This window comes from Nonomuraea fuscirosea (assembly GCF_003001935.1).
Classification (GTDB): domain Bacteria; phylum Actinomycetota; class Actinomycetes; order Streptosporangiales; family Streptosporangiaceae; genus Nonomuraea; species Nonomuraea fuscirosea.
Genome location: NZ_PVNG01000003.1, coordinates 1 through 230,686 on the forward strand (window position 1 = coordinate 1; position 230,686 = coordinate 230,686).

Genomic DNA, 230,686 nt, shown 5'->3' on the forward strand with positions numbered 1-230,686 from the left:
TCCATGGTCCCGATCGTCGCGCTGGCGGTGGCCGGTGCGAGCCAGAACTTCCCGTTCGGAGGGACGAGCATTCTGATCATGGTAGGCGTCGGCCTTGACACGGTGAAGCAGATCGAGAGCCAGCTGCAGCAGCGTAACTACGAAGGTTTCCTGCGGTAGTGCGTCTCGTCTTGGTCGGGCCCCCCGGAGCGGGTAAGGGGACACAGGCCCAGTACATCGCATCGAACCTGTCCATCCCGAAAATCTCGACAGGTGACATCTTCCGTGCCAACGTCTCGGGCGGCACGGATCTCGGCAAGCTGGCCAAGACGTTCATGGACCGTGGTGACCTGGTGCCCGACGAGGTCACCATCGCCATGGTCCGCGACCGTCTGTCCGAGGACGACGCGCAGGACGGTTTCCTGCTCGACGGCTTCCCGAGGAACGTCGCGCAGGCGGAGATCCTGCGCGACATGCTCAAGGACTGGGGCCAGGCGCTCGACCTCGTTCTCGAGCTCGTCGTGGACGACGACGAGGTGGTCAGGCGGCTGGCCGGCAGGCGTACCTGCAGCCAGTGCGGCCGTATCTGGCACGTCGAGTTCGACGACAAGAAGGACGACAGGTGTGACGCGTGCGGGGGCGCGCTCTTCCAGCGTGACGACGACAAGGAGGAGACCGTCAGGCACCGCCTGGAGGTCTACCAGGAGCAGACGGCTCCGCTGGTCTCCTACTACGCCGACGAGGGCATCCTGGTGGGCGTCGACGCGACCGGGCCGGTCGAGGAGGTCACGCAGCGGGCCATGGACGCGATCCGGCCGTTCATGGGCTGAGCGCTTCATCCGACTGATTCGCGGAGGTGGCACGGGTTTCCGTGCCACCTCGCGGCTATTGTGGGGGAATTGGGCTCCCACCGTGGCCCGTTGAGACCCAGGGGGGCAAAAGATGTTCAAACGCAACAGGCACGGCATCCAGATCAAGTCGCCGGAGCAGCTCGAGAAGATGCGCGCGGCGGGGCTGGTGGTCGGGCGCACGCTCGACCTGCTGCGGCGCTCGGTCGAGCCCGGGATGACGCCGCTCGACCTCGACGTGATCGCCGAGAAGGCGATCAGGGACGAGGGCGCGATCCCGTCGTTCAAGGGCTACCAGGGCTTTCCCGCGACGATCTGCGCGTCGGTCAACGACGAGGTCGTGCACGGCATCCCGACCGCCGTACGCAAGCTGCGCGAGGGCGACATCATCTCGATCGACTGCGGTGCGATCCTGGAGGGCTGGCACGGCGACTCCGCGGTCACGGTTCCGGTGGGTGAGGTGGACCCCAAGCTGACCGAGCTGATGCGGATCACGGAGGAGGCCATGTGGCGCGGCATCGCCGCGCTCAAGCCCGGCCGTCACCTGTCGGACATCGGCTTCGAGATCGAGCGCTACGTCAAGTCCCAGGGCCGCTTCGGCATCCCGCCCGAGTACGGCGGCCACGGCATCGGCACCGAGATGCACATGGACCCCTGGATCGCCAACCACGGCAAGCCGGGCCGGGGCCCGGCGCTCGAAGAGGGCATGTGCCTGGCCATCGAGCCCATGGTCAACCTGGGCACCGAGCGCACCCGCGTGCTGGCCGACGACTGGACCGTGGTGACGGTCGACGGGAAGTCCTCCGCACACTTCGAACACAGCGTCGCGGTGACACATAATGGACCTTGGGTGCTTACCGCCCTGGACGGGGGCGAAGAGCGCCTCGCTCAACTGCAGATCTAACCCGGGAGTGGTGGGATGGCGAACAGCCCCGAGATGCGTGCCTCCGACGCCGACCGCGACCGGGTCGCCGCCATCCTCCGCGAGCACACCGCGCAGGGCCGCATCACCATGGACGAGTTCAACGAGCGGCTGGAGTCGCTCTACAAGGCCAAGACCTATGGTGAGCTGGCCAAACTGACCTCGGACCTCCCCGACGTCGACCTGCGGCGTCTGCCGGCCAAGGCCACGTCCGCGGCGCCCGAGCGGCGCGGCATGCACCCCGGCATGAAGGCCGCCTGGAGCGCCTGGGCGGCGGTGGCCGGCATCAACTGGACGGTCTGGGTGATCGTGGCCCTCACGAGCGGCCACCTGGTCTATCCGTGGCCGCTGTGGGTGATGGGTCCGTGGGGCGTGATCCTGCTGGTGAGCACCATCTTCGGCGGCGACGCGAACAAGAAGAGCTCCTAGCGGGACGGTCGCCGGGAAGAGTTCCTGGAGGGACGGTCGCCGGGGAGTGCTCTTGGAGGCCGCGCGCCGTCTTCGGCGGTTTCTGTGCTGTTGTGCACTCTGTGCATTCGTGCGCAGTCCGGATCCGGCCGGATTCCTAACGTGAGGTGTGTCGAACAGCACGACTCACGGAGGAGCTCTCATGCGTAAGATCCTTGCGGCCGCCGCCATCGCCGGCTCCGTCACCGTCGCCGGTCTGGCCGCGGCCCCCGCCGCGCAGGCCACCACGAGCACGGCCGGCAGCACGGTCAGCAGCGCCGCCGCCGCCGGCTCTCAGGGCGGCTGGGGCAAGTACTACTCCAGCAACCACAAGGCCTACACCTACGGCAAGACCTACAAGTCCTACGGCAAGGTCTACACCCACTGGTACGGCAAGGAGTACTCGCCCAAGTACGGCTACGTCTGGTTCAAGTACTACGCCGGCGGCAAGTGGTACAAGTTCTCCCACCGGTGGAACGGCTCGTACGACACGACCTGGTCGGGCAAGGGGATCAAGAAGATCTACACCTACACGTGCTGGGGCGGGAAGTACAAGTACTGCGGCCCCTCCCACCGCATCTACTAGATGTTCCCGCAGAGGGACGGAGCGAGGCCCGCCGGGCGGAAACCCCCGGCGGGCCTCGCGTCGTGTGTCCTGAGGATTCGACACGTGGGGTAGACTCTTACATGGTTGTGTCAGGACACCTGGCACGCGTTTCGCGTTTTTGGCTCAGGTGTCGTACACTCCTTAGTCGGCTCACTATGACTTTTCACGCGTCGGCGGCCCTCGTCGGCCGTCGCTCTCTTCGAAGCGTGAAGGTCGCGGCTGCGTAGTGAACCGGAGCCTCAGACGACCGATCAGTGAAACGCGAGGAATTTTGGCCAAGAAAGACGGCGCCATCGAGATCGAGGGCACTGTGGTCGAATCGCTCCCGAACGCCATGTTCCGGGTGCAGCTCGACAACGGCCACAAAGTCCTGGCCCACATCAGCGGACGCATGCGGATGCACTACATCCGGATTCTTCCCGACGACCGGGTAGTCGTTGAACTGAGCCCCTACGACCTCAGTCGTGGGCGGATCGTCTACCGATACAAGTAAGACGTCTGAGGAACAAAGGACAATGAAGGTAAAGCCGAGCGTCAAGAAGATCTGCGACAAGTGCAAGGTGATCCGCCGGCACGGTCGCGTCATGGTGATCTGCGACAACCTGCGCCACAAGCAGCGTCAGGGTTAGTCGCCGCAAGGCTTCTCCGAGTCCGCCCCGGCAGGGTGCGGGCTCGACGTATGAGAAGCCTGCATCAGTAGTCGCGTCACACACCTGAACAGGCGGCCGCTTCGCGTGAAGCGTCCGAACCGTTCAGGAGACCCCCGGTCGGAGGCCGGGGCCCTCACCCCGGGCATTGGGGAGGGGTAGTGCGGCGCAAGACCTCCGCCACAAAGAAGGAGAATGCCCGACCATGGCTCGCCTGGTTGGCGTCGACCTCCCCCGCGACAAGCGGCTGGAGATCGCTCTCACCTACATCTACGGAATCGGCCGCACCCGCGCCCTGGAGATCCTCCAGGCCACCGGCGTGAGCGGCGACCTCCGCGTGCACCAGCTCTCCGACACCGAGCTCGTCCCGATGCGTGACTACATCGAGGCGAACTACAAGATCGAGGGTGACCTGCGCCGCGAGGTCCAGGCCGACATCCGTCGCAAGATCGAAATCGGTTGCTACCAGGGCATCAGGCACCGCAAGGGTCTGCCCGTCCACGGTCAGCGCACCCAGACGAACGCGCGCACCCGTAAGGGCAAGAAGAAGACCGTCGCCGGCAAGAAGAAGCCCGGTAAGAAGTAGTCCTCGCAGCCGCAGGACCGAAGACCTCAGGAGTGAAGGCCAAGGATGCCTCCTAAGAGCCGCCAGGGTGCGCCGAAGAAGGTGCGCCGCAAGGAGAAGAAGAACGTCGCTCATGGGCACGCCCACATCAAGAGCACGTTCAACAACACGATCGTTTCGATCACCGACCCCAACGGGAACGTGATCTCCTGGGCCAGCGCCGGCCACGTGGGTTTCAAGGGCTCCCGTAAGTCCACCCCGTTCGCCGCTCAGATGGCCGCCGAGAACGCCGCCCGCCGCGCCATGGAGCACGGCATGCGTAAGGTCGACGTCTTCGTGAAGGGTCCCGGCTCCGGCCGTGAGACCGCGATCCGCTCGCTGCAGGCCACCGGCCTCGAAGTGGGTTCGATCCAGGACGTCACCCCCGTTCCGCACAACGGTTGCCGGCCGCCGAAGCGCCGCCGCGTCTGACTCAGCCCAGGAGATAGTGAGAAATGGCTCGTTACACGGGCGCGGACTGCAAGCTCTGCCGTCGCGAGAAGACCAAGCTCTTCCTCAAGGGCAGCAAGTGCGAGTCCGCCAAGTGCCCCATCGAAATCCGTCCTTACCCCCCGGGTGAGCACGGCCGCGGTCGTCCAAAGGACACCGAGTACCAGCTTCAGCTTCGCGAGAAGCAGAAGACCCGCCGCATCTACGGCGTCCTCGAGAAGCAGTTCCACAACTACTACGAGGAGGCCGCGGGCAAGAGCGGCAAGTCGGGTGAGGTGCTCCTCCAGATCCTGGAGAGCCGTCTCGACAACGTCGTCTACCGCGCCGGGTTCGCGCAGTCGCGTGACGCCGCTCGCCAGCAGGTCCGTCACGGGCACATCGTGGTGAACGGCAAGAAGGTCGACATCCCGTCCTACCGCGTTCGCGAGCACGACATCATCGAGGTCCGCGAGAGCAAGCGCAACCTGCTGCCGTACGAGGTGGCCCGCGCCACCGCCGGCGAGCGCACGGTTCCCGCGTGGCTCGGCGTCGTGCCGGACAAGCTCCGCATCCTGGTGCACCAGCTGCCGGTTCGCCAGCAGATCGACACCCAGGTTCAGGAGCAGCTCATCGTCGAGTACTACTCGAAGTGAGTGGTGGTTGAGGCACGGATTTCCGTGCCTCAACTATGCTTTTCATCGGAGTGGCGTCATATAGCGGTCGCCACACGAAAAAGGGGAGAACCCACACATGCTGATCGCTCAGCGCCCGACTCTCCTCGAAGAGTCGATCGACGACACCCGGTCCCGATTCGTCATCGAGCCGCTGGAGCCGGGTTTCGGCTACACCATCGGCAACTCGCTGCGCCGCACGCTGCTGTCGTCCATTCCGGGCGCGGCCGTGACGAGCATTCGCATCGAGGGCGTGCTGCACGAGTTCTCGACCGTTCCCGGGGTCAAGGAAGACGTCACCGACATCATCCTCAACCTCAAGGAACTGGTCGTCTCCTCCGAGCACGACGAGCCGGTCGTGATGTACCTGCGCAAGCAGGGCCCGGGTGAGGTCACCGCCGCCGACATCGCGCCTCCGGCCGGTGTCGAGGTGCACAACCCCGAGCTGCGCATCGCCACGCTCAACGGCAAGGCGAAGCTGGAGATGGAGCTGACCGTCGAGCGCGGTCGCGGTTACGTCTCCGCCGCGCAGAACAAGCAGCCGGGCCAGGAGATCGGCCGGATTCCGATCGACTCGATCTACTCCCCGGTGCTCAAGGTCACCTACAAGGTCGAGGCGACCCGAGTCGAGCAGCGTACCGACTTCGACCGTCTCATCCTCGACGTCGAGACCAAGCCCGCGATGAAGCCCCGCGACGCGGTGGCCTCCGCCGGCAAGACCCTCGTCGAGCTCTTCGGCCTGGCCCGTGAGCTCAACGTCGAGGCCGAGGGCATCGACATCGGCCCGTCGCCGACCGACGCCGCCCTGGCGGCCGACCTGGCGCTGCCGATCGAGGAGCTGAACCTGACCGTTCGCTCCTACAACTGCCTCAAGCGCGAGGGCATCCACACCGTGGGTGAGCTCGTCGCCCGCAGCGAGCAGGACCTTCTCGATATAAGGAATTTCGGCGCCAAGTCGATCGAAGAGGTCAAGCAGAAGCTGCACGAGATGTCGCTGGCGCTCAAGGACTCCCCGCCCGGGTTCGACCCGAGCGCGGTGGCCGGCGGCGGCTACGACGACGACGACAGCGCGTACGTCGAGACCGAGCAGTACTGATCCAGATAGCGCGGGCCCCCTTCAACGGGGGGCCTGGCGGCCCGACCCCGGTACCTGGCACGGCCGGGGCGGGTGAACCCCAAGGAGAGATGACATGCCCAAGCCCACCAAGGGTGCGCGTCTTGGCGGAAGCCCGGCGCACGAGCGGCTGATCCTGGCGAACCTCGCCACCGATCTGTTCCGCCACGGCCGGATCCGCACGACGGTGACCAAGGCCAAGCGCCTGCGTCCCGTCGCGGAGCGCCTGATCACCAAGGCGAAGAAGGGCGACATCCACAACCGTCGCCAGGTCCTGACCGTCGTTCGGGACAAGGGCGTGGTCCACCACCTCTTCACCGAGATCGCGACGACGTTCGCCGAGCGTCCCGGCGGCTACACCCGCATCACCAAGATCGGTGCGCGTAAGGGCGACAACGCCCCGATGGCGATCATCGAACTGGTGAGCGAGCCGCTGGGTGGCGTCACGACCCGCGCCACCGAGGCTCCCGCCGCCGAGACCGCCCCTGCGGCTCCGGCTGCCGAGGCTGCTACGGAGACTGAGGCTCCCGCGGAGGCCAAGGCCAAGGCCGAGACCGCCGAGGCTCCTGAGGCCGCCGCCGAGGAGGCCCCGGCTGCCGAGGCGAAGAAGGACGAAGCCTGAGCTTTCGGACCTTCAGGTTCTAGCTCGCAGAACGGCTGAGACGGGCCCGGATCCCCTGACGGGGGTCCGGGCCCGTTTTTCATCCCCGGGAGGGAACATCGTGGTACGGCTCCGCCTCGACCTCGCGTACGACGGGACCGGCTTCTCCGGCTGGGCCAGGCAGCCGGGGCTGCGTACGGTCCAGGGGGAGATCGAGCAGGCAATCGGACGAATCCTGCGCCTCGGCGAGCCGGCCATGCTGACCGTGGCCGGGCGTACCGACGCGGGGGTGCACGCGCGGGGGCAGGTGGCTCACGTGGACGTGCCGGAGGACAGGCTGGGGGAGCTCGACGGGAACCGGGGGCCTCTGTCCATCGATGAGAGGCTCGCTGCGCTCGTCAGACGGTTCGGTGGTGTCCTGGGCCCAGATGTACGGATATATCGGGTCTCCGTGGCTCCTGAGGGCTTTGACGCACGGTTCTCGGCGATGTTCCGGCGGTACGCGTACCGCGTGAGTGACGCGCCGGGAGGCGTCGACCCGCTGCGCCGCTGGGAGATCGTCTGGCACAACCGGCCGCTGGACCTCGGCGCGCTCAACGCCGCCGCCGCGCGGCTGCTCGGCGAGCACGACTTCGCCGCCTTCTGCAAGAAGCGCGAAGGCGCCACCACGATCAGGGAACTGCAGCGGCTGGACTGGGTGCGCGGGCCGGACGGGGTGCTGGTCGCCACCGTCGTCGCCGACGCCTTCTGCCACTCCATGGTCCGAGCCCTGGTCGGCTCGCTGCTGGCGGCCGCGGACGGTCGACGGCCGGTCGAGTGGCCGGGGGAGGTGCTGCGGCGGGGGGTGCGCGACTCGGGGGTGCACGTGGCTCCGGCGCACGGGCTCTGTCTGGAAGAGGTGGGCTACCCGGCCCCGTCCAACCTCGCGGCCCGCGCCGTGGCTACGCGACGGGTCCGGACGGTGACCGAGCAGCTCCCGTCCGAGTAGCGCCCGGCCGGTAGCGTCCGGGCGGGCGGCTACGGTTCGAGGCGCGCCCGTATGGGTGGCTCCGGTCGGGTGGCGCCGCCCGGCCGAGTTGCGCGCGTCCGAGTAGCGCAGCCCATCCGGGGGAGCCGGTCCGAGGAGCACCGGTCCGAGGAGCACCCGTCCAGGCAGCGCCGGTCCAGGGAGCGTCGGTCCGTAATGAACCCGCTCGAGATGTGTCGGCTTGGGTGGTACCCGTCTGGGTTGGGCCGGTCCGAATTGCGCACGGCCGGGTAGTACTTGGCCAACGAGCTCCCGGCCGGTTGGTGTACGGCCGGGAGGGTGTTGGTGGGGTGGTTGCCGGCTGGGGGTCAGCCCTTGGTGATGCGGCGTTCCAGGACGAGGGTGATCTGGTCTCTGAACGCGCCGCTGACCTTCGGCAGCGTCTTCTCCTTGGCCGTCGGTGTGTGGCCGTCGGCGTAGGTGGCGTAGCTGAAGACGATGTAGCGGCCCCAGACGAGGCCCGCCGCGTAACCGCCGGCGATGTGCACGCGCTCGCCGCCCGATCCGGACGCGCCGGGGAGCGGGCGGAACCAGACGTTACGCGACAGGTCCTTCGCCTGGTCGACCGTGGCGGCGGCGTTCTTGTCCGGCAGGACGGCCAGGCCCGTGGTGACGGCGTAGCGGCGCTTGCTGTCGACGTACGTCGCCCTGAGCACCCGGCTGCACTTCTGCTCCTTCAGCGCGTCGGCGAAGGCGCCGGTCGCGGCCTTGTCGCAGGTCGTCTCCATGTGGGCCTTGACCCTGGTGAATGTCGTGCCCGCCGCACTCACCTTCTTCTTCGGGAACGCCTCCGACAGCGACAGCTTCTGCGGATCGCTCTGCTCGGAGTCGAGCATCGACGTGCCCGCGAGGTCGGCCGGCGGGACCGCGGACTCCTCGGCGACACTCGGACTCGTCGGCGCGGGCGTGGCGGCCACCGGGGGCGGCGCGGCGGAGTTCATCGCCTGAACGGCGAAGAACCCACCCGTCGCCACGCCGGCCAGGGCCAGCGCGCCGAGCGTGACGAGCAACGCCCGTTTGCTCCTGGGCGGGGGAGGTGGTGGTGGCGGGGTCTGGAACGGGGGCTGCTTGAACGCTCCTGGCGGGAACGCTGGGCCGCCCGCTGGGGGCTTGGGGAGATCGAAAGAGGTCGAGGGCTTGTGACCCCAGGTGTCTCTCGAAAACGGGAGCTCGGGCAGTTTGTCACCGGTCGGAGAATTGGGGGGCCAGACGGGTACGTCGCCTGGCTCCGGGGGGCGGACGGATGGGTTGGTGGAGCTGGGGTCGAAGGGCGGATTCTGGGAGGCGGCCGATTCGGTCTTGGCCGCGTTGGGGTCGAAGTAGTGGGCCGGTTTGGCGGTGGTGTCGCGGGTGGACGCGATGGGGGCGGGGAGGTAAGGGAGTTTGGACGGCTTCGAACCGGGCCCTTGCAGGCCATGCTCGGCTCCCTGGCCTGACTCTTGATCGGATCCCTGTCCTGGTCCCTGGCCGGATGCTTGGTCGTGGGAGGGGTGTGGGTCGGTGGTGCGGGGGTCGCCTGGGTGAGCGCCCTTGGGGGTCGCGCGGCCGGGGACGGTGAAGCCGGGACGGAGGCCACCGGGCACCGTGTCGGCGGGCTCGGGGCCATCGTGGCCCGCGAAGCCTTCTGAGCGGTCGGATGCCTGCTCGCCATGCGCCGAATCCGAGGCCTGCCCGCCAAAGGTGGCATGCGCTGACGCCGAGGCGTGCTCGCCGGGGACGGCATGCGGTGACCCTGGGGCGTGCCCGGTGGGTGTGGTGTGCGGTGACCCTGGGGCGAGCCCGCCGGGCGTGGTGTGCGGTGACCCTGGGGCGAGCCCGCCGGGCGTGGTGTGCGCCGACTCCGGGGAGTGTCCGCCCGGGGCGGTGTGGTCCGGTGGCTGCTGGTCGTGGGCGGTGTGACCGGAGGGTTGCGTGGCCTGCCGGTCATGCGTGGCGGACGACGAGGCCGCCCGATCGTGCTCGGTCTGCGTCAGGCGCTGGCCGCCGTGGCCCGGTGGGTCCTGGAGTTGCCGGTCGTGCGGGAGCGCGGTGCTTGGAGGCGTTCCCGGATGGCTTTCGGTGCCCGTGCCCGGATGATCTGCTGCACCAGGGTGTCCCGGGGCGCTGGGGTGGCCGGCTGCGTCGGGATGACCGGATGCGCCGGAGTGGCCTTCGGCGCTCGGTCGGCCGGATACGCCCGAGATGCCCGAATGGTCCGGGGTGTCGGCGTGCCCTGCTGCGTCGGGATGGCCCAGGGCGCCGGGGTGACCCGTGGCGTCGGGATGGCCTGGGGCGCCGGGGTGACCAGTAGCGTCCGGATGGCCTGGGGCGCCCGCTGGGCCGTTGGGCGTGGATGGGTGGGCGGGTATGCCGTCGGGAGGCGTGTCGTCCGCGTGGAGATGGCGGGTGGCGTCCTGTTGCGTAGCGTCCGGGTCGAAGTAGTGAGCCGGGTGGGAGAGGCCCTCCGGTTGGGTGGCGCTCGCGTCGAAGGGCGTGGGCAGCTGGCCCGGCTCGTCAGAGTCGGGCTCGGCCACCAGCTCGCCCGTGGCGGCCGGCCAGGGAGGCACGGCGTGCGGATCGGAGAGGGGCGCGGGCCACACCGGCATGCCCGCCGCAGCGGCGGTGAAGGCGGGCGGGGGCTCCCAGGGCGGCGCACCGGGCACCACGGGCTCCACCGGCCAGGCACCGGCCTGCCCACCGGGACCACTGGCCAGTCCGCCGGGACCGCCAGCTCGCCCACCAGGACCGCTGGTCTGCCCACCAGGACCGCCAACTTGCCCACCGTGGCCGCTGGCGTGCCCACCGGGACCGCCGGGCTGCGCACCGGGATCCTCACCGGCGGCGTCCCACGGCCGCATCTCATGAATCCGTCCTGGTCGGACCTGGTTACTCTCGGCCTGGGGGTGGTGCGGTGCCGGCCATGGCTGGTCGCTTCCGGCGTGGGGCGGGGGCGACCATGGCTGGTTGGCGTCGGGTGCGGCGTTGTGGGGAGCTGCCCAGGGTTGGCCGGTCTCGGCTCCGGGGTGGTGTGGCGGTGACCATGGCTGGTTGGCGTCGGGTTGGGCGTTGGGGGTGCCCGCCCAGGGTTGGCCGGTTTCGGCTTGGGGGTGGTGCGGTGCCGGCCACGGCTGGTCGCTTCCGGCGTGAGGTGGGGGCGACCATGGCTGGTCGGGTTCGGGCTGGGCGGCGGCTGCCCACGGTTGGTCGGTTCCGGCCTGGGAGTGTGGCGGTGACCACGGCTGGTTGGCCCCTGGCTCGGCCTGGGACTGGTGGGGTGCCGGCCATGGTTGGTCGGCACCGGTCTGCAGGGGAGGCGGCGACCACGGTTGGTTGGCGTCGGGTTGGGCGTTGTGGGTGGTTGCCCAAGGTTGGCCGGTGTCGGCTTGGGGGTGGTGCGGTGCAGGCCACGACTGGTCGGCTTGGGCGTGGGGTGGGGGCGACCATGGCTGGTCGGGTTCGGGCTGGGCGGTGGTTTCCCAGGGTTGGCCGGTCTCGGCTCCGGGGTGGCGTGGGGGTGACCATGGCTGGTTGGCGGTGGGGGTGGCCGCCCAGGGTTGGCCGGAGTCGGTCTGGGGGTGGTGCGGTGTCGGCCACGGTTGGTCGGTCGCGGGCTGAGAATGCGACGGTGACCACGGCTGGCCGGGTTCGGCTCCGGGGTGGTGTGGTGTCGGCCATGGTTGGCCGGAGCCGGAGCCGGAGCCGGAGCCAGGACCGGGCTGGGTGTGGTGCGGGGTTGGCCAGGAGGGGTCGGTGGAGGGTTGGCCGAAGGAGGAGCTGGGCGAGGACGGTGCGTGCGGCTGGTGGCCGGGGTGCGGGGCGCCGGAGGGCTCCGCGGCTGCGGGGCCGGGGTCGGTGGGGTCGGAGTACCAGTCGTAGGGGGCGGCGTCGTCGCCCGGTACCTCCCACGGCTGAGCGGCGCCGGACGGCTCCTCCGGATCTCCCTGCCGCCCCTGGAAGGCCGAGGCGACAGGCGACGCCTCGGCATCGGCTGACCCACCCGCCGGGAAGCCGCTCGGAGCACCGGACGCGGCATCCGCAGGGAAACCACTGGCGGTGCCGGTAGAGGCGTCGGCCGGCAAGCCGCTCGGCGTTCCGGTGGAGGCGTCGACCGGGAAACCACTAGGGGTTCCGGTGGAGGCGTCGGTCGGGAAACCACTAGAGGTGCTGGTGGAGGCGTCGGTCGGGAAGCCGGGTGCAGCGCCGATCGAGGCGTCCGCAGGGAAGCTGCTGGGGGCGCCGGAGGTGGCGTCGGCCGGCAAGCCGCTCGGGGTTCCGGTCGAGGGGTCGGCCGGGAAGCCGCCCCGGGTGCCGGGGGCGGCATCGGTTGGGGCGCCGGACGCGGGTCCGGGTGCTGGGGTGCCGGTCGAGGGGTCGGTCGGCTCGCCGGTTCGGGGGTCGGTTGAGGGGTCGGTCGGAGGGAACGCCGGTGGAACGTCTCGCCCGTTGGTCTGGCCGAAGCTCGGCGGTGGCGTCACAGGTGCGGCCGAGCGTTCGGCTTCCCTGTGATCGTGCTCAGACCCGGGTTCCTGGCCACGCATAGCTGGAGCCTAGCGAGAGTAGCGAGATCGTTATGTCGGTATGGATGTTCCCAGCAGCATCACGAGTCCCGTACCGGCGCTTATGTCCCACAATGCCGATCAGCCCGCCCGGCTTCCGGTGAGCGCGCGGTTGTCGAGGGCGGGGAAGACGGTGGCCTTGGAGATGTCGTTGATGGCCTGTGCGATCCGCTTCGTCCCCTTCGCGTCGGGCTTCGTGCCGTCCTTGTTCTGGAACCAGAACAGGATCGCGTAGTGGCCGTACGTCGAGATCTTCGCGCCGCCGCTGCCCGAGCCGAGGAACTTCGTGACGGTGTCCTTGCCCGCGAGTGGCTTGACGTAGTTCTTGGTGTCGCCGGCCTTGGCCACCTTGGCCGCCAGCTTGCTCGTCTTGAGGTTGGCCACGCCGACCGTGCCGATCACCTTGGCGGACTTGTCGCGGAAGCTCGCCCGGACGAACTGGGTGCACTTGGCGGACTTGAGCGCCTTCTGGAGGGTGTCGCCAAGAGCGCCGTCATTGCACTTCTTGTCCTTGCTGGTGATCGTCATCTCGTAGCTGCGGCCCGAGATGGTGATCTTCTTCCGCTTCCCGAACACCTCCTTGACCGTGATCGCGTCAGGGTCGGTGGTGCGCGCGGCCGCGAAGCCGTACTTGCCGGCCGGGACCGACGGCAGCGGCGCCGAGGTCTGGCGGGTGTTGGCGGTCTCGGCCGTCACGGGGCCGTCGGCGTTCCACATCAGGGCCAGGCCGCCGCCGAGCAGGCCGAGCACCAGCACTCCGCCGATCGCGAACCAGAGCGGGGCGCGGGAGCGCTGATCCTCGTCGTACGGGCTCCAGCCCACCTTGCTCTGCGGCGCCCTCGGGGTGTCGTCGCCGGCGTCGTCCTTGTTCTTCTTCTTGGACGCGTCCTTGGCCTTGGCGGGGTCCTTGTCGCCCTTGTCGGCCTTGCCCCTTCGGGAACGGCGGCCCTTGCCGGTCGCCGATTTGTCGTCGTCCGGCGCGCCGGAGTCGGGGTTTCCGCCGCCAGGGCCGCCAGGGCCGCCGGGACCGCCTGGTCCCGGGTTGACGCCGAACGCGCCGCTGTCGCCGCCGAACGGGTCGCCACCGCCGAAGGAACCGCCGCCGAACGGACTGCCTCCGGCCCTGCGTCCACCGGAACGGCCTCCGCCCGGCCGGTCGCCGCCGGATGGGTCACCGCCGGACCGGTCGTCTCCGGAACGGCCGCCTCCGGACGGGCCGCCACCTGAGGGGCCTCCGCCGAAGAAGCCGCCCCCGGGGTCACCCCCCGGGCCGCCGCCTCCGCCGGGGCCTCCCGGACCGCCCGCGCCGTGCGAACCGCCAGAAGGACCGCCGCGTGCGCGTCTGCCTCGGCTGGGAAGCCCTTCAGACGGGCCACCGCCACCAGGGCCACCGCCGCCGGGGCCGCCACCTCCAGGGCCACCACCCCCAGGACCGCCGCCGTGACTGCCGCTACCAGGACCGCCGCCGTGGCCACCGCCACCAGGACCGCTGCCCCCAGGACCGCCGCCCCCCGGGCCGCCGATCATGAAGGCGCCGCTCGTGGGCCCGCCACCGCTGGAACCGCCGTTGAAGTCACCGATGAAGCCACCGCTCGCGGGTCCACCACCGTTGGGGCCGCCGTTCGCGGGCGCGCCGTGGGCGCCGCCGCCGTTCAGCGGCCCGCCGTTCAGCGGCCCGCCGTTCAGCGGCCCGCCGTTCAGCGGCCCGCCGTTCAGCGGCCCGCCGTTCAGCGGCCCGCCGTTCAGCGGCCCGCCGTTCAGGGGTCCGCTGTCGAAGGGGTCGCCGTTCACCGGCCTGCCCCCCGAGGGTCCCGCGGCCGCGTGCGAGCCGCCCGCGGGCGCGCCGCCTCGGGGCGCGCCGCCCATTCCGTAGGGGGCGCCACCGGCGGGACCGGGGCCGAAAGGGGCGAAGGGGGCATCGCCCGTGCCGTTCTCGCGTTCCCTATCGCCGTTGGAAACCATGCGGCGACACTACCGTGATGTTTGTCATTGGGTTCCGAAGTCCTGGGTCCACCATGGTCCGCCGGGGCCCGACGCGACGCCCACGCCGATGGCCCGCAGGCGGCAGTCGAGGATGTTCCTGCGGTGGTCGGGGCTGTCCAGCCAGCCGCGTACGGCCTCGTCGGCGGTGCCGTAGCCGGCGCCGATGTTCTCGGCGGCGCCCCAGCGGTATCCGGCGCGCTCCATCCGGTCCCACGGCGAGGCGCCGTCGGGGGAGTTGTGCGTGAGCTGCCCGGTGCGGGCCATCTCCAGTGAGTGCGCACGCGCGGAACGGGTGAGCCCGCCGTCCACCCGCAGCGGCGCGCAACCGCGCCTGGACCTGGCCGAGTTCGTCAGGGAGACCACCCGCGAGGCGACGCCGGCCAGCACCTGTACGCCGCCGTCCTCGCCGCCGAGCACCCGCGTCCTGTCCTCGGAGGCGAAGCCCGGGATCTGGTCCTTCGACGACCTGGTCGGCCTGGGCGTCGGGGCGCCGCTGGGCAGCTTCTTGGTCGTGACGCCCCTGGGGATGCTTTCGAGCTGCTGCGCCTTCCGCGCCGCCGTCGGCGCGGGGTTGGCGGTGGCGGCCGCGGGCGGGACGGTCTCTTCGAGGTAGACGTGCCGGGCCGGGTCGGGATCGGTGGTGAGCCGGCCGATCAGCACACCGGTGAAGAGCACGGCCATGAGGCAGGCCAGCACACCCAGGTGACTCCGGCGCCGATGGCCGCGCTGGGTTTGCCGGGTGCGAGAGTTCTGCCACATACCGTCGCCAACGATAGGGATGTCTGGTCCTGGGAAAGAAGGGGTCCCAGGGAAACGAAATCGAACCGTTCTGCGGTCGGGTAGACTCGCACAGGGTTACCGGTCTTTTGACCTGCACGCCTCAGGGCGGGTAGCTTAGGTTCGTTGTGTGCATAGGTCCAGCGCGACCAATGCGCGGCGCGTCCGGCGTCATCTCCCGTGTTGCGGAGACGGAAGGTCCGGGCCGTCGTGTGCCCGCACCGACCGACCAATGTAGCTGTCACATCCGACAGCGCCGAAGACGCGAGCATAAAGAAGGCTACGACCGTGCGCACGTACTCACCGAAGCCCGCCGACGTCCAGCGTCAGTGGTACGTCATCGACGCGACCGATGTCGTGCTGGGCCGGCTGGCCAGCCACGTCGCGACCCTGCTCCGCGGCAAGCACAAGCCGATCTTCGCCAACCACGTCGACACCGGTGACTTCGTCATCGTCATCAATGCCGACAAGATCGCGCTGAGCGGCAACAAGCGTGAGCAGAAGAAGGCGTACCGCCACTCGGGCTACCCGGGCGGTCTGCGTTCCGTCAGCTATGGCGAGCTCATGGACAAGCGGCCCGACAAGGCAGTGGAGAAGGCCGTCAAGGGCATGCTGCCGAAGAACTCCCTCGGCCGGAAGATGGCCAAGAAGCTGAAGGTCTACGCGGGTTCTGAGCACCCGCACCAGGCCCAGCAGCCGGTGCCGTTCGAGATCACCCAGATCGCCCAGTAGTAGTTCGAAAGAGTTAGAGGAGAACCGTGGCTGAGCCCACTGGTGTCGAGACGGCCGTAGAGACGGCCGAGGTGGAGGACTTCTCCGGCGAGGAGTTCCCGTCCGAGTACACCACCGAATCCACCGCCAGCGCTGACGCCCCCGTGCGCAAGCCCGTCACCACGGGCAACTCGTACGGCACCGGCCGCCGTAAGGAGGCGATCGCCCGCGTGCGCATCGTCCCCGGCACCGGCAAGTGGACGATCAACGGTCGTTCGCTGGACGCGTACTTCCCGAACAAGGTCCACCAGCAGATCGTCAACGAGCCCTTCGTGGTGCTCGGCGCCGAGGAGGCGTTCGACGTCATCGCGCGCATCGACGGCGGCGGCGTGACCGGCCAGGCCGGCGCGCTGCGCATGGGCCTGTCCCGCGCCCTGGCGGTCCTGGACGTCGAGGTCAACCGCCCGCCGCTGAAGAAGGCCGGCTTCCTCACCCGTGACGCCCGCGCCACGGAGCGGAAGAAGTACGGCCTCAAGAAGGCCCGCAAGGCTCCGCAGTACAGCAAGCGCTAAGTTGGCGCGCCTTTTCGGCACCGACGGGGTACGTGGGGTCGCGGGCCGCGACCTCACGGCGGAGCTCGCCATGGACTTGTCCGTGGCGGCCGCTCACGTCCTCGGCGATGCAGGCGCGTTCTCCGCCACCGGATCCGGTAAACACCGGCCGGTGGCGGTCGTGGGCCGGGACCCGCGTGCCTCGGGAGAGTTTCTCGAGGCCGCCGTGGTCGCCGGCCTCGCGGCGTCTGGAGTGGATGTGCTGCGCCTCGGCGTGCTGCCCACCCCGGCCGTCGCCCACCTCACCGCCGCGCTCGGCGCCGACCTCGGCGTCATGCTCTCGGCGTCGCACAACCCGGCGCCCGACAACGGCATCAAGTTCCTGGCCCGCGGCGGCTTCAAGCTGTCCGACGCGGACGAGGACGAGATCGAGCGGCGGCTGGGGGAGGAGTGGAGCTTCCCCGTCGGCTCCGGCGTCGGGCGCGTGCGCGACGCGTACGGAGAGGCGGACCGCTACATCTCCCACGTGCTGACCACGATGACCGCGGCCCTCGACGGCCTGAACGTCGTGGTCGACTGCGCTCACGGGGCCGCCCACATGGTGGCGCCCGAGGCGCTGGTGCGCGCGGGAGCCAGGGTCGAGGCCATCGGCGCCAGGCCCGACGGGCTGAACATCAACGACGGCCACGGCTCGACCCACCTGGACAAGCTCCGTCAGGTGGTCATCTCGCGCGGGGCCGACCTCGGCGTGGCCTACGACGGCGACGCCGACCGCTGCCTCGCGGTCGACCACACGGGCGCCGTCGTCGACGGCGACCACATCATGGCCGTGCTGGCCGCGGCCATGCACGGCGAGGGCCTGCTGGCCAAGGACACCGTGGTCGCGACCGTGATGTCCAACCTGGGCTTCAAGCTGGCGATGCGCGATGCGGGGATCACCGTGGTGGAGACCTCGGTGGGCGACCGCTACGTGCTGGAGCGGATGAAGTCCGACGGCTTCAACCTGGGCGGCGAGCAGTCGGGGCACGTCATCATGCTCGACCACGCCACCACCGGCGACGGCCTGCTCACCTCCCTGCACCTGCTGGGCGTGGTGGCCAAGTCCGGGGTGCCGCTGAAGGAGCTGGCCGCGGTGATGACGCCGCTGCCGCAGATCCTGATCAACGTCAAGGACGTCGACCGGGGCAAGGCCTCGGTGCCCGAGCTCGTCGCGGCCGTCGCCGAGGCGGAGGCGGAGCTGGGAGAGGCCGGCCGGGTTCTGATCAGGCCGAGCGGGACCGAGCCGATGATCCGGGTCATGGTCGAGGCCGCGTCGGAGGAGCACGCCACGCAGGTGGCGGGCCGTCTGGCCGCCGTGGTCCGTACGGCCTGCGTCTGACGAACGACCGTCCATCGGGCGCCTCGGTGCGCCCGATGGACGGTCGGTTCTCTCAGCGAGAAGAGCTCACTCGTCTCCGGTCAGGGAGAACGCGCGCAGCCGCTGCCCGGCCCAGAGGACCGCGCCGACGGTGACGATGATCAGCGCCGGGATGGCGAAGCTCAGCGAGACGTCCGCCTGGAAGAACGGCGAGTCGGAGATCTGCGCGGCGATCGCCTGCCCCCAGTGCTGGATCGACCAGGTACGGGCGCCGGCCAGCAGGTTGCCCACCAGGCTCTCCCAGACCAGCGCGTAGATGATGCCGATCGTGACCGCGTGCCGGGTGACCACGCCGAGCAGCAGGAAGACGGCGGCGTACGCGATGCCGGCCACGAGCGAGCCCAGCGCGAACCCGGGCGCGATGCCGTCCTCGTTGCCGACCAGGATCCAGGCCGCCACGTACGTCGGCACCGCCGCGAACACGGCCAGCAGTGAGGCGGCGACCAGGAACTTCGTCTGCGCGATGACCGGGCGGGAGATCGGCTTGGACATCAGGTGGATGATCGTGCCGTCGTCGATCTCCGGCGCGATGACGCCCGTGCCCGCGATGAGGCCCAGCAGCGGCAGCATGGTGCCGATCGCGAAGTTCTTCATCAGCAGCACGGTCGTGGACTGGTCGTCGGCGCTGAACAGGCGCAGCAGCACGGCCAGGCCGATCAGGGCCAGCGGCAGCAGCAGAAGCAGGATGATCCGCCGCCGGCCCAGCAGGGCGCGGTAGGTGATGCCCGCTACGACGGTGTTCATCAGCTGCTCCGGTTGATCAGATAGGAGAAGACGCTCTCCAGGTCCTCGTCCGCCGGGGAGACCTGGTGCAGGCGTACACCCTCGGTCTTGGCGACCTGGGGCAGCAGCCGGGCGAAGCGGCGGAACTCGGTGGCCTGGACCTCCAGCCCGTCGGGGCGCAGCGTGATGCCGCCGGTCGAGTCGTCGCGGACCAGGGCCGCGGCGAGCCGCCTGTCGTCGCTGGAGCGGATCATGAACAGGTGGGGCCGGTCGGTCATCAGCCGCCGGATCTCCCGGAAGTTGCCGGACGCCGCGTGCCGGCCCGCGACCAGCACCTCGATGTGCTGGGCGACCCGCTCGACCTCCTCCAGGATGTGGGAGCTGAACAGGATCGTCTTGCCGCCGGTGCCCATCGTGCGGATCAGGTCCATCAGGTGCAGGCGCTGGCGCGGGTCCATGCCGTTGAACGGCTCGTCGAGCAGCAGCACGGGCGGGTCGTGGACGAGCGCGGCGGCGACCTTGACGCGCTGCCGCATGCCCTTGGAGTACGTCTCCACCCGCCGGTCCTTCGGCTCTTCCATCTCCACCGTGGCCAGGGCCTTGCGGGCGGCCTCGATGGGGTCGGGCAGGCCGTGCAGGCGGGCGGCCGAGAGGACGAACTGCCAGCCGGTCAGGAAGCCGTACACGCCCTCTCTTTCAGGAACTAGGCCGATATTTCGGTAAATATGGTGGTTCTTCCAGACCTTGGTGCCGTCGAGCGTGACCGAGCCGCCCGACGGGGCCAGGAAGCCGGCCATCATGTGCAGCAGCGTCGACTTGCCCGCGCCGTTGGGGCCGAGCAGCCCCGTGACGCCGGGGCCGATGGTCATCGTGACGTCGTTGACCGCCACCACGTTGCCGTACCAGCGGGAAACCTGCGAGAGCTCGATCTTCATCGCGCGGCCGCCTTCCTGTAGCGCAGCGCCAGGGCGAGCATGGCGACGGCGAGCAGCACCACGAGGAGCAGCGCCGAGACGGGCCCGCTGGGGTAGTCGCCCTCGATGGAGTGCGGCGGGGTGCCGAACAGCCAGTGCTGGACGGAGTCGACCAGCCAGAACGGGTTCGCCAGCCAGGCCCACTTGGCCGTCTCCACGTTGCCGGTCTCGGCGAAGGTGGCGTAGATCACCGGCACCGACGCCGACGACAGCAGGTAGACCGTGATCACCGAGGCCACGCCGAGCCCGCGCCGGGGCGTGAACGAGGCCAGCGCCAGCCCGAACGCCGACAGCAGCAGGGACAGCACGAGCGCCATCAGCATCGCGCCCAGGTATTCGCCGGTGGCCGGCGGCCCGGGCATGTCCACGACCAGCTCACCCACGTACGCCAGCGTGAGCGGCCCCGCGATCAGCGCGAACACCGCCACGGTCATCGCCGTGACCTTCGCGCCGACGTACTCGGCGATCGAGACCGGCCGCGACAGGTAGAGCGGCAGCACGCGGTAACGCAGGTCGGGCGCGACGACCGCGGGGGCCTGCGCGGCCAGGAAGATCGCCACCACGGCCTGCATGACGACCGCGAAGCCGCTGTAGGGGATGCCGCGCTGCTGAGCCAGCGCCATGATGGCGATGCTCACGATCGAGGGGATGAACATGATGCCGACCAGCGCGAACGGCACGATCTTGCTGCGCGCGGGGCGGCCGAGTCCGAAGACGCCGCGCAGGCTGTGTACGGCCAGCGCCCTGGTCGAGTGGCCGCGGCCGAGCCGGGGGCCGTCGTAGTGGCGGTACCCGATGTCGTAGATCTCAGACATGTGCGACCTCGTCCCTGAAGACGTCCTCGATGCGGTGGCGTCCCTGTTCGAGGCGGATGAGACACAGGCCCAGCTCGGCGGTGGCGTCGCGGATGGCGTCGTAGGACTCCGGCCCCGTGACCTTGACCACGAGCAGGCGTCCCTGCCGCGAGACGGCCTGGCCGCCGGCGACGAGATGGGCGGCCAGGTCGTCGAGGCCCTCGTCGACCTCGACCTCGACGGTCTGCGTGACCTGCGTGAACTCCCCGATCGCGGACGAGCGCAGCAGCCGTCCGGCGTCGATGACGATCACGTGGTCGCAGATGCGTTCGAGCTCGCCCAGCAGGTGGGAGGTGACCAGCACGCTGATGCCGAACTCGGCGCCGATGCGCCTGATCAGCGTCAGCATCTCGTCGCGCCCGCGCGGGTCGAGCCCGTTGGTGGGCTCGTCGAGGAAGATCAGCTTCGGATCGTGGACGAGCGCCTGGGCCAGCTTGACCCGCTGCTTCATGCCGGTGGAGTAGGTGCCGACCGGCCGGTAGCGCTCTTCGGCCAGCCCGACGTGACGCAGCACGTCGGCGGCGCGCTCGCGGGCGGCCGTACGGGGCAGCCCGGACATCCGGGCGAAATGGACGATTAATTCGGTGGCGGAGACGTCGGGGGGCAGGCATTCGTGCTCGGGCATGTAACCGACGAGCCTGCGAATGTCGGCGCCGCGCGCGGTGACGTCGAGATCGAGCACGCGCGCGCTGCCGCCGGACGGCGGCAGCAGGCCGAGCAGGATCTTGATCAGCGTCGACTTGCCGGCGCCGTTCGCCCCGACCAGACCGGTGACCCCGGGGCCCACGGTGACCGTGAGCTGGTCGACCGCGGTGACGGTGGGGAAGCGTTTGGTCAGCCCCTCGGTGGCGAGGATGTGCATGAGCCGGACACTACCGGTGCGCTCACGGGCGGCGCCTCAGTCATACGGATGAACGGCGTCCTACCTGAGGCCAGAATTTTCGCTGGACCAGGAGGGTGAGAGTGCCCGCGATGACCATCCCCGCGAGGTTCACCGCGAGCTGGGCGACCGAGCCCGCCACCTCGCTCCAGTCGCCCAGCGCCGAGGCGACGGCCACGAAGCCGGCCACGGGGACCGTGGTGACCGAGATGAACACGCCGATCAGGGCCGACGACTTGCCCGCCGTGATCGACAGCACTCCCGCCGCGCCCGCCAGCAGGGCGACGATGAACGACCAGCGATCGGGCTTGACGATGAAGTGGAACTCCGCGCTGGTGTCGAGGTCGCCGGGGACGATCCAGCCCAGCCAGTACGAGACGAGCGCGCACGCGTACGTGATCGCCATCGCCACCCCGAACCCGACGACCAGCGTCCGCAGCGCGTTGACGATCAGATGGCCGTTGCGGTGCAGCAGGCCGAAGCAGATGGCCGCGACCGCGCCGAACTCGGGCCCGAGCACCATCGCGCCGACGATGAGGATGAGGGAGTCCTGGAGCACGGCGATGCCGGAGAGCTGGGTGGCGATGGCGAGGAAGGCCAGGTAGGCCCATGTGATGCGGGAATCGGCGTAGACCTTCTGCGACAACTGCTCCCAGATCACCGCGTCGTCCGGCTCGCCCGGCGCCTCGTGGACGGCGTCGCGCGCGGCCTCCGACAGCGACAGCTCGATCTGCTCGGCCGCGATGGAGCCCTCGGTCTCCAGCCATTTCAGCCGGCCGAGCACCTCGTTGGCCGACTCCCTGGCGGCGTCGCAGAGCACGACGTCGCCCTTGGGGTCGCGGCCCGCACCCGGCAGGACGACGATGTTGGTGACGCCGGGGCAGTCCTCCAACACCGCCGTCGCCTCCTCGGTGCGCGCGGCGGGGACGATCAGTCGCAGATGCAGCACGTGACCATTGTCGTCGATCGGACGTTGACGATGTGTTGACGCGGATACGCGAGGCTTTTTCGCATGATCGCGTTCATGTGTCACGACCATGGTGAGGAGTGCTGGTTCGCCGACATCGACGACCAGGAGTGCGCGGGCAGGTTCGGGCGTTACCTGTTCGAGGAGGTCTTCATGTCTGGCGGAGGCGTACCCGCCGTACCGAGTGGTCGGCGCCCTTCTTGAGGACGAGGTCCGCGCGGCCCCTGGTGGGGGCGATGTTCTCGATCAGGTTGCGTTCGTTGATGTCGCGCCAGACGTTGACGGCGAAGGCCGTGGCCTCCTCGTACGACATCTCCGCGATGTGCCGGAAGTACGACTTCGGATCTTCGAAGGCCGTGCGGCGCAGTTTGTGGAAGCGGTCGACGTACCAGGTGCGGATGTCCTCGACCTTGGCGTCGACGTAGATGGAGAAGTCGAAGTAGTCGTTGACCGCGAGGGACGTGGGCGGGGCCGGTTGGAGGACGTTGAGGCCCTCGATGATCAGAATGTCAGGATTTTTCACGGTCTGTTTGGCGCCGGGGACGATGTCGTACTCAAGGTGGCTGTAGACGGGTGCGTGCACCTCGGCCACGCCCGCCTTCACCTCCGCCACGAATCGGACCAGGGCCCGCCGGTCGTAGCTCTCGGGGAAGCCCTTGCGATGCATGATCTTCCTGGATTCGAGCATCGCGTTGGGGTACAGGAAGCTGTCGGTGGTGATCAGCTCCACGCGCGGGTGCTCGGGCCAGCGGGCGAGGAGGGTGTGCAGCAGGCGGGCGGTGGTCGACTTGCCGACCGCGACGCTGCCCGCGATGCCCAGGATGTAGGGGACGCGCTGCCCGGCGTGGCCGAGGAACGCGCTCAGCACGCTGCTGCGCTGCTTGGACCCGGTGAAGTGCAGGTTGAGCAGCCGGGTCAGGGGGAGGTAGATGTCGGTGACCTCGGTGAGGTCGATGGGGTCGTCGAGGCCGCGTAGTTCTTCCAGCTCGTCTGCGGTGAGAGTCAAGGGCGTGTTCTTGCGGAGCTCGCTCCACTGCTCCCTGCTCAGGTCCACGTAGCCGTTGTTCACCTTGGCAGCGTAGCGATGCGGGACAAAGGGGATCATGGGCGGGGGTCGCCCTCGATCCACAGCCTGTGGACGAAGACGTGGGATTACCGCGACTCCGTTCGGGGAAAGGGAACTCGTCTCGCCGAAGCCGTGCTGAAACGGATGGCGGGCGGCTACTGTCCGGACGGGAGGTTATCCGTGGACCGTCGTCGCTTCATCTCCAACATGGTCGCCGGGATCGCCGGGCCCTTCGCCGGGGTCGCGTGCGCGGGAGCCAGGGGCGGGGCCGAGCCCGTGTCCGGCTACGGCCCGCTGCGCCCGGTCAAGGATCTGCGTGACGGCAAGGTGCGGCTGCACCTGCCCGACGGCTTCAAGTACCGCTCGTTCAGCGTGGCCGGCGACAAGTACGACGACGGCTCCACCGTGCCGGGCCGGCACGACGGCATGGCGGCCTTCTCCGGCCCGAAGGGCAGCGCCGTCCTGATCCGCAATCACGAGGTCAACGGGCCCGTGGGCGCGTTCGGCGACAAGGACAAGGCGTACGACCCGATGGCCGGCGGCGGCACCTCCACGCTGCGGGTCACCCGTTACGGCGAGGTGATCACCAGCGCGCCCTCGCTCACCGGCACCATGATGAACTGCTCCGGCGGCCCCATGGCCTGGCGCGCCTGGGTGAGCTGCGAGGAGACGGTCAACGGGCCCGACGTGGGCGACGACTTCTCCGGCGGCGACAACTCCAAGCTGACCCGCAAGCACGGCTACATCTTCGAGGTGCCGATCGGGCGCGCGGCCAGTGCCAGGCCGATCAAGGCCGCCGGTCGCTTCCCGCACGAGTCGGCCGCCTTCGACCCCTCCTCCGGCGCGATCTACCTGACCGAGGACAACTTCGGCTTCCCGTCCGGCTTCTACCGCTACCTCCCGCCGAAGCACCCGATCCTGGCGGGGCGGCTGCTCGACGGCGGGCGGCTGCAGATGCTCGCCGTCAAGGGCGCCGAGCGCAAGGACCTGTCCGAGGGGCAGGAGCCGGGCGCCGCGTACGCGGCCACGTGGGTGGACATCGACGACCCCGACCCCGAGTTCAAGGGCAGGCCGTCCAACGACGTGGCCGTCCAGGCCGTGGGCAAGCAGGGCCGGCGGAAGGGGGCGGCGATCTTCTCCAGGCTGGAGGGGGCGGTGCACCACCAGGGGACGATCTACTTCGTCTCCACCCAGGGCGGGGCCACCGCGCCGGGCGACACCGCGCCCGACGGGTTCGGCCAGGGGCGCGGGCAGGTGTGGGCGTACGAGACGTGGAGCGGTCGGCTCAAGCTCGCCTACGAATCGCCCCGCGCCTCCGTGCTCGACCTGCCCGACAACGTCACCGCCAGCCGGCGCGGCACCCTGGTGCTGTGTGAGGACGGTGACGGCGACAACTACCTGCGCGGCCTCAGCAAGGCGGGGCAGATCTTCGACTTCTGCCGGCTGCAGCCGATCCCCGACGACGCGGGCGCCGAGTTCGCCGGCTCCACGTTCGGCCCCGGCGGTCACACCCTCTACGTCAACGTGCAGGCCAGACAGGGCATGTCCATCGCGATCTGGGGTCCGTGGGAGCGCGGGCCGTTCTGAGTAGGCTGGGACGATGATCCTGGGAATCGGCGTGGACGTCGTCGACATCGCCCGCTTCGAGGCCGCGCTCGACCGTACGCCGCAGCTCAGGGACCGGCTGTTCACCGAGGTCGAGCGGCCGCTGGCGGTGCACTCCCTGGCCGCCAGGTTCGCCGCAAAGGAGGCGGTGGCCAAGGCGCTCGGCGCGCCGAAGGGTCTCGGTCATCTGGAGGCCGAGGTGCACTGTGATGAGCTGGGCAAGCCCGAGTTGCGGGTCTCGGGGAGGGTGGCGGAGGTGGCGTACGAGCTGGGGGTCAAGCGCTGGCACGTCTCCCTCAGCCACGACGCCGGCGTGGCCGTCGCGTACGTGATCGCCGAGGGATGATCCGCGAGGGAGTGCCGTCGCCTGGAGGAGCGGCGGGAGCACAGCGACCGGAGCGGGGGAAGGCGGCGGCATCGGGCGACCGAGCCCGCCGCACGCAGTGCGGCAAATCAGACAGGGGAGTCAGGGCGTGAAGACGGCTTATACCGCCGACCAGATCCGGGGTGCTGAGCGGGCGCTCATGGCGCTGCTGCCCGAGGGGACGCTGATGCAGCGGGCCGCGACCGGGCTCGCCGCCGTCTGTGCCGACCTGCTCGGGCGCGTGTACGGAAGACGAATCGTGCTGCTCGTCGGCAGCGGCGACAACGGCGGCGACGCGCTCTACGCGGGCGAGCGGCTGGCCAGGCGCGGCGCGTGGGTGGGCGCCGTGCTCGCCGGGTCGAAGACGCACGAGGCGGGGCTGCGGGCGCTGCTCGACGCGGGCGGGCGGGTGGTCGAGCCGCCGGAGCTCGACCGGGCCGACCTGATCATCGACGGCCTCGTGGGGATCGGCGCCTCGGGGGCGTTGCGCGAGCCGTACGCGCGCCTGGCCGAGACGGCGAACGCGGCTCCCGGCCCGGTCGTGGCCGTGGACGTGCCCAGCGGGGCCGACGCGAGCACCGGGCAGGTGGCGGGCGCTGCGGTCAGGGCCAGGGTGACCGTGACCATGGGGGCGTACAAGACGGGGCTGCTGGTCGATCCTGGAGCCTCCGTCGCGGGGGACGTCCGGCTGATCGACATCGGGCTGGGCGAGCACCTGCCCGATCCCGACGTCGCCGCGCTGACCGGCGGCGACGTGGACGCCCTCATGCCCAGGCCGGGCGCCGAGTCGGACAAATACCGCAGGGGAGTGCTCGGCGTGGCGGCGGGCGGCGACCAGTTCACCGGCGCCGCCGTGCTGGCCGTCGGCGGCGCGCTGCGGGCCGGAGCCGGCATGGTGCGGTACGCCGGCCGCGAAGGGCCGGTCGCCCAGGTGCGCGCCCACTGGCCGGAGGCCGTGGTGACGCCGCTGGACGAGCCCGTCATCGACCACGTCGGGCGGGTGCAGGCCTGGGTGCTCGGCCCCGGTCTCGGCACCGACGACTGGGCGCACGAGCTGGCGGCCAGGGTGCTCGGCTCCGGCGTGCCCGTGCTGGTCGACGCCGACGCCCTGACGCTGGTGGCGCGGGACCCCGGGCTGCTGCGCAGGGACGCGCCCGTGCTGCTCACGCCGCACGCGGGTGAGCTGGCCAGGCTGATCAGGGCCGAGCGCGACGACATCGAGGCGGCCAGGCTGGAGCACGTCCGCAGGGCGGCGGCGGAGCTGGGCGCGACCGTGCTGCTCAAGGGCTCGACCACGGTGGTGGCCGAGGACGCGCGACCGGTGCGGGTCAACCTCACCGGCACCTCCTGGCTGGCCACCGGCGGCACCGGCGACGTGCTGGCCGGCGTCGCGGGCGCGCTGCTCGCGCAGGGGCTGAGCTGCTACGACGCCGCATCCTGCGGCGCGTACCTGCACGGGCTGGCCGGACGGCTGGCCGCCGACGGCGCGCCCCTCGCGGCGGCCGACGTCGCCACTGCGGTTCCCGCGGCGATCCGGGCCGTGACCAGCGCGACCTCATGAGAGACCGGCCATGAGAACGGCGCCCGAGCACGTGCGCGAGCTGCCACACTAGAAGGATGTACTCTCCGCGCGCCACGCCCGCCGAGGCACGGGTCGACCTGGCCGCCATCGGGCACAACGTGGGTCTGATCAAGGACGCCGCCGGCGGCGCCGAGCTCATGGCCGCGGTCAAGGCCGACTCCTACGGGCACGGCCTGGTGCCGGTCTCCGAGGCCGTGCTGGGCGCCGGGGTGAGCCGGCTCGGCACCGCGTTCGTCAGAGAGGCGCTCGCGCTGCGCGAGGCCGGCGTGACCGCGCCGATCCTGTCCTGGCTGATCACGCCGGACGAGCCGCTCGACGAGGCGCTGACCCACGACGTCGAGCTGTCGGCGTCCGACGTGCGGCTGCTCGGCGAGATCGCCGCCGCCGCCCGCCGCACCGGCCGCACCGCGACGCTGCACCTGGAGGCCGACACCGGCATGAGCAGAGGCGGCTCCCCGCTGGCCGCCTGGCCGGCGCTGCTGGCCAGGGCGCTGGAGCTGCGCGCCGAGGGCGTGATCGAGATCGCCGGGCTCTGGTCCCACTTCGCCTGCGCCGACATCCCCGGGCATCCGTCGATCGCCAGGCAGCTGGAGGCGTTCGAGACGGCGCTGAAGCTGGCCGAGCAGGCCGGTGCCGGCGGCTCCCACGTGATCAGGCACATCGCCAACTCGGCCGCCACGATGACGCTGCCCGAGGCCCGCTACGACATGGTCAGAAGCGGCATCGCGATGTACGGCCTGAGCCCCGTCCCCGAGCTGGGCGACTTCGGCCTCAGGCAGGCGATGACGCTGGTGGCCAGGGTCGGGCTGGCCAAGCGGGTCACCGAGGACTCGGGCGTCTCCTACGGCCACCTCTACACCACCGAGCGCGAGACCACGCTCGGCCTCGTTCCCCTCGGGTACGCCGACGGGATACTCCGGCACGCGACGGGGCGGGCCGAGGTGCTGGCGGGCGGACGCCGCAGGCTGATCGCCGGCCGGGTGTGCATGGACCAGTTCATGATCGACATGGGCGACGACCCGCTGGCGGCGGGTGACGAGGTCGTGCTGTTCGGGCCGGGCGACGAGGGCGAGCCGACCGCTCAGGAGTGGGCGGATTCCCTCGGCACGATCACGCATGAGATCGTGACCAGGATCGGTGCGCGGGTGCCCAGGGTCTATCGAGGGTGACGGCGGGCACATCGCGGCGGCCATGAGCGGAGAAGGATCGGGGACATGACGACGACAACACGGCGCAGGGTGGGCATCGCCGGCGCGCTCGTCGGTGCGGCATCCGCCGGTGTCGCGGCGGCGGCGCTGGCCAAGCGGTACGCGGTCGGCCGCATCAGGCTGCGCCCCGACACCGAGGCGAGCGAGCCGTTCGGCGAGCTGCGCGGCCGGGAGCGCACCCTCGTCACCTCCGACGGCAAGGCGCTGCACATCGTCATCGACGGCCCCGAGGACGCGCCGCTGACGGTCGTGTTCTGCCACGGCTACTGCCTCAACCTCGAATCCTGGCACTACCAGCGCAAGGACCTGCGGGAGAACTACCGGATCGTCCTGTGGGACCAGCGCTCCCACGGGCGCTCCCAGCGGGCCGGCGCCGACGACAGCACGATCGACCGCCTGGGCGAGGACCTGGCCGAGGTGATCGAGCAGTTCGTGCCCGGCCCGTGCGTGCTGGTCGGCCACTCCATGGGCGGCATGACGATCATGGCGCTGGCCGACCGCCGCCCCGACCTGTTCGGCGACAAGATCCGCGCGGTGTCGCTCATCTCGACCTCGGCCGGCAAGCTCGCCGAGCTCACCCTGGGCCTGCCCGCGATGTTGTCCAAGGTCGTGCACAAGGTGGCGCCCACCACCGTGTCGATGCTGGGCAAACGGGGCGCCCTGGCCGACAGGGCCCGCAACGCGGGCAGCGACATCGCGTTCCTGATCACCCGTTTCGTCGGCTTCGGCGACTCCAAGAACGTCAGCCCGACCGTGGTCGACTTCGCCGAGTCGATGATCAGGGCGACCCCGACCGAGGTGGTCGCCGACTTCTACCCCGCGCTGATGAACCACGACAAGCTCTCCGCCCTCGACGTGCTCGACCCGGTGCCCACCGTGATCCTGGTCGGCGACCGCGACTGGCTGACCCCGCCCGACCACAGCAAGGCCATGGCCGCCGCGCTGCCCAAGGCCCAGCTCACCGAGGTGCCCGACACCTCGCACCTGATCCAGCTGGAGCGGCCCGGCGTCGTCAACGACGCGCTGCGCGACCTGCTGAAGCGGGTGGACCTGTGACGCGCCGGGGCACGTCCGAGGAGGAGGCAGGGCTGTGACGCGACTGGCCACGCCCGAGGGGAAGGGGGCAGGGTTGTGACGCGACTGGCGACGCCCGAGGACATGCGCGCGTACGGGGCCCGCCTGGCCGCCCGGCTGCGCCCTGGAGACCTGCTCGTGCTGTCCGGCCCGCTCGGCGCCGGCAAGACCACGCTCGTGCAGGGCATCGCGGAGGGGCTGAAGGTACGCGGCCCGATCACCTCGCCCACGTTCGTGATCGCCAGGGTGCATCCCTCGCTGCGCCAGGGCCCGCCGCTCGTGCACGTGGACGCCTACCGGCTCGGCGGCGACCTGGAGGTCGACGATCTCGACCTGGACGCCTCGCTGGAGGACTCGGTCACCGTCGTCGAGTGGGGCGAGGGGCTGGTCGAAGGGCTGGCCGAGGACCGGCTGGAGATCCACATCGACCGTGAGGCCGGCGACGAGGCCCGGATCGTGACCCTGCGCGGCGTGGGCTCCCGATGGAGTGACGGGTGGAGCGACACGCCGTCTGATCCGCCAGAAGAGTAAAACGACGGTCAAAGCCCGGTATGGCTGGCACCCTTGACGTACCGGGCCGATGATTTAAATCATGATCGTCGGTCAGGGATTCGCCCAGAATTTCTGGGTATCAGGAGGGGCGACATCCACATTTTTGGTGGATGCTGGGTTGTAAGACGGCAAAGTGGGGTGCGGCCGGTGCTCAGGGTCAGGCGTGTCGCGTACGCGGGAGCCATCGTCATGGTCGGTCTGACCGGCTGCTCGGCCTCGGCCGATTCCGATCCAACAGCCACAGCGACGCCTCCGGCCAGCGGCACGGCCACCACCACGGCGACAGCCACCGCCACCGCGACGACGACCGCCACCCCGCGCACGACCACCACCAGGCAGACCATCAACGTCCAGCTCAACCCCGACCGCGTCACCGCCGGCGAGACGTCCAGGGTGTGGATCCTGGCCAACTGCCCGGTCCCGACCGGCGGTCCCGCCCACACCGGCACCGCCACGTCCAAGGCGTTCGTCAACGGCGTCACGCTCAACCCGGTCCCGGCGGCCTCGGCCAGTCCCACCCCGACCGGCACGACCGCAGGCTCCCCGTGGGTGCGCGGCGAGGCGCAGGTCTCGGGAACGATCCGACGCGGCAGCTACCGGGTGGACGTCAAGTGCGACGGCACCAACGACACCGGCAGGGCCACGCTCAGGGTGGCCGCGGCCGAGTCCGAGCCCGAGCCGACCCGGACGGTGCCCACCAGGGCACCACGGGCCGGCGGCGGCGGCACGTACGCCCAGGACGCCTCCGAGGAGTCCTCCATCCCGCTCGGTCCGGCCGGCGCGCTGATCGCCCTGGCCCTGGCCGGAGGCATCGGCTTCGCGGTCAAGCGGCGCAACCGGGCCTGACCCATGGCCCGGACAGGACGGGTGGTGCTCGCGGGCGCCGTCACGGGCCTGGTGCTGGTCGCGTTCGGCAAGAACATGGAGACCGGCACGACCAAGCCCGCCGCCGCGGTCGTGCCCAAGAGCATCGACATCCCCTCGATCGAGGTCGAGGCCGACCTGATGAAGCTCGGCCTGCAGAAGAACGGCGAGGTCGAGCTGCCGCCGTACGAGAAGCCGAAGCTGGCCGGCTGGTACACCGGCAGCGCGGTGCCCGGCGAGAAGGGCCCCTCGGTGATCATCGGCCACGTCGACACGAAGACCGCCCCCGCCGTCTTCTACAAGCTCAGGCAGTTACGCAAGGGCCAGACCGTCAAGGTCGAACGCAGCGACGGCAAGGTCGTGTCGTTCAAGGTGGACTCGATCGAGCAGGTGCACAAGGACAGCTTCCCCACCGAACGGGTCTACCTGGAGGACGGGCTCAAGCTGGTCACCTGCGGCGGCAAGTTCGACTACGCGTCGGGCGAATACGTCGACAACATCATCGTGTACGCCTCCCAGGCCTGAGCGGCCGCGTTCAGGCGTGAAACGGCGTACCGGCCAGGCGTGACCCGCGCGGCGGGTAGGCTAAACAGTCGTGCTGGTCCTGGCCTTTGATACCGCAACCCCCGCCGTCACCGCCGCGCTCCACGACGGGGAGGGCGTGCTCGCCGAGTCGACCACGATCGACGCCCGGCGCCACGGCGAGTTGCTCGTGCCCACCATCGAGTCCGTGCTCAGCGAGGCGGGCGTGCGGCTGCGCGAGGTGAGCGCCGTCGTGGCCGGCAGCGGCCCCGGCCCCTACACCGGGCTCCGGGTCGGGCTGATGACCGCCCAGGGCCTGTCGACCACGCTGGGCGTGCCCGCGTACGGGATCTGCACGCTCGACGCCGTCGCCTACGCCTCAGGGCTCGGCGAGCCCTTCCTCGTGGCCACCGACGCGCGGCGCAAAGAGGTGTTCTGGGCGCGTTACACCGACTGCCGCACCCGCGCCGAGGGCCCCTTCGTCGACCGGCCCGCCGACGTGCCCGTCCAGGGCCTGCCGGTCGTCGGCGCGGGCGCCGGGCTCTACCCCGACCTGCTGGGCGACGGCGGCGACGCGCCGCCCTACCCCTACGCGGGCGCCCTGGCCGCGCTGGCGGCGCTCCGGCTCGGCGAGGGCGTGCCGCTCGACCCCCCGCGACCGATCTACCTGCGCAGGCCCGACGCCGTGGTGCCGGGCGCGCCCAAGAAGGTGACGGCGTGAACCTCAGGCCGATGACCGAGGCCGACCTCCCGGCCGTCATGGCGATCGAGCGCGCCACGTTCCCGCTCGACGCCTGGAGCGAGGGCATGATGCGCGGCGAGCTGGCCGACATGCCGCGCACCCGCCACTACGTGGTGGTCACCGTGGACGACGAGATCGTGGCCTACGCGGGCCTGGCCGCCGCGGCCGACCAGGCCGACGTGCAGACCATCGCCGTGCTGGAGAAGCACCAGGGCACCGGCCTCGGCAGCGCGATGCTGACCGAGCTGCTGGCCGAGGCGACCCGCCGCGGCGCGCGCGAGATCTTCCTGGAAGTACGCGCCGACAATCCCCACGCGCAGGCGGTCTACCGGCATTTCGGGTTCGAGGGGATCGGCACCCGCCGCCGCTACTACGACGACGGCACCGACGCGATCATGATGAGAAGGAAGCTTGGTGACTGACGCACCCCTGGTCCTGGGCATCGAAACGTCCTGCGACGAGACCGGCATCGGCATCGTCAGAGGTCACACGCTGCTGGCCAACACGATCGCCTCCAGCATGGACGAGCACGCCAGGTTCGGCGGCGTGGTGCCCGAGGTCGCCTCGCGCGCCCACCTGGAGGCCATGACGCCCACCGTGGAGGCCGCGCTGGCCGAGGCCGGGCTCACGTTCGCCGACATCGACGCCATCGCCGTGACGGCCGGTCCCGGCCTCGCCGGAGCGCTGCTGGTCGGCGTGGCCGCGGCCAAGTCCTACGCGCTCGGCCTCGGCGTGCCCCTCTACGGCGTCAACCACCTGGCCGCCCACGTCGCGGTCGACCAGCTGGAGCACGGGCCGCTGCCCAAGCCGTGCATCGCCATGCTGGTCTCCGGCGGGCACTCCTCGCTGCTGCTCGTGCCCGACGTAGCCGGCGACGTGATCTCGCTCGGCTCCACCGTGGACGACGCGGCCGGCGAGGCGTTCGACAAGGTCGCTCGGGTGCTGGGGCTGCCCTTCCCCGGCGGCCCGTACATCGACAGGGCCGCGCGCGACGGGTCGGGGGCGGCCATCGCGTTCCCGCGCGGCAAGATCGACGACGGCACGCTCGACTTCTCCTTCTCCGGGCTCAAGACGGCCGTCGCCCGGTGGGTCGAGGCCCGCGAGGCGTCCGGGCAGTCCGTGCACGTGCCCGACGTGGCCGCCTCCTTCCAGGAGGCCGTGGTCGACGTGCTGACCCGCAAGGCGCTGCAGGCGTGCCGGAAATACGACGTGCACGACCTGCTGATCGGGGGCGGGGTGGCGGCCAACTCGCGGCTGCGCGCGCTGGCCCAGGAGCGGTGCGAGGCGGCCGGCGTACGGCTGCGGGTGCCTCGTCCCGGGCTGTGCACCGACAACGGGGCCATGGTCGCCGCGCTCGGCTCCGACCTGGTCGCGGCCGGGGTGACGCCGTCGACGCTGGCGATCCCGGCCGACTCGTCGCTGCCGATCACGACCGTGCACGTCTGACCGGCCGCCCCCGCCCGCGTGGCGAGGGCGGCCTGTCGCTCACTCCTTGGGGCGGGTCGGGCGCAGGAGGGCTTCGGCCAGGGCCAGCATGGTCTCCTCCAGGGCGCCCAGGCGCTTGGTCAGGTCGTCCGTCGCGGGGTTGACGATGCCGGAGACCGTGCCGGCCAGCTCGTCGTGGTCGGGGCGGGACCGTACGAGCTCGGTGAGCGCCTCGGTGGCGGCGGTGAGACGCTCGGCCTGCTCGCCCGAGTGGGTCTGGATCAGCTCGCCGACCTGCTCGGGGATGGCCAGGGTGGCCGGGAGCTGGGTCATGCGCTCGTTGACGGCCTCGATCCGGTCGTCGACCGACTCCAGGTGCGCGCCGGCCTGCTCGGCGCGGGTGGCCAGGCCGTTGAGGTGGGTGTCGAGGCCGTTGAAGCGGGTGTCGAGCCCGCCGAAGTGGCCGTCCACGGCGTCGAACCGGCTGCTCATGTGCTCTTCCGCCTCGCCGAGCCGCTCGTCGATGGCGTCGATCTGGTTGTCCAGCTTGTTGAAGCGGCCCTCGTTGCGGGTGGCGGTCTCGCTGACGTGCTGGTCGGTGGTGGCCATGCGCTCGTCGAGCGAGGCGAAGCGGGCGTCCACGCGTACGTCGAGCGCGTCGAAGCGGTCGTCGTGGCGGCCCAGGTGGCCGTCCAGGGTGCCCAGGCGCTTGTCCACCGCGCCGAGCCGCCCGTCCATGGACAGCAGCCGCTGGTCGACCCCGCCGATCCGGCCGTCGAGGCCGTCGAGCCTGGTGTCGATGTCGGCCAGACCCTCGTCCGCGGACTCCAGCCGGCTGTCGAACCCGGTGAGCCGGGAGTCGAGCCCCTGCAGTCTGCCCTCGGCCCGGTCGAGCCGGGCGTCCACGCCGCTGAGGCGGGCCGTCAGGCGCTGCTCGCTCTCGCCGAGCTGCACGGCGAGGTGCTGGTCGGTCTCGTCGAGCCTGGTGGTCAGGCGCTGCTCGACGCTGGTCAGACGGCCGGTGAGCTGCTCGTCGGCCTCCTTGAGCCGGCTGACGAGGCGCTCGTCGGCCTCCAGGAGCGCGGTGGCCAGGCGCTGGTCGGTCTCGTCGAGCCGGACCGCGAGGCGCTGGTCGGTCTGGTCGAGCCGGGTCGTGAGCCGCTGGTCCGCCTCGTCGAGCCGGGCGGTGACGCGCTGCTCGCTCGCCTCGACCCGGCCGGTCAACTGGTCGGTGGTGCTCTGCAGCTGCTCGGTGACGTTTTCCGACAGGTCGCTCATCGCGACCTCGACCCGGTCGGTACGGGTGGTCAGATCGGACATCGACTTGTCGAGCCGGGTGAAGCGGCTGGCCGCGGCCTCCATGCTGGAGTTGAGCGTGGCCAGCCTGGCGGAGAACTCGGACATGCCCTTGGTGATGCCGTCGGTGCTGTCGAGCACCGTCTGCAGCCGGTTGAGCGCCTCGTCCACGCTCTCGCCCACGGTGCCGAGGTCGGCCCACAGGCTCGGCAACTCGGCGACGGGGGCCACCCGGGCGTCCACGTCGCCGACCTTCGCGTCGACGTCGCCCACCTTGGCGCCCACGGCGTCCACGTGGTCGCGTACGGCCTCGACGTGCTGTGCCAGGCCCTCCGCCCACATCGGCGGCTTGGCGGAGATCTCCTCCAGCCGCCCGCTCACCGACTCCAGCGTGCCGCTGAGCCCGCCCAGCTCGCGCTCGCGCACCTCGCGCAGCAGCCACTCCATGCCTTCGAGCCGCTGGCGGATCTCGTCGAGCACGGCGCCCTGGGTGCGCTGCTCGTAGACGTGGTCCTGGGCGGCCCGCGCGAGCAGGTCGCGCATTCTCTTGGGTACGGCGTCATGCGCGCCCGTCTGAAGCAGGGTGGTGTGGTTGGAATGGTCCACCGAAAGCTCCTTCGCTCGCCGACGGTCTGCCGCGCAGCGGTGGGGTTGGTCCGGTTCAACTGAAAGAGCGAGAACGCGGGTGACCGCATTAAGGGGGGAGAACTCCCGCCCGCCAACCTTAGCCCTTCGATCAAGGTCCGTCAGGGCCGAAGTGAAAGATCGCCGTTAACGCGCGGATGACTGAGATTGGGGGTTCAGGCAGGTGAGAGGGGTTTGCAGAGAAGAACCGATGGTTTGTCGAGAATGCGGGTCAAGATGACGACGGCCGAGTTGTCGCCTTTGAGGCGTAGGTCGGCGCGGAGGCGTTCGATGTCGACGGCTGAGCCCCGTTTTTTGATGGTGACATTGCCGATTTGTCGCTCACGCAGTAGCGCGCGGAGTTTTTTCAGAGAGAACGGAAGAATGTCCTCTATTTCGTATCTGGTGGCCCATGGGGTGTCCACCGGATCGTCCGCGGTGATGTAGGCGATCAGCGGGTCGAGTAGCCTGCCGCCGACCATCTCGGCCACCTCGGCGACGAGGTGGGCGCGGACGGCGGCGCCGTCGGGTTCGTAGACGTACCGGCCGGCCGGGCCCACCGGCGCGGCGGTGGCTTCGCTGCCGTGGGCGGTCAGGGCGTGGCCGCCGGGCAGCAGCGTGGCGCGCCGGCCGCCGCCCTGGCCGGTCCAGATCGTGGCCTCCTTGACCTCGCCCTTGTACGACACCCACTCCGCCTGCGCGCCCTCGGGGATGAACTCGTACGGGATGCCGGGCGCGACCTTGACGCAGGCCAGGCGGGCGCGCGAGATCAGGTCGAGCACCACGGGCCAGGGCGGGGAGTAGGCCATGGGATCGAACGTCCTGCCCCTGCCGGTCCGCCTTGCCGGGTCGGCGAACAGCACGTCGTACTCCTCCGGACTGATCTCCGCCGCGTCGCCCACGCGCACCGTCACCCGGTCGGCCACGCCGAGCGCGCGGGCGTTGGCCGCGGCCACGGCGGCGGTCAGCGGGTCGGTGTCGACGGCGGTCACGGCGCAGCCGGCGCGGGCCAGCGCGAGCAGGTCGCCGCCGATGCCGCAGCAGGCGTCCGCCACCGCGGGCGCGGCCGGCGGTTCGATCATCTTCATGAGTCGGTGTGCGCGGTGCTCGGCGACCTCCGTCCTGGTGGACTGCTCCAGGCCATGGGGGGTGAAATACATCACGGTCGCGTCCCGGCCGAACTTGGCCTTCGCCCGTTCCCTGAGCCCCGCCTGGGTGAGCGCGGCGGAGGTGAGGGCGGCGTCGTACGTCCTGCGCAGCGCGGTCGCGGCGGCGACCGGGTCGGCGCCGGCGAGCTCCCCGGCCCGCGCCAACGCCTCCTGGCCGCGCGGGGTCAGCAACTCGGTGAAGGCGTCGAGGTCCACGTCGTCCGACGTTAGCGCCACGGCGTACCCGGATCGTCCCGCGAGCCGCTGCCCGTCCCGCTGCCCATGCGGCATGGGCAGCAGGACAGCGGACGGATGGCATGGGCGGGATGGGGGTATTCGTCCACGTGGAAGACTTGACGAAGGCCAGGCTTTGACGCCTGATCGCTCAGAGCAGACGCGTTCGTGTTGACTGTCAAGCCCCTCTTGCATATGTTTCGTGTTGGCACTCTCCCCTTGAGAGTGCCAACGTGCGACGAGGCAGGTCTGACACCCGCGACGGCAGGCCCAGCTGGTCGCCTCTTCTGATCATTCAAATCTGAAGGGGAGGTCCGATCGTGACGACCGCCACCAAGGTTCCCGTTAAGCCGCTCGGCGACCGCATTGTGGTTCAGCCGCTTGAGGCCGAGCAGACCACCGCTTCCGGCCTGGTCATCCCTGACACCGCCAAGGAGAAGCCGCAGGAGGGCAAGGTCCTCGCGGTGGGCCCGGGCAACTGGGACGAGGACGGCGACAAGCGGATTCCGCTCGACGTCTCCGAGGGCGACATCGTCCTCTACAGCAAGTACGGCGGCACCGAGGTCAAGTACGGCGGCGAGGAGTACCTCGTGCTCTCCGCCCGCGATGTTCTCGCGATCATCGAGAAGTAGCCGGATGTGTCGAGCCCCGGGCGCTCTTGAGGGCGGCCGGGGCTTTCGACGCTAGGAGAGGACTTTCAGTTATGGCGAAGATCCTGGAGTTCAACGAGGATGCCCGCCGCGCGCTCGAGCGCGGTGTGAACGCCCTCGCGGACGCCGTGAAGGTAACCCTCGGCCCGCGTGGCCGCAACGTCGTCATCGACAAGAAGTTCGGTGCGCCGACGATCACGAACGACGGTGTGACCATCGCTCGTGAGATCGAGCTGGAAGAGCGCTACGAAAACCTCGGCGCCCAGCTCGCCAAGGAAGTGGCCACCAAGACCAACGACATCGCGGGCGACGGCACCACCACCGCGACCGTCCTGGCCCAGGCCATGGTCCGCGAGGGCCTGCGCAACGTGGCCGCCGGCGCCTCGCCGCTGTCGCTCAAGCGCGGCATCGACAAGGCCGCCAAGGAGATCAGCGACAAGCTGCTCGCCAGCGCCCGTGAGGTCGGTGACAAGAAGGAGATCGCCAACGTCGCGACGATCTCCGCCCAGGACGCCAAGATCGGCGAGCTGATCGCCGAGGCGTTCGACAAGGTGGGCAAGGACGGTGTCCTCACCGTCGAAGAGTCCAACGCCATGGGCATGGAGCTCGAGTTCACCGAGGGCATGCAGTTCGACAAGGGCTACCTGTCGGCCTACATGGTGACCGACCCCGAGCGGATGGAAGCCGTCCTCGAGGACGCCTACATCCTGCTCACCCAGGGCAAGATCGCCTCCATCGCGGACTTCCTGCCGCTGCTGGAGCAGATCGCCCAGACCAAGAAGCCGCTGCTCGTGGTCGCCGAGGACGTCGAGGGCGAGGCCCTGGCCGTCCTGGTCACCAACAAGATCCGCGGCACCTTCACCTCCGTGGCCGTCAAGGCCCCGGGCTTCGGTGACCGCCGCAAGGCGATGCTGCAGGACATGGCCATCCTCACCGGCGGCCAGGTCGTCAGCGAGGAGGTCGGCCTCAAGCTGGAGCACGTCGGTCTCGAGGTGCTCGGCACGGCCCGCCGCGTCGTCGTCACCAAGGACGCCACGACCATCGTCGACGGCGCCGGCGACGCGCAGGCCATCGAGGACCGCGTCAAGGAGATCAAGATTGCCATCGAGCAGTCCGACTCCGACTGGGACCGCGAGAAGCTGCAGGAGCGCCTGGCCAAGCTCGCCGGCGGTGTGTGCGTGCTGCGTGTCGGCGCCGCCACCGAGGTGGAGCTGAAGGAGAAGAAGCACCGCCTCGAGGACGCGATCTCCGCGACGCGCGCCGCGATCGAGGAGGGCATCGTCTCCGGCGGTGGCTCCGCGCTCATCCACGTCTCCAAGGACCTCGACGACCTCGGCCTGACGGGCGACGAGGCCACCGGTGTCGGCGTCGTGCGCCGCGCCCTGGTGGAGCCCGCCCGCTGGATCGCCGAGAACGCCGGTCTCGAGGGTTACGTGGTGACGCACAAGGTGGCCGAGCTGAAGGCCGGCGAGGGCTTCAACGCCGCCACCGGCGAATACGGCAACCTGCTCGACCAGGGCGTCATCGACCCGGTCAAGGTCACGCGTTCGGCCGTGCAGAACGCGGCGTCGATCGCGGGCATGCTGCTCACCACCGAGGCGCTCGTGGTGGACAAGCCCGAGGAGGAGGCCCCGGCCGCCGGCCAGGGCCACGGTCACGGCCACGGCCACTGACCCCACGCCCGACCCGTTTCACGGCCCGTCCCCACCGGGGGTGCGGGCCGTGACGCGTTTTTGGAGTGTGGGGGCCGTGCGGGCCGGGAGGCGTCAGCGAAGTGCTGGGTGCGTGCGGGCTGTGGTGCGTTTCTGGAGCGCCGGGCGACATGCGGGCGTGAGGCGTTCCTCGACATCTCGGTGGCGTGTGAGCAGGTCGTACGCTGGGCGCTGACTCGACGTGGGGAGGGTGGCGCGGATGCAGTATCGGCGGGCTGTGGAGCGGTTGCGGATGCTCGCGGAGGCCTGCGAGCAGACCCGGCGCGTGCCGGCGGACGAGCCGTTCCTGCGGGAGGCGTACGTCTTCGGTGACCTGCTGGAGGGGACCGACCCGATCGAGGCGATCGAGGTCGTCTTCGTGCTGAATCTGCCGTCCGAGGACGTGTCGTGGGGCTCCCACCCACCCGGCACCGCCTGGCTGGTGGACTTCCTGCACCTGGACAAGGGCGGGATCGCGTACTGGTGGCGCTCCCACCGGGATCCGGTGGCCAACCATCGCATTCACGAGCCCGTCCGGTTCTGGTCGCTGGCCGGGATCGAGACCGAGGTGCTGGAGGCGCTGGCTGAGCGCCGGTTCTCGTCGGCCCGCCGGCAGACGACCGCCCCCCGCAGGCCGCCGGCCGAGGTGGAAGCCGAGCTGAAGACGACCCTGGACCACCTGAGATCGGTCCACGCGGCGTACTGGGACCGGCGATGGCGCCGCGCACACCGGGGACTGAGCCGCTACCCGGAGCACCACCTGTGGGAGGCGGTGCGAGGCTACCTCGAACTCCTCGACGAGCGTGACAAGCGCGCCGGGCCCGACGAAGGCTGAGAACGTCACCAGGACGTCACCACACCGCGAGCGGCCCGGTCGCAACCCGAGTGAGCGTGGTGCGGGCGATGACCGAGCGGCGGCCTGCCACAGCAGCAGCCCAGTCCGACAGCCCAACCAAGCCCGGCCGTCCGGCCCAGCCCGGCCCGGTCAGGCAGCGCAGCCCGGGCCCAGCCCATCTGCTCAGCTCAGTCCGGCCGGTCAGCCCGGCAGTCCATGCACCCCCGACTGGGTGCCCCAAACCTCGGGGCGCGAGGCCGTACCTTCGCGGTTCTGGAGTCGGAGGCGTGAGCCGTAGCGGGTGGGGCTGGATTGGGGGCCGGGTGTCGTGGGGGGTGGGAAGGGTCCGATGTTTGCCGGCGTGGGTGGGTCGGGGGGCTGGGTTCGCAAGGGGGAGTTTCGGGGGGTGGAGGGCTGGGTTGGGGGTAATTGGGGGAAAAGGTGGAAAGTTGGAGTAAACCGAGCATGGGCGATAAGCGTCTGTGGCGTGACAAATGTCGTGCATTCCGGGTTATCAGGTGAAATATTATGTCAGCATTAAGGCTTAGTGTGGTCGTGCGATTACTGACAGTTATCGTCGCTTCAATGTGACCAATCCGTAGCCGTTCGCTATGACGACAGGCAGGATCAGTGCGGGCATCATGCCTATCGTGAGCGAGGGAAGCGTCGCCGACGCCAAAATTGGGGTAAGGCTCGCGTCGAGACTTCCGGCACGGACGGATGACTCCGACCTTAGGGAACTGACGAGCCTCGCCGTGCAGGGGGATCGCAGTGCGATCGAATCTCTGCTCGGTGAGTTGCGTCCGATGGTGGTGCGCTATTGCCGCGCCAGGCTGGGCAGGGTTTCAGGGCAATATCACATTGCCGATGACGTAGCCCAGGAGGTGTGCATCGCGGTGTTGTCCGCGCTGCCGCGATACCGCGACATGGGGCGGCCTTTCGCGTCGTTCGTGTTCGGGATCGCCTCGCACAAGGTGGCCGACGCGCTACGGAGCTCGGTGCGCTCCGCGGTGCCGACCCAGGATCTGCCCGACGGGCCCGACGACGGGCCGGGGCCTGAGGAGACGGTGGTCCGCTACATCGAGGTGGAGCACGCCCGGCGGTTACTGGCCAGGCTTCCCGACAATCAGCGCGAGTTGCTGCTGCTGCGGGTGGTGTCGGGGTTGTCGGCCGAGGAGACCGGTAATGTACTCGGTATGTCACCGGGTGCGGTCCGCGTCGCCCAGCATCGGGCGCTGGCCAGGTTGAGGCAGATGGCCGAGCTGGAGTCGGCTTGACGCCTGAGGACGAGACCGACGCGCTGCTCGACGCGCTCGGTCGTGGACAGTCGCCTGAATCAGGCGATCCAGCGGCGCGGTTGCTGGCCGCGCTGCTCGAAGACGTCGGTCAGCGGCGCTCCTCCGTGTCGATGACGCCGTCGACGTAGCCTCTGGCGTAGTCCCAGCTGACGTAGTCGGCGGGGTCAGGGTGGAAGGCCGGCTCGTGCACCTGCGGCTGGCCTTTCTCGATCATCTGCTTCAGGTTGCCGCGCAGCAGCTCCCAGTCGAAGAAGTGCTGCTCGCCGCATTCCGGGCAGTCGAGTACGAGCCCCAGAACCCCCTGCGGTTCGAGCAGGGAGCGGAAGACCTCGACGTCGGCGAGGTCGGTGATGGCCTCGTCGCGTTCGGCCGCCGTCAGTGGCTCGGCGTCGTCGAGTGCGCCCATCGCTGAGGAAGGGTCGTTCGGATCGTCCGCGAACGGATCGCGGGGGACGTCTTCCAGCACCTTCCCACCATATGACCGAAGCGGCCCCAGCGGTGGGCTTTACCTCAGCCATCCGCGTCTGGCGGCCTCCACACCTGCGTGGAAGCGGGATTGAGCGCCCAACTCGGTCATGGCCTCGGCGAATCTGGCGCGTACGGTGCGTACCGACACGCCGAGCTGCCGGGCGATCGAGTCGTCGCACATGCCCTGGGCGGCCAGCCGCAGCACCTGGACCATGGCGTCGCTCCGGCCGCTCCAGGGGAGGGGCAGCGCGCGGGCCCACAGCTCGTCGAAGAGCGAGCTGAGCATGCCGACCACGACGGACGTGCGGACCAGGTAGAAGTTGTAGGCGTGGTCGGGCAGGTTGCCGCCCCAGAGCGCGGGCAGGCCCGCGACCTCGGTGCCGGCCGTCATGAACCAGCTCGGCAGCCGGTCGAGCGTGCGTACCTGGCCGCCCGTCTCGGTCAGCTCGGTCAGCTGGTCGCGTACGCCGGGAAGCACGAGGCTGGAGACCGGAATGATCGCGCGAACCGTGAGAAGGTTTCGTTTTTGCGCGTCAATCCATGGATCCGCAAATTTCCGCGCAAAGTCGGTCATAGTGCGATCGTCGGGAACGGCGGTCAGTAATTTCATCGGCGGCGAATGGGACTGCACGGCGATGCCCACCACGCTCTCGTACAGGACGTCCGCGCCGCTGGCCATCTCCACCGTGAAATGGCCGCTACGGTAGTCGCGTCCGGCGTCGTAGTCGCGGATCAGGCTGCGAATGGACCCGAGCGCCGAGTCGATCATGCGACTCTCCTCGGCCAGCCGGTCGAGACGCTCGGCGATCACCCTGCCGAGCGCGGCCGCGGGATGGCGGGCCAGGTACTGGCCGGACTGCTCGTCGATCACCCCCAGTTTCACGAGGTCGTCGAGCTGGCGGCCGACCTTCTCGACCGGGCCGTCCATGGCCTGGGCGAGGTCGGTACGGCTGGCTTTGTGCAGCCGCAGCACCGCCGAGTACAGCGCGGTCTGAGCCTGGTCGAGGCCCAGCGTCTCGAAGGGATCGGACACGGTTCGGGGCTCGTTGCGCATTTTCTGCGGCTCCGGTGGGGGGTCACGGGCGTGCCGCGAGGATAACTCCGTATTACGCCTGTGTCCGCGTGTTGCGCCGACTCGTCAGACGCCTGGTGCAACTTCGTGCAATTGCACGTTTGCACATTGCAATGTGCCGGTGAGTAACGCATTCTTTACCTAGCGTCGGCATCCAGGTAGGGCGCGGCAGCGCCGGCCATCAGGACGCGGAGGGGGGTTCGGTGGTTGCGTTGCGCTGCCGCACCCGGATGCCGGTGGCCGGGGGATGGGACGGATCACCGACCGTCCCATCCCCCGGCACTTCGATGATGCCGGGAGTACGACGGACCGTGGGGGCCCGTTGTGCTCCCGGCATCATCGTTATCCACGCCCGGGTACGGGGTCCGGGTGCTGGGGGCCGCGCCGGTGCTCCATGGCGGCACGCCCGTCCGCATGGGCGCCCAGCGACGGCTCCTGTGGTGAGCGGTGAGGCCGTGCGGGGTGTTTTGGAGGCAGGCCCTAGACTTGGCTCAATCAGCGCAACGGCAGGAGGGGCCGCAGCATGTCCAAGTTCACCGAGACAGGTTTGACCTTCGACGACGTGCTGCTGGTGCCGGGTTATTCCGACCTGCAGCCGGGAGAGGCCGACACCCGGTCCCGGCTGTCCAGGGACATCACGCTGTCCATCCCGCTGATCTCCGCCGCGATGGACACCGTCACCGAGGCCCGCATGGCCGTCGCCATGGCCAGGCAGGGCGGCATCGGCATCCTGCACCGCAACCTGTCGGTCGAGGAGCAGGCCCAGCAGGCCGACCTGGTCAAGCGGTCCGAGGCCGGCATGGTCACCAACCCGGTGACGTGCAGCCCCGACGACACGCTGGCCGACGTCGAGCGGCTGTGCGCCACGTACCGGATCTCCGGGGTGCCCGTGACCGACGTGGCCGGCACGCTGGTCGGCATCGTCACCAACCGCGACATGCGCTTCGAGACCGACCAGTCGCGGCCCGTGCGCGAGGTCATGACCAAGATGCCGCTGGTCACCGCGCCGGTCGGGGTGTCGCGTGACGACGCGTTCGCGCTGCTCAGGCAGAACAAGATCGAGAAGCTGCCGCTCGTCGACGGCGAGGGCAGGCTGCGCGGCCTGATCACGGTCAAGGACTTCACCAAGAGCGAGCAGTACCCGCTGTCCACCAAGGACGCCGACGGCCGGCTCATCGTCGGCGCGGCCGTGGGCGTGGGCGGCGACGCCGAGGTGCGCGCCAAGGCGCTCATCGAGGCCGGGGTCGACGTGGTGGTCGTCGACGTGGCCCACGGTCACTCCAAGGGGCTGGCCGACATGATCGCCAAGGTCAAGGCCAACAGCAAGGTGCAGGTCATCGGCGGCAACATCGCGACCAGGGCGGGCGCGCAGATGCTGGTCGACGCGGGCGCCGACGCGGTCAAGGTGGGCGTGGGCCCGGGCTCCATCTGCACCACCCGCGTGGTCGCCGGGGTCGGCGCGCCGCAGGTCACGGCCATCCACGAGGCGTCCAAGGCGTGCGCGCCCGCCGGGGTGCCGGTGATCGGCGACGGCGGCCTGCAATACTCCGGCGACATCGTCAAGGCCATCGCCGCCGGGGCCGACACGGTCATGCTGGGCTCGCTGCTGGCCGGCTGCGAGGAGTCGCCCGGCGAGCTGATCTTCATCAACGGCAAGCAGTTCAAGTCGTACCGGGGCATGGGCTCGCTAGGCGCCGTACGCAACCGCGAGCGCGGCGGCACCTCCTTCAGCAAGGACCGCTACGCCCAGGCGGACGTCGGCGGCGAGGACAAGTACATCCCCGAGGGCATCGAGGGTCAGGTCCCCTACCGCGGGCCGGTCGCGGCCGTCGCCCACCAGCTCGTCGGCGGGCTGCGCCAGGGCATGTGGTACGCGGGCTGCCGGACGATCCCGCAGATGCACACCGACTGCGAGCTCATGCCGATCACGGCGGCGGGACTCAAGGAGAGCCACCCCCACGACATCCAGATGACCGTGGAAGCTCCGAACTATCACAGAAGGTAAGTCATGACTCAGCAGGTGGAGATCGGCCGGGGGAAGACCGGGCGCCGGGCGTACTCGCTTGACGAGATCGGCCTGGTGCCCTCGCGGCGCACCCGCGACCCGGAGGAGGTCTCGATCGCCTGGCAGATCGACGCCTACCGGTTCGAGCTGCCCGTGCTCGTCGCTCCCATGGACAGCGTGGTGTCCCCGGCGACCGCCATCGAGATCGGCCGGCTCGGCGGCCTGGCCCCGCTCGACCTCGAAGGACTCTGGACGCGCTACGAGGACCCGCTGCCGCTGCTGGAGGAGTGCTCCGCCCTCGACCAGGCGGCGGCGACCAAGCGGTTGCAGGAGATCTACGCGGCGCCGATCCAGGAAGAGCTGATCGGCCGCAGGATCGAGGAGATCCGCGCCTCCGGCGTGACCACCGCCGTGCGCCTGTCACCGCAGCGTACGGTCCAATACCACAAGACCGTGATCGACGCCGGCGTCGACCTCTTCGTCATCCGCGGCACGACGGTCTCGGCCGAGCACGTGTCGGGGCGGGCCGAGCCGCTCAACCTCAAGCAGTTCATCTACGAGCTCGACGTGCCGGTCATCGTCGGCGGCTGCGCCACCTACACCGCCGCGCTCCACCTCATGCGCACCGGCGCGGCCGGCGTGCTGGTGGGCTTCGGCGGGGGCGCCTCGCACACGACGCGCACCGTGCTGGGCGTGGCGGTGCCGATGGCCACGGCGATCTCCGACGTCGCGGCGGCCCGGCGCGACTACATGGACGAGTCCGGCGGCCGCTACGTGCACGTCATCGCCGACGGCGGCATGGGCACCTCCGGTGACATCGCCAAGGCCATCGCCTGCGGCGCGGACGCCGTCATGGTCGGCTCGCCGCTGGCCCGCGCCGCCGAGGCGCCCGGTCACGGGTTCCACTGGGGGTCCGAGGCGCACCACCCCGACCTGCCGCGCGGGCGCCGGGTCGGCTTCGGGACGGTGGGGACGCTGGAGCAGATCCTGCACGGGCCCTCCAGCGTCGCGGACGGGTCGATGAACCTCATGGGCGCGCTCAAGCGGACCATGGCGTCCACCGGCTACTCCGACATCAAGGAGTTCCAGCGGGTCGAGGTCGTGGTCGCACCCATCCAGCGCTGACTCCGGCCGATCTTCCGGGCGGGCCCCCAGCGGGTCCTCCCGGTCGGAACCCGCCCCGGCGGGTCCTCCCAGCCGATCTTCGGGCCGCTCCTCCTGGTGAGGGGTGGCCCGTATTCGTGTGTTGAGTAGGGTTCCTGCCATGGAATCCCTTGAAGAGAGGCTCGCCCGGCTGGAGCAGCAGGTCGCGTACCTTCAGCGTCATGTCGGCATCGACCCCGACACCGGCGAGGCCCCGGGCGGCGGCCCTGAGCTGCCGCCGCGGTTCTACCAGGAGTTGCGTGACGGCAAGCTGATCAGGGCCATCAAGACCTACCGCGAGTCGACCGGCGCCTCGCTGGTCGTCGCCAAGAACGCCGTGGAGTCCATGGCGCGCCGGCTCAAGGCCGGCGGCTAGGGGCCTCACCCGGCCGTCTCGGGGCGGCGGTAGGTCATCAGGACGGTGCCGTTGCCGAACGTACGGGTGCCGGTCAGGGTGAACGTGGCCGGGGCGAATCCGCCGTGGAAGGCCGGGATGCCCGCCCCCGCCACGACCGGGTAGCACTTGACGATCAGCTCGTCGATCTCGGGCAGGAGCTGGGCGGCCAGGTTGCCGCCGCCGCACAGGTAGATGTTCAGGCCGTCCTCCTGCTTGAGCCGGCGGACGAGACCGAGCGGGTCGCCGGGGACGAGCTTCACGGCCGGGTCGTCGATGCTCTTGATGGTGCTGGAGACGACGTACTGGCGCAGGTGCGCGTACGGGCTGGTGACGCCGGCGGCCAGTCCTGGCTCGTAGGAGCCGCGGCCCATGACGACCGTGTCGAAGGTCTTGTTCGGGACGTCGAGGCCGACGTGGGCGCGGATGTGGGTGGGGATGGTCTCGGGGTATTCGCTGTTGAGGTAGGCCGCCATGTCGTCGGCCACGGGGTAGAAGTCGTACTCGCCGTTCGGTCCGGCGATGTAGCCGTCGATCGAGGTGGCGATGTAGTAGACGAGCTTTCGCATACGAATGAACTCCATCTGAAGTACTATGGCTGAAGTGGTTTGACCGTAGTACTACAGATGGAGTGGTGTCAAGGTGGTCAGGCAGAATGTGGCCCGGCGGGCGGCGCTGATCGACGCCGCGATCGAGGTGCTGGCCAGGGAGGGCGCCCGCGGGCTGACGTTCAGGGCGGTGGACGCGCAGGCGGAGGTGCCCACCGGCACCGCCTCCAACTACTTCGCCAGCCGCGACGACCTGCTCACCCAGGCGGGCGGCCGGATCTACGAGCGGCTGCAGCCCGACCCGGCGACGGTGGCCGACAGTCTCAGCGGGCCGCGCGACCGCGACCGGGTCGCCGTGCTGATCCAGGAGGTGGTGGATCGCGTCTCGTCGTTCAGGTCCGGCTACCTGGCCCTGCTGGAGCTGCGGCTGGAGGCCACCAGGCGGCCCGAGCTGCGCGCCGTGCTGACCGGGCACATCCGGGCCGACGTCGACGCCAACGTCCGCCACCACCTCGACTCGGGGCTGCCGGGCGACGCCGACACCGTGGTGCTGCTCTACCTGGCGATGAACTGGCTGGTGCTCGAACGGCTCACGCTGCCCGACGTGTTCGGCGAGGAGGAGATCGGCAGGCTCGTGACCAGCGCCGTCGAACGGCTGGTGCCCTAGCGTGCGGCCATGGCGGATCCTCGACGGCCGGTGTCCTGGCGTGCGGCCTTGGCCGATCTTCGACGGCCGGTGTCCTAGCATGCGGCCATGGCCGATCTTCAGCACACGCACGAGCTGGTCTACGACGGCGACCGCGTCAGCAAGCGCTACGTGGACGGCAAGCCCGGCGCCGCCGAGCGTGAGTGGCGGGCGCTGACGCTGCTGGCCGAGCATGCTCCCGGCCTGGCGCCCGAGCCGATCGCGTACGAGGACGGCGTCGTGATCATGTCGAGGATCGGCGGCGCGTCGCTGCGCGGGCTGCCGGCCAGGGACGTGCACGTCGCGGCCATGGCCGCGACCCTCGCCGAGCTGCACGCCGCGGTGCCCGAGCGGGTCCTGCGCGACGTGCCCGTACGTCCCTGGCAGCGGGAGGCGCTGGTCGACTGGGTCCTGCGGCGGTGCGCGGCGTGGCAGCCGCGGGAACCGCCGGCCGACCGGGCCGTCAAGGAGGGGCTGCGGTGGCTGGAGAGCTGGTCGCCGGGAGAGTCGGGGGTCAGGCCCGCGTTCGGGGCGGGTGACGGCAACCTGGCGAACTTCCTGTGGGACGGCGTCCGGGTGCGGGTCGTCGACTTCGAGGACTCCGGGCGCAGCGACGTGGCGTGGGAGCTGGCCGAACTGGCCGAGCATGTGTCGATGTGGGTGGACGGGGAGGTGGAGATCGCGCGCAGGTTCGAGCTGAGCCCGCAGGAGGAGCGGCGGCTGCGGGAGTGCCGCAGGGTGCACGCGCTCACCTGGCTCTTCCTGCTCTCCCACGAGAGCCCGCGCAACCCGCCGGGGACTTTCGAGCGGCAGGTCGAACGGGCACTCGCGATTCTGGAGGCGTGACGCCGGCGCGCGGGCTCCGGCCCTGCCACCGAGCCGGCCGGTGAAGGGCGGCCGGTGGAGGGCGCGGCGGTCCTGGGCGGAGCGGCCGGTCAGCCCGTCAGGACGCCCAGGAGGTGGGTGACCTCGCGGGCCACCGCGTCCCGGCCTGCCTTGAGGTATTTGCGGGAGTCGACGACTCGTTCGTCGTGTGCCAGGTAGTCGCGTACGGCCCCGGTGAACGCCTTGTTCAGGTGGGTCGCGATGTTGATCTTCTTCATGCCCTGCCGTACGGCCTCGCGCAGCACGTCGTCCGGCACCCCCGAGGAGCCGTGCAGCACCAGCGGCACCGGCACGGCCGCCCGCAGCTCGGCGATGAGCTCCAGGTCCAGCACCGCGTCCTTGGTGGTCATCGCGTGGGAGGTGCCGACCGCCACGGCCAGCGCGTCCACGCCGGTCCTGGCCACGTAGTCGACCGCCTCGTGCGGCTTGGTCCTGGCACCCGGGGCGTGCACGCCGTCCTTGCCTCCGACCTCTCCCAGCTCGGCCTCCACCCAGACGCCGCGCTCGTGGCACCAGGCCGCGACCTCGGCCGTGGCGGTCACGTTCGCCTCGTCGGGCAGGGCCGAGGCGTCGTACATGACCGAGCCCAGGCCCAGCCCGACCGCCTCCTCGACGAGCGCGCGGTCGGTGGCGTGGTCGAGGTGCACGGCCACCGGGACGTCGGCGCGCCTGGCCACGGCGAGGCAGGCGAGCGCGATCGGCTCCAGGGCGCCGTGGTAGCGCACGCAGTTCTCGCTGATCTGGAGCACGACCGGCAGCGCGAGGGCCTCGGCGCCGGTGACGATCGCGGTGGCGTGCTCCAGCTGGATCACGTTGAACGCGCCCACCCCAGCGGGTGACTGGCTGACGATGTCGCCGATGCTGGCGAGGGGCATGGAGTGCTCCTTACGTGATGATGATCTGAGGGTGGATGTCGGCGTACACGTCGGGGTCGAAGTCTCCGGCCACGGGCGTGGCCACGGCCGCCGCGCCGAGCGCGGCGGCGCGCCTGAGCCGGGCCGGCCAGGGCTCGGCCTCGACCAGGCCCAGCGCCAGCCCCGCCACCAGCGAGTCGCCCGCTCCCGTCGGGTTGCCGCGCACGGTGTACGGCATCCGTGCCCTGAACGTACCCTCACCGGTCACGGCCAGCAGTCCCTCCGCGCCCATGGACACGACCACGGCCTGCGCGCCCTGCCCGCGCAGGGCCTGCGCGCCCTCGGCAGGACTGCCGCCGGGCACCGCCCTGGCCAGTTCCTCCGCGTTGGGCTTGACGATGGCGGGCCGGCCCTTCGGGGCGTGACGCAGGGGGTCGCCGTCGGCGTCCACGATGGCGGGCACGCCCTTACCGGCCGCGACCGCCGCCAGCGCCGCGTAGGTGTCGGCCGGGACGCCGCGCGGCAGGCTGCCCGAGAGGACGACCGCGTCCGCGGCGTCGAGCAGCGACTCGAAGTGCCGCAGGAAACCGGCCAGCTCGTCGGCCGTCACCTCGGGCCCGGGCTCGTTGAACAGCGCCGTCCGCGCCTCACCGGCAGCTCCGTCGGATCCGGGCTCGCCGGCGGATCCGGGCTCGCCGGTCGGCGCCGGCCGGGGATCGCCGGAAGCGGTGGGTTCGGCGGGCGGAGTCGTTCCCGAGACGGGGAGGTCGGAGACGGTCAGGGTGGTGCGGGAGTCGCCGGCGATGGGGTGGAGTGCGGCGGGCAGGCCGGCCGCGCGCAGGTCGGCCTCGACGGCCCGCCCTGTGGGGCCGCCCGCCAGGCCCGTGACCAGCACGTCGTGGCCGAGCGCCGCCAGCACCCTGGCCACGTTGACCCCCTTGCCGCCCGCCCGCCGGTGCACGGCGCTGACCCGGTTGACCCCGTCCCAGTCGACGCCGGGCACCTGGTAGGTCACGTCGAGCGCGAGGTTGAGCGTCACCGTGAGAATCATCAGGGCTCCGTGATCCAGACGCCGTCCTTCATGACGCCGTCCACCTCCAGGGAATCCGACAGCACCACCAGGTCGGCCGCCTTGCCGACGGCGATCGAGCCGATCCGGCCGGCCAGGCCGAGCACGCGCGCGGGCGTGAGCGAGGCCACCTGGACCGCGTCGGGCAGCGACATGCCCACCTCCTGGACGGCGCGCCGGAAGGCGACGTCCATGGTGAGCGTGGAGCCGGCGATCGAGCCGCCCTCGGCCAGGCGCGCCACGCCGTCACGCACGTGCACTCGCATGGAGCCGAGGGCGTAGTCGCCGTCGCCGAGGCCGGTGGCCGACATCGCGTCCGTGATCAGCACGGTCCTGCCGGGCCCGGCCACCTCGTACGCCAGCCGCAGCATCGCCGCGTGCACGTGCACCCCGTCGTTGACCAGCTCGACCGTCACCCGCTCGTCGTCGAGCAGCGCCGCCACGGGCCCGGGGGCGCGGTGGCCGAGCGGCGGCATCGCGTTGTAGAGGTGGGTGGCCACGCTCGCGCCGGCCTCGATGCCGACGATCGTCTGCTCGTAGTCGGCGTCGCTGTGGCCGATGGCGGCGATGACGCCCTCGGCCACGGCCATCCTGATCGTGTCGAGCGCGCCGGGCAGCTCGGGCGCGATGGTGAGCATGCGGATGTGGCCGCGCCCGGCCTTGATCAGCCCGGCCAGCTCCTGCGGCGACGGCTCACGTAGCAGCGCGGGGTCGTGCGCCCCGCAGCGCGCCCTGGAGATGTACGGGCCCTCCAGGTGGAGGCCGGCCAGCAACCCCTCCTCGCACAGCTCGGCCAGCGAGGCCGCCGCCCTGGTCAGGCCCTCGATCGAGTCGGTGACCAGGCTGCCCACGGTGGTGGTGGTGCCGTGGCGGCGGTGCAGCGCCACGGCGTCACGAGCCCTGTCCTGCTCGCCGGTGGGGAAAGAGCCGCCCGCGCCGCCGTGGTTGTGCAGGTCGACGAAGCCGGGCACGACGTGCCGGCCGCCCACGCTGAGGCCGGCACGCGGGGCGGATCCGTGGCCGACATGCGTGATGCGGCCGTCTTCTATGGTCAGCCACCCCTCGTGCACTCCCTCGGGGGTCACGATCCTGGCGTCGGCAAGAGTAAGGCTCATGGAGAAAGGATCACAGATCGCGTGAGGTGCATGGGCTCGTCGGGGTCGAGCCCGCGGGCGAAGGCCCGCGCCACGGCCACCCGCTGGGCGCGGATCAGCTCGGCCATCGGGTCGAGCGCGCTCTCCACGAATGTCGCGCCGGTCGCCTCGACCTGCTCCCGCAGCCCGTCGGGGGCGGCGCCGAGCATCCACGTCACGCGGCCGGGCGCGGCGATGCTGATCGGGCCGTGCCGGTATTCCATCGCCGGGTACGCCTCCGTCCACGAGCGGGACGCCTCGCGCATCTTGAGCGCCGCCTCCTGGGCCAGCCCCACCGACCAGCCGGTGCCGAGGAAGCTGAACTGCTCGGCCTCGACCAGCCCGGCGGGCAGCGGCGCGGCCACGGCCTCCTCGGCGTCGGCCACGGCCTGCGTGAGGTCCTCGCCCAGGGCGGCGCGGAGCATGGCGAGCTGCGTGGTGGCGAACCTGGTCTGCACGACCGAGCGCTCGTCGGCGTAGTCGAGCACGACGACCTCGTCGGCGGCCGACATGATCGGCGTGCCTGGGTCGGCCGTGATGGCCGTGGACCTGGTGGAGGTCTTCGCCAGCAGGTCGAGGACCTCGGTCGTGGTGCCCGAGCGCGACAGCGCCAGCACGCGGTCGTAGCCGCGGCCCTCGGGGAACTCGGAGGCGGCGAAGGCGTCGGTCTCGCCGTGCCCGGCCCGCTCGCGCAGCACCGCGTACGCCATCGCGACGAACCACGACGTGCCGCAGCCGACGACGGCGACCCGCTCACCCCGTCGCGGGAGCGCGCCGGCGGGGACGTCGGCGACGGCGCGGCGCCAGCACGACGGCTGGGACGCGATCTCGGCCTCGGTGTGGCTGGTCACCGATTACCTCCGGAAAATTGATTGTTTCTGCTCTTTTTATATCAGCAGAGAGCAAGAATGAACACTGATAGCCCTGGCGTCCCAGCCTGTGCCACGCTTGCTCCTGTCCTCGTCCCTCAGGGAGGCCCACGTGTCCCGCTACGACCGCTGGAACGCCATCCTCGAACTGCTGGCGCAGGAGGGAAGGCTGTCGGTGGAGGAGGCCGCTCAGGCGCTCGACGTCTCCACGGCGACGATCAGGCGGGACTTCGACCAGCTCGCCCAGCAGCAGATGCTCATGCGCACGCGCGGCGGCGCGGTGGCGCAGAGCGTGAGTTACGACCTGCCGCTGCGGTACAAGACGGCCAGGCACGCCGGCGAGAAGCACCGCATCGCGGCCGCGGCGGCCGAACTGGTGACGCCGGGGGCGGTGATCGGGCTCAACGGCGGCACGACCACCTCCGAGCTGGCCCGCGTCCTCGCCACGCGCTCCACGCTGGAGAGCGGCTTCACGATCGTGACGAACGCGCTCAACATCGCCGCGGAGCTCACCGTCCGGCAGCACGTCAAGATCGTGGTCACCGGCGGGGTGGCCAGGCAGCAGTCCTACGAGCTCATCGGGCCGCTGGCCGGCGGCGTGCTGGAGCAGGTGACGCTGGACGTGGCCTTCCTGGGCGTGGACGCGCTGGACGTCTCGCTGGGCGCCTCGGCCCACCACGAGGGCGAGGCCAGCGTCAACAACCTGCTGATCAGCCGGGCCGCCCAGGTCGTGGTGGTGGCCGACTCGTCCAAGGTGGGCAAGCGGGCCTTCTCGCGGATCTGCCCGATCGGCGGGATCGACACGCTCGTCACCGACGCCCAGCTGTCCGATGCGCTGGCGAACGAACTGGCGGACGCCGGGGTGAAGGTGATCAGGACGTGAGCGTCCTGTTCGTCGCGTTCCGTTACGCCAGGGGCTGATCGGTCCCCGCGTTACTGGTCCGGCTTCGGGCGGGTAGGTACTGGGACGCAAGGCGACGATGCCGTGTCAGGGGGAGTTATGACGTCGGGAAGAAGCGCGGCCCGGCTCGGGCCCGCCGAGCGGGCCGGGGCGTTGGAGCGCATGACGGCCCAGGAGCTCGACGTGGTCGTGGTCGGCGGCGGCGTCGTGGGCGCGGGCATCGCGCTCGACGCGGCCACGCGCGGCCTCGACGTGGGCCTGGTGGAGGCCCGCGACTTCGCCTCCGGCACCTCCTCGCGCTCGTCCAAGCTCATCCACGGCGGCCTGCGCTACCTGGAGCAGCTCAACTTCGAGCTGGTCCGCGAGGCGCTGCAGGAGCGGGCGCTGCTGCTGCAACGCATCGCGCCGCACCTGGTCAGGCCGGTGCCGTTCCTGTTCCCGCTGACCCACTACGCCTGGGAGCGTCCCTACGTGGGCGCGGGCGTGGCCCTCTACGACACGCTCGGCTTCGCGACCGGGGTGACCAGAGGCGTGCCCGGCCACCGCCACCTGTCCAGGTCGCGGGCGCTGCGGCTGTCTCCCGCGCTGAAGAAGTCCGCCTTCACCGGCGCCATCCAATACTGGGACGCCCAGGTCGACGACGCCCGCTTCGTGATGACCACGCTGCGCACGGCGGTCACCTACGGCGCGCACGTCGTGCCCAGGGCGCAGGTCGTGGGGTTCCTGCGCGAGGGCGAGCGGGTCACCGGCGTGCGCGTGCGCGACCTCGAGTGCGGCGAGGAGTTCGAGGTGCGGGCCCGGCAGGTCGTCAACGCCACCGGGGTGTGGACCGACGACATCCAGGAGCTGGTCGGCGGGCGCGGCCAGATCCACGTCCGCGCCTCCAAGGGCATCCACCTCGTCGTGCCGCGCGACCGCATCCACTCGCTGACCGGCATCATCCTGCGCACGGAGAAGTCCGTGCTCTTCGTGATCCCGTGGGGCCGCCACTGGATCGTCGGCACCACCGACACGGAGTGGACGCTCGACAAGAGCCACCCCGCCGCCTCCCGCACCGACATCGACTACCTGCTCGACCACGTCAACGCCGTGCTGTCGGTGCCGCTCTCGCGCGACGACGTCGAGGGCGTCTACGCCGGGCTGCGGCCGCTGCTGTCGGGCGAGTCCGACGAGACCTCGAAGCTGTCCAGAGAGCACGTGGTGGCCCATCCCGTGCCGGGGCTGGTGATGATCGCCGGCGGCAAATACACGACCTACCGGGTGATGGCCAAGGACGCGGTCGACGCCGTGGCGCACGGCCTCGACCAGCGGGTGCCGCGCTCGTGCACCGACCGCATCCCGCTCGTGGGCGCCGAGGGCTACCAGGCCCTGTGGAACTCCAGGCATCGCATCGCCCACGACTCCGGGCTCCACGTGGCCAGGATCGAGCATCTGCTCCAGCGCTACGGCTCGCTGATCGACGAGCTGCTGGGCCTGATCGACGACGATCCTTCACTGGGCCGGCCGCTGTCCGGGGCCGACGACTACCTGCGGGCCGAGATCGTCTACGCCGCCACCCACGAGGGCGCCCGCCACCTCAACGACGTGCTGACCCGGCGCACGCGCATCTCCATCGAGACCTTCCACCGCGGGGTGGCGGTGGCGCAGGAGGCCGCCGAACTGCTGGCCGGGCCGCTCGGCTGGGACGGCGAGCAGGTGAAGCGAGAGGTCGAGTACTACACGAAGCGGGTCGAGGCCGAGCGGCGCTCGCAGGAGCAGGACTCCGATCACGAGGCCGACGCGATCCGGCTGGGCGCGCCGGAGATCGTCCCGGTCGTCGCGCCGGAGCCGATGTGACCTGAAAGCGTCGCGGGGTCGTGGAGAGGGGCGGCCCGCGGCGCTGCGGGGTCCGCGGACCGCCCTTTCCAGGATGGTTCTCCGAGCCGGCTCACGACCTGCTCATGAGCTCATGAGCTCATGACGGGGGGTAGCGCGTCGCGTCGTGCACGTCGAGCAGCGGCTCCTTGACACCGTCGCCCGAGTCGTCGGTCCAGTTGCTGTTGCCGGTCGAGATCAGCGCGCTGCGCACCGCCAGCGATCCCGTCCGGTTCGTCGGCTTGTTGGCGCCCGAGGTGAGCAGCCCGGCCGCGCCCGCCACGTGCGGGCTGGCCATCGAGGTGCCGCTGATCGTGGCGTAGCCGCCGTTGCGGTAGGTCGAGTAGATGCAGGTGCCGGGCGCGGTGATCTCGACGGTCGAGCCGAAGTTCGAGTAGAACGCCGACGTGTCGTCCAGGTCGCTCTCGCTGCGGCACGACAGCGTGCTGCCTCCGGCTCCGCCGGCCAGGCCGTCGTTGTCGGTCAGCGCCGAGACGGTGACCACGTCGGGGTGGTTGGCGGGGAAGAAGCCCGAGGTGTTGGCGTGGCTGTTGCCCGCGGCCACCACGACGACGATGCCGGCGTTGACCGCGTTCGTGATCGCCGTGCTGATCGCGCTGCTCGAACAGCCGCTGCAGCCCAGGCTCAGGTTGATCACCTCGATGGTGGACGCGCGCGCCACCACCCAGTTGAGGCCCGCGGCGATGCCGGACAGGGTGCCGGAGCCGGCCGCGTTGAGGACCTTGACGCCGTGGATGCGGGCGCCGGGCGCGACGCCCACCGGGCCGATGGTGTTGTCGAGGGCGCCGACGGTGCCCGCGACGTGGGAGCCGTGGCCGTTGTCGTCCACGCCGGAGTTGTTGACGCAGACGCCGGTCTGGCAGTTGGTCCGCGCGACCACGTTCAGATCGGGGTGGGTGTTGTCCACGCCGGTGTCCACGACGGCCACGTCCACGTCGATGCGGACGTCGTCGACGCCGTCGATGTCCAGGTTGGGGTTGCTCGGGCCGAAGATCCGGCGTACGCCGGTGGGCACGGTCTGGACGAACGCCTTGACCTCGGCGTCGGGCTCCACGCTGAGCACGTTCGGGTTCTGCTTGAGCTTCTCGGCCGCCGCGGCGCTCAGGCGGGCGGTGTAGCCCTTGAACGCGTGCTCGTACACGCCGACGAGCTCGCCGCCGGCCTGTGACACCTGGTCGGACGCGACGCCGTGCGGGGCGCGCATCGCGGGGTTGAGCTGGACGATGTACGTGCCGTCCGGAGCCGCGGTGGCGGCAGAGACCGGGAGCGGCGCGGCGAATAACGCCAGCGCGCCGACGAGCGATGCGAGCAGGGGGGTGCGTGTTCGCATGGCAGCGTGGGCCCCTTTCTGGGGTCGTGGACCACGGGCCCGCCCTGACGCGGACTCCCGGTCCGACATGACTTTGTTAGTAAAGCTTTCACCAGATGTCGGGATATGTCCATAAAAAAGGTGCCGATTCGCTACGAATCGGCACCCTTTGGTTGCTTAACGGAGTGGGATCCAGGATTGTGCGGCGAGCCTGGTCAGGTCGTTGACCTGCACGCCCTCGTACGAGAGCGTCCAGAGCGAGTCGCCGATGATCAGCGAGCGCTGGATGCCCGGCTGATAGGCGTAACCGCCCTCCTGGCGCTGCGTCGGATGCTTGATCAGCCCGAGCTTCTGTACCCCGGAGTCCTCGATCTTGAGCACGAGCGCGCCCGACTCCTCCCGCTGCGTCAGCGGGATCACCGACAGGCCGGTCTTCGGCCAGTACAGGAACGCGTGCGGGTCCCACTCGGCCCCCGAGCCCGAGTCCTTCTGGAACAGCCGCGACAGGCGGCGCGGGCCGGTCGGGTCGCTGACGTCGAACAGCGAGACCTGCGTGCCGAGCGTCCTGCCCTTCTCGCTGGCCTCCTGGCCGATGCCGATGAGCCGGCCCTCGGCGCCGGGATGCAGGTACGCCGAGTAGCCCGTGATCTTCAGCTCACCCGTCACCTTGGGCGCCGCCGGGTCGCGCAGGTCCAGCGTGTAGAGCGGGTCGACCTGGCGGAACGTGACGCAGTAGCCGATCGGGCCGATGAACCTGACCGAGTAGATGCGCTCGCCCTTGCCCAGGCCGCCGACCTCGCCGACCTTGGCCATGGTGTCGGCCTTGAGCACGTAGACGGCGCTGGAGCTGCCTTCGCCGTCGCCCGGGTCGCGGGTGGTGGCGATGCGGAGGTGGCCGTCGTGCTCCGAGAGCGAGTACTGGTTCAGCAGCCGTCCCGGCACCTTGCCCGAGGCCACGTAGACGGGCGCGCCGGGGGCGGTGATGTCGAACCGGTGCACCTCGGTCTCTTCCGGCGGGGCCGTGGGCGTCGGCAACGGGCTCGGCTCAGCGGAGGAAGGGGTGGCGGGGTCGTCGGACGCGGAGGCGCTGGGCACGTCGGGCGCGGGCGTGGCGGTGCTCGGCTCGTCAGGCGCGGGTGTGGCCGTACCGGTCGGCGGGGAGACGGGGACGCTGGGGTCGGTCGGGGTGGGCTCCTCGGCCGGGGCGACGGGGGAATCCGCCGGGGTCGAGTCCGCGGGGGCCGAGTCCGCTGGGGCTGAGGCCGTCGCGGGCGGGGTCGTGGCGGGGGGCGGGGGCTCGTCGATCGGCATCGGGCGTACCGGGAACCACCAGCGTGGGTTGCTGGCCACGTACAGGCTCTGCCCGGTGCCGTAGACGATGTCGCCGTCGGCGGCCAGCACGATCGGGTCGGTGCCCGCCGCCGTGACCCCCTCCGCCAGGTCGATGGTGTGCACGGTCAGCATCGAGGTGCCGGTGTAGTCGGCCGGATGGCTGACCCGCTCGCACGGGACGGTGCTCTTGGTGACGGCGCCGGACGCGTCCGTGATCTCGATCTTCGGCAGCCACGCTTCGGCCGGCGCCTGCCGGACCGCGGCCTGGTTCGCCTTGAGGCGCTCGGCCTCGGTGGCCTCGCCCTTGGGCTCGGGGAAGGTGACGTCGGGCTGGCTGCGGGTGACGAGCCGCACGGTGGAGCCGACCATCCTGGCGTCCACGTACGAGCCCTGCGGCTTGATCGTGCTCAGCACCTTGGGCTCGCCCGACAGGTCGACGACCACGTAGCGGGTGTCGCTGGGCGGCCCGATGGGCCTGGCGGTCTTGTACATGATGTCGCCGCCGCGCATGAGCACCAGCGCGCGGTCCCCGGAGAGCAGCAGGTCGGACGGGATGCCGGGGCCGTCGTGCTCGGTCAGCTTGAGCGACGCGGTGATCTTCCTGGTGGCCGTGTCGATGATCCGCAGAGTGCCGTCGGAGACCGTGATGACCCGGTTGCCGTCGGTCTTGACCAGGTCGGGCTCGTCCACGCCGGCTTCGTGCACGTTCGTGGTGGAGTGCTCGGGCGCCGACTTCCCCTCGGGCACGCTCGCCCTGGCGTCCCTGGCGAGTGCCATCGGCATGGCGCCGCCGAACCCGTACGGGCTGACGTTCTTGACGGCCTGCTCGCGCAGGCCGGCCAGCAGGTCGTCACAGCTGCTGTAGGCCACCAGACGGACGGCGCCGAGGTCCGCCCGCACGGGCGGCGGGTTCCTGGTCCCTCCTGTCGAGGAGGTGCAGGCGGCCGTGACCGCCGCGAGTGCCGCGGCGGTCACAGCCGTGCGGATCATCGTCTTCATGCCCTCATCACGGCTGCGCGGCCGGGATGGTTCAGGAGCCCTTGTTCAGGTTGAAGGTGAACGCGGGGCTGAAGTTGAGCTTGTCGGGGACCTGGAGCATCTTGCGGATCAGCTTGCCGTTGAAGTCGACGACCTGGATCTCGTCGTCGGTCGCGTTGTCCTGCTCCCAGCAGAACAGGTGCTCCTCGTCGTAGAAGCCGAGGACCTTGTCGCAGTCGGAGACGAACTTCTGCAGCCGTTCGCCGGTGGCGGTGTCCCAGACGCAGTGGTCGCCGTCGCCGCCGCCGGGGCAGTTGGTGACGAACGCCTTGCCGGAGGGCGAGAAGATGTCCTGCGTGCCGGCGGACAGCGTGCCGATGCCCTTCAGGGTGCGGGTGGCCTTGCCCGAGGTGTCGAAGAAGCGCAGGTCGAGGTTCTTCTCGTCGCCCCTGATGTTGACCGCGCCCTTGTCGTCGCCGTCGAAGCCGAAGGCGGTCTCGCGGATGGAGGTGTCGGAGACGTTGACCACGTCGGCGGTCTCGCCGGCCACCTCGATGACGACGAAGCCCAGGTAGAGCCAGTCGTCGCCGTTCTTCTTCTCGATGTTCAGCAGGATCCTGGAGCCGTCCTTCGACCAGCCCCTGATGCTGCTGATCAGCGGTTCCTTGACGGTCTTGACCGTGGTGCGCCGGTTGTTGCGCCGGTCGGTGATGACGACGAAGTCGTAGTCGTCGGAGCTGTAGCTCCTGCCCCTGGACGCCAGCAGGTGGCCGTCGGGGGAGACCATCGACTCCCAGTTCTCCTCGTACTTCTTGAACGTCCCGCGCAACGATCCTCTGGCGTAGTCGATCCAGTCGTCGCCCTTCTGGATCTCGTACGAGGTCAGGACGATGGCGTCGCCCGGGTTCTCGTACAGGGAGATCGACCCGCCGGGCAGGGTCCGTTTCGTGCCGGTGCGCGGCACTCCCACCTGCGTGGCCGTGGGGCTCGGCGCCCGCGTCGTGCTCCTCGTCCTGGATGGGGAGGGCGACGGGGTGGGACCGGCCAGCGAGGCCTTGTCCATCCGGATGACCACGAACACGCCGGCGAGCAGCAGCAGCGCGACGGCCACCGTGATGCCGGCGACCAGCGGGGCCTTGCTCTTGCGCGGCGGCTGCGGGTAGCCGCCCTGCTGCCCGCCGTACGGCGGCACGTGGCCGGACTGGGGGTAGCGGCCGGAGACCGTCGGTGAAGGAGGGCCGTAGGGAACGCTGGAGGGAGGACCGTACGAGGGGCCGGACGGGGGCCCGGACGGAGGCCCGTACGGGGATCCTGAGGGCGGTCCCTGATGGCCGTACGAGGCGCCGGACGGCACCCCCTGGCTGTGCGGCGCCCCCTGCGGCCCGCTGGACAGCGGGCCGTGATGGCTTTGGGGGCCACCGGACGGCGGGCCCTGGTGGCTGTGCGGCCCGTTCGAGGGTGGTCCCTGGGGGCCGCCTGAGGGCGGGAAGTGGGCCTCCGCCGCACCTTGCGCCAGCATGCCGTTGTTGGCCGCCGGCTGGTGCAGCAGCCGCATGATGACCTGCTCGGCCGTGGGCCGCTGCGCCGGGTCCTTGGCCAGGCAGGCGGCCACGACGTCACGCAGCGTGCCCTCCTCCAGCGCGCCCAGGTCGGGCTGCTGGTTGAGCACCCGGTTGATCACCGCGGGCATGGTGTCGCTGCCGAACGGCGCCCGCCCTGAGGCGGCGAAGACCATGGCGCTGCCCCACGAGAACATGTCGGCGGCGGGCCCGACGGTGTGTCCCATGATCTGCTCGGGCGGCATGTACGCCGGCGTGCCCACGACCGTGCCGCTGATCGTGGCGGTGGCGTTGAGCGCCCGCGCGATGCCGAAGTCGATCACCCGCGGCCCGTCGGTGCCGATGATCACGTTGGCCGGTTTGAAGTCGCGGTGCACGATGCCGGCCTGGTGGATGGCCGCCAGGGCGGTGGCCGTGCCGATGGCCAGCCGGTGCAGCACGGAGCCGGTGCGCGGCCCCTCCTCCTGCACCACCCGGTGTAAGGAGGGGCCCTCGATGAACTCGCTGACGATGTACGGCCGGTCCTGCTCCACCCCGGTGCCCAGCACGGCGGCGGTGCAGAACGGCGCCACCTGCTGGGCCACCTGGACCTCGCGCAGGAACCTCTCCACGCTCACCTGGTCACCGGACAGGTCGGGCCGCAGCCACTTGACCGCCACGTTGGTGCCAGAATGATCTTTGGCGAGGTAGACGACGCCTTGACCGCCCTCGCCGAGCCGGCCGAGAAGCTCCATGCCCCCGAGCCGCTGTGGATCTCCGGATCGGAGCGGAGCGAAGGATGCCATGTAGGGATTCTGGCCCCCGCGCGGGCTTCCGCAAAAACTACCCGTGGGTAGGGCCGCCGAATATCCTTCTGTCATGAAGGTGACGTCCAGCGGTAGGACAAGGCCCATCATCGCCCCCTTTAGCGGCGAAACCCTCGCTGAGCTGCCCATTTCGGATGTCGAAGACGTACGGGCGGCGTACGGACGGGCCAGGGCCGCCCAGCTCGACTGGGCCGGCAGACCGGCCGCGGAACGGGCGAAACCGTTTCTGCTCCTGCACGACGCGATCCTCGACCGCAGGGACGAGATCCTCGACATCGTCCAGAACGAGACCGGCAAGGCCCGCAAGCACGCCTTCGAGGAGGTGCTCGACGTCGCGGGCTGCAGCCTCTACTACGCCCGCCGCGCGCCGCGCCTGCTCGCCCCGCGCGCCCGCAAGGGCGTCTTCCCGGTGGCCACCCGCGTGACGGAGCTGCGCCGGCCCAAGGGCGTCGTCGCGCTGATCACCCCGTGGAACTACCCGCTCGCGCTGGGCGTCACCGACGCGCTGCCCGCGCTGCTGGCCGGCAACGCGATCGTGCACAAGCCGGACACCCAGACCGCCCTGTCCACGCTGTGGACGATCGACCTGCTGGCCGAGCTGGGCCTGCCGCGCGAGGTCTGGCAGGTCGTGCTCGGCGAGCCGGCCGAGATCGGCGACGCGCTGCTCGACCACGCCGACTACGTGGGCTTCACCGGCTCCACCCGGGGCGGCAGGAAGATCGCCGAGGAGGCGGCCAAGCGGCTCATCGGCTGCTCGCTGGAGCTCGGCGGCAAGAACCCGATGGTGGTGCTGGACGACGCCGCCCTCGACGTGGCCGTCCAGGGCGCCCTGCGCGCCTGCTTCACCAACGCCGGCCAGCTCTGCCTGTCGATCGAACGCCTCTACGTGCACGAATCCGTCTTCGACGCGTTCGCCGAACGCTTCGCCGCCCAGGCCGGGGCGCTCAAGCTGGGCGCCGGCCACGACTGGTCGGTGCAGATGGGCTCGCTCACCTCGCGCCGCCAGCTCGACACGGTCACCGCGCACGTGGACGACGCCGTGGCCAAGGGCGCGAAGGTGCTGACCGGCGGCCGGGCCAGGCCCGACCTCGGCCCGCTGTTCTACGAGCCGACCGTGCTCACCGGCGTGCACGACGGCATGGAGCTGTGCCGCGGCGAGACGTTCGGCCCCGTGGTGGCGCTCTACCCGTTCGGCACCGACGACCAGGCGGTCGAGCTGGCCAACGACACCGCGTACGGGCTGAACGCGTCCATCTGGAGCTCCGACCTGCCGCGCGCCCGCCGCCTGGCCGCCCGGATCAAGGCCGGCACGGTCAACATCAACGAGGGGTACGCCTCCGCCTACGCCTCCTACGACGTCCCCATGGGCGGGATGAAGGCGTCGGGGCTCGGGCGCAGGCACGGCGCGGAAGGGCTGCTGCGTTACACCGAGGTCCAGGCCGTGGCCTCCCAGGCGGGCTGGCTGGGGTTCGAGCCGCCGGGCGGGATCACGTACGAGCGGTGGGCCGGCACGCTGGCGGGCGCGCTCAAGGCGATGCGCAGGCTCAGGCTGAAGTGAGTCCCGCCGGAGCGGCTGTCTACGCTGTAAACGTGAACGAACAGGGGACGGCCGCGCGGATCGTCGCCGTGGCCGAGCGCATCCTGCGCGACGAAGGGGCCGACGCGGTCAGCATGCGGCGCGTCGGGCAGGCCGTGGGCGTCACCGCCATGGCCATCTACCGGCACTACCCCAGCAGGGAGGCGCTGCTGCGCGCCGTCGCCGACCGCGGCGCCCGCGCCCTGGCCGAACGGTGGCTCCGGCACGCGCCGCCCTGCGGCGGGCTGGAGGAGCGGATGTCGGCCGCGCTCGACGGCTTCCTCGACTTCGCGCTCGGCGACCCGCACCTGTACCGGTTCCTGATCCTGGACGCCTGGGAGGGGGTGCGGCGCTTCCCCGAGGACTTCCGCGACGGGCAGGGGCCGCCGTTCAGCGTCGTCACGGCGCTGGTGGAAGAGGGCATGCGGACGGGCTTCCTGCGCGCGGACGACCCGCTGGAGGTCGCGATGACGGTCACCTCGGCGACTCAGGGGCTGGTGCAGCAGTATCTGAGCGGCCGCATCGGCATGGACGAGGCCGACTTCCGCGCGCTCTGCCACCGGTCCACGTGGCGGGTCGTCAACGGACTGAGATCGAAGACGGAGGCATGATGGAGATTCGTTACGCCGGAGGCCCCACGGCCGTGCTGGAGCTCGGCGGGGTGCGGCTGCTGACCGACCCCACGTTCGACGGGCCGGGCGAGCACCCGATCGGCGATCGCGCGCTCACGAAGACCCAGGGCCCCGCGTTCGAGGCGGACGAGGCGGGGCCGGTGGACGCGGTGCTGCTCTCGCACGACCAGCATCCGGACAACCTTGACCGGGCCGGGCGGGCCTACCTGTCCACCGTGCCGCTGGTCCTGTCGACCGGCTCGGCCGCCGCCCGCGTCGGCGAGCCGGTACGGGCCCTGCCCAACTGGACGTCCGTGGACGTCGGCCCCGTACGGGTGACCGGCGTGCCGGCGCAGCACGGGCCCGACGGGACCGAGCACCTGGTGGGGGAGGTGACCGGGTTCGTGCTGTCCGGCGAAGGGCTGCCGACCGTGTACGTGAGCGGCGACAACGCCTCGCTCGACGTCGTACGGGCGGTGGCGGAGCGCGTCGGTCAGGTGGACGTGGCGCTGCTGTTCATGGGCGGGGCCAGGACGCCGCTCGTGGACGGCTACCTGACGCTGACCAGCGAGGACGGGGTGGCCGCCGCGCGCATCCTGGGTGCCCGCCACGTCGTGCCGCTGCACTTCGAGCACTGGGCGCACTTCACGCAGGGCAGGGAGAGCGTGATGAAGGCGTTCGCGTCGTTCGGGGACGGGCTGCGGCTGCTCGCGCCCGGCGAGCGTACGGAGGTGTGAGGCCGTCTCAGGCAGAGGTCAGCCCAAGGGGTGGGTGACCCAGACGTTCGGCTCCACGTAGACGGCGTGGTCGTGGTCCGGGTCGCAGTGGACGGGGGTGAGCGCGCCCGGCACCTCGACCGGCCCAGGACGGTCGAACGGCAGGCCCGTCCAGCCGCGCCACTCCGCCAGCGTGCCCGGCACGACCATCGACCTGGGCGCCACCTTGACGATCCGCCCACCGGCCCGCACGTGCACGCGCAGCCAGGGGTCGTGGGGCAGGCCGTCGGGGCGGGTCCTGAAGGCGTACTCGGCCATGGGGGTGTGCGGTTCGAGGTGCTTGCGGTTGGGGCGTACCGGGGCGACCAGCTCGTGGTGGCCCAGGCGGGCGGCGTGCTCACGCATCGCGGCCACCATGAGCGCGGACAGGCCGTGGCCCAGCAGGTCGCGGCGTACGGTGATCTCCAGGGCGGAGACGGCGTCGGGGCGCAGGCCGCGCTCGCGGGCCCGCCAGCCGGAGCGGATCACGCCGTCCCAGCCGTCGTCGGGCAGCGCGTCCGCGCCGGCCACGTACGGCATCATGCAGGCCCGCGCCACCAGCCGGCCGGGCTCGGCGGAGTCGTCGGCCACCAGCACGTAGTCCTGGTAGACCGTCGTGACGAAGCCGTAGAACAGGTCCGCGAACGGATCGTTCAGCACGAACTCGTGCCACGTGTGGTCCATGTCCCACAACGACGACGCGAACTGCGGGCGTTCTCCGAGCGTCGTGATCCGCAGGGCCATGGTCAAGATCCTGACACCATGGAGGAGGCCGCGCACGCCCTTTATTCGCGCTAAAACGCGAAATATCAGTACTTAAGGGTGAAGGCGGCGTGCGCTAGCGTCGGCGGCATGACAGAACTTGACGCCAGGCTGCGTGCCGTCGCCGACCTGATCGTGGCCGAGGCGCGCGAGGGCGGCGGCAGGCACGAGTACGACGGCCAGATCCAGGACCTGTCGCCCGAGGGCGTGCGCACCGGGCTGGCGCGGCTCGGCGAGGGGCCCGCGCCGCAGGACGAGCACGACGCCCGGCACCTGAGCGTGTTCGAGGAGAGCCTGCGCACCCAGTTCGCCGAGCTGGAGCTGCACCGCAAGAACCCGCTGATCCACCTGTCCAACCTCGACCTGGCCGGCTACGACCGCGACTACGGCTCGGCCGCGGACCGCGCCGCGGCCAAGGCGGCCCATCTCGCACTCTGGCCCGAGGCCGTGGACCAGGCGGTCGCCTCCCTCGACCAGATCCCCGCCCCCGTCGCCAAGTCCCTGATCGGGGCGGCGAGAGGGCTGGCGGCGGGCATCGACGACGAGGCCGCGCTCAAGGCGCACGCCCGGCTCGTCGCCCACATCGAGCGGGCCACCACCGAGGGCGACCCCGACGCGGCGCTCGGCGGCCAGGGGCTGGCCAGGCTGATGGGCACCGGAGAAGGGCTGCCGGTCGACCTCGGCAAGCTGGCCGAGCGCGCCGACGCGGAGCGGGACCGGCTGACCGCGCTGCTCACCGAGTCCTGCGCCAAGCTGGGGAAGGGCGGCAGGGCGCCGCTCGACGTCGTACGCGAGCTGGTCAAGGACCACCCCGACGCCGACGGCGTGATCGAGGCCGCGCGGATCGGCACGGAGCAGGCCATCGCGTTCACCCGCGAGAAGGACCTCGTGCCCTACCACGACGGCGAATGCCTGGTCGGGCTGGCGCCCGAGTCGCGCCGCTGGGCGATGGCCATGATGGCGTGGAACTCGCCCGGCGAGCCCGAGGGCCCGTCCTGGTACTACATCACGCCGCCCGAGCCGTCCTGGCCCGAGCAGGACCAGGCCGAGTGGCTGGAGGTCTTCAGCAGCACCACGCTGCCGGCGATCAACGTGCACGAGGTCGCCCCCGGGCACTTCTCGCACGCCAGAGCGCTGCGGCGGGCGCCGTCCGAGGTGCGCCGGCTGCTGCAGTCGATGGCGTTCGTCGAGGGCTGGGCGCACTACGCCGAGGAGCTGTGCGTCGAGGAGGGGTTCGCGCCGGACGACCCGCGCTTCGAGATCGGCGTGTGGGTGGAGGCGCTCATCCGGGTCACCCGGCTGGCCTGCGCGATCGGCGTGCACACCGGTCAGATGACGGTCGAGGACGGCGCCAGGCGGTTCGAGTCCGACACGCACCTCGCGGGTCCCGCGGCGCTGTCCGAGGCCAGGCGGGCCTCGTTCGACCCGACGTACGGGCGCTACACCTGGGGCAAGCTGCTGATCATGGACCTGCGGGAGCGGGCGAAGGCGGAGTGGGGCGCCGGGTTCGGCCTGCAGCGCTTCCACAAGGCGCTGTTCGATCTCGGCTCGCCGCCCCTGGGCCTGATCGACGCCATCCTGTAGCGTCACTCGCACTGATCGGGGGCAGCGCCGTCCGGTCACGAGGAGGTCTGTCCGTGCGCGAGCTCTCCGGCAAGGTCGCGGTGGTGACGGGTGCGGCCGGCGGCATCGGACGGGCGCTGGCCCTCCGGTTCGCGGCCGAGGGAATGACGCTGATGCTCGCCGACGTGGACCACGGCGGGCTCGCCGAGACGGCCGCGATGGCGGCGGACGTCGAGGTACGCCCGGGGACGGCCGCGACGACCGGGGACGCCGGGTTACCCGCGGAGACGGGCGGGGACGCCGGGGTGCGCGCGGGTGCGGCCGGGGGTGTCGAGGTGCTGACGCAGATCGCCGACGTGTCCGACGCCTGGGCCGTCCGGCACCTGGCCGACCGGTGTTTCGGGGAGCTGGGCGCCGTGCACGTGCTGTGCAACAACGCCGGCGTCTTCCAGGGCGGCCACCTGTGGACGCGCGCGGACAAGGACCTCGACTGGCTGCTCGGCGTGAACCTGTGGGGCGTGCTGCACGGCGTCCAGGCGTTCGTGCCGCGCATGATCGAGCAGGACACCGAGGGGCACGTCGTCAACACCGTCTCGGTGGCCGGGCTGTTCGCCTCGCCGGGGGCGGGCGGTTACTCGGTGAGCAAGTTCGCCGCCCTGGCCGCCTCGCTGGCGCTCGCCCAGGACCTGGCGGCGACCGGCGCCAAGCTGCGGGTGAGCGCGTTGTGCCCGGGAGCGGTCGACACCCGCATTGGCGAGTCCGAGCGGAGCCGGCCGCCCGGGCTGGTCACCACGCCGACGCCGGACGAGGTGGAGGTACGGGAGCGGATCGGCCGGGCGGCCGGCCGCGGCCTCGACCCGGCCGCGGTGGCCGACCTGGTCGTGACGGGCATCCGCGAGGAACGGTTCCTGCTGCTGACGGACGAGAAGTACGCCGCCCGCCTGCGCCTGCAGACCGAGACCCTGCTCACCGGCCACCTCCCCGACCCCAGGTGAGCGTCGGGCCGCACGCGACGCGGCGGCCTGCCCGGCCCCAGGTAGCATCCGGCCGCACGTGAGGCGGCCCGCCCGGCCGCGCGTGACCTCGCCTCACCGGTGGCGGTCGTGGGCCAGCACCCGGACGACGGTCCCCTTCCGCGCCTTGACCAGCAGCCGGACGGAGTCGCCCGGCAGCACGTCCTCATACAGCCCCTGTTCCACGTGGAACGCCGTGGCCTTCGGCGAGCTGCCGTCGTGCAGGGCGATGTAGTGGTCGTCGGCGTCCACCCACCGCTTGACCACGTACCCGGTCACCTCCTGCCGCCCCTGAACGGGAGGCAGCAGTTCGGCGGGCTCGATCTGGCCGCCCCGCCAGCCGCTGCCCGTGAAGATCCACTCCTGCCGGTGACCGGCTGAGCCCGCCTTCGCGACCTCCCGCCCGCGTTCCGTGAGCAGGAACCCCCGCCCGCCCATGAGCAGCCCGATCCCCGCCACCAGGGACACCATCGTCGCGATCATCCCGGGCCACGACAATCCGGCCGCCGCGATGGTCGCGTACCAGGGGACGACCAGCGCCGCCGCCAGCAGCAGCGGCACGATCACGCTCGGCCAGCGCCGCCGCGCCAGGCCCAGATCGATGGCGCCGCGCCGGACGAGGGGCAGGAAGTGACCCTCCAGATCGGGCCCGTCCGGGATCAGGTCGATCACGGGGGCCTCGGCCGCGCCCGCCAGCCGGGCCCGCACCCGTTCGGTCGCCCATCTCTCGTACGGGCGCAGCGGCTCGTCCAAGGGCTCGTCGAGACTCAGCCGATCGCCCTCGATCGTCGCCCAGCCGCGCCCGGCCAGCTCGTACAGAGCCGAATGGAACACGTCCTGGGGCCGCATCCCGCGTAAGAGCTCGGCCACGGGGGCGGGCACCGGCGCCTGCTCGGCCGCCCGCCGCCGATCCTCGCCCCGGGCGGACACCTTGAGGGCGGCGGTCAGCGTGGCGACCCACAGCGCCCATGCCGCCGCCGGCCAGACAAGATCCATTGTTCTGTGTTAGCACGTCGGCCCGAGCCAGGCCAGGTGTAAGCAGTGCCAGGCCAGGTGTAAGACGCGGGGCCGATACACTGTGGTCACCGCATTCGCCTTTGGGGGGTTCTCACGGTGTCTGAATTCGACACAGTGCTGGTGGTCGACTTCGGCGCTCAATACGCGCAGCTCATCGCCAGGCGGGTGCGCGAGTGCCACGTCTACTCGGAGATCGTGCCCTCGACCATGACGGTCGAGGAGATGATGGCCAAGAATCCGAAGGCGATCATCCTGTCCGGCGGCCCTTCGTCGGTCTACGCCGAGGGCGCGCCGCCGGTGCCGCACGGGTTGTTCGCCACGGGCGTGCCCACGTTCGGCATCTGCTACGGCTTCCAGGCCATGGCCCAGGCGCTGGGCGGCGAGGTGGCCCGCACCGGCCTGGCCGAATACGGCGGCACCCCGATGGAGGTGCTCGACGAGGGCGTCATCTTCGCCGGCCTGCCCGCGAGCCAGACGGTCTGGATGTCCCACGGCGACAGCGTGGCCGCGGCCCCCGAGGGCTTCGCGGTGACCGCCTCGACCGGGCAGACCCCGGTCGCCGCCTTCGAGAGCGTCGAGCGCGGCCTCTACGGCGTGCAGTTCCATCCTGAGGTGCTGCACACCGAGCACGGGCAGGCGGTGCTCAAGCACTTCCTGGAGGCGGCCGGCTGCCGCCCGTCGTGGACCATGCTCAACATCGTCGAAGACTCCGTCGAGGCCGTGCGCCGCCAGGTCGGCGACGGCCGCGCGATCTGCGCGCTGTCCGGCGGGGTCGACTCCGCGGTGGCCGCCGCGATCGTCCAGCGCGCCATCGGCGACCGGCTGACCTGCGTCTTCGTCGACCACGGCCTGCTGCGCAAGGGCGAGGCCGAGCAGGTCGAGCGCGACTTCGTCGCCGCCACGGGCGTGAAGCTGCGCGTCGTCGACGCCTCCGAGCGCTTCCTGAAGGCCCTGGAGGGCGTCTCCGACCCGGAGGAGAAGCGCAAGATCATCGGCCGCGAGTTCATCCGCGTCTTCGAGGACGAGCAGCGCGCGATCATGGCCGACGGCCCGGTCGACTTCCTGGTCCAGGGCACCCTCTACCCCGACGTGGTCGAGTCGGGCGGCGGCACCGGCACCGCCAACATCAAGTCCCATCACAACGTCGGCGGCCTGCCGGAGGACCTCCAGTTCACCCTGGTCGAGCCGCTGCGGGCGCTGTTCAAGGACGAGGTCAGGCGGGCCGGCGAAGAGCTCGGCCTGCCGGCCGCGATGGTCTGGCGCCAGCCGTTCCCCGGTCCCGGCCTCGGCATCCGCATCGTCGGCGAGGTCACCCGCGACCGCCTGGCCCTGCTGCGCGAGGCCGACGCCATCGCCCGCGAGGAGCTCTCCCGGGCCGGCCTCGACCGGTCCATCTGGCAGTGCCCGGTGGTGCTGCTGGCCGACGTCCGGTCCGTGGGGGTCCAGGGCGACGGCCGTACGTACGGGCATCCCGTGGTGCTGCGGCCGGTCACGTCCGAGGACGCCATGACCGCCGACTGGGCGCGGGTGCCCTACGACGTGCTGTCACGGATCTCCACCCGGATCACCAACGAGGTGCGCGAGGTCAACCGGGTGGTGCTCGACGTGACCAGCAAGCCGCCGGGCACCATCGAGTGGGAGTGACCTCGTCCCGGAGGTGAGCCACGGTTCGCCGGGTGCGGCCCACCAAGGCCCGGGTGCGGCCCATCGGGGCGCACCAAGGGCAGGTCTTCGCCCGGTCAGGCAGATCGGCCGGGCGGGGCGCGCATACAAGGGAGATTCCTGGGAAGTGGGGCTACCCCTGGGCCAACGTGGACCGTGGTTGGCGACTGGGACGCCCGAGGTCTCGACGGATCGGGGTGCTCAAGCGCACGGTCCGGAAGGGGTGACAGGCCCGCATGGCCCATGCGAGCGAAGACGGCAGGCAGCCGCTGGTGCTGCTCGTCGAGGACGATCCGCAGGATGCGTTCATCGTCGAGGAGCTGCTTGAGGACAGCGGGCTGAAAGTGCGCCTGGAGTGGGCCCGTTCGGTGGACGAGGCCCGCAAGGCGCTGGTGCGGTTGCGCCCCCAGTGCGTGCTGCTCGATCTCGGGCTGCCCGACTCCCACGAGTTCTCCGCGCTGTCGGCCGTCATGGAGAAGGCCGGCGACGCGGCCGTGGTGGTGCTGACGGGTCTGGCCGAGGAGCAGGCCGGGCTGGCGGCGGTGACCGCCGGCGCCCAGGACTACCTGGTCAAAGGCCGGGTCGAGGCCGAATGGCTGGGCCGGACGCTGCGCTACGCGATGCAGCGCAAGCAGGCCGAGCAGGCCGCCGTGGCCCTGCACGCCGAGCGCATGCGCGCCAAGGAGAACGAGCGCCTCGAACGCGGCCTGCTGCCCAAGCCGCTGCTGCAGAGCATGCCGATCGAGGTGGCCTCCCGCTACCGTCCCAGCAGGGGCGCGGCCACGCTCGGCGGCGACTTCTTCGACGTGGTGGAGTCCGACGACAAGTCCGTGCACGCGGTGATCGGCGACGTGTGCGGCCACGGCCCCGACGAGGCGGCGGTGGGGGTCTGCCTGCGCATCGCCTGGCGGGCGCTGGTGCTCAGCGGCGTGACGGGCGCGGCCCTGCTGCGCAGGCTCGAACGCATCCTGGAGGCCGAGCGGCCCGGGTCGGAGATCTTCGTCACGATGACCACGCTCGTGCTCGACCCCGACCAGCGTACGGTCCGGATCTGGCGGGCCGGCCATCCCGGCATGCTGCTCCACCAGGACGACACCGTCTCGCTGGCGGACCCTGGGCGCAGCCCGGCGCTGGGCCTGCCGGTCGAGGTCGACTGGCACCAGGACGTGCTGGAGCTGCCCAAGGGCGGCGGGCTCACCCTCTACACCGACGGGCTCTTCGAGCGCCGGCTGCCCGGCGAGCCGCTCACCTGGCTGGGCGAGGAGGGCCTGCTCGACCTGGCCTCACGCCACGCGCACCTCGACGGTGAGGGCTTCCTCGACGCGCTGCTGGCCGACGTCGAGTCGGTCACCGCCCCCGATGCCTCCGCCGACGACCTGGCGGTGGTGCACCTGCGCTGGAAAGACGAGTCATGAACGAAGTGACGACGACGCCGGACTCCCGCGCGCCCGCCGGCACGTCAGAAGCAGGCGCGGGAGGCGCGGGCCCGGAAGGCGCGGGCGCGGCTCCGGACTCCCGCTGGCGGCGGCTCACCGTGCACGGCTGGTTCGTGCTGGTGATCTCGGTCATCACCGTCCTCATCGTGGTCTGCGCGGTGGTCGGCGGTCTGATGCTCGACCGCACCAGCCGCCTGTCCGACCAGCTCACCGGCAAGATCTCCCCGGCCGCCATCGAGGCCGCCAAGCTGCAGAAGGCCCTCATCGACCAGGAGACCGGCGTCAGGGGCTTTCTGCTGACCGGCCGCCAGGAGTTCCTGGAGCCGTACGGCGAAGGAGTGGCCGCCGAGCGGCTCAGCTACCAGCAGGTCGCCGCGCTCCTCTCCGACCGGCCGGACCTGCTCGCCCAGCTGAACGCCGTCCGCGACCGCGCCGCCGTCTGGCGCAGCGAGTACGCCGAGCCCATGACGGAGGACAGACGCGCCGACGGCGCCGTCGCCGCCGCCAGGGTCGAGGAGAGCAAGCGGGTCTTCGACGAGATCAGGATGCTGCTGGAACGGCAGAACGCCCGCCTGGCGCTGGCCCGCGCGCAGTCCCAGGCGGACCTGGTCAGGGCCGAGCAGATCCGCAACTGGGCCTTCCTGGCCATCCTCGTGGTCTTCCCGCTGGCGGCCCTCGCCATGGGCGTCCTGCTGCGCCGGGCGGTCGGCATCCCGCTCAACGACCTGCGCCAGGCCAGCCGCCAGATCGCGGCCGGCGACTTCGAGCACGTGATCCCCGCGCGGGGCGCCGCCGACATCCGCGAGGTCGCCGAGGACGTGGACCTGATGCGGAAGCAGATCGTCCGCGCGCTGGCGGACTCGCACCGGCAGCAGGTGCAGCTGCGCGAGCAGGCCGCCGACCTCGACGCGCAGGCGGGTGAGCTGCGCCGCTCGAACGCCGAGCTGGAGCAGTTCGCGTACGTGGCCTCGCACGACCTGCAGGAGCCGCTGCGCAAGGTCGCCACCTTCTGCCAGCTGCTGGAGAAGCGCTACGGCTCGGTGCTGGACGAGCGCGGGACCCAGTACATCCGCTTCGCGGTCGACGGAGCCACCCGGATGCAGGTCCTCATCAACGACCTGCTGAGCTTCTCGCGCGTGGGCAGGATGTACGACGACCGCGAGCCGGTGGAGCTGGAGGAGGCCCTGGACAAGGTCATCGACGACCTGTCGGCGCCCATCGAGGAGTCGGGCGCCGGCTTCGAACGCCCCGGCAAGCTGCCCAGCGTCGTCGGCGACCCCACGATGCTGCGCCTGCTCTGGCAGAACCTGATCAGCAACGCCATCAAGTTCCGCGACCCCGGCCGCGCGCCCGTGATCAGGATCGACTGCGCGCCCGCGGGCGAGGAGGGCTGGGAGTTCTCGGTCACGGACAACGGCATCGGCGTCGAGGCGGAGTTCGCCGACAAGATCTTCATCATCTTCCAGCGCCTGCACAGCCGCGAGACCTACAGCGGCACCGGCATCGGCCTGGCGATGTGCAAGAAGATCGTGGAGAACCACGGCGGCCGGATCTGGCTGGACACCGACTACAAAGGCGGCGCCTGCCTGCGCTTCACCCTGCCGGCCGAGGTGCCGGCCGAGGTGCCGGCCGAGGTGCCGGCCGAGGTGCCGGCCGAGGTGCCCGCAGCGGGGCCGGCCGAGGTGTCCGCCGAGGCCCGGACCGAGGAGTCCGCACAGCGGCCGAGGCCCGCCGAGAGCGAGGAGGCCGGCTGATGACGACCGGGAAGCCCATCGAAGTGCTGCTCGTCGAGGACGATCCGGGCGACGAGCTCATCACCCGCGAGGCGTTCGAGGACAACAAGATCCGCAACAACCTGCACGTCGTCAGGGACGGCCTGGAGGCGCTCGACTTCGTCCACCGGCGCAACGCGTACGAGGGCGCGCCCCGGCCCGACCTCATCCTGCTCGACCTGAACCTGCCGAAGTACGACGGCCGCCAGGTGCTGGAGCAGATCAAGGGCGACCCCGCGCTGCGCTCGATCCCCGTCGTCGTCCTGACCACGTCCTTGGCCGAGGAGGACATCCTGCGCAGCTACGAGCTGTTCGCGAACGCGTACGTGAGCAAGCCCGTCGACCTCGACCGGTTCATGGCCGTGATCCGCCAGATCGACGACTTCTTCGTCACGGTCGTCCGCCTGCCCGGCCGCGCCTCTCTGGGCGGCGACGACGACCTCCGCTAGACCCGCTCCGCGTCCAGGGGCGGGGCGGTGTGCGGCCGCGCCACCGGCGGCCTCCGCCGCCGGCGCCGGAACGGCCAGGTCAGCAGCCGGACCAGCAGCCGGGTCACGCTCGCCGCCAGCAGCGGCACGAGCAGCGCCCCGACCAGGATCGGCGCGGCCATGTACCTGAAGTCCTGCGCCGAGATGTTGGCCAGCACCACGACCTGCTGCGCGGCCACGGCCGCCGCCACCACGAGGACGTACCGGCTGCGCAGCGCCCACGCCGCCAGCCCCGCCGCCAGGTACGACAGGTACGCCCACGACGCCCCCCGCCACAACACCCAGTCCCATTCGGGGGCCAGCGCGGCGTCCAGCAAGGGCTCGGCCACCCGGTTCAGCTCCATCGACAGCGGCCGCAGTGAGAACACCCACCGCTCGGGGAAGTCGGTCACCTCGTGCGGCCCGACGTAGGTGTCGGCGTTCGGCCGCCGCGACAGCCGGTACGTCATCCCGCCGGTCGTCAGCTCGTCCTGCACCGGCCGCCAGGCGATCGCGCCGCGGCACAGCCGGGTCCGCACCACCATGGCGGGCTCGGTGACCAGCAGCCGCCGCCACAGCTCCAGCAGTTCGGTGGCGTGCATGTCGGCCTGCCACCAGCTGAAGTCCTTGCGCCAGATCAGCGGGTTGATGGTGGCGCAGGCGCCTCCCTCCCACCAGCGTTCCAGCGGCGCCACGGAGGTGAGGAGCGAGATGTCCGCAGGAGTGAACAGCCCGGGATCCGCCCGGTAGGCGACCGCGATGTCACCGAAGGCGGTGTGGTAGACGTACGTCCGCGACGGCGACACGATCCCGTACTGGGGAAAGACGAGGTTGTTCAGCAGCAGCGGGATCGCGGCGGCGAAGGCGCCGGCCAGCAGCAGCCGCACGCGCATGGTGCGCACGATCAGCGCCATCACCGGCACGGCCACCGCCACGACGAGGAAGCCGTTCGCGCGGAAGAGCCCGAGCAGCACGAACAGCACCGAGAGCCAGATCAGCGCGGGCACGGTGACGGCCCGCCTGGCGGCGACGCGCGCGCACGCGCCCGCGATCAGCACGGCGCAGATCGTGAACGGCACGTCCTTCCACAACGTCACCGTGAACGCGCCCACCGGCGGCGCCAGCGGCATGAGCACGGCGACGGCGGTGGTCGCCACTCCTGGCGCGCCGAGGCGCACGAGTGACCTGGCCAGGTACGTCAGCGCCCCGGCCATGGCCGTCGTCTGCGCGAACGTCACGGCCCCGAGGTCACCGGTGCCGGTGAAGCTCAGCCACACCAGCCCGTCGTAGAGCACAGAGTGATCGCTCACCCAGGGCCCGACCAGGGTATGGCTGAGATAGAGGACCGAGTCGCGGCTGAACAGGCCGGGGTAGAGCGCCGCCCACCAGCAGCCGAGCACCGCCTGGACGACCAGGAAGGTCGCCATCGCGGCCCACGGCCCGCGCCGGGTGTCACTCCCCATGGTTCCCATCCTGAGCTGGGGGAGAAGTGTTAGAAGTAGCTCTCTCCTGCCGTCGGCCCCTTGCCGCGCAGCAGCGTGGGCACGGTGACGAGGTGGTAGCCGCGCTTCTTGAGCTCCTTGAGGATCTGCGGCATGGCCTTCACCGTCTGCGGGACGGTGTCGTGCATGAGGATCACGCCGTCGCGCCTGGCCAGCTTGAGCACGGTCGCCTTGATCTTCTTGGCGTCACGCAGGCTCCAGTCGAGCGTGGTGCCCGTCCAGAGGATCTCCGCCAGCTCGGTCTGTGACGCCGCCCAGAGCACGCGCTCGTCGGTGTGACCGAACGGCGGGCGGAACATCTTCGGCCGCACGCCCGTGGCCTTCTGGATGACTTCCTGGTTGAGCTTGATCGCTTCCAGGATCTCGTTGTCGGAGTGGGCCGGCAGCGAGAAGTGGGCGTAGGTGTGGTTGCCGATCGCGTGCCCGCGCGCGACGATCTGCCGTGCGATCTTCGGCCGCTCCTCCACCCGCTTGCCGACCAGGAAGAACGTGGCCTTGGCGCCCGCCTTGGACAACGTCTTGAGCAGGGCGGGGGTGGAGGCCCCCGGCCCGTCGTCGAAGGTCAGCGCCAGGCACTTGACCCGGCGGCAGTCGACGGAGGCCGCGGCGGGCGCGGAAGCAAGGGCTGCAGCGGGCACGGAAGTAAGGGCTGCAGCGGGCACGGAAGTAAGGGCTGCAGCGGGCACGGAAGTAAGGGCTAAGGAAGCCGCGAGGAGGCCATGAATCACCACAGCAGACAGCCTAAAGCCAACAGAACCCGCCGGAGTTACGGCGGATGTCTCGTTCTGGCCCCGGCGTCTCCGACGGCTTCAGCGGCCCCGACGGGCTTCAGCGCCGCCGACAGCTTCGGCGCCGCCGACAGCATCAGCGGCCCCGCCGTGCCCGCAGGAAGAGCGAGACTCCCTTGAGCGACTTGACCGGCAGATAACGCTCGGCGCGGACGATCGCCGACAGGCCGGCGTTGACGATCAGCGGCATCCGGCCCAGGTCGCTGCCGGTCGAGCGGCGGCGGTGCCGGGCCACGAGCGGGCGCAGCAGCACGTTCCAGCTCCAGACCCGATCGACGGTGAGGCCCGCCCCCTCGACGACCACCGTGAGCGAGTCGCGGCCGTAGCGGCGCACGTGGCCGACGGCGTCGTCGTGGGCCGACCACAGCGCCATGTCGCACGGCACCGCGATCAGCGCGTGCCCGCCCGGCGCCAGCACCCGGGCGATCTCCGCGGCGGCCAGGTCGTCCTCGTGGATGTGCTCCAGCACGTCGAACGCCGTCACCAGATCCACGCTCTCGCGTTCGAACGGCAGCTCCCGCGCGTCCGCCAGGACCGCCTTGAGGCCGCGCCGCCTGGCCGTCTCCACCGCCGCCTGGCAACTGTCCGTCGCCGTCGCGTCCCAGCCCGCCTCCACCAGCACCCTGGTGTTCCCGCCGCCCGCCGCGCCGATGTCCAGCGCCCGCCCAGGACGGCCCAGCCGGGCCAGTCTGCGGAGTTCCCTGCGCAGGACGGCGCGGCGCTCCCGATACCACCAGTGGCCGTCCTCCAGCGCGATCAGGCGGCGGATCTCAGAGGTTTCCATCCATCATTTCCTTGTACGGGAGAGGCGGAGCAGCGTGAAAAGGCCGTACGTGGCCGTGGAGAAGAACGCCAGCGCGCTGAACCGGGGCGCGGCGCGTGGCCCGAACGTCCACCGGCGATTGGCTTCGACGTTGACGATTCCGGCCAGGACGAGCGCGCAGAGATTCGCCGCGGCCGGCGTCCAGGATTCGCGCAGGAGCAGATAAGTGAGCGCGTAAAAACTGACGGAGAACGTGCCGATGGCGGCGAACGAGGTGAATTTCGCCACCGCCGCCATCGTCGCCGCCCGCGGCCCGAGCGTCACCGCGTCGGGATGCGCGGGCTCGGGCTCCGGCCTGGCCACCGCGACCTCCGCCCGCCCCAGCGCCATCGACCAGGCCACCCTGGCCAGGCCCCTGAGGTCGTCCACGGCCGTCCGCACCACGCGCACGCGGGAGTCGGCGTCCTCGATCCAGTCCACCGGCACCTCGTGCACCCGCAGCCCGTTGTGCTCGGCCAGCAGGAGCAACTCGGTGTCGAAGAACCAGGAGTCGTCCTCGACCTTGCCCATCAGCGGCCTGGCCACGTCGGCCCTGACCGCCTTGAAGCCGCACTGGGCGTCGCTGAAGCGCACCCCGAAGCCGTACCTGAGCAGCGCGTTGTAGCCCCGTGAGACCACCTCGCGGCGCAGCGAGCGGCGGATGCGCGCGCCGTGCGCCAGCCGGGTGCCGACGGCGAGCTCCGAGTGCCCGCTGGCCACCGAGGCGACCAGCGGGAACAGGGCGCCGAGGCCGGTGGACAGATCGACGTCCATGTACGCCACCACGTCGGCCGGGCTGTCCTGCCAGGCCGCCCGCAGCGCCGCGCCCCGGCCCCTGACGTCCAGGCGGCGCGCGTGCACGTTCTCCAGCTCAGCCGCCAGGGCCCTGGCCAGCGGCCAGGTGGCGTCGGTGCTGCCGTTGTCCACGATCGTGACGCGCCACGGCAGCGGGAAGCCGCCGTCGAGGTAGCGGGTCAGCGTACGGACGCAGCCGGGCAGGGCGCGTTCCTCGTTGAGCACGGGGATGACGATGTCGACGCTCGCCACCCGGGCCGCCGGGTCGAGAATGCCGGGGCCCGGCTCCACGATGGCACGCGTGTCCATAGACTCCCCTGATCTCTCCGTGGCCCTTCGATCCACGGGTATGGTCCAGGGGCGTCCGGCGGGGCGTGGGTGGTTTCCCTTCCCCATTCCGCGAACGAGAGGATCTTTTTACTTCCTCAGGGGATTTGATAGATGGACGTGGTCGCGTTGCGAAACCGCAATCGGGCGAATTCCTCCAGTCGCGGATTCATCCCGGTGAAAAGCCACGTGACGCCGTATTCGTCGGCGAGCCGCCGGACGTTCTCCGCGGTGGGCGCGCGGAAGACCACGTCGTTCGCCGCCAGCCGTTTCTGGTCCGCGAACGGCACCGCGAGGTAGGAGCCCGCGAACAGCCCGGCCCGTGCCAGCGTGCTCTCGGTGTACGCCCAGCCCTCGACCAGCATCCGTCGCTCGCTGAACCCCGACACCCAGAAGTGCCTGCTGTCGCACACCTGCCACCCGTCGTGCAGGCAGTGCAGATCGGTGGCCACCACGTCGCCGGGCGCGGAGTGGGCCCGCAGCCACCGCCCCGCCGCCCGCGCCCCCGGCGGGATGAGCCGCTCGCGCCGCTCACCGTCCGGGAGCACGTGCCCGGCCACCTCCCGTACGGAGGTCGGCACGGCGTACCCCGCCAGCACCGCGACCACCGCCAGCACGTGCCCGCGCCGCCACACCAGCACCGCCGCCACCGCCAGCACCGCGTACGGCGCCACGACCAGCCCCAGCCTTCCTCCAGGCAAGCCCGTCGGGTCCGGCACCAGTGTGCTCAGCAGGCCCGCCACCAGCGCGGCCGCCGCTCCCGCCCCCACCAGGCCGGCGAGCCGGGCCCACGGCAGGCGCGCCGCCGCCAGCACCCCGCACACGGCGGCGATCGACAGGTAGGGCCGCGCCGCCTCCAGGAAGTACAGCTGCGAGTCCGCCGGATGCCCGAGCAGCACGCTCGCGCCGATCCCGGCCAGCCCGACGCCGGCCACCAGCAGCACGGCCGGCTCCAGCACCCGCCGCCCCAGCCCCGCCACCCCACCCCACACACAGGCCAGGCAGAACAGCTGCACCCCTGTCAGCACCGCCGCCACCCAGACCGGCACCACCGCCGGATCGGACAGCCCCGCAACCCGCGCCCACAGCCCGCGCATGGTCGCGAACGGCGCCACCACCGTCCCCTGCGCCCCCTGCCCGAACAGCACGACCTGAGCGAACAGCAGACACACGACCGCCCACACGGCCGCCCCCGCCCACGGCCCCCGCCACCACCGCCCCACCACCTTCCACACGACCCCGCCCGCCGTACGCCCGGCGCCCCTGCGGTCGCGCGCGCGTACGGGCAGCGCGCGCACCGCCAGGATGAGCAGCAGGGCCGCCAGCAACATCGGCAGGTAGGTAGCCTTGGCTCCGGCCAGGACGGGCAGCAGCACCGCCAGCGCCGCCCACCGCCGGCCGAACTCACCGACCAGCAGCAGCACCACGGGCGCGAACAGCAGCGCACCGAACGTCTGCGTCGGGCTGGCCCAGACGGTGAACATCGAGCGCGTCGGGAAGCTCACGTCCTCCAGCTGCTCGGGCCCGAACAGGAAGAGCTCGGGCCCGAACACGAAGTACGCCACCCCGGCCGCCGCCACCCCGGCCGACCACCGGCCGCCCAGCCGCCGCCCGATCGCCGCCACCAGCACGACCGTCGCGGCGGCCATCGGCAACGTGGACAGCCGGTAGACCAGCGTCAGCGGCTCGATCCCGGTGACCCAGCTGGTGGCGGCCATCTCGGCGTAGACGAACCAGTGATAGGACAGCTTCTCGCCCAGCACGGACGGCACGGTGAGCGGGAAGTGGTGCTTGGCCTCACCGACCAGGGCCAGGTGATAGGGCATGTCCACGTACGCGGCCGGCACCGGAACCCGGTACAGGAACAACGCACTCCACCCGACCAGGTAGGCGACGATCCCCGCCAGCGCCCACGCGCACCACCCCGGCACCCGCTCCCGGACCCCTGGACCACCCCCCTGCCCACGCCGCCTCCCAGCCACCGCCCCGGCCGCCTGCCGCCGCCTGCCGACCCGCCCGGACGAGTGCCGCCCAGACGCAGGCGACTCGGACGAGTGCGGTCTGGACGCAGGCGGCTCGAAAGGGTGCCGTCCGGATGGGAAGGCACCGGAGGAGTGGCGTCCGGTGGCGTGGCGGGTCCACCAGTGCCGTCGCAGCCGGGGCACACAGGTGAACGCGCACAGGACGGCGACCGGCGCGGCCAGGACGAGCAGCGGCGCCCCCACGACCCTCGCCGGGATGTAGGCCAGCACCTCCACCGCGTAGCCCAGCGCCAGCCCCGCCGCCAGCTCCTCGGCCAGGGACCGGCCGCCCCCGGTCAGCGCCCGCCACAGCAGCGTGCCGGGAATCAGCACCCCCGCCCCGAGGTAGGCGGCGAAGAACGCCAGGTCACGGGCGGAGACCCCGCACCACAGGAACACGGCCAGGGCCCCGCAGCTCACGAGGACGGCCGGAATCCACCCCGACCGAACCCCGCGAAAGCGCACCAGACCAGCCCGCCCCCGACCCGGGAACCGCACGAAAGCGCCCTGTGCCCATCTCGCGAAGAGGCCGCGCCCCAGGAAACGGAAGAAGGCCGGCGGCCACCCCGGGTGGAGGGCGCGTCCGCGAGCGAGGCGGACGAGCGGACGCCGGGGTGGAACCGGCGTCATCTGATCACGGTCACCAGACGCGTGAACTCGGCCGGCAGGTCGACGCCGTCCCACACCCGGTGGAAGCTGAGCGCGCTGCCCACCGGCACCATGCGGTCGACGCCGCGCCCGGCCAGCCCCATGGCCAGCTCCTCCAGCTCGGCCTGGCCGAAGCCGAAGTGGGTCATCGTCTGGTCGCGCCGTTCGACCAGCGACGCCAGCTCGCCCAGGGACTCCAGCCTGGCGTACGCGAACGTGCCCGCCCCCAGCCACCGGCGCGGCGCCGCGGCGGCGGCCGACAGGCAGACGCAGGCCAGCGCGTTGCCCCGGAACTCCACCCCCTCGGCCAGCCCGTCGGCGGCCAGCCCGTAGGTGGAGACCCGCTTCTCCACGGCCATGGCCGCGTCGACGCCCCACCCGCGTACGGTGACCACCCGCGAGACGTGGTCGGTGAAGTCGGCCCGCGCCGTGTCGCAGTCGCCCTGCGCGCCCACCCAGAACACGGTCCTGGGCGAGGAGCAGGCGGCTTGGTCGAACCAGTAGGTGTCGTTGACGAACCCCTCGGCGACCGTCACGCGAGCGGCCCTGGGCGCGCACAGCCACGCCGCCGCCCGGATGACGGCGAAGGAGGAGCGGTCGGGGAAGGTCAGGTCGCGGGCGTGGGGGGCCAGGGCGTGGCGGCGCAGCTCGCTCACCGTGTGGTCGCCGCCCCACACCACCCGCAGGTCGCAGGCGGCCGACAGCGCGGCCGTGACGGCGTCGGAGCGGTCGTAGGAGACGACGCGCTGCGTGGCCGCGACGGCGGGGTCTGCGTCGGCCAGCGCCTCGTGCAGCGTCTCCAGGATCGTCTCGGCGACCGCGCCGGAACGGGGGGACAGGCGCACCACGTTGCGGTTGCCCATCAGCGCCGACAGGGCCCAGGAGTAGACGAAGACCGTGTCGACGTTCGCGGGCGGGACGTGGAAGACGAGGCCGCGCGGGACGCGTACGTGCTGACCGCCCAGACCGTCGATGGTGCGGGCCAGCTCGCTCGGCCGCAGGAAGAAGCCCAGCGAGCCCAGCTCGGGATGGCGGCGCGCCAGCGCGGGCCGCAGCAGCCGCCGGCCGAAGGCCGCGAGGAACTCCCTGATCCGCTCGTCACCCACCCGCAGGGTGCCGTCGAGCCCGGCGAGCAGCCCTTCGACCGGCACGGTGCCGGCGACCGGGAACCTGACGTCCACGGCGGGGACGTCGATGGTGGTGCTGTTGTCCGGCATCAGCCCTGCCCGAAGGTGTCGCTGCAACCGCGCGCCTCGGCCCGCGGCAGCCGGCCGAGGACCTCGAAGCGTTTGCCGGGCCAGCTGCCGTCGTCGACGCCGCGCACCACGCCCATGTCCTCGGTCAGCAGCACGTGACCCGGATAGGACGTGGGCAGCGTGCTGACCACCTCGATCAGCCCCGGCACCCCGTCGGCCGCCTCCTGCCAGGTCTCGGGGTCGCGGATGACCACGTCGGCGAAGTCGGGGCAGTAGAGCCCGTCGCCGTCGGGGCCTTCGAGGAAGACGGTGCCGATCTGCTCGACCATGCCGTAGAAGTTGTGCACCCGGGTCAGGCCGCACTCGGCCGCCAGCCGCCGCCGGAACTCGGCGTTGCCGACCGCCTGCTCGGCCAGCCGCTTCCAGCCGCCCGAGTGGATGAGCACCGCCTGCGACAGGTCGCCGCCCAGGCCGAGCAGGTGGAGCCAGACCATGTAGGTGAAGCCGAAGATCAGGAACGGCTCGCCGCCGTGACGCCGCAGGAAGGACGTGACCGCCTCCGCGTCCACGAGCCCCTGCTCGTCGAGCACGAACGTGTGGTCCCGGCCGAAGTTCATCATGCCGAGCACGCCGGCGCCGCGGGCGCTCAGCGTGGGGTCGCGCACCACGGAGCGGCTGTCGACGATCAGCATCGGCAGCCGCCGCTCACCCAGCACCGCCCGCACGGTGGCGGCCAGCATGCGGGTCTGCGCGGCGGCGGCCTCCTGATCGAGGTAGATCCGGCTCGGCCGCTGGCCGGTGGTGCCGCTGGAGGTCAGCACCCGGAAGACCTGGTCCTCCGGCACGCTGCGCAGCTCGTGGGTCTTGAACAGCCGCACCGGCAGCCACGGCAGGTCGGCCACCCGCTCGTAGGGAGGCGCGGAGCCGATCGCGTCGAGGATGCGGCGGTAGGGCGGGCACGCCTCGCGGTGCCGCTCGGTCAGCGCCGCCAGCCGGGGCAGCAGCGCGGCGTCCCGCTCGGGACCGGCCAGGGTGAACACGCTCATCGCGCGGGACGCCCGCTCATGCGAGTGACTCCAGGGTGCGGTAGTCGATCTTGCCGGACGCCAGCAGCGGCAGCCGGTCGATGTGGTTGACCTCGAACCCGCTCCAGTGCAGCCGCAGCTCGGCGGCCAGCCGCCGGGCCATGAGCACGCGCGCGGGCGGGTCGAGCGTCTCGGTCCAGATGGTCACCCGGTCGTCGCCGGCGGTGACCGCCACCGGGCCGGAGCCGCGCAGCATGCGCTCGACGTCGTCGAGGTTGACCCGGATGCCGAAGATCTTGGCCATCCGCTTGAGCCGCCCGGTGATGTGCAGGAACCCGTCGGGGTCGACCCGCCCCAGGTCGCCCGTGCGCAGCACCCCGCCCAGGTCGTCGCCCCTGGACAGGTCGTCGGCGGTGTCGGCGTAGCCCATCATGACGTTGGGCCCGTGGTAGAGGATCTCGCCGTCGTCGTCGGCCTCCAGCCGCCCGCCGGGCAGCGCCAGCCCGGCCGAGCCGAGCTTGTCGGCCAGCCGCTCGGGCGGCAGCACGGCCATGCGGGCGGTGGCCTCGGTCTGGCCGTACATCACGTAGAAGCGGTCGACCTGCCCCGCGAACTCCCTGATCAGCTCGGGCGCGAGCCGCCCGCCGGCCTGGGTGAGCGTGGTGAGGGCGGGATAGCGCTCGCGGTCGAAGCGCATGCGGCGCATCATCGTGTACTGGTAGGGGACCGCGGCCAGCGACGTGCAGCCGTGGGCGGAGAAGTCGGCCCAGAACGAGCGCTCCAGCAGCCCCGCCTCCGTCAGCACCACAGTCGCGCCGGCGATGAGGTGGCTGTTGAGCACGGACAGCCCGTAGCTGTAGTGCAGCGGCAGGCTCGTGGGCGAGATCACCTCGGGCCCGATGGACAGCGTCGAGGCGATGGCGGCGGCGTTGGCCAGGACCGCCTGACGGGACAGCCGGACGAGCCTGGGGTTGCCGGTCGAGCCCGAGGTGGCCAGGAGCAGGCCCAGGTCGGGATGGGGATCGGGCAGGTCGCCGCGCGGTGGCGGCGGCCCGTCGAGCGGATTGGTGAAGCCGAGCAGCGCGGCCGGCCTGAACCGGTCGGCCAGGTCGGCCAGCGTGGCCGTGGGCAGGTCGGGATCGAGCAGCGCGATCGGCCGGCCGGAGTGCCAGGCCCCGAGATAGCAGAAGACCGAGGCCAGGGTGTTGCGCATGGCGCAGAACAGCGGCCCCGGCCGCAGCCCGTCGAGGTTTTCCGCCGAGCGCTTGACGTAGCGGGCCAGGTCGTCGCCCTCCAGGCCCTTCGCGTCTCCCGCGGCGATGAGCCGGGCGCGCGGGTGGGGGAACATCATGGCACCAGCCCGCCGTCCACGCCGAGCACCTGACCGGTGATGAACGCGGCGGCCGGCGAGACCAGGAACGCCACGGCGCCGGCGACGTCGCCCGGGCTGCCTAGGCGGCCGAGCGGGGTGGCCGCGACGACCCCGGCCCGCCCATCGTCGTCGAGCGTGGCGAGCAGGTCGGTCTCGATGTAGCCGGGGGTCACGGCGTTGACCCTGACCCCGGCGGGGCCGAGCTCCTTGGCCGCGGCCAGGGTGAGGCCGAGCACCGCGGCCTTGCTCGCGGAGTAGACCGCCTGACCGGCACCGCCCGCGCGGCCCATCACCGAGGAGACCAGCACCACCGCGGGGGCCTCGCCCCTGCGCAGCAGCTTCAGCGCCGCCTGCAGCGTGTGCACCGCGCCGGCGGCGTTGACCTCGAACAGGTGGCTGACCGTCTCGCGCCCGGTGAGGCCGAGCAGGCCGGCGGCGTGCACGCCGGCGTTGACCACGAGGGTGTCGAGGCGGCCGTGGCGCTGGTGGATCCGCCGCATCATGTCGGCGAGCCGCCCGGCGTCGGCCACGTCGCCGTGGGCGAAGTCGGTCACGCCGCCGGTCTCGGCCGCGACCTCGGCCGCGGCCTTCGCGGCGCGCTCCTCGTCGCGGCCGTGCAGCACGACCGTGTGATGAGCCGTGGCCAGGGCGCAGGCGACGGCTCGGCCGATGCCCCTCGTCGAGCCGGTGACGAGGGCGATCCTGGGTGCCGCCGAGCCGGTCACGGAGCACTCGGTGGGCCCTGCGGCGGTGGCCGAGCAGGGCTCCGTCGGGCCGGCGCTCGCCGGGCGGGGCTCAGCGGGCGGCCGCACCGACGCCGTGCTTCTCGAGCAGCTCGGCCGCCAGCGCGAACGAGCTCATGTCGATCATCTCGTCGGTGTCGATCATGATGGAGAACTCGTCCTCCATCGCGGCGACCAACGCCATGTGCGCCAGGGAGTCCCACTGCGGGATGGCCCGGTATCGCAGGTCGTCGACGTCGGCGTCGGGCGGCAGGTTGAGCGCCATGCGGAACACGGCCCGCAGGCGATCGAGATGACTCATGATCACTCACTCTCTGTCCTCAAGCCACGACGAAGTGTAGCCGCAATTGTTCGCGATGAAAAACCAAGGCCCCGTCCTGGGTAATGGAAGCGTATAACGAGGCGTGACCCCGGATGGGTGCTGGGAATGTCGGGTGGGACACGGCAACCGTACGGGGGGAATGATGGACGAATCCAATCACTGGTACGGGCACTCCCGCATACTCAGCAGATACTGCGGCCTTTCTGAAGATACGCCAAATCGCATTCAAGGTTTCCTCCAGCACGGATGGAACTATCTCCACGGATTTCCACCCAACGACCACTGGTGCAGTCCCGGTTATCCCCGTTTCGTCTGGTCGGACGTGCTGCGCCGCCGGGGATGGTCGATGGGCCGGCGGGGTCACTACCTGATCGGCGCTCCGTGGATTTACCTTCTTGACCTCGAACCGGAGCTGGGCGTCCGGCCGGATCGCGAGGGCACGATCTGGTATCCCTTTCATGGGTGGGAGAAGTATTCCGTCAGCGGCGACCACGCCAGGCTGGCCGACGAGATACGAAATGTCGAGACTGGTCCGGTCACCATCTGCCTTTATTGGTTGGAATACGCAAATCCGGACATTCGACAAGCGTATGGATCGAGGGGATTCCGGGTCATCTGTCATGGCGATCGCGGCTCCCGCTGGGAGGCGAAGGGCCGCGACTTCCTGCGCAAGCAGCTGATCGAGTTGCGCGGCCACCGCAGGGTGGCCTCCAACCGGCTCGGCAGCGCGCTGTTCTACGGCGCCTCGGTGGGATGCGAGGTGGCCGTCTACGGAGACCCGATGCAGTACGAGGACGAGCGGCCCGAGTACGGCGGCACCGCGCGCCGCCTGCGGCTGTGGCCGGAGCTGCACGGCACCGAGGTCGATCGGGAGCTGGCGGCCGAGGTGGCGCGGCGGGAGCTGGGATTCGAGTATCAGGCGACACCGGAGGAGCTACGGCGCATGTTCGGATGGAAGCGGGTGCGCACCGCGTGAACACCAACGAGGCACCTGACAACGTGCGGTTGATCGGCGGGGAGATGCTGCTCTGGTCGGACATGTCCGGCCTGGGCGGCGTGGTGGACTGGCGCGGCGCGGCCCTGGAGCTGCTCGGGCGGGTGCTGCCCGACGACGGCAGGGTGCTGCTGGTCGGGCCGCATCCGCAGGCGCTGGTGGACGACGTGGTCGCGCGGGCGTCGTCGGCCGCCGTGCTGCTGCGTTCCTATCCCGACGCCCGCGCCCTGGCCGAACGGCATCCGGGGCTCACCGTCCACTGCGGGCGGCTGGAGCTGCTCGCGGATGAGGAGCCGTACGAGCTGGTGGTGGCCCTCGACGGGCTGCTGCGCACGCACTCGGCCGAGGCGCCCGCCGCCGCCTGGGACGAGGCGCTCGGCGCGCTGGCCGACCTGGTCGCGCCCGGCGGGCGGCTGGTCCTCGGCGTGCACAACGACCTGGGGGTGGACCGGTTCGTCGAGGCCAGGCCGACCGGCCGCGAGTGCGCCGACGACCAGTGGGCCCCGCACGGCTTCGACCCCAGCTACCCCGGCGGTCCCGGGGCGCTGGACGTGGGGCTGGAGTCGGCCGGGCTGAGCGTGCAGCGCTGCTACGCGGCCTTCCCCGACCGGCGGGCGCCCAGGTCGCTGCTGTCCAGGGAGGCGCTGGGCTTCGACCTGCCCGAGGCGCTGACGTTCGCGCTGAGCGCGGGAGACGGTGACCGGATGCTGGTCGCCGACCCGCTGCGGGTGACCCGGCTGGTCTTCCGGCACCGCCTGGGCGAGGAGCTGGCGCCGCTCTGGGTGGCCGTGGCCACCAGGCCGCCGCGCGCCACGGGCGCGTCCCGGACGGTGGAGCTGCCGCTCGGCCTGATCGAGGACGGCCAGGCCCTGTACGAGCTCACCCCCTCGGGCACCAGGCGGCTGCCCGGCGGCGAGGAGCGGCCGGTCCCCGCCGGCCGCGTGGTGGAGGAGCTGCTGGTCGAGGCGTGCGCCCGCGAGGACGTCAGGACCATCCGCGAGCTGCTGTCCGAGCTGGCCGCGTGGCTGGAGGAGGGCGGCGAGGTGTCGGCCGCCGCCGACAGCCTGGTCCACGACGGAGAGCGGTTCGCCGCCGTCAACCCGCCGGCGGCGCCGGCCACCCCGCCGGAGCCCCGCGTCGTGCTCTGCCGGATCCTGTGGCGCTTCGCGGTCAGGCTGCTGGCCGCCGGCCACCACCACCCGTGGCCGTGGCCGCTGGAGGCCGACCAGCTCACGCTGACCCTGTGCGGCATGGCCGGGCACACCTGCGACCCCGGTGACCTCGACCTGGCCCGCAAGCTGGACGCCGAGCTCGGCCGGCCCGCCGAGCTGGCCGCGGACGCCCCCGCCTACCGCGACCTGCTCAGCGCCCGCGACCGCCTGGCCGACCAGCTCACCGCCGCGCTGGCCAGGATCGCCCGGCTGGAGACCAAGCTCTCCTACCGCGAGCGCGAGCTGGTCAGGGCCAAGGCGAAGCTGCGCAGGACCCAGCGCAAGGCCACCGCCTACCGCAGAACACTCGGATACCGCCTCTCCCGCCGCCTGGCCCGTCCCCGCAAGGTCGCCCGCCGCGTCATGCGCCTGCTGTCCGGCTGAGCCAACGATGAGGAGTGCCCGTGCCGGTTCTTTCGGTGATCGTCCCGTTCCACGACGTCGAGAAGTACATCGGACCCTGTCTCGACTCCATCGCCGCGCAGACGTTCGGGGAGGAGGTGGAGGTGATCTGCGTGGACGACGGCAGCGCCGACGGGAGCGCGGAGGTGGTGGCGTCCAGACGCGCGGCCGACCCGCGGATCACCCTGCTCCGCCAGGACAACCACGGCGTCGGCCACGCCCGCAACGTCGGGGTGCGGCACGCGCGCGGCGACTACCTGGCGTTCGTGGACGGTGACGACACCGTCCCGCCCGACGCGTTCAAGCGCATGGTGTCCACGCTGGAGGACACCGGCTCCGACCTGGCGTGCGGCAACGTCATGCGGCTGCACCGCAACCTGCTCATCCCGTCGTGGGCGCACCGCGAGGCGTTCGCCAAGCCGCTGCGGCGCACCCACATCACCCGGCACCCGCTGCTGATCCGCGACCGCATGTTGTGGAACAAGGTCTACCGCCGCTCCTTCTGGGACCGCCTCGGGCTGAGCTTCCCCGAGCGCATGTACGAGGACCAGCCGGTCGCCATGGCCGCCCACGTCGGCGCCAAGTCCGTGGACGTGCTGGCCAGGGTCGTCTACCACTGGCGGCAGCGCGACGAGCCCGCCTCCTCGATCACCCAGCGCCGCCTGGAGCCGGGCAACCTGCGCGACCGCCTGCTGTCGGTGCTCCAGACCGCCGACCTGGTGGCCGCCGAGGCGCCGCACCTCAAGGCCGACTTCGACCGCGACACGCTCGACATCGACATGGGCGTGGCCGTGGAGGCCATGGCCGGGGCGGCGGGGGACTCGGTCGACCAGGATCTGCTCGACCTGGCCGTCCGCTATCTCGACGGCGTCTCGCCCGAGGCCTGGCAGAGCATCCCGTTCGAGCACCGGCTCCTGGTCCACCTGCTGCACCGGCGCCGCCTCGACGAGCTGGCCGCCGTCTTCGCCCAGGCCAGGGAGGGCCACCTGTGGCCCAAGGTCGGCTCGGCGGGGATGTTGCGCAAGCGCTGGTACGGCCGGCACCCGTCGCTGCCAGGGCACCTGTCGGAGATCTCCGGCGAGCTGGGTCTGCAGGCCAGGCTGGTGAGCCTCGACTGGCGCGACGGCGTGCTGTGCGGCGCGGGCCGGGTGGCCGTCGGCAGGTTCGACGTGGGCGGCCTGCGGCGGGTGCGGGTGCGGATCTGGCTGGAGGAGCGCGACACCGGCGACGTCATGCTGCTGTCCGACGAGGAGAGCGCCCCCACCTGGGAGAGCGTCGAGGACGAGGACGGCGGGCGGCTGCCCGAGCACGCGTTCCCGTTCAGGTTCGCGCTCGACCCCGGCGCGATGTCGCGGGCCCGGCTGGCCAGGCACGGCCTGTGGGACCTGTGCGTGCAGCTCAAGGGGCAGGGGCTGCGGCTGGAGGGCAGGGTGGCGGGGCCGCGCTGGCTGCCGCCGCCGATCCCGCTGCCCCGGCGCAGGTCAGGGGTGTGGCTGGTGCCGGTGCGCACGTCGCGGGGCGCCTGGGGGCTGCGTGTCCGTACGGCGTCGATGACCGTCGCCGACTGCCGGGTGGACGGCGGCGACCTGCTGCTGTCCGGGGTGATGTCCGACGCCGGCGACGGCGAGCCGGTGCTGCGGCTGCGGCGCAGGAACGACGGCGAGGAGATGTACTTCCCCGTCGAGCTGGAAGGCCAGGACTTCCGCGCCCGCGTGCCCCTGGCCGGCATCGACGAGCGTGTCGGCCAGGAGTCGTGGTGGGAGGTGCTGATCGACCACGGGCGGGCGCAGCGGCCCCTGGTCCGCACGAGACCGCGGCCGCGGGTCACGGTCGCCGGGCGGAGCTTCCAGATCGACCGGGGCGAGGACGGCTGCCTGCTGCTCGTGGAACGCTGACCCGCCCCATCGAAGGCTCAGGACAGGGTGCCCGCGTCGGCTGGAGCACCCCCGCCGCCGACTCAGGACAGGATGTCCGTCAGTGTCTCCACGACGCGGTCCTGCTGCGCGTCCGTCAGGTCGGGGAAGAGCGGCAGCGACAGTTGCTCGGCGTAGTACTCCTCGGCCCGCGGGCACAGTCCGCGCCGGTAGCCGAGGTCGGCGAACACCGGATGCCGGTACACCGGCAGGTAGTTGACCTGCACGCCGATCCCGGCGGCGCGCATGCGCTCGTACACCTCGCGCCGCCGCCCGTCGCGGACCCTGACCGGGTAGAGGTGCCAGCTCGGCCGCACGTACGCGCGCTGGGCCGGCAGCGTCAGCCCCGGCACGTCGCGCAGCAGCGTGTTGTACCGGGCGACCAGCTCGGCCCGCCGCTCGCGGAAGCGGCCGAGCCGCCGCAGCTGGCTGAGGCCGAGCGCGCACAGCACGTCGGGCAGCCGGTAGTTGAGCCCGAACGCGTGCACCTCCTGGTGCCAGCCGCCCTCGTCCGGTTCGCGCTGCTCGGACGGCTCCCTGACCAGGCCGTGGTTCCTGAACGCGGCGGCGCGCCGGAACCGTTCCGGGTCGCTCGCCGCCACGGCCCCGCCCTCGGCCGTCGTCACGGTCTTCGTCGGGAAGAACGAGAACGTGGTCAGATCCGCCAGCGCCCCCACCGGCCGGTCCTTGTACGCCGACCCGATCGCGTGCGCCGAGTCGCCCACCAGCACCGCCCCGAACCGCTCGGTCACCGTCCGCAGCTCGTCGTAGTCGGCCGGATGGCCCGCGTAGTCGACCGCCGTGACCGCCCGCGTCCGGCAGCTGGACAGCGCGGCGGCGGCGTCGGGGTCGAGGTTGCCGGTGTCGGGCTGCACGTCGGCGAAGACCACCCGCGCGCCCAGCAGCGCGGCCGTGGCCGCGGTGGCGACGAACGTCAGCGGTGAGGTGACCACCTCGTCACCCGGCCCGACCCCGGCGGCCACGTACGCGACGTGCAGCGCCGCGGTGCCGGAGGTGACCGCCACGCAGGGCACGCCGCCCGTCCACCGGGCCAGCTCCGCCTCGAACCGGCCGACGGCGGGCCCGGTGGTCAGCCAGTCGCCGCGCAGCACCTCGGCGACCGCCGCCACGTCGGACTCGGCGATCGACTGCCGTCCGTAGGGCAGCATCAGCCGGTCACCATGGCGCGCAGGTCCTCGACCGACAGCCAGTGGTCGTTGCTGTCGGAGCGGTAGGCGAAGCCCTCGGGCAGCTGCTCGCCGGTCTGCGGCGGGGTGTAACCCCAGGTCGCGATCGTGGGCTGGACCACGTACCGGTCGGCCAGCCGCAGCGCCCTGCGGCCGTCGTCGGCGCCGATCATCTCCTCGTGCAGCTTCTCGCCCGGCCGCACGCCGATCTCGTAGATCGGGCTGTCGGGGGCCAGCGCCTCGGCCAGGTCGGTGATGCGCATGCTGGGGATGCGCGGCACGTACAGCTCGCCGCCCTGCATGAGGTCGAAGGAGTCGACCACGAACCTGACCGCCTGCTCCAGCGTGATCCAGAACCTGGTCATCCGCTTGTCGGTGATCGGCAGGCTGCCGCCCTGCTCGGCCAGCCGCTGGAACAGGGGGATGACCGAGCCCCTGCTGCCGACGACGTTGCCGTAGCGGACCACGGAGAAGCGGGTCTCGTGGGCGGCGGCGTAGTGGTTGGCGGAGACGAACAGCTTGTCGGCGACCAGCTTCGTGGCGCCGTACAGGTTGATCGGGCTGGAGGCCTTGTCGGTGGAGAGCGCGACGACCTTGCGCACGCCGGAGTCGATCGCGGCCTCCACGACGTTCTGGGAGCCGGCGACGTTGGTGCGGACGTACTCGAACGGGTTGTACTCGGCGGTGTCGACCTGCTTGAGCGCCGCGGCGTGCACGACGTAGTCGATGCCGTGCATGGCCCTGGTCAGGCGGTCGCGGTCGCGGACGTCGCCGATGAACCAGCGCAGCCGCTCGTCGTCGGCGAAGAGCTGCCTGGTCTCGTACTGCTTGAGCTCGTCGCGGGAGAAGACCACCAGGCGGCGGACCCCCAGCGAGTCGAGCGCGTGTCGGATGAACGCCTTGCCGAAGGACCCCGTGCCTCCGGTGATCAGAATCGACGATCCACTGAGAATGCTCACGTGGCCCCCTGAAAGCGCGCTGGCGCGTTGTCGTCGTCGTGGCAGGCGGTAGCATAGCGCGATCGTTCAGTGACACACAGTGAGTCCTGTGCATGTGACTGAAGTGCACCCAACTGTCACACGGGGGAATGGGGCTTCGGTGCGGATTGTCGGAATGGTTCAGGCTCGGATGGGCTCGACACGGCTGCCCGGCAAGGTGCTGCGGGACCTGGAGGGCCGCTCCGTCCTCGGCTGGGTGATCAGAGCAGCGCGCGAGGCGGGCGCGCTCGACGACCTCGTCGTGGCCACCACGTCCGAGCCGGGCGACGACGCGGTGGCCGCCGAGTGCGGCCGGCTCGGCGTCGCCTGCCACCGGGGGCCGGTCGACGACGTGCTGACCCGGTTCGTCGGCGCGCTGGAGGGGCGGCGCTGGGACGCGGTCATGCGGTTCACGGCCGACTGCCCGATGCTCGACCCGGCCGTGATCAGGGAGGCGGCGCTGGTCTTCCGCGCCGTTCCCGGGCTCGACTACCTGAGCACGAGCCTGGCGCGTACGCTGCCGCGCGGGCTCGACGTGGAGATCGCCGGACGGGCCGCGCTGGCCAGGGCGCACCAGGAGGCCACCGGCTTCCACCGCACCCACGTGACCTCCTACATCTACGAGCACCCCGGCGACGCGCGGCTGCTCGGGCTGGCCTACCGCCCGGCCGGCGACGACCTGCGGGTCACGCTCGACACCGAGGACGACTGGCGGCTCATCTCCGCGGTCGCGGCCGAGCTGGGCGACCGGTGCGTGCCGGTCAGGACGCTGGTGAGCTGGCTGCGCGAACGGCCGGACGTGCGCGGGCTCAACGCCCACGTACGCCAGAAGGCGCTGCAGGACGCGTGACGGCCGGCCCGGTGCGACGGGTGGGGCTGCGCTGCGACGCCGGGGTCGAGAGCGGGGTCGGCCATCTGGTGCGGTGCGTGGCGCTGGCGGAGGAGCTGTGCGCCAGGGGCGTCGAGGTGGTCTTCCTCGGCGAGGTACGCGGGTCGGCGTGGGCGCGGGCCCAGCTCCGTGAACGCGGCCTGCTGCTGGTCCCGGCGCCGCGCGAGCCGGCCGAGCTGGCCGTGCTGGCGGCCGGTCTGGGGCTGGACGCCCTGGTGCTCGACTCGTACCTGCTGCCGGAGAAGACGGGCGCCGCGCTCAGGGAGGCCGGCGTCAGGGTGCTGGCCATCGTGGACGGCGATCCGCTGGGCCAGGAGGCCGACCTGTACCTCGACCAGAACCTCGGCGCCGAGCACCGCCCTTTTCCTCCGGCGGCCGTGCGGCTGGCGGGCGCGCGTTACGTGCTGCTGCGCGACAGCGTGCGGCGGCTCGGGCGGGATCGGCGGCGGCGGGTCCCCGACCGGGCCCCGCGCCGGGGGCGGGTGCCGGGTGTGCTGTGCTTCTTCGGCGGCACCGACAGCGCGGGCGTCGCGCCGGCCTGGGCGCGGGCGCTCACGGAGACCGGGCGGCCCTTCGCGGGCACGGTCGTGAGCCCGGTGCCGTTCGCGGCCGAGGGGCCGATCGAGGTGATCCCGCCGACGGACCGGCTGCCCGAGCTGATGGCCGGCGCCGACCTCGTGCTCACCGCGGCCGGCTCGGCCGTCTGGGAGCTGCTCCACCTCGGCGTCCCCACGGCGCTGACCTGGGTGGCCGGCAACCAGCTCATCGGGTACGAGGAGCTCGTCGGCAGGGGAGTGGCGGCCGGACTCGGCCCGGAGCCGGGACCCGAGGCCGTCGCCGTGCTGGCAGACCTGCTCGCCGACCCCGCCGCCCGCGAGGAGCACGGCCGCAGGGGCCACGACCTCGTGGACGGCGCGGGCCGCGAGCGCGTCGCCGACGCCCTGCTCGCACCCGGCTGACGCGGCTCCCGCGCGACCGGGCCGGCCGGCGGAGCCGCGCCCGGCCGGCGGGAGTGTGCCCGCCGGCGGGAGCGTCCGCTAGACGAGGTCCCAGGAGAGCGGCGTGCCGAAGGGAACGTCGCGGGTGAAGCGGCGGCCCATCACCTGGTCGGCCGCGTCCGGCGGCAGGCCGCCCGCGGGCCGGATCGAGCGCACGTTGCCGGGGGTGACCGGCTCGCCCGCGCGCACGTCGCGCACCACGTACAGGGAACGGCGGAAGCGCAGGCCCTCGCGCTCGGACGGCCGCGGCCCGATCGCGACCTCGCCCAGCGACCGCCAGGCCCGCTCGCTCTCCACCACCAGCGCCGCCAATTCGGCCGGCTCCAGCGAGAAGGCGGAGTCCACCCCGCCGTCGGCCCGCGCCATGGTGACGTGCTTCTCGATCAGGCAGGCGCCCAGCCCCACCGCGGCCAGCGCCGCCCCGAGCCCCGGCGTGTGGTCGGACAGGCCCACGACCTCGCCCGTGAGCGCGGCCAGCAGCGGCAGTGAGCGCAGGTTGCTCTCGGACGGGTCGGCGGGGTAGGAGGCGGTGCACGACAGCACCGCGAGCTGCGTGCAGCCGGCCGCGCGGGCGGCCGACACGGCGGCGTCGATCTCGGCGGCCGAGGCCATCCCCGTGGAGATGATCAGCGGCTTGCCGGTGGCCGCCGCGAGCCGGATCAGCGGCAGGTCCACGATCTCGGACGAGGCGATCTTGTACGCCGGCACGCCCAGCTTCTCCAGCAGCTCGACCGCCGTCGGGTCGAAGGGCGCCGAGAAGGCGGCCAGCCCTCGCTCGCGAGCCCGCTCGAAGATCGGCCGGTGCCACTCCCACGGCGTGTGGGCCCGTTCGAAGAGCCGGTAGAGGTTCTCTCCGCCCCACAGCTCGTGCTCCTCGCCCAGCCGGAACGCGGGCCCGTCGCAGTCGATGGTCAGCGTGTCGGGCCGGTAGGTCTGCAGCTTCAGCGCGTGCGCCCCGGCCTCGGCCACCGCGTCCACGATGGCCAGAGCCCGCTCCAGGCTGCCGTTGTGGTTGCCGGACAGCTCCGCGACGACGTACGGCGGCCGGCCCGGCCCGATCGCGCGTCCCCCGATGGTGATCATGTGTGGTCCCTTCTCAGCTCGATCCGCACGACCTCGCGCGGCACCCCGTCCACGTTCCTGCGATAGGCCCCCACCTCGACGAACCCGAAGCGCCTGTGCAAACGCATGACCGGCTCGTTGCCGGCCAGCACCTCGCCGCGCAGCGTGCTCAGCCCGAGCGGCCCGAAGGCGTGCTCGACGGCCGCCCGCTCCAGCCCGATCCAGGCCGGCAGCAGCGCGCCCGCCCGTTCCAGGCCGTCGAAGTCCAGGTAGTAGCCCCAGTACGCGCTCCCGTCGGCCACGTCCGAGTAGGTGACCACCCCGGCGGGTGCTCCTGCGTGGTCGTAGACCAGCACCCGCCTGGCGGGGTCGGAGCGGACGGCCGCCCACCAGCGGGCGTGCTCGGCCTCGGTGATCTCGTGGGTGGTGAAGCTGGCGGCGCGCACGCGCGGGTGGTTGCGCCAGCGGCGCAGGTCCGGCAGGTCGCCGTCGCGGACGTCTCTGAGCACCGCTCCTCCTACTATCCGTGCTCGATGACTCGCCCAACGTAGCGGATTCCGCGTCAGGTAAAGAGCTCATCAGGGACGGGCATCGAAGCCGGGATCGGCCCGCCGGTCACGTCATGCTGCCCTCGAACCACACCGAGCCTAGGAGTGAATTCGGCATGATCCCCCTGCTCAGCGTCGTCGTCCCGTTCCACAACGTGGAGCCGTACATCACCGAGTGCCTCAAGTCGCTGGCCGCGCAGACCCTCGACGACATCGAGGTGATCATGGTGGACGACGGCTCCGTGGACGGCAGCCGGCGCGTCGCCGAGGACTTCGCCGCCAGGGACGAGCGCTTCGTCCTGATCGGCCAGCGCAACCTGGGTCCGGGGCCGGCCCGCAACCAGGCGGTGCGCCAGGCCAGGGGCACCTATCTGGCCTTCGCCGACAGCGACGACGTGGTGCCGCCTGAGGCGTACGAGCTGCTCGTCGGCAAGCTCGCCGAGACCGGCTCCGACCTGGCCTGCGGTGCGGTGCGGCGGCTGGTGGACGGCGAGCTGGAGGAGTCCGTCCTGCACGAGAAGGTGTTCCGGCGGCCGCAGCTGTGCACGCACATCACCGACAAGCAGGTGCTGATCAGGGACCGCACGGTGTGGAACAAGGTCTACCGGCGCGACTTCTGGGAGCGTTGCGGCCTGCGCTTCCCGTCCGGCATCTACGAGGACGTGCCCGTCGCCATGCAGGCCCACGTGCTGGCCACCAGCGTGGACATGGTGGGCGAGGTGGTCTACCACTGGCGCAAGCGCGAGGAGGGGGAGCACTCGATCACGCAGCGCCGTTCCGAGCTGCCCAACCTGCGCGAGCGGCTGGCGGCGATCCAGTCGGTGCGGGCCTTCCTGGACGAGCGGGCGCCCGAGCTGCTCGACGGCTTCGACGCCCTGGTGCTGGAGAAGGACACCGTCTTCCTGTTCCAGGCGCTGGAGCGCGCGGAGGAGGGGGCGGGGCCGCTGCTCGACCTGGGCCGTGCCTGGATGGCCGCGCTGGGCCCGCACGTGCTGGCGAGCGCGCCGTCGCTGCGCCGCCTTGAGCTGCACCTGCTCGGGCGCGGCCTGATCTCGGAGTTGCGCGCGGTGCGCGACTTCAGGCGCGGCCGTGAGGACGTCGCCCGGGTGGTCCCGCGCGGCCTGCGCGTCACCAACTGGTACGGCGACTACCCCTTCTTCCGCAGCCGCCGCCTGCGCATCCCCGACGAGGTGTTCGACGCCCGCGACGAGGTCAAGCTGATCGCCAGGGTCGACGAGTGCGAGTGGACCGGCGCCGAGTACCGCCTGCGCGCCCACGTGGCCTTCCACCGCGTCGATCGCAAGATCCCCAAGGTCGGCCTGTGGCTGTGCGACGGCAACCGCCGGGTCCCCCTGGAGACGCTGCGGCGGGGCCGCTACGGCGTCGTGGCCTCCATCGACCCCTCCCGCCTGCACGGCACGGGGCCGTGGCGGTTGCAGGTGCGGGCCGAGCTGCGCGGCCTGGTGTTCAAGGGCTGGTGCCGCGACGGGGAGGCCGGCTCCGCGTGGCGGTTTTCCGTGCCGGGTTGGTCAAGAAGCGGCATGGACATCCCCCAGTAGTTCCAGACAGTAATCGTTCGGGGGCGGTGCGTGGTCATGCTGGAGTGCATGAGGACCTATTCGCTCGATGACGTCCACGAGACACGCAAGCGGAGAGACTCCTGGTGGACCGTGTATTTCGTGGACCCGGTCGCCTGCCGGGTCACCCTTCCCGTCGCCAATCACACCCGGTTGACGCCCAACGCGCTCACCGTGATCTCGCTGGTCCTCGGCCTGGTATCGGCCGCCTGTTTCGCCATGAACCAGCTCATTGCGGGCGCATGCTTCTTCTATCTCAGCTTCATGATCGACTGCGTGGACGGCAAAGTGGCCCGGCTCAAGGGCACGGGGACGGCCTTCGGCCTCTGGCTCGACTACGTGGGGGACCGGGTCAGGGTCGTCCTGTGCGCCGGAGGGCTGGCGTACGGGCAGTACACGCTGACCGGCGACGTGAGCTTCGTCGTCCTCGGCGCGGCGGTGGCCGTGCTCGACCTGTTCAGGTACGTCAACGCGCCGCAGATGAAGCGCGTGCGCGAGGCCGTCAGGGAGGAACGGCAGGAGAGCGGGCTGGAGCCTTTGGGGCCGGACCCGCTGGCGGTGGACGTCCTGACGGCGGACTCGCCGGCGGCCGATCCGCTCGCGGCGGATCCCTTCGCGGCGGATCCCTTCAGGGCGGACGCGTACCGGCCGGATCCCTTCTCGGTGGATCCGCTGGAGCCGCCGGAGCGGGAGCGGATGGGGCGGGGGCCCCGGCCGCGCGCGTTCTTCCGGTTCTTCAAGCGGCTCAACCGGTTCCTGGCCCGCCACCGCGTCCGCTCGCACTTGGTGAGCGGCATCGAGTTCCACGCGGCGGTGTTCGTGATCGCGCCCCTCGCGGGGGCATGGGCGCTGATCCCGCTCGCCGCCATGTCGGGAGCTCTGCTGCTCGCCAACGAGGTCTTCCTGATCTACCGGCTGTGGCTCTTCACGCGCAGGCACGGCGTGAGCTCGTCTCAGGAGAGCCGAGAACACGTTCTCGTCTAAGTTTTCGGGGGTTAGTACGAAATGTCAGACCGACCAGTCTTCGTCATCGGATGCCCGCGGTCCGGCACCACGATGCTCCAGCTGATGCTCCACTCGCACCCCCGTATGGCGGTGCCGCCGGAGACGCGCTTCCTCGTTCCCGCTTATTACCGCCGCCGCACGTGGGGGGACCTGCGGCTGGACCAGCGCCGCCGCGCGCTCGCGGAGTGGATCGCGACCGACCGCAGCACGAAGTTCCGCGAGCTCAAGATCGACAAGGACGAGTTCGTCCGGCAGGCCATGGAGGGTCCCGGCTCGCTCGGCTCGGTGATCGGCACGGCCTTCCGCATGTACGCCGACCGCTTCGACAAGGCCCGCTGGGGCGACAAGCGGCCCAGCTACGTCAAGCAGGTGGACCTGCTGCTCCGCCTCTTCCCCGACGCCCAGTTCATCCACCTCATCAGGGACGGCCGCGACTGCGTGGCCTCGCTGAAGGAGATGCCCTGGTACACGCTGGACTCCTTCCACGCCGTCTCCACCTGGGCCGAGGCCATCGACGCGGGCGGCCGGCTGAAGCGGACGCTGCCCGACGACACCTACTACGAGCTGCGTTACGAGGACCTCACCGACGACCCGATGACCGAGCTGAAGAAGCTCTGCCACTTCCTGGACGAGGACTTCTCGCCGTCGATGATCTCGCCGCGCGAGGCGGCCAGCGTGGCCGTGCCGCAGCACAAGGTCTGGCACAGCAACACCCACCGCGAGGTCACCCGCAGCCGGGTCGGGAGCTGGGCGAACCGGCTGGACGACTGGGAGATCGCGCTGTGCGAGCACATGCTCGGCGACCGCCTGGAGTCCATGGGGTACGAGCTGACCGGCGCGCCCAAGCCGGCCAAGGAGCACGTGACGGCCGCGCAGAAGACGATGCAGAAGCGCAAGGCCAGCCGCATGCGCAAGGCCATGCGTGACCGGTTCAACCGGCTGCGCGAGCCGAGCCCGGTGGCCGCCATGCTCACCACCCGCCAGCGTTCGCTGGCCGGGGTGCCGCAGCAGCGCAAGGAACTCACCGAACCGGTCTGAGCCTGCCCCTGGGGGTCAGCGCTCGATGCCGTTTGAGCGCTCAGCGCTCGGGCCTACTCCGAGCGCTCAGCGCTCGATGTGGGCGAACAGCGACTCCCACCGGTCCAGCACGTGGTCGAGGCGGAACGCCTCGGCCCGTGCGCGGGCGTCGGCCCCCAGCCGCCGCCGCTCCTCCTCGTCCCCGGCCAGCCGGGCCAGCTCCGCCGCGAACGCGTCCACGTCGCCCGGCGGCACCAGCACGGGACCGGCGGAGCGCACCCCTCCCGACACGTCGAAGGCCACCGCGGGCACCCCGCGCGCCGCCGCCTCCAGCAGCACGATCGGCAGCCCCTCGTGCTCGCTGGTCAGCGCCAGGACCGAGGCCGACAGGTACTCGGCGGGTATCCGCGCGGCCGGCACCAGCCCCCTGAACACCACCCGGTCGCCCACGCCGTCCCGCTCCGCGTGCGCGCGCAGCCGCTCCCGCTCGCCGCCGTCCCCGATGAGATGCAGCTCCCATTCGGGCGGCAGCTTCGCGCGGGCGAACGCGCTGATCAGCCGGTCGAACCGCTTGACGCCTTCCAGCCGGCCCACGCCGAGCACGCGCGGCGACGCGAGGTCCGACATCCGCTCGGGCCAGTCCGCCAGCGGGTTCGGCAGCGTGTACGCGTTGGGCAGCAGCGCGTGCTCCGAGAACAGCCGGGCGTCGTCCTCGCTGAGGAAGAGCGCCTGGTCCAGCCGGGCGTAGTGGCGGCGGATCGAGGCCAGGTGCCAGCAGCCGCGGGCGTGGTCGTACGAGCTGTGATACTGGCCGATCGGCCGGAACCCCTCGGGCAGCAGCCCCGACAGCCTGGCCACCACGGACGGCGAGGTCATGACCGCGTAGCCGGGCCTGATCCGGCGCAGCAGCTTCCTGAGCCGGCGGTCGCTCAGCCGGCGCGCCAGCGGGCCCTCGGCGGCGCGGCGGCCGATCACGTGCCGCTGGTAGCGCGGATGCCGGACGTAGCGGAACGGGACGGCGGCCGGTTGCAGGCCGATGACGTGCACCTCGTGCCCGCGCCGCGCCAGGCCCTGGGCCAGGGTGTGGGTGACCTGCTGGGTGCCGCCGAGCGTGTCGGCGTCCAGACAGGTGAAGACGACCGTCACTGCGTGCTCTCCCTCGTGTCGGCGAAGAAGTCGGCCACGATCCTGGCGGCGGCGTCGCCGCGCTCGTCGGCGCACCAGAGCTCGCGGAAGGCCGCGTACCGCTCGGCGTAGGAGGCGTGCACGGCGGGCAGGTCGCGCAGCGCGGCCACCAGGTTCTCGGTCGTCGAGACGCACGGGCCTGGGGCGATGGCCGGCAGATCGTGGTAGACGCCGCGCTCGGCGAGCCGGTAGTCGTCCCAGTCGTCGATGTAGAACAGCATCGGCTTGCCCGTCAGCGCGTAGTCGCACATGACGGAGGAGTAGTCGGTCAGCAGCGCGTCCGAGGCCAGCATCAGATCGTTGATGTCCAGATAGGACCCGGCCGAGCGGACGAAGTGCTTGAGGTGCTCGGGCGGCCGGTAACGCTCGACCGGATGCGTACGCAGCAGCACCACCCAGTCCTCGGCCAGCTCCTCGGCCATGAGCTCCAGGTCGGCCCGTACGGACCGGCCGCTGCCGATGCCCAGGTCCCGGTAGGTGGGCGCGTAGAGCAGCACCCGGCGCCCCGGCGGCACCTCCAGCCGCCGCAGCACCTCGGCCGCCGGGCCTTCCAGGGCCGGCTCGGCCCGGACGAGGGCGTCGCAGCGGGGCGTGCCGCACCGGTACACCTTGCCGGAGTAGCCGTTCGACGGCAGGAAGACCCGCGAGAACTCGGCGCTCGGCGACACCAGCGCGTCCCACCGCGCGACCGCCGCCCGCCACCGCGCCCGCGGCTTGTCGAAGTCGCCGCGCAGGTCGGGCGCGTCGAACCCGATCGACTTGATCCCCTGCCCGTGCCACGTCTGCAGGTAGCGGGTGCCCCTGGGCTTGGGGTAGTCCAGCGGGAAGCCGTGGCTGTCCACCCAGACGCCGGCCCTGGCCATGGTGTAGATGTAGCGCCAGCTCCCGCGGCGGACGAGCCGCGCGTCCGCGGGGAAGTTCCGGCGCCCTTTGGCCACCGACCAGACCACCTCGATCGGCAGGCCGCGCCGGCGCAGCTCCTCGTAGATGGCCCTGGGGCTGCCGCTGTAACCCTTGCCGACGTCGGACTCGAACAGGGCCAGGTCGTGCCGGCGCGGCAGCACCCTGATCATCAGCTTGTACGCCCGCAGCTTGTTCGCCGGCGTGTTGAACCGCTTCATCAGCTGCCGCTTGATCCGCCGCCACACCGACCGGGCGATGGAGTCGGGCCGCACGCACAGGTAGGCGGCGTACCCCTCGACCTTGAGCGTGCAGCCGGGCAGCTCGATCGGCTCGGTGTGCGGGTCGGCGATGATCCGGTCGGTCGTGGTGTGCCCGTCGGAGGTCCTGGTGAAGCCGATGCGCGGGTCGCACCGGCCCTTGGGCGTGAAGGTGACCCGGCTGACGTACCCGCCGGCGCTCGACGGCTCCGGCGTGATGGGCACCCGTTCCCGGCCGAGCTGCAGGAACGCCGTCCAGGCCGGCGGCAGCACGCCGAACGGGTCGTAGGTCCGCACGGTCATCCGCACCCGGTCCCCGTCGGAGGACAGGTCCGCCACCTCGTGCCGCAGCCGGGAGGAGGTGTAGGGCAGCTCGGCCAGCCGCAGCCGGGTGATGTCCATGCCGGGGGAGGGCGTGGTGCCCCAGTACGTCCGCCCGTCGAGCTGCACCGCCGCCCGGGGCGCGGCCCTGGGCCCGGTCAGCGAGCCGGCCGCGATGCGCAGGTCCTCGATCCGGTCGTCCAGGATGAGCCGGCAGCAGACCCGGTCGAGCGGGGCGATCCGCTCGAACACCTCGTCCGCCACCTCCTCCAGGTACGGCCGCACCACCGAGGCGAACTCCTTGACCCAGACCAGGTCACGCCGGGGCAGCGGGTTGAGGTAGACGCGCAGGTCCTGCCGGACGAACCGGTACTGCCGGTGCGGCACCAGGTCCGCGGCCCCGTGCTCGCGCAGGATGTCGTCGCTCAGCCGGGCCGCGATCACCCGTTGCCGCACGTTGTCCAGGTCGTCGATGCTGAGCGAGATGGAGTCGTTCGCGGGCGCGCGGTGCCAGTGGTAGACCACCCACGGCACGACGGCGAACCTGCGGCTGGTCGCGTAGAGCTCGGCGGCGAAGACGTGGTCCTCGTAGTGGATGTCCTCGGGGAAGCGCAGCACGTTGTCGCGCAGGCGGCCGACGTCGTACAGCTTGTTGGTGCTGAAGCTGTCCAGGAACAGCTCGGGCTCCTCGCGGATGCCCTCGACCACCCGCCTTCTGGCGAACAGCGACGGATAGTACGGCTGCAGCCGCCCGCTCGGCTCGTACAGGCGCGAGATCTGCCCGGAGACGAAGTCGGCCCCGGTGCGTTCGATCTCGGCCAGCAGGCTCTTGCACGCGTGCCTGGGCAGCTCGTCGTCGCTGTCGAGGAACATGACGTACGGCGAGGCGGCGGCGTCGATCCCGTCGTTGCGCGGCGCCCCGCAGCCGCCGCTGTTGACCGGCCTGCGCAGGTAACGCACCCGTGGATCGGCCTGTTCGAGCCGCCGCGCCACCTCCGGCGTGCCGTCCGTGCTGGCGTCGTCGGCGATGATGACCTCAAGGTCGCGCAGCGACTGCCCGAGCACGGAACGTACGGCCCTGGGCAGGCGGGCCGCGTCGTTGTACGTGATGACGACGACCGTGCAGTCCGGCATCCCAAGTCCCCCGTAGCTAGTTCTACCTGCGGGAATGGCACTTCCCTCAGCCGCAGGGAAGTGTCCGGACTTGATGGACTATTTGCCGAAAATCACCGCATAAGGCGACGAATGATCCAGACGAGGGCGAGCAGCGCCACGAGCGCTCCGGCGACCGGCGCCAGCCGCTTCAGCAGCGGCTGCCCGGCGATCCGCAGCAGGTCGAGCGCCTCCTCGTCGGGCGTGCGCGAGGTGCGCAGCGGCGCCGGGGGCCGTACCTCCTGCTCGGGCGCCGGCGGCACCGCGCTCAGGTGCCGCTCCTCCTCCTGGCTCTGGCTCTGGTCCTGGCCCTGGTTCTGGGGCACCGGTTCGACCGTGGGCTCGGAGATCAGCGCGGCCAGGTTGTCGGCGAACCGCTCGATGAGCTTGCCGCCGACCTCTGCCATGACGCCCCGCCCGAACTGCGCGGGCCGGCCCGTCACGTTGAACGACGTCTCCACCGTGACCAGCGTGGCCTCGTCACGCTCCTGCAAGCGGGCCTTGACCGTGGCGGAGGCGGTGCCCGAACCCCTGGCCTCCTTGCCCGACGCCTGGATGGTGAGCGTATAAGAGTCTTTGTCCACGTCCTGGAACTTGGCCGTGCCCCGGTAGGTGACCGTGATCGGGCCGACCTTGACCTTCATCCTGCCGGTGAACTCGTCGCCCTCGAAGATGTCGAGAGCCGCCCCCGGCAGGCACGGCGCGACCCGTTCGACGTCGAGCAGCACCGCCCAGGCCTGCTCGATCGGAACGGGAACAGTGAACTCGTGCTCGAACCGCATCGCCATCGATCCGCTCCTTCTCCCAGTGCCTGTGACGATATGCCGCAGCGGGGGCGCCCCGGAAGAGGCGCCCCCGTCACATAGCGCGCCAGATAGCGCGTCAGATCGCGCGTCGGCTCACGGTGAGGCCGTCGCCGTCCGCACCGCGCGATGGGTCAGCACCCTGGCCAGATGCCGCCGGTAGTCGGGCTGGGCGTGCAGATCGGCGGGCGGAGAGGTGTCGGCCGCCGCCTCCTCGCACGCCTGCCGTACCTGGTCGCCCAGTTCCACGCCCTGGAGGGCGGCCTCGGTGGCACGGGCGCGCACCGGGGTCGCCCCCATGTTGGTCAGCCCGATCCTGGCCTCGGCGATGGAACCGTTGGAGCGCCTGACCGCCGCCGCCACGCCGACGATGGCCCACGCCTGCGCGGTCCGGTGGAACTTCTCGTAGTGGAAGCCCCAGCCCGCGCCCAGTTTCGGCACCTTCACCCCGGTCAGGATCTCGCCCTGCCGCAGCGCCGACTCCCAGTAGTCGACGAAGAACGCGGCCGCCGGGATCTCCCGCTCGCCCTGCGCCGAGGCGGCCACGAACACCGCCTCCAGCGCCAGCGCCACCGCCGGCAGGTCGCCGGCCGGATCGGCGTGCGCCAGCGAGCCGCCGAACGTGCCCCGGTGCCTGATCGCCGGATCGGCCACCTGGGCCGCGGCCAGCGCCACCAGCGGGCAGCCGTCCCGCACCACGGGCGAGCGCAGCACCTCGTCGTGGGTGGCCATCGCGCCGATGAAGACGTGGTCGCCGCGGTCGTGCACGCCCTTCAGCTCCGCGATCCGGCCGACGTCCACCAGCTTCGACGGGTAGGCCAGCCGCAGCCGCAGCAGCGGCAGCAGCGACTGGCCGCCGGCCAGGACCTTGGCGTCCTCGTCCGAGGCGAGCGCCTGGCACGCCTGCTCCAGCGAGGTCGGACGCTCGTAGTCGAACTGAGCGGGAATCATCGCCGCACTCCTTCCAGGGCCCGCCAGACGCGCTCGGGCGTGCACGGCATCCGCACGTCCTCGATCCCGTACGGGCGCAGCGCGTCCACGACCGCGTTCACCACGGCCGGGGTCGAGGCGATCGTGCCCGCCTCGCCGACGCCCTTGGCGCCCAGCGGGTTGCTGGTCGCCGGGGTCTCGGTCCGGTCGAGGGTGAACATCGGCAGGTCGGCGGCCGACGGCAGCAGGTAGTCGGCCATCGTGGTGGTGAGCAGGTTGCCCTCGGCGTCGTACGTGGCCTCCTCGAAGAGCGCCTGCGCGATGCCCTGGGCGATGCCGCCGTGGACCTGGCCCTCCACGATCAGCGGGTTGACGACCTTGCCGATGTCGTCCACCGCCACGTACGAGCGCAGCTTCACCATGCCCGTCTCCGTGTCGACCTCCACCGCGCACAGGTGGGTGCCGTGCGGGAAGGAGTAGTTGTCCGGGTCGAACGTGGCGTCGGAGTCGAGGTTCGGCTCGACCCCTTCCGGCAGGTCGTGCGCGGTGAAGGTGGCGTAGGCCAGCTCCTGGATCGTCTTGCTCGAATCCGTGCCGCGCACCTTGAACGCCCCGGCCTCGAACTCCAGGTCGTCCGGCGAGCACTCCAGCACGTACGCGGCCAGCTTGCGCGCCTTCTCCTTCACCTTCTCGCACGCCTTGAGCACCGCGACCCCGCCGATGACCAGCGAGCGCGAGCCGTAGGTGTCCATGCCCTTATGCGCGATCGCCGTGTCGCCGTGCAGCACCGTGACGTCCTCGAACGGCACGCCGAGCGCGTCGGCCACGATCTGGCTCCACGACGTCACGTGGCCCTGCCCGTGCGGCGAGGTGCCGGTGATGACCTCGACCTTGCCCGTGGGCAGCATCCGCACCGAGCCGTGCTCCCAGCCGCCCGCGCCGAAGTTGGCGTCCGCGAGCCACCGCGACGGGGCCAGCCCGCACATCTCCGTGTACGTGCTGACGCCGATCCCGAGCTGCACCGGGTCGCCCCGGTCCCGCCGGTCGGCCTGTTCGGCGCGCAGCTTGTCGTAGCCGAAGAGCGACAGCGCCCGGTCGGTGGCCGCCTCGTAGTTGCCCGAGTCGTAGGTCAGGCCCGAGATCGTGGCGTACGGGAACTCCTCGTGCCTGATCCAGTTGCGCCTGCGCACCTCGATCGGGTCCACGTTCACCGCGGCCGCGAGCTCGTCCATCATCCGCTCGATGAGGAACGTGGCCTCCGGCCGGCCCGCCCCGCGGTAGGCGTCCGTGGGCATCTTCGTGGTGAACACGCCCGTGCAGTTGAACTGGTAGGCGTCCATCTTGTAGATCGCGTTGCACATCGACGCGCCCAGCAGCGGGATGCCCGGCGTGAGCAGCATCAGGTACGCGCCCATGTCGGCCAGCAGGCTGACCTGCAGCCCTCTGATGCGCCCGTCGGCCTCGGCGGCCAGCCGTACGTGCTGGATCTGGTCGCGGCCGTGGTGCACGGTCAGGTTGCCCTCGGAGCGCGACTCCGTCCACTTGACCGGCCGGCCCAGCTTGCGGGCCAGCAGCAGGCAGAGCACCTCCTCCGCGGTGACCTGCAGCTTGGAGCCGAACCCGCCGCCCACGTCGGGCGCGATCACCCGCAGCTTGTGCTCGGGGATGCCGGTGACCACGGCCAGCATGACCCGCAGCACGTGCGGGATCTGCGTGGACGACCACAGCGTGAACGACTCGCCGTCGGTGTCGGCCAGGATCGCCCGCGGCTCCATCGCGGTCGGGATGAGCCGCTGCTGGACGAAGGTCCGGTCGACGACGACGGGCGCGTCCCTGAACGCGGCCTCGATGTCGCCGAAGTCGGCCGTCATCTCGTACGCCTTGTTGCCCGTCTCGTGCACCTTCGGGCTGTCCGCCGACAGCGCCTGGGTCATGTCGACCACCGCGGGCAACGGCTCGTAGTCGACCTCGATCGCCTCCAGCGCGTCGGCCGCCCGGTAACGGTCTACCGCGATCACGCAGGCCACGGCCTCGCCCACGTACCGGACCTCGGAGACCGCCATCGGCGGGTGGTCGGGGATCACGATGTCCTCGGTGACCGGCCACGCGCACGGCAGGCTGCCCTGCTCGGCGGCGAGGTCCTGGCCGCTGAAGGCCGCCACGACCCCGGGAAGGCCGCGCGCCCCCGACACGTCCACCCCGGTGATCCTGGCGTGCGCCATCGGGCTGCGCAGGAACGTCACGTGCAGCATCCCAGGACGCGACAGGTTGTCCGTCCACTGCGTGCGCCCGGTCAGCAGCTTGGCGTCCTCTTTGCGCCTACGCGGCTGTCCCACCTCCTGAACGGTCACGGCGTGCTCACCGCCTGACCCATCTCCTGCGCGCCCTTGCGGACGGCGCGCACGATGTTGCAGTAGCCGGTGCAGCGGCAGAGGTTGCCCTCCAGCCCCTGTCTGATCGTCTCTTCAGAAGGCTCAGGGTCCTCCCTGAGCAGGTCTATCGCGGCCATGACCATGCCGGGCGTGCAGTAGCCGCACTGCAGCGCGTGCTCCTCGTGGAAGGCCCGCTGCATCGGGTGCATCTCACCGGCCGCGCCCAGGCCCTCGATCGTGACGACGTCGCCGCCGTCGGCCTGCACGGCCAGCACCGAGCAGCTCTTGACGCTCTTGCCGTCGAGCATCACCGTGCAGGCGCCGCAGTTACTGGTGTCGCATCCGACCGGGGTTCCGGTCTTGCCCAGTCGTTCTCGTAGGAGATGAACGAGCAGGAGTCGCGGCTCGACTTCCTCCTCGTACGTGATCCCGTCGACAGTGACGGTGATTCGGGGCATACGTCCTCCCTCATTGAGCAGGGGGGGAAAGGCGGACACTCCGAACCTACGCCGGTGTTCTTACCGGTCAAGGGTCACTTACCGCGGACCACCCGAGCGACGATCGCGACCAGCCCCGCGAAGGCCAGTCCGAGCACCATCACCCCGACCAGAATCAGCGGATCACGGATCGTGCGTGTCACGGTCAGAATGCCCAGAACGATGAAGAGCACACCGCTGAGCAGGGCCATCCAGTCCGTCCTGTGCACCCGCCTGGGCCGCTCGACCTTACGCCGCACGCCGCACCTCCATGTCGCCGACGCCGCCCTTCAGGTTCAGCACAATGGTGGAGACCTTGCCCTCCGGCTTCGTCTCCGGCTCCAGCACCTTGTCCGAGCGCACCTGCACCCCGCCCTTGAGCGACTGGTCGATGACGATGTCGCCGATCTTGTTGGTGGCGTGCACCTCGACCCTGGCCGTCGGCGGCACGATCACCACCAGCTCGCCCGCCGAGACCGCGGCGTTGAACGTCACGTGCGTCCCCGGCGGCAGCCGCAGCTCCGACAGGTCCAGTCGGCCGTCTCCCAGGCCCACGTCGTAGAGCTGGTTCGCCTCGGCGAGGCTGGTCGGCGTCCACTCCGCCGGGCCGATGTTGCGCGGCAGGCCGCCGAGCACCAGCCCCATCGCCACGATCAGCGCGATCGCGGTGCCCGCGGCCACCAGACCGGCGCCCCGGCCCCACCAGGCGGCGATGAGCAGACCCGCGCCGACCGTGATGAGCATGGCGCCGCCGACGACGGTCGGGCTCACTCCGCCGGCCGAGTTGGCTTGGACCGCCACGACGATCCCTCCAATGATGATTGCCAGCAGGATGGTGATGGCGCCGATGTACGAGGTGGGCCTGCGCTCCCGCTGTTTCGGCGGGATCGGGCGGCCGTACAGGGCGGGGTCGTAGGGGGAGTAGCCGCCGGCCCGCTTGGCCGGGTCGAGCGGCTGGTAGGGGCCGTTCGGCGCGAACGGCTCGCCGTAGCTGGAGTAGTCGCGCGCGGCCGGAGGGTCGGGGCGGTAGGCGGGGCGCTGCCGCTCCGGTGCGGCGTCGGGGCGCTGCGGCCCGGGCACGGCATGCTCGGCGGTCACCGCCTCCGGCGACACGTCCCGGTCCTCGCGGGCGGCCTGGCGGGCCTGGTAGGCCGCCTCCCTGGCGCTGTCGGCCGCCGCCCGCAACTCCTGGACGGCCTCCCGCTCCTGCTCGGCCGGTGCCGTGCTCCTGGTCGGTACGTCGCTCGCCGCCGCGCTCTCGTCGGACGCGTCCGCCGGTGCCGCGCTCTCGGAGGCGCTCATCGCCGCCGCCGCGGCGGCGGTCTCGGCCGGAGCCGCCGTCGTGGCCGGGGGCCGCTCCTGGCCGGCCGCCGGCTCCCGTCCCGCACTCGCCGGCGTGACGGCCTCGTCCAGGCCTTCGCCCGCCGGGGACGGGCGCGGGGCGCGGGGGACCGGAGTGGTCGGCGGGGCCGGGGAGAAGTGCGCGGCGGGCCGCTCGCCCTGCCGCCTGAGCAGCCGTTCCGGCATCGACCTGGCCAGCCCGAGCAGATCCACCCCGCTGGAGTGGGCGGCCAGCAGCGACACGGCCAGGAACACCCCGACGACCAGCGTCCCCGTGTCGAGCCAGACCGTCGCCAGGTTGAGCGCCACCCCGAACGCCAGCACCGCCGTCAGCAACGCCATCACGGCCTCGGCGTCGAAGTCGCGCCGCGTCCACTGCTCGATGAAGCCGGGCCGGCCGTTCGGCTCCTTCATCAGCAGGAACGCCGCCAGATAGAGGAACAGCCCGACCCCGGAGCCCAGCAGCAGCACGGCGACGCCCACCCGGAACACCACGGGGTCGATGCCGGTGTAGCGCCCCAGGCCGGCGCAGACTCCCATGAGGAAGCGCCCCTCGCTGCTGCGTCGCAGCTCACGGGGGGGAGCGGCCGGTTGCCTGGGCGGAGCTTCTGTCATGCCTACCATCGTGGACCCACGCGCGGGCCGCTCGCATCCGGGAGACCCCTGACCCGACCCGGGGGTTGTTCCCTGATGCTCGAATGTCCCCGGCATGTGACTATGGCCATGTTATGGCTGACCAGAAGATTCTCGCCGAGCAGAGCGGCGACACGCCCTACCGCCGGATGTTGCGCCCCATGGAGGGGCGCCTGCTCGGCGGCGTCGCCCAGGGGCTGGCGTCCCAGCTCAAGCTTGATCCGGTGGTGATCAGGCTGATGTTCGTGCTGCTCACCGTGATCCACGGCGTCGGCGCGGTGGCGTACGCCGTGCTGTGGATGATCACGCCGCGGCAGCCGCACCAGGGGCAGCAGCCCCAGCGGGACTGGAGCCAGCTGGCCGCGTTCAGCGCGATCGGGGTGGCGCTGCTGGCGTTCGGCTGGCTGACGGGGGCCTCGCAGGGCGGCATCGGCATGCTGCCGTTCGCCGCCGGCGGAATCGGCGCGCTGATCCTCTGGCAGCAGGCCGACCCGGAACGCCGCAAGGGCTGGGTCAGCGGCGCCACGCTCAGCATGCGCAAGAACCGGGTGCGCACGCTGCTGGGCGTCGGCCTGGTCGTGGTCGGCGCGACCGGATTCCTGGCCGCGGAGGGCGAGCTGCCGCAGATCAGGGACAGCCTGCTGTTCACCGTGGTCGTGGTCGGCGGTCTGGCGGTCATCGCCGCCCCCTGGCTGGCGGGCCTGTGGAAAGAGCTGCAGCTGGAGCGGCGCGAGCGCATCAGGCAGGAGGAGCGGGCCGAGGTCGCGGCCATGGTGCACGACTCCGTGCTGCACACGCTCACGCTGATCCAGCGGGTCGCGCACGACCCGCGCGAGGTGTCGCGGCTGGCCCGGTCGCAGGAGCGCGAGCTGCGCAACTGGCTCTACCAGCCGGCGCAGGACGCCGACGCCACGGTGGCGGCGGCCGTCCGCAGGATCGCGGCCGAGGAGGAGGACTCGCACGGGGTGCCGATCGAGGTCGTCTGCGTGGGGGACATCGCCCTCGACGCGGCGGGCAAGCTGGCGGCCACGCTCAAGGCGGCCCGGCAGGCGATGGTGAACGCGGCCAAATACTCTGGGAGCTCCTCTATTTCCGTTTATGCGGAAGTAGAGGGTGAAGAGGTCACGATTTTCGTGAAGGATCGTGGCAAGGGGTTCGACCTTGAGGCGGTGCCGCTCGACAGGATGGGGATCAGGGAGTCCATCATCGGGAGAATGGAACGTCACGGAGGTGCGGCCCGCGTTCGCACGGAGCCCGGTGAGGGCACGGAAGTGATGTTGACGATGAAGGTGGAGAAGGCATGACGCGCGTACTGATCGTCGACGATCACCGGCTGTTCCGATCGGGCGTGCGCGCCGAGCTCGGCGACTCCATCGAGGTGGTCGGCGAGGCCGAGGACGTCGACAGCGCGGTCAAGGCGATCGCCGAGCATCAGCCCGACGTGGTGCTGCTCGACGTGCACATGCCCGGTGGCGGCGGCCAGGAGGTGCTGCGCCGGGTGCTGGGCGCCGGCTCTCAGGTGCGCTTCCTCGCGCTGTCGGTCTCCGACGCCGCCGAGGACGTCATCGGGGTGATCAGGGGCGGGGCCCGCGGCTACGTGACCAAGAACATCAGCGGCAAGGAGCTGACCGACGCCATCCGCCGGGTGGCCGACGGCGACGCGGTGTTCTCGCCGCGGCTGGCGGGGTTCGTGCTGGACGCGTTCGCCTCGTCGGAGGCGCCGTCCATCGATCCCGAGCTCGACTCGCTGACGCAGCGCGAGCGGGAGGTGCTGCGGCTGATCGCGCGGGGTTACGCGTACAAGGAGATCGCCAAGGAGCTGTTCATCTCGGTCAAGACCGTGGAGACCCACGTGTCGTCCGTCCTGCGCAAACTCCAGCTCTCCAACCGCCACGAGCTGTCCCGCTGGGCCACCGCGCGACGCCTCGTCTGATTCGCCCCTTACGCCGGTCCCGCCAAGTTTTGGCGGGACTTGGACCGTTACAGGATAGTTATCGGGATTTCGCCCACGAAACTCCCGTCTCCGTTGTCACACAAGGAGGTAGTCGAAGCACTTAAGTCCAGGAGTAACCCCTTTGAAGCGCGTCACCCGGATGCTTCCGGCTCTGCTCGCTCTGGCCGCCGCCACGGCATGTGCGGCGGAGAGCGTCCCCGCTCCACAGCCCGGCCCCCGAGCCGTATCAGTGGCCCAGAGCACCACTGGCCCCACCGGTGGCCCCACCGTCGCTGCCACCGGGGCCCCCGCCGCCGGTGCCGTCGCCGCCCCGGCCAAGAAGGCGAAGCTGGAGATCGCCGACATCACCCCCATGGGGGAGAAGACGGAGAAGGTGGGGGTCGGGTTCCCGATCATCGTCACCTTCGACCGTGACGTCAAAGACAAGGCCGCGGTCGAGGGCCTGCTCGACGTCGAACCGGACAAGCCGGTCGAGGGCGCCTGGCGCTGGGTGTCCCCGCGCAAGGTCATCTACCGGACGAAGACGTACTGGAAGCCGTACCAGAAGGTGCTCTTCACCGCGCGGCTGTCCGAGTTGCCGGGCAACGAGAAGACCAAGGACGTCTCGCGGCGCTTCGCGGTCGGCTCCAAGCACATCTCCGTGGTCGACACGCGGAACCACACGATGAAGGTCTACCGCAACGGCAAGCTGGCCAAGAAGATCGCGATCAGCGCCGGCAAGGGCGGCTTCGTCCGCAACGGCGTCGACGTGTACCTCACCACCAGCGGCACCCACCTCACGATGGGCAAGAAGGCCGTCGAGACCATGACCTCCTCCTGGATGGGCGTGACGGATCCCAAGGATCCGCGCTACTACAAGGAGGAGATCCCGTGGGCGGTGCGCATCTCCGACAGCGGTGAGTACGTGCACCAGAGCGCCGGCTACTACCAGTTCCTCGGGCGCTCGAACCAGAGCCACGGCTGCGTGCGCGCCACTCCGGCCGGCGCCAAGTGGTTCTACACGATCGCCCAGCGCGGTGACGTCGTGAAGATCACCGGCACCAAGCGCAAGCTGCAGTGGAACAACGGCTGGAGCTACTGGCAGCTCAACTGGACCCAGTGGAAGAAGGGCAGCGCCCTCAAGCCCTGACCCCGGCAGCACATGACGAGGGGCCGCTCATCCCGCGAGGGAAAAGCGGCCCCTTCGTCATGCCGCACCCTTTCAGGGTCAGAGCTTCTCCAGGGGGGCGTAGGCCAGCAGGAGGGTCTTCTCCCCGCCGCTGCCGAAGTCGATCTTCACCTTGGTCTTCTCCGCGACCCCGTCCACGGACACCACCGTGCCCAGGCCGAACGCGTCGTGCGTGACCCGGTCGCCGGGCGTCAGGGAGGGGATCTTGCGCCCGCCGCTCTTGGCCGGGGCCTGGCGCGCGGCCGGCTCGCGCTTCGTGGCGGCGCTCCAGGCGGACTTCTCCGGGTCGGTACGCCAGTCGATCAGCGTGCCCGGCACCTCGTTGACGAACCGCGAGGCCGGGTTGAACGACGGCGCCCCCCACGAGCTGCGCACGGCCGCCCGGGTCAGGTAGAGCCGCTTCTGCGCCCTGGTGATGCCGACGTAGGCCAGCCGCCGCTCCTCCTCCAGCTCCTTGGGCTCGCCCAGGGACCGGATGTGCGGGAACACGCCGTCCTCCATGGCCGTCAGGAACACGACGGGGAACTCCAGGCCCTTGGCGGTGTGCAGGGTCATCAGGGTGACCACCCCCTGCCCGCCGTCGGCGTCGGGGATCTGGTCGGCGTCGGCCACCAGCGACACCTGCTCCAGGAACTCCACCAGCGTCCCCTCCGGATTGGCCTGCTCGAACTCGGAGGCCACGGAGACGAGCTCGTTGAGGTTTTCCAGGCGCGACTCGTCCTGCGGATCCTCCGACGCCTCAAGCTCGGCGCGGTAGCCGGTGGCCACCAGGATCTCCTCGGCCAGCGCGGACGGCGGCATGCCCTCGGCCTTGACGATCAGCTCCTCGAGCATCGAGACGAACTCGCGGATGGCGTTGAGCGAGCGGGTGGCCATTCCGTACGCCTCGTCGGCCCGGCGCAGCGCGTCCCAGAACGGGATCTGCTCGCGCGAGGACAGCGCCTCGACCATCGCCTCGGCCCGGTCGCCGATGCCGCGCTTGGGCACGTTGAGGATGCGCCGCAGCGACACCACGTCGGCCGGGTTGGCCAGCACCCGCAGGTAGGCCAGCAGGTCCTTGACCTCCTTGCGCTCGTAGAAGCGCACCCCGCCGACGACCTTGTAGGGCAGGCCGGTGCGGATGAAGATCTCCTCGAACACACGGGAGGCGGCGTTGGTGCGGTAGAAGACCGCGACCTCGCCCGGCTTGACGTCCTCCTCGTCGCTGAGCCGGTCGACCTCCTGAGCCACGAACATGGCCTCGTCGTGCTCGTTGTCGGCCACGTAACCCACGATCTTGGGCCCGTCGCCCTGGTCGGACCAGAGGTTCTTGGGCTTGCGCGACTCGTTGCGCGAGATCACCGCGTTGGCCGCGGCCAGGATGTTCTGGGTGGAGCGGTAGTTCTGCTCCAGCAGGATGGTGCGGGCGTCGGGATAGTCGCGCTCGAACTCCAGGATGTTGCGGATCGTCGCGCCGCGGAAGGCGTAGATCGACTGGTCGGCGTCGCCCACCACGCACAGCTGCGACATGTCGGCGCCGGAGCGCACCAGCTCCCCGTCGCCGGTGCGCAGCTCGGGATGGCCGACCAGCTCCCTGATCAGGATGTATTGGGCGTGGTTGGTGTCCTGGTACTCGTCGACCAGCACGTGCCTGAACCGCATCCGGTAGTGCTCGGCCACCTCGGGGAAGAGCTGGAACAACGTCACCGTGTTCATGATGATGTCGTCGAAGTCCATCGCGCCGGCCTCGGTCAGCTTGAGCTGATAGGCCTTGTACGCCTGCGCGAGCGTCTTCTCCAGGTGCGAGCCGGCCCGGTCGATCGCGGTCTCGTAGTCGACCAGCTCGTTCTTGAAGTTGCTGACCTGGGCCGAGAACGAGCGCGGCGGATAACGCTTGGGGTCGAGCTCCATCTCCCTGCAGACCATGGCCATGAGCCGCTGGGAGTCGGCCTGGTCGTAGATCGAGAAGCTGGACGGGAAGCCCAGCCGCTTGGCCTCCCTGCGCAGGATGCGCATGCAGGCGCTGTGGAACGTCATCACCCACATCGCCTTGGACCGCGGCCCGACGAGCTTGTCGATGCGCTCCTTCATCTCCCTGGCGGCCTTGTTGGTGAAGGTGATCGCCAGGATCTCGCCCGGATGCACCTCGCGTTCGGCCAGGAGATAGGCGATGCGGTGCGTGAGCACCCGCGTCTTTCCCGAGCCCGCCCCGGCCACGATGAGCAGTGGACTGCCGTGATGGATCACGGCCTCGCGCTGTTGCGGGTTGAGGCCGTCGAGCAAGGGGTGGTCAACAGAGACTTGGGTCGGCACCTACCTAGGTTAAGACGCTCCACCGACATTCGGCGCCCGGAATGCCTCCGGCAGGGTGCCGGTTGTCTCCCATGGAAGGTCCAGAGAGGGGAATCATGCTGCCGGAGAGCGAGATCAACCGGGTGCTCGTCGTGACCGCCCACCCGGACGACGCCGATTTCGGCTCGGCGGGCAGCGTGGCGCTGTTCGTGGACCGGGGCGTCGAGGTCACCTACCTGCTGGTCACGGACGGTGACGCGGGCGGCAACGAACGCGAGCTGGACAACTCCGGCATGGCGGAGCTGCGCAGGACCGAGCAACTGGCCGCGGCCAAGGCGGTCGGGGTCACCGACGTGCGCTTCCTCGGCCGCTCCGACGGCCAGGTGGTGCCCTCGCTGGACCTGCGGCGCTCGATCGCCAGGGTCATCCGCCAGGTCAGGCCCGACCTGGTCATCACCCATCATCCCGACCGCAACTACCAGTTCATCGCCCCCAGCCATCCGGACCACCGCGCCGTGGGCGGCGCCACCCTGGACGCGGTCTATCCGGACGCGCGCAACCCGTACGCCTTCCCCGAGCTGATCAAGGAGGAGGGGCTGGAGGCGTGGACCGTCCGTGAGGTGTGGTTGACCGGGGGCTCCACCCCCGACCACTTCGTGGACATCACCGAGGCCGTGGACCGCAAGCTCGCGGCCTTGCGGTCACATGTCAGCCAGGTCGCCCACGTCGACGGCTTCGCCGACTTCGTCAAGAGCCGCTTCGCCGCGTGGGCGAAGCAGGCCGGCTTCGGCGACGACCGCTACGCGGAGGGTTTCCAGGTCGTCCCCACGGCCTGACCCCCGCGACCCCCGTCACCTGGGGACGGTCAGGGGACGGAGCCGGGCGGCACCACCCAGAGCGACGGCTGCCCCGTCACCTCCGAGATGATGTCGAAGGCGTGCCCGTAGTGCAGGATCGTCGCCCCGTGCACCTCGGCGCAGGCGGCGATCAGCAGCTCGTCGGGGCCGATGCCGCGGTGCTGGGAGATCTCGACGAGCTGGCGCTGCACGACCATGGCCCGCGTCTGCACCTCCTGGTCGACCGGCAGCAGGATGCACTGCCGCTGGGCGTGCACCATGCGCTGGTAGTGGCCGTAGTCGCGGGCGCTGTAGAACACCTCGAGATCCACGACGCTGCAGGTCGCCACGGCCCTGGCCGCGTAGAGCGGCTGGAGGGCCGCGGCGATCACCTCGCTGGCCCTGATGCGCGCCAGCGCGCTCTTGTCGAGCAGGTACATCAGTCCCGTCGTCGCCACACCTGCGTCGTGATCTCCGGATCCAGCAGGTCCGGGCTCCCCTCCGTGCGCCAGAACTCGAACGCTCTGATCGCACACTCCTTGCCCGCGTCCTTGTCGACCACTCCGCGCAGCGCGGCGTGGACCGTTTCTCTCATGGTCGGCGTACCAAGTTTCTGCTGAGCCGCTTCCAGCAGTTCCTGGTCGATGTCGATGACCGTACGCATGCAACAGCACCTCCGTACCTCCGGCGTATCCGAGTTTCCGTGTTCATCCGTGTATTTCGGGCATGCGGCCAGCCCGAACCCGGGTGGGTTCGAACTAGGCGCCTCGGAGACCGTAAAGCCTGGACAAGCGCAGGTCACAGCGGCACCGGGTGAGCGGTGGAGAAAATCCTGCCGTTAGGTGAAAACCCTTATCCCGCACGAGACAGATGATCCACCGTGACCCGTTTTGTCGATCACCTTCCGTGATCCCTATTTACCGCGAACAGCCGTCAACCCGTCTTCTCGGATATGTCGCCCTCGCGCTTGGCGGCGATCCTGGCGAAAAGGTAGCCGAGCGAGTTGGTGGCGAGATGCAGCATGGCCGGGGTGAGCAGGCCGCAGCGGCGGCGCAACTCGCAGAACAGCACCCCGGCCGCCGCCGTGGACACGACGCTGCCCGCGACCACCCGCGCGGTGTCGAGACGCCCGGGGGCCTCCCCGGCCGTCAGGGCGCCGAGCGCGGGGTTGGCGCGCGCCATGTCGATCGCGGGCAGGATGTGCCAGAGCCCGAACAGCGTGGAGGAGACCGCCGTCGCGGCGGCCGTGCCCCGGCGGCGCCGCACCATGCCGTACAGGGCGCCACGGAACCCGACCTCCTCCAGCAGAACCGTGCCCAGCGGCACCTGGACCAGCGCCTCCTCCAGAACGCGGGCACGCGACAGCGACAGGGCGCGCTCGTCGCGGAAGAACGGCCTGGTGCGGGGCGTGAGGATGCCGACGGTGTAGACGGCGGCCACACCAGCCGCCAGCGCACCGCCGGCCACGGCGCCCCGGCGTCCGTGCTCGAACCCGATCTCCTGCCAGGACAGGCCGGAACGGCGGGCCATCGCGACGAGCGCGGCCGTGGCCACGGTGGAGGTCAGCGGGCCCAGGCGCGGGGCGATCTTGTTGTTCATCACGTTGGCGGCGGTGAGCACGACGATCGAACGAAGCAGCACCCTTGCAGGCTACGCAATCCCCCGAAACCGTCGGTGCCACCACCCGATCCACCCCAAGCCACCACGCAACCGCCCTCAACCCGCCCAGACATCCCACGCCACGCTCCCAGGACCGTCCGACCAGGCCACGCGACGGCCCCAGGACCGTCCGACCAGGCCACGCGACGGCCCCAGGACCGTCCGACCAGGCCACGCGACGATCCCGAGACTGGGCAGGCTGGGCATGTGATGGTCCTGAGGCCGCCCGGACGGTCTGTGGCGATGGTGTCGGGGCCGCTCGGGCAGGCTGCGTGACCGTCCCCGACCATCCGGAGAGCCGCTTGGGCGGGGTCAGGAGGCCGCGGGGCGGCGGTAGGTTTCGGGGGAGCGGGCGCGGCGGCGCTCTTCCGGGGTGAGGCCGCCCCAGATGCCGTCCGACTCTCCGGCTCGTAAGGCATAGGAACGGCACTCCTGAATGACCTGGCAGCCGGCGCAGACCGCCTTGGCTCTGGTCACCTGCAACGGCGTGGGGGCGAGGGGGAAGAAGAGGTCAGGGTCACTGGATCTGCACGCCCCCCTGCGCAGCCAGCCGATCTCCTCCGGTTGCATGGGTCAAAGGTAGAGCGTGATCATGATCCACCACATCATTCTCCGGGTTGACTCTCATGTACGTCCTACGGTTTGATCCCGCGCCCGCCACGTAGACCCTGCGCAGGCGTCGGCACATATCCGGGCATGTCACCGCATGCATTTCGGCGGGCCAGTCGCCCACCCCGGCACCAGTGCACTTCCGACGGGTAATCCACCTGAGCAGGCGTTCATCCTCAAGAGGCGTGCGCATTCCGGCGGGCGGGCACCCCTCAGCGGGCGTCCACCCTCAGTGGGCGTGCACTTCCAATAGTCGTCCGCGGTCAGCAGGCGTCCACGCCGTCCCGGTAGCCCGTCGCGAAGGACGACTGGCGTTGCTCGGCCGTCCCGTGGGCCGCCGGGTCGAGCCAGTTGTCGGTCGGGTCGCCCGCCGCCTCCAGGCTCAGCAGCAGCTCGTCCTCGTCGCCCGCCTCAGCCGTCAGCGCCCCCGAGCCGACCAGGGCGGACAGCGTGCCGCCCGCGTAGCAGTCGGCCTGCAGCTCCATCTGCACGTTGAGCCGGAAGCTCGTCTGCAGCTGGGCCTGGACGGCGTGCCCGAACTCGTGCGGGATGATCACGTAGACGGAGCCGTCGCCCATCTCGCTCCACAGCGACTTCATCCAGTCCTGGTCATAGGCGATGAAGTGGCCGATCGGGCAGTAGAAGGCATTGTTCGGTACGGACTGCTCCTGTCCGCAGGACGGCCCGGACGTCCCCGAATACGGGATGAAGTCGGCGATGGGGCGGTAGGTCTCGCCGAGCTGCTGGAAGTGCTGCGTCCAGAACTGCTCCGTGAGCGTACGCGCCGTGCGGATGTCGTCCTCGAACGAGTCGGCCCCCTGGCGGTCCATCGACCGCGGGGCGACGATGCCGCAGCCGGCGACCAGCAGCACCAGTACGGCCGCGAGCCGGGCGAGCCGGGCGAGGGCGGCGCGGGAGGTCAGAGCGGGGGAGATCCGGTCACGCGTCACGGGTTTCACGCATCCCAGGTGTACGGGGTGGTCGGTCGGCATCCGGCTTCATGTCCCAGCCGTGCGGGGTCGGGTGGGCACGGCTTCACGCATCCCAGGTGCGGGGTTGGTGCTGTGCATCCCGTTTCACGTATCCCATGGGTGAAGGGGTGGTTCGTGGGCACTGGCCTCATCTGTCCAGCCGGGCGGGGGATGGTCGGTGTGCGTGGTTCTCACATGTCCCAAGTGTGCACGGGGTCGTTGGTGTGCATGCGTTCGATGTATTCCAGTGTCATGCCGCGCAACGCCTCGTGTCGATCACCCGTCCGCGCCCGTACCTGCTCCACCTGCCACGTGGCCCCCGTGCGCCCGGTCAGGCACCGTCCCTCGATGACCGACAGCAGCCGGTCCGCCACGTGGCCGTGCACGCCCCACCTGACCAGGCCCTCGTGGGCCAGGGGCAGCAGCCGCCGCAGGATCAGCTCGGCGGCGGGCACCTCGCCCAGCCCGGGCCAGTACAGCCGCGCGTCCAGCCCGTGCCGGGCCGCCGCGGCCAGATTGTCCTCGGCCGCGCGGAACGACATCTGGCTCCAGATCGGACGCTCGTCGTACGGCAGCATGCGCATCAACCCGTAGTAGAAGGCCGCGTTGGCCGAGATGTCGGCCACGGACGGCCCGGCGGGCAGCACCCGGTTCTCCACCCGCAGGTGCGGCACCCCGTCGACCACCGCGTACACCGGCCGGTTCCACCGGTAGATGGTCCCGTTGTGCAGGGTGAGCTCGTGGAGCTGGGGGATGCGGCCCAGACCGAGTTCGGCGCGCGGGTCCTCCTCCTCGCACAGAGGCAGCAGGGCCGGGTAGTAGTTGACGTTCTCCTCGAACAGATCGAAGACGCTGGTGATCCACCGCTCCCCGAACCACACCCTGGGCCGCACGCCCTGCGCCTTCAGCTCGGCCGGACGCGTGTCCGTGGCCTGCTCGAACAGCGCGATCCTGGTCTCCCTGTGCAGTTCCTTGCCGAACAGGAACGGCGAGTTCGCCGCCACCGCGACCTGGGGACCGGCGATGGCCTGGGCGGCGTTCCAGTGTGCGGCGAACATCTCGGGGCTGACCTGCAGATGGAGCTGCACGCTCGTGCAGGCGGCCTCGGGCGCGAGGCTGTCGGCGCGCGTGTCGAGGCGTTCGACGCCCTCGATGGAGATGTGCAGGTCCTCGCCCCTGGCCGCGAAGATCTGCTCGTTCAGCAGGCGGTAGCGCGGGTTCGCCGACAGGATGCCCTCGCTGACGTCCTGCTCGCGCAGCGTGGGCAGGATGCCGATCAGGACCAGGTGGGCGTCCTCGGAACGGGCGCGCTCGTTGGCGTGGTTGAGCCGAGCCCTGACGTCGTTCTCCAGGCGCAGGGCTCCGTCACCGGCCAGGTCCTGGGGCTGGACGTTGATCTCGACGTTGAACTGGCCCAGCTCCGTGGCCCAGTCGGGCTCCGCGATGGCGGTGAGCACCTGGGCGTTGCGCATGGCGGCCTCGCCGAGGGCGTCCACGATGTTGAGCTCGATCTCCAGGCCGGCCAGCGGGTGGTCGAACTCGAAACGCGATTCCCGCAGCATCTGGGCGAAGACGTCGAGACACTGATGGACCTTTTCGCGATATTTCCGGCGGTCGTCCCTGCTGAACACGACGACTGGTACATCTCTGCCCATAACTCGAAATGTCGCACGTCAAAGCCGACAAGACCAGTGCCCGAATGTGAAAGACCGGGTCCAGCCCGCATGACGGAGCAGGCGCCGTCCCTTCACGTGCGGAGGTTGTCCACAGGCCGTCCGCGAGCCGGGTCCGGGATGGTTAGGGTTCAGGCATGCGCGTTTTGATAACCGGCGGGGCGGGATATATCGGCAGCACGATCGCGTCGGCGTGCCTCGACGCCGGGATCGAGCCGGTCATCCTCGACAGTCTCGTGACGGGGCGGCGGGAGTTCACCGAGGGCCGGGTGTTCTATGAGGGGGAGATCAGCGACGGGCCACTGATTGACCGGATATTTACCGAAAATCCGGATATCGAGGCTGTCATCCATTGCGCGGCGCTCATCGTGGTCCCCGACTCCGTGGCCGACCCCATCGGCTACTACCGCGCCAACGTCGCCAAGAGCCTGGAGCTCGTCGACCACCTGATCCGCAACGGGTGCACCCGCATGATCTTCAGCTCCTCCGCGTCGATCTACCGCGCCGGCGACGACCACACGGTCACCGAGGAGTCCCCGCTCGACCCGCAGAGCCCCTACGCGCGGACGAAGGCCGTCTGCGAGGGCATGTTCGCCGACATCGCGGCCGGCGCGCCGATCCGGATCCTGTCCCTGCGCTACTTCAACCCGATCGGCGCCGACCCCAAGATGCGCACGGGTCTGCAGCTGCGCCGCCCGAGCCACGCCCTGGGCAAGATGATCGAGGCCTACGAGGACGGCGTACCGTTCCGGATCACCGGCACCGGCTGGCCGACCGCCGACGGCACCGGCATCCGCGACTACATCCACGTCTGGGACCTGGCCACCGCCCACGTCGCCGCACTGGAACGCTTCGACGGGCTGGAAGCCGACGTGATCAACCTGGGCACCGGGGCGGGCACCACCGTCCGCGAGCTGGTCGACGCCTTCAACCGGGTCGTGGACCGCCCGGTCGAGGTCGTCGAGGCCCCGGCCAGGCCCGGCGACGTCGTCGGCGCCTACACCCGCAGCGACCTGGCCCACCGCCTGCTCGGCTGGCGGGCCCGCCACTCGATCGAGGAGGGGATCCGGCATTCACTCGAATGGGCCACCCTGCGCGACTCCCGCCTGACCTGATCTGACCTGCCCACCGGCCGCACGACTGCCGCCACCGGCTTGGCCGGCTGCGGCGATCGGCCCGGCCGGCTCACGGGCGGCGCCGGGAGCGGTGCTCTTACGGCGCCGGGAGTGGTGCTCTCATGTGGCGGGGGCCCGGAGTCAGCCGGTGATGGCGCCGATGGAGCTCTCCGCGAGCTGGTCCGGAACCTCGCTGTCCTCGCCGAGGTCCTTCGCGTCGATCCACAGGTCCTCGGCCGGCGCCTTGATGGTGACCTTGGAGCCCCAGCCGATGTACTGGGTGGAGGTGCTGGAGCGGTACTTGCCGAGGACGCCGAAGTCCATGGTCCAGTTCGAGCGCAGCTCCCTGACCAGCCCCTTGGAGTTGACCGACAGCGCGTACTCAATCTCGATCTTGCCCAGCTTGCCGCCGAGCTTCTGACCGTGCGAGGCCGCGGCGAGCTGGTCCTGGGTCAGCGCGCCCTTGTACGTGCCGCCCTTGACGCTCTTGGCCTTAGCCACCAGCACCTTGAGCACGCCCGGCTGGAACACGTCGATCATCTGGCTGTACGTGGCCCCCGCGGCCACGCCCGGGTAACGCACCCACTTCTTGCCCTCGGGCAGGTCCTGGCTGAAGGCGCCGCCCTGGACGTAACTGTGGCCGCCGATCGTGATGACGCGCGGCGGCGCGACCTGGGCGGCGGCCTTGGGCGCCTGGTTCTTCAGGTCGGAGGCCACGACTCCGGACTTGCCGAAGAGGAAGGTCCCGCTGCTCTTGCTGGTCGAGGACTTCTTGCCGTCCACGGCCAGCCGCGCCGTCTCGACGATGCGCACGCCCTTGCCCGCGACGAACTGCTTCTTCAGCGCCTTCACGGGGTCCGCGGGAGCGGCGTGGGCCGGCGCCGCGGTCACGAGCGCGGCGGCCGTCGTCAACGCGAGGCCCGCGAGAATTCGCTTCATGGGTTTTCCTTCGCTTCAAAGAAGAGGGAAGCAGCAGCCTGCCAATGGAAGATCACGACCCTATATCGAGAAACTGGCCATATGCCCCCGAATCGGTGCACTTCCGGTGCACGTCCCACCCTGAAGAAGTGAGATCACCGTCACATAGTGGAAGAACCACGACCCGATGACCTGGTCAGGTCAAGCTTCGGGCTAGGCTTCACTGGCGGAAACGCCCGGCACGCATCCCCGAGCGTAGGAGCTCGCCGTGAAAGGGCAGGCACGATGCCAGCGAACGGCGAAGCGGACGCGACCGTCAGTGCCGTTGCCCGGGCCGCCGAACATCAGTCGCAATGGAAGAGGACGGACCCTCGTGGACCTGTTCGAACATCAAGCGAAGGAGCTCTTCGCTGACTACGGCATCCCGGTGCCACGTGGCATCGTCGCCCACACCGTGGAGGAGGTACGGTCGGCGGCCACGGAGCTGACCGGCCGCGTCGTCGTCAAGGCCCAGGTCAAGACCGGCGGCCGCGGCAAGGCCGGCGGCGTGAAGGTGGCCGACGACGCCGCCGACGCCGTCACCAAGGCCGAGGCCATCCTCGGCATGGACATCAAGGGCCACACGGTCCACAAGGTCCTCGTGGAGGAGGCCAGCGCGATCGCGGAGGAGTACTACTTCTCCTTCCTGCTCGACCGCGCGAACCGTACCTTCCTCGCCATCTGCTCCGCCGCGGGTGGCATGGACATCGAAGAGGTCGCCCACACCTCGCCTGAGCAGGTCGCCAAGGTGCCGGTCTCGGCGCTGACCGGCGTCGACCGCGCGAAGGCCCGCGAGATCGCGGCGGCCGGCGGCCTGCCGGAGAAGTCGCTCGACGGCGCCGCCGAGCTCATCGAGAAGCTCTGGTGCTGCTTCGTCGACGAGGACGCCACGCTGGTCGAGGTCAACCCGATGATCCTGTCGGCCGACGGCCAGGTGAAGGCCCTCGACGGCAAGGTCACGCTGGACGAGAACGCCGCGTTCCGCCAGACCGACCACGAGGCGCTGGCCGACAAGGCCGCCGAGGACCCGCTCGAGGCCAAGGCCAAGGAGAAGGACCTCAACTACGTCAAGCTCGACGGCGACGTCGGCATCATCGGCAACGGCGCGGGCCTGGTCATGTCCACCCTCGACGTGGTGGCCTACGCCGGCGAGGCGTTCCCCGGCAAGCCGTCCCCCGCCAACTTCCTCGACATCGGCGGCGGCGCCTCGGCCGAGGTCATGGCCGCGGGCCTGGAGATCATCCTCTCCGACCCGAGCGTCAAGTCGATCTTCGTGAACGTCTTCGGCGGCATCACCGCCTGCGACGCCGTCGCCAACGGCATCGTCTCGGCGTTCAAGCTGCTGGAAAGCCGCGGCGAGGCCGTCACCCACCCGCTGGTGGTCCGCCTCGACGGCAACAACGCCCAGCTCGGGCGGCAGATCCTGGCCGACGCCGCGCTCCCGCGCGTCGAGCTGGTTGACACGATGGACGAGGCGGCCAAGCGTGCCGCCGAGCTCGCTGCGGTAGGTGCGTGACCCATGGCCATCTGGTTGACTGAGAACAGCAAGATCATCGTTCAGGGCATGACCGGCGGCGAGGGCACCAAGCACACCCGCCGCATGCTCGCCTCCGGTGCCCGCGTCGTCGGCGGCGTCAACGCGCGCAAGGCCGGCACCACGCACGAGGGCCTGCCCGTGTTCGGCACGGTCAAGGAGGCCATCGCGCAGACCGGCGCCGACGTGTCGGTCGTCTTCGTGCCGCCGGCGTTCACCAAGGACGCGGTCATCGAGGCCATCGACGCCGAGATCCCGCTCGTCGTGGTGATCACCGAGGGTGTGCCGGTGCACGACTCGACGGCCTTCTGGGCGTACGCGGTCGAAAAGGGTAACAAGACCCGCATCATCGGCCCCAACTGCCCGGGCATCGCCTCTCCCGGCGCCTCCAACGCCGGCATCATCCCCGCCGACATCACCACCGCCGGCCGCATCGGCCTGGTCTCGAAGTCCGGCACGCTCACGTACCAGCTCATGTACGAGCTGCGTGACTTCGGCTTCTCGACCGCCGTCGGCATCGGTGGCGACCCCGTCATCGGCACCACCCACATCGACGCCCTCCAGGCCTTCCAGGAGGACCCGGGCACCGACGCCATCGTGATGATCGGCGAGATCGGCGGCGACGCCGAGGAGCGGGCCGCCGCCTACATCGAGCAGCACGTCACCAAGCCGGTCGTCGCCTACGTCGCGGGCTTCACCGCCCCCGAGGGCAAGACGATGGGCCACGCGGGCGCCATCGTGTCCGGCTCGGCCGGCACCGCGCAGGCCAAGAAGGAAGCGCTGGAGAAGGTCGGCGTCCGCGTCGGCAAGACTCCGTCCGAGACGGCTCGCCTCATGCGCGAGATCATGCAGGCTCGCTGACGGGCTTCGCTCCGTCCGCACCACGTCTCACCGTTTTTCGCCAGGGCCCTGCTCGATGCGGGGCCCTTCGCGTTTCCCGCACCCTCCGGCGGAGCGCCCCTGACGGCTTTCATCGTCCGGCGGAACGCGCGGGACGGCCTCAACCGGTCCGGTGGAACGTGCGGGACGGCTTAAACCGGTCAGACGGAACGCGCGGGACGCCTCAGCCCGTCCGGTGGAACGCGTGAGACGGCGCCGCGGCCCGTGCGGAGGCGCACAAAGTGGGCGGCGGGCGGCGCGTCAACCAAGCTTCGGTCGGGAAAGCTTGAGAAAATCGCCTACTGTGACGGCGATTCTCGACCAGCTGCGTACCGCCCCCCGGTCGGTGCTCGGCAAGCTCCCCGGGGTCTCGAGCGACGACGACGAGACACGGCGGCCGCTGCCGGTGTCGGGAATGCTGGCCGCCGCCTGCACCCTCGGCGTCGGCCTGGCCGCACTCACCACGCTCACCCTGGTCGGCTGGATCGCCGCGCCACGCGGCGCGCTGGGCGCCGGCCTGCCCGGAGTGTTCAGAACGGCGGCGCAGCTCTGGCTGGCCGCCCACCACGCCGGGTTCGCGATCCCCGGCGGACGCGTCGGGCTGCTGCCGCTCGGGCTGATGATCCTGCCCGCCATGCTGCTCTACCGCGCGGGCCGCTGGATGGCCCGCGACGCCGACCTGCGGCTTCGGTTGCCCGCCCGGCTGCCCAAGAACAGCCCGAAGGAGCAGGCGGGTGCCCGCCGCCGGGCCCAGCTCGTCGTGGTGATGCAGGCCGGGGTGTCGCTGGCGGCCCCGTACGCGCTGCTCGCCGGACTGATCGCGCTCGTCGCGAGCAACGAGATCACCCAGCCCTTCATCGGCGAGGCGCTGCTCAGCCACTTCGTGCTGGCGTTCCTGTGCGGCGCGCTGGCCACCGCGCGCATGATCGGGCCGTGGCGGGTGATGCTGCGGCTGCTGCCCGAACGGGTGCGCGCGCTGACGGTCGGCACCGCGGTCGCCACGGCGGTGCTGCTCGTGGCCGGGCTGGCGCTGGTGCTGGTCGCCGTCGTACTGAACTTCGGGCAGGTCAAGCAGCTGTCCGACGTCCTCGCGCCCGGGTTCGTCGGCGGGGTGCTGCTGGCGCTGGTCCAGCTCCTCTACCTGCTCAACGCCGTCATCTGGGCCTTCTCCTACATCGCCGGGCCCGGCTTCGCCATCGGCGCCGAGACCCTGGTCGCGCCGACGGGCGTGCAACTCGGCACCGTGCCGAGCCTGCCGCTGCTGGGGGCGCTGCCGGAGAGCGGGCCTGTGCCGGCGTGGATGATGGCGGTGATCGCGCTGCCGTTCGCGGCCGGGGCCGTGGCGGGCGTGATGGTGGCCAGGATCGCGCCTTCGCCGTCGTATGAGGCCGCGCCGCTGTGGGGCTTCATCAGCGGGGTGTCGACCGGGCTGGTGGCCGGGTTGCTGGCGGCGCTGTCCGGTGGGCCCATCGGCGGCGGGCGGCTGGCCACGGTCGGGCCCTCGCCCTGGGAGGTGGCGCTGTCGGTCGCGATCGAGGTCGGGGTGGCGGCCGGCATCTCGGCGGGCGTGACCAACCTGCTGCTGATCAACAAACGGGCCAGGACCCCGCTCGACAAGGCGGCCGCTCCCGTACGCAAGGCCGGCGCCGCCATCGCCAAGGCGGCCAGCAAGGTCGGACTGGCCGAGTCCGACCCGCGCCCGCTGCCCGGCCACTGGATGGACGCCACCGAGGCCGACACCCAGGAGATCCCGGTCATCAGGGACGACTGGCAGGACGAGCACGCCTCCGCCGAGGCCGAAACCCTGGCCCAGGCCCGGCCCCGCCCGCCGGAGCCCGAACCCGCCGCCCGCCCACCCCGCAAGGACATCGTGGACGAGTCGGACGACCGAGGCGGACACGTCATCTACGTCGACCCGTACGCCTGGGACCGCGACTGACACGGCCGGTTCCCCCGCGTCCGCGACCGCGCCCGACACGGTGAGGTGTCTCAGTCCTCCGGGACCGCCTGCCGGTAGCGGTCGGCCAGTGCGCGGATCTCCGCGACGAGCTCGGGCGGCTCGGTGACCTCGAACGGGGCGCCGAGCATGCCGAGGTAGCAGGCCAGCAGTTGCGGTGTGTCCGAGCCGACCTCGGCCACGCAGGCGTCGTCGCCCAGGGGCTCCACCTGGACACCGGACGGCAGCCGGTCGCGTACGTGCTGGGCCGGCGCGCGGACCGTCACCCTCGCCCGGCACTGCCAGGTCGCGGTGGCCAGGCCGGTGCTGACATGGCCGACGAGGTCACCGCCGGGATCCTCGCGCGGGGTGAACCGGGGGCCGTTCGGCGTCCGCAGTCGCATCCGATCCACCCGGAACGTACGCCAGTCGGCCCTCGCGACGTCCCACCCGACCAGGTACCACCGGCCCCGGCCGTGCGCGAGCCGGTGCGGCTCGACCTCGCGGCGGCCGGTCGACCCGTCATGGGCGGCGTAGTCGAACCGGAGCCGCTCGTGGTCGCGCGCGGCCGCCGCGATCGCGGTGAGCGTCTCGGCGTCCACACGGGAGCTCGCGTTCGGCAGTGGAAGGAGCGAGGCCCGGAGGCCGTTGACCCGGTGGCGGAGCCGTGACGGCAGCAGCTGCTCCAGCTTGGTCAGAGCACGCAGCGCCGCCTCCTCGATGCCGTTGACCGCGCCCTGTGTGGCGCCCACCCGCAGCCCGACCGCGACGGCGACCGCCTCGTCGTCATCGAGCAGCAGCGGCGGCAGTTGCGCGCCGGGCCCGAGCCGGTAGCCGCCGGTGACGCCCCTGATCCCGTGCACCGGATAGCCGAGCCCGCGCAGCCGTTCGACGTCATTGCGCACGGTACGCACGGTGACGTCGAGCCGTTCGGCCAGCTCCGGCCCGCTCCAGTCCCGCGGCGTCTGCAACAGGGAGAGCAGCCGCAGCAGTCGTTGTGCAGTGTCCGACATATTTGAAAGTCTGCCTCGATACAGGAACGGACGGTTCCGGTATCGATCCTAGATTTCCGGTATGACCAACAACACGGACATCCGCCCGTTCCGCGTCGACATCCCGCAGACCGAGCTCGACGACCTGCACGACCGCCTCAACCGCGCCCGCTGGCCCCGGCAGCTCGGCGGCACCGGCTGGGAGCGCGGCGTCCCCGTGGACTACCTCAAGGGCCTGGCGGACTACTGGGCGGACGGCTTCGACTGGCGCGCGCAGGAGAAGACGCTGAACGCGTACCCGCAGTTCGTGACCACGATCGACGGTCAGGACATCCACTTCCTGCATGTCCGCTCACCCGAGCCGGACGCGCTGCCGCTGATCCTCTCCCACGGCTGGCCGGGCTCGTTCGTCGACTTCCTGGACGTGATCGGGCCGCTGACCGACCCCCGCGCGCACGGCGGTGACCCGGCGGACGCGTTCCACGTCGTGATCCCGTCACTGCCCGGCTTCGGTTTCTCCAACCCGGTGCGGGAGCCGGGCTGGGGCAACCTGTTCCGGGTTGCCGCCGCGTTCGGGGAGCTGATGACCCGGCTCGGGTACGAACGGTTCGCCGCGCAGGGTGGTGACGTCGGGGGCGGCGTGACCATGCTGCTGCCCATGGCCGCGCCTGGCCGGGTGCTCGCCACCCACGTCAACGGCCCGTCGCCGTACCCGTTCGGCCCGCCCATCGAGCTGGACGGCCTGTCCGGCGCGGACCGGGCCCGCGCCGAGCGCTTCAACGCCTCCCGCGAGGACGGCCTCGGCTACCTGCACCTGCAGTCCACCCGCCCGCGAACGCTGGCCTACGGGCTGAACGACTCGCCGATCGGGCAGCTGGCGTGGATCGCGGAGAAGTTCAAGGAATGGACGGATCCGGCCGCCGAACTCCCGGAGGACGCCGTGGACCGCGACCGACTCCTCACCGAGGTGAGCCTGTACTGGTTCACCGGCTCCGGCGCCTCCTCGGCCGACTTCCTCTACGAAGGCATGCAGGCCTACCGCGAAATGACCGCCTCCTCCTACAACGACGCCCAGTCCGGGGACGGCGGGCCCGGGGAGGGCCGGTCCGAGGGTGGCCAGTCCGGGAACGGTGGGTCGGGGAGCGGCGGGTCCGAGGGCGGCGGGTCCAGGGATAGCCGGTTTGGGGACGGCCAGTCCGAGGATGGCGGGTCCGGTGTCGAGCAGGGCGGGTGGCCGGACGTGCCGATGCCGCCGCAGGGGGTTGCGGTGTTCGCGGCGGACACGACGATCCGCGCAATCGCCGACCCGGCGAACACCGTCGGCCACTGGTCGGAGTTCGACCGGGGTGGCCACTTCCCGGCGCTGGAGACGCCGGACCTGCTGGTCGGGGATCTGCGCGAGTTCTTCCGCGTCGCACGGTGACCCTGGCGGCAGGCGGCCGGCTGACGACGCTCACTGGGTCGAGCAGTCATAAGCCGCCGGTCGCCGGAGCCGTCGGCCGCCGATCGTCACAGTCGTCGGTTGCCCGCCGCAGCCGTCAGTCGCCTGCTAGCGACGCTGGTCGCCGGAGCCGTCAGTCGGTTGCCCGCCGCAGCCGTCAGCCGCCCGCTGGAGTCGCCGGTCGCTGGAGCCGTCAGCCGTCAGCCGTCAGCCGTCAGCCGTCAGGCGCCGCAGCCGACGGTCGCCGCTGAACGGGCGGCGACTGTCAGGGGACGCGGCGGCTACGGCTGCATGGCGCCCAGCATCTCCAGTACGTCGGGTGGAAGCTTGCGCTGGGCCGCGTCTCTGAACTGGGCGAAGCACTCGCCCTGCGACGACACCGTGCCCGCGCCCTTCAAGCACTCCTGATAGGCGGAGTATTCGTCCATGAGGTAGAGCTGCATGCCCGTGGCCATGGCCGACAGCGCCAGCGCGATGGAGGAGACCGTGATGCCGCCCACCGCCACGCCCGTCGGCTTGCTCTCGGCCCTCAGCAGCGGCAGCGCACGGACCCCGGCCATCAGCGCGAACAGCGCCATGACCAGACCCGCGAGCGGCAACATGAACGTCATGGCCAGCGCTGCGATGGACAACCAAATCGCTCGGCGGCCCGCTGCGTCAGCGGGCTGCTGGCCTGCCGGTGCCTTCACCGGTGTCGACACCTGACCTCCTCTGCGTCGCCGGGCGAGGAACAGATACCCTGTGACCCCCACCCTGTTTCCTCTTTGGAGTATGTGTGTCTAAGGCTGGGCGGCTCGTCGTCCTCGTCTCCGGCTCTGGAACCAACCTACAGGCCCTGCTGGACGCTTCTGCCGACCCGTCGTACGGCGCTCGCGTGGTAGCGGTCGGCGCCGACAGGGAGGGCATCGAAGGGCTGGCCAGAGCATCGAGGTCAGGCGTCCCGACATTTGTCGAAAAAGTGGGCGATTATGCGACGCGGGCGGAATGGGATTCCGCCATCGCGGCCCGGATCGCGGCGTACGAGCCGGACCTCGTCGTATCGGCGGGATTCATGAAGATCCTTGGCTCGCCTTCGCTCGACGCCTTCCCCGTGCTGAACACCCACCCGGCGCTGCTGCCGTCGTTCCCCGGCGCCCATGGCGTCCGCGACGCGCTCGCCCACGGGGTCAAGGTGACCGGATGCACGGTGATGCTGGCCGACGCGGGCGTCGACACGGGGCCGATCGTGGCGCAGGAGGCGGTGGTCGTGCTCCCCGACGACGATGAGAAGGTCCTGCACGAGCGCATCAAGACGGTCGAGCGCCGGCTGCTCGTCGAGATCGTCGGCCGGATGGCTCGTGAGGGCTGGACGGTCAGCGGACGTAGCGTCCGAATCGGCAACCACACAGGAGGGGAATCCACGTGACTCGCATCGCCATCCGGCGCGCGCTGATCGCTGTTTACGACAAGTCCGGGCTTGAGGAGCTGGCCAGAGCCCTCGACGGCGCCGGGGTGGAGATCGTCTCGACCGGCGGCACGGCCGCCGCCATCTCGTCGTACGGGATCCCGGTGACGAAGGTGGAGCAGCTCACCGGCTTCCCGGAATGCCTGGACGGTCGGGTCAAGACGCTGCACCCGCGCGTGCACGCCGGGCTGCTGGCCGACGTCACCAAGCCGCACCACGTGGCCCAGCTGGATGAGCTGGAGATCGACCCGTTCCAGCTGGTCGTGGTGAACCTCTACCCCTTCCAGGAGACCGTCGCCTCCGGCGCCTCCGCCGAGGAGTGCGTCGAGCAGATCGACATCGGCGGTCCCGCCATGATCAGGGGCGCGGCGAAGAACCACAGCACCTGCGCCGTCGTGGTCGACCCCGCCTTCTACGGCGACGTGCTCGACGCGCTGGGCGAGGACGGCTTCACGCTGACCGAGCGCAGGCGGCTGGCGGGCATCGCGTACGCGCACACGGCCTCCTACGACGTGGCCGTGGCGAACTGGTTCGCGGGGACGTACGCGAGCGAGGACGAGTTCCCCGCCTTCACCGGGTCGGCGTACCAGCGCAAGGCCACCCTCCGCTACGGCGAGAACCCCCACCAGCGCGCGGCCCTCTACACCGGCGGCACCGCGGGCGAGGGCGGGCTGGCGGGCGCCGAGCAACTGCACGGCAAGGAGATGTCCTACAACAACTACCTCGACGCCGACGCCGCCTGGCGCGCGGCGTGGGACTTCGCCGAGCCGTGCGTGGCCATCATCAAGCACCAGAACCCGTGCGGCATCGCGATCGGCGCCGACGTGGCCGAGGCCCACCGCAAGGCGCACGCGTGCGACCCGGTGTCGGCGTACGGCGGCGTGATCGCCGTCAACCGCACGGTCACCGAGGAGCTGGCCAGGCAGATCTTCGACGTTTTCACCGAGGTCGTGGTGGCCCCGGCGTACGACCCGCAGGCCCTTGAGGTGCTGCGCGGCAAGAAGAGCCTGCGCCTGCTGCTGTGCCCGGACGGGCCGGCGGAGCCGACCGAGTTCCGCAAGATCAGCGGCGGCCTGCTCGTGCAGACGGTGGACCGGGTCGACGCGCCCGGCGACGTGGCGGCCCAGTGGGAGCTCAAGTCGGGCGAGCCCGCCTCGCCCGAGCTGCTCGCGGACCTGGAGTTCGCCTGGCGGGCCGCCCGCTCGGTGAAGTCCAACGCCATCCTGCTGGCCAGCGGCGGGGCGACCGTCGGCGTCGGCATGGGCCAGGTCAACCGGGTCGACTCGTGCCGCCTGGCGGTCACTCGGGCGGGGGAGCGGGTTGCGGGGTCGGTGGCGGCCTCCGACGCGTTCTTCCCGTTCCCGGACGGGCTGGAGGTGCTGACCGAGGCGGGCGTACGCGCGGTCGTGGAGCCTGGTGGCTCGATCCGGGACGAACAGGTCATCGAGGCGGCCCAGAAGGCCGGCATCACCCTCTACTTCACCGGAGCCCGCCACTTCTTCCACTGATCACCTTCGCCCGACACCGACCGTTCCCAGAGGGGACTGGTCGTCGCCTCGTGGGGGCCTGACCGCCTCGATGAAGGATCGACCGCCTGTGTGGGGACTGATCGCTCAGCCAACCGATCACCCGGCAGAAGTCGGGTCGTCCCCGCGAGGGATTGACCGGCCTGGCAGCGGGCTGATCATCGCCATAGAAGGCTGAACGTCCCTGTAGGGGTTGATCATTACGATAAGGGCGACATGTGCCGATCATGTCGCCCTTATCCGATTTTGCCGCGAGCACTCATCGGATCCGGTTACGCTGAACCTCTCCCCGTTGCCGTCACTCGGAGTACCCCTATGGCGCTCGACGCGATCCTGCAGGCATTCGTCACCCTGAACGGCCTGTCCACCAGCCCCTTCGTGCTCGTGGCACTCGCCTTCATCGGTGCCTACCTCGGCAGTCGCGCCGTGGAGCTCATCCCTTACACCCGCCGCATCATCGAACGCCGCGAGGCCCAGGCCGCCGCCGCCGAACGCGACGCCTGACCCGTTTGTCGCATCCGGGCGCACACCCGTAGGTCTCCGGGCACGCTGGCAGGTCTTGGTGCACGCCCGCAGGTACTGCGCACGCCCCCGCGGGTCCGCGCACGCCCGCAGGTCCCGCGCACGTTGGCAGGTCCTGGTGTACGCCCGCAGGTCACGTCTCGACGCGCGCCGTCAGGTTCCCGCGTCGGCCCGTAGGTCTCTGCGCATGCCCGTAGGTTCCCGCGCACGCTGTCCGGTTCCGGCGGATGGCCGCAGGGTCCCGAGCACGTCCGCAAGTCCCCGCTGACGCTGGCCGGTTCCGCGCATGCCCGTAGGCCCCAGCGCATGTCCGTACGGCGCTGCGCACGCTGGCGGGTTCCGGCGGATGCCCGCAGGTCTCGCGCACGACGTTTTGGTGTACGTACGCCCGCAGGTCAGGTCCCGGCGTCCGCCGGCAGATTACTGAGCACGCCCGCAGGGTCCCGCGCACGCCGCCAGTCCCCGCGCACGTTGACCCGTTCCGCGCATGCCCGTGGGTCCAGGTGTGCGCCCACGGATTCCTGTGCACGTTGGCAAGCCCCGGCGGATGGTCGCAGGGTCGGTGTGGGCCCGCAGGTTGGGTTGGTTTCTGCGGGCGGTTGGCGGGTGGGTGGGGCGTCTCCTGGGAAGCGCGGGGTCAGCTGGTGGGTGGTGGGTGCCAGGCCAGGTGGGCTGCGCCGGCCAGGCTGGCGCGTACGCCAAGAGTGCTCTGTCTGACCTGGACCGCCTTGACGAAGGGCAGGCCGGAGACGTCGTCGAGAGCCTGCTCCAGCGGTTCGAACAGCACCTTGCCCGCGGCCGAGACGCCGCCGCCGATGACCACCGCGTTGATTTCGACGGCTGCCGCGGTGGAGGCGATCATGCCGGCCAGGGCCCGGGCGCCGCGTTCGAAGGCGGCCACCGCGATGGGGTCGCCTGCTGCGGCGTCCTGCGCGAGCGCCCGCGCGTCCGCCTTGTCGAGGGTGCCGGTGGTGCCAAGGCTGGTAGGGGTGCCGGAATCGGGGGTGCCAGTGGCGCCGAGGGTGGGGGAGCCAATGCCGGTGCCAGTAGCGGTACCGGTGCCCGTGGCGGTGCCGGTGCTGGTGGGGCTGGAGGCGGTGCCGGGGGTCCAGCCGTTTTCCAGGGCCCAGCGGGTCATGTTGGGGCCGCTGGAGTAGCGTTCGACGCAGCCGCGGCCGCCGCATTCGCAGCGTTCGCCGTACGGGTCGATGCTCATGTGGCCGACATGTCCGGCGTTTCCGGTGGGGCCCAGCAACGGGACGCCGTCGATCACCAGGCCGCCGCCGATGCCGGTCGACACGACGACGCCGAGCAGTGAGGCGCAGTCGCGGCCGGCGCCCAGCCAGTGCTCGCCGAGCGCGAAGCACTGCGCGTCGCCCGCCAGTACGGTGGGCAGGCCGGTCAGCTCGCGTACCTCCCGGCGCAGCGGGAATCCGCGCCAGCTCGGCATGTTGACCGGGCTGACGGTGCCGGCGGCGATGTCGACCGGGCCCGCGCAACCGATGCCGACCGCCTGAGGCGGGGGACCGTCGTCCATCACCTCTTTGATGAGGGCGGCCAGGGTGGACATGACGTCAGAACGCGGCGTCGGTCGGGTGGCGGAACGCAGGATGGAGCCGGCCTCGTCCACCAGTGCGGCGGCGAGCTTGGTTCCTCCGATGTCGATGGCGAGTACGCAGGTCATCAGTTTCCGCGGTGGTGGTTGTCGTCGGACCGGTGGGGATCGCCAGGGCGTTCCAGGCAGGGCACGGGTCTTGATCTCCCGGCCCCCAGGTCATTGAGCCAATGAGCCGAAATAGCCGAAATAGCCGGACTGGCCGGAGTCGGCCCTTGCGGGGTTCGTCGGAAGCCCAACCCTCCGCAGGTGTGCGAGGAGTCCGTCAATCGCGAGGCTTCCAGGGCGTCCGTCCGTCGCGTGGGGCGCGGGAAGCTCGTGCCGTGGGGGGCGTGTGGGGAGTCCGTCCCTCGTGAGACTTCCGAAGCTTCCAGGGTGTCCGTCCGTCGCGTGCAGCGCGGGGAGGCCGTTCCCTGCGGGGCTTGCGGGAAGTTCGTCCAGGGCGTGGGGCGCGGGAAGGTGATGTGCGAGAAGTCCGTCCGGCGCGTTGCGCGCGAGGCGGATGTTCGGCGTATGGCTGGTCGGAGGTTCGTCCCTGGTGCGCCTGGTGGGATGGACGTCCTTCGCGCGGCTCGGAAGAAGGCTGTCGGCTGCGTGGCGCTCGGCCGGAGAGGGCTCGGTCTGTGGGGGTGGGCGGTGGGCTCCGCGGTGAGGTGTGGGATGGCGCTCTCCCGGGTGGTGAGGGTGGGGGCAGGATGCTGGGGCATGCGTAACTTTAAGGCCTTCCAAGATCAATGACAACGATGTCAGCATCGGGCTGTGGATAACTCGGGGTGGACTGCCTGGCCTCTGTGGATAACCGGGCGGTGACCGGTGTCTGGCGGCTTCCATGTGGCGCGGCGCCCCGCCGGTGCGGAGGAACGGGAGCGGCATGGAAGGATTGCGGCATGAGCGCAGTGAAACTCGATGGCAAGGCCACCGCCGCCAAGATCAAGGAAGACCTCAAGAGGCGGGTCGCCGCGCTCAAGGAACGCGGCGTCACGCCGGGCCTGGGCACCGTGCTCGTGGGCGACGACCCCGGCAGCCAGATCTACGTGGCCGGCAAGCACCGTGACTGCGCCGAGGTGGGCATCGCCTCCCTTCGCGTCGACCTGCCCGCCACCGCCGCCCAGGCCGACGTCGAGGCGGCCATCGACGAGCTCAACGCCTCGCCCGCGTGCACCGGCTACATCGTGCAGTTGCCGCTGCCCAAGCACCTCGACACGATGGCCCTGCTGGAGCGCATCGACCCGGCCAAGGACGCCGACGGCCTGCACCCGGTCAACCTGGGCCGGCTCGTCCACATGGTCGACGCCCCGCTGCCCTGCACCCCGCACGGCATCGTGCTGCTCCTCCAGGAGTACGGCGTGCCGATCAAGGGCGCGGAGGTGGTCGTGGTGGGCCGGGGCATCACCGTGGGGCGTTCGCTGGGCCTGCTGCTGACCCGCCGCAGCGAGAACGCCACCGTGACCCTCTGCCACACCGGCACCCAGGACCTGGCCGCTCACGTGCGCCGCGCCGACATCGTGGTCGCGGCGGCCGGTGTGCCCGAGCTCATCAAGCGCGACATGGTCAAGCCGGGGGCGGCGGTGCTCGACGTCGGCGTCTCCCGCGTGGACGGCAAGATCGCCGGTGACGTGGCACTCGACGTCGAGGAGGTCGCCGGCCACCTCACGCCCAACCCGGGCGGCGTCGGGCCGATGACCCGCGCGCTGCTCCTGTCCAACGTGGTCGAAGCCGCCGAACACCGCCTCTGACGCCACACTCTCCGAGACAGGAAGCCGCTCCGGGGATTCTCGCCGCTGATCCATGATCTCCTGTACGCCCTGAGATCCCTTACGTGTACCGGCGGCTTCCTTAGGACACGCCGGGCCCGGCTCTCTGGCGGCGCCGCCCGGTTCCGGCCAGGCCGTCGGGCCGGGAACCGGCCGCCGCGGCGTTCCGGCGGCGAGCGGGCGCGGCTCAGGTGAAGACGTCATGGGCGGGCGGCGGGGGCGAGGGCCGACAGGTCGGTCTCGATCTTGGTGGCCGTGGCCAGCAGGGGCGGGAGCAGGTCGCGCCGGGCGGCCTGCAAGCTCGTACGCGTGGCGTGCGTAGAGACGTTCACCGCGGCCACCGTCCGCCCCGCGCGGTCGCGGATGGGCGCCGCGATCGAGCGCAGCCCCTCCTCCAGCTCCTGGTCCACCATCGCCCACCCGCGCCCCCGCACCTCGTCCAGCTCGGCCCGCAGCGCCGCGGGCAGGACGATGGTGTGCGAGGTGAGGCGGCGCAGCTCGGCCCGCCCGAGGTAGCTCTCCAGCGCCTCCGGCGGCAGCGCGGCCAGCAGCACCCGGCCCATCGAGGTGCAGTAGGCCGGGAACCGGGTGCCGATGTTGATCGTGACCCGCATGATCCGCGCCGTGGCCACCCGCGCCACGTACACCACGTCCGTGCCGTCCAGCACCGCGACCGAGGCGGACTCGCCCACCTCGGCGGCCAGCCGTTCGAGGTGCGGATCGGCCACCTCGGGCAGCGACAGGCTGGACAGGTAGGCGTAGCCCAGCTCCAGCACCCGCGGCGTGAGCGCGAACAGCCGCCCGTCGCTGCGCACGTACCCCAGGTCGGTGAGCGTGAGCAGGAACCTTCTGGCCGCCGCTCTGCTGAGCCCGGTCGCGCGGGCGACCTGGCTGAGCGTCAGCTCAGGCTCCGTGGCGCTGAACGCCCGGATCACCGCGAGGCCGCGCGCCAGCGACTGCACATGATCGACCATGCTGGGTCCCCCTTGAACAGGAGCCGGCAAGAGCGTAGCTTCCGCGATACGGGGTTGTTCGGTCAGAGAATACATGTGCGCATCGCGAACAAGTAGGAGCTCATCATGACGTTCCTGGACCCCAAGGTCTGGACGGGCTCGATCTTCGACGGCAGCTGGACGGTCTCGCGCGCCGGTGACGCGCCCGTGGTCGAGCCCGCGACCGGTGCGGAACTCGGCCGCGCGGGTACGGCCGGCGCCGAGGACGTGGCCGCGGCCGCGCTTCGCGCCCGGCAGGAGCAGCGGGCGTGGGCCGCGACGCCGTACGAGGAGCGGGCCGCGCTGCTGCGGCGCGCCGGGCGGCTGTTCGAGGAGCACGCGCAGGAGATCCAGGACTGGATCGTGCGCGAGTCCGGCGGCGTGCCGGGCAAGGCGGGCTTCGAGACGCACGTGGCGGCGCAGGAGTGCTACGAGGCGGCGGCGCTGGCCTCGCAGCCGCTCGGCGAGGTGCTGCCCACGTCCAAGAAGCGGCTCAGCTTCGCGCGCCGGGTGCCTGTCGGCGTCGTCGGGGTGATCGCCCCGTTCAACTTCCCGCTGATCCTCGGCATAAGGTCCGTCGCCCCCGCCTTGGCGCTCGGGAACGCGGTCGTCTTCAAGCCGGACCAGCGCACCGCCGTCTGCGGCGGGTACGCCATCGCCCGCGTCTTCGAGGAGGCCGGCCTGCCCCCTGGCCTGCTGCACGTGCTGCCCGGCGGCGCCGAGGCCGGTCAGGCATTGGTGGCCGACCCGAACATCCCGGTGATCTCGTTCACCGGCTCCACGGCGGCGGGGCGCAAGGTCGGCGAGGCGGGGGCGCGCCTGCTCAAGCGGGTGCACCTGGAGCTGGGCGGCAACTCCGCCCTGGTGGTGTTCGACGACGCCGATCTCGGCCTGGCGGCGTCGGCGGGCGCGTGGGCGACGTTCTTCCACCAGGGCCAGATCTGCATGACCTCAGGACGGCACCTGGTGCACGAGGCCGTGGCGGAGGAGTACGTGGAGCGCCTGGCCGCCAAGGCCGACGGCCTGCCCGTCGGCGACCCGGCCACGGGACAGGTCGCGCTCGGCCCGCTCATCGACGCCCACCAGCGCGACCGGGTGCACCGGCTGGTCACCGAGAGCGTGACGGCCGGGGCGCGGCTGGCCACGGGAGGGACGTATGAGGGGCTGTTCTACCGGCCCACGGTGCTGGCCGAGGTGCCGGTCGCGGCGCCCGCGTACGCCGAGGAGGTGTTCGGGCCGGTGGCGCCGGTGACCACGTTCTCCACCCTGGAGGAGGCGGCGGCCCTGGCGGCCGACTCGGAGTACGGCCTGTCGCTCGGCATCCTGACCAGTGACGTGATGAAGGGCCTGGCCCTGGCCGACCTGGTGCCGACGGGCATCGTGCACATCAACGACCAGACGGTGGACGACGAGGCGGTGGCTCCCTTCGGCGGGGTGGGGGCTTCGGGGACGGGGAGCAGGTTCGGCGGGACGGGGGCCAACGTGGACGCCTTCACGGAGACGCAGTGGGTCACGATGCAGGGCGACATCGCGGCCTATCCGTTCTGATCAGCGCCCGGACGAACGCGGACGCGCGCTGACCAAAGCGGACGAACAGGGACGAACGCGGACGCGCGGACCAAGGGGGTCACCGGTTGCGGTAGCGGTCGGTGGCCTCCCTGGTCGCGCGGATGGCGGCGTCGGCCGTCTCGTAGCGCCGCTGCGCCAGCCCCACGAAGATGCAGTCCACGATCAGCAGCTGGCTGATCCGGCTGGCCAGTGCCCCGGGCCGGAACGCGGTCTCCCGCCCCGCGGACACCAGCGTGTGATCGGCCAGCTCGGCCAGCGTGGAGCGCGGATTGTTGGTGATCCCCACGATCAGCGCTCCCGCCTCGGCCGCCGTCCTGGCCGGCACCAGCACGTCGGGCGTCTCGCCGCTGCAGCTGATCGCCACCGCCACGTCGCCGTCGTGCAGCAGCGCCGCGCTGGTCAGCGCCAGGTGGGCGTCGCTGAACGGATGGCTGGACAGGCCGATCCGCAGCAGCTTCTGCGACATGTCGGTGGCCACCAGCCCCGAGGCGGCCACGCCGTACACGTCCACCCGCCGCGCCTCGGAGATCGCCTTGACGACCTCCCCGAGCTGGTCGGGGTCGAGCTGGGCGGCGGTGTCGGCGAGCGCCTCCGACTCCGCCCGCGCGACCTTGGCGATCACGTCCGTGAGCGGGTCGTCGGGCGCGAGGTCGCCGGGCACCAGCCGTTCCGGCTCCTTGGCCACGGCGGCGGCCAGGGCGAAGCGCATCTGCGAGTATCCGGCGAAGCCGAGCGCCCGCGCCGTGCGCACGATGGTCGCCTCGCTCGTTCCCGACACCGCGCTGAACTCGGTGATCGTGCTGCGCACGACCAGCCCGGGATCGTCGAGGATGATGCGGGCGATCGACTGCGCCGCGGGGGTCAGCGAGGGCAGCACGGCGCGTACGGCCGCGACGGGGTTCGCAGGTTCGGCGGTCACCGCAGCAGCCATTCCGCCGCCGCCAGCGCGGAGACGCGGGAGATGCCGTGCGTGGCCACGTGCGTCGCGCCCTCGGGGGCGGCGGCGATGCCGGTGTCCACCACGATCGCGTCCGGCCGCAGCGCGAGGGCCCGGGCCACGGTGTCGCGCACCCAGGCGTGCCGGGCCGCGTCGTGCGCCACCAGCACCACCGGCCGCTCGTCGAACGCGGGCAGCTCGCCGCCTTCGGGTTCCAGCTGCACCCGTTCGGTGTCGGGCAGCAGGGACGTGAGTGCGGCGGTGATGCCGGTCGGCGTGGCGGGATCGACGGCCTTGCTGAAGCGGGTGTTGATCTCGACGACCAGGGGACCGCGGTCGAGCGTGGCGCTGCCCTGGGTGGTCAGCGCGGCGCGGGCGGCCCGCAGGCCGACGCCCTCGTCGACGTCGTCGTGCACCTCCTGGCGCAGCGCGGCCTGGGCGGCGTACCAGCTGGACAGAGCGCGTACCCGTTCGGCCGCCTGCGCCAGCCGCTCCTCGGGGAGCGTGCCGTTCCTGACCGCCGCGACGATCGCGTCGCGGATCGCGTGCAGGCTCTCCTCGGTCGACAGTCCCACGCAGATGGCGTCCACGCCGGCGCCGAGCGCCCGCACCGCGATCTCGCCGGGGTCGAACATGGCGGCCACCGCCCGCATCTCGATCGCGTCGGTGACGAGCATCCCGTCGAAACCGAGCTCGCCCCTCAGGAGCTCGGTCATGGCGGTACGGCTCAGCGTCGCCGGCATCGACGGATCGAGCGCGGGGATGAGCAGGTGGCCGGACATGATCGAACGCACCCCGGCGTCGATCGCGGCCCGGAACGGCGGCAGGTCGCGCTCGGCCAGCACCTCGCGCGAGGCGTGCACGGTCGGCAGCGCCAGATGGGAGTCGGTGATCGTGTCGCCGTGGCCGGGGAAGTGCTTGGCGCACGCGGCCACGCCCGCGCCCTGGACGCCGTTGACGTAGGCGACCGTGTGACGGGAGACCAGCTCCGGCGTCGGCCCGAACGAGCGCACGCCGATCACGGGGTTGGCCGGGTCGGAGTTCACGTCGGCGGAGGGCGCGTAGTTGAGGGTGATGTCCAGATCTGCGAGCATCCTGCCGATCTGGCGACCCACCTGCTCGGTGAGCTTCACGTCGTCCACCACGCCGAGGGCCCGGTTGCCCGGGAAGGAGCTGCCGGCCATGACCTCCAGCCGGGTGACCGCACCGCCCTCCTCGTCGACGGAGACGACGGTGTCGGGGTTCTCGGCGCGGAAATCCCTGATCAGCCGGTCGTCGATGGCGTTGCGGGCGAACAGCACCACGCCGCCCAGACCCTCGCCCAGCGCCCGGCGTAGCCAGTCGGGGGCGGAGGTTCCCTCGTACCCCGGATGCAGCACCGTCATCGCCAGTCTGTACAGGTCACCGCTCATCGGCATTTTCCTTCACAGTTGTTGATCTGAAGGTAATTTTCTGTCATCGTCGCCTTCGATACAACCACTTCCGAGAGGCCACCCCCCATGCCCAGCAGAAGAACTCTCCTGAAGGGTCTCGCCCTCGCCGCCGCCGCCTCGGCCGTTCCGCTGCCCGCCTTCGCGGAAGCGGGCTACGTTCCGCCGTTACGGCAGATGCGCGGCATGTGGATCGCGTCCGTGGTCAACATCAACTGGCCGTCGAAGCCCGGCCTCAGCGCCGACGAGCAGAAGGCCGAATATCTCGCCTGGCTGGACGTGGCCGTACAGCGCAAGCTCAACTCGGTGTTCGTGCAGATCAGGCCGACCGCCGACGCGTTCTGGCCGTCACCGTACGAGCCGTGGTCGCAGTATCTGACCGGCACCCAGGGCCAGGACCCCGGCTACGACCCGCTCGCCTTCGCCGTGGCCGAGACGCACAAGCGCGGCCTGGCCTTCCACGCCTGGTTCAACCCGTACCGCGTGTCGATGCAGGCCGACCCGGCCAAGCTGCACCCCGACCACCCCGGCCGCAAGCATCCCGACTGGATCCTGCCGTTCGGCGGCAAGCTCTACTACAACCCGGGCATGCCCGAGGTCCGCAAGTTCTGCCAGGACGCGATGATGGACGCGGTCACCCGCTACGACATCGACGGCCTGCACTTCGACGACTATTTCTACCCGACCAACACGACAGACTTCGACGACGCCGAGGAGTTCGCCGAGTACGGGGCCGGCTTCCCCGACCTGGCCGCCTGGCGGCGCCACAACGTCGACCTGATGGTCCAGGAGATGCAGCAGCGCGTGCGCGCGGCCAAGCCCGAGATCGCCTGGGGCATCAGCCCGTCGGGCATCTGGCGGAACAAGGCCAGCGACCCGCTCGGCTCCGAGACCAACGGCGGGCAGTCCTACGACAACCTGCACGCCGACACCCGCGGCTGGGTCAAGAAGGGCTGGCTGGACTACATCGCGCCCCAGCTCTACTGGTACATCGGGCAGCCGCCGGCCGACTACTCCAAGCTCGTGCCGTGGTGGTCGGACGTGGCGAGCGGCACGAAGACGCTGCTGTGGATCGGGCAGGCGGCGTACAAGGCGGGCGATCCCGCCCAGGCGGCCGAGTGGCAGGCGCCGGACGAGCTGTCCAGGCACCTGACGCTCAACCGCGAGCACCGCGAGATCGGCGGCGACATCTGGTACAACGCCAACGACGTCAAGGTCGACCGGCTCGCCTCCATCTCCACCGCGGTGAACGACCACTACCAGCGGCCCGCGCTCGCGCCCGTGCTGCCCAGGCTGGCCAGGGGAGAGGCGCCCAGGCGGCCGGTGCTGGCCTACGCGCTGCGCCACCGCGGCGGGGTCGAGGTGCGCGCGGTGGCGACGGGCAGGGACGAGCCGTTCGTGTACGCCGTCTTCCGCTTCGACCGGCCCGCGGGCGCCAAGGCGTTCGACGACGCCCGCGACCTGGTCGCCGTCGTGCCCGGTGACCGGCAACTGCGCTGGACCGACCCCGAGGGCAGGCGCGGTCACCACTACTACGTGGTCGCGGTGGACCGGGCCAACCGGACCAGCAAGCCGAGCAACGGCTTCAGGGTCATCTGACCCGCCGATGCGCGCGGACCCCGGCGGGTCCGCGCGAACCGGCCCACGCGACCCCGATCCGGTCCGCGCGATTGGGTCCGCCCGACCCCGATCCGGTCCGCGCGATTGGGTCCGCGCGACCCGGCTTCGGTCCGCGCGAACCCAGCCCGGCGAACTGGTCTGAGGGAACGCTACGCCTACGCGCGTCGCCGGTCATGTCCTGACCGGCGACGAGCCCGGCGGGCGCCCTCATGGACGCTCGCCGCTGCTCGTGGCCGTGCCCGCGGTTCGCGGGCACGGTGGACGCTCAGGTTCCGCTGCTGCCGGAACCCCTCGCCGAAGCCCCGGTCGCGATCCGGTCCCTAAGAAGCCCTGCGCCCGGCCGCCGACGGCTGCTCGGTCGAGGCTCCCGACGACCTCTGTGGCGGAACCACGGGGGTCGGACGCACCAGACCGAGCGCGACGACCTCGTTGGCCAGTCGGGTGCGCCGGTTGGTGCCTTCGGGAATCCTGAACTTCTGGTAGAGCCGCAGCAGATGCTGTTTCACCGCGGCTTCGGTCACGACCAGGTCGTCGGCGATCTCACGTGCCGTCGCCGGAGCGACGAACGCCTCGTCCGACAGCGCCGGCCTGCAGAGCGAGGTCAGTACGTCGACCTCGCGCCTGGTCAGCTCGGGCGCGGCCGCTCTGCGCAGCTCGACCTCAGGGGTGAAGTCCTCTCGGGGGACTCCACCGATGCGACCCCGTGCCGCGCCGAAGGAGACGACGTCGCCGTCGTCAAGGACCCTCCGGGCGATCGGCCTGCCATTCACCCGTGTGCCGTTCCTGGACAGCCCCAGGTCGACGACATACAGGTAGGGTCCTCGTCTGACGAACTCGGCATGGAGTCGAGACACGCTGGGGTCGGTGAGCCGGATGTCGACACCGCGGCCCCTCCCCACAGTCGTGATCTCGGGGCGCAACGGGACCACCTCGCCAGTGTCCTCGATGCGTATGAACGGCCCCTCCACGGCAGTTCCTCCCCAGGTAGCCCGCCGTAACTATTACTACAGCTCCGGCTTACCCAAACGAGGGGATGCGGAATCTCCTTTGCCGAAAGGAGAATCCCACGTGAAATTGGTCTGGACCTCTGCAGTCGGTTTTGCCTGCTCACGGGTAGACTTCGGGCGGAGATAAGCGGAGGAAACACTCATGGCGGACAAGCCCACGAAAGGTCTGGCCGATGTCGTAGCGGCGTCCACCGCGCTGAGCGACATCGACGGAAAGGCCGGCCGGCTCTTCTACCGTGGATACGACATCCACGACCTGGCCGGCCGCGCGACGTTCGAGGAGACCGCACACCTGCTCCAGCGGGGCAAGCTGCCCACCCGCGCCGAGCTCGACGCGTACGGCGCGGAGCTGGCGAGCGGCCGGGAGCTGGGCGCCCTGGTGTCCGCGAACATCGCCGAAATCGCCGAGAAACAGAAACCCATGGAGGCGTTGCGCACGCTGGTCTCCCTGTCGGCCGCCGACGACGCGGACAAGGACGGCATCTCCCCTGAGGCCAACCTGCGCAAGGCCGCGCGCCTGGTCGCGCAGCAGCCCCTGCTCGTCGCCCGCTACCACGCCGCCCGTACGGGAACGCGCATCCCCGAGGCGGACCCGTCGCTGAGCATCGCCGCGAACTTCCTGCTCCAGGTCACCGGCCGCACCCCCGGCCCGCGCGAGGTCGAGATCTTCGACGAGTGCCTGGTCCTGCACGCCGACCACACGATGAACGCCTCCACGTTCGCCGCCCGCGTCTGCGCCGCGACCCTGTCGGACATGCACTCGGCCATCGTCGCCGCCATCGGCACCCTCAAGGGCCCGCTGCACGGCGGGGCGAACGAGCAGGTCATGAAGACGCTGGAGTCGCTGTCTCCCGGCGGCGTGGCCCAGGCCGTACGCGACAAGCTCGCCGCCGGCGAGAAGATCATGGGCTTCGGGCACCGCGTCTACAAGACCGAGGACCCCCGTGCCACGCACCTGCGCCGGATGTCGGCCGAACTGGCCGAATCGACCGGGGACGACACCTACTACCGGATGTCGAAGGAGATGGAGGAGGTCGTCCTGGAGACGAAGGGCCTCTATCCCAACGTCGACTTCTTCGCCGCCTCGGTCTATCACTACCTCGGCATACCGACCGACCTGTTCACTCCGGTATTCTCCATCAGCCGCATGTCGGGGTGGACCGCTCATGTCATCGAGCAGCACGCCGACAACCGGTTGATCCGCCCTGACAGCGAGTACATCGGTGAGACGGACCAGAAGTGGAAGCCGATAGAAGAGCGATGAGCACCGGGCAGGACAGAGCGGGAACGCCGCCGACGCCGCCCCGCCGCGCGCATGACCCTGAGCAGGTGTGTTGAGCCAGAACGGGACCGAACGCGAGAGCTGGGGGCCGTACCCGCTGATCCTGGCGGGTGCGGCTGTCGGCGTGCTGGTGATCTTCGTGGCGAATCCGCGCTGGGGCGGGTTCGCGCTGGGCGCCGTCATCATGGTCGCCGCCGCGCTGCGCTTCGCCGGCTACGGCGGGCAGCTCGCGCTGCGGAGCAGGAAGGTCGACGTCATCACGCTGTCCGTCTTCGGATTCGTGCTGGTGCTGACCTCGCTCCTGCTCTACAACAACGAGCTCAAGGCGCTCATCCTGTCCCTTTTCGCCCCGTGACCGGACGGTCCGATAGCCTCAACGCATCAATTCATTGAAGGGGAACCATTCGCATGCCCAAGATCAAGGTGGAGAATCCCGTCGTCGAGCTTGACGGCGACGAGATGACCCGGATCATCTGGCAGTTCATCAAGGACCAGCTGATCCTTCCCTACCTCGACGTCGACCTGAAGTACTACGACCTCGGTATCGAATACCGGGACTCGACGGACGACCAGGTCACCATCGACGCCGCGAACGCCATCAAGAGGTACGGCGTCGGTGTGAAGTGCGCCACCATCACCCCGGACGAGGCGCGCGTCGAGGAGTTCGGTCTCAAGAAGATGTGGAGGTCCCCCAACGGGACCATCCGCAACATCCTCGGTGGCGTCATCTTCCGCGAGCCGATCATCATGTCGAACGTGCCGCGGCTCGTCCCCGGGTGGACCAAGCCGATCGTCGTCGGCCGTCACGCCTTCGGCGACCAGTACCGCGCCACCGACCTGAAGATCCCCGGTGAGGGCACGCTGACCCTGACGTACACGCCGAAGGACGGCTCCGAGCCGATCGAGCTCGACGTGTACGACTTCCCCGGCAGCGGCGTCGCGATGGCGATGTACAACCTGGACGACTCGATCCGCGACTTCGCCCGCGCCTCCATGCGTTACGGCCTCAACCGCGGCTACCCGGTCTACCTCTCCACGAAGAACACGATCCTGAAGGCGTACGACGGCCGCTTCAAGGACATCTTCGCCGAGGTCTTCGAGACCGAGTTCAAGGACGAGTTCGACAAGGCCGGCCTCACCTACGAGCACCGCCTCATCGACGACATGGTCGCCGCCGCGATGAAGTGGGAGGGCGGTTACGTCTGGGCCGCCAAGAACTACGACGGCGACGTGCAGTCCGACACGGTCGCGCAGGGCTTCGGCTCGCTCGGCCTGATGACCTCGGTCCTGATGACCCCCGACGGCCAGACCGTCGAGGCCGAGGCCGCCCACGGCACCGTGACCCGTCACTACCGCCAGCACCAGCAGGGCAAGCCCACCTCCACCAACCCCATCGCCTCGATCTTCGCCTGGACGCGCGGCCTGGCCCACCGCGGCAAGCTCGACAACACCCCCGCGGTGACCGAGTTCGCCGACAGGCTGGAGCAGGTCTGCGTCGAGACCGTCGAGGGCGGTCAGATGACCAAGGACCTGGCGCTCCTCGTCGGCGGCGACGCCGAGTGGCTCACCACCCAGGACTTCCTGGCGGCCCTGGACGAGAACCTCAAGAAGAAGATGTCCGCCTGAATGCCGAAAACGGCCTCCACCTGCGGTGTCCGCCGCACGGTCGGGGCCGTTTCGCATGCGCGGCCCGTGACCCCTCGCCGGTCGGCCCGCCCTTTCCCATGTCTTGACGGAACGGCAGGCGTGCCGTAGTTGATCAGCTGGGTATGAGCCACCTCACAACAGTCGTGCGCGTCTCGGGGGGTTCGGATGCGACTGCGTATTTTGAGTGGGCTAGGGGTGCTCGCGGCCGCCGCAATCCTGACGGGGTGCGACTCGGAGCCGGAGACCGCCAAGCTGCCCGACACCAAGGCACAGGCCGCGGCCAAGCTCAAGGCCGGCAAGGCCGCCAAGATGAAGGCCGCCGCGGCGGTCAGGGCGAACGAGCTGGGGCAGATCCCGGTGCTGATGTGGCACCGCATCGTGCCGAAGCCGCAGACGACGGACGACAGGTCGCCGGCGCAGTTCAGGGCGGATCTGGAGCGGCTGGTCAGAGAGGACTACGTGCCGATCACCGCCGCCGAGATGGTGGCCGGGAAGATCGACATTCCGGCGGGCAAGCACCCCGTGGTGCTCACGTTCGACGACTCCTCTCCCTCTCAGCTCACCCTGAACGAGATGGGAGAGGTGCAGAAGGACACCGCGGTCGCGATCCTGCGGGAGGTGGCCGCCAAGCATCCGGGCTGGAAGCCGAAGGCGACGTTCTACGTGACGCGCGACATGTTCGGCAAGACCGTGCGCGAAGAGCAGGCCCAGGCGCTGCTCTGGCTCAAGGACAACGGCTTCGAGATCGGCAACCACACGCGCGACCACCTCAACCTGCGCGGACGCTCGAAGCAGGAGGTGGAGGAGCAGATCGGCACGATCGGCAAGACGATCAGCTCGCTGGCCTACCTGAACCCGACGACGATCGCGCTGCCGTACGGGAACCAGCCGACCAAGAAGGAATGGGCGCTGAAGGGCAAGCAGTACCACCACCAGGGCGCGTTCCTGGCCGGGTACACGCCGGCGCCGGCGCCGTTCAGCAAGTCGTACGACGCGGCGGGCATCCCGCGGATCAAGGCCATGGAGAAGAAGGGCGACTGCGCCCAGTTCTGCTCGGAGGCCTGGCTCGACTGGCTGAAGAAGAACCCGGACATGCGCTACACCTCCGACGGTGACGTGAGCACGGTGGCCTATCCGAAGTACAAGGCGCCGTATCTGCGCAAGTCGTTCACCACCTGGAGCCTGCCCTACTGACCGTGATCAGGTTCGGCCGGTGAACGTGACGCCCGCGCGGTGCAGGCGCTCGATGAGGGGCCGGCCCATGGCGGCGGCCGTCGTGAGCTGGCCCGCCCGCTCGGGCACGTCGTCGAAGGCGAGGCACAGGGCGGACTCGGCGAACATCTTGGCCGTCTCGTCGTAGCCGGGGTCGCCGCCGGCCACCTCCGTGATCACGCGCTCGCCGCCGCCCTCGCCCAGGAACGTGACCTTGAACCAGCTCCTGGCCCGCCGCTCGGCCGACGGGCCTTCGCCCGGCTTCAGCCGGGCCTGGACGCGGTCGCGTACCGGCGGGACCTGGGCGAGCGCGGCGAACGCGCCCGCGCCCGCCACGGTGGCCACGGCGGCGGGCAGGGTTCTGACCGCGTAGTGCTGCCGGTAGGTGAAGTCGGGGCCGTAGCGGTCGAGCAGCCGGGCGGAGTAGCCGACGATGAGCGGATCGAGGGTCGGCATCGGCAGCGCCCAGCCGCCGACGTAGCGCAGACCGCCCGGCAGGGAGCTCACCCTGCGGCCCGGCGGCCTGGGCTCGGCGGCGCGGCGCAGGGCGCCCGCCCGCGCGGCCTGCCCGGCGCGGCCGAGCACGGACAGGGCACTGGCCAGCGTGCCGCCCGACGGCCGCCCGTTCCCGCGCAGGAAGCCGCTGACCTTCAGCGGGACGCCCTCGGGGAGCAGGCCCACGGTGTACAGGACGCCGAGGTCGTACGGGATCGAGTCGAAGCCGCAGGCGTGCACGAGCTTCGCGCCGCTCATGACCGCCCGCTCGTGGTGGCGCAGGTACATCCGGTCCACGAACTCCGACTCGCCGGTGAGGTCGAGGTAGTGGGTACCGGCCTCGGCGCAGGCGGCGACGAGCGGCTCGCCGTGCACGACGTACGGGCCGACCGTGCTCGCGACGACCCGCGTCCGCCGGGCGAGCTCCGCCAGCGAGGCCGGGTCCGTGGCGTCGGCCCGCAGGATGGGCGCGTCGATCCCGAGCCGCTCCAGCTTGGCCGGATCCCGCCCGGCCAGCGCCCACCGGGCGCCGGGCGCGGCGGCGCGCGCGAGGTAGCGGGCCGTCAGCTCGCCGGTGAATCCGCTCGCGCCGAAGAGCACGATGTCGTACGGGCGCTCGTCCATGATCCTGAGGCTGGCCGAGAGGAGGGCCCGGCGCAAGGGCTCGCTTACGGACGTTTGGCGAATCGCCGGGAAAGACCGCTTCGCTCCTGCGAAAATGACGAAGCCGTGCGCGAAAGAGTCGAAGCCGTGACGTCACGAAGCATTAACGGATCCCTGTGAAGTTGCTGAGCGTCGTAAAGTTTGCGTCGATGGGGTTCAGTACACGTGGGGATGACGAATGCCGCAGATCTCGCCGCTGGTCGCCGGCGATCCCACCGAGCTGGGGTCCTTCCGGCTGTCCGGGCGGATCGGGGAGGGCGGCCAGGGCATCGTCTACCTGGGCGTCGACGACAAGGGCGAGCGGGCCGCGATCAAGCTGCTGCACGTCAAGTTCAGCGGTGACACCATCGCCAGGTCGAGGTTCGCCAGGGAGCTGAAGGCGGCGCAGCGGGTGGCGTCGTTCTGCACGGCCCGGGTGATGGAGGCCGATCTCGACGGCGACACGCCGTACATCGCCAGCGAGTACATCGACGGCCGGCCCCTGCGCGAGATCATCGAGGAGGACGGCCCGCTCACCGGCACCGTGCTCGACCGGCTGGCCATCGGCACCGCCACCGCGCTCACGGCGATCCACCACGCCTCGATCGTGCACCGCGACTTCAAGCCCGACAACGTGCTGATCGCCGCCGACGGGCCGCGCGTGGTCGACTTCGGCATCGCCCGGATCATCGACTCCACCGGCACGATCACCAGCCGCGCGATCGGCACCCCCGCCTACATGGCGCCCGAGCAGATCGCCGGCGACGACATCGGGCCCTACACCGACGTGTTCTCCTGGGGCGCCACCATCGCCTTCGCGGCGAGCGGGGAGGTGGCCTTCGAGGGCAAGTCCATCGCGATGGTGCTCAACCGGATCCTCAACCACGAGGTCGACGTCGGCATGATGCACGAGCCGCTGCAGAGCGTGGTGCGGTCGGCGCTGTCGAAGTCGCCGGCCGAGCGGCCCTCCGCCGACCAGATCCTGCTGCGGCTGCTCGGCCAGGCGTCCACCGTCGGGGCCTCCACGGCGGTGCTGACCCGGGGCGTGCAGGTGGCCAGCGACGACACCACGCCGTTCACCAGGGTGTCGGCCGGCTCGATCACGGAGCAGCCGGGCCGCACGGGCGCCGCCGCGCCGCCGTCCCAGACCGGCGGCACGGGACAGCCGTCCCAGACCGGTGGTGGTGCGGCGCCGTCCGCCCAGACCGGTGGTGGTGCGGCGCCGTCGTCCATGAGCGGCGGGCCCGTGCCGCACGCCCAGGCCCGTGGCGGGCTGTCCCAGCTGACGACGCACGGCTCGATGGCGCAGCAGGAGCACCACACGACCGGGCAGCAGACGGGGTCGTCGACACCGCACACAGGTCCCTCGGGGCAGGCCGGGCCACAGGCGGGCGCGCCGTACGCCGGGCCCGCGCCGCAGGAGGGAGGCGGGCCGCCGTACCCGATGGGCGAGCCCGCCGGGCCCGAGCGCAGCCGGCGGGCGCGGGTGTGGCTGGCGGTGCTCACCGCGCTCGCGCTGCTGGCCGCCGCCGCGATCGCGCTGTTCGTGAACGGCTGGAACCCGCTGGCGCTCACCGGGGACACGACCCCGGACCGGACGTCCGGCAGAGGTCCGGGCACCGGCCTGTCGTCGGTCGTGGACAAGGTGGCCGAGACCGGGAAGATCGTCATCGGCGTCAAGGGCGACCTGCCCGGCGTGGGGCTGCAGAACGGCGACGCCTTCCAGGGCTTCGACGTCGAGATCGCCAAACGCCTGGCGACGGGGCTGGGTGCCAAGGAGACGACGTTCGTCAGGGTCGGGCGCGACGACCGCGCGTCGTCGCTGGCCGAGGGCGAGACCGACCTCATCGTCGCCACCTACTCGATCGACAAGAGCCAGACCCAGTTCGCCGGCCCCTACTACCTCGCCCACCAGGACCTCCTCGTCCGCGCGGGCGCCGGCATCGACGAGATCGGCGACCTGAAGGGCAAGCGGATCTGCGCGCCCAACAGCCCGTCGGTCGGCGCCGTCCAGGACCGGGTGAAGGTCCAACCGGTGGTGACCAGCGACTACGCCGCCTGCATGGACCTGCTCAGGAGCGGCAAGGTCGACGCGGTGCCCGGTGACGACCTGATCCTGGCCGGCTTCGCGGCCAGGGAGAACATGCGGTACAAGATCCTCGGCGCGAAGCTCACCAACGAGCGCTACGCCGTCGGGATCAGGGACGGCGACGTGAAGACCTGCAAGGCGGTGAAGGCGGTGATCGCCGACCTCTACGCCAAGGGCGTCGTCGAGCAGCTCCTGACCAGCCATTTCGGCAAGGTCGACTTCAAGGCGGAGCTGAAAGTGCCCGCGATGGAAACCTGCTGATGACGAGCGGGTAACATCCCCAACGTCAACGAATCACGCTGCGAGTTAGGGGAAGGCCATGGCGTCGTCAGCCACTGTGCCCGTCAAGGTGACCGTCACCGGAGCCGCCGGCCAGATCGGCTACGCACTGCTGTTCCGCATCGCGTCGGGGCAGCTGCTCGGCGCCGACGTGCCGGTCAAGCTCAGCCTGCTGGAGATCCCCGCGGCGGTGAAGGCGGCCGAGGGCACCGCGATGGAGCTGGACGACTGCGCGTTCCCGCTGCTGTCCGGGATCGAGATCACCGACGACCCGAACGTCGCCTTCACCGGCGCAAACGTGGCGCTGCTGGTCGGCGCCATGCCCAGGAAGGCCGGCATGGAGCGCGGCGACCTGCTCGGCGCCAACGGCGGCATCTTCGGCCCGCAGGGCAAGGCGATCAACGATCACGCCGCCGACGACATCAGGGTCCTGGTCGTGGGCAACCCGGCCAACACCAACGCGCTCATCGCCCAGCAGAACGCGCCCGACGTGCCGGCCGACCGCTTCACCGCGATGACCAGGCTCGACCACAACCGCGCGCTGTCGCAGCTGGCGGCCAAGCTCCAGGTGCCGGTCACCGAGATCAAGAAGATGACGATCTGGGGCAACCACTCCGCCACCCAGTACCCCGACCTGTTCCACGCCGAGGTGGGCGGCAAGGTCGCGGCCGAGCAGGTCGACTCCGAGTGGCTGAGCGGCACCTTCATCCCGACGGTGGCCAAGCGCGGCGCCGCCATCATCGAGGCCCGCGGCGCCTCGTCGGCCGCCTCGGCCGCCAACGCCGCGATCGACCACGTCTACGACTGGGTCAACGGCACCGAGTGGACCTCGGCCGCCGTGGTCTCCGACGGCTCCTACGGCGTGCCCGAGGGGCTCATCTCGTCCTTCCCCGTCAGGGCGGCGGACGGCAGGTTCGAGATCATCCAGGGCCTCGAGATCGACGCCTTCTCCCGCGAGCGCATCGACGCCAGCGTGCGCGAGCTGGCCGAGGAGCGTCAGGCGGTCAAGGAGCTGGGCCTCATCTGAGCGTCAGGCGGCACGAGGAGCCGGGTCTCGGCTGAGCGTGCCGCCGTTCCATCGAGCGCGCGCGTCCCGTCGGCGGGGACGCGCGCGTTCCGCTGTGCGGGAGACCGCTCTTGCCGCGCGGACGCCGGTCATCCTGGGCTCGCCTCGTCGCAGGGCCACGGGAGGATCGCCGCGGCGGACTGGGGAGTGGCGAAGATGACGCCGGCCGCGGCCAGGAGGCTGCCGGCCACGATGAGGGCGCCGAAGATCAGCTTCGTGACCCTAGGTGAAAAGGTCCTCACATTTCGATATCACAGCACACATTGCCCTGCCATATGGCTCATTTCCCGGAAAGCGCTCCCCAGGCGTCCGAGACGATGTCGCGCAGCGACGCCCGTTCCGGCTTCCAGCCCAGCTCGCGCTGGATCCGCGCGGACGAGGCGACCAGGACGGCCGGATCGCCGGGACGCCGCTCGCCCACGACGGCCGGGATCTCGTGCCCGGTGACCTCGCGGCAGACCGAGATCACCTCCTGGACGGAGAAGCCGGTGCCGTTGCCCAGGTTGTAGATCCGGTGCTCGCCGGGGGTGATCGCGCCGAGCGCCAGCAGGTGGGCCCTGGCCAGGTCGGACACGTGGACGTAGTCGCGCACGCAGGTGCCGTCGGGGGTGGGGTAGTCGGTGCCGAACACGCTCACCGACTCGCGCTCGCCGGTCGCGACCTTGAGCACGTTCGGGATGAGGTGGGTCTCGACGGCGTGCCGCTCGCGGAAGCGGCCCTGGGCGCCCGCCACGTTGAAGTAGCGCAGGCTCACCGCGCCCAGCCCGCGCAGCCCCGCGTAGGCGCTCAGGGCCGTGTCCACGGCCAGTTTCGAGGCGCCGTAGGGATTGGTCGGGCGCGTCGGGTCGTCCTCCACGATCGGGGAGCGCTCGGGCTCGCCGTACGTGGCCGCCGTCGAGGAGAACACGATCGAGCCCACGCCGGCGTCGCGCATGGCGTCCAGCAGGGCCAGCGTGCCGCCCAGGTTGTTGGCCCAGTAGAGCCCCGGCTGCTGCACCGACTCGCCCACGAGCGACTTGGCCGCGAAGTGCAGCACCGCGTCCACGCCGGTGAGCGCCGGCCCGGCCTCGTGGATGCCGGCCCGGACGAACCTGGCGCCCTCCGGCACCGCGTCCTCGTGCCCGGTCGACAGGTCGTCGAGCACGGTCACCTCGTGTCCCGCCTCGACGAGCTGCGCGGCGACGACACTGCCGACGTATCCGGCACCACCGGTGACCAGCAGCCTCATGTGTACTCCTGTTCAAATATGTTTGATTTTGTACGGCTTGCCGTTCAGCATACGCGGGAAACCCGGCGAGTACGCTGCCAACCACCATGTTTGACACCGTCGCGGCCAACATCGCCCTGGTCCTGCTCTTCATCCTGATCGGGGGCTTCTTCGCCGCCGCAGAAATCGCCATGGTCTCCCTGCGTGACAGCCAGGTCCGCAAGCTCTCGCAGCGCGGGCGCCGGGGCGAGCGCGTGGCCAAGCTCGCCCGTGACCCCAACCGGTTCCTGTCGGCCGTGCAGATCGGCGTGACCGTGGCGACCATGCTGTCGGCCGCGTTCGGCGCCGACCGGCTGGCCGCGCAGCTCGTCCCCGTGCTCACGGGCTGGCGGGTGCCCGAGGCAGTGGCGCCCGTCCTCGCGCTGGTGCTGGTGACGCTGGCCATCTCGTACGTGTCGCTGGTGCTCGGCGAGCTGGCGCCCAAGCGGCTGGCCCTGCAACGGGCGGAGGGCCTGTCCCTGTACGTGGCGCCCTTCCTCGACCGCATCGCCTCCCTGTCACGCCCGATCATCTGGATGTTGTCGAAGTCCACCGACGGCGTGGTCAGGCTGCTCGGCGGCAACCCGAACGCCGACCGCGAGGAGGTCACCACCGAGGAGCTGCGTGACATGGTGGTCGGGCACACCGACCTGACCGCCGACGAGCGCAAGCTCATCGGCGAGGTGTTCGCCGCGGGCAAGCGGCAACTGCGCGAGGTGATGCTGCCGCGCACCGAGGTGGAGTTCATGGAGGCCGACACGCCGCTGAACGACGCCGCCCGGCTGGCCGCCGCGCTCCCGCACTCGCGCTTCCCCGTCTACCGCGGCTCCTACGACGACGTGGTCGGCTTCGTGCACGTACGCGACCTGCTCGACCCGGAGCTGATCGGGCGGGTCGAGCCGATCAGCGCGGTCGTGCCGATCAGGGCGGCCAAGTTCGTGCCCGCCTCCAAGCGCCTGCTCACCACGCTCAACGAGATGCGCGACGAGGGCCAGCACCTGGCCATCGTGGTGGACGAGTACGGCGGCACGGCCGGCATCGTCACCATGGAGGACCTGGTCGAGGAGCTGATCGGCGACATCAGGGACGAGTACGACGTCGAGGAGGACGTCGTCATCCTGCCCGCCGGCGAGATCGAGATCGACGGCCTGACGAACCTCAACGACTTCGCCACCGAGACCGGCATCCGGCTGCCCGACGGCCCCTACGAGACGCTGGCCGGCTTCGTGATGGCCATGCTGGGCCACCTGCCCGAGGAAGGCGAGCGGGTGGAGCTGGCCGGGCTCGAACTGACCGTCACCGAGCTGGACGGCCGCCGGATCGCCCGGGTACGGGTGAAACGCCGACCGGTGACCGAGTCGCCGCCCGACCAGGATTCCTGACACAATTGCCTGCTATGGCCAGACCTCGTGTACTCTCCGGCATCCAGCCCACGGCGGACTCCTTCCATCTGGGCAACTACCTGGGTGCCGTCCGCCAGTGGGTCACCCTGCAGGAGACCCACGACGCGTTCTACTGCGTGGTCGATCTCCACGCGATCACCGTGCCGACCGAGCCCGCCGCGCTGCGCCGCCGCAGCCGCGTGGCCGCGGCCCAGCTCTTCGCCGCGGGGCTCGACCCCGAGCGCTCCACCGTCTTCGTGCAGTCGCACGTGCGCGAGCACACCGAGCTGGCGTGGGTGCTGATCTGCCTCACCGGCATGGGTGAGGCGGCCAGGATGACGCAGTTCAAGGACAAGTCGGCCAAGTTCGGCGAGAGCGCGGCCAGCGTCGGGCTGTTCACCTACCCGATCCTCCAGGCCGCCGACATCCTGCTCTACCAGGCGAACCGGGTGCCGGTCGGCGCCGACCAGAAGCAGCACCTCGAACTCACCCGCGACCTGGGGCAGCGCTTCAACCACCGGTTCGGCGACACGTTCACGCTGCCGGAGCCGCACATCCTCAAGGAGGTCGAGAAGATCACCGACCTCCAGGACCCGACGGCGAAGATGTCGAAGTCGTCCTCCAGCCCGGCGGGCATCCTCGACGTCCTGGAGCAGCCGGGGCCGCTGCGCAAGAAGGTCATGCGCGCGGTGACGGACACGGGCTCCGAGGTCCTCTTCGACGAGGAGAACAAGCCCGGCATCTCCAACCTGCTGCGCATCCTGTCCGCGCTGACCGCCACGCCCATCCCCGAGCTGGTCGCCCGCTACGAGGGCCAGGGCTACGGCACGTTCAAGAAGGACGTCGCCGAGGCCGTCGAGGCGACGTTCTCGCCGATCAGGGAGCGCACCGAGAAGCTGCTGTCCGACGAGGCCGAGCTCGACCGGATGCTGGCGATCGGCGCCGAGCGCGCCGCCGCGGTGGCCAAGGAGACCATGGCCCTGGTGCGCGAGCGGGTGGGCTTCCTGCCCACGCTCTGACCGCTGCGGCCGTCGAGGGCCGGGCGCGCCGATCGGCCGGCGCGCCCGGCCTTCTTCGCGCCCCGCTCCCCGGGTCCGCGCCGGTCCGGGGACGGGCCGGTCATCTCCTCCGCGTCGCCCGGTGCACACGCAGCAGGGCCCGCAGGGCCGCCAGGCTGGGCCTGGTGAGACGTACGTCGCCACGGACGGCGGTCCAGCCGGACGGATCCCGTTCGAAGGTCCATCCGGAGAACTCGCGGTTCGCCTCCTGCAGCAGGTGTTCCATGACGAAGTCGGCACTCGGCGCTCTAGACATGAACGCACAGTCGCATCGAAACGCCGGTGCGTGACGAACTCGGGCGAAGGATCTCCCCGTTCGCGCCGACCGAACTCAGAGTTCGGAGCGCCTCCGACGCAGCACGCTCAGATGGGGATGCCTCAGATGGGGATGCCTCAGATGGGGATGTCGTGCCGTTCGGCCAGATAGCGGACCTCGGGCGCCCACGACGGACGCGCCCGGCGCGCCAGCGACCGGACCATCTCCCGCAGCAGCAGCTTGTGCTCCAGCTCCTCCGGGCACTCCCGCTCGATCCGCAGCAGGTGGAGCAGGCTGGCGGCGTCGTCGCCCAGGTCCTCGCAGGCGCGGGCGACGTGGCCGAGGTGGGTGGTGCGCCGCTCGATGGACGGCGTACGCCGCAGGTCGATGTCGTCGGCCAGGCGCAGCACCGCCTCGGGGCGGCCGGTGTCGTGCTCGATGCTGGCCAGGTGGATGGCGACGTTGGTGGGCCCGAAGAAGGCCAGGTCGTAGGTTCCGGAGGAGTCGTCCACCCGTTCGGCCAGGCGCGCGGCCGGCCCGCGGACACGCTCCTTGGCACCGTCGTCGTCGCCCATCCTAGCCTCGCCGATCGCGGCGAGCAGGTGCAGCGCGCCGAGCGCCTTGAGATGGCGCTCGTCGCCCTCGCCGACGTGCGGTTCGAGCAGTTCGATGCCGCGCCGGCCGACGTCGTACGCGATCTCGTGCATGTCGTCGGAGAGCATCGACTGCCCGAGGTTCCAGTACGCCCACGCGATCATCAGCGGGTCCTCGGACTCCTCGGCGAAGCGCATGGCCCGGTCGGCCGCGAGATGCGCGAGGTCCACCCGCCGCAGATGCTTCAGCACCCCCCTGGCCAGCAGGTACGCGTCCGTCGCCACGCTGTAGGAGGCCGGGGTGCGGTCGAGCACCAGGTTCTCGGCGTCGGAGACGATGGAGGGCAGCGCGGCCATCAGGATCGAGTAGCGGCGGGTCGAGGTGAACCAGGCGTTGCGCGCCGCGGCCACCCGTTCGGAGAGCTGCTCGGCGTCGGGCGGCTCGATGTCGGGCGCCAGCGACCGGCAGGTGAACAGGGCCCGTTCGATGTCGCCGATCTGCGGCCTGCTGGGCTCGTGGGAGTCGCGCGGGGTCTCGCCTAAGAGCACCGCGGTGCGGACGCCGAGCACCTTGGCGATCTCCCGAAGGAGAGGCAGCGACGGTGTTCGCTTGCCGTGCTCGATCAGTTCGATGTGCCTCGGGGTGCACCCGGACTGGGTGGCCAGCGCGGTGGTGCTCATGCCCCGCCGTTCGCGCTGAAGCCTGACCATTTGCCCGGTGGCTATTTCGGACATGGGCGTGACGCCTCCTGGATCGGTCCCAACACCCCACAGGCTAGGGCTCCCGATGTCCGCCCGTACGGGTTTCCGCCCTGCTCAGGCCGTACCGGATGGAGAACGGCGGACCGGCGGACCCGCCAGGAGAACGCGTGAAACATTCACGTTTTCGGTCGCGGTCAGGAGTGCGAGGAGGCCGTCCTCATCCGCGCGTTCAGCGGTGGCGGCGCCGGCCCACGTGGGTCAGCAACTCGCGGAGCACGTCCGCGGCCTGGCGCACCGTCTCCTCGGTCGTGCTGAACGCCGACACCGGCGTGGTCGAGACGGTCATGGTGGCCGGGCGTGTGGTCAAGCGCGGTGGGCAGTTGCTGCACCACGACGCCGCCGCCGCGCTCACGGCCCTGACGGAGACGGCGTCCGCCGTGGCAGGGGCGTGATCACGGGGTAGGAGCATCCCCGGGAAGAGGGGCGGGCGATGGCGAGTCTGACGGAACGCGTCCGGTCGGTGAAGGCGTGGGGCCGGGCCAAGGTCGACCAGTGGCGGGTGCGCAGGCTCTGGCTCGACCACCTCATCAGGGCGCTGCGGCGCTACCAGGCGCAGTCCGGCGACCTGCTGGCGGGCGCGGTCACCTACTTCGCGTTCCTGTCCTTCTTCCCGCTGGTGGCGCTGTCGTACGCGGTGCTCGGGTTCGTGGTGGCGACCAGCGAGACCACCAGGGACGCCCTGCAGCAGGCGATCGAGGAGCGGCTGCCCGGCATCGCCGAGAACCTCGACCTGGCCGGCATCGCCACCGCCAGGGAGGCGGCCGGCATCATCGGCCTGCTCGGCCTGCTCTACGCCGGGCTCGGCGCGCTCGACGCGCTGCGCACGGCGCTGCGGGAGATGTCGATGACCACCACGCCGCCGCTCGGCTTCCTGGCCGGCAAGCTGCGCGACCTGGCCGCGCTGATCATGATCGGCGTCACGGCCATCGCGTCGGTGCTGGTCGCCGGGTTCGCCACGACGGCCACCGACAAGGTCCTGCACTATCTGTTCGGGGCGTCGCCGCTGGCCGGGCTCGGGCTCAGGGCGGCCGGGGTGGTGGCGAGCGTGGGGGCCGACTGGCTGCTGTTCGTGATCCTGCTCGGCTGGGTGGCGCGCTCGGCCCAGCCGTTCCGCGAGATCGCCAAGGGGGCGCTGCTCGGGGCGATCGGCTTCGGCGTGCTCAAGCAGGTCGCGACACTGCTGCTGGCGAGCACGCTGGGCAACTCGGCGCTGTACGGCACGTTCGCCGTCATCGTCGGCCTGCTGGTCTGGATCAACTTCTCGGCCCGGCTCGTGCTCCTCGTCGCCGCCTGGACGGCCACCGCCGGGCTCAGCCCGCCACCCTCCCCGACGCCGATCCCAGGTGCCGGCTCGGGGGAACCGGAGGCGGCGCCGCACGAGCCGGGCGCGGAACCGGGCGAGCCGGGCGCGGCCCCGCGTGAGGCGGGCCGGCCGTCGGAGACGTGAGGCGTGGGCGGGCCGGTCGTCAGAGGCGTGAGCGGGCGCGCCGGCGGTAGATGCCGTACCCGAGCCAGATCAGCCCGAACAGCAGCCCGCCGCCGATCACCAGCGAGCCGACCGTCCTGGTGGAGTCGGTCTGCCGGTCGGCCGCCGAGTCGAGCAGCGGCGGCTGCGCGGCCGGCGTGACCGAGGTGCCCGGTGACGGCGCCGCGGAGGCGGCCGGCTGCTGCGCGGCGACCGGGAGCGGGTTGACCAGCTGCCCCACGGGCGCGGCCTTGCCCCGCACCGAGAAGCCCCAGTCGAGCAGCGAGGCGACCTCGTCCCAGAAGAAGCCCTCGTGCCGCATGATGCTGACCACGATCGTGTGGCCGCCCCGGGTGGCCGCGCCGACGAAGCTCGCGCGGGCCTTGGAGGTCCAGCCGTTCTTGACGCCGACCATGCCGTTGTAGCGCCAGAGCAGCTTGTTGTGGTTGCTGATCTCGTAGTGCCCCTTGGGCGCCGGGAACTTCGTGGTCTTCGTGCTGATGTAGCGCTTGAAGTCCGGGTTGGCCAGGCCGGCGCGGGCGATCAGCGCCAGGTCGTACGCGGAGCTGCTCTGCCCCGGCTTGTCCAGGCCGCTCGGCGTCTTGGCCACGGTGTCGAACGCCTGCAGCCGCTTGGCCTCGGCGTTCATGTCGCTCATGGTCTTGTCGAGGCCGCCGTTCGTCTCGGCCAGAGCCATGGCGGCGTCGTTGCCGGACGACATCAGCAGGCCCTTGAACAGGTCGTCGACCTTGTACGTCGCCTTGACCGACAGCCCGACCGCGCTGCCCTCCTGGTTGCAGGCGTTCCTGCTGGGCCGGATCTTGCGCTCCTTGTCCAGCTTCGGGATCAGCGTGAGCGCGGTCAGCGCCTTCAGCGTGCTGGCCGGCAGATAGCGCCCGTGGGCGTCCTTCGCCGCCAGCACCTGCCCCGTCTCGGCGTCCGCGATGACGTACGAAGTAGCCTTGCTCTTGGGCGGCTTCTTGACGCCCGCGGGGGCGACCAGTCCGCGGCTGCCCAGCGCCTCGCCGCCGACCGGGGTCGTCGGCGCGGCGTACGCGGTCCCGCTGGTGAGCGAGGCCGCGGCGATGAGTGCCGTGACCGGCACGAGTTTCGTCCACATGGCGGTCTCAGCGTAGCTCCGTGTTAATGCCCATGTGGCGACACATCCCCCGAAGATCCACCTTCGATACTAGAGAGGCGCATGTGTCACGAAAGCTCGCCGCATTCCTCATCATCCTGGGCGTATTCATGATCTTCGAGTGGGTGAATCTCGGGTTTAACTTGGCCGACGGGCATCCGACCGCCTTCTACGTCGTGCACGGCATCCTGATCGCGGTGAACGTCGTCCTCGGGGTCGTGCTGGGCGTCATCGGCTGGCGCGGCCTGGGTGGATGGCGCGGCCTGCGCGGTCCCGGCTCCGGTGGCGGTGCCGCGCTCAGGGGCCGCAGAGGAGCCGGCGGGTGAGGGCGTGCAGCTCGTCGGCCTCCTCGCGGGAGTCGCCGATCGAGGTGAAGCCCAGCTTGCCGTGCTCGGGCAGCGCGCCGAGCAGGTGGAAGACGTTCCCGGTACGCCGGTTCGCGTCGAAGCCGATCCCGAGGCGTTCGGCCGTCCGCATCACCTCGCCGGGCGTACGCCCACGCAGGCATGACGAAGCGCAGTTGTCGGTCGCGGTGTAGAACTTCGGCTGATTTCCGGACATGAGATGACCGGTGGCCTCGTCGTACGTGGCCCCGGTCGTCAGCACGGCGGCCCCGAACGGATGCGTGGTGCCGCCGATCCGCAGGTTGATCTCGCACAGCAGCGCCGCGTACCCGGCGTCGGCCTTCAGCGCGAAGAAGTCCATCCCGAACAGCCCGACCACGCCCCGCCCGGCCAGCACCTCCGCGATCCGCCGCGCCGACGAGCCCACCTCGGCGCGGTACTCGGGCGCGGCGGGGAACGTGCAGCCCTGGTAGACCTGCCCGTTCGGGCCGCCGAGCACCTGGTCGTGGGTGGCGAGCACCTGGGCCTGTCCGCCCGGCGTGATTTGAGCCAGCGCGCTCGGGTAGTAGAGCGGGCGATGTTCGATGTACTCCTCAACCACAGCCCCCCGGTCGCGGATCTTCGCGGTGAAGCTGCCCCAGCTCTCACCCGCCGCCGAGAAGCTCGTCATCGCCCGGTCGGTCTTCGGGACGATCACGTTGCCGAGCCCCGAATACCCGTCGTTCAGCTTGACGATCACCCGCTCGCCGGGCAGCGCCTCGATCGCCTCCTCGATCTGGAGCTCGGTGCGCACGTCGCCGAACCCCCGCGCCATCGGCACGCCGGCCTCGTGTCCCACTTCCCTGGCCCCGCTCTTGGAGCCGTAATAGGAAAGGGACGTCGCCGGTCCGTAGAGGGGCACGTTGAGTGACGACGCGAGCTGCTCCTCCAGCTCGCTCAGGACGAACGGCACCAGCCAAGCGTCACCGTCGATCGCCGAGCGTAACCGCTCGATGGCGTCGGGACGGTCGAGCAGGTTCCTGGTCAACGGCTGGGACCAGGGCTCGTCGAGGCTGATCAGCGTCAGACGCTTGGCGGCGTCATCCGGATCGGGCAGGAAGCCGAGGTAGTAGTCCACGATCTCGGGATCCACCGAGGCCGAGGACAGGTAGACCACCTTGACGCCGGGCTCGCGGAGCGTCAGGAGCAGGAAGAGCAGGCGCTCCTCGTACGACCTGGCTCCCGTGATCCGGCGCAGCTCATCCTGCGGAAGGGAGAGCGAGGGCACGACCACCAGGGTCCCCTCACTCGGCTCGAAGATGCTCAACCCAGCATTCTTCTCCCCGAACGGGATATTAGTGATCATATAGCGAGTGAAACACGCATTCTTCTCAAAGACAGCCAGCGCTAGAGTGTGATGACCATGACAGAAGGTGACAGGATTCGAAATCGCTGACCACGTTTGAACTGACAGCATCGGGTCACGATCTACTGATCCCTTGTGACTATTTCCGGGTCAGCCCTGCCGGTACACAACGTGACGACCTGCGGTTACGGTCATGCCATCAGGTAACTTTTGGTGTGACTGTCGGCGCGAAGCGGCACGAGAGCGATAAAGTCGAAGCATCGCCATCGGGCTCACGGCCGACCGCTGTGCTCCCGGCCGGAGCGGCACTCGCGACGATATACGCGAAGCCCGTGCTGACGATCTCGCGCACCGAAACCAGTGGGTGTGTCTTTGGATTCGCCGAGCGGCCGCTCCAACCGGGTGGCCACCACGGGATGGGATGTCTTTTGGAGCGCATGAGCCGCGATGGCCGACACGTGTGGGGCCGCGCGGCATGGGACGGGATGGTGACATATGCGGGGACGTGAGCTTCGGGGGGAACTCGACGCGTTCCTGGCGGAGATGGAGCAGGACCTCGTGGCCTTCCGCCGCGACCTGCACATGCACCCCGAACTGGCCTTCGCCGAATATCGCACCACGCAGCGGATCGCCGAGCGGCTCACCGCCGCCGGGCTGACCCCTTCGGTGCTGCCGCGGGGCACGGGGCTGATCTGCGACGTGGGCAGCGGCGACGGGCCGACCATCGCGTTGCGGGCCGACATCGACGCGCTGCCGCTGCAGGACGAGAAGGACGTGCCCTACCGCTCGACCGTGGCCGGAGCCTGCCACGCCTGCGGCCACGACGTGCACACCACGGTGCTGCTCGGCACCTCGCTCTTCCTCGCCCAGCAGGCCGCCGCCGGGCTGCTGCCCGGCCGGGTACGCCTGATCTTCCAGCCCGCCGAGGAGCTGCCCGGCGGCGCGCTCGAGGTCATGGCCCAGGGCGGCATCAGCGGCGTCGACCGGATCTTCGGCCTCCACTGCGACCCGCGGGTCGACGTCGGCCAGCTCGGTCTCAGGAGCGGGCCCATCACCTCCGCCTGCGACAAGATCGCGGTGCGCGTGTCCGGGCCCGGCGGCCACACCGCCCGTCCCCACCTGACCGCCGACCTCGTCTTCGCGCTGGCCAAGATCCTCACCGAGCTGCCCGCCGCGCTGTCGCGCCGGGTCGACCCGCGCTCCTCGCTCAGCCTGGTCTGGGGCAAGGTCGTCGCGGGCTCCGCGGCCAACGCCATCCCCGACGACGGGGTGGCCGAGGGCACCGTGCGCTGCCTCGACGAGAACGCCTGGCACGCCGCCCCCGACCTGATCAAGTCGCTGCTGGAGTCGGTCGCGAGCGCCTACGGCGTCGAGGCCACCCTGGACTACACCCGCGGGGTGCCGCCGGTGGTCAACGACGAGGTCAGCGTCGAGATGCTGAGCGAGGCGGCCGAGCAGGCGCTGGGCGCGGGGGCGGTCGTCCCCACCCAGCAGTCGCTCGGCGGCGAGGACTTCGCCTGGTACCTGGAGTCGATCCCCGGAGCGTTCGCCCGGCTCGGCACGCGCTCGACCGACGGGATCACGTACGACATCCACCAGGGCACGTTCGACGTGGACGAGCAGGCGATCGCCATGGGGGTCAGGGTCATGGCCACCACGGCGCTGACCTCGCTGTGGGAGGTCGGGCCGCTCGACTCGATCACCAGCGCCATGGCCTGAGACGGCCTGAGCTCCGACCGGCCGTCCCCGGAGACACCCGTCCCCGCCGGCCCGCTCCCTCTCCGCCGGTACGCCGGCGGAGATTTCCTGGGGGAGCGGGGCGGCGGGGTCGTTCTTTCTCCCGAGGGCCGGCGCTCAGAAGAGCTTGCCGAGCACCACCGGAAGGTGCAGGGCCGACTGGCCGGGGGAGACGGTGACCTTGGTGCCGGCGGGATAGCGCAGGGTGTAGTCGTAGTCGGTCGAGATGATCACCAGGCCCAGCCGGTGCCCCTTCTTGAACAGGTAGTCGGTCGGCTGGAAGTCCCAGGTGAAGGAGTACTCCTTGCCGGCCCGCAGCGGTTCGGTGCGGTCGGCGCGGTGGCGGTTGCGGACGTCGAGCCAGCCCCTGGTGACGATCTTGTACGGGGTGGTCGAGGTGCCCAGGGTGCGCAGGACGGTGCAGCCGGTGTCACCCGGGATGCCCTGGCCGTAACAGTAGTTCTGGCCGGTCGAGAGCAGCGTCCCGTTGGGCCGGACGTCGGTGCCGTAGTCCACCAGCAGCGCCGTCAGGTACGGCGAGGCCCCGTCCTTCATGGAGGCCCGCATCGACACCGTCGGCGTCCCCGATACGCGCACGTCGGCGGGCAGGACCTTGGTCGTGTACGCCAGCCGGTTCGGGTCCGCCCCCATCGACTCCACGAGCTGCTCGGCGGTCCTGGTCTTCTGGTCCACGAAGGACTCCTTGGCCGTGCGCGGGCGCGGCAGCAGCCCCAGTGACGAGCCGGGTCCCGGGTGGAGCGGCACGGTGACGGTGCCGGGCAGCGGCCAGGAGGCGTGCTGTCCCCACTGACCGGCCGCGATCTCCACGTCGGCCTGCGGCTCACGCATGATGCCCGAGTCGATCTTGTACAGCCAGTGGTCGAACCAGCCGTGCAGCTGGCGCAGCCACTCCTCCGTGCGCAGGTTGAAGGGGTTCATGTGGGTGCCCTGGTGCAGCCAGATCTTGCGCGGCACGTGCCGCTTGGCCAGGGCGTACCACCACTGCGCGAACTGCTTGGTCTTGACGTTCCAGTCGTTGAGCCCGTGCACGACGAAGACGCTGGCCTTGACCTTGTTCACGTCGTTCAGGTAGTTGCGGGCGTCCCAAAGGGGGCTGTAGTCGCCGGTGATCCGGTCCTGCGTGGCGGTCAGCCGGTCCATCAGGGCGCCGCACACCTCCTGGCCGTTCTCCCTGGTCAGCACGTACTTGGCGAGCACGTCGAGGTCTTCGCCCTGGAAGCCGCCGGGGGCCAGGACGCCGCCGTTGGCGCGGTAGTAGTCGTACCAGCTGGAGATGGCGGCGATCGGCACGATCGTCTCCAGGCCCTTGACGCCGGTGGCGGCGACGGCGTTCGGCAGCGTGCCGTTGTAGGAGACGCCGATCATGCCGACCTTGCCGGTCGACCAGGTGGCCTGGACCGGGTTACCGGCGGCGTCGAAGCCCTTGGCGCGGCCGTTCAGCCAGTCGATGGCGGCCTTCGGGCCGGCCGTCTCGTTGCGGTCGCCCGAGGTGGGACAGCCGGTGGCCCGGCCGCTGCCGATGTTCTCCACCAGGGCGATGGCGTAGCCGCGGGGCACGAAGTAGTTGTCGTAGTAGCCGTCGAACGGCTCGGCGGCCAGCTTGGGCGAGGCGGCCCGCAGGGCGGGCAGCGGGTTGCCGTTCGCGTCCACGTCAACGGGATGGTTGGCGACGTCGTTGCCGCCCGCGTAGTACGGGCTCGCCTCCATGATGACCGGGACCTTCAGCCCCTGGTCGGTCTCCTTGGGGCGCAGGATGTCCACGGCCACCCGGTCCGGCCGGCCGTCGTTGTCGCTGTCGGTTCCCGCGACCTCGACGAACACCGTCTGGCTGATGGCGTCCGCCCGGGAGAAGACGGGCTGGGTGGCGTTGTTCTCGACTTTGATCGCCGGGGTGGCCGGTGTGGCCGCGGCGGGTGCCGTTCCCGCCAAGCTCGCCACGAGCAGGGCGGTCAATGGCACGATGAGCTTGGCTAAGGTCTTGCGTGGGTGCATGCGGGGCTCCGATATGAGGTTTCCACCGTCGGTGGGAATCTCTGACACGATGAGCTTCGGGGCAAGGGGTGATCGTGCACCAAAGTTGGGCAAAATTTCGTGGAACCCCTGCTGTGTCACAAAACCGCGACACAGGTCACGGACGCGACTGATGTCGATAACGGACAGGTTGCGACCCTGTGTCCCGGTTTGGTTAGCCCTGGTCAAGCAACTATCTTCCGTGCAGGTGCCGTACGTTTCTTCGCGCCCGCGACGAGATTCGGCGGCGGGGAAATGGAAGGGAGTCGCCTTGCTCGGCAAGCGATTCAACAGGATGGCGCTCGGCTCGGTCGCCGGCGTCATGCTCATGGCAGCGGCCGCCTGTGGTGGCGGCGATGGTGGGGGCACCACGGCGAGTCAGGAGCCGACCGGCGCGAGCAGCGAGGCGCCCAAGGACGCGCTCAAGGTGGGTCTCGCGTTCGACGTCGGCGGGCGAGGTGACAAGTCCTTCAACGACGCCGCCTACACCGGCCTGGAGAAGGCCAAGACGGACCTCGGCGCCGAGATCAAGGAGCTGAGCCCGTCCGCCGACGGCTCCAACCGCGGCGACCTGCTGCGTCAGCTCGCGGACGCCGGCTACAACCCGATCATCGGCGTGGGCTTCGCCTACGGCGAGGACATCAAGAAGACGGCCGAGGAATACCCGGACATCCAGTTCGCGGTCGTCGACTCCGCCTCCAACGCGCCCAACGTGACCGGCCTGCTGTTCGCCGAGGAGCAGGGCTCCTACCTGGCGGGCGTGGCCGCGGCGACCAAGTCGGAGAGCGGCCACGTCGGCTTCGTCGGCGGCGTCGAGTCCGACCTGATCAAGAAGTTCGAGGCCGGCTTCGTGGCCGGGGTGAAGTCGGTCAAGGCGGACGCCAAGATCGATATCACCTACCTCACCCCCGACGGCGACTTCTCCGGCTTCAAGGCCCCCGACAAGGGCAAGGTCGCGGCCGAGAAGATGTACCAGGACGGCGCGGACATCGTCTACCACGCCTCCGGCGACTCCGGCCTCGGCGTGTTCCAGGCGGCCGCCGCGGCCAAGAAGAAGGCCATCGGCGTCGACTCCGACCAGCGCCAGACGGTCAAGGAGAGCGACCTGCAGTCCGTCATCATGACCTCGATGCTCAAGCGCGTCGACGTCGGCGTCTTCGAGTTCGTCAAGGCGTTCCAGGGTGGCGCCAAGGGCGGCTCGAACGTGACGTACGACCTCAAGGTCGACGGCGTCGGCCTGTCCACCACGGGCGGCGAGATCGACGACATCAAGGACAAGCTCGACGCTGCCAAGCAGGACATCGTCGACGGCAAGATCACGGTTCCTGCCAAGCCGTAACTGGGGTATGAGTGACAGATGAGGGCCCGGAGTCCGTAAACTTCGGGCCTTCTGTCTATGTCGCCCACCCGCTCTAGGAGAGGCGAAATGAGTGCTGACACCCTGGCCACGGCGCGACCCGCCGTAGAGCTGGAGGGCATCACCAAGCGTTTCCCCGGTGTCGTCGCGAACCACGACATCCGCATCACCGTCCAGCCCGGCACGGTGCACGCCATCGTCGGGGAGAACGGCGCGGGCAAGTCCACCCTGATGAAGATCCTCTACGGCATGCAGAAGCCGGACGAGGGGACGATCAAGGTCAACGGCACGGAGGTCAGCTTCCGTACGCCGAGCGACGCCATCGAGGTCGGGATCGGCATGGTGCACCAGCACTTCATGCTCGCCGACAACTTCACGGTGCTGGAGAACATCATCCTCGGCGCCGAGCCGAAGCGGGCCGGGCGGCTCGACACGGCCGCGGCCCGCAAGCGCATCACCGAACTGGCCGCCGCGCACGGCCTGCGGGTCGACCCCGACCGGCTGGTGGAGGACCTCGGCGTCGGCGACCGCCAGCGCGTCGAGATCCTCAAGGTCCTCTACCGCGGCGCCCGCATCCTCATCCTCGACGAGCCGACCGCCGTGCTCGTGCCGCAGGAGGTCGACGAGCTCTTCCAGAACCTGCGCGAGCTCAAGGCCGAGGGCCTGACCGTCATCTTCATCTCCCACAAGCTCGACGAGGTGCTCGGCATCGCCGACGCCATCACCGTGATCCGCCGCGGCACCACCGTCGCCAGCGTCGATCCGGGCGACGTCACCGCGCGCCAGCTCGCCGAGCTGATGGTGGGCAGCGAGCTGCCGACCCCTGAGACCCGCGAGTCCACGGTGACCGACACGGTCGCGCTGCGGGTCTCCCAGCTCACCGTGGAGGCCGACGGCCACCATGCCCTGCCCAAGGGCGTCTCCGTCGGTGACTACGCCGCCCGGCTGCGCTCGGAGGGCAAGCGGCTGCTGCTCGACGAGGTCTCGCTCCAGGTGCGCAAGGGCGAGATCCTGGGTATCGCCGGCGTCGAGGGCAACGGCCAGTCGGAGCTGATCGAGGCCATCATGGGCATCCGCGCCGCGCACGGCCGCGTCGAGCTGAACGGGCGCGACATCAGCGGCTGGTCCACCCTGCGGCGTCGCGAGGCCGGCATCGGCTACATCCCGGAGGACCGGCACCGGCAGGGCCTGCTCCTTGAGGCCTCGCTCTGGGAGAACCGGGTGCTCGGCCACCAGACCAGGAAGCCCGCGCGCAACGGCATCTGGGTGGACCGGCGCGCCTCCAAGGCCGACACCCAGCGCATCGTCGAGGCGTACGACGTCCGCACGCCCGGCGTCGACACGCTGGCGCTGGCCCTGTCGGGCGGCAACCAGCAGAAGCTGATCGTGGGCCGCGAGATGAGCGGCGAACCCGCGTTCCTCATCGCCGCGCACCCCACGCGCGGTGTGGACGTCGGCGCCCAGGCCGCGATCTGGGACCACCTGCGCGACGCCCGCGCCGCCGGGCTGGCGGTGCTGCTCATCTCCGCCGACCTCGACGAGCTGATCGGCCTGTCCGACTCGATCCAGGTCATCTACCGGGGCCGGCTCGTCGCCGGGCTCGACCCCCGCGAGATCACGCCCGAACAGCTGGGCGGTTACATGACCGGCGCCATCGCCGGAAACGAGGAGATGTGATGCCCGCCGGGCTCAACCGGGCACTGCTCACCGTCGCCGGCGCCGCCGTCGCCGTCGTCCTGGCGATCGCGATCTGCAGTGTGGCCATCGTCGTCGCGGGCGGTAGCCCGTTCGACGCGCTGGCCGCCTTCTTCGACTTCGGCAACAGCGCGCGGGCGGAGTCGAACTCCGTCGCCACCTTCCTCAACAGGGCCGTGCCGCTGTTCATCGCCGGTCTGGCGGTGGCCGTCGGCTTCCGCATGAACCTCTTCAACATCGGCGTCGAGGGCCAGTACCGCATCGCCGCCATCTGCGCGGCGTTCGTGGGCTCCACCTTCACCGCCCCCGCCCCCATCCAGATCGGGATCATCATCCTGGTCGCGGCCGCGGTCGGCGGCCTGTACGCGCTCATCCCCGCCGTCATGAAGGTGACCAGGGGCGTGAACGAGGTCATCTCCACGATCATGCTCAACTACATCGCGATCGCGCTGTCGGCGTACCTGCTGCGCGAGCCGTTCGCGGGTGAGCGGGCGGAGGGCCAGCTCAACACGACGACGCCGCCGCTGCCCGAGTCGGGCATGTTCCCCGACCTGAACTTCGTCTTCGAGTGGTTCGGCATGCTGCCGCCCACCCGCAACGGCGGTCTGTGGGGCTTCCTGCTCGTGGCCGTGGCGCTGGGCGTGGTCATCTGGGTCGTACTGGAGCGCACCCGGTTCGGCTTCACCATCAAGGCCAGCGGGCTCAACAGCCCGGCCGCCCTCGCCTCCGGCGTCAACCCCAAGAAGATGATCATCGCCGCCATGGTGCTGTCGGGCGCGATCGCCGGGCTCATCGGCCTGCCCGAGATCCTCGGCGACCGGGGCGCCTACACCAACAACTTCACCGCCGGCCTGGGCTTCCTCGGCATCGCGGTGGCGCTGCTCGGCCGCAACAAGCCCGTCGGCATCGCGTTCGCCGCGCTGCTGTTCGCCTTCCTCGACCGGGCCCAGGGCGCGCTGCAGTTCGCCGACATCCCCGCCTCCGTCGTCACCATCATCCAGGGCGCGATCGTGCTGCTGGTCGTCGTGGCCAACGAGGTGACCAACCGCGTCGCGCTCAGAATCGAAGAACGGCGAGCGGCCCAGCAGCTCGGCAGGAACACTCCCGTTGAGGTGGCAGCATGACCAGGGTCCGCACGTACCACCTGGCGCTGATCGGCGTCGCCGGGCTCATCCTGCTGGTGTCGCTGGTGCGCGTGCTGACCGGCTTCGACGACCTCACCTCGTCCGGCACGGTCGGCGCCGCGCTGGTCCTGGCCGTGCCGATCGCCCTGGCCGGGCTCGGCGGTCTGTGGGCCGAGCGGGCCGGCGTGGTCAACATCGGCCTCGAAGGCATGATGGTGCTCGGCACCTGGTTCGCCGGCTGGGCCGGCTACCAGTGGGGTCCCATGGCCGCGCTGGCCGCCGGGCTGCTCGGCGGCGCGCTCGGCGGGCTGCTGCACGCCATCGCGACCGTGTCGTTCGGCGTCGACCACATCATCAGCGGTGTCGCCATCAACCTGCTCGGCCCCGGCATCACCCGCTTCCTGTCGGAAGTCCTCTACAAGGAGGGCACGCCCGCCTCCGAGGCGGGCGCCGGCATCACCAGCTCGCCCGCGGTACGTGGGGAGACGCCCACGTTCGACCTGCCGTTGCTGTCCTCCGGGCCCGACCTGCTCGGCAAGCTGGAGAGCACCCACTGGTTCCTGGTGGCCGACGTCGCGGGCGTGCTGCGCGGGCTCACCCACGGCATCAGCGTGCTGGTGATCGTGGCCGTGCTGCTGCTGCCGCTGACGTTCTTCGTGCTCTGGCACACCGCCTTCGGCCTGCGGTTGCGCTCGGCCGGTGAGAACCCGTGGGCGGCCGAGTCGCTCGGCGTCAACGTCTACCGGATCAAGTACGTCGCCGTCGTCCTGTCCGGCGCCTTCGCCGGGCTCGGCGGCGTGTTCCTCGTCTTCTTCACCGACAAGTACGTCGAGGGCCAGACCCAGGGGCGCGGCTTCATCGGCCTCGCCGCCATGATCTTCGGCAACTGGCGGCCGGGCGGCCTGGCCGGTGGCTCCGCCCTGTTCGGCTACGCCAGCAGCCTGCAGCTGCGCAGCGCCCCGGCGGTCAACACGTTCTTCCTGTTCGGCGCGGTGCTGCTGCTGGTCTACCTCGGCCTGCAGATCCGCCGCCTGACCTCCGCCGACCGGCCGGTCGAACTGGCCGCTCCAGGGCCCAGGCAGTACACCCTGATGGGCCTGGCCGCGCTCGGCGCGGTCTTCCTGATCTGGCTCTGGCTGACCATCGACCAGCTGCCCAACGACTTCATCTTCATCACGCCACACGTGCTCACGCTGCTCGTGCTCCTGGTCGCCTCGCAGCGCCTGCGGATGCCCAAGGCCGACGGCGTCAGCTATCGCCGGGGGGAACAACATTGAACATCGACTGGGACGGCCTGCGGGACGAGGCCAGGGAAGCCATGCGGTACGCGTACGCGCCGTACTCGAAGTTTCCCGTCGGGGCGGCCGCTCTGGTGGACGACGGGCGGATCGTCACCGGCTGCAACGTCGAGAACGCCTCCTACGGCCTGGGCCTGTGCGCCGAGTGCGGCCTGGTCTCGGCGCTGCAGCGCTCGGGCGGCGGCCGGCTGGTGGCCTTCACCTGCGTGGACGGCCACGGTGAGCTGCTCATGCCGTGCGGGCGCTGCCGCCAGCTCCTGTACGAGTTCGGCGGCGAGGACCTGGTGCTGGAGACCGAGGACGGCCCGAAGCGGATGGCCGAGATCCTGCCGTACGCGTTCGGGCCGCAGGACCTCAGCAGGAGCGCGTGATGGACGCCATCGAGGTCATCCGCGCCAAGCGTGACCGGGGCGAGCTGACCACGGAGCAGATCGACTGGGTGATCGGGGCGTACACGCGCGGCGACGTCGCCGACGAGCAGATGTCCGCGCTGGCCATGGCGATCCTGCTGAACGGCATGAACCGGCGCGAGATCGCCGACTGGACCCAGGCCATGATCCGCTCGGGCGAGCGCATGGACTGGTCCCGGCTCGACCGGCCCACGGCCGACAAGCACTCGACCGGCGGGGTCGGCGACAAGATCACGCTGCCGCTGGCGCCGCTGGTGGCGGCCTGCGGGGCGTACGTGCCGCAGCTGTCGGGCCGTGGGCTCGGCCACACCGGCGGCACCCTGGACAAGATGGAGGCGATCCCCGGCTGGCGGGCCTCACTGTCCAACGACGAGATGCTGGGCGTGCTGCGCGCGGCGGGCGCGGTCGTGTGCGCCGCCGGCTCCGGGCTGGCCCCGGCCGACAAGAAGCTGTACGCCCTGCGCGACGTCACCGGCACCGTCGAGTCGATCCCGCTGATCGCCTCGTCCATCATGTCGAAGAAGATCGCCGAGGGGACGGGCTCGCTCGTCCTCGACGTGAAGGTGGGCTCCGGCGCGTTCATGAAGAACGTCCCCGACGCCCGCGAGCTGGCCGAGACCATGGTCGCGCTCGGCACCGACGCGGGCGTGCGCACGGTCGCGCTGCTGACCGCGATGGACCGGCCGCTCGGGCGGGCCGTGGGCAACGCGCTGGAGGTCGAGGAGTCGGTCGAGGTGCTGGCCGGCGGCGGTCCCGCCGACGTGGTCGAGCTGACCGTACGGCTGGCCAGGGAGATGCTGGCGGCCGCCGGGGTCTCCGCGAGCAAGGACCCGGAGACGGCGCTGAAGGACGGCTCGGCGATGGACGCCTGGCGGCGCATGATCGCGGCTCAGGGCGGCGACCCGGACGCGCTGCTGCCCAGGGCGGCCGAGACGATGACCGTGGAGGCGCCCGCGTCCGGGGTGCTGACCCGGCTGGACGCGTACGCGGTGGGGCTGGCCGCCTGGCGGCTCGGCGCCGGGCGGGCGCGCAAGGAGGACCCGGTCTCGGCGGGCGCCGGGGTCGTGCTGCACGCCAAGCCGGGCGATCTGGTACGGGCCGGGCAGCCGCTGCTGACGTTGCACACGGATGAGACGTGGCGTTTCGACCGGGCGGTCGAGGCGCTGGAGGACGCCTGCGCGGTGGGTGAGGCGAGCGGCGAGCAGCTGCCGCTGGTCATCGACCGCATCACCGCCGCCTAGACCTTCGCGATCACCGGGCCGGGACCGTTCGCGATCACCGGGCCGGGACCGTTCGCGATCACCGGGCCGGGACCGTTCGCGATCACCGGGCCGGGACCGTTCGCGGTCACCGGTCCGGGACCTTCAGCGATCATCGGCCCCGAGTTGAGGACCGGGCCGGTGATCAGTGGGCCGGGATCGGGGTGTCGGCGAAGATCTCGGTGAGGACGGCCCGCTGCGTCGGCAGGGCTTCGGCGTGGCGGGAGCGGCCCTCGTCCGTGATGCAGACGAAGACCCCGCGCCGGTCCGCGTCGCACACCCCGCGTGAGACCAGCGACGCCTTCTCCAGCCTGGCCACCACCCGCGACAGCGCGCTCTGGCTCAGGTGGACCTCTTCGCACAGCTCCTGGATGCGCAGCTTTCTGTCGTGATGGACGATCCGGTCGAGGACCTCGAACTCGCTGGGCCCCAGGCCGTGCCGATCGCCCAGCTCCCGCTCCAGCGCGCACATCGCCTTGGCATGCCTGCCCAGGACGTAATGCCAGGTGTCGACCACGAGCTGCTCGTCCATGTCGCGGAGGTTACCACTTCCGTAAATCTCATGCAACGACATTAAATGCGCTTGCATTAGATGTGCGTGCATGTATTGTTCTGACTCATGTCCTCTTCCTCATCCCGCTGGGGCGCGCTCGCCGTGCTCTGCGCAGTGATATTCCTTGACGCTCTTGACGTGTCGATGGTCGGCGTCGCCCTGCCGGCCATCCAGCACGATCTGAATCTTGATACCTCCGCCCTGCAATGGGTGGTCAGTGGCTACGTGCTCGGCTACGGCGGTCTTCTTCTGCTCGGGGGCAGGACCGCCGACCTGCTCGGGCGGCGCAGAGTGTTCCTGGTCGCTTTGGGAGTCTTCGCCGTGGCGTCGTTGCTCGGTGGCATCGTGGACGACGGCGCCCTGCTGATCGTGGCCCGGTTCGTCAAGGGCGTGGCCGCCGCGTTCACGGCGCCCGCCGCGTTGTCGATCATCACGACCACCTTTGCCGAGGGTCCCGAGCGCAACCGGGCGTTGAGCTTCTTCACCGCCTCGGGAGCCAGCGGCTACTCGCTCGGCCTCGTGCTGTCCGGCCTGCTGACCGAGATCGGCTGGCGCTGGACGTTGCTGATGCCGGTGCCGGTCGCGATCATCGCGCTGGTCGCCGCGTTGAAGGTGCTGCCGCGCGGCCGGGAGGAGCGGGCCGAAGGCGGTCACGACCTCGTCGGCGCCGTGACCATCACCGCGTCGATGTTGCTGCTGGTGTTCACCGTCGTGCAGGCCCCCGAGGCGGGCTGGGCCTCCCTGCGCACGATCGGCTCGCTGGCGGGCGTGGCCGCGCTGCTCGCGCTGTTCGTGGTGACCGAGCTCAAGGTGCGGCACCCGCTGGTGCGGCTGGGCATCCTGCGCTCCGGCCACATCGTGCGGGCCAACCTGGGGCTGCTCATCCTCATGGGCTCGTACGTGTCGTTCCAGTTCGTGGCGATGCAGTACTTCCAGAACCTGCTCGGCTGGTCCGCCCTCGGCACCGCCATGGCGTTCCTGCCCGCCGGCGTGCTCGTCGCGGTCACCTCGACCAAGATGGGCGACTTCGCCGACCGGTTCGGCACCGGCAAGCTGATCGTCATCGGCGCCGCCGCGCTGGCCGGCGGGTACGCGATCTTCCTCGGCATCGACCGCACCCCCAGCCTGGGCGGCATGGTGATCCCCGGCATGGTCCTGCTGGGCATCGCGTTCGCGCTGTCGTTCCCCTCGCTGAACATCCAGGCAACCAACGGCGTGAGCGACGACGAGCAGGGGCTGGCCTCCGGCCTGCTGAACACCTCGGGGCAGGTGGGCGGCGCGATCGTGCTGGCCGTCGTGACCGCCGTGCTCACCTCGGGCGGCGAGACCCTGTCCATCGAGGCGTTGCGCGCGGCGATCGTGGTGTCGCTGGTGCTGGCCCTGGTCGGGCTGGCCATCTCGGCCACCGGCCTGCGCGCCCGCAAGGCGGTGCCGGCCGCCGAACCGCAGGAGGCACGGGTGTACGAGACCGTCTGACCGGGGCGGCATGCCGGGCGGGTGTGATCGCGGCGGCCGGTAAGCCGGGCGTGGCACGGCGTGGCGGGCCCGTACGCTGGGCATCTACCCGGCATGTGCTCGTCTTCACCGTCCGCCGGCCGGTCGCCGCGCACTCGTGCGGCCGTCGTGCGGGCCTGTCTGGCCGTGATCGCCGCAGCGCTCACCGCAGGGCTCGCCGCGTGCGGCACCGCCCGGCAGGCCACGCTGCCGCAGACCCCGGCCACCACGGAGACCGGCGGCACGGGCTCGCCCTCTGCCGCTGCTCCCGGTGCTCCGACCAGCACCGCCGAGGTGGAGGTCGACCGGAGCGGCACCGAGCCGGCCGTGGTGACGGGGGTGCGCTTCGCCGCTCACGAGGGCTACGACCGGCTGGTGGTGGACCTCAAGGGCGGGATGCCCGGATACAACGTGAAATGGGTGGACGAGTTCGTCCAGGACGGCTCAGGCAAGCCCATGGGCGTGCGCGGCGGCGCGTACCTCCAGCTCACGCTCTTCCCCGCGAACGCCCACGACGAGGACGGCGAGCCCACCTGGAGCGGCGGGCCCGTCTACGCGGCCGGCCTGGCCAACCTGGCCGACGTCGTCAGGACCGGCGACTTCGAGGGCCGCGTCGGGATCGGGCTGGCGCTGGACCGGCAGGCGGCGTTCCAGGTCACGGAGCACAGGTCGCCGAACCGCCTGGTCCTGGACGTGGCACACTGACCTGGTGGTCAGAAAGATCGGGGCTCCGGCCCGCATTCCCGTACCAGGCGGCAAGCTCATCGACGAGCACGTGGGCCGCGTCAGCAGCGGCGATGAGGCGATCTCCATCGCCCACATGGTCGCCCCGCCCGGCTGGGAGGAGCCGCCGCAGACGCCGGCGTTCACCGAGTACACGGTGGTGCTGCGCGGCACGGTGATCGTGGCGCACGACGAGGGCACGACGCTGGTCGAGGCCGGGCAGTCGGTGGTGACGTCGCCGGGGGAGAAGGTCCGCTACAGCGCCGGGCCCGAGGGCGCCGAGTACATCGCCGTGTGCCTGCCCGCCTTCTCCCCGGACGGTGCCGGCCGCGACTGACGCGACGGGGTTGACGAGACCGATCCAGTACAGCCCGCCCGACGGGCTGACCGGGCGGGCAGTGCTCATATCATGGCCTGTTGACATCCTCCCCCCCTTGAAGGAGGGGGATTCCCACGGTCGCCCGTGGGGTTTCCTGCTTCATCGCCGGTCGCCCGCCCGAGAAAAGGATCTCTCGTTGAGGTCTTACACCAGCTCCACAGGCGTTTCGCCTCTCCGCCAGCCCGGCGGCGAGGGTATGTCCGATCAGTATTCCGGCGGCTTGGTCATCGCCGCCGTCGAACACACTACCGAACCTCGCGGCATCGCGCCGCGTTTCGAGGGCGGTCCGCCTGGCGGCGAATCGCCTGCCCCTGTCCTGCTCCGCAGGGGTCCGATTCCTCCCCGCCTAGAGGCGGGGGTTTCCTCGGAGGTTTCTGATGAGGCCCACGCTTGACGAGATCCGGCGGGCTCCCAAGGTGTTGCTGCACGATCACCTCGACGGCGGGCTCCGCGCCGAGACGATCGTCGAGCTGGCCAGGGAGACCGACTACGGCCGGCTGCCCACCCACGATCCCGACAACCTGCGCCAGTGGTTCGGGGAGGCGGCCGACTCCGGCTCGCTCGAACGCTACCTGGAGACGTTCGACCACACGGTCGGCGTCATGCAGACCCGCGAGTCGCTGGAGCGCGTGGCCGCCGAGTGCGCCGAAGACCTGGCCGCCGACGGCGTGGTCTACGCCGAGGTGCGCTTCGCGCCCGAGCAGCACACCACCACGGGCCTGAGCCTCGACGAGGTCGTGGAGGCGGTGCTCGAAGGGTTCGCGCGCGGCTCGGAGGGGCGCGGCATCCGCGTCGGCACCCTCCTGACGGCCATGCGGCACCAGGCGCGCTCCAGGGAGATCGCCGAGCTGGCCGTGCGCTACCGCGACGGCGGCGTGGTGGGCTTCGACATCGCGGGCGCCGAGGCCGGCTACCCGCCCACCCGCCACCTCGACGCCTTCGAATACCTCCAGCGGGAGAACGCCCACTTCACCATCCACGCCGGCGAGGGCTTCGGGCTGCCGTCGATCTGGCAGGCCATCCAGTGGTGCGGCGCCGACCGGCTCGGCCACGGCGTGCGCATCATCGACGACATCTCCGTGTCCGGCGACGGGTCGGCCAAGCTGGGGCGGCTGGCGGCCTACGTTCGCGACAAGCGCATCCCGCTGGAGATGTGCCCCACGTCCAACCTGCAGACCGGAGCCGCCGCGTCGATCGCCGACCACCCCATCGGGCTGCTGCGGCGGCTGCACTTCCGCGTCACCGTCAACACCGACAACCGGCTGATGAGCTCGACCAGCCTGGCGCTGGAGTTCCACAAGCTGGTCGAGGCGTTCGGCTACGGCTGGGACGATCTGCAGTGGTTCACGGTCAACGCGATGAAGTCGGCGTTCATCCCGTTCGACGAGCGGCTGGCGCTGATCAACGGCCGGATCAAGCCGGGGTTCGCGCAGCTGAAGTGGCAGCCGTGAAGCAGAGCTACCGGTCCAGGACCGCGTTCGTGCTGGCATGGGTGTGGCTGGCCTTCGTGGCCTTCAACGTCGTCGACCTGATCGTCCGCTACAGCGGCAAGCCGTCGCTGGTGGCGCTGGCCGTGCTGGGGGCGCTGACGGCGCTCGTCTACGCGGTCGCGCTGCGCCCCGCCACCGTGCTCACGGAGGCGGGGCTGGTCGGGCGCAACCCGTTCCGCACCACGTTCGTGCCGTGGGCCTCGATCGAGGACGTCACGGTGTCCCACTCCATCAACGTGCACCACGGCGACGAGCAGGTGCTGCGGCTGTGGACGCCGATGAGCAGCGCGCGTGAGCGGGCCAGGGCGCAGCGGCGCGGCGCCCCCGCGCGACAGCGGGGGCGCTTCAAGACCGAGCCGACCCTGTCGAAGGGCGAGCAGGCGGCGGCGGAGGCGTTCGCCGGCAAGACGCACGCCGACTGGGTGGGCGACCAGATCCGCGAACGCGCCGAGTCGGCCAGGCGCCGCGACGAGCAGGCGGGGCCGGCCCGGGTGACGTGGTCCTACGACGCGATCGCGGTGCTGGTGGTCGCGGTGGCGCTGGTGGTCGCCGCGATCGTCGTCGCCTGACCGGCGCGGCGCCTGTCGAGGGTCGCCTGGTCCGCGCGGCCTGTTGGCCGTCGTCTAGTCTGCTCGCTTCCTGTTGACGAAGGCGTCCATGCCGGCCTGGGCGATGCCGGACGCCTCCACCTGCTTGGCCGCCTCGGTCTCCACCTGGAAGGCCCGCTCGACCTCCGCCAGCGGCGGGCGCAGCAGGGCGAGGTGGACCGCCGTGGCGGTGCCGGCGGCGCTCCAGTGGCGTACGCGAGCGATCGCCGTCTCCACCAGCGCCTCCGGATCGACGATCTGATCCAGCAGGCCGACGGCGAGGGCGTCCTCGGCGCTCATCCGGGTCGAGTCGAGCACCAGCCGCAACGCCCTGCCGCCGACGAGACGGGGGAGCAGGTAGCCGGCGGCGTTGGAGATCGACAGGCCGATGTGGTTCTCCGGCAGGAAGTACTCGGCCGCCGGCGTGCCGATGCGGGCGTCGAAGCAGAGCGTCCACTCGGCGGCGCCGCCCACGGCCAGGCCGTTGACCGCCGCCACCACCGGCACCCGGGTCTCCAGCACGGCCCTGGTCATGTCGTGGAACAGCTCCACCTCCTCGACCAGCGACCGGCCGACGGCCTGGTTGATGTCCTCGCCGGCGGAGAACGCCCGGCCGGTCCCGGTGACCACGATGCCCCGGCCGCTCCCGCCGTGCTCGCGGACGGCGGCGGCGAGGTCCGCGCGCATGGCGGCGGTGAGGGCGTTGAGTTTGTCGGGCCGGGCGAGGGTGATCACGGCCACCTCGTCGCGTACGGTCACGTCGATCATCTCTGCTCCTTGTCGGCCTGGGTGGTGGGGAGGTCGCGCTCGGGATGGGCCTGGACGGCGGGCGCGGTGCGCCGGTCGCGGCCGGGTTCGACGTGGATCGCCGGGACGGCGCGCTGGTCGCGGCCGGGATGGAGGAGGTGGCGTTTCTCGACGCGGGCGGACGGGGTCAGCGGGAACTCCGCGACGAACTCCACGTACGCCGGGATCTTGAACCGGGCCAGCCGCCCCCTGGCGTGCTCGATCACGCTCGCGGCGGTCTCGGCCGTGGCCGGATGGCCGGGCCGGAGCTGGAGGAACGCTTTGGGCAGCTCGCCGAACAGCTCGTCGGGGATGGGCACCAGGGCGGCGGAGACGACGGCGGGATGCTCGGCCAGCACGTGCTCCACCTCGGCGCAGGAGATGTTCTCGCCACCCCTGCGCACCATGTCCTTGATCCGCCCGGCGTGCCTGATCCGGCCCTGGGAGTCGCGGACGCCCAGGTCGCCGGTGTGGTACCAGCCGTCCCTGAAGGCGTGGGCGGTCGCCTCGGGATGGTTCCAGTACCCCCGCATCATGGGCTCGCCCCTGACCAGGATCTCGCCGGTGCCGGGGTCCAGCTCGACCTCCTTGCCGGGCGGCGGGACCCCCATGGCGCCGGTGCCGACCGTGCCGGTGTCGTCGAGGGGCGAGAGCAGGTCGGTGCCGCTCTCGGTGGAGCCGTACAGCTCCCGCCATGGCGTGCCCCAGCGCTCCTCGTACGCGCGGTGCAGGTCCGGCTGGATGCCCGAGCAGAGCACCGCGCGCATGCGATGGGCGCGGTCGAGCGGGTGGGGCGGCTGTTTGTGCAGGAGGAGGGGCATGGTGCCCAGCACGTACGTGAGCGTCGCCCCCTGCTCCCTGGCCGAGGCCCAGAAGCCGGAGGCGGAGAAGCGGGGGAGCACGACGAGCGGGATCCCGCCCATGAGGGCGAGCAGGGTGACCCACTGGGGATCCATGTACGAGAACGCCTGGGCGATCATCAGCACGTCGTCGTCGCGCAGACAGACCTGGTCGGCGACGACGGCGGCGGACCTGAGCCAGTAGGCGTGGGTGAGCATGCAGGCCTTGGGAAAACCGGTGGTCCCCGACGTGTACTGAAAATTCGCGACATCGTCGGCTTTAGAGGGGTTGGTGCGGGGAGCTCCGCCGGTGAGCTGGTCGAGAAGATGGACTGTGCCGGGGATGTGCGGGGCGTACCCGGCGGTGGTGATCGTGGCCACCGCCCCGGAGTCGCGCAGGACGTGCTCCAGGTCGGCGGCCCGGTAACGGACGTTCACCGGCACGGTGATCGCGCCCGCCTTGAGGATCGCCAGCCAGCTCAGCGGCCAGCCGGGCACGTTGTCCATCATGATCGCCACCCGGTCGCCGGGCCGCACGCCCTTGTCGGCCAGCGCTCCGGCCAGCCGGTCCGACCGCTCGTCGGCCTCGGCGAAGGTCAGGGAAACGGGTGAGGGGTCGGGGAAACGGAGGAACTCGCGCGCGCCGTACGTGTCAGCGGCGTGCCTCATCAGGTCGGGGATCGTTGCTTGCATGCGGCGGCTCCCACGGGAACTCGGGCAGCAGAGTGAAGTCGGCCGTCGCAAAAGCTTCGGCGGGGGCGCGGACGGCGGCCAGGCCGATCGCGACGAACTCGGCGCACACCTGCTCCAGCGTGGAGTCCCCGTCAGGGCGGTACCACTCGCTGGTGCCGGTGCACATGGACATCAGGGCGAGCCGGGTCAGCTTCTCGTCGGCGACCCGGAAGACGCCCTGCTCGACGCCGTCGGCCAGGGCGTGCTTCCAGTGGTCCTCGTACGCGTCGCGCAGGGCGATGATCTCGGCGTGGGCGGCGGAGCCGGGCGTCAGGGAGCGCAGCTCGCCGTCCATGACGCGGCTGGTCATGGGGGTGAGGGCGTGGACGGCGGTGAGTGAGCTGATCAGCAGGGCGAGGCGGTCGCCGGGCCGCTCGTACGGGGCCAGCATGCGCTCGGTGGCCTCGATCAGCTCGCGCTGCGCGGCCCGCATGAGGTCGGCCAGCAGCGCTTCCTTGCTGGTGACGTGGTGGTAGATCCCGGCGTTGGTCATGTTGACCGCCTTGCCGAGGTCTCTGATGCTGGTGGCGGCGTAGCCCCGCCGCGCGAACAGCAGCACGGCCGCGGTCCTGATCCGCCGGCCGGCGTCGGTGTCGCGGTCGGTGAGGTCGACGATCATCATGTCCTACCGAACGTTCGGTTGCCTCTTAGATCCGAAAAATACCCCATGTCCGCCGAAATCGCCATAGGTGCCCCGGACGCCTCCGGCCCGCGCACGTAGACCCGGCCACCGATCTCCGAGCCACCGATGAGTTCCGCGGCCGACCTTCGTACAAAGATGTGAGAAGGAGGCTACGACCCATGCCACAGATCATCGAATTCCCGCCGCGCCCGTACCTCGGGGTGCGCCGTACCATCACCATGACCAGCTTCCACCTGGTCGCCGACCGGATCGGCGAGATCATCGGCCGGCTGGCCGAGCGCGGCACGGCCCCCGCCGGGGCGCCGTTCCTGCGCTACCACAGCATCGACATGGCCGCCGACCGGCTGGTGGTGGAGGCGGGCGTCCCCGTCCCGGCCCCGATGGACGCGGAGGACGACCTCCTCGCCGCCACCCTCCCCGCCGGCCGCTACGTCACCACCACCCACCACGGCCACCCGGACCAGCTCGCCGGCGCCGTCGAGTCACTGCTGCGCTGGGGCCGCGAGCAGGGCCTGGAGTGGGACCTGACCGAGAAGGACGGGGTCGAGCACTGGGGCTGCCGCCTGGAGCTGTACCGGACGGACCCCCGCGTCGAACCCGACATGAACAACTGGGACACCGACCTCCAACTCCGCCTGACCTGACACCCGGCAAACGGGAGCGGGCGTCACCGCCACGCGTCGAGCAACTGCTCCGGGTCGACGTGGGTGACGCCGTCCACGTCGCAGCCGCTGCGGGAGACGGCGTAGAGCGGTGTGGTGGTGCCCGCTCCCTCGGCCTGGGCATGGTGGGCGATGAGCTCGCGCAGGTCGTGCTCGTCGAAGGGCCGGTTCTCCAGCCATTTCACCGATCCGACGAAGGTGATCTTCTTGGCGACCGGCTCTCTGTCCGCCCCTATCAGGTCGATCTCCGGGTTGTTCGTCCTCGTCCAGTACCCTCCGATCGCCTGGGTGTTCTCGGGCAGCCCGTCCATGCGACGGAGCGACTCACGGACGAAAGGCTCGACCGCGGCGCCGCGCCAAGCCGTCCACGACCGTTCGATCCGCTGGAGGACGAGGTCGCCGCGGTCACGGTCGATCGCGGTCATGTTCGGTTCGATGAACGAGAGCCAGAAGCGCAGGTGCGTGTCCGCGATGTGGTAGCGGCGTTCCCGCGACGGCCGTACGGACAGCGGCAGCTCCGCCGTCACCATGCGCTTCTCCTGGAGGATCTGCAGACCGCGCGCGATCGACGTGCCGGGCAGGCCGGACGCCTTGGAGATCGACGAGTACGTACGCTGACCGGAGCCGATGGCGCGCAGCAGGACGCCCGCCTGGGCTTCCGGCGGGAACTCGGCCGCCATGGCCCGCACGCCGCTCACCGTCAGCGCCGAGCCCGGCATCGGGACGGCCGTCTCCAGGAACTCCTCGACGGAGGCGCCGGCCGGCCATTCGTCCAGGATCTGCGGCAGGCCGCCGGTGATCAGGTGCGCGTCCACGGCCTCCGCGGCGGGCAGGCCGAGCTTGTCCGCCACGTCCGCGGCGGTGAGCGGGTTGACCACCATCTCCGACGCGCGCATGTAGAAGGGACGGTCGTACTGGTTGATCGCCTCCATGATGGACAGATCGGAGCCGATCAGGATGAGCAGCATGGGGCGCCGGGAGAACTCGCGGTCGAAGAGGCGTTGCAGGGTGCTTTCGAGGTAGGGGTCCTGCTGGATCAGATAGGGGAGCTCGTCGATGACGACGATGCTCGGCGAGTCCTGCGGAACGGCCTGAGCCATCAGGCGCAGGGCGCTGTCCCAGGACGTGGGCGTGACACCGTCGAAGTGCGCGGCGTCGGGCAGGTCGGAGGCGGCCACATCGTTGATGAACCGTTCGAGCTGAACGGCCGGCGGCTGCTGGTCCGCGGCGAAGAAGAGGCTCGGCACACCACTGCGCCGGATGAACTCCTCGGCGAGGCGCGTCTTGCCCACCCGGCGCCTGCCGCGCATGAGGATGGCGCGGCCGGGACGATCGCCGGTCCTCACCCTGCTGAAATAACGGCCGAGCTGAGCCAGCTCACGCCGCCGCCCGATGAACCCGTCCAGCTGAACCCCTCCCTAGACACCCAACTGTGGTGGTCCCAACTTTGGGACTACCAAAAATGGTTGCTATCCAGAGAAGATTAGCTGGTGCCGCGCATGAAGGGCAGGTCGTCGCCCCAGGAGTCAAGTTCGGGGCCGTGGCCGGCGGCGCGGGCGTGGGGTTCGAGGGCGTTCAGGAGCTCGCGGAGGGCCGTCGGGGCGTCGTCGGACAGGGCGGACTCCAGGCGGGGCAGCAGGTCGGCGGCGGGCCAGCCGGTCAGGGGGTGGTGGCGTAGCTCCCACTCCAGGTACTTGTTGTACGGCCGTACCCGCCCGTGCAGGGCGAACAGATGGCTCAGGCAGGCCGGCACCGCCTCGGCCCCGTCCAGGCGGACGCCGAGGAGGTTGCCGTCGCGCGCGTTCTTCATGCACCGGTACACGCTGTTGAGGAACGCGCCCAGCGCCTCGCGCCCGATGGCGAAGGCCTCGTCAGGGGTGAGCGTGCCCTTGGCGGCGACCAGGGAGGCGATGCCGCCGGTGTCCTTGAGCACCTGGGCGTGGGTGAAGGCGTACCGGTTCCACTCGGTGCCGGAGCCGGGCATGGCGTGGGCGCGGAACTCGTCGAGCGTCATCACCACCAGGTCCACCAGCGCGTCCCTGCGCGGCTCGAACGGGGCCCCGTCGGCGGCGATCAGGTAGAGGTCGTGGTCGGAGCGGGCGGTGGCGGTCCCCGCACGGGCCTGCGACCCGCTCAGCACCAGGCCCAGCACCCGGGGATCGGGCAGGGCCCTGGACAGGAAGATCTCGTACGTCTCCACGCGGCCAGACTGCCACGACCTTCATCGCCACGCGTGTCGAGCTGCTGTCTCCTCGTCTTGGTCTCGACGCTGATACCAACGTGACGTGTTGGTATCAGGGCGTGGACGTGGTGGCCCTCGCTGCCGTGTTGGTCTCACGCATGAGACCAACACGTTCTATGCGGGCTAGAGGGCCAGGCGGGTCTCCAGGTCCGTACGGATGCTCGCCAGTTGCTCCCCCGCCCGGGCCCGGGCCTGCGCTGGGGTGGTGGTCACCGGGACGACGGCCTCCAGGTAGCACTTGAGTTTGGGTTCGGTGCCGGAGGGGCGGATCACCACGCGGGCGCCGCCCTCCAGGAGGTAGCGCAGGCCGTCGGTCGGGGGGAGGCCGCCGTCGCCGCGGGCCAGGTCGTCGGCTCGTCGCACCGGCAGATTCCCGAGGGTCGCCGGTGGGTCGGTGCGCAGGCGGGACATGGCGTTCGTGATCAGCGAGAGGTCGGACACGCGGAACGAGAGTTGCGAGGTCGCGTGCAGGCCGTAGCGGCGGGCCTGGTCGTCGAGGAGGTCGAGGAGGGTGCGGCCGTCGCGCTTGGCCGCCGCCGCGATGGCGGCCACGGTCAGCGCCGCGCCGATCCCGTCCTTGTCCCTGACCGGCAGGCCGGCGTCGGAGCCGACGCTGTAGCCGATGGCCTCCTCGTAGCCGAAGACCAGCCCGGGGCCGGCCTTGATGATCCACTTGAAGCCGGTGAGCGTCTCGCCGTACCGGACGCCGTGCGCCTGGGCGATCTTGCCGAGCAGGGTGGAGGAGACGATGGTGGTGGCCACCATGCGGTCGCCGGTGGTGTGGGTGATCACGTGCTCGGCCAGCAGGCCCCCGACCTCGTCGCCGGTCAGCATGCGGGCGCCGCCGCCGGGCAGTGGGACGCCCACCGCGCACCTGTCGGCGTCGGGGTCGTTGGCCACGATCAGGTCGGCCTCCGTCTTGGCGGCCAGCACGATCGCCAGGTCCATCGCGCCCGGCTCCTCCGGGTTGGGGAAGGAGACCGTGGGGAAGTCGGGGTCGGGCTCGCGTTGTTCCTCGACCATCAGCGGGCTGTCGAAGCCGGCGGCGAGGAAGGCGGCGTCCAGAGTGGTCGCCCCGACCCCGTGGAGCGGGGTGTAGGCGACGCGCAGGTCGCGGGCGTCGCCCAGAGGGAGGGAGGTCACGGCCCTGAGGTAGGCATGGACCACTTCCTCGCCCAGTTCGGTCAGTGTCCCCGGCTCTGCCCGGGTGGTGAGGCCGCCCGGGGGAGGATCTGTCGTGGGGCCGCCCAGGGGGAGGTCGTCCACGCGGCCGACCGCGTCGATGGCGGTGGAGATCTCCGTGTCGAGGGGTGGGACGATCTGCGAGCCGTCGCCCCAGTAGACCTTGTAGCCGTTGTCGCGCGGCGGGTTGTGGCTGGCGGTGACCGTCACCCCCGCGTCGGCGCCGAGATGGCGGATGGCGAAGGCCAGCACGGGCGTCGGCAGCGGGCGCGGCAGCAGCGAGGCACGCAGGCCGGCGCCCGTCAGCACCGCCGCCGTGTCGCGGGCGAACACGTCGGACTTGTGCCTGGCGTCGTAGCCGATGACCACGTGCTTGCCCGGCCCGAGGACGGCGGCCAGGCCGGCGGCGGCGCGCATGACGGTGACCCGGTTCATCCGGTTGGGGCCCGCGCCCAGCTCGCCGCGCAGCCCGGCGGTGCCGAACTCCAGCTTGGCGCCGAAGCGCTCCTCCAGGGCGGCCAGGTCCTCGCGTTCGATGAGGGCGGACAACTCGGCGCGTGTGTCGGGGTCGGGGTCCTGGGCCAGCCACTCCCGCGCCCGCCGCAGCACGCTCACAGCCGGTCCACCACCTTGGCCAGCAGCACGCCCATGCGGGCGGCCGTGGCCCGGCCCACCTCCAGGACCTCCTCGTGGTTGAGCGGCTCGCCGGACAGGCCCGCCCCCGGGTTGGTGACCAGGGAGATGCCGAGCACGTCGAGGTTCGCCTCGCGGGCCGCGATGGCCTCCAGCACCGTGGACATGCCGATCATGTCGCCGCCCAGCGTGCGCAGCATGCGGATCTCGGCGGGCGTCTCGTACGTGGGGCCGCGGAAGGCGACGTAGACGCCCTCGGCGAGGGTCGGGTCGATCTCGCGGACGAGGGCGCGCAGGCGGCGCGAGTAGACCTCGGTGAGGTCGATGAACGTGGTGCCGGTGATCGGGTTGGCCCCGGTCAGGTTGATGTGGTCGCTGATCAGGACCGGGTCGCCGACGTTCTGGGTCTCGGGGCGCAGCCCGCCGGCCGCGTTGGTGAGCACCAGCGTGCGTACGCCGGCCGCCGCCGCCGTGCGGACGCCGTGCACGACCGCGTCCACCCCGAGCCCGGACGGCGACTCGTACAGGTGGGTGCGCCCGAGGAAGATCAGCGCGTGCCGGCCCGCGGCGGTGCGGACGACACGGATCTTGCCCCCGTGACCGGCCACGGCGGGGGCACGGAAGCCGGGCAGGTCGGTGAACGGGATCTCGCGCACCGTCTCACCGATCGCGTCGGCGGCGGGCACCCACCCCGAGCCCATGACGAAGGCGACGTCGAAGGCGGCGTCGGAGAGGTCGAGGCCGGCCGCGGCACGCAGCGCCGCGGCGGCCTCACCGGCCAGGGTGTACGGGTCTTTGCTCACCTTCAGTAGTTTAGGAGCAGCCTGTCCAGGACCCGCACCCCGAACTGCAGGGCGTCCACCGGCACGCGCTCGTCCACGCCGTGGAACATGGAGGCGAAGTCCATGTCGGCGGGCAGCCGCAGCGGCACGAAGCCGAACCCGCGCACGCCCAGGTCGGCGAAGAAGGTCTTGTTGTCGGTGCCGCCGGACATGCAGTAGGGGATGGCGCGGGCGGCCGGGTCCTCGGCCTTGAGCGCCGCGATCATCGACTCCACGAGCGCGCCGTCGAACGTGGTCTCCAGCGCGATGTCGTGGTGGACGAACTCGCGCCGCACCTTCGGCCCGAGCAGCCCGTCGATCGTCTTGAAGAACTCCTCCTCGAAGCCCGGCAGGAAGCGCCCGTCGACCACGGCCGTGGCCTGGCCGGGGATGACGTTGGACTTGTAGCCGGCGCCGAGCTGGGTCGGGTTGGTGGTGTTGCGCAGCGTCGCGCCGACGAACCGCACCAGCGGCCCGATCTGGTCCAGGATCGGCTGGGGGTCGTTCTCGTCGAACGGGACGCCGAAGGCGTCGGCGACCTCGGTGAGGAAGCGGCGCACGGTCGGCGTGTACGTCAGCGGCCAGTCGTGCCCGCCGATCCTGGCCACGGCCCTGGCCACCTCGGTGACGGCGTTGTCGTCGTTGAGCATCGAGCCGTGGCCCGCGGTGCCGTCGGCGACCAGCTTCATCCAGGCCAGGCCCTTCTGGGCGGTCTCGATCAGGTAGAGCCGCAGCGACGGGTCCACCTCCAGCGAGTAGCCGCCGACCTCGCTGATCGACTCGGTGACGCCCTCGAACAGGCCGGGGTGGTTGGCCGTGAGGTATTTGGCGCCGTAGACGCCGCCGGCCTCCTCGTCGGCCAGCCAGGCGAAGACCATGTCGCGCCGCGGCCTGAGCCCTTCGCGCTTGAAGCGGCGCAGCACGGCCAGCATCATCGCGTCCATGTCCTTCATGTCCACGGCGCCGCGGCCCCAGATGTAGCCGTCGCGCACCTCGCCCGCGAACGGGTCCACCGACCAGTCGGCGGCGTTGGCCGGGACGACGTCGAGGTGGCCGTGGACGAGCAGGGCGGGCAGCGACGGGTCGGTGCCCTCGACGCGGGTGATCACGTTGCCGCGGCCCGGCTCGCTCTCGATGTAGGTGGACTCGATGCCGACCTCGGCCAGCCTGGCCATGACGACCTCGGCCGCGGCCCGTTCGCCGGGGCCGCTGCCGTCGCCGTAGTTGCTGCTGTCGGCCCGGATCAGCTCGACGCAGAGGTCGGCGACTTCGAGTTCGGCGGGTGTCATGGTGTTGCCTCCCAATGGTGATCCAGCGTGAGCAGTCCGGACTTGTGCAGGTGGCCGCGCTTGTGCGCGCGGGTGATGAGGGTGAGGTCGACGTCGGTGATCTCGTCGTGCCGGCCGACGACGCCGGTCATGAAACGGTAGAGGGCCGCCTCGTGGGCCGCCACGACCTGCACGATCAGGGAATGCGTGCCCGTCGTGGCGGCACAGTAACGGACGTCGGGATGCGCCGCCAGCCGCTGACCGACCAGGTCGAGGCCGTGGGGGCGCACCTTGAGCCAGAGCATGGCCTCGACCTCCAGGCCGAGCAGGGCGGGCTCGACCTCGGCGCGCGGCAGCAGCAGCCGCCGCTCGATCAGCGAGGTGACCCGGCGGCGCGCGGTGGGCACGGAGATGTCGAGCCGCTCGGCGACGGCGGTGAAGGCGATCCGGCCGTCGGCGGCGAGGAGGTCGGCGATCTCCTGCTCCAGCGGCGACAGGCCCTCTTCGTCCCGCTGCTCCAGAGGTGACGGGCCGGTCTCGCCGGGCAGCCGGTCGGGGTGCGGGGCCGGCCGCAGCTCGGCCACCTCGCGCTCGGTCAGGAAGGGCGCGTGCCACTCGGCGACGGTTCTGAACGTGTGCAGGACGACCTGGGTCTGGGTCTGCAGGACGCCGTCGATCTCCGACACCTGTGCCGACAGGATGCGGTGCAGGGCCTCGCGGGAGGGGGAGACCAGCTCGCAGCCGAGGTCGGCGGCCCCGGTCAGGGAGTAGACCGAGCGCGTGTCGCGGCGCTCGGCCAGCGCCTTGGCCACCTGCGTGGCGGTGCCGGGCCGCACCTGGACGTGCAGGTGCACGGGGCGGCCGTGGCCGGTGCGCAGGTCGTCGTAGATGGCCGTGACACGGACGAAGCCCTCGGCGATGAGCCGCTGCAGCCGCCGGGCGACCGTGCGCTCGTGCTCGCCCACGGCCCGGCCGATCTCCCCCCACGAGGCTCGGGGGCTGACTTGCAGCGCGGCCACGAGCCGGCGGTCGAGAACGTCCACGGTTGCCCGTTCCTGTGTCGGGATTGTAAAAATCGGCTTAAACATTTGACTGTTTCGGTCGTCCGAATGCAGAGTAAGCCATTACCGCACTTGTCAGCAAAGGAGCCCTTCGTGGCGACTTCCCCCGTGGCGCACTCCCCACTCGGCATCCCCAAGAGCCGCGTCCGGCAGCTCATGGCGGCCAGCATCGGCAACGTCGTCGAATGGTACGACTGGTACGCGTACACCTTCCTCGCCGTCTACTTCTCCGACCAGGTCTTCCCCAAGGCATCGGACAACAGCCTCGTCCCGCTGCTCAGCTCGTTCGCCGTGTTCGCGGTGGGCTTCTTCATGCGCCCCCTGGGCGGCCTGCTGGTCGGCGCGTTCGCCGACCGGTACGGCCGCAAGTCGGCCATGACGTTCACCATCGTGCTGATGGGCGCGGGTTCCCTGCTGGTCGGCCTGACCCCCACCTACGCGGCCGTCGGCCTGCTGGCGCCGGTCATCCTCACCCTCGCCCGGCTCATCCAGGGCCTGTCGGTGGGCGGTGAGTTCGCCGCCGCGACCACGTTCCTGGTGGAGTCGGCCCCGCCCGGCCGGCGCGGACTGTTCTCGAGCTTCCAGTACGTGAGCACCACCATCGGCCAGCTCATCGCCTCAGGACTGGCCGCGTTGCTGGCCACGAACCTGATCGAGGCCGACATGGACTCCTGGGGCTGGCGCGTGCCGTTCGTCGTGGGCGCGGTGCTGAGCCTGGTGGGCCTGTGGATCCGCAAGGGCGCCGACGAGACCTCGGCGGTGGCGGAGGAGATCCGGCGCGGCGAGGCCACCCGGCCCAAGCTGTTCGAGTTCCTGCGGCTGCACCCGAGGTCGGCGGCGACGATCGTGGGCATCACGATCGCCGGCACGGTGGCGTACTACACCTGGACCAGCTTCCTGCCCACGTACGCGCAGATCACGGTGGGCTTCGACAAGGCCGAGTCGCTCCAGATCGGCACGATCTCGCTGGTCTTCTTCATGATCCTGCAGCCGCTGCTGGGCATGCTGTCGGACCGGATCGGGCGCAAGCCGATGCTGATCACCTTCGGGTTCGGCTTCCTCGTCCTGCCCGTGCCGCTGCTCGGCCTGCTCACCGACGCCTACTGGAGCCTGCTGGTCGTGCAGCTCGTCGGCATGGTCTTCCTCGGCTGCTTCACCGCGATCTCGGCCGCGGTCAACTCCGAGCTCTTCCCGACGCGGGTGCGGGCGGCGGGCGCCGGGTTCCCTTACTCGCTGACCGTCGCGCTCTTCGGCGGCACCGCGCCGCTGATCGGCACGGCGCTGCAGGAGGCGGACAACCCGGGCCTCTTCCCGTGGTACATGTCGGCGCTGGCGCTCATCTCGACGCTGGTCTACATCTTCGTGCTCAGGGAGACGAAGGACGAGCCGCTCCGCTAGCCGTCAGCCGAACGAGGTGCAGGGGCGCTCCCGCAGCTCCTTGACGTAGTCGTCGGGGGCGCCCGCCCGCTCGGCCGCCTCGGCCAGGCTGCCCAGGTAGCGGGCCGAGGGCAGGCCGCCCTCGTAGCCGTCGAGCACGTAGAACCAGGCCACGACCTCGCCGTCGAGCGTCTGCACCCGCAGCCGGACCTTGTGGTAGGCGCCGCGCACCGCGCCCTCCCACTGGTCGAGCGAGTGCTCCTCCCAGTCGGGCACGTCGTAGAGGACCACGAAGACGTGCTCGTCGGGGTCTTCGACGATCGTGGCGACCGCGCCCTCCCACTTGAGGTCCATGCCTCCGAAGGTCAGCCGCCAGCCCGGCAGCCAGCCCACACCGCGGATCGGCGAGTGCGGGGCACGCATGGCCATCTGCTCGGGGTCCATGTTGCTGCCATAGGAGGCGTATACAGGCACAGCGGCAAGACTAGCGCCTGAGACCGCGCCCCGTTCGTCAGCAGCTCGGGGCATGCGGGACAATGGTGGTGTGACGAGGATCGTGATCATCGGCGGCGGACCAGGCGGCTACGAGGCGGCGCTGGTGGCCGCCCAACTAGGCGCGCAAGTCACGATGGTCGAGCAGGACGGCCCCGGCGGGGCCTGCGTGCTCACCGACTGCGTGCCGTCCAAGACACTGATCGCGACCTCCGTCCGCAAGCAGGCCCTGCTCGACGCCCCCTCGCTGGGGGTGGCCTTCTCCGGTGGCCTCGACGGCGACGCCGGGGTGGCGCAGGTCGACCTGCCGCTGGTCAACAAGCGCGTCAAGGAGCTGGCCCAGGCGCAGTCGGCCGACATCGCGACCCGGGTCGAGGCCGAGGGCGTCGAGATCGTCAAGGAGCGCGGCCGGCTGGTCGATCCGCAGGTGGTCAGGGCCGGCGACCGGACGATCAGGGCCGACGTCGTGCTGGTGGCCACGGGGGCGACGCCGCGGGTGCTGCCGGGGGCCGAGCCCGACGGCGAGCGCATCCTCAACTGGCGTCAGCTCTATGACCTCGAAGAGCTGCCCGAGCACCTGATCGTGGTCGGCTCCGGGGTGACCGGGGCCGAGTTCGCCGGGGCCTACCGTTCGCTCGGGGCGGAGGTCACGCTGGTCTCCAGCCGCGACCGGATGATGCCCAACGAGGACGCCGACGGCGCCGAGGTGCTCGAAGAGGTCTACCGGCGCCGCGGCATGAACGTCATGGGCCGCTCCAGGGCCGCCTCCGTCAAGCGCACCCACGACGGCGTGGTGGTGACGCTGGAGGACGGGCGCACCGCCGAGGGGTCGCACGCGCTGATGACCGTCGGCATGATCCCCAACACCTCCGGCATCGGGCTGGAGGAGGCGGGCGTGCAGCTCGACCGGGGCGGGTTCGTCAAGGTCGACAAGGTCTCCCGCACGTCGGCTCCCGGCGTCTACGCGGCCGGCGACTGCACCGGCGTGCTGATGCTGGCCTCCGTCGCCGCCATGCAGGGCCGGATCGCGGTGTGGCACGCGCTGGGCGAGGCGGTGCAGCCGCTGCGGCTGGCCACCGTGGCCTCCAACATCTTCACCGACCCCGAGATCGCGGCCGTGGGCGTGGCGCAGCGTGCCATCGAGGCGGGCGAGATCGAGGCCAACGTGGTCAAGCTGCCGCTGGCCACCAACGCGCGGGCGAAGATGCAGGGCTTCAACGACGGCTTCGTGAAGCTGTTCTGCCGCCCGCACACCGGGATCGTGCTGGGCGGCGTGGTCGTCGCGCCGCGGGCCTCCGAGTTGATCCTGGCGGTGTCGGTGGCGGTGCAGCAGCGGCTGACCGTCGACCAGCTGGCCCACACGTTCGCGGTCTACCCGTCGCTGTCGGGGTCGGTGACCGAGGCGGCCAGGCGGCTGATGCAGCCGGGGGTCAACATCTAGGAGTCTTCTGCGAAGCAGGGCGCGCGGTGGTCCGCGCGCCCTTTTCTGTGCCTCTGACCGTTGACCTTTGTTGGTATGGACACCAAACTAAGTCACGAGTTGGCGCAGCGTTCGAAGGAGCTTCCATGCCCTATCGCCCTCCCCTGGTCGCGCACGAGTACTTCGTCGCGGACCCGCCGGAGTTGCCGGTCCGCGTACGAGGCGAGGGCGGCCTGTCGGCGCTCACCGCCGCCGAGCTGGTCGCGGCCGACGGCGCCGAGGTGCTGCTCAAGGCGGTCACCTCGGCGGAGGAGACGCTGATCGTCCAGGTGGGCGCGGCGGGCGAGGGCGTGATCAGGGTGCGGCTGTCGGAGGACGCCACCGCCCGGCCGCGCTCGGAGCGCGCCATCGCGCTGGTGAGGCCGGGCACGTACGCGGGGGCACGGGTCGTGGCGGAGCCGGGCGCGCCGATCGTGGTGGACGCCGGGTCGCTGCGGGCCGAGATCACCCTGTCGCCGTGGCACCTGCGCTTCACCGACGCGGGCGGGGCGACGCTGGTCGAGCAGGACCGGGGGCACACCGACATCAGCGGGCGCCTGCGTACGCTGCCGTTCGGCCGCAGCGCCTCGGGAGGCGCGCCCGTCGCGTACCACGAGAGCTTCGCCGCCGCGCCCGACGAGGCGTTCTCCGGCTTCGGCGAGTCGTTCACCCGGCTGGACAAGCGCGGTCAGCGGCCGCTCATGTGGAACTTCGACGCCTTCGGGGCCGAGTCGCAGCGCGCCTACAAGAACATCCCCCTGTACGTGTCCAGCCGGGGCTACGGCGTGCTGGTCGACAGCGGCGCGCCGCTGGAGTTCGACGTTTGCCAGTCCACGCACAGCGTGGTGCAGATCCTGGTGCCCGACGACGTCATGGACTACTACGTGATGGCAGGGCCCGCTCCGTCGGAGGTGCTGGACCGCTACGACCGGCTGACCGGCCGGCCCTCGCTGCCGCCGAAGTGGGCGTTCGGCACCTGGATCTCCTCGGGGTTCTGCGTGGACAGCCGGGAGCGGGTGCTGGCCAGGGCGCGCACGATCAGGGAGCGCGGCATCCCGTGCGACGTGCTGCACCTGGACACCTACTGGCAGAGCGACGGGCACTGGTCGGACATGCGCTGGGATCCGGTGAACTTCCCCGACCCGGAGGGCATGCTGGCCGAGCTGGCGGAGATGGGGTTCAAGGTCTGCCTATGGATGAATCCCTATATTTCGCACCTTAGCCCGGCGTTTCGGGAGGCCGCCGACGCCGGATACCTGCTGCGCGACCCCCAGGGCGAGGCGTACGTCGCCGACTGCTGGCACGGCTCCTTCCCCGCCTGCGGCATCGTGGACTTCACCCACCCGGGGGCGGTCGAGTGGTTCAAGGGCCTGCTGCGCCCGCTGCTGCGCCAGGGCGTGGCCGCCTTCAAGACCGACTTCGCCGAGGGCGTGCCGGCCGACGCGGTGGCCGCCAACGGCATGAGCGGCACCGACCTGCACAACGTCTACACCCTGCTGTTCAACGACGCCGTCGTGGACGTCACCCGCGAGGTCAACGGGCACGAGCTGGTGTGGGCGCGCTCGTCGTACCTGGGCGGGCAGCGCCACAGCGCCCAGTGGGGCGGCGACACCTACACCAGCTACGCCGCCATGGGCAGCACGATCAGGGGCGGCCTCGCGCACGGCCTGTCCGGCGTCCCGTTCTGGAGCCACGACGCGGGCGGCTTCACCGGCCGCCCCGCCGACGACCTGTACGTGCGCTGGACCCAGTTCGGCGCGCTCTCCCCGCTGCTGCGCCTGCACGGCACCACGACCCGCGAGCCGTGGGAGTTCCCCGAGGTCGAGGAGCAGGCGGTCGCGGCGCTGAAGCTGCGCTACCGGCTGATGCCCTACCTGTACTCGGCCGCAGTCGAGGCCGCGCGCACCGGCGCGCCGATGATGCGGGCGCTGTGCGTGGACCATCCGGACGATCCGGTCGCCTGGCAGGCCGACCTGCAGTACCTGCTCGGGCACGACCTGCTGGTGGCCCCCATGACCGGGCCCGAAGGCGTCAGGCAGGTGTACCTGCCGCGCGGCCGGTGGGTGGACTACTGGACCGGCGAGGTGCTGGACGGCGCCCGTTACGTCCGGGTGGCCAAGCCGCTCGGCCAGATCCCCCTCTTCGCCCGGTACGGCGCGCTCATTCCCGTACAGGAGCAGCGGGACACCGTGGACGTGCCGGCCGAGATCGCACTCGTCGCCTTCGGCTCCGGCGGCGGGAGCGCCGAGATCCACGACGCCGACGGCGTGACGGTCGCCGTCGCCACCAGGGACGGCGACGTGCTGCGTGTCGCCGTCACCGGCCCGAAGCGCGTCACCGGTGTCGAGCTCGTCCCGGTGCCCGGAGCTCCCGCGCGGGCCGTCATCTCGTAACACCCCCTGGAGGGATCATGGTCAAGTCAACAGGCGCGGCGGTGCTGGTCGCCGCCGTGCTCGCCCTGTCGGCCTGCGGCTCGGGCGGCGGTTCCGCGAGCCCGAGCCCCGGCGGAACCGAGCCGCGCGTGCTCAAGCTCTGGCACTACGAGACGGCCGACAGCGCCATGGGCAAGGCGTGGGCCGAGGCGATCAAGAAGTTCGAGGCGTCGCACCCGAACGTGACCGTCGCGTTCGAGGAGAAGGGCTTCGAGCAGATCCAGAAGACGGCCGCCATGGTGCTCAACTCGGACGAGGCGCCCGACATCATGGAGTACAACAAGGGCAACGCCACCTCCGGCCTGCTGTCCAAGCAGGGCCTGCTCGCGGACCTGAGTGAGGAGGCCACCAAGCGGGGCTGGGACAAGCTGCTGCCGGGTGGCCTGCAGACCACCGCGAAGTACGACGACCGGGGCGTGATGGGCTCCGGCAAGTGGTACGGCGTGCCCAACTACGGCGAGTTCGTGATGGTCTATTACAACAAGGACCTCTTCGACAAGCACCAGGTCAAGGTCCCGGCCTCGTACGAGGAGTTCACCGCCGCGCTGGACACCTTCGTCAAGGCCGGCGTGACCCCCATCTCCAACGCCGGCGCCGAATACCCGGCGCAGCAGATCTTCTACCAGCTCGCGCTCACCAAGGCGCAGAAGCCGTGGCTGGACGCCTTCCAGTCCTACAAGGGCAAGGTCGACTTCCACGGCCCCGAGTTCACCTACGGCGCCGACACGTTCGCCGACTGGGTGAAGAAGGGCTACATCCCGAAGAACTCCTCCGGCGTCAAGGCCGAGGACATGGGCGTGGCGTTCATGAACGGCAAGTTCCCCGTCATGATCAGCGGCAGCTGGTGGTACGGCCGTTTCGCCTCGGAGATCAAGGACTTCGAGTGGGGTCACTTCCTGTTCCCCGGCGCCACCATGTCGCCCGGGTCGAGCGGCAACCTCTGGGTCGTCCCCGAGAAGTCGGAGAACAAGGACCTGGCCTACGACTTCATCGACATCACGATGAGCAAGGACATCCAGAACCTGCTCGGCAACTCCGGCGGCGTCCCCGTCGCCGCCGACGCCGCCGCGATCACCGACGCCAAGAGCAAGGAGCTCATCGAGTCCTTCAACAAGCTGACCGCCGCCGACGGCCTGGCCTTCTACCCCGACTGGCCCGCGCCCGGCTACTACGACGTGATGGTGGCCGGGGTCCAGGAGCTCATCAACGGCAGCAAGACCTCGGCCGAGGTGCTGGACGAGCTGGCCAAGCCGTACGAGGACAACCTCGCCGACATTGGCAACTAGATGAGGGCTCGCACGAGGGGGTACTGGCTCTACCTGGTCCCCAGCCTGCTGCTGTTCCTGGCCGTCATCGTGGTGCCGTTCCTGATGAACGTCGGCGCGAGCTTCACCCGCTGGTCGGGGGTGGGCACGCCACGCTGGATCGGGCTGGGCAACTACGCCAGGCTGCTGGAGGACGAACGGTTCTGGGAGTCGTTCCAGCACAACGTGGGGCTGATCGTGGCCATGGCCGTGGTGCCGACCGCGATCGGGCTCGTGCTGGCGGCGGCCCTGTTCGACTACATCGGCAAGCGCTTCGGGGCGCGCACGGCCTCCGCGCTGCGCGCGACGTACTACCTGCCGCAGGTGCTGCCGGTGGCGGTGGCGGGCGTGGTGTGGGGCTGGATGCTGCACCCGTCGTACGGCGCCGTCAACCAGATCTTCGGCCTGGATCTCGACTGGCTCGGCGACCCCGATCTGGCGCTGGCCACGGTCATGGCGGTCATGGTCTGGTTCCAGCTCGGCTACCCGGTCGTGATCTTCATGGCCGGGCTGCAGCGGGTGGACCCGGCCTACTACGAGGCGGCCGAGATCGACGGGGCCTCGTGGTGGCGCAAGTTCTGGCACATCACGATCCCGCAGATCCGGCCGGAGATCTTCGTGGTGCTGCTGACGTGCACGATCGCCGCGCTGAAGGTGTTCGGGCCGATCTTCGTGCTGACGCGCGGCGGGCCGGGGAACGCGACGATGGTGCCGTCGTACTTCTCGTACCTGAACTTCTTCCAGAAGGCCAACGTCGGGTACGGCTCGGCCATCGCCACCGTCCTGGCGCTGATCATCATCGTGGTGACGTTCCTGTTCCTGCGCGTGCAGGAGCGTGACGCATGAGGGGCCCGGGACGCTGGGCGGTGCTGTTCGCGCTGGTCGTGCTGGCCGTGGTGATGATCTTCCCGTTCGTCATCGTGGCGATGAACGCGGTCAAGTCGCCGGCCGAGTACAGCTCGAACGGCCCGCTGAGCCTGCCCGAGGGGCTCTACCTCCAGGGGATCGTGGACTTCTGGAACCGGGTGGAGTTCGGCGTCAAGCTCTGGAACAGCCTCGTCATCAGCGCCTCGGTGTCGGTGCTGGCGGTGGTGCTGTCCGTGCTCAACGCGTACGCGCTGGGCATCGGCCGGGTGAAGGGCCGGCTGTGGATCCTGGTGCTGTTCCTGGTGGCCAACACGCTGCCGCAGGAGGCGCTGGCCTATCCGCTGTACTACCTGGCCAAGGCCGCCGGCCTGTACGACACCCGGCTCGCGGTGATCATCGTCATGACCGCGATCCAGGCGGCGTTCGGCACGTATCTGCTGAGCGCGGTGCTGGGCCAGTTCCCGAAGGAGATCCTGGAGGCCGCCTCGATCGACGGCGCGGGGCGGCTGCGCTCGTTGCTGCGGATCGTGGTGCCGATCAGCCGGCCCACGCTCAGCGTGCTGCTGATCTTCTTCTTCATCTGGACCTGGAACGAGTTCTTCCTGCCGCTGATCTTCCTGATCTCGAACGACACCCAGACGGTGCCCGTCGCGCTCGGTGTCCTGCAAGGCCAGAGGTACATGGACGCGACCATGTCCAGCGCCTCGGCCCTGCTCGGCATCGTCCCGGCGGTCGCCTTCTTCCTGATCTTCCAGCGCACGCTGACCCGAGGTGTGACGGTCGGCGCCATCAAGTGACGGAGAATCCCTCAAGATGCGAAAAGTCCCGTTATTAGCGGTTGTTTCGTTGGCTGCGGCGTTATGCGGCGCGCCCGCCGCCCAGGCCGACCAGGTCGCTCAGGCCGCCCGGGCCGCTCAGGCATACCCCTTCCAGAACCCGGCCCTGCCGCTCGACCAGCGCGTCACCGACCTGCTCGGCCGGCTCACCCTCGACGAGAAGCTGAGCCTGCTGCACCAGTCGCAGCCGGCGATCCCGCGCCTCGGCATCGCCTACCACAAGAACGGCACCGAGGCGCTGCACGGCGTCGCCTGGTCCAACCACCGCGACGACAACTGGAACCAGAAGTTCGCCGCCGGCACCGTCTTCCCGCAGCCGGTCGGGCTGGCCAGCACCTGGGACCCGGTGCTGATCAGGAAGGTCGGCTCAGCGGTGGGCGACGAGACGCGCGGCTACAACGCCGTCGATCCCGTCCTGTGGGGCCTGCAGGTGTGGGCGCCGGTGGTCGACCTGCTGCGCGACCCGCGCGCGGGTCGCAACGAGGAGGGGTACTCCGAGGATCCGCTGCTCACGGGGGCCATCTCGACCGCGTACGGCAAGGGGCTGCAGGGTGACGACCCCTTCTACCTGAAGACCGCGCCCGTGCTGAAGCACTACCTGGCCTACAACAACGAGACCGACCGCAGCCTCACCTCCTCCAACCTGACGCCCAAGCTCAAGCACGAGTACTACGAGCCGGCCTTCAAGGCGGCCATCTCGGCCGACGCCGCGACCGGAGTGATGGCGTCGTACAACCTGGTCAACGGGCGGCCCAACCACGTCAACCCGGACCTGAACGACGTGGTCAGGACCTGGACCGACCGGACGCTCTACAACCCGAGCGACGCCTGGGGCCCGCACGCGCTCACCGACCTGGAGCGCTACTACGACGACAAGCCCGAGGCGTTCGCCGCGGTGCTGAAGGCCGGGCTGGACAGCTTCACGATCGACGGCAGCGACCTCGGGCCGATGCTGACCAACCTCAAGGCCGCGCTCGACCAGGGCCGCATCACCGTGGCCGACGTGGACAAGTCGGTACGCCACGTGCTGTCCATCCGGACCCGGCTGGGCCACTTCGATCCGGACGGCGGGCCGTACGCGCGGATCACGGCGGACGTGATCGGCAGCGCGGCGAACAAGCGGCTCAACCGGGAGACCGCCGGCAAGGCGGCTGTGCTGCTGAAGAACTCCGGCGTGCTGCCCCTCGGCAAGCCCAAGTCGGCCGCCGTGGTGGGGCCGCTGGCGGACCGGCTGTACCGGGACTGGTACTCGGGGCAGCTGCCGTACCAGGTGACGCCGCTCGACGGGATCGAGGAGCGGGTCGGCTCCGTCACCACCGGCGAGGGCCTGGAGCGCGTCGCGCTCAGGCACCTCGACTCCGGCAAGTACGTCACCGCGACCGGCACCGGGCCCGACGACAACGCCGGGCTGATCGACACCGCGCCGGGCGCGGCGTCGCAGTGGGACCTCACCGACTGGACCGGCGGCGTCTCCACACTGCGCAACGCGGGCAACGGCCGGCTGCTGGGCGGCGACTGGCGCTCGCTCGACACCGACGACGCCGAACCCGACGGCTGGTACGTCTCCCAGCAGTTCGCGCTGGAGAAGCAGCCCGACGGCAGCCACCTCATCCGCTACGCCGGATACGAGACGGTCGAGAGCTGGTTCGGCCTGCCCGACGCGTACGTGGGCGTCACCGACGGCGCGCTCGCCCTGGTGCCGAAGGCGCAGGCGGCGAAGTTCGCCAAGGAGGTCGTCTCCGACGGCATCGCCGCGGCCGCCGCGCGCGCCGCCGAGGCCGAGGTCGCGGTGGTCGTGGCGGGCAGCCATCCCTTCGTCGCGGGCCGCGAGTTCCACGACCGCGACGACCTGCGGCTCGGCGCCGGACAGCTCCGGCTGATCGAGGCCGTGCGCAAGGCCAACCCGCGCACCGTGGTCGTCCTGGAGACGAGCTATCCGGTCGTCGTGGACGCCCCGACCCTGCTGTGGACCACGCACGCGGGCGCGGAGACCGGGCACGCCGTCGCCGACGTGCTCTTCGGCGACGTCAACCCCGGCGGCCGGCTCACCCAGACCTGGCCCGCGGCCGGCGCGCTGCCGAGCCTGCTGGACTACGACCTGGTCAAGACCGGGATGACGTACCTGTACGGCGAGGACAAGCCGCTCTACGCCTTCGGCCACGGCCTGAGCTACACCTCCTTCGGTTACCAGGGCCTGCGCGCGCACGGCGACCAGGTGAGCGTCAAGGTCACCAACACCGGCAGGGTGAAGGGCGACGAGGTGGTCCAGCTCTACACCCACCAGCGCGACTCCCGCTTCGCGCAGCCGGTCAAGCGGCTGCGCGGCTTCCAGCGGATCACGCTCGCCCCGGGCGAGACGCGGACGGTCACCTTCCCGCTCAAGCGGTCGGACCTGGCCGTCTGGGATCACACCCGGGGCAGGTGGCTGGTCGAGGACGCCACCCACGACGTCCTCGTCGGCTCCGCCTCCGACCGGATCCGTCAACGCACCACGCTGCGCGTGCCCGGCGAGACCGTCCCCGTGCGCGACCTGACCAGGACGACGCGGGCGATGGACTTCGACGACTACGCGGGGGTCGCCTTCGCCGACGAGAGCAAGGCGCGGGGCGAGGTGGTCGAGGGCTCGGCCGGTGACTGGGTGGCGTACACCGGCGCTTCGTGGGGCTCGCGCCTGACGGCCGCGGTGGCCTCGGTGGGCGGCGGCTCGTTCGAGGTGCGCCGCGGCTCGCCGACCGGCGCGCTGCTGGCGACCGTGCCGGTGCCCGCCACGGGAGGGATCTACACGTACGGGACGGCGAGCGCTTCGGTGCGGGCCGGCACCGGGAGCGTCTACCTGGTGTTCAAGGGCGATCTGCGGATCAGGGACTTCGCACTCGCCCGATGAGGACATGCGCCTGTTGAGGACACGCGCCCGATGAGGACTCCGGCGGGCGGCCGCGAGCATGGTCGTGGCCGCCCGGCGGGCTTGCCTTCCATTGGATAGTCGTGTTATCTATTGCTTGGATAACACGACTATCCAAAAGGGGTGTCTCATGACCGTGATCGTTCTGCTGGTCGCCACGCTGGCGTTCCGGCTGCTGGGAGTGCTGGGTGTGGGCCGGTTCGGCACGTGGCGGGTGAGCGCGGCCCATGGCCTGGCCGTCATGCTGGTCATGACCGCCAGCGCCCACTTCGTCCCGGCCGGCGTGACCTTCATGCCCAACTACGCCGACATGCTGGCCATGGTGCCGCCGTTCGTGCCGTTCCCCGGCTTCATGGTGTACCTGAGCGGCGTGCTGGAGCTGGCCGGGGCGGCCGGGCTGGTGCTCGGGCGCACCCGTAAGGCCGCCGGGATCTGCCTGGCGCTGCTGTTCCTGGCGCTGCTGCCGGCGAACGTGCACGCCGCCGAGGCCGACCTCGTGGTCTCCTCGCCGCTCTGGCAGCGCATCCCCGAGCAGGCGCTGTACATCGCGATCGCCCTGTGGGCGGCGCTTCCGTTCACCGCCCGCTCGGAGGCCGCGCCCGTGGAGCGGGTGAGTGCCTGACGGGCCGTCCGGCCGCCGAGGACGGGAGTGGGTGAGCTGCCTAGCGGACCGTCCAGCCGCCGTCGATGACCAGCGTGTGTCCCGTGATCAGCGACGCCGCGGGGGAGGCGAGGAAGAGCACCGCCCCCGCGACGTCCATGGGCTCGCCGATGCGGTGCAGCGCCGCGATCCGCTCGATCACGTCGGCCTCGAACGCCGGGTCCGACAGGGCGGGCGCGGTGCCGGGGGTGCGGATGAACGTGGGGGCGACGTTGTTGACCGTGACGCCGTGCGGGCCCCATTCGACGGCCAGGCAGCGGGTCAGGTGGGCGATGGCCGCCTTCGTCATGCAATAGACGGACTCGCCGGGCAGGGCCACCTCGCCGGCCTGTGACCCGACGTTCACGATCCGCCCGTACCCCTGCTCGATCATCACCCGGCCGGCCGCCTGGCTGGCCAGGAACGTGCCCTTCAGGTTGACCCGTACCGTCCGGTCGAAGTCGTCCTCCGTCACGTCCTCGGCCGGGTTGCCCGGGGCGATGCCGGCGTTGTTGACCAGGATGTCGATCCGGCCGAACCGCTCCACCACCGCGCGCACCGATTCCGCGATCTGGGCGGGCGCGGTCATGTCCATCTGCAGCGGCAGCGCGGCCCGGCCCAGCCCGCGGACCTCGTCGGTCAGCCCGCCGTCGGCCCCGGCGTCCCGGAAGCCGAGCGCGACGTCGGCGCCGGCGTTCGCCAGGGCCAGCGAGATCGCCCGGCCGAGACCCCGTGCCGCGCCCGTGACCAGCGCGATCTTTCCGTCCACGCGGTAGTCGGGAAACGTCGTCATGCGTGCCTCCTTGGCGGCATTAATTCGTTGTCTATCCAAACTATTGACCGTGGGTGCGCGTGTGTGTGAGCCTGCTGATGAGCTCATGCGCGAAGGCGCGGCGACGGTCAGGGTCCTGCACTCTGCTCGTGCATGGCGGTCGTCTGACGCCTTGGGGACGCCTGCCGGCGTGCCCGGAAAGGAAGAGCCGCGCATGCGAAGAAGATTATTCGTCATGCTCACGACCGTCGCCGTGCTGATCGCGGCGGCGATCGTCCGGATGTCGCCGGTCTCGGCGGTCGCCTCGGATCCGTACGCGTACCAGAACGTCAGGATCGACGGCGGGGGCTTCGTGCCCGGCATCGTCTTCAACCCGTCCGAGCGGAACCTCATCTACGCCCGCACCGACATCGGCGGCGCGTACCGGTGGAACCAGTCCACCAAGTCCTGGACCCCGCTGCTCGACTGGGCCGGCTGGGACAAGTGGGGCTACAACGGGGTGATCAGCCTGGCCACCGACCCCGTGCAGACCAACCGGGTGTACGCGGCCGTCGGCATGTACACCAACAGCTGGGACCCGAACAACGGCGCCGTCCTGCGCTCCACGGACAAGGGCGACACCTGGCAGGTCACGCCGCTGCCGTTCAAGCTGGGCGGCAACATGCCCGGCCGCGGCATGGGCGAGGCGCTGTCGGTCGACCCGAACGACAACCGGATCCTCTATCTCGGCGCTCCCAACGGCAACGGCCTGTGGCGCAGCACCGACTACGGCGCGACCTGGTCGAAGGTGACCGGTTTCCCGAACGCGGGCAACTACGCGCAGGACCCCGGCGACCCCAACGGTTACCTGAGCCACCGTCCCGGCGTGGTCTGGGTGACCTACGACAAGCGTTCGTCCAGCCCGGGCGGCGCCACCAGGACCATCTACGTGGGCGTCGCCGACAAGGACAACACCGTCTACCGCACCACCGACGGCGGCAGCACCTGGTCGCGGCTGGCCGGCCAGCCCACCGGGTACATCGCGCACAAAGGCGTGCTCGACACCGTGAACGGCTACCTCTACCTCGCCACCAGCGACACCGGCGGCCCGTACGACGGAGCCAAGGGCGACGTGTGGCGCTACGCCACCGCCACCGGCACCTGGACCCAGATCAGCCCCGTCCCCTCCTCCAGCGCCGACGACTACTTCGGCTACAGCGGCCTGACCGTCGACCGCCGGAATCCGGGCACGATCATGGTGGCCACGCAGATCTCCTGGTGGCCCGACGTGATCTTCTTCCGCTCGACGGACTCCGGCGCCACCTGGACCCGGGTGTGGGACTGGACGTCGTACCCGAGCCGCAGTTTCCGCTACACGATGAACATCTCCGAGAACCCCTGGCTCACGTTCGGCGCCAACCCGCAGCCGCCTGAGGTCGCCCCCAAGCTCGGCTGGATGACCGAGTCGCTGGAGATCGACCCGTTCGACTCCGACAGGATGATGTACGGCACCGGCGCCACCATCTACGGCACCGAGAACCTCACCCGGTGGGACGCCGGCTCCCAGTTCACGATCAGGCCGATGGCCAAGGGGCTGGAGGAGACGGCGGTGCTCGACCTCATCAGCCCGCCCAGCGGCGCGCCCCTGGTCAGCGGGCTCGGCGACATCGGCGGGTTCCGGCACACGAACCTGGACGCCGTACCGCCGATGATGTTCACCGCGCCGGTCTTCACCTCCACCACCAGCCTCGACTACGCGGAGAAGGCGCCCTCGATCATGGTCAGGGCGGGCAACTTCACCGACGCCGACCGCCCGAACGACAGCCACGTGGCCTTCTCCACCGACGGCGGCGCCACCTGGTTCCAGGGCACCGAGCCCGGCGGCGTCAACGAGGGCGGCACGGTCGCCGCCGCGGCCGACGGCTCCCGCTTCGTCTGGGCGCCCAAGGGTGTGACTCCCGTCCACTCGGTCGGCTACGGCAACTCCTGGCAGCAGGCTTCCGGCCTGCCGACGGAGGCCGTGCTGGAGTCGGACCGGGTCAACCCGCGCAAGTTCTACGGGCTCGGCGGCGGACGCCTGCACCTCAGCACCGACGGCGGCGCCACCTTCACCGCCACCGCCGCCACCGGGCTGCCCGCGAGCGGCAAGGTCAAGGCCGTGGCCGGCGTCGAGGGTGACGTGTGGGTGGCGGGCGAGGGCGGCATCTGGCACTCGACCGACAGCGGCGCCTCCTTCGCCAAGCTGTCCGGCGTCACGAACGCGGTCAACGTCGGCTTCGGCAAGGCCGCGCCCGGCGCGACGTACCCGGCCGTGTACGCGGTGGCCACCATCGACGGCGTCACCGGCCTGTACCGGTCGGACACCGGCGGGTCGGCGTGGGTGCGCATCAACGACGACCAGCACCAGTGGGGCAACATGGGGGAGGCGCTGACGGGGGATCCGCGCGTGTACGGGCGCGTCTACCTGGGCACCAACGGGCGCGGCATCATCTACGGCGACCGCACGGGCCCGCCGGTGACCGTCACCCCCACACCGACCGTCACCCCCACGGTCACCCCGACCGTCACTCCCACGACCGGTACCGGCTGCACGGCCACCTACCAGCCCGGCAACTCCTGGCCCGGTGGCTTCCAGGCGAACGTCACCGTCAGCAACACCGGCGCCGCGCCGATCACCGGCTGGCGGGTGACCTGGACCTGGCCGGGAGACCAGAAGATCACCAACCTCTGGGGCGGCACCCCGGCCCAGACGGGCACGAGCGTCACGGTGACGAACGCCGGCTACAACGGCGACGTCGCGGCCGGGGCGACGACGTCGTTCGGCCTCAACGGCTCCCACACCGGCACCAACTCCCCACCCACCACCCTCACCTGCACCCCGACGTGACGGCCTGAAACGACCGGGGACCGCACGGGACTCACCCCCGTGCGGTCCCGCCGTCCGTGCTGATGAGGTCTTGACAGGGGCGGCGGGCGGGCGAAGCGTGGCGCTCACACGCCTCATCCGAGGGGGCCCGCCATGGCCGTACACGAGATCCGCATCGACCCCGACCTCCCTCTCCGCGACGAGCCCGGCACCGGCCACAACCGCTGGCATCCGGACATCCCGCCCATCGTCCGCTGCGAGCCGGGCGACGAGGTGATCCTGGAGACCAGGGACGCCTTCGACGGCCAGATGGGCCCCGAGGCCACGCTGAAGACCGTCGAAGCACCTGACCTGGACGTCGTGCACCCGCTCACCGGCCCCGTCCATGTGGAGGGGGCGCGGCCGGGGGATCTGCTGGAGGTGGAGATCCTGGAGGTCGCGCCGGACCGCTACGGCTACACCGTCCAGGTTCCCGGTTTCGGGTTCCTGCGTGACGTCTTCCCCGAGCCGTTCATGGTGCGCTGGGAGCTCGACGACGGGTGGGCGGTCTCGGCCGACCTGCCCGGGGTGCGGATCCCGGCGGCGCCGTTCATGGGCACGATCGGGCTGTCGCCCGGACGCGAGTCGCTGGCCAGGACCACGGCCAGGGAGCAGGCGGCGCTGGCGCGCGGCGGGTTCGTGCTGCCGCCCTCGCCGGACGGCGCCGTCCCGGCCGACGCCGTCGGAGCCGCGGGGCTGCGTACCATCCCGCCCAGGGAGCAGGGCGGCAACGTGGACATCAAGCAGCTCGGCGCGGGCACGCGGCTGTACCTGCCGGTGGACGCGCCTGGCGCGCTGTTCTCGGCCGGGGACGCGCACTTCGCGCAGGGGGACTGCGAGGCGTGCGGCACGGCGATCGAGATGCGGGCGACGCTGCGGGTGCGGTTCACCGTGCACGAGGGGCAGGCGGCGGAGAAGGGGATCAGGGGGCCGAGGTTCGCCCGGTCGGATTACTGGGTGGCGCCGGCGTACGCGGCGCCGCGCCGGTTCTACGCCACCACCGGCATGTCGGTGAGCGGGGACGGGGAGGTGTCGGCCGAGGACGCGACGCTGGCGGCCAGGAACGCGCTGCTGGAGATGATCGACCACCTGGGGGAGCGGGGGTGGAGCGCGCAGCAGGCGTACGCGATCTGCAGCGTGGCGGTGGACCTCAAGGTGAGCCAGCTCGTGGACGTGCCCAGCTTCCTGGTGTCGGCGTTCCTCCCGGAGGACGTCTTCACCGACTAGCGCGGGCGGTCAGAGGTCTTCCAGCAACGCGGCGGGCGTCGGCTCGTCCGCCCGTTCACCCACCGGCTCGTCCGCGTGCCCATTCGACTCGGGCGCGTCGTGGTCGGACAGGCCGGTGAGGATGACGGCGAGCTCGGCCCGCGTGTGGATGCCCAGCTTGCGGTAGATCCGCGCCAGATGGGTGTCCACGGTGCGCTTGCTGATCGACAGGACGGTGGCCACCTCCAGATTGCTCATCCCGCGCAGCACCAGGTCGGTGACCCGGCGTTCACCCACGGTCAGCGGATGGCCGTCCTGGCCGTTGGCGGACGGCGCGGCGGGGCGGCGCGGCGCGGTGGCGGTCCGGTGCTTGTCGGCGAGCGCGGCCAGCCGGACGGCGCCGCAGTCGGCGGCCAGCCGCAGCGCCATGGCCAGCGTCTCGTGCGCCTTGCCGGTGTCGCCCGCCTGGCGTTGCGCGATGCCGAGGCGGAGCATCGCCCTGGCCTGTTCGAGCCGGGCGCCCCGGTGGGCCAGCAGGTCCACCGCCTCGTGCAGCATGTCGAGCCGGGTGGCGCCCTCGTGGGCGACGCTGCCCGCGCTGAGCGCGCGGGCGATCGTGGTGGGAGCGCCCCACGCCCGGGCCAGCTCCAGCTCGCGCTCGGCCACCATGCGGGCGGCCGAGCGTTCGCCGGACAGGGTGTAGGCCAGGATCGTGTTGGTGCCCCAGGGTACGCAGGCCGGGTTGGTGATGCCGGCGGCGGTCAGGCGGCGTCCGCACTCCAGCAGGGTCAGCAGCCCGTCGCGGGGCCGGCCGTGGGAGAGGTGCACGCGTCCCAGCGCGTCCAGGACGTGGCCGGAGATCAGCGGGTGCCAGTCGCCGTACGTCCTGACCGTGCCGAGCGCGGTCTCCGCGGCCTCCAGCTCGCCCCGCTCGACCAGGATCCTGGCGGCGCAGGCGGTGGCGGCGGCGTGGAAGCCCTCGGCCTGGACCTCGCGGGCGCTGGCGATGGCGTCGTTGGCGTCGCGCAGCGCCGCGTCCAGGCTGCCGAGCTGGTAACGCACCTCGGCCCTGGCTAACAGTGCCAGGGCCAGCCTGGTGCTGGAGCCTTCGTCCCTGGTCTCGCTGACCAGCCGTTCGGACCAGTAGGAGGCCTCGTCGAGGCGGTCGCCCCACACGAGGGGCAGCACCGCGGTCACCGGGACCGCGCCCTGGCCGTCCATGCAGCGGCGGGTCTGGGCGAGCATGCGCGGCAGATTGCGGCCGCGCGCGCCGGTGGCCAGGGCGAGCGCGCTGAGGAACTCCCTGGCGGCGGGGGTGAGCAGCGTGCCGAACGAACGGCCCAGCCGCCGTACCCCGATCTGTCCCGCCGAGCGGCCCCACAGCAGTGCCTGGGCGGCGAACAGCAGGGCCAGGTCGGCGCCGGCGAACTGCGGCGTCGCGGCGGCGGTGGTCGCCGCCTCGGCCAGCACCTCGCCGGCCTCCGCGGAGTTCACGGTGACCAGGAGGTCGGCGAACGGGGTCATCGACATCAGCGCCTGCGGCGCCCGCTTGACCCGGCCGTAGACCGTGCGCAGGTGCCGCAGGCAGGCGGGCAGGTCGCGGTGCTTCTCGACGGCGCCCAGCTCGGCGGTGACCTCCAGCACGGTGTCGCGGTCGTCGGTCTCGGCCAGGGCGCGGTGCAGGTAGCCGGTCGCGTCCTGCCAGGCGTGGTTGCCGCCGGCCTCCTCCGCGGCCTCGCGCAGCACGGTCACGGTCAGCGGGTCGCCGGTCGGGCCGGCCGACATCAGGTGCCTGGCCGAGCTGCTCAGCGGCGCGCCGAGCCGGTGCAGCAGCGCCGCGGTACGGCGGTGCAGCCGGTCGCGCTCGTCGGGGTCCATGCCGGCCAGCACCGCCTGCTGCACGCCCGGATGCGGGAACCGGCCGGGCGGCGAGCCCGTGATCAGCCCGAGGGCGCGCAGCCGGGCCGCGGCCACCCGCGCCGCGTCCTGACCGTGCCCGGCGAGCATGGCGGCCAGCTCCAGGCCGTCGTCGGGCGCCACCACGGCCAGGGCGCGGAGCAGGTCCACGCCGGCCGCGTCGGCGCCGGAGTCGCTGTCGGTCAGCCAGCCGAGCGCGGTCTCCGTCATCGCCGCCGCCCCCGCCTCCAGCACCCGGGGCAGCTCGTCGCGGGTCGCGCTCACGCCGGTCCTGGCCAGCCGGGTGGCCAGCTCGTGCAGCAGCGCGGGGTTGCCCCGGGTGAGCTGGTGGCAGGCGAGTGCCACCTCGGCGTCGACCTGCTGCTCGGCGGTGCCGAGCTGGCAGGCGAGCAGCCGCCGCGCGGCCAGGTGGGGCAGCGGCGCGGGCCGCAGCAGCCGCATGTACGGCAGCGCCGCCAGGTCCCTGGCGAGGTCGTTCCCCCCGGACTCGCCGGGGTCGGCACTGGTGAGGATCATCGCGATGGGCAGGCCGTCGAGCCGCCTGGCGATGTAGGAGCACCATTCTGAGGACTGCTGATCGGCATGGTGCACGTCGTCGACGGCGATGATCAGCGGCTGGTCGCCGGTGAAGCTGCGGGTGGCGCGGTAGAGCCCGTGCAGCACGTCGGGGGTGACGGCGTCCTTCCGCTCCTCGTCCAGCGTCAGGCCGGTGGGCGGCGCGCGGCCGGCCGCCATGAGCGGCTCGAACAGCTGCCGGATGACGCCGAAGGGGTGCTCGCGCTCGGCGGGGTGGCCGCGCGCCATGAGCAGCACCGCGCCCGTCTCGGCCAGGGTCGACAGCGCCGCGTTGAGCAGCGTGGTGCGGCCCATCCCGCGTGCGCCCTGGATCAGCAGCACGGACGGACTCGACCCGCGAATCCTGGACAGCACTTCCCGTACAGCGGCTAGTTCTACGTCACGGTGTAGCAGCGTCTGCCCGGAAGACATCGCTACTCCAAAAGCTTGGCCCCCTGGACTGTCACAAGGATCATCCCGCCATGGACAGGTCGCCTGTCAATAGCTGACGGACAAATCGGACAATTATGACGACACGTTGTCAGATCTCACATCGGCCCCGCGACCGGGTGAATGCGCATTCCCGGCCCCTCGTATACGTATTCCACCGCCACCGTACGGCTGAATGCGTACGCCGGAATTACGTCTTTACACGGCAGCGGGCCCGATGCAACTCTGCGATCAAAAGAAAGCACGAATGACAGCGGCAATGACAGCAGCAAGATTGGGACCCAATACGGGGAGCGCCATGGACCGCCCACGTCTCAAGGCACACTTCACCGCTCAGGTGATCGACGGGTCGAAAGTTTTCCTGCTGGCCGACGGCCAGCACTATCGAGTGCAGGCCGCGGGGGCCGGCAGGCTCCTGCCCTATTTGGACGGGCGGCACACGGTCGCCGAGATCGCCGCGACGCTCAGCGGCGAGCTGCCGCTCACCCAGACGCTCACCGCCCTGCGCAAGTTCGCCGCGTTCGGAGTGCTCGCCGAGGGGCGGCCGGACTGGCCGGAGGGCACGCTGGCCTTCTGGGACGCGCAGGGCGTCGATCCGGTCCGGGCGCACGCCGCGCTGGAACGCGCCGAATTCACCGTGGTCGCCTGCGGGGACGCCGACGCCGGGCCGGTCGAGGCCGTGCTGCGCAAGCACGGGCTGCGCATCCGTACGAGGACCGTCGAGGACGAGGCCGCGGGCCCGCAGGGCGAGCTTTCGGTCGTCGTCACCGGCGACTACCTCGATCCCGCGCTGGAGCGGCTCAACGCCGCCTACCTGGCCGCCGAGCACCCGTGGGCGCTGGTCAAGCCGTCCGGGATCACGCTGTGGGTGGGCCCGGTGCTGCGGCCTGGCCGTACCGGCTGCTGGGCCTGCCTGGCGCAGCGGCTGGCCGGGAACCGGCAGGTAGAGCGGTATCTGGCGGGCAAGCGCGGAGGCGGCATGCCCTACCATCCGGCCCGCGAGTCCGTGCCCGCCGGCCCCTCGGTCGCGGGCGGGCTGCTGGCGGTGGAGCTGGCCAGGATCGCGGTCGCCCGCGACGGCGGCACGAACCCGCCCGCCCGCCTCGAAGGCAGCATGACCACGGTCGACCTGCGCTCGCTGGCCACCATGGAGCACACCGTCATCCGGCTGCCGCAGTGCCGGGCCTGCGGGGATCCGGCGCTGATCAGCGAGCGCAGCCCCAAGGTGATGCTGTCGGCGCGCGACGCCAGGCACGTCACCGACGGCGGCTACCGGATCGAGCCGCCCGCGCGCACGTACGCGAGGCTGGAGAAGCACATCAGCCCGCTCATCGGCGCGGTGACCAGGTTGCACACGTTCGCCGAAGAGGACAACGGCGTCACCTACAGCTTCACCGCCGGCCACAACTTCGCCATGATCGGCGACAACATGGACCTGCTGCGGCGCAACCTGCGCGGGCAGAGCGGCGGCAAGGGCCGCACCGAGGTCCAGGCCAGGGTGAGCGCCCTGTGCGAGGCCATCGAGCGCTACTCCGGCGTGTGGCGCGGCGAGGAGCCGGTGACCGAGGCCGCCTACGCCGACCTCGACCCGGCCGTGGCCGTGCATCCGGAGAGCCTGCTGCACTTCTCCGACGGCCAGTACGCCGGCCGCGAGGAGTGGAACAAGGACCCCGCGCACCGCCTGCACCTGGTGCCCGAGCGCTTCCGCACCGACCTGCCCGTCGACTGGTCGCCGGCCTGGTCGCTGACCGAGGGGCGCGAGCGGCTGGTGCCCTCGGGCTACGCCTGGTACGGCCACCCCGACCTGGAGCGGCACTTCTACTGCGTGGGCGACTCCAACGGCAACGCCTCGGGCAACTCCGTCGAGGAGGCCGTGCTGCAGGGCTTCTGCGAGCTGGTGGAGCGGGACGCGGTGGCGCTGTGGTGGTACAACCGGGCCAGGCGGCCGGCCTTCGACCTCGACTCGCTGCGCGACCCGTACGTGGACACCGTGCGCGAGTTCTACCAGGGCATGGACCGCGACATCTGGCTGCTCGACATCACCACCGACCTCGGCATCCCGGCGTTCGTGGGGGTGTCGCACCGCAAGGGGCATCCGGTCGAGGACGTCATCGTCGGCTTCGGCGCGCACCTGGACCCGCGCATCGCCGCCATCAGGACGCTGACCGAGGTCAACCAGTTCCTGCCCTCGGTGGAACGGCGGGACGAGCAGGGCAACACCCTCTACCTGGACGACGACGTGGCCACGCTCGCCTGGTGGAAGGAGACCAGACTGGCCGAGCAGCCGTGGCTGGTGCCCGACCCCGCGCAGAGCCCGCGCACGCTCGGCGACTACGCGCTCTCGGGCGGCGAGGACCTGGCCGCGGACGTCGAGACGTGCGTGAACAGGGCCGCCGCGGCCGGGGTCGAGGTCGTGGTGCTCGACCAGAGCCGGCCCGACCTGGAGCTGAGCGTCGTCCGGGTGATCGCGCCCGGCATGCGCCACTTCTGGCGGCGGCTCGGCCCCGGCCGGCTCTACGACGTGCCGGTCTCGCTCGGCTGGATCCCGCGGCCGAAGGCGGAGGACGAGCTCAACCCCGTCAGCGTCTTCTTCTGACGGTCCCGGGGGCCGTGCGGTGAACGAGAGAGGAACCCGGCGTGAGTGAGACGAAACGGCGGCTGCGGCGTGAGGCGAGTCTGACCGAGGCGGACGGCGAGGTGCGCATCTCCTCGCCCGCCGGTTCGCTGGGGCTGCGCAACCCGCCGGAACAGCTGGTGGCCGCCCTGCGCGTGCTGGCGGCCGGCGATGTGACGGAGACGGCGCTGGCGGCCACGGTGGGCGAGGCCGGGCTGCTGCGCTGGAACCTGCTGCTGCGCCGCCTGGCCAAGGGCGGCCTGCTGGAGTACGGCACGCCCCTGGCCCGGCTGCGCCCGATCGGCGCCGGCCCGGTCGAGCCGGGCCCGCTGCCCGCCGCCGGCGCGCGGATCAGGTTGTCCAGGTTCGCCGTGGTGACGGCGGAGGACGGCGTGCTGAGCGTGCGCGGCCCGCGCAGCCCCGCCGTGGTGGAGCTGGCGCCGGAGGCGGCCGGTCTGCTGGGCCGGCTGGCCGACTGGACCACCCCGGCAGAGCTGGGCGCCGACGAGGTGCTGCGCTTCCTGGCCGCCGCCGGGGCGCTGGCCGCCGACACCGAGGACGGTGACCTGACGCTGGCCCAGTGGCAGCCCCGTGACCTGTGGCTGCACGCGCACAGCAGGGGGTCGCGGATCGCCGGCCGTTACGGCGGGACGTACCCGTTCAAGGAACGTTTCGAGCCCCTGCCCGAGACCCCCGCCCCCTTCGGCGGCAAGCGGATCGAGCTGACCGCCCCCGACCTGGAGGCGCCGGGGCCGGGCCTGACCGAGACGCTGGAGCGCCGCCGCTCCGTACGCGAGCACGACCAGGACGCCCCGATCACCCTCGACCAGCTCGGCGAGCTGCTCTACCGGTCGATGCGGCAGCGGGCGGCCTTCGACTCGCCGGACGGCCAGCGGCTGGCCGACCGGCCCTATCCCTCGGGCGGGTCGGTGCACGAGCTGGAGGTCTACCCCCTGGTCGTCTCCTGCCAGGGCCTCGATCCCGGGCTGTGGCACTACGACACCGCCGGGCACGCGCTGGAGCTGGTGTCGGAGCCGTCCCCGGCGATGCAGGCGCTGGTGCAGCGGGCCAGGGCGGCGGCGCTGCTCGCGCAGGACCCGCAGGTGCTGCTGATCGTCACCGCCCGCTTCGGCCGGGTGATGTGGAAGTACGAGACGATCGCGTACTCGCTGGTGCTCAAGCACGTCGGCGTGCTCTACCAGACGATCTACCTGGTCGGCACCGCGATGAACCTGGCCGTGTGCGGGCTCGGCGGCGGCGACGCCGACGACTTCGCGCTCGCCAGCGGCCTCGACTACCTGAGCGAGGGCAGCGTGGGCGAGCTGGTCCTCGGCAGCAGGCGGGGATAGGGCGATGAAGTTCCGGTTCAAGGCGCTGCAGCGGATGCGCGAGCCCGACGAGCTCGACTCGCCGACGCTGCTGGCCTCGCCGCGCGGCTGGATCGCCACGTTCGTGGTGCTGATCATCGTGGCGGCGGCGTCCGTCTGGTTCTTCGCAGGGCGGCTGCCGGTGACGGTGCCCGCGGCGGGGCTGCTCACCCATCCCGCGGGCACCGCCCGGCTGCAGAGCCCGTACGGCGGCACGGTCCGCTCGATGCTGGTCCGCCCCGACGAGGCCGTGCAGAGGGGCCAGGAGGTGGCCGTGATCACCGTGGACAGCGGGCGGGACCGGACGGTGCACAGCCCGTTCACCGGCCGGGTGGTCGCCTTCTCCGCGGTGGACGGGCACGTGGTCGGCCAGGGGGAGGAGCTGCTGCTCATCGAGCGCACGGACACCCCCGACGACCGGCTGGTGGCGATGCTGTTCGTGCCGGTGGACCGGGCGATGGGCGTGGTGCCGGGCAAACCCGTGGACCTGTCGGTCTCCTCGGCCCCGCCGGGCGCGTTCGGGCTGCTGCGCGGCCGGGTGCACTCCGTCAGCTCCTATCCGGTCATGCTGGAGCACGCGGCCGACCTGGTGGGCGGCCTGGAGGCGGCCCGCGGTTACCTCAAGGGCGTCCCGGCCAGGCTCGTCATCGTCGACCTCGAACGCGACCCCGCCACGCCGTCCGGCTACGCCTGGTCCACCCAGAACGGGCCGCCGGCCCGCCTGCAGTCGCAGGTGTCGGTGGCCGGCGCGATCGGCCTGGGCAGCCAGACTCTGTTCGACCTGCTGCTCGGACGCTGAAGGGGGAGATGTGACGACCACGAGCGCTCCCGCGCAGGCGAGCCCGCCGGCCCCGCCACCGTCACCGCCACGACCTGCCAGGCGGTGGCGGTGGCGGCGGCGCACGCCGACGGTGATCCAGATGGAGGCGGTGGAGTGCGGGGCCGCCTCGCTGGCGATGATCCTCGCGTACTACGGCAAGTTCGTCCCCCTGGAGGAGCTCCGCTCGGCCTGCGGCGTCTCCCGTGACGGCGCCAAGGCCTCCAGTGTGATCGCCGCCGCCCGCCGCTACGGGCTGATCGCCAGGGGCTTCCAGATGGAGGCGGAGGACCTGCGCTCCCTGACCGGGCCGGCCATCGTGTTCTGGGCGTTCCAGCACTTCATGGTCCTCGAAGGGGTGCGCAGCCGGTTCGGCAGGAAGGCCGTGGCGGTCAACGACCCGGCCGGCGGCCCGCGCATGATCGACTGGGACGACTTCGACTCGGGCTTCACCGGCGTGGTGCTGACCTTCGAGCCGGGGCCCGGCTTCCGGCCCGGCGGGCGGCCCACCCGGGTCGGGCAGGCGCTGCTGACCCGCCGCATGCCGTCGGGGCGGGCGCTGCCGCTGGTGCTGCTGGCCAGCCTGCTGCTGGTCGTCCCCGGCATCATCGGGCCCGCGTTCAGCCGGGTGTTCATCGACCGGGTGCTGACCGGGCGCGACCCCGGTTACCTGCTGCCGCTGCTGTTCGGCGTCGGGTTCACGGCTCTCGCGGTGTTCGTGCTGACCTCGGTGCAGCGGCACTACCTGCTGCGCATGGAGATCAGGCTCGGGCTGGTCAGCTCGGCCCGCTTCTTCCGGCACCTGCTGCGACTACCCGTGGAGTTCTACCTCCAGCGCCGGCCCGCCGAGGTGGCCAAGCGGGTGCAGGCCAACGACACCGTCGCCGAGATCCTCTCCCGCGACCTGGCCATCACCCTGGTCAACCTGGTCCTGGTGCTGTTCTACGGCATCGTCCTGATCCGCTACGACCTGCTGCTCGGCCTGGTCGGGGTGGGCATGGCGCTGGTCAACATCCTGGTGCTGCGGCAGGTGTCCAGGGCGCGCACGGACGCCGTGGCCGCGCTCCGCGCCGACCTGGGCAACCTCACCTCGACCACGTTCAACACCCTGCAGCTCATCGAGACCGTCAAGGCCACCGGCGCGGAGCCCGCCGCGTTCCAGCGCTGGTCGGGCTTCCTGGCCAAGGCGGTCACCGCCAAACAGCGGCTGGGCGTGGCCACGGCCACGCTGACCGTCGTGCCGCCGCTGCTGGCCGGGGTCAACAGCGGGCTCATCCTGCTGATCGGCGGTCTGCGGGTGGTGGACGGCGTGATCAGCGTGGGCATGCTGGTGGCCTTCCAGACCCTGCTCACCTCGCTGTCCAGGCCGGTCACCCAGCTCACGAACCTGGGCGGGCAGCTCCAGGACATCTCCGCCGACGTCTGCCGCCTGTACGACGTCGAGAAGTACCCCGTGGCCACCACCTTCGAGCGGCGCGAGCCCGTACGGGAGCGGGAGGAGGGCCGCCTGGACGGGCGGCTGGAGTTCGACCGGGTGACGTTCGGCTACAACGCGCTGGCCACGCCCGTGATCAAGGACCTGTCGTTCACGCTGGTGCCGGGACGCAGGGTGGCGATCGTCGGCAACTCCGGCAGCGGCAAGTCGACCGCGGGCAAGCTGGCCGCGGGCCTCTACGTGCCGACCTCCGGCCGGGTGCTGCTCGACGGCCTGCCCAGGGAGGAGCTGCCCAGGGAGGTGGTGGCCGCGTCGGTCGCGTACGTGGACCAGGACATCACCCTGTTCGAGGGCACCGTGCGCGACAACCTCACCCTGTGGAGCGACGACGTGCCGGACGAGGTGGCCGTCTCCGCGCTGCGTGACGCCGCCCTGTTCGACCTGATCGCCACCAGGCCGGGCGGTCTCAACAGCGGCGTGCTGGAGGGCGGGCGCAACTTCAGCGGCGGCCAGCGGCAGCGGCTGGAGCTGGCCAGGGCCCTGTCGCTGCGGCCGACCCTGCTGATCCTGGACGAGGCGACCAGCGCGCTGGACCCGGAAACGGAGCGGACCATCGCCGACCACCTGCGCAGACGCGGCTGCGGCTGCCTCATCATCGCCCACCGGTTGTCCACCGTGCGCGACGCCGACGAGATCATCGTCCTCGACCGGGGCGAGGTGGTCGAGCGCGGCCGGCACGCCGAGCTGCTGGCGTTGGACGGGCACTACGCGGAGCTGCTCAGGAGCTCGCGCAGGAACGGGGAGGCGGGATGACGACGCCGCTGCTCTCGTCGTTCTCGCCGTTCTTCACCGACGCGGCCACCCCGGTGGACTACTCCGCCGACAACCTCTTCGTCGTGTCGGGCGTGCGCGAGGTGCTGCTGGTCGAGCGGGGCGAGGTCGACCTGTTCGCCGTGCGCCTGGACAACGGGCGTCCCGTGGGCCGCTGGAACTACCTGTGCCGGGTCCGCGAGGGCACCCTGCTGCCCGGCGCGCCGCGCGGCCCGCGGCACGGCATCGTGGGCCGTCCCGTGCCCGGCTCGGTCGTCTCGCGCGTCCCGCTGGCCAGGCTGCGCGAGCTGGCCGGCACCGGGCGCTCGGCCACCATGTCCACCGCCGACTACGGGCTGGCCGTCAAGCAGCTCGTCCGCGGCCTGGAGGCGGGCATGGTGTCGCTGGCCACGGCGCTGCGCGACGGGCTGCCGCCGCGCGAGTTCGTCCCCCTGGCCTCCGACACGGTCACCGTGCTCGGTCAGCACCGCGCGGCCAGGTCGGTGGACGGCGTGCGCTGGCTCAGCGTCGAGGAGGGCGCGGTCGAGATGCCCGACGGCGTGGCCGGCGTGCTGACCGCGGGCGCCGAGCTGTCGGTGACCGAACGGGACTGGGTGGTCGCCACCACCCCCACCCGGCTGCGCTCGAAGTCCACCTGGCAGCTGCTGGCGGACGAGACGCTCTGGAGCCGCTGGGTCGAGCACGCCATCCGCTTCCTCTACACCGTGGACCGCCGGGTCGAACGGCAGCGGGCCCGCGAGCTGCGCTCGCTGGAGCGCAGGAAGGAGCAGGAGTCGGCCACCACCGTGGCGGCCCGGCGCAGCTTCGACACGCTCGTGCGCGACACCGAGGCCAAGGTGCGCCTGGCCGACGTCACCGCCGACCCGCCGGCCCTGGCCGCGGCCCGGCTGGTGGCCTCGCACGGCGGCTTCACCGTCACCGCGCCGCCGCCGGGGAGCAACAGGGAGGTCGATCCGCTGCAAGCGATCGCCCTGGCCTCGGGGGTGCGGACCAGATCCGTCCGGCTCGACGACGGCTGGTGGAAACGGGACATCGGCCCCATGGTGGGCTACCTGCGCGACGACGAGACGCCCGTGGCGCTGCTGCCGATCGGCTCGCGGTACGTGCTCGCCCAGCCGGGCCAGAGCCGGGTCACCCCCGTCACCAGGGCGGTGGCGGCCACGCTGTCCAACAAGGCCGAGGTGCTCTACGAGCCGCTGCCGCGCGAAGTGCGCACGGTGGCCGGGCTGCTGCGCTTCGGGCTGGCGCGCAACGGCCACGACCTGTGGGTGCTCGCCTCGCTCGGCACGATCGTGGCCGTCATCGGCCTGCTCGTGCCCGCGATGACCGGGCTGGTGCTGGGCACGTTCGTGGCGCGGGCCGAGCGCGACCTCATCGTGCAGGGCGCCGCGCTGGTGATCGGCGGCGCCTTCGTGGCCGGCGCGCTGTCGATCGTCCAGAACGTGGCGGCGCTGCGCATCGAGGGCCGCGCGTCCGCGCGGGTGCAGGCCGGCGCGTGGACCCGGCTGCTGTCGTTACCCGTCACCTTCTTCGGCCGGTACTCCACCGGCGAGCTGGGCACGACCGTGCTGGGCGTGAGCGCGGCCCAGGAACTGCTCTCCGGCGTGATGACCACGGCCACGCTCGGCCTGTTCGGCGGCCTGGCCAACCTCGCCCTCGTCTACGTCTACGACGTCCGCCTCGCGCTGCTCGCGACCCTGCTGGTGCTGGCCGGCGTGCTGGTGTGCGCGGTGGCCGGCTTCTTCGAGGTACGCCTCCAGCGCCGCCTGTACGAGCAGGAGCAGCGGCTGTCGTCCCGGGTGTTCCAGCTCCTGTCGGCGGTGCCCAAGCTGCGTGTGGCCGCCGCCGAGGACCAGGCGTTCGCCGTGTGGACCCGCGACTTCACCAGGACCAGAGCCACCTCGGCCAAGGCCAGGCGGTTGCAGAACCTGGTCACCACGTTCAACGCGGGCTTCCCGCTCGTCTGCTCGTGCGTGATCTTCGCCGTGGCGGCCGGGCCGATGCGCGGGGAGCTGCCGATCGCCGCGTTCCTCGCCTTCTTCACCGCCTTCAGCCTGCTCATCGCCTCGGTGCTGCAGTTCACCGGCGCGGCCATCACCGCCATGAGCATCGTGCCGATGCTGGAGAAGCTGGCGCCCGTCCTGGAGGTCGAGCCCGAGGACGACGCGGGCAAGGCCGACCCCGGCGACCTGTCGGGCCGCATCACGTTGTCCAAAGTCTCCTTCCGCTACGGCGCGGACGGCCCCAGGGCGCTGAGCGAGATCGACCTGTCGATCGAGCCGGGCGAGTTCGTCGCGATCGTGGGGCCGACCGGCAGCGGCAAGTCCACGGTCCTGCGCCTGCTGCTCGGCTTCGAGCAGCCCGACTCGGGCAGCGTCATGTACGACGGCCAGGACCTGGGCGAGCTCGACCTCGGCGCGGTGCGCCGGCAGTGCGGGGTGGTGCTGCAGAACGGCGCCCTGCTGGCCGGCGACATCAGGCAGAACATCGTCGGCAGCACCAGCCACACCATCGACGACGCCTGGGAGGCCGCCGCGATGGCCGGCATCGACGGCGACATCACCGCCATGCCGATGGGCATGCACACCGTCCTGTCCGAGGGCACCCACACGCTCTCCGGCGGGCAGCGGCAGCGCATCATGATCGCCAGGGCGCTGGTCTCACGCCCGCGCATCGTCTTCTTCGACGAGGCCACCAGCGCCCTGGACAACCCGGCGCAGAACGTCATCGCCGAGAGCACCCGCAGGCTGAACGCCACCCGCGTCGTCATCGCCCACCGGCTGTCCACCATCAGGGACGCCGACAAGATCCTCGTGCTCGACGGCGGGCGCGTCGTCCAGCAGGGCACCTATGACGAGCTGCTGGGCGACGAGCAGGGCCTGTTCGCCCGCCTGGCCCGGCGGCAGATCTGACGGCCCGCGTGAACGGCGAAATGGACGGCCGGTCGCCGTTCCTGCGAGGTGATGAGGTCGAGTTGCGGCGCTGCGACGTGGAAGGATGTCACGATAGTGCCGACCGGAGCTCTGCCCGCTCCCCGACGATCCCGAGGGCAGGGTCTCCCAGGAAGGTAGGCGACTGATGGACTTCGTGCTGCTGATCCACGGCGACGAGATGCTCTGGGACGCCTTCAGCGAGAGCGAACGCACGCGCATGGCCGAGGCGCACCGCCAGTTCGGCAGGGCGATGGTGATGGCGGGCGTCAAGGTCAAATACGGCGCGGGGCTGACCAGGTCCCGCGAGGGCAAGCTGGTCAGGCCGGACGGGCCGGCCGTGGCCGGGCCCTACGCGGTCGGGCGCGAGCAGATCGGCGGCATCTGGATCATCGAGGTCAAGTCGGCGGAGGAGGCCGAGGCGTGGGCGCGCAAGATGCCGTACGCGCCCGGCGACATCGTCGAGGTCCGCCCCTGCGACCCGACCGCCTGACGAGCCTGGGGTCGTCCTGAGCGTCGTTCCGAGTGGGTGGCCGGGGGTTGTGCCGAGCGGGGCCGTCCTGGGCGGCCTGGGGCCGTCCGGAGCCCTCTCGGTGCTCCGGACGGCGCCTCCCCGCCGATGGCCGCTCAGTAGCTGGGCCGGCGGCTGAGCACGATGCCCACGGCCAGGAAGAGCAGGCCGGCCACCCCGTACACGATGGCCAGGGACGTCGCGGGCGGCTGCTGGCTGGCGTTGACCACCGCCAGGCCGAGTCCGACGATCCCGCTGATGTAGCAGAAGATCGCCACGAAGATCTTCCAGAACGGACTCATTGCGCATTCCTCCAGAACCTTGCGGGTTTCTCCGGAACTGTCTCCGGTACTGAGGGGGCCGGGCCGCCGTGCGGCGCGGTCCCTGCGGCGGCGAAGCCGAGGAGCATGACCCAGGCGTCCGGGTCGGCCAGGAAGCGCCGCCAGCGGTCGGCCGCCAGGGCCAGCTCGCCCATCGAGAGCGCCCCCGAGGCCACCAGCGGCACCAGGCGCTCAGGCCCCAGGTGCGGGGCGAAGGCGGCCGTGGGATGGGTGTCGTTCGTGGCGGCGAACGGGCGCAGCACCACGTCGGTGAAGCCCTCCCGCCGCAGCAGCCGGGTGAGCTTCCTGCCGATCTGACGGTCCCCGCCGGCGCCGCGCTGCGCCTGGGCCATCGTGGCGTGCACGGAGGCCAGCTCGGGGTACATCGGATCGGCCAGGCCCCACAGCATGCTGTCGACCTCGACGGCGACGAGGGTGCCGCCGGGCCGCAGCACCCGCATCGCCTCGGCCAGCATCGGAGCGGGGTCGGTGAGGTGCTGCAGTACGTACCGCAGCAGTACGCCGCCGACGCTTCCCGTACGTAGCGGCAGCCGGGCGCCGTCGGCGGCCACGAGCGGCGCGCCGCAGCCGCCCGCGTGGCGGAGCAGCCCCGCGTCCACGTCCAGCGCGATGACGTCCAGGCCCGGCTCGGCGGCGCGCAGCCTGCGGGTGACCGCGCCCGAGCCGGCGCCCAGCTCCAGCAGCGGCCCCGCGCGGGTCAGGCCGAGGTCGCGCATGATGCGCAGCTCCTCCTCGAAGGAGAGCGCCGCCTGCGCTTCGAGGCGGGCCAGCTCGCCGTCCACGCCGCCCCAGGTGGTGTTGGCGACGTCGTACGAGCCCGCCGCGGCCGCCGCGCTCACCGGGGCCTCGGAACCATCATCAGGCCGTGCCTGGGCCGCAGCGTGACCAGGGCCTCCGGCTCGACGGGGAATTCGGGGACCAGCTCCATGCGCAGGTCACGCAGCAGGACGGCGAGCACGAGCGTGGCCTCGACCAGGGCGAAGTGCCGTCCCAGGCAGATGCGCGGGCCGCCGCCGAAGGGCAGGTACTGGTGGCTGAGGTGCCGCGCCGCCGCCTCGGGGTCGAAGCGATCCGGCCGGTAGGCGGCGGGGTCGTCCCAGTAGCGCGGGTCGCGGTGCAGCACCCACGGGCTGACGCAGACCAGCGATCCGGCCGGGATGTCGTAGCCGTCGATCACGTCGGCCGCCACGCTGCGCCGCGAGATGAGCCAGACCGGCGGGTAGAGCCGCATCGCCTCCTGCACGGCCTGCCTGCACCTGCGCAGCGCCGGCAGGTCGGCGGCGGCCGGCGCCCGCCCGCCCAGCACCTCGTCGATCTCCGCGCGGACCGCGGCGGCCGCCTCGGGGTGGCGGTCGAGCAGGTAGAGCGTCCAGGTCAGGGACTTGGCGGTGGTCTCGTGCCCGGCCATGACGATGGTCAGCACCTGATCCCGCAACTCCACGTCGGCCATGCCGCCCGGCCCGGTCACCGGACAGGTCCCGGGCGGGGCGTCGGTTTCGGTCCCGGGTCCGGCTCCGGGTGCGGTCTCGGGGCGGGGGTGGCCTTCGGCGAGCAGGGCGCTGAGCAGGTCGTCGCCCGCGCCGCCCGCGCGGCGGGCCGCGATGATCAGATGGGTCACCTGGTCGAGGAACGTCCGCGCCCGCTGGAAGCCCAGATAGCGCGCGGCCGTGTCGGCCGGATCGGGGTCGTCGCTGGGTACGTAGTGCCCGATGAACCGGTTGACCGCGTCCACCGCCCGGCCGAACCCCTCGCCCGCGCCGCCGATGTCGGTGCCGAGCATGGCCTTCACGATCACGGTCAGGGTGAGCGAGGTCAGGTCGTGGTCGACCCGTACCGACGCGGCGCCCCGCCACTGCGCCGCCAGGTGCTCCGCCGCCGCCACGATGACCTGGTCGAACCGGTCGACCTCGGCGGGCCTGAAGGCCGGCGCGCACCTGCGCCGCTGCGCCGCCCACTCGGCGCCGTTGCTGGTCAGCAGGCCGTTGCCGAGCAGCGGGCGCAGCATGTCGTCGTCCGGCGTGCGGTCCTTGGTGTAGTTGGCGCCGTTCTCCTTGAGTACGTACCTGGCCAGATCCGGCCGGTTGAGCATGTAGACCGGCTCCCCGTCGGCGTCGTGGCGGGTGACGTCCCCGTGGGCCGCCATCGCGGTGACGAACTCCAGCGGCGCGTCCCGCATGGCTCTCAAGCTCTGGGTCCCCGCCGGTCCAGGCGGCACCCGGGGGGATACGTACGTCCCGGACATGAGCACTCCCGATGGCTTACGTAAACGAATATTCGGATACGCATTTCCGGCCGCTGAATACGTATATGTATTTCGTACGGTTCCGGTCCGCGCATTTGCAGCGTACCTTTCGAACTGGGGCCTCTCAATACTTAATCAATGGCTCCCGAAATTAAGTCTGGGCACCCGGAAATAGGCGTGCAAGACTCCGTTCGAGACGGCGCACCGGCGCCGATGGGGAAAAGCTCCAGGAGGACGCAATGGCCCTGAATCCCAGAGAGCGGACTGAATTCGTCAACGCCTACACGCGAGTACTGATCACCGCGTGGTCGAGCGAGGAGTTCTCGGCCAAGCTCGACAGCAACCCGCGTGAGGCGCTGGCGGAATCCGGCCTCGAGGTTCCCGCGGGCGCCCAGATCAACGTCGTGCGCAACGTTCCCGACAACGCCCACGACTCCAACCTCGACGTCCAGGTCTCCCTGTGGGAGCGCGGGCTGGAGACGGGGACGTACGAGTTCCACATCCCCGAGACGCCGCAGATCGACATGGCCGAGCTGAGCGAGGGCGACCTCGACTCGATCGCGGCCGGCGTCGACATCAACTGCTGCTGCTGCCCGTGCTGCTGCTGCACCTGACCTGAGCCGCCACAGAGGTCTTCGCACGCCCGAGAGGAAGAGGAGATCATGTCCGACGATCAGGCGAACCCGATCCGGGTACGGGGGCTGCGCAAGCAGTACGGCTCCAGTCACACCCTGCGAGGTGTGGACCTGGACGTCCGGCCAGGAGAGGTGTTCGCCTTACTCGGCCCCAACGGCGCCGGCAAGACGACGACGGTCGAGATCCTCGAGGGCGTGCGCAGGCGTACAGGTGGAGAGGTCCAGGTCCTCGGCCGTGACCCGGCCGAGGACTCACCCCGGTGGCGCGCCAGGCTCGGCATCGTGCCGCAGACCACCGGCGCGTACACCGACCTGACCGTACGCGAGGTGGTCGAGCACTTCGCCTCCTTCTACCCGGCGCCGCTGCCCGCCGATCAGGTGATCGGCATGGTGGGGCTGGGCAAGCAGGAACGCAAGCAGGCCCAGACGCTGTCGGGCGGCCAGCTGCGCCGCCTCGACGTGGCCGTGGGCGTCGTCGGCGACCCCGACCTGATCTTCCTGGACGAGCCCACCACCGGGCTCGACCCGGAGGCGCGGGCGGAGGCGTGGGACCTGGTGCGTTACTTCGCCGACCAGGGCAAGACGACCGTGCTGACCACCCACTACCTCGACGAGGTGGAGGCGCTGGCGCAGCGGGCCGCCGTCATCGTCGCGGGCGCCATCGTGGAGACCGGCGCCGTCAGCGAGCTCGGCGGGCGGCGCGAGGTGCCCGCCACGGTCAGCTTCACCGCGACCGGCGGCCTGAGCGCGGCCGGCCTGCCGGAACTGCCTCCGGACACGACCGTGGACGCGCGTACGGACGACGTCATCACGCTGCGCACCCACGGGCCCACGCGGGCCCTGGCCGCGCTGCTGCCGTGGGCGGCCGAGGCCGGCGTCGGCGAGCTGCGGGACCTGCGGGTCCACCGGCCCACGCTGGAGGACGTCTATCTCAAGCTGATCCGCGAGAACCAGGGGGAACTGTCATGACCAGCTCGGACGCGGTGGTCGCGGGACAGAGCCGCGCGGTCGCGTACGGCGGGGGCTCGGGACTGTGGCGGGCGTCGGTCGCGCGCTCGTCGGTGGAGCTGAAGTCGTTCTTCCGCAACCGGCAGTCGCTGTTCTTCACGCTGCTGCTGCCGATCGTGCTGCTGCTGGTGCTCGGCTCGATCTTCTCCGGTACGGTCCCCGGCACCCACACCGACTTCAAGCAGATGTTCGTGGCCGGGATCATCGCCTGCGGCATCATGAGCGTCAGCTTCAACGGCCTGGCGATCAACATCGCGATCGAGCGGGACAACGGCATGATCCGCCGCCTGGCCTCCTCGCCGATGCCGAAGACCGCGTACTTCGTCGGCAAGATCGTCCGGGTGGTCGTGACCGGCGTCCTTGAGGCCGCGATCCTGCTGGTCGTCGGGGTGGCGCTGTTCCACCTGCCGATGCCGTCGGACCCCGGCCACTGGATCACGTTCTCGTGGGTGCTGCTGCTCGGCGCGGCGTCCTGCTCGCTGCTGGCGGTGGCGTTCAGCGCGGTCATCCCGAACGCCAGGTCGGCGGCGGCGATCGTGACGCTGCCGTTCCTGGTGCTGCAGTTCATCTCGGGGGTGTTCTTCCCCTACAGCGAGCTGCCCGCCTGGATGCAGACGATCGCGGCGTTCTTCCCGCTGAAGTGGATGACGCAGGGGCTGCGCTCGGTGTTCCTGCCCGCGGACTTCGCCGTGGTGGAGCCCGCCCACGCGTGGGAGCTGGGCAGGACCGCGGTCGTGCTGGGCTCGTGGTGCGCCGCGGCGCTGCTGCTGAGCCTGCTGACCTTCCGCTGGCGCGGCGCGAACGTCAGGTAGTGAGGGTGAAGCCGGTCAGCCGCCTCGGCACCATGCTCGGCGCCCACACGGGCGGGTCGCCGTCGGGACGCAGCTCCGGATACCTGCTCAGCAGGCCGCCGAGCAGCACCGCTCCGGCGTGCCTGACCAGCGGGGCGCCGAGGCAGAGATGGGTGCCCGCGCCGAAGGCGAGATGGGGGTTGGGCGAGCGCAGCACCATCAGCTCGTCGGGTCCGGCGAACACCGCCGGGTCGCGGTTGGCCGCTCCGACCAGGGCCAGCACCCTGGCCCCCGCCGGGATCACCCCGCCGTCCAGCCGTACCTCCTCGGTGGTCACCCTGGCCGTGAACGGGATCGGCGACTCCAGGCGCAGCAGCTCGTCCACGGCCGACATGGCCGCCTCGGGGCTCTCGCGTACCTGCTCGGCGGCGTCCTTCCTGGGCAGCAGCCAGTGCAGCGCGTTGCCCACCATCTCGGCCAGCGGCTTCCACCCGCCGACGACGGTGAGCGCGGCGATCCCGAGCATCTCCGCCCTGGTCAGCCGCTCGTCGGCGGCCAGCCTCCCGAACGGCGACCCACCCGCCGCTGTCCGGACGGCTTCGGCCGCCGCGTCGGCGCGGTCGCCGAGGAAGCGGGTCAGCTCGCCCATCGCGGCCCGGCCCGCCGCCGCGGCCTGCGGTCCCGCCAGCGGGTCGAGGTTGACCGACACCCGCGCGGACAGCTCGGCGAAGGCGGCACGGTCGGCGGCCGGGAGCCCGAACAGCTCGGCCAGCACGCCGGTGGCCAGCGGCTCGCCGATGTCGGCCGTGGCCTCGATCCGCTCGCGCCCGGCCAGGGCGTCCAGCACGTGCTCGATCTCGGCGGCGATGCCGCCGGAGATCCCGCGGATCGCGGCCGGCCCCATCAGCAGCGCCCCGGGCGACCGTAAACGCTGGTGCTCGGGCGGGTCGGTGGTGAGCATCGACGGCGGCAGCTCGTCGTCCCTGACCCGCTCGCGCTGCCCCAGCGCCGCCGAGAAGCGCGGGTCGCGCAGCGCCAGCGCGCAGTCGGCGTGCGTGGTCAGCAGCCACATGCGCGAGGTGACGTCGAAGTGGACCGGATCGTGCTCGCGCAGCCACCGGTACGCCGGATACGGGTCCAGCCGCCCGCGAGGAGAGAACGGGTGGGCCAGGTGGGCGGGCAACGTACGGGGTGCCGTCATCGCATCTCCTCGTGATCAAGCCGACGACAACCTACTACAGAGGAGCGGCCGGTGGCAGAGCTCGATGTGGTCGTGATCGGTGCGGGCGTCAGCGGCCTGGCCGCCGCCGCGAAGCTGGCGGGCGCCGGCCTCGCGGTCGAGGTGCTGGAGGCCAGGCAGCGGATCGGCGGCCGGATCCACACCGACGAGGAGTCGGGGCTGGAGCTCGGCGCGCAGGTCGTGCACGGCGACCGGAACCCGATCGGCGTGCTGCCAGGACTGCCCGCCCTGGTGCCGCTGCCCCGCTACGCCGCCAGGGTGCTGCTGGACGGCGCGCCGCACCCGCTGTCCGCACTGCGCCCGCCCCCGCCGCTGCTTGAGGAGCGGCTGGTGGCGGGTGCCACGTCGCGGCCTTCGGCAGGTGCGACGGGGCGGCTTTCCGCGGGTGTGAGCGGGGACGTGCCGGTGGCGCAGTGGCTGAAGGAGCAGACGGCGGGCTCTCCCGCCGCGCTGGAGCCGGCCGCCGAGTGGTTCAGGCAGAACTGGGCCGCCGGTCCCGAGGCGCTGAGCGCGCTCGGCGTGGCCGTGGCCCGCCGCGCCGACGCCGTGGGACGAGGCGAGTTCGCCCTGCCCGGCGGCTTCGGCACACTGCCCGAGCGGCTGGCGGACGGCCTGCGGGTACGCCTCGGCGACCCGGTCGCCCGCCTGACCTGGTCGCCCGGCCGGGTACGCGCGGTCACCGCCGCCGGCCACGTCGCGGACGCGGTCGCGGCCGTGGTCACGGTGCCGCCGCCGGTCGTCGCCGACGGCAGGCTCGCGATCAACGACCTGCCGGTACGCAAGCAGGCGGCGGCCCACGAGCTGCGTCCTGGCGACGCCTGGTGCGCCTTGGTCACCTACCCGGAGCCCGCACCCGAGTCCGTCGTGGTCTTCGACCCGGAAGGACGGCTCGGTTTCGTCACCGCCACGGCCGGACGCCGCGAGGTGGTGGTCATGGCGAAGGCCGAGGCGGCCGGCCGGGCCAGAGCAGCCTGGCGGGACAACGCTCTGCTGCGGCAGTTGGCCGGGGCGCTGCCCTGGACCAGGGGAGTGGAGCCGGAGTCGGCGCGGGTGGCCGACTGGGGGGCCGATCCGTGGGCGGGCGGCGCGTACACGTACCCGGGGGTGGGGGCGCTGTGGGCGCCCGCGGCCTGGGCCGAGCCGATGGGCGGGACGTTGTTCTTCGCCGGCGAGGCCACGACCGGCCTGGCCGGGCCGCCCATGGCGCACATGGCGATGGCCGGCGGGGAACGCGCGGCCACTGAGCTGATCGGAGCACTGAAGTGATCGGACAGACCACGGCAGAAGGCCCGCCGGGCGACGGAGACCTGCACGGCGGCTGGTTCCTGCTGGCGCTCGACGACGAACTCGCTCCCGGCCTCACACCGCTCAGGCTGGGCGGCGTGAACCTGATCGCGGTGCGCGACGACGACGGCGTCCGCGTGTTCGAGGCCACCTGCCCGCACCGGGGCGCCCATCTCGGCTACGGCGGCAAGCTGGACAGGCAGTGCGTCGTCTGCCCCTTCCACGGCAAGCGGATCGCGCTCGGCGACCGGTCCCGCCGCTGGTCGGTGGGCGAGGTGCGGACGCTGCACGCCGGGGCGGCGCTGTTCGCCCGGCTGTCCGGCGACCCGGGCGACGACCGGGGCTTCGAGCAGGCGATCAAACAGGCGGCGGAGGAGCTGACGTTCGTCGCGGCGGTGAACCAGCGGGTCGCGGTCCCGGCCGAGTACGTGGTCGAGAACGCCTTCGACGCCGAGCACTTCAGCACCGTCCACCTGGTGCCGGCGGTGCGGGGCATGCGGGTCAGCATGGGGGAGCACGACGAGCTGGTCATCGAGGGGGAGTTCCGGACCAAGGCGCCGCCGTGGGAGAAGGAGCGGCGGCTGAACTTCGCCTCCCGGTTCGTGGCCCGCGCCTACAGCCCGCACCTGGTGCTGACCGAGCTGGGCACGGCGGCGGCGCCGTACACGATCATCACGGGAGCGGTGCCGGACGGGACGGGCAGCGTGGGGCGGGTGGTCATCGGCGTCCGGCCGGACCAGAAGGAGTCGCTGCCCGCGCTCGTGCACGGCGCCCGCTACGCCTTCGACCAGGACCGGGTGGTCTGGGACCACCTGGACGTGCGCGCGCCGCAGCGCTACGACGCGGCCGACACGTCCGTGATCGCCTTCCGCCGCTTCTGCGCCGGTTTCGCCCCGGCGGAGGTGACGTCGTGAGCCTGCATGTGCGGACGCACGGGGACGGCCCCGCGGTGCTGTGGATCCACGGCTACACGATGGACTCCTCGGTCTGGGAGCCGCTGTGGGGGCTGCTGCCCGGCTGGCGGCACGTCGGCGTGGACCTGCCGGGCCACGGCCGGTCGCGGCCGCTGCGGCCGGGCACGTCGCTGCCCGCGCTGGCGGCGGAGCTGGCGGAGCTGGCCCGTGCGGAGCGGGCCACGCTGGTGGTGGCCGAGTCGATCGGCTCCATGATCGCCCTGCAACTGGTCATCGACCATCCCGGCGACGTGCGCGGGCTGGTCGTCGGCTCGCCGACCATCGCCGGCGCCCCCGCCGAGCCGGGCACCGCGGGGCGTTACCGCACGCTGGCCGGGCTGGCCAGGATGGGCGTGGACGGCGAGCGGCTGGCCGACGTGTGGATGGCGGCCCCGCCGGACATCTTCCGCGGCACCGAGCGCCATCCCGAGCTGCGCGCCAGGCTGCGCGCGATCGTGGCCAGGCACTCGTGGCGCGAGCTGCGCGACGGCTCCATGTACGGCCTGAGCAAGCACGTCCACACGGTGGACGATCTGCGCGGCATCCGGGCGCGCACCCTGGTCGTGGTGGGCGTGGAGGACATGCCGGGCTTCCGGGCGAGCGCGGAGCTGCTGCGCGGCTCCGTTCCCGGTTGCGGCGTGATCACCGTGCCCGACGCCGGGCACCTGTGCATGATCGAACGCCCCGCCGTCGTGGCGCCCGTCATCGGCGGCCACCTGCGGGCGGCGACGAGGGAGGTGCAGCATGCCGATTCATGAGCACTACCGGCCGGGCACGCCGTGCTGGGTGGACTACGGGGCGCTGGACCCGGCGGGCGCGCGGGCGTTCTACGGGGAGCTGTTCGGCTGGACGTTCCGCGACGAGGGCGGTTACGCCTTCATCGAGCTCGGCGGCCGGGTGGTGGGCGGCTTCGGGCGGGTGCCTCCCGGGCTGCCGGCCTCGTGGAACACCTACCTGGCGACGCCGGACGCCCAGGCGGCGGCCACTGAGGTCAAGGAGAGGGGCGGGAGCGTGCTCCTCGGCCCGGTCCCCGCCGGCCGGGACGGGCGGCTGCTGTTCGCGCTGGACGCCTGCGGGGCGCCCTTCGGCCTGTGGGAGGGGCGCAGGCCGGCCGGGATCGTGCTGGTGGGCGAGCCGGGCACCTGGTGCGGCCACGAGCTGTGGACGTACGACGCGGCCTTCTACCCCGAGCTGCACGAGGCCGAGGTCATGCCGCCGCCGGAGGGGATGAGCCCGTGCTGGGTGACGTTCTTCGCCACCGCCGGCCGCGCGGCGACGGCCGCGCGGGCCGTAGACCTGGGCGCCACGATCGTCTCGGGCCGCGACCACGCGACGATCGTGCGCGACCCCTGGGGCGCGCTACTGGCGCTGGCGTGAACGAGCGGTGATGACGAAGAACGCTGCCACGAGGATGGCCCCGACGATGGCGACCACCGAGCCCACCGTTTGCCCGATCAGGAAGGCCACGACGACCGCGGCCGCGTAGACCAGGGGGACGACCAGCCGGAGGTTCAATCCCATGAGCGCTCCTTAGAAGAGAGAACGGACCTCGATTCCAGCATCGGCTCGCCCAGCGCCCGAGGTCCAGCGGGACGGCCGTAATTACGCATCGGATCGCCGCGAATTACGCATCGCGGCATCTGGCCATACGCATCGGACCCCGCCACTACGTCGTCGGCGACAATCGCGGATGAGCGTCCGCGGCGACGTCCACGACAGCGCCGCTTGCAGCCGCCCACCCGAAGCGTCCACCGAAGCCCTCCACCCGAAGCCGTCCGCCCGACCATGGAGACGTCCTGATGAAGTCACGCCTGTTGATCCCGCTGGCCTGCCTCCTGCTGCTGCTCGCCTCGACCCCCGCCTCGGCCGCCTCCTCCGCCGGTGAGCCCTTATCGCAGGCCGAGGCGATGCGCAGGCTCTCCTTCATGATCGGCGCCTGGGCCGGAACCGGCTGGACCATCCTGCCCTCGGGCGCCCGCCAGGAGTTCCTCCAGACGGAGTGGATCCGCTACCAGGCGGGTGACCTGGTCATCTCCGTCGAGGGACAGGGGCGGGACAAGGCCGATCCGCGGACGATCGTGGACAGCGCGCTCGCCGTGATCAACTACAACGACGTCACGGGGAAGTACCGCTGGGAGGCGTTCTCCCGGGGCTTCGTCACCACGGTCGAGCCGGTCGTCGGCGACCACCGGTTCGAGTGGAGCCTCCAGACGCCCACGTTCACCACCCGCTACACGCTGACGTTCACCGACACGGCCTGGCACGAGATCGGCGAGACCTCGGTCGACGGCGGGCAGAGCTGGCGGCAGAACTTCCAGATGGACCTGCGCCGGCTCTACTGAGGCCGCAAAGCGGCCGTCTGCTTACCCATGCCGAGAAAAGTTCGACTCTGAGTAATCGACATGTCTCAATCGGTAATCTGTTCGGCATGTCGCCGACATTAGAACATGAGTACCTCATCGAACTCGTCCGTAACCGCCCATCCCTGGTCACAACCCTGCTGGCCGAAGTGGGCGTTGCGGTGCCGGCCTTCGACCGGGCCAGGCTGGGCACCGCCGACTTCACCAACTGCAGGCCCACCGAATACCGGGCGGACTCCGTTGTCCTCCTGGATC

Annotated in this window: 204 protein-coding genes and 1 pseudogene (1 of these 205 cut by a window edge); 119 read left to right on the forward strand and 86 right to left on the reverse strand. The window is 71.1% G+C overall.

From position 1 onward, the window contains the following. From B0I32_RS07065 to truA, 13 genes and pseudogenes are all read left to right on the forward strand, one after another. A pseudogene (locus B0I32_RS07065) lies at positions 1-159 on the forward strand (preprotein translocase subunit SecY); the annotation flags it as partial. After that, a complete protein-coding gene (locus B0I32_RS07070; protein ID WP_106236107.1) occupies positions 159-809 on the forward strand; it encodes an adenylate kinase in 651 nt (216 codons plus the stop codon). The pseudogene B0I32_RS07065 and the gene B0I32_RS07070, both read left to right, overlap by 1 nt. Before the next feature lie 112 nt (positions 810-921). Then, positions 922-1,731 carry a type I methionyl aminopeptidase gene (map, locus tag B0I32_RS07075; protein WP_106236108.1) on the forward strand — a complete coding sequence of 270 codons (810 nt, stop codon included), beginning with the start codon at positions 922-924 and terminating at the stop codon, positions 1,729-1,731. A gap of 15 nt (positions 1,732-1,746) precedes the next feature. Continuing rightward, positions 1,747-2,178 (forward strand): DUF1707 SHOCT-like domain-containing protein, encoded by a 432-nt coding sequence (locus B0I32_RS07080; protein ID WP_106236109.1) that lies wholly within the window; start codon positions 1,747-1,749, stop codon positions 2,176-2,178. 181 nt (positions 2,179-2,359) lie between these two features. After that, positions 2,360-2,782: a hypothetical protein gene (locus tag B0I32_RS07085; protein ID WP_106236111.1), complete on the forward strand. Its 423-nt coding sequence runs from the start codon at positions 2,360-2,362 to the stop codon at positions 2,780-2,782. Positions 2,783-3,074: 292 nt separating this feature from the next. After that, positions 3,075-3,296 carry a translation initiation factor IF-1 gene (infA, locus tag B0I32_RS07090; protein ID WP_012887858.1) on the forward strand — a complete coding sequence of 74 codons (222 nt, stop codon included), beginning with the start codon at positions 3,075-3,077 and terminating at the stop codon, positions 3,294-3,296. A 22-nt stretch (positions 3,297-3,318) separates the two neighbouring features. Continuing rightward, a complete protein-coding gene (gene rpmJ / locus B0I32_RS07095; RefSeq protein WP_003956441.1) occupies positions 3,319-3,432 on the forward strand; it encodes a 50S ribosomal protein L36 in 114 nt (37 codons plus the stop codon). A gap of 223 nt (positions 3,433-3,655) precedes the next feature. Continuing rightward, positions 3,656-4,036 carry a 30S ribosomal protein S13 gene (rpsM, locus tag B0I32_RS07100; protein ID WP_106236112.1) on the forward strand — a complete coding sequence of 127 codons (381 nt, stop codon included), beginning with the start codon at positions 3,656-3,658 and terminating at the stop codon, positions 4,034-4,036. A 45-nt stretch (positions 4,037-4,081) separates the two neighbouring features. Then, positions 4,082-4,486, forward strand: a complete 405-nt coding sequence (rpsK, locus tag B0I32_RS07105) for a 30S ribosomal protein S11 (protein WP_020542285.1) — start codon at positions 4,082-4,084, stop codon at positions 4,484-4,486. Positions 4,487-4,509: 23 nt separating this feature from the next. Continuing rightward, positions 4,510-5,136 (forward strand): 30S ribosomal protein S4, encoded by a 627-nt coding sequence (gene rpsD, locus B0I32_RS07110; RefSeq protein ID WP_106236114.1) that lies wholly within the window; start codon positions 4,510-4,512, stop codon positions 5,134-5,136. Between the two features lie 97 nt (positions 5,137-5,233). After that, positions 5,234-6,250 carry a DNA-directed RNA polymerase subunit alpha gene (locus B0I32_RS07115; RefSeq protein ID WP_103960866.1) on the forward strand — a complete coding sequence of 339 codons (1,017 nt, stop codon included), beginning with the start codon at positions 5,234-5,236 and terminating at the stop codon, positions 6,248-6,250. 94 nt (positions 6,251-6,344) lie between these two features. Continuing rightward, entirely contained in the window at positions 6,345-6,890 is a 546-nt protein-coding gene (gene rplQ, locus B0I32_RS07120; protein WP_106236115.1) for a 50S ribosomal protein L17, read from the forward strand. Positions 6,891-6,990: 100 nt separating this feature from the next. Continuing rightward, on the forward strand, positions 6,991-7,857 hold the full coding sequence (gene truA / locus B0I32_RS07125; RefSeq protein ID WP_106236116.1) for a tRNA pseudouridine(38-40) synthase TruA: 867 nt from the start codon (positions 6,991-6,993) through the stop codon (positions 7,855-7,857). Between the two features lie 347 nt (positions 7,858-8,204). Here truA and B0I32_RS07130 read toward each other — a convergent pair whose 3' ends face one another. From B0I32_RS07130 to B0I32_RS07155, 3 genes are all read right to left on the reverse strand, one after another. Further along, positions 8,205-8,906, reverse strand: a complete 702-nt coding sequence (locus B0I32_RS07130) for a hypothetical protein (RefSeq protein WP_106236117.1) — start codon at positions 8,904-8,906, stop codon at positions 8,205-8,207. A gap of 3,606 nt (positions 8,907-12,512) precedes the next feature. Next, entirely contained in the window at positions 12,513-14,393 is a 1,881-nt protein-coding gene (locus B0I32_RS57495) for a hypothetical protein (protein ID WP_181307124.1), read from the reverse strand. Positions 14,394-14,417: 24 nt separating this feature from the next. Continuing rightward, entirely contained in the window at positions 14,418-15,173 is a 756-nt protein-coding gene (locus tag B0I32_RS07155) for a CAP domain-containing protein (protein WP_146178072.1), read from the reverse strand. A 306-nt stretch (positions 15,174-15,479) separates the two neighbouring features. Here B0I32_RS07155 and rplM point away from each other — a divergent pair, with 306 nt between their 5' ends. From rplM to glmM, 3 genes are read left to right on the forward strand one after another with little or no spacing between them, the layout of a single operon-like run. Continuing rightward, positions 15,480-15,923 (forward strand): 50S ribosomal protein L13, encoded by a 444-nt coding sequence (gene rplM / locus B0I32_RS07160; RefSeq protein WP_106236123.1) that lies wholly within the window; start codon positions 15,480-15,482, stop codon positions 15,921-15,923. 26 nt (positions 15,924-15,949) lie between these two features. Beyond that, positions 15,950-16,474, forward strand: coding sequence for a 30S ribosomal protein S9 (gene rpsI, locus B0I32_RS07165; RefSeq protein ID WP_106236125.1), 525 nt, complete (start codon positions 15,950-15,952; stop codon positions 16,472-16,474). 1 nt (position 16,475) lies between these two features. Further along, the gene (glmM, locus tag B0I32_RS07170; RefSeq protein ID WP_106236127.1) at positions 16,476-17,831 is read left to right on the forward strand and encodes a phosphoglucosamine mutase; all 1,356 of its coding nucleotides are present in this window, start codon (positions 16,476-16,478) and stop codon (positions 17,829-17,831) included. A 66-nt stretch (positions 17,832-17,897) separates the two neighbouring features. On the opposite strand, the gene B0I32_RS07175 is transcribed toward glmM, so the two are convergent. The 6 genes from B0I32_RS07175 to coaA all read right to left on the reverse strand — a co-directional run bounded on the left by B0I32_RS07175 (position 17,898) and on the right by coaA (position 23,322). Beyond that, positions 17,898-18,614, reverse strand: coding sequence for an ABC transporter permease subunit (locus B0I32_RS07175; protein WP_106236129.1), 717 nt, complete (start codon positions 18,612-18,614; stop codon positions 17,898-17,900). Further along, positions 18,614-19,528 (reverse strand): ABC transporter ATP-binding protein, encoded by a 915-nt coding sequence (locus tag B0I32_RS07180; protein ID WP_106236130.1) that lies wholly within the window; start codon positions 19,526-19,528, stop codon positions 18,614-18,616. The genes B0I32_RS07175 and B0I32_RS07180 overlap by 1 nt, the downstream gene beginning before the upstream one ends. Next, positions 19,525-20,382, reverse strand: coding sequence for an ABC transporter permease (locus B0I32_RS07185; protein ID WP_106236131.1), 858 nt, complete (start codon positions 20,380-20,382; stop codon positions 19,525-19,527). The genes B0I32_RS07180 and B0I32_RS07185 overlap by 4 nt, the downstream gene beginning before the upstream one ends. Then, the gene (locus B0I32_RS07190; RefSeq protein ID WP_106236133.1) at positions 20,375-21,283 is read right to left on the reverse strand and encodes an ABC transporter ATP-binding protein; all 909 of its coding nucleotides are present in this window, start codon (positions 21,281-21,283) and stop codon (positions 20,375-20,377) included. The genes B0I32_RS07185 and B0I32_RS07190 overlap by 8 nt, the downstream gene beginning before the upstream one ends. A 40-nt stretch (positions 21,284-21,323) precedes the next feature. Then, entirely contained in the window at positions 21,324-22,250 is a 927-nt protein-coding gene (locus tag B0I32_RS07195; RefSeq protein WP_106236134.1) for a DUF389 domain-containing protein, read from the reverse strand. 169 nt (positions 22,251-22,419) lie between these two features. Beyond that, positions 22,420-23,322, reverse strand: coding sequence for a type I pantothenate kinase (coaA, locus tag B0I32_RS07200; protein WP_219911710.1), 903 nt, complete (start codon positions 23,320-23,322; stop codon positions 22,420-22,422). 192 nt (positions 23,323-23,514) lie between these two features. On the opposite strand from coaA, the gene B0I32_RS07205 reads away from it, so the two are divergent. The 11 genes from B0I32_RS07205 (at position 23,515) to tsaD (ending at position 33,293) form a co-directional block, all read left to right on the forward strand. Beyond that, positions 23,515-24,921, forward strand: a complete 1,407-nt coding sequence (locus B0I32_RS07205; RefSeq protein WP_106236137.1) for an alkaline phosphatase PhoX — start codon at positions 23,515-23,517, stop codon at positions 24,919-24,921. Positions 24,922-24,934: 13 nt separating this feature from the next. Further along, complete coding sequence (locus B0I32_RS07210) at positions 24,935-25,285, forward strand: holo-ACP synthase (protein WP_106236138.1); 351 nt, start codon at positions 24,935-24,937, stop codon at positions 25,283-25,285. 127 nt (positions 25,286-25,412) lie between these two features. Then, on the forward strand, positions 25,413-26,864 hold the full coding sequence (locus tag B0I32_RS07215) for an NAD(P)H-hydrate dehydratase (protein WP_106236139.1): 1,452 nt from the start codon (positions 25,413-25,415) through the stop codon (positions 26,862-26,864). 56 nt (positions 26,865-26,920) lie between these two features. Next, positions 26,921-28,054, forward strand: a complete 1,134-nt coding sequence (gene alr, locus B0I32_RS07220) for an alanine racemase (RefSeq protein WP_106236140.1) — start codon at positions 26,921-26,923, stop codon at positions 28,052-28,054. Positions 28,055-28,099: 45 nt separating this feature from the next. Then, complete coding sequence (locus tag B0I32_RS07225; protein ID WP_106236142.1) at positions 28,100-29,149, forward strand: alpha/beta fold hydrolase; 1,050 nt, start codon at positions 28,100-28,102, stop codon at positions 29,147-29,149. A 75-nt stretch (positions 29,150-29,224) separates the two neighbouring features. Beyond that, positions 29,225-29,698, forward strand: a complete 474-nt coding sequence (tsaE, locus tag B0I32_RS07230; protein ID WP_281262579.1) for a tRNA (adenosine(37)-N6)-threonylcarbamoyltransferase complex ATPase subunit type 1 TsaE — start codon at positions 29,225-29,227, stop codon at positions 29,696-29,698. Positions 29,699-29,866: 168 nt separating this feature from the next. Next, the gene (locus B0I32_RS57500) at positions 29,867-30,565 is read left to right on the forward strand and encodes a hypothetical protein (protein ID WP_181307126.1); all 699 of its coding nucleotides are present in this window, start codon (positions 29,867-29,869) and stop codon (positions 30,563-30,565) included. A gap of 3 nt (positions 30,566-30,568) precedes the next feature. After that, the gene (locus tag B0I32_RS07245) at positions 30,569-31,108 is read left to right on the forward strand and encodes a class F sortase (RefSeq protein WP_181307128.1); all 540 of its coding nucleotides are present in this window, start codon (positions 30,569-30,571) and stop codon (positions 31,106-31,108) included. A 70-nt stretch (positions 31,109-31,178) separates the two neighbouring features. Then, complete coding sequence (gene tsaB / locus B0I32_RS07250) at positions 31,179-31,826, forward strand: tRNA (adenosine(37)-N6)-threonylcarbamoyltransferase complex dimerization subunit type 1 TsaB (RefSeq protein WP_106236148.1); 648 nt, start codon at positions 31,179-31,181, stop codon at positions 31,824-31,826. Positions 31,827-31,837: 11 nt separating this feature from the next. Next, positions 31,838-32,269, forward strand: coding sequence for a ribosomal protein S18-alanine N-acetyltransferase (gene rimI / locus B0I32_RS07255; RefSeq protein WP_106237009.1), 432 nt, complete (start codon positions 31,838-31,840; stop codon positions 32,267-32,269). Continuing rightward, positions 32,262-33,293, forward strand: a complete 1,032-nt coding sequence (gene tsaD / locus B0I32_RS07260; RefSeq protein WP_106236149.1) for a tRNA (adenosine(37)-N6)-threonylcarbamoyltransferase complex transferase subunit TsaD — start codon at positions 32,262-32,264, stop codon at positions 33,291-33,293. The genes rimI and tsaD overlap by 8 nt, the downstream gene beginning before the upstream one ends. Before the next feature lie 39 nt (positions 33,294-33,332). Here the strand turns inward: tsaD and B0I32_RS07265 are convergent, their stop codons facing one another. Together B0I32_RS07265 and B0I32_RS07270 are read right to left on the reverse strand one after the other, a co-directional pair. Then, complete coding sequence (locus B0I32_RS07265) at positions 33,333-35,174, reverse strand: hypothetical protein (RefSeq protein WP_106236151.1); 1,842 nt, start codon at positions 35,172-35,174, stop codon at positions 33,333-33,335. A gap of 194 nt (positions 35,175-35,368) precedes the next feature. After that, entirely contained in the window at positions 35,369-36,556 is a 1,188-nt protein-coding gene (locus B0I32_RS07270; protein ID WP_181307222.1) for a class I SAM-dependent methyltransferase, read from the reverse strand. 338 nt (positions 36,557-36,894) lie between these two features. Here B0I32_RS07270 and groES point away from each other — a divergent pair, with 338 nt between their 5' ends. From groES to B0I32_RS07290, 4 genes are all read left to right on the forward strand, one after another. Further along, on the forward strand, positions 36,895-37,206 hold the full coding sequence (gene groES, locus B0I32_RS07275; protein WP_043623565.1) for a co-chaperone GroES: 312 nt from the start codon (positions 36,895-36,897) through the stop codon (positions 37,204-37,206). 71 nt (positions 37,207-37,277) lie between these two features. Continuing rightward, positions 37,278-38,897, forward strand: a complete 1,620-nt coding sequence (gene groL, locus B0I32_RS07280; RefSeq protein ID WP_106236154.1) for a chaperonin GroEL — start codon at positions 37,278-37,280, stop codon at positions 38,895-38,897. Positions 38,898-39,135: 238 nt separating this feature from the next. Continuing rightward, the gene (locus B0I32_RS07285) at positions 39,136-39,750 is read left to right on the forward strand and encodes a DUF7711 family protein (RefSeq protein ID WP_146178074.1); all 615 of its coding nucleotides are present in this window, start codon (positions 39,136-39,138) and stop codon (positions 39,748-39,750) included. A gap of 641 nt (positions 39,751-40,391) precedes the next feature. Then, entirely contained in the window at positions 40,392-41,027 is a 636-nt protein-coding gene (locus tag B0I32_RS07290; protein ID WP_090930520.1) for a sigma-70 family RNA polymerase sigma factor, read from the forward strand. 109 nt (positions 41,028-41,136) lie between these two features. On the opposite strand, the gene B0I32_RS07295 is transcribed toward B0I32_RS07290, so the two are convergent. Together B0I32_RS07295 and B0I32_RS07300 are read right to left on the reverse strand one after the other, a co-directional pair. Next, on the reverse strand, positions 41,137-41,514 hold the full coding sequence (locus tag B0I32_RS07295; protein WP_080043188.1) for a DUF5319 domain-containing protein: 378 nt from the start codon (positions 41,512-41,514) through the stop codon (positions 41,137-41,139). Between the two features lie 39 nt (positions 41,515-41,553). After that, positions 41,554-42,549 carry a helix-turn-helix transcriptional regulator gene (locus B0I32_RS07300; RefSeq protein ID WP_245955658.1) on the reverse strand — a complete coding sequence of 332 codons (996 nt, stop codon included), beginning with the start codon at positions 42,547-42,549 and terminating at the stop codon, positions 41,554-41,556. A 562-nt stretch (positions 42,550-43,111) separates the two neighbouring features. Here B0I32_RS07300 and guaB point away from each other — a divergent pair. The 3 genes from guaB to B0I32_RS07315 all read left to right on the forward strand — a co-directional run bounded on the left by guaB (position 43,112) and on the right by B0I32_RS07315 (position 46,112). After that, positions 43,112-44,593: an IMP dehydrogenase gene (guaB, locus tag B0I32_RS07305; protein ID WP_106236160.1), complete on the forward strand. Its 1,482-nt coding sequence runs from the start codon at positions 43,112-43,114 to the stop codon at positions 44,591-44,593. 3 nt (positions 44,594-44,596) lie between these two features. Next, entirely contained in the window at positions 44,597-45,718 is a 1,122-nt protein-coding gene (locus B0I32_RS07310; RefSeq protein ID WP_181307130.1) for a GuaB3 family IMP dehydrogenase-related protein, read from the forward strand. A 139-nt stretch (positions 45,719-45,857) separates the two neighbouring features. After that, positions 45,858-46,112: a hypothetical protein gene (locus B0I32_RS07315; RefSeq protein WP_106236162.1), complete on the forward strand. Its 255-nt coding sequence runs from the start codon at positions 45,858-45,860 to the stop codon at positions 46,110-46,112. 5 nt (positions 46,113-46,117) lie between these two features. On the opposite strand, the gene B0I32_RS07320 is transcribed toward B0I32_RS07315, so the two are convergent. Continuing rightward, complete coding sequence (locus B0I32_RS07320; RefSeq protein WP_106236164.1) at positions 46,118-46,699, reverse strand: dihydrofolate reductase family protein; 582 nt, start codon at positions 46,697-46,699, stop codon at positions 46,118-46,120. 73 nt (positions 46,700-46,772) lie between these two features. On the opposite strand from B0I32_RS07320, the gene B0I32_RS07325 reads away from it, so the two are divergent. Together B0I32_RS07325 and B0I32_RS07330 are read left to right on the forward strand one after the other, a co-directional pair. Next, positions 46,773-47,345, forward strand: a complete 573-nt coding sequence (locus B0I32_RS07325; RefSeq protein WP_106236166.1) for a TetR/AcrR family transcriptional regulator — start codon at positions 46,773-46,775, stop codon at positions 47,343-47,345. An 87-nt stretch (positions 47,346-47,432) separates the two neighbouring features. Then, complete coding sequence (locus tag B0I32_RS07330; protein WP_106236167.1) at positions 47,433-48,209, forward strand: phosphotransferase family protein; 777 nt, start codon at positions 47,433-47,435, stop codon at positions 48,207-48,209. Positions 48,210-48,298: 89 nt separating this feature from the next. On the opposite strand, the gene B0I32_RS07335 is transcribed toward B0I32_RS07330, so the two are convergent. From B0I32_RS07335 to B0I32_RS07350, 4 genes are read right to left on the reverse strand one after another with little or no spacing between them, the layout of a single operon-like run. Then, positions 48,299-49,123, reverse strand: a complete 825-nt coding sequence (locus tag B0I32_RS07335) for a class II fructose-bisphosphate aldolase (protein ID WP_106236169.1) — start codon at positions 49,121-49,123, stop codon at positions 48,299-48,301. Positions 49,124-49,133: 10 nt separating this feature from the next. Next, positions 49,134-50,153 (reverse strand): 1-phosphofructokinase family hexose kinase, encoded by a 1,020-nt coding sequence (locus tag B0I32_RS07340; RefSeq protein ID WP_106236171.1) that lies wholly within the window; start codon positions 50,151-50,153, stop codon positions 49,134-49,136. Continuing rightward, positions 50,153-51,286, reverse strand: coding sequence for an N-acetylglucosamine-6-phosphate deacetylase (gene nagA, locus B0I32_RS07345; protein WP_106236172.1), 1,134 nt, complete (start codon positions 51,284-51,286; stop codon positions 50,153-50,155). The genes B0I32_RS07340 and nagA overlap by 1 nt, the downstream gene beginning before the upstream one ends. After that, positions 51,283-52,155 (reverse strand): SIS domain-containing protein, encoded by an 873-nt coding sequence (locus B0I32_RS07350; protein ID WP_106236174.1) that lies wholly within the window; start codon positions 52,153-52,155, stop codon positions 51,283-51,285. Before B0I32_RS07350 ends, nagA begins: the two co-directional genes overlap by 4 nt. Before the next feature lie 130 nt (positions 52,156-52,285). On the opposite strand from B0I32_RS07350, the gene B0I32_RS07355 reads away from it, so the two are divergent. Next, positions 52,286-53,056: a DeoR/GlpR family DNA-binding transcription regulator gene (locus B0I32_RS07355; protein WP_106237012.1), complete on the forward strand. Its 771-nt coding sequence runs from the start codon at positions 52,286-52,288 to the stop codon at positions 53,054-53,056. Positions 53,057-53,173: 117 nt separating this feature from the next. After that, positions 53,174-54,910, forward strand: coding sequence for a glycerol-3-phosphate dehydrogenase/oxidase (locus B0I32_RS07360; protein WP_106236176.1), 1,737 nt, complete (start codon positions 53,174-53,176; stop codon positions 54,908-54,910). 118 nt (positions 54,911-55,028) lie between these two features. On the opposite strand, the gene B0I32_RS07365 is transcribed toward B0I32_RS07360, so the two are convergent. The 3 genes from B0I32_RS07365 to B0I32_RS07375 form a co-directional block, all read right to left on the reverse strand. Next, the gene (locus B0I32_RS07365) at positions 55,029-56,279 is read right to left on the reverse strand and encodes a S8 family serine peptidase (protein ID WP_106236178.1); all 1,251 of its coding nucleotides are present in this window, start codon (positions 56,277-56,279) and stop codon (positions 55,029-55,031) included. Between the two features lie 156 nt (positions 56,280-56,435). After that, a complete protein-coding gene (locus B0I32_RS07370) occupies positions 56,436-58,589 on the reverse strand; it encodes a beta-propeller domain-containing protein (RefSeq protein ID WP_245955659.1) in 2,154 nt (717 codons plus the stop codon). A 31-nt stretch (positions 58,590-58,620) separates the two neighbouring features. Continuing rightward, positions 58,621-60,861 carry a serine/threonine protein kinase gene (locus tag B0I32_RS07375; RefSeq protein ID WP_181307132.1) on the reverse strand — a complete coding sequence of 747 codons (2,241 nt, stop codon included), beginning with the start codon at positions 60,859-60,861 and terminating at the stop codon, positions 58,621-58,623. Positions 60,862-60,985: 124 nt separating this feature from the next. Between B0I32_RS07375 and B0I32_RS07380 the strand changes: the two genes are divergently transcribed. Genes B0I32_RS07380 through B0I32_RS07390 form a run of 3 tightly spaced genes read left to right on the forward strand, consistent with a single transcriptional unit; the run spans position 60,986 to position 63,857 of the window. Beyond that, positions 60,986-62,491, forward strand: coding sequence for a succinic semialdehyde dehydrogenase (locus B0I32_RS07380; RefSeq protein ID WP_106236181.1), 1,506 nt, complete (start codon positions 60,986-60,988; stop codon positions 62,489-62,491). Positions 62,492-62,523: 32 nt separating this feature from the next. Beyond that, complete coding sequence (locus B0I32_RS07385; protein ID WP_106236183.1) at positions 62,524-63,120, forward strand: TetR/AcrR family transcriptional regulator; 597 nt, start codon at positions 62,524-62,526, stop codon at positions 63,118-63,120. Continuing rightward, positions 63,117-63,857 (forward strand): MBL fold metallo-hydrolase, encoded by a 741-nt coding sequence (locus B0I32_RS07390; protein WP_106236185.1) that lies wholly within the window; start codon positions 63,117-63,119, stop codon positions 63,855-63,857. Before B0I32_RS07385 ends, B0I32_RS07390 begins: the two co-directional genes overlap by 4 nt. An 18-nt stretch (positions 63,858-63,875) precedes the next feature. Here B0I32_RS07390 and B0I32_RS07395 read toward each other — a convergent pair whose 3' ends face one another. Continuing rightward, on the reverse strand, positions 63,876-64,619 hold the full coding sequence (locus B0I32_RS07395; RefSeq protein ID WP_106236187.1) for an N-acetyltransferase: 744 nt from the start codon (positions 64,617-64,619) through the stop codon (positions 63,876-63,878). 108 nt (positions 64,620-64,727) lie between these two features. Between B0I32_RS07395 and B0I32_RS07400 the strand changes: the two genes are divergently transcribed. Further along, positions 64,728-66,221: a DUF885 family protein gene (locus B0I32_RS07400; protein WP_106236189.1), complete on the forward strand. Its 1,494-nt coding sequence runs from the start codon at positions 64,728-64,730 to the stop codon at positions 66,219-66,221. A 53-nt stretch (positions 66,222-66,274) separates the two neighbouring features. Beyond that, entirely contained in the window at positions 66,275-67,195 is a 921-nt protein-coding gene (locus tag B0I32_RS57505) for an SDR family NAD(P)-dependent oxidoreductase (RefSeq protein ID WP_106236191.1), read from the forward strand. Between the two features lie 93 nt (positions 67,196-67,288). Here the strand turns inward: B0I32_RS57505 and B0I32_RS07410 are convergent, their stop codons facing one another. Next, positions 67,289-68,209, reverse strand: coding sequence for a DUF2207 domain-containing protein (locus B0I32_RS07410; protein WP_106236192.1), 921 nt, complete (start codon positions 68,207-68,209; stop codon positions 67,289-67,291). A 117-nt stretch (positions 68,210-68,326) separates the two neighbouring features. On the opposite strand from B0I32_RS07410, the gene guaA reads away from it, so the two are divergent. The 4 genes from guaA to B0I32_RS07430 all read left to right on the forward strand — a co-directional run bounded on the left by guaA (position 68,327) and on the right by B0I32_RS07430 (position 73,549). After that, complete coding sequence (gene guaA / locus B0I32_RS07415; RefSeq protein ID WP_106236194.1) at positions 68,327-69,874, forward strand: glutamine-hydrolyzing GMP synthase; 1,548 nt, start codon at positions 68,327-68,329, stop codon at positions 69,872-69,874. 254 nt (positions 69,875-70,128) lie between these two features. After that, a complete protein-coding gene (locus tag B0I32_RS07420; RefSeq protein WP_106236195.1) occupies positions 70,129-71,307 on the forward strand; it encodes a PP2C family protein-serine/threonine phosphatase in 1,179 nt (392 codons plus the stop codon). Next, positions 71,304-73,082, forward strand: coding sequence for a CHASE3 domain-containing protein (locus tag B0I32_RS07425; RefSeq protein WP_106236197.1), 1,779 nt, complete (start codon positions 71,304-71,306; stop codon positions 73,080-73,082). Before B0I32_RS07420 ends, B0I32_RS07425 begins: the two co-directional genes overlap by 4 nt. Next, complete coding sequence (locus B0I32_RS07430; RefSeq protein WP_219911689.1) at positions 73,082-73,549, forward strand: response regulator; 468 nt, start codon at positions 73,082-73,084, stop codon at positions 73,547-73,549. The genes B0I32_RS07425 and B0I32_RS07430 overlap by 1 nt, the downstream gene beginning before the upstream one ends. On the opposite strand, the gene B0I32_RS07435 is transcribed toward B0I32_RS07430, so the two are convergent. The 10 genes from B0I32_RS07435 to B0I32_RS07480 form a co-directional block, all read right to left on the reverse strand. Further along, a complete protein-coding gene (locus B0I32_RS07435; protein WP_106236199.1) occupies positions 73,546-75,030 on the reverse strand; it encodes a hypothetical protein in 1,485 nt (494 codons plus the stop codon). The genes B0I32_RS07430 and B0I32_RS07435 overlap by 4 nt on opposite strands. 29 nt (positions 75,031-75,059) lie before the next feature. After that, complete coding sequence (locus tag B0I32_RS07440; protein WP_181307134.1) at positions 75,060-75,707, reverse strand: polysaccharide deacetylase family protein; 648 nt, start codon at positions 75,705-75,707, stop codon at positions 75,060-75,062. 226 nt (positions 75,708-75,933) lie between these two features. Next, on the reverse strand, positions 75,934-76,641 hold the full coding sequence (locus B0I32_RS07445; RefSeq protein WP_106236202.1) for a class I SAM-dependent methyltransferase: 708 nt from the start codon (positions 76,639-76,641) through the stop codon (positions 75,934-75,936). Positions 76,642-76,644: 3 nt separating this feature from the next. Continuing rightward, entirely contained in the window at positions 76,645-77,763 is a 1,119-nt protein-coding gene (locus B0I32_RS07450; protein WP_106236204.1) for a glycosyltransferase, read from the reverse strand. 116 nt (positions 77,764-77,879) lie between these two features. Then, positions 77,880-80,222 (reverse strand): hypothetical protein, encoded by a 2,343-nt coding sequence (locus B0I32_RS07455; protein WP_106236206.1) that lies wholly within the window; start codon positions 80,220-80,222, stop codon positions 77,880-77,882. A 206-nt stretch (positions 80,223-80,428) separates the two neighbouring features. Beyond that, positions 80,429-81,667, reverse strand: a complete 1,239-nt coding sequence (locus B0I32_RS07460; RefSeq protein WP_106236208.1) for an acyl-CoA reductase — start codon at positions 81,665-81,667, stop codon at positions 80,429-80,431. Beyond that, a complete protein-coding gene (locus B0I32_RS07465; protein ID WP_106236210.1) occupies positions 81,667-82,692 on the reverse strand; it encodes a LuxE/PaaK family acyltransferase in 1,026 nt (341 codons plus the stop codon). Before B0I32_RS07465 ends, B0I32_RS07460 begins: the two co-directional genes overlap by 1 nt. 16 nt (positions 82,693-82,708) lie before the next feature. Continuing rightward, positions 82,709-84,022, reverse strand: a complete 1,314-nt coding sequence (locus B0I32_RS07470; RefSeq protein WP_106236212.1) for an AMP-binding protein — start codon at positions 84,020-84,022, stop codon at positions 82,709-82,711. Then, positions 84,019-84,768 (reverse strand): SDR family NAD(P)-dependent oxidoreductase, encoded by a 750-nt coding sequence (locus B0I32_RS07475; protein ID WP_106237017.1) that lies wholly within the window; start codon positions 84,766-84,768, stop codon positions 84,019-84,021. Before B0I32_RS07475 ends, B0I32_RS07470 begins: the two co-directional genes overlap by 4 nt. A 70-nt stretch (positions 84,769-84,838) precedes the next feature. Further along, positions 84,839-85,087, reverse strand: a complete 249-nt coding sequence (locus B0I32_RS07480; protein ID WP_106237019.1) for an acyl carrier protein — start codon at positions 85,085-85,087, stop codon at positions 84,839-84,841. 160 nt (positions 85,088-85,247) lie between these two features. Between B0I32_RS07480 and B0I32_RS07485 the strand changes: the two genes are divergently transcribed. From B0I32_RS07485 to B0I32_RS07495, 3 genes are read left to right on the forward strand one after another with little or no spacing between them, the layout of a single operon-like run. Further along, complete coding sequence (locus tag B0I32_RS07485) at positions 85,248-86,084, forward strand: hypothetical protein (protein ID WP_245955660.1); 837 nt, start codon at positions 85,248-85,250, stop codon at positions 86,082-86,084. Next, entirely contained in the window at positions 86,081-87,697 is a 1,617-nt protein-coding gene (locus B0I32_RS07490) for a class I SAM-dependent methyltransferase (protein ID WP_146178075.1), read from the forward strand. Before B0I32_RS07485 ends, B0I32_RS07490 begins: the two co-directional genes overlap by 4 nt. A 20-nt stretch (positions 87,698-87,717) precedes the next feature. After that, positions 87,718-89,610, forward strand: a complete 1,893-nt coding sequence (locus tag B0I32_RS07495) for a glycosyltransferase family 2 protein (RefSeq protein WP_181307136.1) — start codon at positions 87,718-87,720, stop codon at positions 89,608-89,610. 62 nt (positions 89,611-89,672) lie between these two features. On the opposite strand, the gene B0I32_RS07500 is transcribed toward B0I32_RS07495, so the two are convergent. Continuing rightward, a complete protein-coding gene (locus tag B0I32_RS07500) occupies positions 89,673-90,797 on the reverse strand; it encodes an aminotransferase class I/II-fold pyridoxal phosphate-dependent enzyme (RefSeq protein ID WP_106236220.1) in 1,125 nt (374 codons plus the stop codon). Next, complete coding sequence (gene pseB / locus B0I32_RS07505) at positions 90,797-91,774, reverse strand: UDP-N-acetylglucosamine 4,6-dehydratase (inverting) (RefSeq protein ID WP_106236222.1); 978 nt, start codon at positions 91,772-91,774, stop codon at positions 90,797-90,799. Before pseB ends, B0I32_RS07500 begins: the two co-directional genes overlap by 1 nt. Before the next feature lie 154 nt (positions 91,775-91,928). On the opposite strand from pseB, the gene B0I32_RS07510 reads away from it, so the two are divergent. Beyond that, complete coding sequence (locus B0I32_RS07510) at positions 91,929-92,642, forward strand: cytidylyltransferase domain-containing protein (RefSeq protein ID WP_106236224.1); 714 nt, start codon at positions 91,929-91,931, stop codon at positions 92,640-92,642. Further along, positions 92,639-93,640: a PseG/SpsG family protein gene (locus B0I32_RS07515; protein ID WP_219911691.1), complete on the forward strand. Its 1,002-nt coding sequence runs from the start codon at positions 92,639-92,641 to the stop codon at positions 93,638-93,640. The genes B0I32_RS07510 and B0I32_RS07515 overlap by 4 nt, the downstream gene beginning before the upstream one ends. A 78-nt stretch (positions 93,641-93,718) precedes the next feature. Here B0I32_RS07515 and pseI read toward each other — a convergent pair whose 3' ends face one another. Together pseI and B0I32_RS07525 are read right to left on the reverse strand one after the other, a co-directional pair. Beyond that, positions 93,719-94,762, reverse strand: coding sequence for a pseudaminic acid synthase (gene pseI / locus B0I32_RS07520; protein ID WP_106236226.1), 1,044 nt, complete (start codon positions 94,760-94,762; stop codon positions 93,719-93,721). Then, complete coding sequence (locus B0I32_RS07525) at positions 94,759-95,250, reverse strand: GNAT family N-acetyltransferase (RefSeq protein ID WP_106236228.1); 492 nt, start codon at positions 95,248-95,250, stop codon at positions 94,759-94,761. The genes pseI and B0I32_RS07525 overlap by 4 nt, the downstream gene beginning before the upstream one ends. A 155-nt stretch (positions 95,251-95,405) precedes the next feature. Here B0I32_RS07525 and B0I32_RS07530 point away from each other — a divergent pair, with 155 nt between their 5' ends. Genes B0I32_RS07530 through B0I32_RS07545 form a run of 3 tightly spaced genes read left to right on the forward strand, consistent with a single transcriptional unit; the run spans position 95,406 to position 98,909 of the window. Beyond that, positions 95,406-96,848 (forward strand): glycosyltransferase family 2 protein, encoded by a 1,443-nt coding sequence (locus B0I32_RS07530; protein WP_181307138.1) that lies wholly within the window; start codon positions 95,406-95,408, stop codon positions 96,846-96,848. A 48-nt stretch (positions 96,849-96,896) separates the two neighbouring features. After that, positions 96,897-97,850 (forward strand): CDP-alcohol phosphatidyltransferase family protein, encoded by a 954-nt coding sequence (locus tag B0I32_RS59675; protein WP_245955662.1) that lies wholly within the window; start codon positions 96,897-96,899, stop codon positions 97,848-97,850. Positions 97,851-97,871: 21 nt separating this feature from the next. After that, positions 97,872-98,909, forward strand: a complete 1,038-nt coding sequence (locus B0I32_RS07545; RefSeq protein ID WP_106236232.1) for a sulfotransferase family protein — start codon at positions 97,872-97,874, stop codon at positions 98,907-98,909. 66 nt (positions 98,910-98,975) lie between these two features. Here B0I32_RS07545 and B0I32_RS07550 read toward each other — a convergent pair whose 3' ends face one another. From B0I32_RS07550 to B0I32_RS07585, 8 genes are all read right to left on the reverse strand, one after another. Then, positions 98,976-100,034, reverse strand: coding sequence for a glycosyltransferase (locus B0I32_RS07550; RefSeq protein ID WP_106236233.1), 1,059 nt, complete (start codon positions 100,032-100,034; stop codon positions 98,976-98,978). Further along, entirely contained in the window at positions 100,031-102,688 is a 2,658-nt protein-coding gene (locus B0I32_RS07555; RefSeq protein ID WP_106236235.1) for a bifunctional glycosyltransferase/CDP-glycerol:glycerophosphate glycerophosphotransferase, read from the reverse strand. Before B0I32_RS07555 ends, B0I32_RS07550 begins: the two co-directional genes overlap by 4 nt. Positions 102,689-102,780: 92 nt before the next feature. Continuing rightward, on the reverse strand, positions 102,781-103,494 hold the full coding sequence (locus B0I32_RS07560; protein ID WP_106236237.1) for an SRPBCC family protein: 714 nt from the start codon (positions 103,492-103,494) through the stop codon (positions 102,781-102,783). A gap of 111 nt (positions 103,495-103,605) precedes the next feature. Then, the gene (locus tag B0I32_RS07565) at positions 103,606-104,460 is read right to left on the reverse strand and encodes an FAD binding domain-containing protein (protein WP_106236239.1); all 855 of its coding nucleotides are present in this window, start codon (positions 104,458-104,460) and stop codon (positions 103,606-103,608) included. Further along, the gene (locus tag B0I32_RS07570; protein ID WP_106236241.1) at positions 104,457-106,790 is read right to left on the reverse strand and encodes a xanthine dehydrogenase family protein molybdopterin-binding subunit; all 2,334 of its coding nucleotides are present in this window, start codon (positions 106,788-106,790) and stop codon (positions 104,457-104,459) included. The genes B0I32_RS07565 and B0I32_RS07570 overlap by 4 nt, the downstream gene beginning before the upstream one ends. Continuing rightward, the gene (locus B0I32_RS07575; RefSeq protein ID WP_106236243.1) at positions 106,787-107,269 is read right to left on the reverse strand and encodes a (2Fe-2S)-binding protein; all 483 of its coding nucleotides are present in this window, start codon (positions 107,267-107,269) and stop codon (positions 106,787-106,789) included. Before B0I32_RS07575 ends, B0I32_RS07570 begins: the two co-directional genes overlap by 4 nt. A gap of 74 nt (positions 107,270-107,343) precedes the next feature. Next, on the reverse strand, positions 107,344-107,499 hold the full coding sequence (locus tag B0I32_RS07580; RefSeq protein ID WP_245955664.1) for a hypothetical protein: 156 nt from the start codon (positions 107,497-107,499) through the stop codon (positions 107,344-107,346). A gap of 37 nt (positions 107,500-107,536) precedes the next feature. After that, the gene (locus tag B0I32_RS07585; protein ID WP_181307140.1) at positions 107,537-109,243 is read right to left on the reverse strand and encodes a PspC domain-containing protein; all 1,707 of its coding nucleotides are present in this window, start codon (positions 109,241-109,243) and stop codon (positions 107,537-107,539) included. Positions 109,244-109,356: 113 nt separating this feature from the next. Here B0I32_RS07585 and B0I32_RS07590 point away from each other — a divergent pair, with 113 nt between their 5' ends. The 3 genes from B0I32_RS07590 (at position 109,357) to B0I32_RS07600 (ending at position 112,344) form a co-directional block, all read left to right on the forward strand. Next, positions 109,357-110,565, forward strand: a complete 1,209-nt coding sequence (locus B0I32_RS07590; RefSeq protein ID WP_106236249.1) for an ATP-binding protein — start codon at positions 109,357-109,359, stop codon at positions 110,563-110,565. Further along, positions 110,562-111,194 (forward strand): response regulator, encoded by a 633-nt coding sequence (locus B0I32_RS07595; RefSeq protein WP_106236251.1) that lies wholly within the window; start codon positions 110,562-110,564, stop codon positions 111,192-111,194. The genes B0I32_RS07590 and B0I32_RS07595 overlap by 4 nt, the downstream gene beginning before the upstream one ends. Positions 111,195-111,336: 142 nt before the next feature. Next, positions 111,337-112,344 (forward strand): L,D-transpeptidase, encoded by a 1,008-nt coding sequence (locus B0I32_RS07600; RefSeq protein ID WP_106236253.1) that lies wholly within the window; start codon positions 111,337-111,339, stop codon positions 112,342-112,344. A 78-nt stretch (positions 112,345-112,422) separates the two neighbouring features. Here B0I32_RS07600 and pcrA read toward each other — a convergent pair whose 3' ends face one another. Continuing rightward, positions 112,423-114,645 carry a DNA helicase PcrA gene (pcrA, locus tag B0I32_RS07605; protein WP_106236255.1) on the reverse strand — a complete coding sequence of 741 codons (2,223 nt, stop codon included), beginning with the start codon at positions 114,643-114,645 and terminating at the stop codon, positions 112,423-112,425. Positions 114,646-114,770: 125 nt separating this feature from the next. Here pcrA and B0I32_RS07610 point away from each other — a divergent pair, with 125 nt between their 5' ends. Next, entirely contained in the window at positions 114,771-115,490 is a 720-nt protein-coding gene (locus tag B0I32_RS07610) for a PIG-L deacetylase family protein (RefSeq protein ID WP_106236257.1), read from the forward strand. Between the two features lie 29 nt (positions 115,491-115,519). On the opposite strand, the gene B0I32_RS07615 is transcribed toward B0I32_RS07610, so the two are convergent. The 6 genes from B0I32_RS07615 to B0I32_RS07640 all read right to left on the reverse strand — a co-directional run bounded on the left by B0I32_RS07615 (position 115,520) and on the right by B0I32_RS07640 (position 120,384). Beyond that, positions 115,520-115,948, reverse strand: coding sequence for a PIN domain-containing protein (locus B0I32_RS07615; protein ID WP_106236259.1), 429 nt, complete (start codon positions 115,946-115,948; stop codon positions 115,520-115,522). Further along, positions 115,930-116,154 (reverse strand): type II toxin-antitoxin system VapB family antitoxin, encoded by a 225-nt coding sequence (locus B0I32_RS07620; protein WP_106236260.1) that lies wholly within the window; start codon positions 116,152-116,154, stop codon positions 115,930-115,932. Before B0I32_RS07620 ends, B0I32_RS07615 begins: the two co-directional genes overlap by 19 nt. A gap of 269 nt (positions 116,155-116,423) precedes the next feature. Further along, on the reverse strand, positions 116,424-117,131 hold the full coding sequence (locus tag B0I32_RS07625; protein WP_106236262.1) for a CPBP family intramembrane glutamic endopeptidase: 708 nt from the start codon (positions 117,129-117,131) through the stop codon (positions 116,424-116,426). Positions 117,132-117,461: 330 nt separating this feature from the next. Next, complete coding sequence (locus tag B0I32_RS07630) at positions 117,462-117,719, reverse strand: WhiB family transcriptional regulator (RefSeq protein ID WP_106236264.1); 258 nt, start codon at positions 117,717-117,719, stop codon at positions 117,462-117,464. Between the two features lie 302 nt (positions 117,720-118,021). Beyond that, entirely contained in the window at positions 118,022-118,717 is a 696-nt protein-coding gene (locus B0I32_RS07635; protein WP_245955665.1) for a neutral zinc metallopeptidase, read from the reverse strand. A gap of 203 nt (positions 118,718-118,920) precedes the next feature. Then, complete coding sequence (locus tag B0I32_RS07640; RefSeq protein WP_106236267.1) at positions 118,921-120,384, reverse strand: glutamate-cysteine ligase family protein; 1,464 nt, start codon at positions 120,382-120,384, stop codon at positions 118,921-118,923. A 155-nt stretch (positions 120,385-120,539) separates the two neighbouring features. Here B0I32_RS07640 and galE (B0I32_RS07645) point away from each other — a divergent pair, with 155 nt between their 5' ends. After that, positions 120,540-121,517 carry a UDP-glucose 4-epimerase GalE gene (galE, locus tag B0I32_RS07645; RefSeq protein ID WP_106236269.1) on the forward strand — a complete coding sequence of 326 codons (978 nt, stop codon included), beginning with the start codon at positions 120,540-120,542 and terminating at the stop codon, positions 121,515-121,517. A 141-nt stretch (positions 121,518-121,658) separates the two neighbouring features. On the opposite strand, the gene B0I32_RS07650 is transcribed toward galE (B0I32_RS07645), so the two are convergent. Beyond that, the gene (locus B0I32_RS07650) at positions 121,659-122,456 is read right to left on the reverse strand and encodes a hypothetical protein (RefSeq protein ID WP_146178076.1); all 798 of its coding nucleotides are present in this window, start codon (positions 122,454-122,456) and stop codon (positions 121,659-121,661) included. A gap of 352 nt (positions 122,457-122,808) precedes the next feature. Between B0I32_RS07650 and sucC the strand changes: the two genes are divergently transcribed. From sucC to B0I32_RS07665, 3 genes are all read left to right on the forward strand, one after another. Next, entirely contained in the window at positions 122,809-123,990 is a 1,182-nt protein-coding gene (sucC, locus tag B0I32_RS07655; protein ID WP_106236273.1) for an ADP-forming succinate--CoA ligase subunit beta, read from the forward strand. 3 nt (positions 123,991-123,993) lie between these two features. Then, positions 123,994-124,869 carry a succinate--CoA ligase subunit alpha gene (gene sucD, locus B0I32_RS07660; protein ID WP_106236274.1) on the forward strand — a complete coding sequence of 292 codons (876 nt, stop codon included), beginning with the start codon at positions 123,994-123,996 and terminating at the stop codon, positions 124,867-124,869. A 322-nt stretch (positions 124,870-125,191) separates the two neighbouring features. Next, positions 125,192-126,826, forward strand: a complete 1,635-nt coding sequence (locus B0I32_RS07665) for a cell division protein PerM (RefSeq protein WP_106236276.1) — start codon at positions 125,192-125,194, stop codon at positions 126,824-126,826. A gap of 50 nt (positions 126,827-126,876) precedes the next feature. Here the strand turns inward: B0I32_RS07665 and B0I32_RS07670 are convergent, their stop codons facing one another. Next, complete coding sequence (locus B0I32_RS07670) at positions 126,877-127,836, reverse strand: helix-turn-helix transcriptional regulator (protein ID WP_106236278.1); 960 nt, start codon at positions 127,834-127,836, stop codon at positions 126,877-126,879. 61 nt (positions 127,837-127,897) lie between these two features. Here B0I32_RS07670 and B0I32_RS07675 point away from each other — a divergent pair, with 61 nt between their 5' ends. Continuing rightward, positions 127,898-129,238 carry an epoxide hydrolase family protein gene (locus B0I32_RS07675; protein ID WP_106236280.1) on the forward strand — a complete coding sequence of 447 codons (1,341 nt, stop codon included), beginning with the start codon at positions 127,898-127,900 and terminating at the stop codon, positions 129,236-129,238. 299 nt (positions 129,239-129,537) lie between these two features. Here B0I32_RS07675 and B0I32_RS07680 read toward each other — a convergent pair whose 3' ends face one another. After that, positions 129,538-129,888 carry a hypothetical protein gene (locus tag B0I32_RS07680; RefSeq protein WP_245955666.1) on the reverse strand — a complete coding sequence of 117 codons (351 nt, stop codon included), beginning with the start codon at positions 129,886-129,888 and terminating at the stop codon, positions 129,538-129,540. Between the two features lie 143 nt (positions 129,889-130,031). Here B0I32_RS07680 and purN point away from each other — a divergent pair, with 143 nt between their 5' ends. The 3 genes from purN (at position 130,032) to B0I32_RS07695 (ending at position 132,730) form a co-directional block, all read left to right on the forward strand. Beyond that, complete coding sequence (gene purN, locus B0I32_RS07685) at positions 130,032-130,661, forward strand: phosphoribosylglycinamide formyltransferase (RefSeq protein ID WP_106236284.1); 630 nt, start codon at positions 130,032-130,034, stop codon at positions 130,659-130,661. Continuing rightward, positions 130,658-132,208: a bifunctional phosphoribosylaminoimidazolecarboxamide formyltransferase/IMP cyclohydrolase gene (gene purH, locus B0I32_RS07690; RefSeq protein ID WP_106236285.1), complete on the forward strand. Its 1,551-nt coding sequence runs from the start codon at positions 130,658-130,660 to the stop codon at positions 132,206-132,208. Before purN ends, purH begins: the two co-directional genes overlap by 4 nt. A 333-nt stretch (positions 132,209-132,541) precedes the next feature. Further along, entirely contained in the window at positions 132,542-132,730 is a 189-nt protein-coding gene (locus tag B0I32_RS07695) for a hypothetical protein (protein WP_106236287.1), read from the forward strand. Between the two features lie 655 nt (positions 132,731-133,385). Here the strand turns inward: B0I32_RS07695 and B0I32_RS07700 are convergent. After that, the gene (locus B0I32_RS07700; RefSeq protein WP_106236289.1) at positions 133,386-134,432 is read right to left on the reverse strand and encodes an ROK family protein; all 1,047 of its coding nucleotides are present in this window, start codon (positions 134,430-134,432) and stop codon (positions 133,386-133,388) included. 818 nt (positions 134,433-135,250) lie between these two features. Here B0I32_RS07700 and B0I32_RS07705 point away from each other — a divergent pair. Continuing rightward, positions 135,251-136,099: a bifunctional methylenetetrahydrofolate dehydrogenase/methenyltetrahydrofolate cyclohydrolase gene (locus tag B0I32_RS07705; RefSeq protein WP_106236291.1), complete on the forward strand. Its 849-nt coding sequence runs from the start codon at positions 135,251-135,253 to the stop codon at positions 136,097-136,099. A 218-nt stretch (positions 136,100-136,317) separates the two neighbouring features. Here B0I32_RS07705 and B0I32_RS07710 read toward each other — a convergent pair whose 3' ends face one another. After that, positions 136,318-137,091, reverse strand: a complete 774-nt coding sequence (locus B0I32_RS07710; protein WP_106236292.1) for an IclR family transcriptional regulator domain-containing protein — start codon at positions 137,089-137,091, stop codon at positions 136,318-136,320. 105 nt (positions 137,092-137,196) lie between these two features. On the opposite strand from B0I32_RS07710, the gene B0I32_RS07715 reads away from it, so the two are divergent. After that, on the forward strand, positions 137,197-138,657 hold the full coding sequence (locus B0I32_RS07715) for a benzaldehyde dehydrogenase (protein WP_106236294.1): 1,461 nt from the start codon (positions 137,197-137,199) through the stop codon (positions 138,655-138,657). A gap of 79 nt (positions 138,658-138,736) precedes the next feature. Here B0I32_RS07715 and B0I32_RS07720 read toward each other — a convergent pair whose 3' ends face one another. Both B0I32_RS07720 and B0I32_RS07725 read right to left on the reverse strand, forming a co-directional pair. Then, positions 138,737-139,597, reverse strand: a complete 861-nt coding sequence (locus tag B0I32_RS07720) for a MurR/RpiR family transcriptional regulator (RefSeq protein WP_245955667.1) — start codon at positions 139,595-139,597, stop codon at positions 138,737-138,739. Next, positions 139,594-141,027: a glycoside hydrolase family 3 protein gene (locus B0I32_RS07725; protein WP_106236298.1), complete on the reverse strand. Its 1,434-nt coding sequence runs from the start codon at positions 141,025-141,027 to the stop codon at positions 139,594-139,596. The genes B0I32_RS07720 and B0I32_RS07725 overlap by 4 nt, the downstream gene beginning before the upstream one ends. A gap of 87 nt (positions 141,028-141,114) precedes the next feature. Between B0I32_RS07725 and B0I32_RS07730 the strand changes: the two genes are divergently transcribed. Continuing rightward, on the forward strand, positions 141,115-142,644 hold the full coding sequence (locus tag B0I32_RS07730) for a glycoside hydrolase family 10-like protein (RefSeq protein WP_106236300.1): 1,530 nt from the start codon (positions 141,115-141,117) through the stop codon (positions 142,642-142,644). A gap of 341 nt (positions 142,645-142,985) precedes the next feature. On the opposite strand, the gene B0I32_RS07735 is transcribed toward B0I32_RS07730, so the two are convergent. After that, positions 142,986-143,633 carry an FHA domain-containing protein gene (locus B0I32_RS07735; protein WP_106236302.1) on the reverse strand — a complete coding sequence of 216 codons (648 nt, stop codon included), beginning with the start codon at positions 143,631-143,633 and terminating at the stop codon, positions 142,986-142,988. A 181-nt stretch (positions 143,634-143,814) separates the two neighbouring features. Between B0I32_RS07735 and B0I32_RS07740 the strand changes: the two genes are divergently transcribed. From B0I32_RS07740 to B0I32_RS07755, 4 genes are all read left to right on the forward strand, one after another. After that, positions 143,815-144,936 carry a citrate/2-methylcitrate synthase gene (locus B0I32_RS07740; RefSeq protein WP_106236303.1) on the forward strand — a complete coding sequence of 374 codons (1,122 nt, stop codon included), beginning with the start codon at positions 143,815-143,817 and terminating at the stop codon, positions 144,934-144,936. Between the two features lie 70 nt (positions 144,937-145,006). Next, on the forward strand, positions 145,007-145,309 hold the full coding sequence (locus B0I32_RS07745) for a DUF3017 domain-containing protein (RefSeq protein WP_181307142.1): 303 nt from the start codon (positions 145,007-145,009) through the stop codon (positions 145,307-145,309). Positions 145,310-145,362: 53 nt separating this feature from the next. Beyond that, positions 145,363-146,580: an NADP-dependent isocitrate dehydrogenase gene (locus B0I32_RS07750; RefSeq protein WP_106236307.1), complete on the forward strand. Its 1,218-nt coding sequence runs from the start codon at positions 145,363-145,365 to the stop codon at positions 146,578-146,580. A gap of 186 nt (positions 146,581-146,766) precedes the next feature. Then, positions 146,767-147,795: a polysaccharide deacetylase family protein gene (locus B0I32_RS07755; RefSeq protein ID WP_245955668.1), complete on the forward strand. Its 1,029-nt coding sequence runs from the start codon at positions 146,767-146,769 to the stop codon at positions 147,793-147,795. A gap of 6 nt (positions 147,796-147,801) precedes the next feature. Here B0I32_RS07755 and B0I32_RS07760 read toward each other — a convergent pair whose 3' ends face one another. Then, positions 147,802-148,932: a saccharopine dehydrogenase family protein gene (locus B0I32_RS07760; RefSeq protein WP_106236310.1), complete on the reverse strand. Its 1,131-nt coding sequence runs from the start codon at positions 148,930-148,932 to the stop codon at positions 147,802-147,804. A gap of 217 nt (positions 148,933-149,149) precedes the next feature. Between B0I32_RS07760 and B0I32_RS07765 the strand changes: the two genes are divergently transcribed. Next, positions 149,150-151,300 carry a serine/threonine-protein kinase gene (locus B0I32_RS07765; protein ID WP_106236312.1) on the forward strand — a complete coding sequence of 717 codons (2,151 nt, stop codon included), beginning with the start codon at positions 149,150-149,152 and terminating at the stop codon, positions 151,298-151,300. A gap of 58 nt (positions 151,301-151,358) precedes the next feature. Continuing rightward, on the forward strand, positions 151,359-152,345 hold the full coding sequence (locus B0I32_RS07770; RefSeq protein WP_106236313.1) for a malate dehydrogenase: 987 nt from the start codon (positions 151,359-151,361) through the stop codon (positions 152,343-152,345). A 128-nt stretch (positions 152,346-152,473) separates the two neighbouring features. Here B0I32_RS07770 and B0I32_RS57510 read toward each other — a convergent pair whose 3' ends face one another. Together B0I32_RS57510 and galE (B0I32_RS07775) are read right to left on the reverse strand one after the other, a co-directional pair. Beyond that, positions 152,474-152,626, reverse strand: coding sequence for a hypothetical protein (locus B0I32_RS57510; protein ID WP_181307144.1), 153 nt, complete (start codon positions 152,624-152,626; stop codon positions 152,474-152,476). A 38-nt stretch (positions 152,627-152,664) separates the two neighbouring features. Then, the gene (galE, locus tag B0I32_RS07775; RefSeq protein ID WP_106236315.1) at positions 152,665-153,612 is read right to left on the reverse strand and encodes a UDP-glucose 4-epimerase GalE; all 948 of its coding nucleotides are present in this window, start codon (positions 153,610-153,612) and stop codon (positions 152,665-152,667) included. 86 nt (positions 153,613-153,698) lie between these two features. Between galE (B0I32_RS07775) and B0I32_RS07780 the strand changes: the two genes are divergently transcribed. Continuing rightward, positions 153,699-155,012 carry a hemolysin family protein gene (locus B0I32_RS07780; RefSeq protein WP_106236316.1) on the forward strand — a complete coding sequence of 438 codons (1,314 nt, stop codon included), beginning with the start codon at positions 153,699-153,701 and terminating at the stop codon, positions 155,010-155,012. Between the two features lie 14 nt (positions 155,013-155,026). Next, entirely contained in the window at positions 155,027-156,031 is a 1,005-nt protein-coding gene (gene trpS, locus B0I32_RS07785; protein WP_181307146.1) for a tryptophan--tRNA ligase, read from the forward strand. Positions 156,032-156,131: 100 nt separating this feature from the next. On the opposite strand, the gene B0I32_RS56355 is transcribed toward trpS, so the two are convergent. Beyond that, a complete protein-coding gene (locus tag B0I32_RS56355) occupies positions 156,132-156,326 on the reverse strand; it encodes a hypothetical protein (RefSeq protein WP_146178077.1) in 195 nt (64 codons plus the stop codon). 137 nt (positions 156,327-156,463) lie between these two features. After that, positions 156,464-157,630 carry a helix-turn-helix domain-containing protein gene (locus tag B0I32_RS07790; protein WP_181307148.1) on the reverse strand — a complete coding sequence of 389 codons (1,167 nt, stop codon included), beginning with the start codon at positions 157,628-157,630 and terminating at the stop codon, positions 156,464-156,466. Between the two features lie 299 nt (positions 157,631-157,929). Between B0I32_RS07790 and B0I32_RS57515 the strand changes: the two genes are divergently transcribed. After that, a complete protein-coding gene (locus B0I32_RS57515) occupies positions 157,930-158,073 on the forward strand; it encodes a hypothetical protein (protein ID WP_181307150.1) in 144 nt (47 codons plus the stop codon). A 38-nt stretch (positions 158,074-158,111) separates the two neighbouring features. Further along, positions 158,112-159,128: a YihY/virulence factor BrkB family protein gene (locus B0I32_RS07795; protein ID WP_106236321.1), complete on the forward strand. Its 1,017-nt coding sequence runs from the start codon at positions 158,112-158,114 to the stop codon at positions 159,126-159,128. A gap of 19 nt (positions 159,129-159,147) precedes the next feature. On the opposite strand, the gene B0I32_RS07800 is transcribed toward B0I32_RS07795, so the two are convergent. Beyond that, a complete protein-coding gene (locus B0I32_RS07800) occupies positions 159,148-160,266 on the reverse strand; it encodes a D-alanyl-D-alanine carboxypeptidase family protein (RefSeq protein ID WP_106236323.1) in 1,119 nt (372 codons plus the stop codon). Positions 160,267-160,298: 32 nt separating this feature from the next. On the opposite strand from B0I32_RS07800, the gene B0I32_RS61605 reads away from it, so the two are divergent. Beyond that, entirely contained in the window at positions 160,299-160,610 is a 312-nt protein-coding gene (locus B0I32_RS61605) for an SCO4848 family membrane protein (RefSeq protein ID WP_393269405.1), read from the forward strand. Here the strand turns inward: B0I32_RS61605 and B0I32_RS07810 are convergent. Next, positions 160,582-161,934, reverse strand: a complete 1,353-nt coding sequence (locus B0I32_RS07810; RefSeq protein WP_106236325.1) for a peptide ligase PGM1-related protein — start codon at positions 161,932-161,934, stop codon at positions 160,582-160,584. The genes B0I32_RS61605 and B0I32_RS07810 overlap by 29 nt on opposite strands. A 534-nt stretch (positions 161,935-162,468) precedes the next feature. On the opposite strand from B0I32_RS07810, the gene B0I32_RS07815 reads away from it, so the two are divergent. Further along, a complete protein-coding gene (locus B0I32_RS07815) occupies positions 162,469-163,692 on the forward strand; it encodes a M20 family metallopeptidase (protein WP_106236327.1) in 1,224 nt (407 codons plus the stop codon). 135 nt (positions 163,693-163,827) lie between these two features. Here the strand turns inward: B0I32_RS07815 and B0I32_RS07820 are convergent, their stop codons facing one another. Further along, positions 163,828-165,723 carry a Xaa-Pro dipeptidyl-peptidase gene (locus tag B0I32_RS07820; protein ID WP_106236328.1) on the reverse strand — a complete coding sequence of 632 codons (1,896 nt, stop codon included), beginning with the start codon at positions 165,721-165,723 and terminating at the stop codon, positions 163,828-163,830. A gap of 289 nt (positions 165,724-166,012) precedes the next feature. On the opposite strand from B0I32_RS07820, the gene B0I32_RS07825 reads away from it, so the two are divergent. From B0I32_RS07825 to B0I32_RS07850, 6 genes are all read left to right on the forward strand, one after another. Beyond that, positions 166,013-167,080, forward strand: a complete 1,068-nt coding sequence (locus B0I32_RS07825) for a BMP family lipoprotein (protein ID WP_106236329.1) — start codon at positions 166,013-166,015, stop codon at positions 167,078-167,080. An 87-nt stretch (positions 167,081-167,167) separates the two neighbouring features. Then, positions 167,168-168,775, forward strand: a complete 1,608-nt coding sequence (locus B0I32_RS07830) for an ABC transporter ATP-binding protein (protein WP_106236330.1) — start codon at positions 167,168-167,170, stop codon at positions 168,773-168,775. Then, positions 168,775-169,917, forward strand: a complete 1,143-nt coding sequence (locus B0I32_RS07835; RefSeq protein WP_106236331.1) for an ABC transporter permease — start codon at positions 168,775-168,777, stop codon at positions 169,915-169,917. The genes B0I32_RS07830 and B0I32_RS07835 overlap by 1 nt, the downstream gene beginning before the upstream one ends. After that, positions 169,914-171,194: an ABC transporter permease gene (locus B0I32_RS07840; protein WP_106236333.1), complete on the forward strand. Its 1,281-nt coding sequence runs from the start codon at positions 169,914-169,916 to the stop codon at positions 171,192-171,194. The genes B0I32_RS07835 and B0I32_RS07840 overlap by 4 nt, the downstream gene beginning before the upstream one ends. Then, positions 171,191-171,586, forward strand: coding sequence for a cytidine deaminase (locus tag B0I32_RS07845; RefSeq protein WP_106236335.1), 396 nt, complete (start codon positions 171,191-171,193; stop codon positions 171,584-171,586). The genes B0I32_RS07840 and B0I32_RS07845 overlap by 4 nt, the downstream gene beginning before the upstream one ends. Then, the gene (locus B0I32_RS07850; protein ID WP_106236336.1) at positions 171,586-172,866 is read left to right on the forward strand and encodes a thymidine phosphorylase; all 1,281 of its coding nucleotides are present in this window, start codon (positions 171,586-171,588) and stop codon (positions 172,864-172,866) included. The genes B0I32_RS07845 and B0I32_RS07850 overlap by 1 nt, the downstream gene beginning before the upstream one ends. Before the next feature lie 163 nt (positions 172,867-173,029). Here the strand turns inward: B0I32_RS07850 and B0I32_RS07855 are convergent, their stop codons facing one another. Then, the gene (locus B0I32_RS07855; RefSeq protein ID WP_106236338.1) at positions 173,030-173,416 is read right to left on the reverse strand and encodes a MarR family winged helix-turn-helix transcriptional regulator; all 387 of its coding nucleotides are present in this window, start codon (positions 173,414-173,416) and stop codon (positions 173,030-173,032) included. Positions 173,417-173,503: 87 nt separating this feature from the next. Between B0I32_RS07855 and B0I32_RS07860 the strand changes: the two genes are divergently transcribed. From B0I32_RS07860 to B0I32_RS07880, 5 genes are all read left to right on the forward strand, one after another. After that, positions 173,504-174,913, forward strand: a complete 1,410-nt coding sequence (locus B0I32_RS07860; protein ID WP_106236340.1) for an MFS transporter — start codon at positions 173,504-173,506, stop codon at positions 174,911-174,913. A gap of 165 nt (positions 174,914-175,078) precedes the next feature. After that, the gene (locus B0I32_RS07865; protein WP_245955670.1) at positions 175,079-175,636 is read left to right on the forward strand and encodes an AMIN-like domain-containing (lipo)protein; all 558 of its coding nucleotides are present in this window, start codon (positions 175,079-175,081) and stop codon (positions 175,634-175,636) included. Positions 175,637-175,640: 4 nt separating this feature from the next. Then, on the forward strand, positions 175,641-175,991 hold the full coding sequence (locus B0I32_RS07870) for a cupin domain-containing protein (RefSeq protein WP_106236343.1): 351 nt from the start codon (positions 175,641-175,643) through the stop codon (positions 175,989-175,991). A gap of 419 nt (positions 175,992-176,410) precedes the next feature. Next, the gene (locus B0I32_RS07875) at positions 176,411-177,484 is read left to right on the forward strand and encodes an adenosine deaminase (protein ID WP_106236345.1); all 1,074 of its coding nucleotides are present in this window, start codon (positions 176,411-176,413) and stop codon (positions 177,482-177,484) included. After that, complete coding sequence (locus B0I32_RS07880; RefSeq protein WP_106236347.1) at positions 177,481-178,092, forward strand: PH domain-containing protein; 612 nt, start codon at positions 177,481-177,483, stop codon at positions 178,090-178,092. The genes B0I32_RS07875 and B0I32_RS07880 overlap by 4 nt, the downstream gene beginning before the upstream one ends. A gap of 54 nt (positions 178,093-178,146) precedes the next feature. Here the strand turns inward: B0I32_RS07880 and B0I32_RS07885 are convergent, their stop codons facing one another. From B0I32_RS07885 to B0I32_RS07895, 3 genes are read right to left on the reverse strand one after another with little or no spacing between them, the layout of a single operon-like run. Beyond that, the gene (locus tag B0I32_RS07885; protein ID WP_106236349.1) at positions 178,147-178,878 is read right to left on the reverse strand and encodes an enoyl-CoA hydratase/isomerase family protein; all 732 of its coding nucleotides are present in this window, start codon (positions 178,876-178,878) and stop codon (positions 178,147-178,149) included. Further along, the gene (locus B0I32_RS07890; RefSeq protein ID WP_245955671.1) at positions 178,875-180,428 is read right to left on the reverse strand and encodes an AMP-binding protein; all 1,554 of its coding nucleotides are present in this window, start codon (positions 180,426-180,428) and stop codon (positions 178,875-178,877) included. Before B0I32_RS07890 ends, B0I32_RS07885 begins: the two co-directional genes overlap by 4 nt. Further along, positions 180,388-181,089 (reverse strand): TetR/AcrR family transcriptional regulator, encoded by a 702-nt coding sequence (locus B0I32_RS07895; RefSeq protein ID WP_106236353.1) that lies wholly within the window; start codon positions 181,087-181,089, stop codon positions 180,388-180,390. The genes B0I32_RS07890 and B0I32_RS07895 overlap by 41 nt, the downstream gene beginning before the upstream one ends. Before the next feature lie 179 nt (positions 181,090-181,268). Here B0I32_RS07895 and B0I32_RS07900 point away from each other — a divergent pair, with 179 nt between their 5' ends. Continuing rightward, positions 181,269-181,754, forward strand: a complete 486-nt coding sequence (locus tag B0I32_RS07900) for a GyrI-like domain-containing protein (protein ID WP_106236354.1) — start codon at positions 181,269-181,271, stop codon at positions 181,752-181,754. A gap of 23 nt (positions 181,755-181,777) precedes the next feature. On the opposite strand, the gene B0I32_RS07905 is transcribed toward B0I32_RS07900, so the two are convergent. From B0I32_RS07905 to B0I32_RS07930, 6 genes are all read right to left on the reverse strand, one after another. Further along, positions 181,778-183,178: an ATP-binding protein gene (locus B0I32_RS07905; protein ID WP_146178078.1), complete on the reverse strand. Its 1,401-nt coding sequence runs from the start codon at positions 183,176-183,178 to the stop codon at positions 181,778-181,780. Between the two features lie 77 nt (positions 183,179-183,255). Further along, complete coding sequence (locus B0I32_RS07910; RefSeq protein WP_106236356.1) at positions 183,256-183,972, reverse strand: nucleotidyltransferase domain-containing protein; 717 nt, start codon at positions 183,970-183,972, stop codon at positions 183,256-183,258. A 165-nt stretch (positions 183,973-184,137) separates the two neighbouring features. Beyond that, a complete protein-coding gene (locus tag B0I32_RS07915; protein WP_106236358.1) occupies positions 184,138-185,811 on the reverse strand; it encodes a phospho-sugar mutase in 1,674 nt (557 codons plus the stop codon). Next, entirely contained in the window at positions 185,808-186,632 is an 825-nt protein-coding gene (locus B0I32_RS07920; RefSeq protein WP_106236360.1) for a purine-nucleoside phosphorylase, read from the reverse strand. The genes B0I32_RS07915 and B0I32_RS07920 overlap by 4 nt, the downstream gene beginning before the upstream one ends. A 2-nt stretch (positions 186,633-186,634) precedes the next feature. Beyond that, positions 186,635-187,939 (reverse strand): M20/M25/M40 family metallo-hydrolase, encoded by a 1,305-nt coding sequence (locus B0I32_RS07925; protein WP_106236362.1) that lies wholly within the window; start codon positions 187,937-187,939, stop codon positions 186,635-186,637. Next, complete coding sequence (locus B0I32_RS07930; RefSeq protein WP_106236364.1) at positions 187,936-188,961, reverse strand: Lrp/AsnC family transcriptional regulator; 1,026 nt, start codon at positions 188,959-188,961, stop codon at positions 187,936-187,938. Before B0I32_RS07930 ends, B0I32_RS07925 begins: the two co-directional genes overlap by 4 nt. 111 nt (positions 188,962-189,072) lie before the next feature. On the opposite strand from B0I32_RS07930, the gene B0I32_RS07935 reads away from it, so the two are divergent. Next, positions 189,073-190,377 (forward strand): MFS transporter, encoded by a 1,305-nt coding sequence (locus B0I32_RS07935; RefSeq protein WP_245955673.1) that lies wholly within the window; start codon positions 189,073-189,075, stop codon positions 190,375-190,377. Between the two features lie 3 nt (positions 190,378-190,380). Here B0I32_RS07935 and B0I32_RS07940 read toward each other — a convergent pair whose 3' ends face one another. Then, complete coding sequence (locus tag B0I32_RS07940; protein ID WP_106236366.1) at positions 190,381-190,830, reverse strand: gamma-glutamylcyclotransferase family protein; 450 nt, start codon at positions 190,828-190,830, stop codon at positions 190,381-190,383. 70 nt (positions 190,831-190,900) lie between these two features. Between B0I32_RS07940 and B0I32_RS07945 the strand changes: the two genes are divergently transcribed. The 7 genes from B0I32_RS07945 to B0I32_RS07975 all read left to right on the forward strand — a co-directional run bounded on the left by B0I32_RS07945 (position 190,901) and on the right by B0I32_RS07975 (position 201,270). Further along, entirely contained in the window at positions 190,901-192,289 is a 1,389-nt protein-coding gene (locus tag B0I32_RS07945; RefSeq protein WP_106236368.1) for an NAD(P)H-quinone dehydrogenase, read from the forward strand. Between the two features lie 125 nt (positions 192,290-192,414). Beyond that, complete coding sequence (locus B0I32_RS07950) at positions 192,415-194,700, forward strand: TIM-barrel domain-containing protein (protein ID WP_106236370.1); 2,286 nt, start codon at positions 192,415-192,417, stop codon at positions 194,698-194,700. Positions 194,701-194,717: 17 nt separating this feature from the next. Next, positions 194,718-196,025, forward strand: coding sequence for an ABC transporter substrate-binding protein (locus tag B0I32_RS07955; protein WP_106236372.1), 1,308 nt, complete (start codon positions 194,718-194,720; stop codon positions 196,023-196,025). Next, positions 196,026-196,889, forward strand: a complete 864-nt coding sequence (locus B0I32_RS07960) for a carbohydrate ABC transporter permease (protein ID WP_106236374.1) — start codon at positions 196,026-196,028, stop codon at positions 196,887-196,889. After that, positions 196,886-197,707: a carbohydrate ABC transporter permease gene (locus B0I32_RS07965; protein ID WP_106236376.1), complete on the forward strand. Its 822-nt coding sequence runs from the start codon at positions 196,886-196,888 to the stop codon at positions 197,705-197,707. The genes B0I32_RS07960 and B0I32_RS07965 overlap by 4 nt, the downstream gene beginning before the upstream one ends. A 49-nt stretch (positions 197,708-197,756) precedes the next feature. Next, positions 197,757-200,630, forward strand: a complete 2,874-nt coding sequence (locus B0I32_RS07970; protein WP_245955674.1) for a glycoside hydrolase family 3 protein — start codon at positions 197,757-197,759, stop codon at positions 200,628-200,630. Between the two features lie 148 nt (positions 200,631-200,778). After that, positions 200,779-201,270, forward strand: coding sequence for a DoxX family protein (locus B0I32_RS07975; RefSeq protein WP_106236380.1), 492 nt, complete (start codon positions 200,779-200,781; stop codon positions 201,268-201,270). Positions 201,271-201,310: 40 nt separating this feature from the next. On the opposite strand, the gene B0I32_RS07980 is transcribed toward B0I32_RS07975, so the two are convergent. Beyond that, positions 201,311-202,081: an SDR family NAD(P)-dependent oxidoreductase gene (locus B0I32_RS07980; RefSeq protein ID WP_106236382.1), complete on the reverse strand. Its 771-nt coding sequence runs from the start codon at positions 202,079-202,081 to the stop codon at positions 201,311-201,313. A 193-nt stretch (positions 202,082-202,274) separates the two neighbouring features. Between B0I32_RS07980 and B0I32_RS07985 the strand changes: the two genes are divergently transcribed. Both B0I32_RS07985 and B0I32_RS07990 read left to right on the forward strand, forming a co-directional pair. After that, positions 202,275-204,926 (forward strand): cellulose binding domain-containing protein, encoded by a 2,652-nt coding sequence (locus tag B0I32_RS07985; protein ID WP_106236384.1) that lies wholly within the window; start codon positions 202,275-202,277, stop codon positions 204,924-204,926. Between the two features lie 132 nt (positions 204,927-205,058). Continuing rightward, positions 205,059-206,171, forward strand: coding sequence for an acetamidase/formamidase family protein (locus tag B0I32_RS07990; protein WP_106236386.1), 1,113 nt, complete (start codon positions 205,059-205,061; stop codon positions 206,169-206,171). 9 nt (positions 206,172-206,180) lie between these two features. Here B0I32_RS07990 and B0I32_RS07995 read toward each other — a convergent pair whose 3' ends face one another. Next, positions 206,181-209,054 carry an AAA family ATPase gene (locus B0I32_RS07995; protein ID WP_106236388.1) on the reverse strand — a complete coding sequence of 958 codons (2,874 nt, stop codon included), beginning with the start codon at positions 209,052-209,054 and terminating at the stop codon, positions 206,181-206,183. Between the two features lie 316 nt (positions 209,055-209,370). Here B0I32_RS07995 and B0I32_RS08000 point away from each other — a divergent pair, with 316 nt between their 5' ends. The 6 genes from B0I32_RS08000 to B0I32_RS08025 all read left to right on the forward strand — a co-directional run bounded on the left by B0I32_RS08000 (position 209,371) and on the right by B0I32_RS08025 (position 219,559). After that, positions 209,371-211,668 carry a TOMM precursor leader peptide-binding protein gene (locus B0I32_RS08000; RefSeq protein ID WP_181307154.1) on the forward strand — a complete coding sequence of 766 codons (2,298 nt, stop codon included), beginning with the start codon at positions 209,371-209,373 and terminating at the stop codon, positions 211,666-211,668. Positions 211,669-211,709: 41 nt separating this feature from the next. Then, positions 211,710-213,035, forward strand: coding sequence for a SagB/ThcOx family dehydrogenase (locus B0I32_RS08005; protein WP_106236391.1), 1,326 nt, complete (start codon positions 211,710-211,712; stop codon positions 213,033-213,035). Between the two features lie 4 nt (positions 213,036-213,039). Then, the gene (locus B0I32_RS08010; protein WP_106236392.1) at positions 213,040-213,852 is read left to right on the forward strand and encodes an HlyD family efflux transporter periplasmic adaptor subunit; all 813 of its coding nucleotides are present in this window, start codon (positions 213,040-213,042) and stop codon (positions 213,850-213,852) included. Positions 213,853-213,862: 10 nt separating this feature from the next. After that, complete coding sequence (locus tag B0I32_RS08015; protein ID WP_219911692.1) at positions 213,863-216,118, forward strand: NHLP family bacteriocin export ABC transporter peptidase/permease/ATPase subunit; 2,256 nt, start codon at positions 213,863-213,865, stop codon at positions 216,116-216,118. Further along, positions 216,115-219,048: an NHLP bacteriocin export ABC transporter permease/ATPase subunit gene (locus tag B0I32_RS08020; protein ID WP_106236396.1), complete on the forward strand. Its 2,934-nt coding sequence runs from the start codon at positions 216,115-216,117 to the stop codon at positions 219,046-219,048. Before B0I32_RS08015 ends, B0I32_RS08020 begins: the two co-directional genes overlap by 4 nt. 166 nt (positions 219,049-219,214) lie before the next feature. Beyond that, complete coding sequence (locus B0I32_RS08025; RefSeq protein WP_106236397.1) at positions 219,215-219,559, forward strand: YciI family protein; 345 nt, start codon at positions 219,215-219,217, stop codon at positions 219,557-219,559. Positions 219,560-219,693: 134 nt separating this feature from the next. Here the strand turns inward: B0I32_RS08025 and B0I32_RS08030 are convergent, their stop codons facing one another. From B0I32_RS08030 to B0I32_RS08040, 3 genes are read right to left on the reverse strand one after another with little or no spacing between them, the layout of a single operon-like run. Beyond that, positions 219,694-219,879 carry a hypothetical protein gene (locus B0I32_RS08030; RefSeq protein ID WP_106236399.1) on the reverse strand — a complete coding sequence of 62 codons (186 nt, stop codon included), beginning with the start codon at positions 219,877-219,879 and terminating at the stop codon, positions 219,694-219,696. After that, positions 219,876-220,757 (reverse strand): class I SAM-dependent methyltransferase, encoded by an 882-nt coding sequence (locus tag B0I32_RS08035; RefSeq protein ID WP_106236401.1) that lies wholly within the window; start codon positions 220,755-220,757, stop codon positions 219,876-219,878. Before B0I32_RS08035 ends, B0I32_RS08030 begins: the two co-directional genes overlap by 4 nt. Continuing rightward, the gene (locus tag B0I32_RS08040) at positions 220,754-222,094 is read right to left on the reverse strand and encodes a cytochrome P450 (RefSeq protein ID WP_181307156.1); all 1,341 of its coding nucleotides are present in this window, start codon (positions 222,092-222,094) and stop codon (positions 220,754-220,756) included. The genes B0I32_RS08035 and B0I32_RS08040 overlap by 4 nt, the downstream gene beginning before the upstream one ends. A gap of 305 nt (positions 222,095-222,399) precedes the next feature. Between B0I32_RS08040 and B0I32_RS08045 the strand changes: the two genes are divergently transcribed. From B0I32_RS08045 to B0I32_RS08055, 3 genes are read left to right on the forward strand one after another with little or no spacing between them, the layout of a single operon-like run. Beyond that, positions 222,400-222,774 (forward strand): hypothetical protein, encoded by a 375-nt coding sequence (locus B0I32_RS08045; protein ID WP_106236403.1) that lies wholly within the window; start codon positions 222,400-222,402, stop codon positions 222,772-222,774. Between the two features lie 48 nt (positions 222,775-222,822). Then, entirely contained in the window at positions 222,823-223,764 is a 942-nt protein-coding gene (locus B0I32_RS08050) for an ABC transporter ATP-binding protein (protein WP_106236404.1), read from the forward strand. Next, complete coding sequence (locus tag B0I32_RS08055; RefSeq protein ID WP_106236406.1) at positions 223,761-224,615, forward strand: ABC transporter permease; 855 nt, start codon at positions 223,761-223,763, stop codon at positions 224,613-224,615. The genes B0I32_RS08050 and B0I32_RS08055 overlap by 4 nt, the downstream gene beginning before the upstream one ends. Here the strand turns inward: B0I32_RS08055 and B0I32_RS08060 are convergent. Beyond that, positions 224,608-225,795 (reverse strand): cytochrome P450, encoded by a 1,188-nt coding sequence (locus B0I32_RS08060; RefSeq protein ID WP_146178079.1) that lies wholly within the window; start codon positions 225,793-225,795, stop codon positions 224,608-224,610. The two genes, B0I32_RS08055 and B0I32_RS08060, sit on opposite strands and share 8 nt — an antisense overlap. A gap of 51 nt (positions 225,796-225,846) precedes the next feature. Between B0I32_RS08060 and B0I32_RS08065 the strand changes: the two genes are divergently transcribed. The 4 genes from B0I32_RS08065 to B0I32_RS08080 are packed head-to-tail and all read left to right on the forward strand — an operon-like array spanning position 225,847 to position 229,448. Then, a complete protein-coding gene (locus B0I32_RS08065; RefSeq protein WP_106236410.1) occupies positions 225,847-227,100 on the forward strand; it encodes a flavin monoamine oxidase family protein in 1,254 nt (417 codons plus the stop codon). Then, entirely contained in the window at positions 227,097-228,032 is a 936-nt protein-coding gene (locus B0I32_RS08070; protein ID WP_106236412.1) for a Rieske 2Fe-2S domain-containing protein, read from the forward strand. Before B0I32_RS08065 ends, B0I32_RS08070 begins: the two co-directional genes overlap by 4 nt. Further along, entirely contained in the window at positions 228,029-228,829 is an 801-nt protein-coding gene (locus B0I32_RS08075) for an alpha/beta fold hydrolase (protein WP_146178080.1), read from the forward strand. The genes B0I32_RS08070 and B0I32_RS08075 overlap by 4 nt, the downstream gene beginning before the upstream one ends. Continuing rightward, on the forward strand, positions 228,816-229,448 hold the full coding sequence (locus tag B0I32_RS08080) for a VOC family protein (RefSeq protein ID WP_146178081.1): 633 nt from the start codon (positions 228,816-228,818) through the stop codon (positions 229,446-229,448). The genes B0I32_RS08075 and B0I32_RS08080 overlap by 14 nt, the downstream gene beginning before the upstream one ends. On the opposite strand, the gene B0I32_RS57520 is transcribed toward B0I32_RS08080, so the two are convergent. Beyond that, complete coding sequence (locus B0I32_RS57520) at positions 229,431-229,592, reverse strand: hypothetical protein (protein WP_181307158.1); 162 nt, start codon at positions 229,590-229,592, stop codon at positions 229,431-229,433. The two genes, B0I32_RS08080 and B0I32_RS57520, sit on opposite strands and share 18 nt — an antisense overlap. Before the next feature lie 278 nt (positions 229,593-229,870). Between B0I32_RS57520 and B0I32_RS08085 the strand changes: the two genes are divergently transcribed. Next, positions 229,871-230,413: a hypothetical protein gene (locus B0I32_RS08085; protein ID WP_106236418.1), complete on the forward strand. Its 543-nt coding sequence runs from the start codon at positions 229,871-229,873 to the stop codon at positions 230,411-230,413. Positions 230,414-230,499: 86 nt separating this feature from the next. Then, positions 230,500-230,686: the 5' end (the start) of a hypothetical protein gene (locus B0I32_RS08090; protein WP_106236420.1), read on the forward strand. It continues 215 nt past the right edge of the window; only the first 187 of its 402 coding nucleotides appear in the window; it begins with the start codon at positions 230,500-230,502; its stop codon lies beyond the right edge, outside the window.

Coding starts and splice junctions, on each gene's coding strand:
- map (WP_106236108.1), top strand. CDS start 922: ATGTTCAAACGCAACAGGCACGGCATCCAGATCAAGTCGCCGGAGCAG.
- B0I32_RS07080 (WP_106236109.1), top strand. CDS start 1,747: ATGGCGAACAGCCCCGAGATGCGTGCCTCCGACGCCGACCGCGACCGG.
- B0I32_RS07085 (WP_106236111.1), top strand. CDS start 2,360: ATGCGTAAGATCCTTGCGGCCGCCGCCATCGCCGGCTCCGTCACCGTC.
- rpmJ (WP_003956441.1), top strand. CDS start 3,319: ATGAAGGTAAAGCCGAGCGTCAAGAAGATCTGCGACAAGTGCAAGGTG.
- rpsM (WP_106236112.1), top strand. CDS start 3,656: ATGGCTCGCCTGGTTGGCGTCGACCTCCCCCGCGACAAGCGGCTGGAG.
- rpsK (WP_020542285.1), top strand. CDS start 4,082: ATGCCTCCTAAGAGCCGCCAGGGTGCGCCGAAGAAGGTGCGCCGCAAG.
- rpsD (WP_106236114.1), top strand. CDS start 4,510: ATGGCTCGTTACACGGGCGCGGACTGCAAGCTCTGCCGTCGCGAGAAG.
- B0I32_RS07115 (WP_103960866.1), top strand. CDS start 5,234: ATGCTGATCGCTCAGCGCCCGACTCTCCTCGAAGAGTCGATCGACGAC.
- rplQ (WP_106236115.1), top strand. CDS start 6,345: ATGCCCAAGCCCACCAAGGGTGCGCGTCTTGGCGGAAGCCCGGCGCAC.
- B0I32_RS57495 (WP_181307124.1), bottom strand. CDS start 14,393: ATGGTTTCCAACGGCGATAGGGAACGCGAGAACGGCACGGGCGATGCC.
- B0I32_RS07155 (WP_146178072.1), bottom strand. CDS start 15,173: ATGTGGCAGAACTCTCGCACCCGGCAAACCCAGCGCGGCCATCGGCGC.
- B0I32_RS07175 (WP_106236129.1), bottom strand. CDS start 18,614: ATGAACACCGTCGTAGCGGGCATCACCTACCGCGCCCTGCTGGGCCGG.
- B0I32_RS07180 (WP_106236130.1), bottom strand. CDS start 19,528: ATGAAGATCGAGCTCTCGCAGGTTTCCCGCTGGTACGGCAACGTGGTG.
- B0I32_RS07185 (WP_106236131.1), bottom strand. CDS start 20,382: ATGTCTGAGATCTACGACATCGGGTACCGCCACTACGACGGCCCCCGG.
- B0I32_RS07190 (WP_106236133.1), bottom strand. CDS start 21,283: ATGCACATCCTCGCCACCGAGGGGCTGACCAAACGCTTCCCCACCGTC.
- B0I32_RS07210 (WP_106236138.1), top strand. CDS start 24,935: ATGATCCTGGGAATCGGCGTGGACGTCGTCGACATCGCCCGCTTCGAG.
- alr (WP_106236140.1), top strand. CDS start 26,921: ATGTACTCTCCGCGCGCCACGCCCGCCGAGGCACGGGTCGACCTGGCC.
- B0I32_RS07225 (WP_106236142.1), top strand. CDS start 28,100: ATGACGACGACAACACGGCGCAGGGTGGGCATCGCCGGCGCGCTCGTC.
- B0I32_RS07245 (WP_181307128.1), top strand. CDS start 30,569: ATGGCCCGGACAGGACGGGTGGTGCTCGCGGGCGCCGTCACGGGCCTG.
- rimI (WP_106237009.1), top strand. CDS start 31,838: ATGACCGAGGCCGACCTCCCGGCCGTCATGGCGATCGAGCGCGCCACG.
- groL (WP_106236154.1), top strand. CDS start 37,278: ATGGCGAAGATCCTGGAGTTCAACGAGGATGCCCGCCGCGCGCTCGAG.
- B0I32_RS07285 (WP_146178074.1), top strand. CDS start 39,136: ATGCAGTATCGGCGGGCTGTGGAGCGGTTGCGGATGCTCGCGGAGGCC.
- B0I32_RS07290 (WP_090930520.1), top strand. CDS start 40,392: ATGCCTATCGTGAGCGAGGGAAGCGTCGCCGACGCCAAAATTGGGGTA.
- guaB (WP_106236160.1), top strand. CDS start 43,112: ATGTCCAAGTTCACCGAGACAGGTTTGACCTTCGACGACGTGCTGCTG.
- B0I32_RS07310 (WP_181307130.1), top strand. CDS start 44,597: ATGACTCAGCAGGTGGAGATCGGCCGGGGGAAGACCGGGCGCCGGGCG.
- B0I32_RS07315 (WP_106236162.1), top strand. CDS start 45,858: ATGGAATCCCTTGAAGAGAGGCTCGCCCGGCTGGAGCAGCAGGTCGCG.
- B0I32_RS07320 (WP_106236164.1), bottom strand. CDS start 46,699: ATGCGAAAGCTCGTCTACTACATCGCCACCTCGATCGACGGCTACATC.
- B0I32_RS07330 (WP_106236167.1), top strand. CDS start 47,433: ATGGCCGATCTTCAGCACACGCACGAGCTGGTCTACGACGGCGACCGC.
- B0I32_RS07335 (WP_106236169.1), bottom strand. CDS start 49,123: ATGCCCCTCGCCAGCATCGGCGACATCGTCAGCCAGTCACCCGCTGGG.
- B0I32_RS07340 (WP_106236171.1), bottom strand. CDS start 50,153: ATGATTCTCACGGTGACGCTCAACCTCGCGCTCGACGTGACCTACCAG.
- nagA (WP_106236172.1), bottom strand. CDS start 51,286: ATGAGCCTTACTCTTGCCGACGCCAGGATCGTGACCCCCGAGGGAGTG.
- B0I32_RS07360 (WP_106236176.1), top strand. CDS start 53,174: ATGACGTCGGGAAGAAGCGCGGCCCGGCTCGGGCCCGCCGAGCGGGCC.
- B0I32_RS07365 (WP_106236178.1), bottom strand. CDS start 56,279: ATGCGAACACGCACCCCCCTGCTCGCATCGCTCGTCGGCGCGCTGGCG.
- B0I32_RS07370 (WP_245955659.1), bottom strand. CDS start 58,589: ATGAAGACGATGATCCGCACGGCTGTGACCGCCGCGGCACTCGCGGCG.
- B0I32_RS07375 (WP_181307132.1), bottom strand. CDS start 60,861: ATGGAGCTTCTCGGCCGGCTCGGCGAGGGCGGTCAAGGCGTCGTCTAC.
- B0I32_RS07380 (WP_106236181.1), top strand. CDS start 60,986: ATGAAGGTGACGTCCAGCGGTAGGACAAGGCCCATCATCGCCCCCTTT.
- B0I32_RS07390 (WP_106236185.1), top strand. CDS start 63,117: ATGATGGAGATTCGTTACGCCGGAGGCCCCACGGCCGTGCTGGAGCTC.
- B0I32_RS07395 (WP_106236187.1), bottom strand. CDS start 64,619: ATGGCCCTGCGGATCACGACGCTCGGAGAACGCCCGCAGTTCGCGTCG.
- B0I32_RS07400 (WP_106236189.1), top strand. CDS start 64,728: ATGACAGAACTTGACGCCAGGCTGCGTGCCGTCGCCGACCTGATCGTG.
- B0I32_RS07410 (WP_106236192.1), bottom strand. CDS start 68,209: ATGGATCTTGTCTGGCCGGCGGCGGCATGGGCGCTGTGGGTCGCCACG.
- B0I32_RS07420 (WP_106236195.1), top strand. CDS start 70,129: ATGGCCCATGCGAGCGAAGACGGCAGGCAGCCGCTGGTGCTGCTCGTC.
- B0I32_RS07425 (WP_106236197.1), top strand. CDS start 71,304: ATGAACGAAGTGACGACGACGCCGGACTCCCGCGCGCCCGCCGGCACG.
- B0I32_RS07430 (WP_219911689.1), top strand. CDS start 73,082: ATGACGACCGGGAAGCCCATCGAAGTGCTGCTCGTCGAGGACGATCCG.
- B0I32_RS07435 (WP_106236199.1), bottom strand. CDS start 75,030: ATGGGGAGTGACACCCGGCGCGGGCCGTGGGCCGCGATGGCGACCTTC.
- B0I32_RS07445 (WP_106236202.1), bottom strand. CDS start 76,641: ATGGAAACCTCTGAGATCCGCCGCCTGATCGCGCTGGAGGACGGCCAC.
- B0I32_RS07450 (WP_106236204.1), bottom strand. CDS start 77,763: ATGGACACGCGTGCCATCGTGGAGCCGGGCCCCGGCATTCTCGACCCG.
- B0I32_RS07460 (WP_106236208.1), bottom strand. CDS start 81,667: ATGCCGGACAACAGCACCACCATCGACGTCCCCGCCGTGGACGTCAGG.
- B0I32_RS07465 (WP_106236210.1), bottom strand. CDS start 82,692: ATGAGCGTGTTCACCCTGGCCGGTCCCGAGCGGGACGCCGCGCTGCTG.
- B0I32_RS07470 (WP_106236212.1), bottom strand. CDS start 84,022: ATGATGTTCCCCCACCCGCGCGCCCGGCTCATCGCCGCGGGAGACGCG.
- B0I32_RS07480 (WP_106237019.1), bottom strand. CDS start 85,087: ATGAGTCATCTCGATCGCCTGCGGGCCGTGTTCCGCATGGCGCTCAAC.
- B0I32_RS07485 (WP_245955660.1), top strand. CDS start 85,248: ATGATGGACGAATCCAATCACTGGTACGGGCACTCCCGCATACTCAGC.
- B0I32_RS07500 (WP_106236220.1), bottom strand. CDS start 90,797: ATGCTGCCCTACGGACGGCAGTCGATCGCCGAGTCCGACGTGGCGGCG.
- B0I32_RS07510 (WP_106236224.1), top strand. CDS start 91,929: ATGGTTCAGGCTCGGATGGGCTCGACACGGCTGCCCGGCAAGGTGCTG.
- pseI (WP_106236226.1), bottom strand. CDS start 94,762: ATGATCACCATCGGGGGACGCGCGATCGGGCCGGGCCGGCCGCCGTAC.
- B0I32_RS07530 (WP_181307138.1), top strand. CDS start 95,406: ATGATCCCCCTGCTCAGCGTCGTCGTCCCGTTCCACAACGTGGAGCCG.
- B0I32_RS59675 (WP_245955662.1), top strand. CDS start 96,897: ATGAGGACCTATTCGCTCGATGACGTCCACGAGACACGCAAGCGGAGA.
- B0I32_RS07545 (WP_106236232.1), top strand. CDS start 97,872: ATGTCAGACCGACCAGTCTTCGTCATCGGATGCCCGCGGTCCGGCACC.
- B0I32_RS07555 (WP_106236235.1), bottom strand. CDS start 102,688: ATGCCGGACTGCACGGTCGTCGTCATCACGTACAACGACGCGGCCCGC.
- B0I32_RS07560 (WP_106236237.1), bottom strand. CDS start 103,494: ATGGCGATGCGGTTCGAGCACGAGTTCACTGTTCCCGTTCCGATCGAG.
- B0I32_RS07565 (WP_106236239.1), bottom strand. CDS start 104,460: ATGATTCCCGCTCAGTTCGACTACGAGCGTCCGACCTCGCTGGAGCAG.
- B0I32_RS07575 (WP_106236243.1), bottom strand. CDS start 107,269: ATGCCCCGAATCACCGTCACTGTCGACGGGATCACGTACGAGGAGGAA.
- B0I32_RS07580 (WP_245955664.1), bottom strand. CDS start 107,499: ATGGCCCTGCTCAGCGGTGTGCTCTTCATCGTTCTGGGCATTCTGACC.
- B0I32_RS07585 (WP_181307140.1), bottom strand. CDS start 109,243: ATGACAGAAGCTCCGCCCAGGCAACCGGCCGCTCCCCCCCGTGAGCTG.
- B0I32_RS07590 (WP_106236249.1), top strand. CDS start 109,357: ATGGCTGACCAGAAGATTCTCGCCGAGCAGAGCGGCGACACGCCCTAC.
- B0I32_RS07595 (WP_106236251.1), top strand. CDS start 110,562: ATGACGCGCGTACTGATCGTCGACGATCACCGGCTGTTCCGATCGGGC.
- B0I32_RS07610 (WP_106236257.1), top strand. CDS start 114,771: ATGCTGCCGGAGAGCGAGATCAACCGGGTGCTCGTCGTGACCGCCCAC.
- B0I32_RS07620 (WP_106236260.1), bottom strand. CDS start 116,154: ATGCGTACGGTCATCGACATCGACCAGGAACTGCTGGAAGCGGCTCAG.
- B0I32_RS07630 (WP_106236264.1), bottom strand. CDS start 117,719: ATGCAACCGGAGGAGATCGGCTGGCTGCGCAGGGGGGCGTGCAGATCC.
- B0I32_RS07640 (WP_106236267.1), bottom strand. CDS start 120,384: ATGGGCAGAGATGTACCAGTCGTCGTGTTCAGCAGGGACGACCGCCGG.
- galE (WP_106236269.1), top strand. CDS start 120,540: ATGCGCGTTTTGATAACCGGCGGGGCGGGATATATCGGCAGCACGATC.
- B0I32_RS07650 (WP_146178076.1), bottom strand. CDS start 122,456: ATGAAGCGAATTCTCGCGGGCCTCGCGTTGACGACGGCCGCCGCGCTC.
- sucD (WP_106236274.1), top strand. CDS start 123,994: ATGGCCATCTGGTTGACTGAGAACAGCAAGATCATCGTTCAGGGCATG.
- B0I32_RS07670 (WP_106236278.1), bottom strand. CDS start 127,836: ATGTCGGACACTGCACAACGACTGCTGCGGCTGCTCTCCCTGTTGCAG.
- B0I32_RS07675 (WP_106236280.1), top strand. CDS start 127,898: ATGACCAACAACACGGACATCCGCCCGTTCCGCGTCGACATCCCGCAG.
- B0I32_RS07695 (WP_106236287.1), top strand. CDS start 132,542: ATGGCGCTCGACGCGATCCTGCAGGCATTCGTCACCCTGAACGGCCTG.
- B0I32_RS07700 (WP_106236289.1), bottom strand. CDS start 134,432: ATGACCTGCGTACTCGCCATCGACATCGGAGGAACCAAGCTCGCCGCC.
- B0I32_RS07705 (WP_106236291.1), top strand. CDS start 135,251: ATGAGCGCAGTGAAACTCGATGGCAAGGCCACCGCCGCCAAGATCAAG.
- B0I32_RS07710 (WP_106236292.1), bottom strand. CDS start 137,091: ATGGTCGATCATGTGCAGTCGCTGGCGCGCGGCCTCGCGGTGATCCGG.
- B0I32_RS07715 (WP_106236294.1), top strand. CDS start 137,197: ATGACGTTCCTGGACCCCAAGGTCTGGACGGGCTCGATCTTCGACGGC.
- B0I32_RS07725 (WP_106236298.1), bottom strand. CDS start 141,027: ATGAGCGGTGACCTGTACAGACTGGCGATGACGGTGCTGCATCCGGGG.
- B0I32_RS07730 (WP_106236300.1), top strand. CDS start 141,115: ATGCCCAGCAGAAGAACTCTCCTGAAGGGTCTCGCCCTCGCCGCCGCC.
- B0I32_RS07740 (WP_106236303.1), top strand. CDS start 143,815: ATGGCGGACAAGCCCACGAAAGGTCTGGCCGATGTCGTAGCGGCGTCC.
- B0I32_RS07750 (WP_106236307.1), top strand. CDS start 145,363: ATGCCCAAGATCAAGGTGGAGAATCCCGTCGTCGAGCTTGACGGCGAC.
- B0I32_RS07755 (WP_245955668.1), top strand. CDS start 146,767: ATGCGACTGCGTATTTTGAGTGGGCTAGGGGTGCTCGCGGCCGCCGCA.
- B0I32_RS07760 (WP_106236310.1), bottom strand. CDS start 148,932: ATGGACGAGCGCCCGTACGACATCGTGCTCTTCGGCGCGAGCGGATTC.
- B0I32_RS07765 (WP_106236312.1), top strand. CDS start 149,150: ATGCCGCAGATCTCGCCGCTGGTCGCCGGCGATCCCACCGAGCTGGGG.
- B0I32_RS07770 (WP_106236313.1), top strand. CDS start 151,359: ATGGCGTCGTCAGCCACTGTGCCCGTCAAGGTGACCGTCACCGGAGCC.
- galE (WP_106236315.1), bottom strand. CDS start 153,612: ATGAGGCTGCTGGTCACCGGTGGTGCCGGATACGTCGGCAGTGTCGTC.
- B0I32_RS07780 (WP_106236316.1), top strand. CDS start 153,699: ATGTTTGACACCGTCGCGGCCAACATCGCCCTGGTCCTGCTCTTCATC.
- trpS (WP_181307146.1), top strand. CDS start 155,027: ATGGCCAGACCTCGTGTACTCTCCGGCATCCAGCCCACGGCGGACTCC.
- B0I32_RS56355 (WP_146178077.1), bottom strand. CDS start 156,326: ATGTCTAGAGCGCCGAGTGCCGACTTCGTCATGGAACACCTGCTGCAG.
- B0I32_RS07790 (WP_181307148.1), bottom strand. CDS start 157,630: ATGGTCAGGCTTCAGCGCGAACGGCGGGGCATGAGCACCACCGCGCTG.
- B0I32_RS07795 (WP_106236321.1), top strand. CDS start 158,112: ATGGCGAGTCTGACGGAACGCGTCCGGTCGGTGAAGGCGTGGGGCCGG.
- B0I32_RS07800 (WP_106236323.1), bottom strand. CDS start 160,266: ATGTGGACGAAACTCGTGCCGGTCACGGCACTCATCGCCGCGGCCTCG.
- B0I32_RS61605 (WP_393269405.1), top strand. CDS start 160,299: ATGTGGCGACACATCCCCCGAAGATCCACCTTCGATACTAGAGAGGCG.
- B0I32_RS07815 (WP_106236327.1), top strand. CDS start 162,469: ATGCGGGGACGTGAGCTTCGGGGGGAACTCGACGCGTTCCTGGCGGAG.
- B0I32_RS07820 (WP_106236328.1), bottom strand. CDS start 165,723: ATGCACCCACGCAAGACCTTAGCCAAGCTCATCGTGCCATTGACCGCC.
- B0I32_RS07830 (WP_106236330.1), top strand. CDS start 167,168: ATGAGTGCTGACACCCTGGCCACGGCGCGACCCGCCGTAGAGCTGGAG.
- B0I32_RS07835 (WP_106236331.1), top strand. CDS start 168,775: ATGCCCGCCGGGCTCAACCGGGCACTGCTCACCGTCGCCGGCGCCGCC.
- B0I32_RS07840 (WP_106236333.1), top strand. CDS start 169,914: ATGACCAGGGTCCGCACGTACCACCTGGCGCTGATCGGCGTCGCCGGG.
- B0I32_RS07850 (WP_106236336.1), top strand. CDS start 171,586: ATGGACGCCATCGAGGTCATCCGCGCCAAGCGTGACCGGGGCGAGCTG.
- B0I32_RS07855 (WP_106236338.1), bottom strand. CDS start 173,416: ATGGACGAGCAGCTCGTGGTCGACACCTGGCATTACGTCCTGGGCAGG.
- B0I32_RS07860 (WP_106236340.1), top strand. CDS start 173,504: ATGTCCTCTTCCTCATCCCGCTGGGGCGCGCTCGCCGTGCTCTGCGCA.
- B0I32_RS07875 (WP_106236345.1), top strand. CDS start 176,411: ATGAGGCCCACGCTTGACGAGATCCGGCGGGCTCCCAAGGTGTTGCTG.
- B0I32_RS07885 (WP_106236349.1), bottom strand. CDS start 178,878: ATGATCGACGTGACCGTACGCGACGAGGTGGCCGTGATCACCCTCGCC.
- B0I32_RS07890 (WP_245955671.1), bottom strand. CDS start 180,428: ATGCAAGCAACGATCCCCGACCTGATGAGGCACGCCGCTGACACGTAC.
- B0I32_RS07895 (WP_106236353.1), bottom strand. CDS start 181,089: ATGATGATCGTCGACCTCACCGACCGCGACACCGACGCCGGCCGGCGG.
- B0I32_RS07900 (WP_106236354.1), top strand. CDS start 181,269: ATGCCACAGATCATCGAATTCCCGCCGCGCCCGTACCTCGGGGTGCGC.
- B0I32_RS07925 (WP_106236362.1), bottom strand. CDS start 187,939: ATGACACCCGCCGAACTCGAAGTCGCCGACCTCTGCGTCGAGCTGATC.
- B0I32_RS07950 (WP_106236370.1), top strand. CDS start 192,415: ATGCCCTATCGCCCTCCCCTGGTCGCGCACGAGTACTTCGTCGCGGAC.
- B0I32_RS07955 (WP_106236372.1), top strand. CDS start 194,718: ATGGTCAAGTCAACAGGCGCGGCGGTGCTGGTCGCCGCCGTGCTCGCC.
- B0I32_RS07960 (WP_106236374.1), top strand. CDS start 196,026: ATGAGGGCTCGCACGAGGGGGTACTGGCTCTACCTGGTCCCCAGCCTG.
- B0I32_RS07965 (WP_106236376.1), top strand. CDS start 196,886: ATGAGGGGCCCGGGACGCTGGGCGGTGCTGTTCGCGCTGGTCGTGCTG.
- B0I32_RS07975 (WP_106236380.1), top strand. CDS start 200,779: ATGACCGTGATCGTTCTGCTGGTCGCCACGCTGGCGTTCCGGCTGCTG.
- B0I32_RS07980 (WP_106236382.1), bottom strand. CDS start 202,081: ATGACGACGTTTCCCGACTACCGCGTGGACGGAAAGATCGCGCTGGTC.
- B0I32_RS07985 (WP_106236384.1), top strand. CDS start 202,275: ATGCGAAGAAGATTATTCGTCATGCTCACGACCGTCGCCGTGCTGATC.
- B0I32_RS07990 (WP_106236386.1), top strand. CDS start 205,059: ATGGCCGTACACGAGATCCGCATCGACCCCGACCTCCCTCTCCGCGAC.
- B0I32_RS07995 (WP_106236388.1), bottom strand. CDS start 209,054: ATGTCTTCCGGGCAGACGCTGCTACACCGTGACGTAGAACTAGCCGCT.
- B0I32_RS08000 (WP_181307154.1), top strand. CDS start 209,371: ATGGACCGCCCACGTCTCAAGGCACACTTCACCGCTCAGGTGATCGAC.
- B0I32_RS08010 (WP_106236392.1), top strand. CDS start 213,040: ATGAAGTTCCGGTTCAAGGCGCTGCAGCGGATGCGCGAGCCCGACGAG.
- B0I32_RS08020 (WP_106236396.1), top strand. CDS start 216,115: ATGACGACGCCGCTGCTCTCGTCGTTCTCGCCGTTCTTCACCGACGCG.
- B0I32_RS08025 (WP_106236397.1), top strand. CDS start 219,215: ATGGACTTCGTGCTGCTGATCCACGGCGACGAGATGCTCTGGGACGCC.
- B0I32_RS08030 (WP_106236399.1), bottom strand. CDS start 219,879: ATGAGTCCGTTCTGGAAGATCTTCGTGGCGATCTTCTGCTACATCAGC.
- B0I32_RS08040 (WP_181307156.1), bottom strand. CDS start 222,094: ATGCGGGACGCGCCGCTGGAGTTCGTCACCGCGATGGCGGCCCACGGG.
- B0I32_RS08045 (WP_106236403.1), top strand. CDS start 222,400: ATGGCCCTGAATCCCAGAGAGCGGACTGAATTCGTCAACGCCTACACG.
- B0I32_RS08050 (WP_106236404.1), top strand. CDS start 222,823: ATGTCCGACGATCAGGCGAACCCGATCCGGGTACGGGGGCTGCGCAAG.
- B0I32_RS08055 (WP_106236406.1), top strand. CDS start 223,761: ATGACCAGCTCGGACGCGGTGGTCGCGGGACAGAGCCGCGCGGTCGCG.
- B0I32_RS08060 (WP_146178079.1), bottom strand. CDS start 225,795: ATGACGGCACCCCGTACGTTGCCCGCCCACCTGGCCCACCCGTTCTCT.
- B0I32_RS08080 (WP_146178081.1), top strand. CDS start 228,816: ATGCCGATTCATGAGCACTACCGGCCGGGCACGCCGTGCTGGGTGGAC.
- B0I32_RS57520 (WP_181307158.1), bottom strand. CDS start 229,592: ATGGGATTGAACCTCCGGCTGGTCGTCCCCCTGGTCTACGCGGCCGCG.
- B0I32_RS08085 (WP_106236418.1), top strand. CDS start 229,871: ATGAAGTCACGCCTGTTGATCCCGCTGGCCTGCCTCCTGCTGCTGCTC.